The 225,070-nt window shown below is 73.6% G+C and carries 210 protein-coding genes, 4 tRNA genes and 1 pseudogene; 70 read left to right on the forward strand and 145 right to left on the reverse strand.

Going from position 1 to position 225,070, the window contains the following annotated elements; translation table 11 throughout:
• The first annotated feature begins 46 nt into the window (after window positions 1–46).
• From KC207_RS07305 to KC207_RS07315, 3 genes are read left to right on the forward strand one after another with little or no spacing between them, the layout of a single operon-like run.
• A complete protein-coding gene (locus KC207_RS07305) occupies window positions 47–1,063 on the forward strand; it encodes a carbohydrate ABC transporter permease (RefSeq protein ID WP_249138615.1) in 1,017 nt (338 codons plus the stop codon).
• Between the two features lie 2 nt (window positions 1,064–1,065).
• Window positions 1,066–2,022, forward strand: a complete 957-nt coding sequence (locus KC207_RS07310; protein ID WP_211602360.1) for a carbohydrate ABC transporter permease — start codon at window positions 1,066–1,068, stop codon at window positions 2,020–2,022.
• A gap of 43 nt (window positions 2,023–2,065) precedes the next feature.
• Window positions 2,066–3,076 carry a LacI family DNA-binding transcriptional regulator gene (locus tag KC207_RS07315; protein WP_211602361.1) on the forward strand — a complete coding sequence of 337 codons (1,011 nt, stop codon included), beginning with the start codon at window positions 2,066–2,068 and terminating at the stop codon, window positions 3,074–3,076.
• A gap of 20 nt (window positions 3,077–3,096) precedes the next feature.
• On the opposite strand, the gene KC207_RS07320 is transcribed toward KC207_RS07315, so the two are convergent.
• Entirely contained in the window at window positions 3,097–5,223 is a 2,127-nt protein-coding gene (locus KC207_RS07320) for a DNA gyrase/topoisomerase IV subunit B (protein WP_211602362.1), read from the reverse strand.
• A 239-nt stretch (window positions 5,224–5,462) separates the two neighbouring features.
• Between KC207_RS07320 and KC207_RS07325 the strand changes: the two genes are divergently transcribed.
• Both KC207_RS07325 and KC207_RS07330 read left to right on the forward strand, forming a co-directional pair.
• Window positions 5,463–5,684 (forward strand): DUF7455 domain-containing protein, encoded by a 222-nt coding sequence (locus KC207_RS07325; protein ID WP_211602363.1) that lies wholly within the window; start codon window positions 5,463–5,465, stop codon window positions 5,682–5,684.
• Window positions 5,685–5,722: 38 nt separating this feature from the next.
• Entirely contained in the window at window positions 5,723–6,229 is a 507-nt protein-coding gene (locus KC207_RS07330; protein WP_211602364.1) for a DUF456 domain-containing protein, read from the forward strand.
• A gap of 18 nt (window positions 6,230–6,247) precedes the next feature.
• Here the strand turns inward: KC207_RS07330 and KC207_RS07335 are convergent, their stop codons facing one another.
• The 8 genes from KC207_RS07335 to KC207_RS07370 form a co-directional block, all read right to left on the reverse strand.
• The gene (locus KC207_RS07335) at window positions 6,248–6,643 is read right to left on the reverse strand and encodes an SCO2097 family morphological protein (RefSeq protein WP_211602365.1); all 396 of its coding nucleotides are present in this window, start codon (window positions 6,641–6,643) and stop codon (window positions 6,248–6,250) included.
• A gap of 60 nt (window positions 6,644–6,703) precedes the next feature.
• Window positions 6,704–7,960: a DNA polymerase IV gene (gene dinB / locus KC207_RS07340; protein WP_211602366.1), complete on the reverse strand. Its 1,257-nt coding sequence runs from the start codon at window positions 7,958–7,960 to the stop codon at window positions 6,704–6,706.
• A 123-nt stretch (window positions 7,961–8,083) separates the two neighbouring features.
• A complete protein-coding gene (locus KC207_RS07345; RefSeq protein WP_211602367.1) occupies window positions 8,084–8,854 on the reverse strand; it encodes a class I SAM-dependent methyltransferase in 771 nt (256 codons plus the stop codon).
• Window positions 8,855–8,908: 54 nt separating this feature from the next.
• Window positions 8,909–12,793: a DNA polymerase III subunit alpha gene (locus tag KC207_RS07350; protein WP_211602368.1), complete on the reverse strand. Its 3,885-nt coding sequence runs from the start codon at window positions 12,791–12,793 to the stop codon at window positions 8,909–8,911.
• A gap of 7 nt (window positions 12,794–12,800) precedes the next feature.
• Entirely contained in the window at window positions 12,801–13,220 is a 420-nt protein-coding gene (locus KC207_RS07355) for an SAV_6107 family HEPN domain-containing protein (protein WP_211602369.1), read from the reverse strand.
• Window positions 13,221–13,235: 15 nt separating this feature from the next.
• Entirely contained in the window at window positions 13,236–13,562 is a 327-nt protein-coding gene (locus KC207_RS07360; RefSeq protein ID WP_211602370.1) for a DUF6504 family protein, read from the reverse strand.
• Window positions 13,563–13,687: 125 nt separating this feature from the next.
• Window positions 13,688–14,203 carry an SRPBCC family protein gene (locus KC207_RS07365; protein ID WP_211602371.1) on the reverse strand — a complete coding sequence of 172 codons (516 nt, stop codon included), beginning with the start codon at window positions 14,201–14,203 and terminating at the stop codon, window positions 13,688–13,690.
• Window positions 14,203–14,529 (reverse strand): putative quinol monooxygenase, encoded by a 327-nt coding sequence (locus KC207_RS07370; RefSeq protein WP_211602372.1) that lies wholly within the window; start codon window positions 14,527–14,529, stop codon window positions 14,203–14,205. The genes KC207_RS07365 and KC207_RS07370 overlap by 1 nt, the downstream gene beginning before the upstream one ends.
• Window positions 14,530–14,660: 131 nt before the next feature.
• On the opposite strand from KC207_RS07370, the gene KC207_RS07375 reads away from it, so the two are divergent.
• A complete protein-coding gene (locus tag KC207_RS07375) occupies window positions 14,661–15,182 on the forward strand; it encodes a YbaK/EbsC family protein (protein ID WP_211602373.1) in 522 nt (173 codons plus the stop codon).
• A 101-nt stretch (window positions 15,183–15,283) separates the two neighbouring features.
• Here the strand turns inward: KC207_RS07375 and KC207_RS07380 are convergent, their stop codons facing one another.
• Genes KC207_RS07380 through KC207_RS07400 form a run of 5 tightly spaced genes read right to left on the reverse strand, consistent with a single transcriptional unit; the run spans window position 15,284 to window position 19,561 of the window.
• Window positions 15,284–16,261: a quinone oxidoreductase family protein gene (locus KC207_RS07380; protein ID WP_211602374.1), complete on the reverse strand. Its 978-nt coding sequence runs from the start codon at window positions 16,259–16,261 to the stop codon at window positions 15,284–15,286.
• On the reverse strand, window positions 16,261–16,623 hold the full coding sequence (locus tag KC207_RS07385) for a hypothetical protein (protein WP_211602375.1): 363 nt from the start codon (window positions 16,621–16,623) through the stop codon (window positions 16,261–16,263). Before KC207_RS07385 ends, KC207_RS07380 begins: the two co-directional genes overlap by 1 nt.
• Window positions 16,620–17,483, reverse strand: a complete 864-nt coding sequence (locus KC207_RS07390) for a DODA-type extradiol aromatic ring-opening family dioxygenase (protein ID WP_211602376.1) — start codon at window positions 17,481–17,483, stop codon at window positions 16,620–16,622. The genes KC207_RS07385 and KC207_RS07390 overlap by 4 nt, the downstream gene beginning before the upstream one ends.
• 39 nt (window positions 17,484–17,522) lie before the next feature.
• Complete coding sequence (locus KC207_RS07395) at window positions 17,523–18,308, reverse strand: citryl-CoA lyase (RefSeq protein WP_211602377.1); 786 nt, start codon at window positions 18,306–18,308, stop codon at window positions 17,523–17,525.
• Window positions 18,305–19,561 carry a CaiB/BaiF CoA transferase family protein gene (locus tag KC207_RS07400; protein ID WP_249138616.1) on the reverse strand — a complete coding sequence of 419 codons (1,257 nt, stop codon included), beginning with the start codon at window positions 19,559–19,561 and terminating at the stop codon, window positions 18,305–18,307. Before KC207_RS07400 ends, KC207_RS07395 begins: the two co-directional genes overlap by 4 nt.
• A gap of 175 nt (window positions 19,562–19,736) precedes the next feature.
• Between KC207_RS07400 and KC207_RS07405 the strand changes: the two genes are divergently transcribed.
• Both KC207_RS07405 and KC207_RS07410 read left to right on the forward strand, forming a co-directional pair.
• The gene (locus KC207_RS07405; RefSeq protein WP_211602378.1) at window positions 19,737–21,215 is read left to right on the forward strand and encodes an amidohydrolase family protein; all 1,479 of its coding nucleotides are present in this window, start codon (window positions 19,737–19,739) and stop codon (window positions 21,213–21,215) included.
• A 60-nt stretch (window positions 21,216–21,275) separates the two neighbouring features.
• The gene (locus tag KC207_RS07410) at window positions 21,276–22,103 is read left to right on the forward strand and encodes an IclR family transcriptional regulator domain-containing protein (RefSeq protein WP_211602379.1); all 828 of its coding nucleotides are present in this window, start codon (window positions 21,276–21,278) and stop codon (window positions 22,101–22,103) included.
• A 14-nt stretch (window positions 22,104–22,117) separates the two neighbouring features.
• On the opposite strand, the gene metF is transcribed toward KC207_RS07410, so the two are convergent.
• Window positions 22,118–23,023 carry a methylenetetrahydrofolate reductase [NAD(P)H] gene (gene metF, locus KC207_RS07415; RefSeq protein WP_211602380.1) on the reverse strand — a complete coding sequence of 302 codons (906 nt, stop codon included), beginning with the start codon at window positions 23,021–23,023 and terminating at the stop codon, window positions 22,118–22,120.
• 79 nt (window positions 23,024–23,102) lie between these two features.
• On the opposite strand from metF, the gene KC207_RS07420 reads away from it, so the two are divergent.
• Window positions 23,103–24,188 (forward strand): polyprenyl synthetase family protein, encoded by a 1,086-nt coding sequence (locus KC207_RS07420; protein ID WP_249138617.1) that lies wholly within the window; start codon window positions 23,103–23,105, stop codon window positions 24,186–24,188.
• A 22-nt stretch (window positions 24,189–24,210) separates the two neighbouring features.
• Here KC207_RS07420 and KC207_RS07425 read toward each other — a convergent pair whose 3' ends face one another.
• Window positions 24,211–25,518 (reverse strand): alpha-amylase family glycosyl hydrolase, encoded by a 1,308-nt coding sequence (locus tag KC207_RS07425; protein WP_211602540.1) that lies wholly within the window; start codon window positions 25,516–25,518, stop codon window positions 24,211–24,213.
• Window positions 25,515–25,892 (reverse strand): Rv2175c family DNA-binding protein, encoded by a 378-nt coding sequence (locus KC207_RS07430; protein ID WP_367616036.1) that lies wholly within the window; start codon window positions 25,890–25,892, stop codon window positions 25,515–25,517. The genes KC207_RS07425 and KC207_RS07430 overlap by 4 nt, the downstream gene beginning before the upstream one ends.
• A 149-nt stretch (window positions 25,893–26,041) precedes the next feature.
• On the opposite strand from KC207_RS07430, the gene KC207_RS07435 reads away from it, so the two are divergent.
• Entirely contained in the window at window positions 26,042–27,169 is a 1,128-nt protein-coding gene (locus tag KC207_RS07435) for a LysM peptidoglycan-binding domain-containing protein (protein WP_211602383.1), read from the forward strand.
• Window positions 27,170–27,220: 51 nt separating this feature from the next.
• The gene (gene pknB / locus KC207_RS07440; protein WP_249138619.1) at window positions 27,221–29,173 is read left to right on the forward strand and encodes a Stk1 family PASTA domain-containing Ser/Thr kinase; all 1,953 of its coding nucleotides are present in this window, start codon (window positions 27,221–27,223) and stop codon (window positions 29,171–29,173) included.
• A gap of 27 nt (window positions 29,174–29,200) precedes the next feature.
• Here pknB and KC207_RS07445 read toward each other — a convergent pair whose 3' ends face one another.
• Window positions 29,201–29,632 (reverse strand): hypothetical protein, encoded by a 432-nt coding sequence (locus KC207_RS07445; protein ID WP_211602384.1) that lies wholly within the window; start codon window positions 29,630–29,632, stop codon window positions 29,201–29,203.
• Between the two features lie 258 nt (window positions 29,633–29,890).
• Between KC207_RS07445 and KC207_RS07450 the strand changes: the two genes are divergently transcribed.
• From KC207_RS07450 to KC207_RS07470, 5 genes are all read left to right on the forward strand, one after another.
• Window positions 29,891–30,223: a ribonuclease E inhibitor RraB gene (locus KC207_RS07450; protein WP_211602385.1), complete on the forward strand. Its 333-nt coding sequence runs from the start codon at window positions 29,891–29,893 to the stop codon at window positions 30,221–30,223.
• A gap of 462 nt (window positions 30,224–30,685) precedes the next feature.
• The gene (locus tag KC207_RS07455) at window positions 30,686–30,916 is read left to right on the forward strand and encodes a FitA-like ribbon-helix-helix domain-containing protein (RefSeq protein ID WP_211602386.1); all 231 of its coding nucleotides are present in this window, start codon (window positions 30,686–30,688) and stop codon (window positions 30,914–30,916) included.
• The gene (locus KC207_RS07460) at window positions 30,903–31,298 is read left to right on the forward strand and encodes a type II toxin-antitoxin system VapC family toxin (protein WP_211602387.1); all 396 of its coding nucleotides are present in this window, start codon (window positions 30,903–30,905) and stop codon (window positions 31,296–31,298) included. The genes KC207_RS07455 and KC207_RS07460 overlap by 14 nt, the downstream gene beginning before the upstream one ends.
• Window positions 31,299–31,478: 180 nt before the next feature.
• Entirely contained in the window at window positions 31,479–32,060 is a 582-nt protein-coding gene (locus KC207_RS07465) for a hypothetical protein (RefSeq protein ID WP_211602388.1), read from the forward strand.
• Window positions 32,061–32,205: 145 nt separating this feature from the next.
• On the forward strand, window positions 32,206–32,889 hold the full coding sequence (locus KC207_RS07470) for a DUF6308 family protein (protein WP_211602389.1): 684 nt from the start codon (window positions 32,206–32,208) through the stop codon (window positions 32,887–32,889).
• A 421-nt stretch (window positions 32,890–33,310) separates the two neighbouring features.
• Here the strand turns inward: KC207_RS07470 and KC207_RS07475 are convergent, their stop codons facing one another.
• From KC207_RS07475 to KC207_RS07490, 5 genes are all read right to left on the reverse strand, one after another.
• Window positions 33,311–33,556, reverse strand: coding sequence for a YlcI/YnfO family protein (locus KC207_RS07475; protein WP_211602390.1), 246 nt, complete (start codon window positions 33,554–33,556; stop codon window positions 33,311–33,313).
• Entirely contained in the window at window positions 33,540–33,662 is a 123-nt protein-coding gene (locus KC207_RS17020; protein ID WP_282958958.1) for a hypothetical protein, read from the reverse strand. The genes KC207_RS07475 and KC207_RS17020 overlap by 17 nt, the downstream gene beginning before the upstream one ends.
• Window positions 33,659–33,862 (reverse strand): hypothetical protein, encoded by a 204-nt coding sequence (locus tag KC207_RS07480; protein WP_211602391.1) that lies wholly within the window; start codon window positions 33,860–33,862, stop codon window positions 33,659–33,661. The genes KC207_RS17020 and KC207_RS07480 overlap by 4 nt, the downstream gene beginning before the upstream one ends.
• 608 nt (window positions 33,863–34,470) lie before the next feature.
• Window positions 34,471–35,298: a GIY-YIG nuclease family protein gene (locus KC207_RS07485; protein ID WP_211602392.1), complete on the reverse strand. Its 828-nt coding sequence runs from the start codon at window positions 35,296–35,298 to the stop codon at window positions 34,471–34,473.
• Window positions 35,299–35,965: 667 nt separating this feature from the next.
• Window positions 35,966–37,225 (reverse strand): IS256 family transposase, encoded by a 1,260-nt coding sequence (locus KC207_RS07490; protein WP_211602393.1) that lies wholly within the window; start codon window positions 37,223–37,225, stop codon window positions 35,966–35,968.
• Between the two features lie 326 nt (window positions 37,226–37,551).
• On the opposite strand from KC207_RS07490, the gene KC207_RS07495 reads away from it, so the two are divergent.
• Together KC207_RS07495 and KC207_RS07500 are read left to right on the forward strand one after the other, a co-directional pair.
• Window positions 37,552–38,172, forward strand: a complete 621-nt coding sequence (locus KC207_RS07495) for an MBL fold metallo-hydrolase (RefSeq protein ID WP_211602394.1) — start codon at window positions 37,552–37,554, stop codon at window positions 38,170–38,172.
• Between the two features lie 231 nt (window positions 38,173–38,403).
• Complete coding sequence (locus KC207_RS07500) at window positions 38,404–38,607, forward strand: hypothetical protein (protein WP_211602395.1); 204 nt, start codon at window positions 38,404–38,406, stop codon at window positions 38,605–38,607.
• A 160-nt stretch (window positions 38,608–38,767) separates the two neighbouring features.
• Here the strand turns inward: KC207_RS07500 and KC207_RS07505 are convergent, their stop codons facing one another.
• From KC207_RS07505 to KC207_RS07535, 7 genes are all read right to left on the reverse strand, one after another.
• Window positions 38,768–39,628 carry a trypsin-like peptidase domain-containing protein gene (locus tag KC207_RS07505; RefSeq protein ID WP_211602396.1) on the reverse strand — a complete coding sequence of 287 codons (861 nt, stop codon included), beginning with the start codon at window positions 39,626–39,628 and terminating at the stop codon, window positions 38,768–38,770.
• Between the two features lie 164 nt (window positions 39,629–39,792).
• Window positions 39,793–41,169, reverse strand: a complete 1,377-nt coding sequence (locus KC207_RS07510; RefSeq protein WP_211602541.1) for an ATP-dependent nuclease — start codon at window positions 41,167–41,169, stop codon at window positions 39,793–39,795.
• Between the two features lie 290 nt (window positions 41,170–41,459).
• A complete protein-coding gene (locus KC207_RS07515; protein WP_211602397.1) occupies window positions 41,460–42,506 on the reverse strand; it encodes a threonine aldolase family protein in 1,047 nt (348 codons plus the stop codon).
• Window positions 42,507–42,509: 3 nt separating this feature from the next.
• Complete coding sequence (locus KC207_RS07520; protein ID WP_211602398.1) at window positions 42,510–43,862, reverse strand: class II 3-deoxy-7-phosphoheptulonate synthase; 1,353 nt, start codon at window positions 43,860–43,862, stop codon at window positions 42,510–42,512.
• A gap of 77 nt (window positions 43,863–43,939) precedes the next feature.
• On the reverse strand, window positions 43,940–44,629 hold the full coding sequence (locus KC207_RS07525) for a response regulator (RefSeq protein WP_249138620.1): 690 nt from the start codon (window positions 44,627–44,629) through the stop codon (window positions 43,940–43,942).
• Entirely contained in the window at window positions 44,626–45,807 is a 1,182-nt protein-coding gene (macS, locus tag KC207_RS07530; RefSeq protein ID WP_211602400.1) for a MacS family sensor histidine kinase, read from the reverse strand. The genes KC207_RS07525 and macS overlap by 4 nt, the downstream gene beginning before the upstream one ends.
• Before the next feature lie 14 nt (window positions 45,808–45,821).
• Complete coding sequence (locus KC207_RS07535; protein ID WP_211602542.1) at window positions 45,822–46,676, reverse strand: lysophospholipid acyltransferase family protein; 855 nt, start codon at window positions 46,674–46,676, stop codon at window positions 45,822–45,824.
• Between the two features lie 146 nt (window positions 46,677–46,822).
• Here KC207_RS07535 and KC207_RS07540 point away from each other — a divergent pair, with 146 nt between their 5' ends.
• Window positions 46,823–47,593 carry a hypothetical protein gene (locus KC207_RS07540; RefSeq protein WP_211602401.1) on the forward strand — a complete coding sequence of 257 codons (771 nt, stop codon included), beginning with the start codon at window positions 46,823–46,825 and terminating at the stop codon, window positions 47,591–47,593.
• 28 nt (window positions 47,594–47,621) lie between these two features.
• Here the strand turns inward: KC207_RS07540 and KC207_RS07545 are convergent, their stop codons facing one another.
• From KC207_RS07545 to KC207_RS07560, 4 genes are read right to left on the reverse strand one after another with little or no spacing between them, the layout of a single operon-like run.
• Window positions 47,622–48,344, reverse strand: a complete 723-nt coding sequence (locus tag KC207_RS07545; RefSeq protein ID WP_211602402.1) for an endonuclease/exonuclease/phosphatase family protein — start codon at window positions 48,342–48,344, stop codon at window positions 47,622–47,624.
• A 43-nt stretch (window positions 48,345–48,387) separates the two neighbouring features.
• Window positions 48,388–49,461 (reverse strand): ROK family glucokinase, encoded by a 1,074-nt coding sequence (locus KC207_RS07550; protein WP_249138621.1) that lies wholly within the window; start codon window positions 49,459–49,461, stop codon window positions 48,388–48,390.
• A complete protein-coding gene (locus tag KC207_RS07555; RefSeq protein ID WP_211602403.1) occupies window positions 49,454–49,909 on the reverse strand; it encodes a hypothetical protein in 456 nt (151 codons plus the stop codon). Before KC207_RS07555 ends, KC207_RS07550 begins: the two co-directional genes overlap by 8 nt.
• 8 nt (window positions 49,910–49,917) lie before the next feature.
• On the reverse strand, window positions 49,918–50,361 hold the full coding sequence (locus tag KC207_RS07560; RefSeq protein ID WP_211602404.1) for an SRPBCC family protein: 444 nt from the start codon (window positions 50,359–50,361) through the stop codon (window positions 49,918–49,920).
• A 73-nt stretch (window positions 50,362–50,434) separates the two neighbouring features.
• Between KC207_RS07560 and KC207_RS07565 the strand changes: the two genes are divergently transcribed.
• On the forward strand, window positions 50,435–52,225 hold the full coding sequence (locus KC207_RS07565) for an AMP-dependent synthetase/ligase (protein ID WP_249138622.1): 1,791 nt from the start codon (window positions 50,435–50,437) through the stop codon (window positions 52,223–52,225).
• Window positions 52,226–52,236: 11 nt separating this feature from the next.
• On the forward strand, window positions 52,237–53,631 hold the full coding sequence (locus KC207_RS07570; protein WP_211602406.1) for a hypothetical protein: 1,395 nt from the start codon (window positions 52,237–52,239) through the stop codon (window positions 53,629–53,631).
• Here the strand turns inward: KC207_RS07570 and KC207_RS07575 are convergent.
• Both KC207_RS07575 and KC207_RS07580 read right to left on the reverse strand, forming a co-directional pair.
• On the reverse strand, window positions 53,588–54,922 hold the full coding sequence (locus KC207_RS07575; protein WP_211602407.1) for a hypothetical protein: 1,335 nt from the start codon (window positions 54,920–54,922) through the stop codon (window positions 53,588–53,590). The genes KC207_RS07570 and KC207_RS07575 overlap by 44 nt on opposite strands.
• A gap of 23 nt (window positions 54,923–54,945) precedes the next feature.
• Complete coding sequence (locus KC207_RS07580) at window positions 54,946–55,206, reverse strand: hypothetical protein (RefSeq protein ID WP_249138623.1); 261 nt, start codon at window positions 55,204–55,206, stop codon at window positions 54,946–54,948.
• 345 nt (window positions 55,207–55,551) lie between these two features.
• On the opposite strand from KC207_RS07580, the gene KC207_RS07585 reads away from it, so the two are divergent.
• Together KC207_RS07585 and KC207_RS07590 are read left to right on the forward strand one after the other, a co-directional pair.
• Complete coding sequence (locus KC207_RS07585) at window positions 55,552–56,127, forward strand: hypothetical protein (RefSeq protein WP_211602408.1); 576 nt, start codon at window positions 55,552–55,554, stop codon at window positions 56,125–56,127.
• 39 nt (window positions 56,128–56,166) lie between these two features.
• Window positions 56,167–56,745, forward strand: a complete 579-nt coding sequence (locus KC207_RS07590) for a DinB family protein (RefSeq protein WP_211602409.1) — start codon at window positions 56,167–56,169, stop codon at window positions 56,743–56,745.
• A gap of 3 nt (window positions 56,746–56,748) precedes the next feature.
• Here the strand turns inward: KC207_RS07590 and KC207_RS07595 are convergent, their stop codons facing one another.
• Window positions 56,749–57,663, reverse strand: coding sequence for a LysR family transcriptional regulator (locus KC207_RS07595; RefSeq protein WP_211602410.1), 915 nt, complete (start codon window positions 57,661–57,663; stop codon window positions 56,749–56,751).
• 73 nt (window positions 57,664–57,736) lie between these two features.
• On the opposite strand from KC207_RS07595, the gene KC207_RS07600 reads away from it, so the two are divergent.
• The 4 genes from KC207_RS07600 to KC207_RS07615 all read left to right on the forward strand — a co-directional run bounded on the left by KC207_RS07600 (window position 57,737) and on the right by KC207_RS07615 (window position 61,266).
• Window positions 57,737–58,651 carry an EamA family transporter gene (locus KC207_RS07600; protein ID WP_211602411.1) on the forward strand — a complete coding sequence of 305 codons (915 nt, stop codon included), beginning with the start codon at window positions 57,737–57,739 and terminating at the stop codon, window positions 58,649–58,651.
• A gap of 68 nt (window positions 58,652–58,719) precedes the next feature.
• The gene (locus KC207_RS07605) at window positions 58,720–60,438 is read left to right on the forward strand and encodes a DEDD exonuclease domain-containing protein (RefSeq protein ID WP_211602412.1); all 1,719 of its coding nucleotides are present in this window, start codon (window positions 58,720–58,722) and stop codon (window positions 60,436–60,438) included.
• Window positions 60,439–60,542: 104 nt separating this feature from the next.
• A complete protein-coding gene (locus KC207_RS07610; protein WP_211602413.1) occupies window positions 60,543–60,938 on the forward strand; it encodes a VOC family protein in 396 nt (131 codons plus the stop codon).
• A 46-nt stretch (window positions 60,939–60,984) separates the two neighbouring features.
• Window positions 60,985–61,266, forward strand: a complete 282-nt coding sequence (locus KC207_RS07615) for an Lrp/AsnC family transcriptional regulator (protein ID WP_211602414.1) — start codon at window positions 60,985–60,987, stop codon at window positions 61,264–61,266.
• A 34-nt stretch (window positions 61,267–61,300) separates the two neighbouring features.
• On the opposite strand, the gene trpD is transcribed toward KC207_RS07615, so the two are convergent.
• Window positions 61,301–62,374 carry an anthranilate phosphoribosyltransferase gene (trpD, locus tag KC207_RS07620; RefSeq protein ID WP_211602415.1) on the reverse strand — a complete coding sequence of 358 codons (1,074 nt, stop codon included), beginning with the start codon at window positions 62,372–62,374 and terminating at the stop codon, window positions 61,301–61,303.
• 4 nt (window positions 62,375–62,378) lie between these two features.
• A complete protein-coding gene (locus tag KC207_RS07625) occupies window positions 62,379–62,828 on the reverse strand; it encodes a response regulator transcription factor (RefSeq protein WP_211602416.1) in 450 nt (149 codons plus the stop codon).
• Between the two features lie 231 nt (window positions 62,829–63,059).
• On the opposite strand from KC207_RS07625, the gene ctaE reads away from it, so the two are divergent.
• The 6 genes from ctaE (at window position 63,060) to KC207_RS07655 (ending at window position 69,403) form a co-directional block, all read left to right on the forward strand.
• Window positions 63,060–63,716, forward strand: a complete 657-nt coding sequence (gene ctaE, locus KC207_RS07630) for an aa3-type cytochrome oxidase subunit III (RefSeq protein ID WP_437179126.1) — start codon at window positions 63,060–63,062, stop codon at window positions 63,714–63,716.
• A gap of 46 nt (window positions 63,717–63,762) precedes the next feature.
• Window positions 63,763–64,578, forward strand: coding sequence for a cytochrome bc1 complex diheme cytochrome c subunit (qcrC, locus tag KC207_RS07635; protein ID WP_211602417.1), 816 nt, complete (start codon window positions 63,763–63,765; stop codon window positions 64,576–64,578).
• A gap of 48 nt (window positions 64,579–64,626) precedes the next feature.
• The gene (gene qcrA / locus KC207_RS07640) at window positions 64,627–65,772 is read left to right on the forward strand and encodes a cytochrome bc1 complex Rieske iron-sulfur subunit (RefSeq protein WP_211602418.1); all 1,146 of its coding nucleotides are present in this window, start codon (window positions 64,627–64,629) and stop codon (window positions 65,770–65,772) included.
• A 1-nt stretch (window position 65,773) separates the two neighbouring features.
• Window positions 65,774–67,513, forward strand: coding sequence for a cytochrome bc1 complex cytochrome b subunit (gene qcrB, locus KC207_RS07645; protein WP_211602419.1), 1,740 nt, complete (start codon window positions 65,774–65,776; stop codon window positions 67,511–67,513).
• A 103-nt stretch (window positions 67,514–67,616) separates the two neighbouring features.
• Window positions 67,617–69,047, forward strand: a complete 1,431-nt coding sequence (locus tag KC207_RS07650) for a serine hydrolase domain-containing protein (protein ID WP_211602420.1) — start codon at window positions 67,617–67,619, stop codon at window positions 69,045–69,047.
• A gap of 2 nt (window positions 69,048–69,049) precedes the next feature.
• Window positions 69,050–69,403: a metallopeptidase family protein gene (locus KC207_RS07655; RefSeq protein ID WP_249138624.1), complete on the forward strand. Its 354-nt coding sequence runs from the start codon at window positions 69,050–69,052 to the stop codon at window positions 69,401–69,403.
• A 9-nt stretch (window positions 69,404–69,412) separates the two neighbouring features.
• Here the strand turns inward: KC207_RS07655 and KC207_RS07660 are convergent, their stop codons facing one another.
• The 3 genes from KC207_RS07660 to ctaC are packed head-to-tail and all read right to left on the reverse strand — an operon-like array spanning window position 69,413 to window position 72,499.
• The gene (locus KC207_RS07660) at window positions 69,413–69,817 is read right to left on the reverse strand and encodes a cytochrome c oxidase subunit 4 (protein WP_249138641.1); all 405 of its coding nucleotides are present in this window, start codon (window positions 69,815–69,817) and stop codon (window positions 69,413–69,415) included.
• Between the two features lie 13 nt (window positions 69,818–69,830).
• A complete protein-coding gene (gene ctaD / locus KC207_RS07665; protein ID WP_211602547.1) occupies window positions 69,831–71,582 on the reverse strand; it encodes an aa3-type cytochrome oxidase subunit I in 1,752 nt (583 codons plus the stop codon).
• 26 nt (window positions 71,583–71,608) lie between these two features.
• Complete coding sequence (gene ctaC / locus KC207_RS07670; protein ID WP_249138625.1) at window positions 71,609–72,499, reverse strand: aa3-type cytochrome oxidase subunit II; 891 nt, start codon at window positions 72,497–72,499, stop codon at window positions 71,609–71,611.
• Between the two features lie 93 nt (window positions 72,500–72,592).
• On the opposite strand from ctaC, the gene KC207_RS07675 reads away from it, so the two are divergent.
• Together KC207_RS07675 and KC207_RS07680 are read left to right on the forward strand one after the other, a co-directional pair.
• Entirely contained in the window at window positions 72,593–73,768 is a 1,176-nt protein-coding gene (locus KC207_RS07675) for an aminotransferase class V-fold PLP-dependent enzyme (protein ID WP_249138626.1), read from the forward strand.
• Complete coding sequence (locus KC207_RS07680; RefSeq protein ID WP_211602422.1) at window positions 73,765–74,019, forward strand: sulfurtransferase TusA family protein; 255 nt, start codon at window positions 73,765–73,767, stop codon at window positions 74,017–74,019. The genes KC207_RS07675 and KC207_RS07680 overlap by 4 nt, the downstream gene beginning before the upstream one ends.
• On the opposite strand, the gene aat is transcribed toward KC207_RS07680, so the two are convergent.
• From aat to KC207_RS07700, 4 genes are all read right to left on the reverse strand, one after another.
• Window positions 73,983–74,726 (reverse strand): leucyl/phenylalanyl-tRNA--protein transferase, encoded by a 744-nt coding sequence (aat, locus tag KC207_RS07685; protein WP_211602423.1) that lies wholly within the window; start codon window positions 74,724–74,726, stop codon window positions 73,983–73,985. The genes KC207_RS07680 and aat overlap by 37 nt on opposite strands.
• Before the next feature lie 13 nt (window positions 74,727–74,739).
• Complete coding sequence (locus KC207_RS07690) at window positions 74,740–75,723, reverse strand: carbohydrate kinase family protein (RefSeq protein ID WP_211602424.1); 984 nt, start codon at window positions 75,721–75,723, stop codon at window positions 74,740–74,742.
• 43 nt (window positions 75,724–75,766) lie between these two features.
• Complete coding sequence (locus KC207_RS07695) at window positions 75,767–76,135, reverse strand: HesB/IscA family protein (RefSeq protein ID WP_211602425.1); 369 nt, start codon at window positions 76,133–76,135, stop codon at window positions 75,767–75,769.
• A gap of 135 nt (window positions 76,136–76,270) precedes the next feature.
• Window positions 76,271–77,434: a glycerate kinase family protein gene (locus tag KC207_RS07700; protein ID WP_211602426.1), complete on the reverse strand. Its 1,164-nt coding sequence runs from the start codon at window positions 77,432–77,434 to the stop codon at window positions 76,271–76,273.
• A gap of 101 nt (window positions 77,435–77,535) precedes the next feature.
• Between KC207_RS07700 and KC207_RS07705 the strand changes: the two genes are divergently transcribed.
• Together KC207_RS07705 and nadA are read left to right on the forward strand one after the other, a co-directional pair.
• Window positions 77,536–78,057 (forward strand): DinB family protein, encoded by a 522-nt coding sequence (locus KC207_RS07705; protein WP_249138627.1) that lies wholly within the window; start codon window positions 77,536–77,538, stop codon window positions 78,055–78,057.
• Window positions 78,058–78,074: 17 nt separating this feature from the next.
• Window positions 78,075–79,271 carry a quinolinate synthase NadA gene (gene nadA, locus KC207_RS07710; RefSeq protein ID WP_437179127.1) on the forward strand — a complete coding sequence of 399 codons (1,197 nt, stop codon included), beginning with the start codon at window positions 78,075–78,077 and terminating at the stop codon, window positions 79,269–79,271.
• Window positions 79,272–79,301: 30 nt separating this feature from the next.
• Here nadA and KC207_RS07715 read toward each other — a convergent pair whose 3' ends face one another.
• The 5 genes from KC207_RS07715 to KC207_RS07735 form a co-directional block, all read right to left on the reverse strand.
• Window positions 79,302–80,828 carry a SulP family inorganic anion transporter gene (locus tag KC207_RS07715; protein ID WP_437179128.1) on the reverse strand — a complete coding sequence of 509 codons (1,527 nt, stop codon included), beginning with the start codon at window positions 80,826–80,828 and terminating at the stop codon, window positions 79,302–79,304.
• Between the two features lie 200 nt (window positions 80,829–81,028).
• Window positions 81,029–81,571: a hypothetical protein gene (locus KC207_RS07720; RefSeq protein ID WP_211602427.1), complete on the reverse strand. Its 543-nt coding sequence runs from the start codon at window positions 81,569–81,571 to the stop codon at window positions 81,029–81,031.
• Entirely contained in the window at window positions 81,568–81,813 is a 246-nt protein-coding gene (locus KC207_RS07725) for a hypothetical protein (protein ID WP_211602428.1), read from the reverse strand. The genes KC207_RS07720 and KC207_RS07725 overlap by 4 nt, the downstream gene beginning before the upstream one ends.
• Before the next feature lie 110 nt (window positions 81,814–81,923).
• Entirely contained in the window at window positions 81,924–82,967 is a 1,044-nt protein-coding gene (locus KC207_RS07730) for a glutathione S-transferase family protein (RefSeq protein ID WP_211602429.1), read from the reverse strand.
• Between the two features lie 80 nt (window positions 82,968–83,047).
• The gene (locus KC207_RS07735; RefSeq protein WP_282958959.1) at window positions 83,048–84,409 is read right to left on the reverse strand and encodes a dipeptidase; all 1,362 of its coding nucleotides are present in this window, start codon (window positions 84,407–84,409) and stop codon (window positions 83,048–83,050) included.
• A 91-nt stretch (window positions 84,410–84,500) separates the two neighbouring features.
• Here KC207_RS07735 and KC207_RS07740 point away from each other — a divergent pair, with 91 nt between their 5' ends.
• Entirely contained in the window at window positions 84,501–85,073 is a 573-nt protein-coding gene (locus KC207_RS07740; RefSeq protein ID WP_211602430.1) for a DUF3043 domain-containing protein, read from the forward strand.
• A 22-nt stretch (window positions 85,074–85,095) separates the two neighbouring features.
• Here KC207_RS07740 and KC207_RS07745 read toward each other — a convergent pair whose 3' ends face one another.
• Both KC207_RS07745 and gcvT read right to left on the reverse strand, forming a co-directional pair.
• Window positions 85,096–85,311 carry a hypothetical protein gene (locus KC207_RS07745; RefSeq protein ID WP_211602431.1) on the reverse strand — a complete coding sequence of 72 codons (216 nt, stop codon included), beginning with the start codon at window positions 85,309–85,311 and terminating at the stop codon, window positions 85,096–85,098.
• Window positions 85,308–86,411, reverse strand: coding sequence for a glycine cleavage system aminomethyltransferase GcvT (gcvT, locus tag KC207_RS07750; protein ID WP_211602432.1), 1,104 nt, complete (start codon window positions 86,409–86,411; stop codon window positions 85,308–85,310). Before gcvT ends, KC207_RS07745 begins: the two co-directional genes overlap by 4 nt.
• A gap of 56 nt (window positions 86,412–86,467) precedes the next feature.
• Between gcvT and KC207_RS07755 the strand changes: the two genes are divergently transcribed.
• Complete coding sequence (locus tag KC207_RS07755; protein WP_211602433.1) at window positions 86,468–88,000, forward strand: leucyl aminopeptidase; 1,533 nt, start codon at window positions 86,468–86,470, stop codon at window positions 87,998–88,000.
• A gap of 22 nt (window positions 88,001–88,022) precedes the next feature.
• Here KC207_RS07755 and KC207_RS07760 read toward each other — a convergent pair whose 3' ends face one another.
• Window positions 88,023–88,349 carry a hypothetical protein gene (locus tag KC207_RS07760; RefSeq protein WP_211602434.1) on the reverse strand — a complete coding sequence of 109 codons (327 nt, stop codon included), beginning with the start codon at window positions 88,347–88,349 and terminating at the stop codon, window positions 88,023–88,025.
• Between the two features lie 165 nt (window positions 88,350–88,514).
• Here KC207_RS07760 and lpdA point away from each other — a divergent pair, with 165 nt between their 5' ends.
• Together lpdA and sucB are read left to right on the forward strand one after the other, a co-directional pair.
• Window positions 88,515–89,906 (forward strand): dihydrolipoyl dehydrogenase, encoded by a 1,392-nt coding sequence (gene lpdA, locus KC207_RS07765; RefSeq protein WP_211602435.1) that lies wholly within the window; start codon window positions 88,515–88,517, stop codon window positions 89,904–89,906.
• Window positions 89,907–89,945: 39 nt separating this feature from the next.
• On the forward strand, window positions 89,946–91,871 hold the full coding sequence (gene sucB, locus KC207_RS07770; protein ID WP_211602436.1) for a 2-oxoglutarate dehydrogenase, E2 component, dihydrolipoamide succinyltransferase: 1,926 nt from the start codon (window positions 89,946–89,948) through the stop codon (window positions 91,869–91,871).
• Window positions 91,872–92,084: 213 nt separating this feature from the next.
• Here the strand turns inward: sucB and rplA are convergent, their stop codons facing one another.
• The 5 genes from rplA to KC207_RS07795 form a co-directional block, all read right to left on the reverse strand.
• Window positions 92,085–92,801: a 50S ribosomal protein L1 gene (gene rplA / locus KC207_RS07775; RefSeq protein ID WP_211602554.1), complete on the reverse strand. Its 717-nt coding sequence runs from the start codon at window positions 92,799–92,801 to the stop codon at window positions 92,085–92,087.
• 101 nt (window positions 92,802–92,902) lie between these two features.
• Window positions 92,903–93,334, reverse strand: a complete 432-nt coding sequence (gene rplK, locus KC207_RS07780) for a 50S ribosomal protein L11 (protein WP_211602437.1) — start codon at window positions 93,332–93,334, stop codon at window positions 92,903–92,905.
• A gap of 88 nt (window positions 93,335–93,422) precedes the next feature.
• On the reverse strand, window positions 93,423–94,298 hold the full coding sequence (gene nusG, locus KC207_RS07785; RefSeq protein ID WP_249138628.1) for a transcription termination/antitermination protein NusG: 876 nt from the start codon (window positions 94,296–94,298) through the stop codon (window positions 93,423–93,425).
• A gap of 53 nt (window positions 94,299–94,351) precedes the next feature.
• On the reverse strand, window positions 94,352–94,615 hold the full coding sequence (secE, locus tag KC207_RS07790; protein ID WP_249138629.1) for a preprotein translocase subunit SecE: 264 nt from the start codon (window positions 94,613–94,615) through the stop codon (window positions 94,352–94,354).
• A 108-nt stretch (window positions 94,616–94,723) separates the two neighbouring features.
• A tRNA-Trp gene (locus KC207_RS07795) sits at window positions 94,724–94,796 on the reverse strand.
• A gap of 152 nt (window positions 94,797–94,948) precedes the next feature.
• On the opposite strand from KC207_RS07795, the gene KC207_RS07800 reads away from it, so the two are divergent.
• From KC207_RS07800 to KC207_RS07810, 3 genes are read left to right on the forward strand one after another with little or no spacing between them, the layout of a single operon-like run.
• Window positions 94,949–96,250, forward strand: coding sequence for an aspartate aminotransferase type Ic (locus tag KC207_RS07800; protein WP_211602438.1), 1,302 nt, complete (start codon window positions 94,949–94,951; stop codon window positions 96,248–96,250).
• Between the two features lie 9 nt (window positions 96,251–96,259).
• The gene (locus KC207_RS07805; protein ID WP_211602439.1) at window positions 96,260–96,757 is read left to right on the forward strand and encodes a DUF5709 domain-containing protein; all 498 of its coding nucleotides are present in this window, start codon (window positions 96,260–96,262) and stop codon (window positions 96,755–96,757) included.
• On the forward strand, window positions 96,754–97,821 hold the full coding sequence (locus tag KC207_RS07810) for an adenosine deaminase (RefSeq protein WP_211602440.1): 1,068 nt from the start codon (window positions 96,754–96,756) through the stop codon (window positions 97,819–97,821). Before KC207_RS07805 ends, KC207_RS07810 begins: the two co-directional genes overlap by 4 nt.
• A 7-nt stretch (window positions 97,822–97,828) precedes the next feature.
• Here KC207_RS07810 and KC207_RS07815 read toward each other — a convergent pair whose 3' ends face one another.
• The 8 genes from KC207_RS07815 to KC207_RS07850 form a co-directional block, all read right to left on the reverse strand.
• On the reverse strand, window positions 97,829–98,899 hold the full coding sequence (locus KC207_RS07815) for a UDP-N-acetylmuramate dehydrogenase (RefSeq protein ID WP_211602441.1): 1,071 nt from the start codon (window positions 98,897–98,899) through the stop codon (window positions 97,829–97,831).
• Window positions 98,900–98,908: 9 nt separating this feature from the next.
• Window positions 98,909–99,331, reverse strand: coding sequence for a MaoC/PaaZ C-terminal domain-containing protein (locus tag KC207_RS07820; protein WP_211602442.1), 423 nt, complete (start codon window positions 99,329–99,331; stop codon window positions 98,909–98,911).
• Entirely contained in the window at window positions 99,331–99,780 is a 450-nt protein-coding gene (locus KC207_RS07825) for an FAS1-like dehydratase domain-containing protein (RefSeq protein WP_211602443.1), read from the reverse strand. The genes KC207_RS07820 and KC207_RS07825 overlap by 1 nt, the downstream gene beginning before the upstream one ends.
• 108 nt (window positions 99,781–99,888) lie before the next feature.
• Window positions 99,889–100,059, reverse strand: coding sequence for a 50S ribosomal protein L33 (gene rpmG / locus KC207_RS07830; protein ID WP_211602444.1), 171 nt, complete (start codon window positions 100,057–100,059; stop codon window positions 99,889–99,891).
• A gap of 124 nt (window positions 100,060–100,183) precedes the next feature.
• A tRNA-Met gene (locus KC207_RS07835) sits at window positions 100,184–100,257 on the reverse strand.
• A gap of 40 nt (window positions 100,258–100,297) precedes the next feature.
• Window positions 100,298–100,370, reverse strand: a tRNA-Thr gene (locus KC207_RS07840).
• Between the two features lie 50 nt (window positions 100,371–100,420).
• A complete protein-coding gene (locus KC207_RS07845) occupies window positions 100,421–101,143 on the reverse strand; it encodes a helical backbone metal receptor (protein ID WP_282958960.1) in 723 nt (240 codons plus the stop codon).
• Between the two features lie 29 nt (window positions 101,144–101,172).
• The gene (locus KC207_RS07850; RefSeq protein ID WP_211602445.1) at window positions 101,173–101,934 is read right to left on the reverse strand and encodes an SDR family NAD(P)-dependent oxidoreductase; all 762 of its coding nucleotides are present in this window, start codon (window positions 101,932–101,934) and stop codon (window positions 101,173–101,175) included.
• Window positions 101,935–102,040: 106 nt separating this feature from the next.
• Between KC207_RS07850 and KC207_RS17025 the strand changes: the two genes are divergently transcribed.
• The 4 genes from KC207_RS17025 to KC207_RS07865 are packed head-to-tail and all read left to right on the forward strand — an operon-like array spanning window position 102,041 to window position 104,172.
• Window positions 102,041–102,172, forward strand: coding sequence for a hypothetical protein (locus KC207_RS17025; RefSeq protein ID WP_282958961.1), 132 nt, complete (start codon window positions 102,041–102,043; stop codon window positions 102,170–102,172).
• On the forward strand, window positions 102,169–102,762 hold the full coding sequence (locus KC207_RS07855) for a hypothetical protein (RefSeq protein ID WP_211602446.1): 594 nt from the start codon (window positions 102,169–102,171) through the stop codon (window positions 102,760–102,762). Before KC207_RS17025 ends, KC207_RS07855 begins: the two co-directional genes overlap by 4 nt.
• Before the next feature lie 22 nt (window positions 102,763–102,784).
• Complete coding sequence (locus KC207_RS07860) at window positions 102,785–103,582, forward strand: deoxyribonuclease IV (RefSeq protein WP_211602447.1); 798 nt, start codon at window positions 102,785–102,787, stop codon at window positions 103,580–103,582.
• On the forward strand, window positions 103,582–104,172 hold the full coding sequence (locus KC207_RS07865; protein WP_211602448.1) for a GNAT family N-acetyltransferase: 591 nt from the start codon (window positions 103,582–103,584) through the stop codon (window positions 104,170–104,172). Before KC207_RS07860 ends, KC207_RS07865 begins: the two co-directional genes overlap by 1 nt.
• 9 nt (window positions 104,173–104,181) lie before the next feature.
• On the opposite strand, the gene KC207_RS07870 is transcribed toward KC207_RS07865, so the two are convergent.
• Window positions 104,182–104,724 carry a dihydrofolate reductase family protein gene (locus KC207_RS07870; protein WP_437179129.1) on the reverse strand — a complete coding sequence of 181 codons (543 nt, stop codon included), beginning with the start codon at window positions 104,722–104,724 and terminating at the stop codon, window positions 104,182–104,184.
• 66 nt (window positions 104,725–104,790) lie between these two features.
• Window positions 104,791–108,036: a fused isobutyryl-CoA mutase/GTPase IcmF gene (gene icmF, locus KC207_RS07875; RefSeq protein ID WP_211602450.1), complete on the reverse strand. Its 3,246-nt coding sequence runs from the start codon at window positions 108,034–108,036 to the stop codon at window positions 104,791–104,793.
• Between the two features lie 126 nt (window positions 108,037–108,162).
• Here icmF and KC207_RS07880 point away from each other — a divergent pair, with 126 nt between their 5' ends.
• A complete protein-coding gene (locus KC207_RS07880) occupies window positions 108,163–108,618 on the forward strand; it encodes a GNAT family N-acetyltransferase (protein WP_249138630.1) in 456 nt (151 codons plus the stop codon).
• Between the two features lie 7 nt (window positions 108,619–108,625).
• Here the strand turns inward: KC207_RS07880 and KC207_RS07885 are convergent, their stop codons facing one another.
• Window positions 108,626–109,633 (reverse strand): phosphotransferase, encoded by a 1,008-nt coding sequence (locus KC207_RS07885; RefSeq protein ID WP_211602452.1) that lies wholly within the window; start codon window positions 109,631–109,633, stop codon window positions 108,626–108,628.
• A 65-nt stretch (window positions 109,634–109,698) separates the two neighbouring features.
• Here KC207_RS07885 and KC207_RS07890 point away from each other — a divergent pair, with 65 nt between their 5' ends.
• Together KC207_RS07890 and KC207_RS07895 are read left to right on the forward strand one after the other, a co-directional pair.
• Window positions 109,699–110,028: an ArsR/SmtB family transcription factor gene (locus tag KC207_RS07890; protein ID WP_211602453.1), complete on the forward strand. Its 330-nt coding sequence runs from the start codon at window positions 109,699–109,701 to the stop codon at window positions 110,026–110,028.
• A complete protein-coding gene (locus KC207_RS07895) occupies window positions 110,025–110,555 on the forward strand; it encodes an SRPBCC domain-containing protein (protein ID WP_211602454.1) in 531 nt (176 codons plus the stop codon). Before KC207_RS07890 ends, KC207_RS07895 begins: the two co-directional genes overlap by 4 nt.
• A 21-nt stretch (window positions 110,556–110,576) precedes the next feature.
• Here KC207_RS07895 and aroQ read toward each other — a convergent pair whose 3' ends face one another.
• The 16 genes from aroQ to KC207_RS07975 all read right to left on the reverse strand — a co-directional run bounded on the left by aroQ (window position 110,577) and on the right by KC207_RS07975 (window position 126,807).
• Window positions 110,577–111,023 carry a type II 3-dehydroquinate dehydratase gene (gene aroQ, locus KC207_RS07900; RefSeq protein ID WP_211602455.1) on the reverse strand — a complete coding sequence of 149 codons (447 nt, stop codon included), beginning with the start codon at window positions 111,021–111,023 and terminating at the stop codon, window positions 110,577–110,579.
• A 39-nt stretch (window positions 111,024–111,062) separates the two neighbouring features.
• On the reverse strand, window positions 111,063–113,678 hold the full coding sequence (locus KC207_RS07905) for a DUF4153 domain-containing protein (protein WP_211602456.1): 2,616 nt from the start codon (window positions 113,676–113,678) through the stop codon (window positions 111,063–111,065).
• Window positions 113,675–114,370 (reverse strand): response regulator transcription factor, encoded by a 696-nt coding sequence (locus tag KC207_RS07910; RefSeq protein ID WP_211602457.1) that lies wholly within the window; start codon window positions 114,368–114,370, stop codon window positions 113,675–113,677. Before KC207_RS07910 ends, KC207_RS07905 begins: the two co-directional genes overlap by 4 nt.
• A 140-nt stretch (window positions 114,371–114,510) precedes the next feature.
• Window positions 114,511–114,966: a hypothetical protein gene (locus tag KC207_RS07915; RefSeq protein ID WP_211602458.1), complete on the reverse strand. Its 456-nt coding sequence runs from the start codon at window positions 114,964–114,966 to the stop codon at window positions 114,511–114,513.
• 100 nt (window positions 114,967–115,066) lie between these two features.
• Window positions 115,067–115,750, reverse strand: coding sequence for an NADPH-dependent F420 reductase (locus KC207_RS07920; RefSeq protein ID WP_211602459.1), 684 nt, complete (start codon window positions 115,748–115,750; stop codon window positions 115,067–115,069).
• 98 nt (window positions 115,751–115,848) lie between these two features.
• Complete coding sequence (locus tag KC207_RS07925; protein ID WP_211602460.1) at window positions 115,849–116,607, reverse strand: SRPBCC family protein; 759 nt, start codon at window positions 116,605–116,607, stop codon at window positions 115,849–115,851.
• A gap of 7 nt (window positions 116,608–116,614) precedes the next feature.
• The gene (locus tag KC207_RS07930) at window positions 116,615–117,463 is read right to left on the reverse strand and encodes an FAD binding domain-containing protein (RefSeq protein ID WP_211602461.1); all 849 of its coding nucleotides are present in this window, start codon (window positions 117,461–117,463) and stop codon (window positions 116,615–116,617) included.
• Entirely contained in the window at window positions 117,460–119,946 is a 2,487-nt protein-coding gene (locus tag KC207_RS07935; RefSeq protein ID WP_211602462.1) for a xanthine dehydrogenase family protein molybdopterin-binding subunit, read from the reverse strand. Before KC207_RS07935 ends, KC207_RS07930 begins: the two co-directional genes overlap by 4 nt.
• Complete coding sequence (locus KC207_RS07940) at window positions 119,946–120,422, reverse strand: (2Fe-2S)-binding protein (protein WP_211602463.1); 477 nt, start codon at window positions 120,420–120,422, stop codon at window positions 119,946–119,948. Before KC207_RS07940 ends, KC207_RS07935 begins: the two co-directional genes overlap by 1 nt.
• Before the next feature lie 167 nt (window positions 120,423–120,589).
• Window positions 120,590–121,723, reverse strand: coding sequence for an XdhC family protein (locus KC207_RS07945; RefSeq protein ID WP_211602464.1), 1,134 nt, complete (start codon window positions 121,721–121,723; stop codon window positions 120,590–120,592).
• Window positions 121,716–122,849: a vWA domain-containing protein gene (locus KC207_RS07950; protein ID WP_211602465.1), complete on the reverse strand. Its 1,134-nt coding sequence runs from the start codon at window positions 122,847–122,849 to the stop codon at window positions 121,716–121,718. Before KC207_RS07950 ends, KC207_RS07945 begins: the two co-directional genes overlap by 8 nt.
• Before the next feature lie 7 nt (window positions 122,850–122,856).
• Window positions 122,857–123,747 (reverse strand): AAA family ATPase, encoded by an 891-nt coding sequence (locus KC207_RS07955; protein ID WP_211602466.1) that lies wholly within the window; start codon window positions 123,745–123,747, stop codon window positions 122,857–122,859.
• 106 nt (window positions 123,748–123,853) lie between these two features.
• On the reverse strand, window positions 123,854–124,183 hold the full coding sequence (locus KC207_RS07960) for a DUF202 domain-containing protein (RefSeq protein ID WP_211602467.1): 330 nt from the start codon (window positions 124,181–124,183) through the stop codon (window positions 123,854–123,856).
• Complete coding sequence (locus tag KC207_RS07965) at window positions 124,180–124,560, reverse strand: YidH family protein (RefSeq protein ID WP_211602468.1); 381 nt, start codon at window positions 124,558–124,560, stop codon at window positions 124,180–124,182. Before KC207_RS07965 ends, KC207_RS07960 begins: the two co-directional genes overlap by 4 nt.
• 7 nt (window positions 124,561–124,567) lie before the next feature.
• Entirely contained in the window at window positions 124,568–125,167 is a 600-nt protein-coding gene (locus KC207_RS07970) for a nucleotidyltransferase family protein (protein ID WP_249138631.1), read from the reverse strand.
• 50 nt (window positions 125,168–125,217) lie between these two features.
• Window positions 125,218–126,807 (reverse strand): choice-of-anchor I family protein, encoded by a 1,590-nt coding sequence (locus KC207_RS07975; protein WP_211602469.1) that lies wholly within the window; start codon window positions 126,805–126,807, stop codon window positions 125,218–125,220.
• Window positions 126,808–126,910: 103 nt separating this feature from the next.
• Here KC207_RS07975 and KC207_RS07980 point away from each other — a divergent pair, with 103 nt between their 5' ends.
• Window positions 126,911–128,014 (forward strand): DNA glycosylase AlkZ-like family protein, encoded by a 1,104-nt coding sequence (locus KC207_RS07980; protein WP_211602470.1) that lies wholly within the window; start codon window positions 126,911–126,913, stop codon window positions 128,012–128,014.
• Window positions 128,015–128,041: 27 nt separating this feature from the next.
• Here the strand turns inward: KC207_RS07980 and KC207_RS07985 are convergent, their stop codons facing one another.
• The 5 genes from KC207_RS07985 to KC207_RS08005 all read right to left on the reverse strand — a co-directional run bounded on the left by KC207_RS07985 (window position 128,042) and on the right by KC207_RS08005 (window position 133,756).
• A complete protein-coding gene (locus KC207_RS07985; protein WP_211602471.1) occupies window positions 128,042–129,679 on the reverse strand; it encodes a sodium:solute symporter family transporter in 1,638 nt (545 codons plus the stop codon).
• Window positions 129,679–130,119: a universal stress protein gene (locus KC207_RS07990; protein ID WP_211602472.1), complete on the reverse strand. Its 441-nt coding sequence runs from the start codon at window positions 130,117–130,119 to the stop codon at window positions 129,679–129,681. The genes KC207_RS07985 and KC207_RS07990 overlap by 1 nt, the downstream gene beginning before the upstream one ends.
• 134 nt (window positions 130,120–130,253) lie before the next feature.
• The gene (locus tag KC207_RS07995; protein WP_211602473.1) at window positions 130,254–131,447 is read right to left on the reverse strand and encodes a GNAT family N-acetyltransferase; all 1,194 of its coding nucleotides are present in this window, start codon (window positions 131,445–131,447) and stop codon (window positions 130,254–130,256) included.
• Window positions 131,448–131,549: 102 nt separating this feature from the next.
• Window positions 131,550–133,184, reverse strand: coding sequence for an HNH endonuclease signature motif containing protein (locus tag KC207_RS08000; RefSeq protein WP_211602474.1), 1,635 nt, complete (start codon window positions 133,182–133,184; stop codon window positions 131,550–131,552).
• Between the two features lie 137 nt (window positions 133,185–133,321).
• Window positions 133,322–133,756: a hypothetical protein gene (locus KC207_RS08005; protein WP_211602475.1), complete on the reverse strand. Its 435-nt coding sequence runs from the start codon at window positions 133,754–133,756 to the stop codon at window positions 133,322–133,324.
• A gap of 278 nt (window positions 133,757–134,034) precedes the next feature.
• Here KC207_RS08005 and KC207_RS08010 point away from each other — a divergent pair, with 278 nt between their 5' ends.
• Together KC207_RS08010 and KC207_RS08015 are read left to right on the forward strand one after the other, a co-directional pair.
• Entirely contained in the window at window positions 134,035–134,313 is a 279-nt protein-coding gene (locus tag KC207_RS08010) for a DUF4212 domain-containing protein (RefSeq protein WP_211602476.1), read from the forward strand.
• Window positions 134,310–136,037, forward strand: a complete 1,728-nt coding sequence (locus KC207_RS08015) for a sodium:solute symporter family protein (RefSeq protein WP_211602477.1) — start codon at window positions 134,310–134,312, stop codon at window positions 136,035–136,037. The genes KC207_RS08010 and KC207_RS08015 overlap by 4 nt, the downstream gene beginning before the upstream one ends.
• A gap of 109 nt (window positions 136,038–136,146) precedes the next feature.
• Here KC207_RS08015 and KC207_RS08020 read toward each other — a convergent pair whose 3' ends face one another.
• Window positions 136,147–141,675, reverse strand: coding sequence for an ATP-binding protein (locus KC207_RS08020; protein ID WP_211602478.1), 5,529 nt, complete (start codon window positions 141,673–141,675; stop codon window positions 136,147–136,149).
• A 126-nt stretch (window positions 141,676–141,801) separates the two neighbouring features.
• Window positions 141,802–141,882, reverse strand: a tRNA-Tyr gene (locus tag KC207_RS08025).
• Window positions 141,883–141,950: 68 nt separating this feature from the next.
• Here KC207_RS08025 and KC207_RS08030 point away from each other — a divergent pair.
• From KC207_RS08030 to KC207_RS08045, 4 genes are all read left to right on the forward strand, one after another.
• Complete coding sequence (locus KC207_RS08030) at window positions 141,951–142,445, forward strand: YajQ family cyclic di-GMP-binding protein (RefSeq protein ID WP_211602479.1); 495 nt, start codon at window positions 141,951–141,953, stop codon at window positions 142,443–142,445.
• A gap of 77 nt (window positions 142,446–142,522) precedes the next feature.
• Entirely contained in the window at window positions 142,523–143,911 is a 1,389-nt protein-coding gene (locus KC207_RS08035) for a magnesium chelatase ATPase subunit I (protein ID WP_211602480.1), read from the forward strand.
• Complete coding sequence (locus KC207_RS08040; RefSeq protein WP_211602481.1) at window positions 143,904–145,937, forward strand: vWA domain-containing protein; 2,034 nt, start codon at window positions 143,904–143,906, stop codon at window positions 145,935–145,937. Before KC207_RS08035 ends, KC207_RS08040 begins: the two co-directional genes overlap by 8 nt.
• A gap of 10 nt (window positions 145,938–145,947) precedes the next feature.
• Entirely contained in the window at window positions 145,948–146,997 is a 1,050-nt protein-coding gene (locus KC207_RS08045) for a zinc-binding dehydrogenase (protein ID WP_211602482.1), read from the forward strand.
• Between the two features lie 25 nt (window positions 146,998–147,022).
• On the opposite strand, the gene pepN is transcribed toward KC207_RS08045, so the two are convergent.
• Window positions 147,023–149,506, reverse strand: coding sequence for an aminopeptidase N (gene pepN / locus KC207_RS08050; RefSeq protein WP_211602483.1), 2,484 nt, complete (start codon window positions 149,504–149,506; stop codon window positions 147,023–147,025).
• A gap of 83 nt (window positions 149,507–149,589) precedes the next feature.
• Here pepN and KC207_RS08055 point away from each other — a divergent pair, with 83 nt between their 5' ends.
• Window positions 149,590–150,378 carry a glucosamine-6-phosphate deaminase gene (locus KC207_RS08055; RefSeq protein ID WP_211602484.1) on the forward strand — a complete coding sequence of 263 codons (789 nt, stop codon included), beginning with the start codon at window positions 149,590–149,592 and terminating at the stop codon, window positions 150,376–150,378.
• A 24-nt stretch (window positions 150,379–150,402) separates the two neighbouring features.
• Here the strand turns inward: KC207_RS08055 and htpX are convergent, their stop codons facing one another.
• From htpX to KC207_RS08100, 9 genes are all read right to left on the reverse strand, one after another.
• Complete coding sequence (htpX, locus tag KC207_RS08060; protein ID WP_211602485.1) at window positions 150,403–151,284, reverse strand: zinc metalloprotease HtpX; 882 nt, start codon at window positions 151,282–151,284, stop codon at window positions 150,403–150,405.
• Between the two features lie 70 nt (window positions 151,285–151,354).
• On the reverse strand, window positions 151,355–152,815 hold the full coding sequence (locus KC207_RS08065; RefSeq protein WP_211602486.1) for a proton-conducting transporter transmembrane domain-containing protein: 1,461 nt from the start codon (window positions 152,813–152,815) through the stop codon (window positions 151,355–151,357).
• Complete coding sequence (locus KC207_RS08070) at window positions 152,812–154,293, reverse strand: complex I subunit 4 family protein (RefSeq protein WP_211602487.1); 1,482 nt, start codon at window positions 154,291–154,293, stop codon at window positions 152,812–152,814. Before KC207_RS08070 ends, KC207_RS08065 begins: the two co-directional genes overlap by 4 nt.
• Window positions 154,284–156,182, reverse strand: coding sequence for an NADH-quinone oxidoreductase subunit 5 family protein (locus KC207_RS08075; protein ID WP_211602488.1), 1,899 nt, complete (start codon window positions 156,180–156,182; stop codon window positions 154,284–154,286). The genes KC207_RS08070 and KC207_RS08075 overlap by 10 nt, the downstream gene beginning before the upstream one ends.
• A complete protein-coding gene (nuoK, locus tag KC207_RS08080) occupies window positions 156,179–156,499 on the reverse strand; it encodes an NADH-quinone oxidoreductase subunit NuoK (protein ID WP_211602489.1) in 321 nt (106 codons plus the stop codon). The genes KC207_RS08075 and nuoK (KC207_RS08080) overlap by 4 nt, the downstream gene beginning before the upstream one ends.
• Window positions 156,496–157,005, reverse strand: a complete 510-nt coding sequence (locus KC207_RS08085; RefSeq protein WP_211602490.1) for an NADH-quinone oxidoreductase subunit J family protein — start codon at window positions 157,003–157,005, stop codon at window positions 156,496–156,498. The genes nuoK (KC207_RS08080) and KC207_RS08085 overlap by 4 nt, the downstream gene beginning before the upstream one ends.
• Entirely contained in the window at window positions 157,002–157,601 is a 600-nt protein-coding gene (locus KC207_RS08090) for a NuoI/complex I 23 kDa subunit family protein (RefSeq protein WP_211602491.1), read from the reverse strand. The genes KC207_RS08085 and KC207_RS08090 overlap by 4 nt, the downstream gene beginning before the upstream one ends.
• Window positions 157,598–158,554 carry a complex I subunit 1/NuoH family protein gene (locus KC207_RS08095; protein ID WP_211602492.1) on the reverse strand — a complete coding sequence of 319 codons (957 nt, stop codon included), beginning with the start codon at window positions 158,552–158,554 and terminating at the stop codon, window positions 157,598–157,600. The genes KC207_RS08090 and KC207_RS08095 overlap by 4 nt, the downstream gene beginning before the upstream one ends.
• Window positions 158,551–159,072, reverse strand: a complete 522-nt coding sequence (locus KC207_RS08100; RefSeq protein ID WP_211602493.1) for an NADH-quinone oxidoreductase subunit C — start codon at window positions 159,070–159,072, stop codon at window positions 158,551–158,553. The genes KC207_RS08095 and KC207_RS08100 overlap by 4 nt, the downstream gene beginning before the upstream one ends.
• A 680-nt stretch (window positions 159,073–159,752) precedes the next feature.
• Here KC207_RS08100 and KC207_RS08105 point away from each other — a divergent pair.
• Window positions 159,753–160,022: a hypothetical protein gene (locus KC207_RS08105; RefSeq protein WP_249138632.1), complete on the forward strand. Its 270-nt coding sequence runs from the start codon at window positions 159,753–159,755 to the stop codon at window positions 160,020–160,022.
• Window positions 160,012–160,323 carry a type II toxin-antitoxin system PemK/MazF family toxin gene (locus tag KC207_RS08110; RefSeq protein ID WP_211602494.1) on the forward strand — a complete coding sequence of 104 codons (312 nt, stop codon included), beginning with the start codon at window positions 160,012–160,014 and terminating at the stop codon, window positions 160,321–160,323. Before KC207_RS08105 ends, KC207_RS08110 begins: the two co-directional genes overlap by 11 nt.
• Window positions 160,324–160,701: 378 nt before the next feature.
• Here KC207_RS08110 and KC207_RS08115 read toward each other — a convergent pair whose 3' ends face one another.
• The 7 genes from KC207_RS08115 to ndhC all read right to left on the reverse strand — a co-directional run bounded on the left by KC207_RS08115 (window position 160,702) and on the right by ndhC (window position 174,823).
• On the reverse strand, window positions 160,702–163,044 hold the full coding sequence (locus KC207_RS08115; RefSeq protein ID WP_211602495.1) for a transglutaminaseTgpA domain-containing protein: 2,343 nt from the start codon (window positions 163,042–163,044) through the stop codon (window positions 160,702–160,704).
• On the reverse strand, window positions 163,041–164,240 hold the full coding sequence (locus KC207_RS08120) for a DUF58 domain-containing protein (protein ID WP_211602496.1): 1,200 nt from the start codon (window positions 164,238–164,240) through the stop codon (window positions 163,041–163,043). Before KC207_RS08120 ends, KC207_RS08115 begins: the two co-directional genes overlap by 4 nt.
• Before the next feature lie 3 nt (window positions 164,241–164,243).
• On the reverse strand, window positions 164,244–165,221 hold the full coding sequence (locus KC207_RS08125) for an AAA family ATPase (protein ID WP_211602497.1): 978 nt from the start codon (window positions 165,219–165,221) through the stop codon (window positions 164,244–164,246).
• Between the two features lie 43 nt (window positions 165,222–165,264).
• Window positions 165,265–171,486, reverse strand: a complete 6,222-nt coding sequence (locus KC207_RS08130) for an Ig-like domain-containing protein (RefSeq protein WP_211602498.1) — start codon at window positions 171,484–171,486, stop codon at window positions 165,265–165,267.
• Window positions 171,487–171,667: 181 nt separating this feature from the next.
• Window positions 171,668–173,674, reverse strand: coding sequence for a PhoX family protein (locus KC207_RS08135; protein ID WP_211602560.1), 2,007 nt, complete (start codon window positions 173,672–173,674; stop codon window positions 171,668–171,670).
• Between the two features lie 205 nt (window positions 173,675–173,879).
• Window positions 173,880–174,461: an NADH-quinone oxidoreductase subunit B gene (locus KC207_RS08140; RefSeq protein ID WP_211602499.1), complete on the reverse strand. Its 582-nt coding sequence runs from the start codon at window positions 174,459–174,461 to the stop codon at window positions 173,880–173,882.
• On the reverse strand, window positions 174,458–174,823 hold the full coding sequence (gene ndhC / locus KC207_RS08145; protein ID WP_211602500.1) for an NADH-quinone oxidoreductase subunit A: 366 nt from the start codon (window positions 174,821–174,823) through the stop codon (window positions 174,458–174,460). The genes KC207_RS08140 and ndhC overlap by 4 nt, the downstream gene beginning before the upstream one ends.
• 53 nt (window positions 174,824–174,876) lie before the next feature.
• On the opposite strand from ndhC, the gene rarD reads away from it, so the two are divergent.
• A complete protein-coding gene (rarD, locus tag KC207_RS08150; protein WP_249138633.1) occupies window positions 174,877–175,848 on the forward strand; it encodes an EamA family transporter RarD in 972 nt (323 codons plus the stop codon).
• A 130-nt stretch (window positions 175,849–175,978) separates the two neighbouring features.
• Here the strand turns inward: rarD and KC207_RS08155 are convergent, their stop codons facing one another.
• The 17 genes and pseudogenes from KC207_RS08155 to KC207_RS08230 form a co-directional block, all read right to left on the reverse strand.
• Entirely contained in the window at window positions 175,979–177,007 is a 1,029-nt protein-coding gene (locus tag KC207_RS08155; protein ID WP_211602501.1) for a polyprenyl synthetase family protein, read from the reverse strand.
• Window positions 177,004–178,551 carry an NADH-quinone oxidoreductase subunit NuoN gene (gene nuoN, locus KC207_RS08160; protein WP_211602562.1) on the reverse strand — a complete coding sequence of 516 codons (1,548 nt, stop codon included), beginning with the start codon at window positions 178,549–178,551 and terminating at the stop codon, window positions 177,004–177,006. The genes KC207_RS08155 and nuoN overlap by 4 nt, the downstream gene beginning before the upstream one ends.
• The gene (locus tag KC207_RS08165) at window positions 178,551–180,095 is read right to left on the reverse strand and encodes an NADH-quinone oxidoreductase subunit M (protein ID WP_211602502.1); all 1,545 of its coding nucleotides are present in this window, start codon (window positions 180,093–180,095) and stop codon (window positions 178,551–178,553) included. Before KC207_RS08165 ends, nuoN begins: the two co-directional genes overlap by 1 nt.
• Complete coding sequence (gene nuoL, locus KC207_RS08170) at window positions 180,092–182,026, reverse strand: NADH-quinone oxidoreductase subunit L (RefSeq protein ID WP_211602503.1); 1,935 nt, start codon at window positions 182,024–182,026, stop codon at window positions 180,092–180,094. Before nuoL ends, KC207_RS08165 begins: the two co-directional genes overlap by 4 nt.
• A gap of 9 nt (window positions 182,027–182,035) precedes the next feature.
• Window positions 182,036–182,335: an NADH-quinone oxidoreductase subunit NuoK gene (nuoK, locus tag KC207_RS08175; RefSeq protein WP_211602504.1), complete on the reverse strand. Its 300-nt coding sequence runs from the start codon at window positions 182,333–182,335 to the stop codon at window positions 182,036–182,038.
• On the reverse strand, window positions 182,332–183,102 hold the full coding sequence (locus KC207_RS08180) for an NADH-quinone oxidoreductase subunit J (protein ID WP_211602505.1): 771 nt from the start codon (window positions 183,100–183,102) through the stop codon (window positions 182,332–182,334). The genes nuoK (KC207_RS08175) and KC207_RS08180 overlap by 4 nt, the downstream gene beginning before the upstream one ends.
• Window positions 183,099–183,716, reverse strand: coding sequence for an NADH-quinone oxidoreductase subunit NuoI (gene nuoI, locus KC207_RS08185; protein WP_211602506.1), 618 nt, complete (start codon window positions 183,714–183,716; stop codon window positions 183,099–183,101). The genes KC207_RS08180 and nuoI overlap by 4 nt, the downstream gene beginning before the upstream one ends.
• Window positions 183,709–185,088: an NADH-quinone oxidoreductase subunit NuoH gene (nuoH, locus tag KC207_RS08190; protein WP_211602507.1), complete on the reverse strand. Its 1,380-nt coding sequence runs from the start codon at window positions 185,086–185,088 to the stop codon at window positions 183,709–183,711. Before nuoH ends, nuoI begins: the two co-directional genes overlap by 8 nt.
• On the reverse strand, window positions 185,085–187,577 hold the full coding sequence (locus KC207_RS08195; RefSeq protein ID WP_211602508.1) for an NADH-quinone oxidoreductase subunit G: 2,493 nt from the start codon (window positions 187,575–187,577) through the stop codon (window positions 185,085–185,087). Before KC207_RS08195 ends, nuoH begins: the two co-directional genes overlap by 4 nt.
• The gene (nuoF, locus tag KC207_RS08200) at window positions 187,574–188,902 is read right to left on the reverse strand and encodes an NADH-quinone oxidoreductase subunit NuoF (protein WP_211602509.1); all 1,329 of its coding nucleotides are present in this window, start codon (window positions 188,900–188,902) and stop codon (window positions 187,574–187,576) included. Before nuoF ends, KC207_RS08195 begins: the two co-directional genes overlap by 4 nt.
• Window positions 188,902–189,207: a sunset domain-containing protein gene (locus KC207_RS17135; protein WP_437179130.1), complete on the reverse strand. Its 306-nt coding sequence runs from the start codon at window positions 189,205–189,207 to the stop codon at window positions 188,902–188,904. Before KC207_RS17135 ends, nuoF begins: the two co-directional genes overlap by 1 nt.
• Window positions 189,208–189,405: 198 nt before the next feature.
• A pseudogene (gene nuoE / locus KC207_RS17140) lies at window positions 189,406–190,275 on the reverse strand (NADH-quinone oxidoreductase subunit NuoE); the annotation flags it as partial.
• Window positions 190,275–191,684 carry an NADH-quinone oxidoreductase subunit D gene (locus KC207_RS08210; RefSeq protein WP_211602510.1) on the reverse strand — a complete coding sequence of 470 codons (1,410 nt, stop codon included), beginning with the start codon at window positions 191,682–191,684 and terminating at the stop codon, window positions 190,275–190,277. The pseudogene nuoE and the gene KC207_RS08210, both read right to left, overlap by 1 nt.
• On the reverse strand, window positions 191,684–192,538 hold the full coding sequence (locus KC207_RS08215) for an NADH-quinone oxidoreductase subunit C (protein WP_211602511.1): 855 nt from the start codon (window positions 192,536–192,538) through the stop codon (window positions 191,684–191,686). Before KC207_RS08215 ends, KC207_RS08210 begins: the two co-directional genes overlap by 1 nt.
• Window positions 192,535–193,134 (reverse strand): NuoB/complex I 20 kDa subunit family protein, encoded by a 600-nt coding sequence (locus KC207_RS08220; protein ID WP_211602512.1) that lies wholly within the window; start codon window positions 193,132–193,134, stop codon window positions 192,535–192,537. Before KC207_RS08220 ends, KC207_RS08215 begins: the two co-directional genes overlap by 4 nt.
• Before the next feature lie 40 nt (window positions 193,135–193,174).
• Window positions 193,175–193,540: an NADH-quinone oxidoreductase subunit A gene (locus KC207_RS08225; protein ID WP_211602513.1), complete on the reverse strand. Its 366-nt coding sequence runs from the start codon at window positions 193,538–193,540 to the stop codon at window positions 193,175–193,177.
• Window positions 193,541–193,779: 239 nt separating this feature from the next.
• Window positions 193,780–194,496 (reverse strand): demethylmenaquinone methyltransferase, encoded by a 717-nt coding sequence (locus tag KC207_RS08230; protein WP_211602514.1) that lies wholly within the window; start codon window positions 194,494–194,496, stop codon window positions 193,780–193,782.
• A gap of 33 nt (window positions 194,497–194,529) precedes the next feature.
• On the opposite strand from KC207_RS08230, the gene KC207_RS08235 reads away from it, so the two are divergent.
• A complete protein-coding gene (locus KC207_RS08235) occupies window positions 194,530–195,864 on the forward strand; it encodes an isochorismate synthase (RefSeq protein ID WP_211602515.1) in 1,335 nt (444 codons plus the stop codon).
• On the opposite strand, the gene KC207_RS08240 is transcribed toward KC207_RS08235, so the two are convergent.
• The 5 genes from KC207_RS08240 to KC207_RS08260 are packed head-to-tail and all read right to left on the reverse strand — an operon-like array spanning window position 195,857 to window position 202,552.
• Window positions 195,857–197,089 (reverse strand): geranylgeranyl reductase family protein, encoded by a 1,233-nt coding sequence (locus KC207_RS08240; RefSeq protein ID WP_211602516.1) that lies wholly within the window; start codon window positions 197,087–197,089, stop codon window positions 195,857–195,859. The genes KC207_RS08235 and KC207_RS08240 overlap by 8 nt on opposite strands.
• 55 nt (window positions 197,090–197,144) lie before the next feature.
• Complete coding sequence (gene menD, locus KC207_RS08245) at window positions 197,145–198,914, reverse strand: 2-succinyl-5-enolpyruvyl-6-hydroxy-3-cyclohexene-1-carboxylic-acid synthase (protein ID WP_211602517.1); 1,770 nt, start codon at window positions 198,912–198,914, stop codon at window positions 197,145–197,147.
• Between the two features lie 52 nt (window positions 198,915–198,966).
• The gene (locus KC207_RS08250; protein ID WP_211602518.1) at window positions 198,967–201,081 is read right to left on the reverse strand and encodes a PQQ-dependent sugar dehydrogenase; all 2,115 of its coding nucleotides are present in this window, start codon (window positions 201,079–201,081) and stop codon (window positions 198,967–198,969) included.
• A gap of 39 nt (window positions 201,082–201,120) precedes the next feature.
• Entirely contained in the window at window positions 201,121–202,227 is a 1,107-nt protein-coding gene (locus tag KC207_RS08255) for a hypothetical protein (protein WP_211602519.1), read from the reverse strand.
• Between the two features lie 49 nt (window positions 202,228–202,276).
• A complete protein-coding gene (locus KC207_RS08260; RefSeq protein WP_211602520.1) occupies window positions 202,277–202,552 on the reverse strand; it encodes a hypothetical protein in 276 nt (91 codons plus the stop codon).
• Window positions 202,553–202,700: 148 nt separating this feature from the next.
• Between KC207_RS08260 and KC207_RS08265 the strand changes: the two genes are divergently transcribed.
• Window positions 202,701–204,098 (forward strand): mycothione reductase, encoded by a 1,398-nt coding sequence (locus KC207_RS08265; protein WP_211602521.1) that lies wholly within the window; start codon window positions 202,701–202,703, stop codon window positions 204,096–204,098.
• Window positions 204,099–204,107: 9 nt separating this feature from the next.
• Here the strand turns inward: KC207_RS08265 and KC207_RS08270 are convergent, their stop codons facing one another.
• Genes KC207_RS08270 through KC207_RS08280 form a run of 3 tightly spaced genes read right to left on the reverse strand, consistent with a single transcriptional unit; the run spans window position 204,108 to window position 206,906 of the window.
• Window positions 204,108–205,046: an aminoglycoside phosphotransferase family protein gene (locus KC207_RS08270; protein ID WP_211602522.1), complete on the reverse strand. Its 939-nt coding sequence runs from the start codon at window positions 205,044–205,046 to the stop codon at window positions 204,108–204,110.
• A gap of 13 nt (window positions 205,047–205,059) precedes the next feature.
• Complete coding sequence (gene heR / locus KC207_RS08275; RefSeq protein ID WP_211602523.1) at window positions 205,060–205,908, reverse strand: heliorhodopsin HeR; 849 nt, start codon at window positions 205,906–205,908, stop codon at window positions 205,060–205,062.
• The gene (locus tag KC207_RS08280; RefSeq protein WP_211602524.1) at window positions 205,905–206,906 is read right to left on the reverse strand and encodes an o-succinylbenzoate synthase; all 1,002 of its coding nucleotides are present in this window, start codon (window positions 206,904–206,906) and stop codon (window positions 205,905–205,907) included. Before KC207_RS08280 ends, heR begins: the two co-directional genes overlap by 4 nt.
• Before the next feature lie 34 nt (window positions 206,907–206,940).
• Between KC207_RS08280 and KC207_RS08285 the strand changes: the two genes are divergently transcribed.
• On the forward strand, window positions 206,941–207,882 hold the full coding sequence (locus KC207_RS08285; RefSeq protein WP_211602525.1) for a 1,4-dihydroxy-2-naphthoyl-CoA synthase: 942 nt from the start codon (window positions 206,941–206,943) through the stop codon (window positions 207,880–207,882).
• Between the two features lie 40 nt (window positions 207,883–207,922).
• Here the strand turns inward: KC207_RS08285 and KC207_RS08290 are convergent, their stop codons facing one another.
• Together KC207_RS08290 and KC207_RS08295 are read right to left on the reverse strand one after the other, a co-directional pair.
• Window positions 207,923–209,485, reverse strand: a complete 1,563-nt coding sequence (locus KC207_RS08290) for a chitinase (RefSeq protein ID WP_211602526.1) — start codon at window positions 209,483–209,485, stop codon at window positions 207,923–207,925.
• Between the two features lie 34 nt (window positions 209,486–209,519).
• Window positions 209,520–211,940 carry a glycosyltransferase family 2 protein gene (locus KC207_RS08295; RefSeq protein WP_211602527.1) on the reverse strand — a complete coding sequence of 807 codons (2,421 nt, stop codon included), beginning with the start codon at window positions 211,938–211,940 and terminating at the stop codon, window positions 209,520–209,522.
• A gap of 219 nt (window positions 211,941–212,159) precedes the next feature.
• Between KC207_RS08295 and ppc the strand changes: the two genes are divergently transcribed.
• The 4 genes from ppc (at window position 212,160) to KC207_RS08315 (ending at window position 217,423) form a co-directional block, all read left to right on the forward strand.
• Window positions 212,160–214,988, forward strand: a complete 2,829-nt coding sequence (ppc, locus tag KC207_RS08300; RefSeq protein WP_211602528.1) for a phosphoenolpyruvate carboxylase — start codon at window positions 212,160–212,162, stop codon at window positions 214,986–214,988.
• A 92-nt stretch (window positions 214,989–215,080) separates the two neighbouring features.
• Entirely contained in the window at window positions 215,081–216,250 is a 1,170-nt protein-coding gene (menE, locus tag KC207_RS08305; protein ID WP_211602529.1) for an o-succinylbenzoate--CoA ligase, read from the forward strand.
• 4 nt (window positions 216,251–216,254) lie between these two features.
• Window positions 216,255–216,533, forward strand: a complete 279-nt coding sequence (locus KC207_RS08310) for a PLDc N-terminal domain-containing protein (protein WP_211602530.1) — start codon at window positions 216,255–216,257, stop codon at window positions 216,531–216,533.
• Between the two features lie 5 nt (window positions 216,534–216,538).
• Entirely contained in the window at window positions 216,539–217,423 is an 885-nt protein-coding gene (locus KC207_RS08315; protein ID WP_211602531.1) for a 1,4-dihydroxy-2-naphthoate polyprenyltransferase, read from the forward strand.
• 21 nt (window positions 217,424–217,444) lie between these two features.
• On the opposite strand, the gene KC207_RS08320 is transcribed toward KC207_RS08315, so the two are convergent.
• The 8 genes from KC207_RS08320 to KC207_RS08355 form a co-directional block, all read right to left on the reverse strand.
• A complete protein-coding gene (locus tag KC207_RS08320; RefSeq protein WP_211602532.1) occupies window positions 217,445–217,771 on the reverse strand; it encodes a DUF4229 domain-containing protein in 327 nt (108 codons plus the stop codon).
• A gap of 13 nt (window positions 217,772–217,784) precedes the next feature.
• Window positions 217,785–218,792 (reverse strand): c-type cytochrome biogenesis protein CcsB, encoded by a 1,008-nt coding sequence (ccsB, locus tag KC207_RS08325; protein ID WP_211602533.1) that lies wholly within the window; start codon window positions 218,790–218,792, stop codon window positions 217,785–217,787.
• Window positions 218,789–220,387, reverse strand: a complete 1,599-nt coding sequence (gene resB / locus KC207_RS08330; protein ID WP_249138635.1) for a cytochrome c biogenesis protein ResB — start codon at window positions 220,385–220,387, stop codon at window positions 218,789–218,791. Before resB ends, ccsB begins: the two co-directional genes overlap by 4 nt.
• Window positions 220,384–221,142, reverse strand: a complete 759-nt coding sequence (locus tag KC207_RS08335) for a cytochrome c biogenesis CcdA family protein (RefSeq protein WP_249138636.1) — start codon at window positions 221,140–221,142, stop codon at window positions 220,384–220,386. The genes resB and KC207_RS08335 overlap by 4 nt, the downstream gene beginning before the upstream one ends.
• Complete coding sequence (locus tag KC207_RS08340) at window positions 221,139–221,738, reverse strand: TlpA family protein disulfide reductase (RefSeq protein WP_249138637.1); 600 nt, start codon at window positions 221,736–221,738, stop codon at window positions 221,139–221,141. The genes KC207_RS08335 and KC207_RS08340 overlap by 4 nt, the downstream gene beginning before the upstream one ends.
• Window positions 221,735–222,409: a histidine phosphatase family protein gene (locus tag KC207_RS08345; RefSeq protein WP_211602534.1), complete on the reverse strand. Its 675-nt coding sequence runs from the start codon at window positions 222,407–222,409 to the stop codon at window positions 221,735–221,737. Before KC207_RS08345 ends, KC207_RS08340 begins: the two co-directional genes overlap by 4 nt.
• Window positions 222,410–222,472: 63 nt before the next feature.
• The gene (gene hemL / locus KC207_RS08350; RefSeq protein WP_211602535.1) at window positions 222,473–223,789 is read right to left on the reverse strand and encodes a glutamate-1-semialdehyde 2,1-aminomutase; all 1,317 of its coding nucleotides are present in this window, start codon (window positions 223,787–223,789) and stop codon (window positions 222,473–222,475) included.
• A complete protein-coding gene (locus tag KC207_RS08355; protein ID WP_249138638.1) occupies window positions 223,786–224,286 on the reverse strand; it encodes a MarR family winged helix-turn-helix transcriptional regulator in 501 nt (166 codons plus the stop codon). Before KC207_RS08355 ends, hemL begins: the two co-directional genes overlap by 4 nt.
• A gap of 143 nt (window positions 224,287–224,429) precedes the next feature.
• Here KC207_RS08355 and KC207_RS08360 point away from each other — a divergent pair, with 143 nt between their 5' ends.
• A complete protein-coding gene (locus tag KC207_RS08360) occupies window positions 224,430–224,972 on the forward strand; it encodes a YceI family protein (protein WP_211602537.1) in 543 nt (180 codons plus the stop codon).
• The last annotated feature ends 98 nt before the right edge of the window (window positions 224,973–225,070 follow it).

Below are 225,070 nucleotides of genomic sequence, written 5' to 3' on the forward strand. Positions count from 1 at the left end.
CCCCGCCCCGGCTCTCCTCGTTCCACCCGCCCAGAAAGGTGGCGACATGACGTCCGTCGTCCTCGGGTCAGCTCCGGCGTTCCTCCCCGAGCCCCTCCTCCGCGCCTCGAGCGTCCCCGGCAAGTTCGCGCTCATGCTCTTCGCGATCCTCGTCTTCGCGGCGATCTTCGGCCTCATCCTCTTTCTCGCGACCTTCTTCAAGGGGCGCAGCGGCGAGCGGTGGCAGGGAATGCTCTTCGCCCTCCCCGCCGTCGGACTCCTCGCCGTCGGCCTCGTCTACCCGGCGCTGCGCACCATCAACCAGTCCTTCAAGGGCCGCACCGCCGACGGGCCCTACTCGCTGGACAACTACGTGACGATGTTCACCTCGCCCGAGCTGCTGCTGGTGCTGCGGAACACCGCGATCTGGGTCGTCTTCGTCCCGTTCGTCGCGACCGCCGTCGGCCTGCTCTACGCGATCCTCGTCGACCGCGCCCGCGGCGAGGCGTTCGCCAAGGCCCTCGTCTTTCTCCCCATGGCCATCTCCATGGTCGGCGCGAGCCTCATCTGGAAGTTCGTCTACGAGTTCCGCCCGACCTCGCGGCCGCAGACCGGTCTGCTCAACGCGATCTTCAAGCTCTTCGGGCTCGAGACCCGCCAATGGCTGCTCGACGCCCCGCTCAACACGCTCATGCTCATCGTCGTCATGGTGTGGATCCAGGCCGGGTTCGCGATGACGATCCTCTCCGCCGCGATCAAGGCCATCCCCGACGACATCATCGAGGCCGCCCGCCTCGACGGGGTGAGCGGCCTGCGGATGTTCCGCTACATCACGCTGCCGAGCATCCGCCCGGCGGTCGTCGTCGTCCTCACGACGATCGGGATCGCGACGATGAAGATCTTCGACATCGTCCGGACGATGACCGGTGGCCAGTTCGACACCTCGGTCGTCGCCTACGAGTTCTACAACCAGATCTTCCGGTTCAACGCGCCCGGGGTCGGCGCCGCCCTCGCGGTGCTCCTCTTCGTCCTCGTCATCCCGGTCGTCACCTACAACGTCGTGCAGATGCGGAAGGAGGCCTGACGATGAGCACCCTCGAGCCCACCGCCACGCCCGAGAACGTCTCCCGGGAGATGGAGGAGACGACCGAGAAGAAGGGGCCGAAGCGCAAGCAGTCCGCCACCGGCACGGCCGCCAGTGCCCTGTCCTCGCGGGGCGCGTCGTTCGTCGCCGTCCTCATCGCGGTCCTGTGGACCACGCCCACCGTCGGCCTGCTCATCACCTCCTTCCGCAGCCAGCGAGACATCCAGACGAGCGGCTGGTGGACGTTCTGGCAGAACCCGTCCGGGCTGACCCTCGACAACTACGCCGAGGCGCTCGCTCCCGGCAGCAGCCAGGGCCTGGCGCAGTACTTCGTCAACACGATCGTCATCACCCTCCCCGCGGTCGTGCTGCCGATCTTCCTCGCCTCGCTCGCCGCGTACGCGTTCGCGTGGATGCCCTTCCCCGGGCGCGACGCGCTGTTCGTCGCGGTGTTCGCCCTCCAGATCGTCCCGATCCAGATCGCGCTCGTGCCGCTGCTCGACATCTACGTCAACAGCCTCGGGTTCGGTGCGTCGTACTGGAGCGTGTGGCTGTCGCACACGATCTTCGCGCTGCCGCTCGCGACGTTCCTCATCCACAACTTCATGCGCGAGCTCCCTGCGGAGCTCATCGAGGCGGCACGGGTCGACGGCGCCGGGCACGTGGGGATCTTCTTCAAGATCCTCCTGCCCCTGCTCACGCCCGCGCTCGCCGCGTTCGGCATCTTCCAGTTCCTGTGGGTGTGGAACGACCTGCTCGTCTCCCTCGTGTTCCTCGGCGGGACGCCCGACGTGGCGCCGATCACGGTGCGGATCGCCGAGCTCGCCGGGTCGCGCGGCAGCGCGTGGTACCTGCTGTCGGCGGGCGCCTTCATCGGGATGATCGTGCCGGTCGTGGTGTTCCTCGCCCTCCAGCGGTTCTTCGTCCGCGGCCTGCTCGCCGGCGGTCTCAAGGGCTGAGCGAACCGGGGCCGCTCGTCGGCCCCGTGGACGAGGAGGTCCGATGAGCACGATCACGGACGTGGCGCGGGTGGCCGGGGTCTCGGTGGCCACGGTCTCCCGCGCCCTCCGTGGTCTGGACCGGGTATCCCCGGCCACCCGGCAGCGGGTGCTCGAGGTGGCGGCCGAGCTGCAGTACGTCGCCTCCCCCACGGCGACCTCGCTGGCCTCCGGCCGGACCAGGGTCGTCGCGGTGTGCGCACCGTTCCTCAGCCGGTGGTTCTTCGCGACGCTCGTGAGCGCCATCGAGAAGGAGCTGCGTTCCCAGGACCACCACGCGATCCTCTTCGACCTGGAGAACGACGACTACCACTCCCGGCTGCCGCTGACCCAGAACATGCTGTGGAAGCGGGTCGACGGGATCATCGCGCTCGACGTCACGATGACGGACGAGGAGATCGACCTCCTCGACCGGCTCGGCCTGCCCGTCGTGGCGATCGGCGCGAGCATCCCGGGCCGGCCGTGCGTGCGGATCGACGACTCGGCCGCGATGCGCACCGCCGTCGAGCACCTCATCGGCCTGGGACACCGGCGGATCGCCTACATCGGTGACGTGCCGCCGCACGTCCCGCACGTGCGCACCCCGCGCGACCGGATCCACGCCTTCACCGACGTCATGGCCGAGGCCGACCTGCCCGTGGAGCCGTCCTGGGTCCTCGGATCGGACTGGACCGCCCAGGCCGCCGCCGCCGACAGCGCGGCCGTGCTCACCGGCTCCCCCCGCCCGACCGCCATCGTCGCCGCGTCGGACGAGATGGCCATCGGCGTGCGCGAGACGGCCCGGCGGCTCGGCCTGCGCGTGCCGCAGGACGTGTCGGTCGTCGGGATCGACGACTTCCAGCTGTCCGACGTCCTCGGGATCACCACCGTGCGCCAGGACGTCACCGCCCAGGGGCGGGCCGCGGCCCGGCTGCTGCTGGACCGGCTGCTCGAGGACCGCGTGTGCACCGGCGACCTCGTCCTGCCGACCGAGCTCGTCGTGCGCGAGTCGACCGGACCGGCCCCCTCGGACTGACGGCGATCGGCCGGCGGGGCTCAGGCGTCGATGCGCTCGGTGTCGAGCCGGTCGGCGCTGTCGATGATGAAGTCCCGGCGCGGGGCGACCTCACCGCCCATGAGCAGCTCGAAGACCGTCGAGGCGGACTCGATGTCCCGCAGCGTCACCTTGCGCAGGGTCCGCTGGCGCGGGTCCATCGTCGTCTCCGCGAGCTGGTCGGCGTCCATCTCGCCGAGGCCCTTGTAGCGCTGCATCGGCTTGACCTTCTTGTTGCGCCGCTGCAGCGAGGACATGGTCCGGCGCATCTCGGCCTCGGAGTAGGTGTAGATCACCTCGTTGGCCTTGCTGCCGGGGTTCACGACCTCGATGCGGTGCAGCGGCGGCACCGCGGCGTAGACCCGGCCGGCCTCGACGAGCGGGCGCATGTAGCGGAAGAAGAGGGTGAGCAGGAGGGTGCGGATGTGGGCGCCGTCGACGTCGGCGTCGGTCATGATGATGACCTTGCCGTAGCGGGCCGACTCGAGGTCGAAGGTGCGTCCGGACCCCGCCCCGATGACCTGGATGATCGCCGCGCACTCGGCGTTGCCGAGCATGTCGGTGACCGAGGCCTTCTGGACGTTGAGGATCTTCCCGCGGATCGGCAGCAGGGCCTGGTGGTCGCTGCTGCGGGCGAGCTTGGCGGTGCCCAGGGCGCTGTCGCCCTCGACGATGAACAGCTCGGTGTTCTCGGGGTCGCTGCTGCGGCAGTCGGCGAGCTTGGCCGGCAGCGACGAGGACTCCAGGGCGGTCTTGCGGCGCTGGGTCTCCTTGTGCAGCCGGGCGCTGATCCGCGACTTCATCTCGGCGACGACCTTCTCGAGGACGCTCGCCGCCTGCTGCTTGGCCGGCCGCTTCGTGCTCGTGAGGAAGGACGTCAGCTCGGTCTCGAGGACCTTGCTGACGATCTGCCGGACCGCGGAGGTCCCGAGGACCTCCTTGGTCTGCCCCTCGAACTGGGGCTCGGCGAGACGGACGGTGACGACGGCCGTGAGCCCCGCGAGGACGTCGTCCTTCTCGACCTTGTCGGTACCGGCCTTGAGGCGCCGCGCGTTGGCCGCGACCTGGGACCGCAGCACCTTGAGCATCGACTGCTCGAACCCGGCGACATGGGTGCCGCCCTTGGGGGTCGCGATGATGTTGACGAACGAGCGCAGCGTCGTGTCGTAGCCGGTGCCCCACCGCAGCGCGATGTCGACACCGCACTCGCGCTCGACCTCGGTCGGGACCATGTGGCCCTTGCCGTCCAGGACCGGGACGGTCTCGGTGAAGGTGCCGGTGCCCTGGAGGCGCCAGGTGTCGGTGACCGGGGCGTCGGGCGCGAGGTAGTCGCAGAACTCGGAGATGCCCCCGTCGTGGAGGAAGACCTCCTCGGTCGGCTCCTCGCCCCGCTCGTCGCGGATCACGATGGTCAGGCCGGGGACGAGGAAGGAGGTCTGCCGCGCCCGGCCGACGAGCCCGTCGAGGTCGAAGGCAGCGTCCTTGAGGAAGATCTGCCCGTCGGCCCAGTACCGGACCCGGGTGCCCGTGACACCGCGCTTGGCCTTGCCGATGACCGACAGGTCGCTCGTGCTCGTGTACGGGGTGAAGTCGTGCCCGGGGTCCTTGCGGCCCTGGGCGCCGGCGACGTCGGAGAACACCCCGGGCTCGCCGCGTCGGAAGCTCATCGCGTACGTCTTGCCGCCCCGGTCGACCTCGACGTCGAGCCGGGCGGAGAGGGCGTTGACGACGGACGCGCCGACGCCGTGGAGGCCGCCGGAGGCGGTGTAGCTGCCACCACCGAACTTCCCGCCCGCGTGGAGGCGGGTGTAGACGAGCTCGACGCCGGTGAGGCCGGTCCGGGGCTCGATGTCGACGGGGACGCCGCGGCCGTTGTCCCGCACCTCGACCGACCCGTCGGCGTGCAGGAGGACCTCGACCCGGTCGCAGTGCCCGCCGAGGGCCTCGTCGACGGCGTTGTCGATGATCTCCCAGAGGCAGTGCATCAGCCCGCGGGAGTCGGTGGACCCGATGTACATCCCGGGGCGCTTGCGCACGGCCTCGAGGCCCTCGAGCACCTGGAGGTGGTGGGCGTCGTACTCGGACGCGGACTTGCTCGTCGCGGTCTTCTTCGCAGCGGTCGTCGGCACGCCCCGAGGCTAGCCGCCGCCACCGACGAGCCCTCGGAGGGCACACCGGCCCACGCCGGGCGCCGTCCGGCCGAGGCGCCGGGGCCCGGAAGGTCACGATCCGGTGACCACCGCGGCGCTCGTCACCCCGCTGCCACGCGGGAAGCATCCGGCGTGCTTGACTGTTGTGCATATCGACGATCCGGAACGGGTCGCCGTGCCGAACCCCAGGCACGAACCGAGCACCCGAGGAGGCCGACGTGAACGCCACCCTGGCACCCGCCCTGTCCCCCGCGGACCGCTGCGACCGCTGCGGAGCCCAGGCCTACGTGCGGGCCCGCCTGCACGCCGGTGGCGAGCTGCTGTTCTGCGCTCACCACGGCCGCGAGCACACCCCCGCACTCGCCGACAAGGCCGAGATCCTCGACGAGAGCGACCGGCTCCACGAGCCCGAGCCCTCCGTCGCCGGCTCCGACGACTGACCGACCCCACCCTTCCCGGAGCGACCTGAGCCGTCGACGTGGACGACATCGCTGCGGACGTCTGGCTCGTCCTTCCCCCGCTGCTCATCCTCGTCGGGCTCTTCGGCATCGTCGTGCCGGTCCTGCCGGGGATGCTGCTCATCGTCGCGGGGATGTTGACCTTCGCCCTCGTCGAGCAGTCCGTGCTCGGCTGGGTCCTGCTCGCGCTCACCGTGCTCGTCGCGGGCACCGGCCAGGTCCTGCAGTACCTCGTGCCCGGGCGTCGGATGCGTGAGCGGGGTGTGCGGACCTCGACCCTCGTCCTCGCGGTGGCGTTGGCCATCGTCGGGTTTTTCGTCATCCCCGTGGTCGGGGCCCTCGTGGGGTTCGTCGGCGGGATCTGGCTCGTCGAGACCGGCCGGGGGGCCGCACGGGGCGAGGCGTGGCGCCGCACCCGCCACGCCGTCGTCGCGGTCGCACAGTCGATCGGGATCGAGCTCGTCGCCGGGCTGTCGATCGCCGGGCTCTACGTCGTCGGCGCCGTCATCGGCGCGACGACGGGCTGACCCTCGTCCCGGGACCGGTCAGGGGTTGTTCTCGCGGCGCTCCCAGCGCTCGTCGAGCCGGTCCATGAAGCCACCCCTGCGGCGGGAGCGGGCCTGCTTGCCGGTGGAAGGCCGCGAGACGCTGCCGTCCTCGCCGACGACACCGAGCTTGCTCTTGCGCGGTGGGGTCGCGGCGTAGACGGCGGAGGCGACCATGACGGCGAAGCCGACGGCACCCACCCACATCGTCGTGTTGACCCCCACGAGGACGAGACCGAGACCGGCGACGACCCCGACACCCCCGACGATCCATCGGCGGCGCTGGAGCGAGGCGAGCGCCCGACCCTGCATCTGCGATGCGAACTTGGGGTCCTCGGCGGCGAGCGCCTGCTCCATCTGGTCGAGCATCTTCTGCTCGTGGTCGGAGAGGGGCACAGATCCTCCCGGTCGTCGGCCAGGGACGCCCGGCGGACGCCCCACGTTGTCCCTGAACCCTCAGGATAAGTCCCCTGGTCGCCGCACGGAAGTCGATGTGACAGGTTCGATGAGACTGGCCGGTCGCACGACCCCGGCGCCGAACCGGGCCCGGGCCCGGTCGGCCGCCCGCTCCGCGTCCCGCCAGCCGTGCTCGGGCTCGCCGATGACGCCCTGGACCGGGGCCTGCTCGAGCGGGACGAGCCCGCTGACCCGCACCCCGACGAGCCGGATCCGGGCCCGCTGGAGGCCGAGACCGTCGAAGAGGGCGGTCGCCGTCGCGTGGAGGGTCCGGCCGCTGTCCGTCGGCTCCGGGAGGGTGCGCGAGCGGGTGATCGTCGTGAAGTCGCTGAACCGCACCCGGATCGTCACCGTCCGCCCGGTCGTGCGGGCGGCGCGCATCCGGCCGGCGGTGCGCTCGCTCACCGCGAGCAGCCGCCGACGGACGAGGACCGCGTCGTCGAGGTCGGCGGCGAAGGTCTCGTCGCTGCCGATGCTGCGCTCGCGCTGCTCCCGCTCGACGGGGCGGGGGTCGCGGCCCCACGAGAGCTCGTGGAGGTGGCGTCCGGTCGCGGTCCCGAGGGCCCGCTCGAGGGTCGAGCGGGGGGTGTGCGCGATGTCGGCGACGGTCCGCAGCCCGAGGCGCACGAGCGCTTCCTCGGTCCGCTCCCCCACCCCCCACAGCGCGCCGACCGGCAGCTGCTGGACGAAGGGGACGACCTCGTCACGGGGGACGACGACCATGCCGTCCGGCTTGGCGAGGGTCGAGGCGAGCTTGGCGACGACCTTCGTCGGGGCGACGCCGACCGAGCAGGTGATGCCCTGCTCGTCGTGGACGGTGTCGCGGATGTGGCGGCCGATCGTCGCCGGCCCGCCGAGCCGGCGCAGCGCCCCGGAGACGTCGAGGAACGCCTCGTCGAGGGAGAGCGGCTCGACGACGGGGGTCACCGAGCGGAAGGTCTCCATGACCCCGGCGGAGATCGCCGCGTAGAGGTCGTGGTCGGGCCGCAGCACCGTCGCCTGCGGGCACAGCCGCCGGGCCCGCCCCATCGGCATCGCCGAGGTGACCCCGAACCGGCGGGCCTCGTACGTCGCGGAGAGGACGACCCCGCGGGTGCCGCCACCGACGATGACCGGGGTGCCGACGAGGTGCGGGTGGGCGAGGAGGGTCGCCGAGGCGTAGAAGGCGTCCATGTCGACGTGGAGGACGGTGCAGCCGGTGTCGTCCGGCGGGGTGTCGACCCGGCGTTCGGGGAGGGCGAACTGCCGCCGGGTCATCGCGCCCACCCCGTCCGGGAGGCGAGTGCGCGAGCAGCGCCGGTGGGACGGACCCGTGCAGGGTCGGGACGTGCGGGGTCGGGACGAGTGGGGTCGGCGCGGGTCCGGCCGGCGCGAGTGGGGTCAGCCCGTCGTCGCGAGGACGTGGAGGGCGCTGCCGAGCCCGCCGAGGAGCGGGTGCCCGTCGGCGGAGACGGCGGCCTCCTCGAGGGCGGCGAGGGCGGCCCGGTCGGCCTCGGAGTCCTGGACCGCGGGCGGGACGAGGTCGGCGAAGACCCGCACGCCCTGGACGTGGACCGGCTCGAGGCCGTGCTCGCGCAGCAGCCCGAGGACCGCGTCCTCGTCGAACCGGCGCGGCGACGGGTCGTCGTCGCCCCACCGGCCGTCGGGGCGGGTGAGGACGGCCCGGGCCCGGTCGAGCTGGCCGGCCATCGCCCGGGCGAGGACGGCGTGCAGCCGCTGGGCGACGACGAGCGAGAACGTGCCCCCGGGGGCGAGCAGCGCGGCGACGGCGCCGACGGCCGCGGCCGGGTCGTCGACGACCTCGAGGGTGCCGTGGAGGCAGACGAGGTCGAACCCGCCGTCGGTGTCGCCGACGAGGTCGCGGACGGTGTCGGCGTCGCCCTGCAGCGCCCGGACCCGGTCCTCGACCCCGTGCTCGGTGGCCCGGCGGCGGAGCGAGAAGAGGGCGTCCGGGCTGGGGTCGACGACGGTGATCGAGTGCCCGGCGACGGCGAGCGGGACGGCCGTGCCGCCGGTGCCGCCGCCGAGGTCGAGGACGCGCAGCGGCCGGCCGAGCGAGGCGGAGCGCTCCTGGGCGTGGGTGTCGAGGACCCGCTGGACGACACCGGTCCGGGTCGCTCCACGACGGGATCGGCCACGGTCGTCGGCCACGGGAGGTCTCCTCGCTGCGGGTGGGGCGCGCGGGGCGCCGGGGTCGGCCCCACCCTAGTGTCCGGAGCTTCCGGGGCTGGCGTGCCACAGCTTGCGGGTCGGCAGCCCGGGCCCGCTCGGCGTGCCGCGCCCGGCGCGCGGGTCGGCCCCCGGCGGGCGGGTGTCGGCGTACGGGGACTGGCGGAACCCCGAGGCGTGGACGAGGACCCGGCGACCGGAGTGCTCGGCGGCCTCGCGGGCGGCGGCGTCGGCGGCCTCCGCCCGGGCGACCGCGTCGGCCTCCCCCGCGGCGATCGCGCGCCGGACGGCGTCGAGCCCGCCGAGCTGCCAGGCGTCCCAGAGCGCGGCGAGCTCCCAGGCCCCCGTCGCCCGGATCGACACCCCGCGGTCCCCCGTCCGGCGCAGCACCCCGCGCACGAGGAGCATCCAGCTGTGGAAGACGACCCCGGCGTAGGGGCCCTGGACGTCCTCGAAGAAGGTGCAGTCCGACGGCCCGGTGCCGTCGTCGAGGGTGAGGAAGACGACCCGGCGCCCGGAGCGCACCGGCGGGGTCTGGGTCGCGACCTTGACTCCCGCGACCCACACCTCGCTGCGGCTGCGGGAGGAGAGCAGGTCACGGCTGGGCGCCACCCCGAGCGCCCCGAGGAGCGGGGCGTAGAACGAGGCGACGTGCGCCGAGGCGTCGAGGCCGAGGACGTCGAGCTCGGCGCGGACCCGCTCGGCGCCGGTCATCTCGGGCAGGCCGCTGCCGCGCACGAGCCGGGGCTCGTCGCCGAGGTCGAGGGCCAACTGGGTCGGCTGCTGCTCCGGGGGGACGACGTCACGGGCGGCCCGGGACTGGGCCGCCGCCCGCTGCCGGACGTCGGTCCCCGCGCTCTCGACGTCGGCGACCGCGGACGTCGGCAGCGGCGTGCGGGCCCGGCCGCGCCGGCTCCCGCGTCCGCCGCGTCCGGTCGCGCGGTCCCAGCGGTCGAGCTCGGCGACGTGGAGCAGCAGGTCGCGACGGGTCACCCGGCCACGCCGACCGAGCCCGCCGGTGCCCGTCCCGTGGAGGGAGTCGAAGGCCCCGGCGAGGACGAGCCGCTCGAGCACCGGGCGGCTCACCCGGGCCCGGGTGAAGAAGTCGCGCAGGTCGGCGTACGGGCGCCCGGCGACGGCGCGGGCGACCTCGGCCTCGCTGATCCCCTTGACGTCGGCGAGCGAGAGCCGGATGCCGTACGGCTGCGGGTCGCGCTTCCAGCCGGGCACCCCGCGCGGCGTCGCTCCCCCGTCGGGACGGTCGGGCCGGTCGGGGGGCTCGGGATGGCCGGGGTGCTCGGGGTCGACCGGCTCGATCCGGTACGTGTCGTCGGAGGCGTTGACGTCGAGGCCGAGGACGGGGATGCCGAAGCTGCGGGCGTCGTCGAGGAGCAGCCGCTTGGGGTACATCCCCGGGTCGTGGGTGAGGATCCCCGCGAGGAAGGCCGCCGGGTGGTGGGTCTTGAGCCACGCCGAGTGGTACGTCGGCAGCGCGAACGCCGCCGCGTGCGCCTTGCAGAACCCGAAGGAGGCGAAGCTGCGCAGCACCTCCCAGATCCGGTCCCGCTCCTCCGCCGTGTACCCGCGGGCCTGCGCCGCCGGACGCCACCACGCCTCGACGTCCTCCTGCCCCTGCGGGGTGCCCATGCTGCGGCGGACCTCGTCGGCCTGGGCGAGGGTGACCCCGGTCGTCTCGGCGACGATGAGCAGCACCTGCTCGTGGAAGACGACGACCCCCTCGGTCTCCTCGAGCGCCGGGACGAGGCTCGGGTGGAGGAAGCGCCGCTCGCGCCAGCCGTGCCGGGACTCCAGGAACGGGGTGATCATGTCCGACTTCACCGGCCCGGGCCGGAAGAGGGAGATGTCGACGACGAGGTCCTCGAACTCCGTCGGGCCGAGCTTGCCGACGAGCTCGCGCTGGCCGGGGCTCTCGATCTGGAACATCCCGAGCGTGCGGGTCGTGCGGATGAGCTCGAAGGTGTCGGGGTCGTCGAGCGGCACCTGCGCCTCGTCGTCGAGGTCGACGCGCTCGCCGGTGACCCGCTCGACCTCGGCGACGGCGTGCGCCATCGAGGACTGCATCCGGATGCCGAGGACGTCGAGCTTGAGGAAGCCGAGCGTCTCGACGTCGTCCTTGTCGAACTGGCTCATCGGGAAGCCGAGCCAGCTCGCCTCGACGGGCGTGCGGTCGAGCATCCCGGCGTTGGACAGCACGACCCCGCACGGGTGGAGCGCGATGTGCCGGGGCAGCCCGTCGAGCGCCTCGACGAGGTCGAAGAAGGTGGTCAGCCGCGGGGAGTCGAGGCCGCGGCTGCGCAGCTCCGGGAGGTCGGCGATGGCGTTGCGGGCGTCCTTGGCCCGGATGTGCGGGAAGGCCTTGGCGATCTCGTCGACCTCGGTCGGGGCCATCCCGAGCGCCGCCCCGACGTCGCGGACGGCGTGCCGCACCTTGTAGGTGTCCATCATCGACACGCACGTGACGCGGTCGCCGCCGAACCGGTCGAGGACCGCCTCGTAGATCTCGGTGCGCCGGGCGGACTCGACGTCGACGTCGATGTCCGGCAGCTCGGCGCGCAGCGGGGAGCAGAAGCGCTCCATGAGCAGGTGGTAGCGGATCGGGTCGACGCCGCTGATCCCGAGCAGGTGGTTGACGAGGCTGCCGGCCCCCGAGCCGCGGGCCGCGACCCGGACCCCGCGCGCCCGGACGAGGTCGGTGACCTCGGCGACGGTGAGGAAGTACGTGGGGTAGCCGAGCGAGCGGATGACGGTGAGCTCGGCGTCGAGCCGGTCGTGGACGACCCGCAGATCGGCCTCGGACGCCCCGGGGTAGCGCCGCCCGATGCCGTCACGGCAGCGCCGGGTCAGCTCGTCCATCGGGTCGGTACCGGGCTCGATGTCCAGGACCTCCGGCTCCGGGAGGTGGACGGCGCCGATGCCGAGGTCGTCGCGGGCGTGCTGGACGCACTCGCCGGCGAGGACGCCGGTCATCGCGAGCAGCCGGTCCGCCCGGGCCGTGTCGCCGGAGGTCACCGTGAGCGCGCGGTCGCGCATCGCGTCGGTTCCCGCGAGGTGCCCGGCGTCGGTGACCCGGTCGAGGTGGCGGGAGTCGAGGACGACGAGCCGGCGGGAGGCGTCGAGGACGTCGACGGTGCGGACCTGGCCGGGCTCGGCGTGCCGGACGGCGGCGGACAGCACCGCCGGGACCCCGGCGGCGTCGGCGAGGCCGAGCAGCCGGGCGGCGTGCGCCCGCGAGCCGGGGGTGCCCTCGGGCCCGCCGTGGAGGACGACCTCGACGACGAGCCCGTCGCGCGGCAGCAGCGCCCGCCAGCGGCCGAGGAGGTCGCGGGCCCGCCCGGCGTCCCCGGCGAGGGCCGCCCGCCCCACGTCGGAGTCCAGGCCGAGGAGGACGGTGAGCCGCGCCGGCCCGTCGTCGCCCGCCCCCTCGCCGTCCGTCCCGTCGGCGACACCGTCGCGGGCGTGGCGGGCGAGGAGGTCGGGCGTCGTCACGGGCACCCCGCGCTCGCCCCGCAGGTGGGTCGCGGTGACGAGCCGGCACAGCGCCGCCCAGCCCCGTCCCGCCGCGACACCGCCGCCCCGCCCGCGGGCGAGCACGGTGACCCGGGGCAGCCGGGGGTCGACGATCTCCCCGCCGCGGACCGGGGTGCGGGTCCGCGGCGGCGGGGCGCCGGGCAGCAGGTCGGCGACGGCGAGGTCGACGCCGAGCACCGGGTCGACCCCGGCGGCGCCGCAGGCCTGCGCGAAGCGGACCGCGCCGTAGAGGCCGTCCCGGTCGGTGAGGGCGAGGGCGGACTGCCCGAGCTCGGCGGCGCGGGCGACGAGCGCCTCGGGCTGCGAGGCGCCGTAGCGCATCGAGAACCCGGAGGCGACGTGGAGGTGGGCGAAGGAGTCGGCGCCGGTCATCGGCACCTCAGGCGGAGCGGACCGGCACGAGCCGGCGGCCGGCGGGGTGCGCGACCGGGACGCCGAGACGGGCCGCGACGAGGTCGACGAAGGTCTCGGCGTCCCGCAGCAGGTCGTCGGCCTCGCGGGCGCCGACCCGGGCGACGCCGGTCTCGACGAGGACCCGGTGGCCGGTGACGGCGGCGAACCGCTCGGCCCACTCGGCGAGGTCGGGGGCGGTGCGGGCGGTGAGCGCCCAGACGTCGTGCGGGCCGGCGCCGGGAGTGTCGTGGTCGACCGGCCGGGCGGCGAGCAGGGCGGCGGCGGCCCGCAGCGCGGCGAGCGAGGCGTCGAGGTAGCGGGCGGAGGCGGACGGGACGAGGTAGCCCGAGGTCACGGCCTCGCGGGAGCGTTCGAGCAGGTCGAGGGTGGTGGCGGCGTGCGGCATCGGTGTGTCGTCTCCTCAGTCGTGGGCCCGCAGGAGGAGCCAGTGGTCGTCGTCGCGGCCGAGGTCGAACACCCCGACCGTCCCCGCCGGCGGGCGCGCCTCGACCCGCCACACCCGCCGCTCGGTGTCCGGGGCCCCGCCCGGGTGCTCCCCCACCTCGCGCCACCAGGCGCGACGCTCCTGCCAGGAGTCGAGGACGGCGCACACGGCGTACCGGCGCCCCCGCCAGACGAAGGAGCGCGGGCCCTCCTCGACCGCCGTCCCCGCCGTCCCCGTCGCCCCCCGGATGCCGGGACCCGGACCCGCCGCGACCTCGAGCGGCTCGTCGTGCCGACGTGCCATGGTGTCCTTCCGGTGGGCAGGCCGGAGCACCCGACGGGCACCCGCCCGCCGGCCGAACCGGTCGGTGAATGGTCGAACACGTGTTCGACCAGACCTCCACTGTAGCCCCGTCCCCCGACACCCCGTCAAGCGGTTCGGGACGCCTCCGCGAGGTCCCGCAGGGTGAGCAGCTGGCGCCGCGCCATGACGAGGTCACCGACCGCGACGACCGGCGCCAGCGCCCTCCCCCGGGCCATGACGAGCTTGATCAGCAGCCGCGTCCCGGCCGCGCCCTCGACGCCGTCGGTCGGGTCGAGCCGGTACGACATGACGGCCCCGAGGATCCGTCCGGTGAGCTGACGGCCGGGGTCGACGGCGAGGACCTCGCCCTGCGGCCGGCCGGCCGTCGCGGTGAACGGCTCCCCCACCCGCGGCGGGTCGAGCCCGAGCAGCCGCCGCGGCGAGCGCCGGCCGAGGTTGTCGAGCAGATCGTAGGAGTAGGGCGCGACGCGGATCTGCGTCACCCACGGCCACACGACCTCCGGCGGCGCGGCGACGGACACCCCGCGCCAGCAGGCGAGGACCGGGTCGGTGACGAGGTCGTCGCACGCGAACCGGGAGGCGACCTCGGCGTCCGTGACGCCCCACCGCTCGCCGACCATCAGCGCGGCTGGATCTCCCCCATCGGGACGAACCCGTCGACCTCCTCGGCGTCGACGTAGATGATCTGCGGCTGGGCGGAGACGATGTCCGGCATCGCCGACATGAACCGCTCGACGTGCGGCTGGGCCATGTGCTCCTTGCCGGCGGCGTCGTCGCGGAAGCCCTCGATGCACACGAAGGTGCGCGGCTCGTCGACGCTCTCGGAGAACTCGAAGAAGACGTTGCCGGGCTCGGCGGTCACGGCCTCGACGTAGTCCCGGGACAGCTCGCGCCACTGCTCCAGCCGGTCCTCGCGGATCGGGAACTTCACGGTGATGAGGATCATCGGGCACTCCTGGGTCTCGGCGGTCGGACCCGCTCGTCCGGACGCGGGTGCGTCGGTCCGAGGATGGCACGACACGTCCGGCCCGCGGTCGGTCCGCCCCGTCCGCGGTCGCCGGTCACTACGCTCCCCGCATGACGAGCGACGACGCGACCGCCCCACGGCGGGACCTCACGGCCCACCCGCACGTCGCCGCTGTGCTCGACGTGCTCCGGGTGCACGGCATCGACCCCGAGCTGCGCCAGCTGCCCGACGCCGTCCGCACCGCGCAGGCCGCCGCCGACGCCCTCGGCATCACCCCGGCCGAGATCGCCAACAGCCTCGTCTTCGACGCGACGACCGCCGACGGCGCCCACGAGCCGGTCCTCGTCCTCGCCTCCGGCGGTCACCGGGTCGACACCGCGAAGGTCGCCGCGCTGCTCGGCATCGACGCCCTCGACCGGGCCGACCCGGCGTTCGTCCGGGCGCACACCGGGATGGCGATCGGCGGCGTCGGCCCGGTCGGGCACCCGGCGCCGCTGCGGACCGTCGTCGACGTGACCCTCGGCCGCTACGACACGGTCTGGGCCGCGGCCGGCCACAGCCACACGGTCTTCGCGACGACGTACGACGAGCTGATCCGGGTGACCGGCGGCTCCCCGATGGACGTCGCCTGACCCGCCTCGCCTCCTCAGTCGCCCTCTATGTCGCGGTCCACGGCGCACGAGTGGACGCGATCACGACGAGTACTGCGCCGTAGGTCGCGACACAGGGGGCGTCAGGGGACGAGGACGACCCGTCCGGCGGCGCTCCCGTCGGCCGTCGCGCGCCAGCCGTCGGCGACGCGGTCCAGCGGCAGCACCTCGTGGGTCACATGCAGCCGGCCGGCGGCCGCGTGGTCGACGACGGTCCGCAGCACCTCCGCCCGACGCTGCGGGGTGAGAGCGTTGTTCGTGTACCCGAGGACCGCCGCGGACCGGCTGCGGACGGTCGCGGAGTCGACCGTGACCGCCGGCCCGGCGCTGCTGCCGAGGTTGACGAGCCGTCCCCCGTCGGCCAGCGCCCCGACGGCCGCCGTGCCGGGCACCCCCGCGAGAGGGTCGACGACGACGTCGATGGGCCCCTCTGCGGCCTCGACGAGCCGCGACGTCAGGTCGGCCGCGTCCTCACCGTCGACGAGCGGCACGACGACGTCGGCCCCGCTGGCGACCGCCGCCTCCCGGGCGCGCTCCGAGCGGGCGGCGGCGACGACCCGACGGGCGCCGAGCAGCCGGGCCGCCTGCACGGCGACCTGGCCGACGACCCCACCGGCGCCGAGGACGAGGACCGACTCCCCCGCGGCCAGCCGGGCGCGGCCCTCCAGCACCTCCCACGCGGCAACGGCGGACAGCCCGAGGGCGGCGACGACGGGGTCCGGCACGTCGGCGTCGACGGCCATGACCGACCCCTCGGCGGCGACGGCGAGATCGGCCATGCCCCCGTCACCGGGCGCCATCCCCGCGGGCGAGGCGAACCAGACCCGGCGCCCGACGAGACCGTTCGGCCCCTCGCGGACGACGCCGACGCCCTGCACGCCGGGGACGTACGGCAGCGCCGGCGCGCCGAAGTAGGACCGCCCGCCGGCGCACAGCAGGTCGAGCGGGGTGATCGCCGCGGCGGTCACCGCGACGAGCACCTCGCCGTCGCCGGCGACCGGGTCGGGACGCTCGAGGACCTCGGGGTGCGCCCCGTGCGCCGTGACGGTGGCGGCCCGCATCACGTCGTGATGTCCGGGTACGGCAGGGACAGGTGGGCCAGCGCCTCCCCGTACGCCTTCTGGTAGGCGAGTGGCTCGTCGTGGTCGCGCTCGAACATCGCGATGAAGAGGGTGAGCGTGAGGAAGGGGTGGGCGCCCATCTCGAAGAGGGCGACGTGGTCGTGGTCGCGCAGCGCCGTCCGCTCCTCGTCGGTGAAGGCGAGCCACGTGCTGCGCTCGTCGTCGATGCAGCCGAGGATCCGGTTCGCCTGCGTCTCCTCCCACCACGCGACCGTGCCGTCGGGGTCCTCCCGGTATCGCTCGACGAGGTCGGGGTCGCGGTCGATGGTGAAGAGGAACTTGTCGACGAGGTACTTGCTCATGCCGGGGCTCCTTCGGGGTACCAGGTGAAGTAGGCCTCCATCGTGTGGAAGAGGTCGAGGGAGTCGACGTGGTCGGCCCGCACCCCGTCGCCGGCGGCGCCCATCATGAGCATGAAGTCCATGAACCCGTGGGTCGCGTTGCCGGGGGCGTGGAGGCTGTCGAGCGTGACCTCGGCGAGGCAGCCCTCGACGTCGCCGCTCGCGATCCACTCGACGGCCTTGCGGTCGAACTCCGGGTCGGGGCCGTGCGGCCCGAACTGGCGGGGCCCGCCGAGCTCGAGGGAGAGGTGCCCGGTGCCGATGATGGCGACGCGCTGGTCGCTCGGCCAGAACTCGACGAGCGCCCGGATCTGCCGTCCGAGCTCGACGAAGCGCTTCGGCTGCGGCAGCGGCGGCGCGAAGATGTTCGTGTAGATGGGGACGATCGGCAGGTCGGCCTCGGGGCGCAGCGTGATGATCGGGCACGTCACGGAGTGGTCGATCCGCAGCTCGTTGCTGAACGCGAGGTCGAACCCGGAGTCCAGGCCCCCGCGCAGGATGTGCGAGGACAGCTCCTCGTGGCCCTCGAGCCGGAACCGCGGCAGCCCGAACTCGCGCTCCTCGTTGTACCAGTTGGCGTCGTAGACCGGCGCCTTGCCGACGAGGAACTGCGGCATGTTGTCGAGCCACAGCTGGTGGAAGTGGTCGCTGCCGACCATGACGAGGACGTCGGGCCGGGCCCGGGTCAGCGTCTCGCGGAAGCGCTCGATCTTGGCCACCCACTCGTCGGCGAACGGCGGGCGCTCGTCCCCGACGGACCGGCTCGCCCGGTAGTAGAACGGGTGGTGCGTCGAGGCGATGACGGCGACGACCTTCGCCATTGAGGGTCTCCTTCGAGGACGGTGGGGCCGGGAGGGGGGTCAGGACGTGGGGTCGACGTACTCGGCGTTGCGGTCGACGGCGAGGTAGGCGTCCATGCCGATCGGACGGCGCCGCTCCTCGGCGAGCTGGCCGAGCAGGCCGGCGCAGCGGGCGAGGAGGGCGAACCCGCGGAGCATCTCGACGGGCAGGCCGAGGTCGGCGAGGGCCGCCCCGCACACCCCGGCGCCGTTGAGCGGCAGCCGCCGTCCGAGCACCTGGTCGTGGACGCGGCCGACGGCCTCGAACAGCCGCAGGTGGGGGCCGCGCAGACCCTCCTCCTCGGCGATGCCGACGAGCACGGGGGTGCGCGGGTCGCCCTGCTTGTGGACGGGGTGACCGAGCCCGGGGACGTACCGGCCGGCCTCCTTCGTGCGGCGCACCGCGTCGAGGGCGACGGCGTCCCAGCCGGCGTCGTCGGTCGGCAGGTCCTCGCCGAGGTCGTCGAGGACGGCGTGGAGGAACTGTCCGCAGTCCTCGGTGACGCCGAGGAAGCGGGACCCGCCGCCGAGCAGCCCGGCCGCGAGCGCGCCCTGGAGCGAGTCGGGGGCGGACAGGTAGGTGAGCCGGGCGGCGATGGCGGTCGGGGTGAAGCCGTGGTCGGCGAGGGCGACGAGGACGGACTCGAAGACCCGCACCTCGCCGGCGGTGGGGCGGCGCATCGCGACGAGCCAGAACGCGAGCTCACCGAAGCCGACCCGGCCCATGAGGTCCCCGGTGAGGTCCTGGCCGAGCAGCCGGATCTCGTCGGCGGTCGAGGTGCCGAGCGAGGTCGGGTAGGTCGTCATCGGTCCTCCGTCGTCGGGATGTCCGTGGTGGCGGTGTCGGTCGGGGTGTTGGTGGGCGTCGCGAGCCACCGGCGGATGTCCTCGCCGTGCTCGTCGAGGCCGGGCGGCGGCAGGTCGTAGCGGGCCTGGCTCTCGGAGAACCGGATCGGGTTGCGGACCGACGGGACGGCGGCGTCGCCCTCGCCGACGACGACGACCGGGTCGAGGCCCACCTCCTCGGCGAACCGGACGCCCCCGTCGATCGTGTTGATCGGCCCGCACGGCACCCCGGCGGCGATGATGTCGCGGAACCAGTCCATCGCGTCGCGGGTCCGCAGCCGCTCGACGAGCAGGGGACGCAGCTCGTCGCGGTTCGCGGTGCGGTCCTCGTTGCGGGCGAAGCGCGGGTCGTCGGCGAGGTCCGGGACGCCGAGCACCTCGACGAGGCGGCGGAACTGGGTGTTGTTGCCCGCGGTGACGATGAGGTCGCGGTCGGCGCACGGCAGCGGCTCGTAGGGGAAGAGGCTCGGGTGGCTGTTGCCCATCCGGGTCGGGACGACGCCCCCGGCGACGAAGGCGCTCGACTGGTTGACGAGCCCGGACAGTGCCGACGACAGGAGGTTGACCTCGACGTGCTGACCGCGGCCCGTCTCGTGCCGGGCGTTGAGCGCCGCGAGCGTCCCGATCGTCGCGTGCAGCCCGGCCATGACGTCGAAGACCGAGATGCCGGCCCGGTACGGCTCGCCGTCGGGGCTGCCGGTGAGGCTCATGAGGCCCGAGATCGCCTGGACGATGAGGTCGTAGCCCGGCAGGTCGCGCCCGCCCTCGCCGCTGCCGAACCCGCTGATCGAGGCGTAGACGATGCCGGGGTTGTCCCGCGCGACGGTGTCGTAGTCGAGGCCGAAGCGGGCGAGGCCGCCGGGCTTGAAGTTCTCGAGGAGGACGTCGGCGCGCCGGGCGAGCTCCTGGGCGAGCGCCCGGTCCCCCTCGTCCTTGAGGTCGAGGGCGACGGAGCGCTTGTTGCGGTTGACCCCGAGGTAGTACGTCGAGACGCCCTCGCGGACCGGGGGGCTCCACGTCCGGGTGTCGTCGCCGCCGGGCGACTCGACCTTGACGACCTCGGCGCCGAGGTCCGCGAGGAGCATCGAGGCGTAGGGCCCGGCGAGGATGCGGGAGAAGTCGGCGACGAGCAGCCCCGCCAGCGGTCCGGTCCCGGTCGACATCGGCGTCGCCCCTTCGAGGTCGTCGTGGTGACTCGTCACGGATGCGGACATCTGTCCGTTCATCTGCTGTCCATCGTCGACGGCACGCGACCGCCGTGTCAAGGGTCGACTTACGACCGCGCCGCCGACCTCTTGACAGGCCGCTCGCCGACCGACGACAGTGTCTTCCCATCGGCGTGTCCGTTCAGCGGACAAGCGTCCGACATCGACGACGATGGGAGACACGATGACTCACGACGAGGTGGCCGGAGCTCCGGCGGTACTGTTCCGCGGCGGCACGGTCCTCACGATGGACGACGCGCACACCGTGCTGGAGGACGCCGACGTGCTCGTCGTGGGCGACCGCATCGCCGAGGTCGGGACCGGCCTCTCCGGGCCGGACGGCACGCTCGAGGTCGACGCGAGCGGCGGCATCGTCATGCCGGGCATGGTCGACACCCACCGGCACATGTGGCAGACCGCGATGCGCGGCTACGGCGCCGACTGGACGCTCACCCAGTACTTCGTCTGGTACTACCTCGAGAGCGGGAAGCACTTCCGGCCCGAGGACGTCCACACCGGCAACCTCCTCTCCGCCTGGGAGTCGCTCGAGGCGGGCGTGACGACGACCGTCGACTGGTCGCACGGCCTGCAGACCCTCGACCACGCCGAGGCCGCCGTCGACGCGCTCGCCGCCGTCCCCGGGCGGTTCGTCCTCGCGTACGGCAACATCCAAGCCGGCCCGTGGGAGTGGAGCGCCGACCCCGGCCTGCGGTCCTTCCTCGACCGCCGCCGCGGCGACCTCTACGGCTGGCAGCTGGCGTTCGACGTCACCGGCGACCCCGCCTTCCCGGAGAAGGCCGCGTTCGAGGCGGCCCGCGACCTGGGCCTGCCGGTGACGACGCACGCCGGTGTCTGGGGCGCGACGAACGACGACGGCATCCGGCTCATGACCGACCACGGGTTCGCCGACGAGTCGACGGTCTACGTCCACGCCGCGACGCTGTCCGCCGACAGCTACCACCGGATCGCCGCGACCGGCGGCTCTGTGTCGGTCTCGACCGAGTCCGAGCAGAGCGCCGGCCAGGGCTACCCACCCACCTGGCAGGTCCGCAAGCACGACATCCCCGTGTCGCTGTCGATGGACACGAGCGTGTGGTGGAGCGGTGACCTGTTCTCCGCGATGCGCACGACGCTCGGCGCCGACCGGTCCCGCGAGCACCTCGAGGCGCACGCCACCGGCGACACGGTGACGAACGTCCACCTGCGCGCCGAGCAGGTGGTCGACTGGGCCACCCGCGGCGGGGCGAAGGCGCTCGGGGCGGACGAGCTCGGCCGGCTCACGCCCGGCGCCAAGGGTGACGTCGTCCTCCTGCGCAACGACCACTCCCCCGTGTCGTTCCCGATGCTCAACCCGTACGGCCACGTCGCGTTCCAGGCCCAGCGCGGGGACGTGCATACCGTCGTCGTCGACGGCCGGGTCGTCAAGCACGACGGCCGGCTCGTCGGGGTCGACCTCGCCGACCTGCGGCGCCGCGCCGAGGCGACGGTCGAGCACCTGCGCGACGTCATGGGCGAGGAGGCGTGGACGGCGGGGATGCACCCGGCGATGCCGGACGGCGACGACAAGGTCCTCGACAACCCGTACCAGTACACGGACTTCCGCACCGACACGACGCTCGCGCGCGGCAGCATCTTCGGCGAGCCGGGCGCGGGCGAGGCGTAGGGCGGCGCCCCCGGGCGTAGGGTCGCGCGGACAGTCCGGGCGAGGCGGAAGGAGAGCACGATGGCAGGCCGTGGCCGCGGTCCCGACTTCGTCGAGGCCCTCGCGCGGGGCATCGACGTCCTCACGTGCTTCGACGCCGCCCACCCCCGCCGCTCGCTGAGCGAGGTCGCCGTCGCGACCGACCTCGCGCGACCCACCGCCCGCCGGCTGCTGCTCACCCTCGAGGAGCTCGGGCTCGTCCGCCAGGACGACGGGCAGTACGCCCTCACCCCGCGGGTGCTCTCGCTCGGGACGGCGTACGTGTCCTCGCTCGGGCTGTGGGACATCGCCCGCCCGCGGATGGAGTGGCTCGTCTCGCGCACCGGTGAGTCCTCGTCGATGGCCCAGCTCGACGGGTCGGACATCGTCTACGTCGCCCGCGTCGCGGTGCCGAAGATCATCGCGCTTCGGGTCGAGATCGGGACGCGCTTCCCGTCGCCCCCGACCTCGCAGGGCAAGGTGCTGCTCGCCGGCCTGCCGCCGGAGCGGCTCGAGGAGGCGCTCGCCACCCCGTCGCGCTCGAACGTCGCGGCGCGGGCCCGGTGGGACGCCGACGCCCTCGCCGACGAGCTGCGGGCGGTCCGGGCCCGGGGCTGGGCGCTCGCCGACGAGGAGCTCGCCGCCGGGGTGCGCTCCGTCGCGGTCCCGGTCCGGGACGGAAGCGGGGCGGTCCTTGCGGCGATGAACGTCACCGTGCACGCGGCCGAGACCTCCGTCGAGACGCTCGTCGACGACTACCTGCCGCTCCTGCAGCGCGCGGCGAGCGAGGTCAGCGAGGACTGGGCGCTCTGGCAGGCCCGTCCGCAGGTCGAGGCGCCGGCGGCCGAGAGCCGCGTCGAGCTCGCCTGACCCGGACCCTGGCGTCAGAGGCCGAGGGCGTCGTGCACCTCGAGCGTCGCCGTCGAGCGGTTCATCGTGATGAAGTGCAGCCCCGGCGCGCCCTCGTCGAGCATCCGCCGGCCGAGCTCGGCGGCGATCGCCACCCCGACCGCCCGGACGGCCGCCGGGTCGTCCTTGACGGCCTCAAGCCGCTCGACGACCGTCGGCGGCAGCGGGATGCCCATGAGCTCGGACATCCGCTGGATCTGCCGGTAGCTCGTCACCGGCATGAGCCCCGGGGTCACCGGCAGCTCACGGCGGGCGGCGACCCGGTCGCGCAGCCGCAGGTAGGTGTCGGCGTCGAAGACCATCTGGGTCACGGCGAACGTCGCGCCGGCGTCGGCCTTGCGGACGAGCATCTCGACGTCGTGGTCGAGGTCGGGGCTGTCCGGGTGGACGTCCGGGAACGCGGCGACCCCGACGGTGAAGTCACCGAGCGTGCGCACGAGCCGGACGAGGTCCTCGGCGTGGTCGAGACCGTCCGGGTGGGCGGTCCACCGCCCCCGGACGTCGCCCGGCGGGTCGCCCCGCAGCGCGAGGACGTTGCGCACCCCGGAGGCGGCGTAGTGGCCGACGACACGGCGCAGCTGCTCGACCGACTGCCCGACGCACGTGAGGTGCGCGAGCGGGGTGAGCGAGGTCTCCTCGGCGATCCGGGCGGTGACCCGCACCGTCCGGTCCTGGCTCGTCCCCCCGGCGCCGTACGTCACCGACACGAAGGCCGGGCGGACCCGCTCGAGCCGACGGACGGCGTCCCACAGGTGAGCCTCGGCGGCGTCGTCCTTCGGCGGGAAGAACTCGAAGCTCACCGACGGCCGGGCCCCGCGGAGGTGGTCGGGGATCGACGCCACGAGGTGTGCCGGGCGGGTCCCGGGAGCGCGCTGCGTCATGGCGGCGAGGGTACGCGAGCCCCGACGCCGTAGGCTCGGACCTGCCACGATCCGAACGACCGCGTGCCAGGAGCCCATCGTGTCCAGCGTCCTCGACACCGCAGACCTGCGGCCGCGGGTCCAGGCCGTCCTCGACGCCGAGCTCGCGGCCCGCGCCGAGGTGCTCGCCGAGCTCGGCCCCGACGTCGAGGACCTGCTCACCGCGATCGGCGACCTGCTGCGCGGCGGCAAACGGCTGCGGGCCGCCTTCCTCTACTGGGGCGGGCGCGCCGCGGGTCTGCCGGACTCCGCGGAGCTCGTACGGCTCGCGACGGCGATGGAGGTCCTCCAGGCCGCGGCGCTCATCCACGACGACGTCATGGACGACTCCGACACCCGGCGCGGGATGCCCGCGGCGCACCGCGCGCTCGCGACCCGGCACACCGAGCGCGGCTGGGACGGCGACGGCGAGCGGTTCGGGCTCGCCGGCGCCGTGCTCGCGGGCAACCTCTGCCTCGGCTGGACCGACGAGATGTACGCCTCGTGCGGCCTGCCCGACGCCGACCTCGCCCGGGGTCGCCCCGTCTACGACCGGATGCGCACCCAGCTCATGGCCGGCCAGTTCCTCGACGTCGTCGAGTCGATGCGTCCCTGGCGCGGCGTCCCCGACGAGGAGCGGGTCGTCCGGGCCGGCCGGGTCATCCGCTACAAGAGCGCGAAGTACTCCGTCGAGCACCCCCTGCTCATCGGGGCCACCGTCGGCGGGATGGACGAGGCCGGCCGCGACGCCCTGTCCCGCTACGGCCTCGACCTCGGCCGGGCCTTCCAGCTGCGCGACGACCTGCTCGGCGTGTTCGGCGACCCGGACCAGACGGGCAAGCCCGCCGGGGACGACCTGCGCGAGGGCAAGCGGACCGTGCTGCTCGCCCACGTCCTCGCCGGCTGCACCGCCGAGCAAGCCGCCCGGGTCGAGGCGCTCGTCGGACGGCCGGACCTCGGCGACGCGGAGGTCGACGAGCTGCGCGGCATCATCACCGCGTCCGGCGCGACCCGGGTCATGGAGGACGAGATCTCGGTGCTCGCGGCATCGGCCCGTGAGGCGCTCGCCGCAGCCCCGGACCTGGCGCCCGAGGCGCGGGACGTGCTCGAGGGGCTCGTGACGACGGCGACGGCCCGCTCGGCCTGAGCGGCCGCGCCGCCGGACCGGCTCAGCGCTCCAGCACGGCCCATCCGTGAGGGGCGACGTCCCCGCCGCCATCCCGGGTCGCCGGGTCGGCCGCGAGCACCGCCCCGCCCTCGACCGGCAGCGGGTCGTCGCCGAGGTTGAGCGCCACCCGCAGCGCCCGCGACCCGTCCGTCACGTCGACGACGTAGCGGGCGTTCTCCAGGGTCACCGCCCGAGAGCGGGCCCGGTGCAGCCACGGGTGGCGGCGCCGCAGCCCGAACAGCTCCTGGTGCAGCGCGAACACGGCACCGTCGGCGCCGGGGACGGCGGTCGTGTCCTGCGGCAGCTCCGGGCGGATCGCGTCGTCGCCGCCGGCCCGCTCCTCCTTGACGGCCCGCAGCCCGAGCTCGTCGCCGGCGTACACCGCCGGGGTCCCGCCGAGCAGGGCGAGGAGGACGACGGCGTGCGGGTGGTGCCGCGGGTCGGAGACCTGGCTCGCGATCCTGGTCACGTCGTGGTTGCCGACGAACGTCACGGGGACGAAGGTGTCGAGGAACCCGTCGTGGCGGCGCAGCGCGTGGTCGAGCTCGTGGAAGTTGGCGTCCTCGAGGCCGGACCACATCGCCTTCCACAGCTCGTACTGGGTCACGGTGTCGGCGGTGCTCGCCGTGACGAAGCCCGGGTAGTCGCCGTGGATGACCTCGGCCTCGAACCACACGTCGGGGTGGGTCCGGCGGACCTCCGGCAGCACGGCCGCCCAGAAGTCGGTGGGGACGGCGTAGGCCGCGTCGAGGCGCCAGGCGTCCGCCCCGCGGTCGAGCCAGTGCCGCAGGACCTCGACGACGTGCCGGCGTACCTCCGGCGAGGAGTGGTCGAGCGCGACGAGCGCGTCATGACCCTCGAAGGTGTGCAGGAGCAGGGCCCCGGCGTCGTCGACGTCGTGCCGCAGCCGCGCCGCCGCCGGGCTCCCCGGACCGTCCTCCTCGGCCTGCGCCACCCAGGGATGGCCACGGCCGACGTGGTTGAACACGCCGTCGAGCTGCACCCGCAGCCCGCGCTCGTGCGCGGCCTCCGCGAGCCGCTCGAGGTCCCCGTCCTCCCCGAGGCGCGGGTCGATCCGCAGGTGGTCGACGGTGTCGTAGCCGTGCCCCTCCGACGCGAGGACCGGACCGAGGGCGAGGCCGTTCGCGCCGAGCGCCGCGACGTGGTCGAGCCACGGGAGCAGCCGCAGCAGACGGTGCTCGTCCGGGGCGGTCGGCCCGGACGGCGGCTGCGGGAAGGCCCCGACGGCGCCGAGCGGGTAGACCCGCCACCAGATCGCGTGCTCGACCCAGGCCGGTGCGGTGCTCAGATCGCCTCCTCCATCGCGCGACGCCGCACCTCGGTCTTGAAGCCGGCGCGCAGGGCGTCGAGGGGGGCGCCCTCGACGGGCAGGGTGTCGTCCGGGGTGTGCAGCCACCGGACGATCTCCTCGTCGTCCATGCCGCCGTCGGCGAGGACGGTGAACGTCCCCTTGAGCGCCGGGAGCGGACCGTCGTCGCCGAGGAAGCCCTCGGGGACGGCGAGGACGTTCCGCTCGCCGACCCGCAGCGCGAGCAGCTCGCGGTCCTCGACGAGCGCGTGTGCGACGGACAGCCGCAGGCCGAGGCGCTCGGCGAGGTCGGGCATCGTCACCCACGCGGGGACGAGGGACTCGACGGACGGCAGGTCGGGGGTCGTGCTCACGCCGACCAGCGTCGCACACCCGCGACCCGCCGAGGACCGGGAACCTCTCTCTTCCCTCCCGTCACACCGGCCCCTCCGGTACCGTGGGCCGCAGGAACCGCAGCGGACGGCCGCGCCGTCCCCCGTCATCGAGGTCGAAGGACCCCCTCATGGTCGCCGCCACACCCCCTCCCGCCGCCCCACCGGTCGAGCTCGTCGCGCTCGCGCCCGCCACGACGTCGCGGAGCGGCGGCTGGGAGACCTACCGGGTCCGCGAGGGCGACACCCTCTCGGCCATCGCGGCCCGGCACGGCACGACGGTGGGGGCACTCGTCGCTCGCAACGGCATCCGCCGCCCGAACGTCATCATGCCGGGCGAGCGGCTCGAGGTCCCCCGCTCGGGCTCGTCCTCCTCGTCCACCAAGCGCTCCGCCCCCGCGACGGGCACGGTCCACCGCGTCCGCGCCGGCGAGACGATCAGCCACATCGCCGCCCGGTACGGGGTGTCGGTGAGCAGCGTCCTCAAGGCCAACGGGCTGCGCGCCTCCTCCCTCATCCACCCGGGCGACAGGATCACCGTCCGCGGCGGCACGTCGGGCGGGGCCGCGAAGGCGTCCCGCTCGGCGAAGCGCTCCTCGGGCCCGGCGTCGCGCACCCACACCGTCCGCTCCGGCGACACCCTGAGCCACCTCGCGGCCCGCTACGGCGTCTCCGTCGACGGGATCGCCCGCGCCAGCGGCATCCGGGCCGCCTCGATGCTGCGGGTCGGCCAGACCCTGCGCATCCCGAAGGCGTCGGCCTCCTCGAACGCGCACCCGGTCGGCGACACCTTCGCCGGGTTCCGCTACCCCGACGGCGTCGTCTCGGCCGCCCGCCGCAACCACGACATCCTCGCCAAGCGGTCGGTGCCGAGCCGCAGCGAGATCAAGGCGATGGTCGCGTCGACCGCCCGCCGGCACGGTGTCGACCCCAGGCTCGCCCTGGCCATCTCCTACCAGGAGTCGGGCTGGAACCACCGCGCCGTCTCCCCCGCCAACGCGGTCGGCGCGATGCAGGTCATCCCGGCCGGCGGCGAGTGGGCGTCCTCGCTCGTCGGCCGCGACCTCGACCTCCTCGACGCCCAGGACAACGTGACCGCCGGGGTCGTCATGCTCCGGGCGCTCGGGCGGTCCACCTCGAGCACCGAGCTCGCCGTCGCCGGCTACTACCAGGGGCTGACGTCGGTGCGCGAGCGCGGCATGTACTCGGACACGAGGCGCTACGTCGCCACCATCATGCGGCTGCGCGGCACGATGTGAGACGCGCCGAGGGGTCGGGGTGAGGCACCGGTGAGTACTTACACTGCTCCGGTGTCATCGACCGACGACGCCCTCATCGGGCGCACCCTCGACGGGCGGTACCGCGTGCTCTCGCGGATCGCCGAGGGCGGAATGGCCACCGTCTACCTCGCCGTCGACGAGCGGCTCGAGCGCGAGGTCGCGCTCAAGGTCATGCACCGCCACCTCGCCTCCGACGACACCTTCGTCAGCCGCTTCCGTCGCGAGGCACGGTCGGCGGCGTCGCTGTCCCACCCGCACGTCGTCGCCGTCTACGACCAGGGCCGCGACGGCGACCACGTGTTCCTCGCGATGGAGCACGTCCCCGGGCAGACCCTGCGCGACGTCCTCGCCGAGCAGGGCGCGCTGTCGCCGCGGGCCTCGCTCGACGTCCTCGACGCCGTGCTCCAGGCCCTGTCCGAGGCACACGCCAAGGGCCTGATCCACCGGGACGTCAAGCCCGAGAACGTCATCATCAACGAGAACGGCACGGTCAAGGTCGCCGACTTCGGGCTCGCCCGCGCCGTGACGAGCCAGACGATGACGTCCTCGTCGGGCGTCCTCCTCGGCACCGTCGCCTACCTCTCCCCCGAGCAGGTCGAGCGCGGGGTCGCCGACGCCCGCTCGGACGTCTACGCGGCCGGGCTCGTCCTCGTCGAGATGCTCACCGGCGCCAAGGCCTTCACCGGCGAGACCCCGATCCACGTCGCCTACCAGCACGTCCACGGCGGGGTGCCGGTCCCGTCCGACCGGGTCGACGGGCTGCCGCCCGCGCTCGACGACCTCGTCGCCGTCGCGACCGCCCGGGACCCCGACGACCGACCCGCCGACGCCGGTGAGCTGCTGGGTCTCGTCCGCCGCACCCGCGCGAGCCTCTCCCCCGTCGCGCTCGACGCCCGGCCCGACGGCATCGAGGCCGACCGCGCCGCCCACGTGCCGACGGCCACGACCGCCCTGCCCCCGCACCCCGTCACGGCCCGCGCCTACGGCGCGACCGCCCGAGGGGCGGAGCACGACGACGGACGCAGCGGTGGTGGGCACAGCGACACCGCCGCGCTCTCCGTGCCCCCGCGGCCCCTCGAGGGCAAGGTCGTCGCCGACCCCCGCCGTCGGGGCCGCAACTGGTGGCCCGCCGCGCTGCTCTCGGTCCTCCTCGCCGCCGCGACCGCGTGGTTCTTCCTCCTCGGCCCCGGGGCCAGCTCGACCGTCCCGTCGGTCGTCGACCGCCCGCAGGAGCAGGCGATGACCGCCGTCGAGGAGGCCTCGCTCACCGCCGCCGTGCAGGAGGCCTTCTCCGAGGACGTCGCGGCCGGCACGGTCATCAGCGTGGCCCCCGGGGTCGGCGACACCGTCGCTCGTGGGTCCGAGGTCGTGCTCACCGTGTCCAAGGGCAAGGAGCGCTACGAGGTCCCGGACCTCACCGGCAGCACCCGCGCGGAGGCCGAGCGTCGGCTCGGCGAGACCAACCTCGCGCTCGGCGAGGTCGGCCGGGCCTTCTCCGAGGACGTGCCCGAGGGCCAGGTCATCTCGATGGACCCCGAGCCGGGCACGTCGCTGCGCCGCGACGCCGAGGTCGGGCTCACCCTGAGCCGGGGCCGGCAGCCGATCGAGGTGCCGGACGTCACCGGCAGCCCCGCGGGTGACGCCGAGTCGGCGCTCACCGACCTCGGTCTGCAGGTCGAGCGCGGCGAGGCGCAGAACAGCCGGTCCGTCCCGGAAGGATCGGTCGTCAGCCAGTCCCCCGACGACGGCACCCTCTTCCGCGGCGACACCGTGACCGTCGTCGTCTCGAAGGGGCCGGTCATGGTCGACGTGCCCGACGTCGTCGGCAAGCAGCTCGGCGAGGCCCGTCGGATCCTCGAGGACGCCGGCCTGCGGGTCGAGGTCGAGCGGGCGTTCGGCGGGATCTTCGGGACGGTCCGCTTCCAGGAGCCGGAGGACGGCAGCGTCCCCGAGGGCAGCACCGTCAAGCTCACCATCGTCTGACCTGCGCCTCCTAAGGGCTCGTGACGGTCAGCCGTCACCCTTCTCACGGTCGGCGAGCTCCGCGGCCCGGCGCCGTGCGTAGGCCGCCTCCCGTTCCTCCCGTTCGAACGGGGTCTCCGGTCGGTTGACGATCATCACCGCGGCCACGACGACCATGAGGATGCTGCCCCCGAGGCACACCCACGGCGCGGCGAACGCACGCGACGACCGAGCGGTGTCGATGGCGTCCCGGCCGAAGAAAACGAGGAAGAACCCGACGGCCATCACGAGCAACGCAACGGCCGTCGCCCGCGGGCCGGGGTGACGGCCGATCCCATACGTGGCGAGCGCTCCGGGCGTGATGAGAGCCAGGAGCCCGAGGGAGACGATGCAGGCACCCGCGGCGAGATACAGCTCGTCTCGATCGTTCGCCTGCGTGACCCCCCACCCCGTGCCGAATGCCAGGACGACGAGGGTCAAGAGCAGGAACCACAACTTCAGATGCTCCCGGACGATCCCCCCGGGCCGACCGTGTCGTGCCACGGGATCAGTATGAGCCCGAGCCGACTCCCCCGCAGCGGTTCGACGACCGACCCTGCATCAGTCCCCCAGGGCGCATGGTGGCAGGTTCTGACGCACTCGTCGCTGAGCCCGTCAGGACGATGTGCCGTTGCCCCTCCTCCGAGGCCGGGCGACTGACACCATGTCGCCATGGGGCTCTTCCGGCGCACGAGACCAGTGCCCTTCGACACCGGTCACGCGGGTGATGACCAGCTACTCGCGCAGCTGGCACAGATGAGCGATCTGTCGGCCCCGCGGCACTGGGTGCACTACCTGTACGTCGCCGACGAACCCAGCGCCCGTGGAGCAGCGGATGCGGTGCAGGCTACGGGCTGGGACCTGCAGAACGTTGCCGAGTCCGCGACTGGTGGGCCCGAATGGGTCGTCGTCGCCGAGCGGCATGACGCGGTCACCACCCCGCAGGCCGTCCGTGAGGCGCGGGCGTTCTTCGAGAGCGTCGCTCAGCAGTGGCCCGGCGGCGAGTATGACGGATGGGAAGCCAGTGCCTGACCCATCCGCCGAGACAGGGACGGTGGCGTGTGGCGACATGCCGCAGTACTTGGCTCTCCTGGAGATCGACGAGATGGCCCGTCATCCCCGCGGGAGAATGTCGGCGCGATGAGAATGGTCCTGCTCTTGGGTGTGGTGCTGATGGTGATCGGCGGAGTGCTTGTTCCGTTGCCTGGACCGGGCTACCTCGTGCTCCTGCCGGGGCTTGCCCTCACGGTCGCCGCTGGCATCGTCCTCTGGCGTGATCGAAGCCGACGCACGTCACGCGGCGGCGTGACGCCCGGCTGATCCGGCCCGGCTCTTGAGACTGCGACAAGGGACCAGGAGTCGGTACCGGACATGATGGCTGTGGCTGGCGCAGGGTCACGGCCCATCGTGCGGCGACGTGGCGCACGGGCCATGGGCGGCCGGACAGTACGGCGTCTGCTTGGTGATCGGCGCTGGTAGCGCCATAATGGCGCCATGCCCAGTGTGCAGATCAAGGACGTGCCGGACGCCACCCACGCGGTGCTGCGGCAACGAGCCGCGGCCGCGCACCAGTCGCTGCAGGAATACCTACGCTCCCGGCTGATCGCCGAAGCCAGCCAGCCCACGCTCGAGGAGGTCCTGGACCGGGCCGGCGGACGGTCCGGGGGGTCCGTCACGCTGGCCGACGCAGTCAGGACGGTGCAGGGGGATCGTGCTGGTCGTTGACGCCAGCGTCCTGGCCGTGGCCATGGCCGACGACGGCCTCAACGGGGACACTGCCCGCTCCCGCCTGCGTGGGCAGATCTTGGCCGCGCCGGAGCTGGTGGACCTGGAGGTTGCCGCGGTGCTGCGCCGCCAGAACCGTGCCGGGTTGCTGGACGACCGCCGGGCCGGCCAGGCGTTGGCTGACCTCGCGGCCATCCCGTTGCGTCGCGCCGCCCACCTTCCACTGTTGAACCGCTGCTGGGAGCTGCGGGACAACCTGACCACCTACGACGCCGCCTACGTCGCCTTGGCGGAGGCCTTGGCCGCGACACTGCTCACCGGCGACCGCCGGATCGCCCGCGCGGCGGGCCCCACCTGCACCATCGAACTGCTCAGAACCTGACGCGGTTGATCTCGAGCAGCCGACGTATGACGAGATCGAGAAGGGCGGGGGCCGTCGAGACTTGCCGGACTGATCGATGTGGGCAAGACGTCCGTCCCCGCGCGCGGCGAAGAGGGGCAAGGTAGGTGCGTCGAGGACAGACCCTGACCGACCCACGCTCGGCCTTCCTAGGATGGCGAGATGGCGTATGACGCGCTGGCAGAGAGTGTCCGGCTGATCGAGTCACGAGAGCTCCAGCCTGTGTTGCGGCTCAGTCGCCGGCGCCGGTTCGCCGCGATGTCCGTCGACATCGCCGATGACGTCGCGGTCACCACCTTCGCCCGCCGGGGCGTGGGGTGTCTGTGGTCAGAGACCCACATCCTGGTCCAGCGACAAGGGCTGTGGCAGATGGTCGGCGGGGGCGGTGCATCTGAGGACGAGAATCTGCTCGGGCCCCGCCCCGGACATCTGCCGGCAGGTCCAGTGGACCTGAGAGCCACGAAGCAAGGCGTCGATCCTCGGGTGTTTGTGATCGGTGGTGGAGGTGGGGTCAGCGTTCCTGGGTCGGGCCAGTGGCCACGGCGCAGTCGCTGGATCAGCTACGTCGATATCCGTGTCAACGCCGATGTGGTGTCCATAGTCGTAGACGGCCGGCGCATCCCCGTGCCGTGGCACGGCCGGTTGGCCGTACTGGGTGGCAGGCGCGGTTCGTTTGAACTGGCGCTGTATGACGGCGCCGGTCGGCTACTTGGCACAGTCCGCGCTCAGCATCCGAAGGGGTGACGATCTCGGCCGGTGGCCTCAGTGCCCGTCTGGTGCGGTCTCTGCGGACGGTAGGCGGCGGTTAGGGACAGGTACTCCATCTCGGGGCTGCCCCTGAGGGTATTCACGGTGCTGGTGTCTGACCCCTGTGGCAACCTTCGCGGTCATGAGCACAGCCACGGATGGCTTCCGCACTCCTGAATGCTTGGGCGGCGATGACGACGCCGCCGCGGTCGCGATCCTGCACTGTTACTACGCGTCCCTGGAAGGTGACAGTGGCTTGACCGGCAGTCGATTCGACACCTTCGACCCGAGCGGGAGCCGGGCCGCAAACGCAAACACCTTTACAAGTGACGACTTGGTGGCGGTCACGCTTCTGTCCGTTTCGGTGCCACCGCGCGCTGCTCTCGAGATCCTCGGCCCGCGGCGGGCAGAACTCGAGACCCTCCTGGAGGAACTCGGCCCCGATCGCGACTTCGTGGACGAGAAGTCCGTCGACGAAGTCGCCTTCGGCGCTGCATGGAGAGTCAACTCTCGACTGAGGGACTGGTCGGGGGTAGGGCCGACGACCGCCAGCAAGCTTTTGGCGCGCAAGCGACCGAGGCTGTTCCCCATCTTCGACTCGGTTGTCAATGAGTACGCGCTGAATGGGTCCGGCATCTTGTGGCAACCGCTTCATGCTGCCCTCACTGCCGAGGATCGCAAGCTGCACATGCGACTCGTCCGTGTGCGAGAGGCAGCTGGCCTCAGCAATGCAGTGAGCCCTCTGCGGGTCCTCGATGTGCTGACGTGGATGGAGGGGACCGGCAGGGCGTATAAGGCCGCCGGCCCGGGACTGGGCGATGCGTGACCAGCCGGAGGGCCCGGCCGGCGCCGCACGACGACCCACCGACATCGAGCGCCTCCGCGAGGCTCTGCGCGGGACACCGGTTTGCGACGTTCTCACGGCGCTACACGTGGAGTTGCGACGCACGTCACGAGGGCGTCCTTGGGCAAAGTTGGTTGCGCAGGAGACAAACCGAAAGACGGCGGTGGCCATCTTCCCGGGCGTATTTGAGGTCTCCCCTGAGGTTCACGAAGGAGATCGATTGCAGGTCTGCGGATACCTCTGCAGGCGAAGCGACGGCTCGGTCGTCGTCGTCGCTGAATCGGTGGAGGTGCTCTAGAGCCAACCGCCGCGCGCGGCCTACCTCGCCCTGCGCTGGTGACTCCCCTGGGCCCCAACAACACTAGACGTCAGGCTTCGTCGACTCGCGGCGGAAAGGGCTATGTCAGGCGGAGCGCTCGCGGTCGAGTCGTTCGAGGATCCAGGAGCGGACGAGGGTTGAGGCGGGGAGGTGCTTGGCGGCGGCGACGCGCTGGACCTCGGCTTCTTCCTCGGCGCTGAGCCGTACCGAGTACACCTTCTGGCGGTTCGGCCGGCGACCAGTGGTTCCAGAGGGGTAGGCATCTTCCTTGGTCTGCTCGGACTCGCGGCGGAGCTGCTCGACCAGTGCAGGGTCAGTCGTCTTCGCCATCGTCGTCTCCTTGCTTGTACATCTTCAGGTCGGCGCCGGTGGCCGGCCAGGCGTTGACGCCGTGCAGGTCACCGTCGAGGTCGCGGTAGGCGACCACGACGATCACCCGCCCGCCGATGGGGAGCGGCCGATGAACCGCGAAGCACCCAGCCGAGACTTCGGGTCGGGCTCAAGCGCGAGAAGGTCGACATCTGCCATGACCTCCTGGGTCCATTCCGGTTCGATGCCCTCTGCGGCGGGGTAGCGCTCACCGCGGGCGCGGATGTAGGCGATGGCCTCGGGGTCCCACTGGATCTCCTCGCCCACGTAAACAGCGTACGCCACCGTAGGACGATGTACTACAGAGTCCGATCGCGAGTCCGCCTAGACACCGGCGACGTAGGCCGTCAGGAAGTGCACGCCGCGCCAGGACGCCCACGACGCTAGACCCGGGCCAAGCGCACGAACGTACCGTTGCGCAGCGGTTGGTCGCAGGTAGGAACTATCCGCTCCCAGCGCCATAAGTTCGTCAGTGGGCGCCTCGGGACCTGCTCCGCCGACCGACCGTGATTCCGATCAACGTGCCCAGTACGAGCAGCCCGACCCCAACCAGAACGAAGGCGAACTCTCGGCGAGCCGTCATCACAAACAGGCGCGGCGAGACGTCAGAGGCAGAATCAGCGTAAGCAAACCACCCGAACTCGATCGGCTCAGCCCACAGCAGGGCTGCGCTGACGAACAGGGCCACGACGGCAAGAAGCCCACCGACGACAACAGCGCTAGCACGCACGCAAGGAACCTACCCACCCAGCGGCTGATCCGGCCCAACACACTGACATTAACGCGGACAGCGCGGTCGCCACGCGGCGGTATGCAGCGGGGTAATCGGGGTCAAAGCGCTACGCAGGCACTCGCCCGAATGGTCAAGTGCGTAGCTAGTTCTCGTTGTAGCCAAGGGATCGAGCGTGCAGGACGTCCTTCCAGTACGACTCGCGCTCGAGGATGTGGGCATCGTCCGCGCGCATCGACCAGTACTCCAGAAGGGCGAACTGCATGTCGGTGCGGTAGCTCTCCTCGCCCTTCTCAGCCAGCAGAGCCTTCAGGCCGACGTTGCCCCCGTGCAGGGTCGCCGCGTACGTGGACCATCGCTGCCAGACGCCGGTGTCGCCATACGCGGAGCCGACGTACCGCTGCCCTGTCTGACGGTCATGAATGACGTAGACGCCCTTCATGCTCTCCAGTGCTATCCGCCAGTCGGCGCGGGCTTGGCTCACAACTGCCTGGAGGTCGGAGAGGCTGTGGTTGATACGGTCGTGTCCTGGGAACGGGTCGCCGGCGAAGGGCTCGGCGAGGATCGATGAGACCGTCATCATCGGCAGGGCTGCCTCCATCTTCTGGCGGATGTTTCGTCCGGACCTACGGTGACGGATCCACAGCCGGCGTATGAACGGGCCAAGCAGGTCTTCGCGGAGGGCGACCGTGTAGGAGTGGGCATGCTTTTCTGGTCCTCGCTCGAGGACCTCCCAGACCCCGCCGAAGAGCCACAGCGTCGGGTCGTTCTTGTCTTGTGCCATCGAGAAGATGAAGTCGCGGTTGAAGTCGTCGTTCGCGCTCCGCCAGGAGTTCCACCCCTGCCACTCATCATGACTCGATGCCAAGACGTCAATGGGTTGCTTCACCTGGTTCCAAACGGCGAAGTGAACCTTGAATCGCACCGGGTCGAAGCCCTGCGGAAGCAGACTCGTCAGCGGGATGCTCTCCATGCGCGGACACTAGCCGTGAGACCACACAGCGGGTGGGCACGCCGCCCAACTCGCGGCGAAAGGACGCAGGTCGGCGCAGCGCTCGCACGCCGATCCCAAGGATCCACAGGAGTCATGCCCTACCGTTGGCATAGGTGGAGCCTTCAGGCTCCTTGGTGGCCGAGCGCTATGAGGCGCCAACCGCGCACGGGGGCGAAAATGAGCCGGCCGAGTGCGACGAGTCGAGGAACACCGACATGCCGTGCTCGAAGGTTCCGTACCGGACTCAATGGATGGCGCTCCGCGCGATGCGCGCGCTAGTCCGCAAACGTCAAGGACAGAACGTCAAGGTTCCCACCGGTGCCTACCTCTGCAGCCATTGCCAATGCTGGTATCTCACATCCAAGTCAGGGACTCAGACGCCGCCGTGGGACAAGAGCCGAGCAGCGCACTGACGGGTGCTCTCTACGGGCGGTGTCGACTCGATAACCGAGGCGTTCCTCATACCGGCATGAGGGCACGTGTGACTGCGTCCTCTCGCGTGCGTCTGGTGCGAAGCAGCAAACCGTCGTCGCGGCGGCGGTGGGCTTCGGCTGCCCTAGTCGTTCACGACGGCATAGCAGACGCCTGATGACCGCCAGGTCAAGCCCGCTGGAGTGGTGTAGGAGGGTGATTCCTCGTTGGGGGGTTAGGCGGTGATGGCGCCGGTGATGGCCAGGGGGTCCTCCATGTCGTCGCTGATGGCCGCGGCCAAGGCGGCGCGGCACTGTTTGAGCAGCTCGAGGCCGAGGTAGCGGCGTCGCTCGACCCACTCGTCGTGCTGCTCGGCCAGGACGGCGCCGACGAGGCGGATGACGGCGTCGCGGTTGGGGAAGATTCCCACGACGTCGGTGCGGCGGCGGATCTCGCGGTTCAGTCGCTCGTTGGGGTTGTTGGACCAGACCTGTCGCCAGCACGCCTTCGGGAAGATGGTGAACGCGAGGATCTCCTCGCGGGCGTCTTCGAGGTACGCGGCGACAGCGGGCAGCTTCTCGGTGAGGGACTCGACGATCCGGTCGAACTGGGCGTGGACCGAGGCGGCGTCGGGCTGGTCGTACACCGAGTGCAGCAGCGCCTTGACCCACAGCCACGACGACTTCGGGGTGGCTGACATGAGGTTGGCCGCGAAGTGAGTGCGGCACCGCTGCCATGAGGTGCCGGGCAGGGTCGCGCCGACGGCGTCGACGAGCCCGGCGTGCGCGTCGGAGGTGACCAGGCCGACGGGGCCCGCGCTGGTGAGGCCGCGGGCGACCATGTCCCGGAAGAAGCTCAGCCACCCGGCGTGGGTCTCGGAGGTGGCGGTGTGCACGCCGAGGATCTCTCGGTACCCCTCGGCGTTGACGCCGGTGGCGACCATGACCGCCACCTTGACGACCCGGCCGTTCTCGCGGACCTTCATCACCAGTGCGTCCGCGGCGAGGAACGTGTACGGGCCTTGGTCGAGGGGTCGGGTGCGGAACGCGGCGACCTGCTCATCCAGGTCCCGGGCCATCTCGGAGACCTGGGACTTCGACAAGCCGGTGATCCCGAGCGTGCGCACCAGCTTGTCCATCCGGCGCGTGCTGACCCCGAGGAGGTAGCAGGTCGCGACCACGGTGGTCAGCGCGGCCTCCGCGCGCCGGCGGCGTTCCATCAGCCACTCCGGGAACAGCGACCCTTCACGCAGCTTGGGGACCGCGACGTCCAGGGTCCCGACCCGGGTGTCGAGGTCGCGGTGGCGGTAGCCGTTGCGGCGGTTGACCCGCTCGGGGTCGCGGGTGCCGTACTCGGCGCCGCACACGGCGTCGGCCTGCGCCGACAGCAGGGCGTTGACGAACGTGGTCAGCAGGTCACGCATCAGGTCCGGGCTGGCCTGGGACAGCTCCTCACGCAGGAACCGGGCAGGGTCGATACTGGGGGCGGCGGTCATCGTGGTGCTCCTCTTCGAGTGGGTTGTGGAAGATCTCTCGAAGAATCACCCGGTGACCGCCGCTCACATCGGCAGCGACACGATCACCGGCTGCTCGTACACCACCTTGGCGGACTCAACTGACCGCCATGCCGAGTCAAAGGACCAGGTGGAGTGCAGGGCTGCGTTCGGCCGAGGCCACCCACCAGGACGGCTCCCTGATTAAGGAGTGCGTCGCGGACCGATGAATTTTCATCTCGGCGGAGGTCATAGTCGACGTACAAGGCAACGACGTCCGCGCCACTTCTGCGCGCACCGACAAGGGACGAGACGAGGAGAGAGGGCGGATGACCGAGCGGACCATTGTGACGCCAGTGCTGACGGCCGACTTCGGAATCGAGGCGGGGAGCGGCGGGCGCATGCCCGTCTATGTGCACCTGATCGACCACAAGGACACTCGCATCCTGGTGGACACCGGCATGAGGGACCTGAATCCGACCCTGTCAGACATGGACCCACGGCTGCGCGCGTGGACCGAAGAGGTCGACCTGACCAGCATCGACATCGTGGTCAACACCCATCTGCACGCCGACCACTGCGGTGGGAACCACCTGTTCGCGTCGCGCCCGATCTACGTCCAGCGCCGAGAGCTCGACGATGCGCTGTCACTCGAGGACTACACGCTGCACGAGTGGGTGGAGGCACCGGGCGTCCGCTACACGGCGGTCGACGGCGAGACCGAGATCGTGCCCGGCATCAGGCTCTTGCCCGCACCGGGACACACCGGTGGATCGCAGATCGTCGTCGTCGACAGCGGCGAACAGCGCCTCATCGTCGCCGGCGACACTGTTGTGTGGTTGGGGGAGCTCGACGAACCCAAGACGCCGGGTCAGAAACTCATCAGAACGCTGCTTCCCGACGAGGTGTGGCTCTCGCACGAGCACCTGCCCTGGAGGCCACCGACCTAGACGGCGGCTCCACCAGCGAAATTCGCTGCCCCGCGTCACGGGCCGGCGAGTGATCACGTCGCCGGAGACGCCCGTAAGCCATCAGCGTGAGGGCATGTGACTCCGCCAACAGCCCGGCTGCGCGACCACGAGGGCGCGCGGCTGGCGGCGATTCACCCCTTCGGTCCATCACGCAGTTCCCGCTGTACTGTCATACAGACCTGGCAGTGAGCGATTTCGAAAGGGGAAGCAGTGACGGACTTCAAGAAGGGCGATCGAGTCTTTGCTATCAAGGGTCTCGGCGGCGGATGGTCGACAACCGTACCCAAGGGGACAGAGGGGACCGTTGTTGGAGTAGAGAGCCACTTCCTGTCGTCGGACACCTTCACTGTCAAGTTTGACAATGACGAGATCGAGGAGGTGAGCGAGAACGACATCTACGCGGGCGACAAGTAACTAGGGGTACAACCCGAAAGCAACGGCTGTCACCCAGCCCAGCCCGTCCTCTTGGTGGCGGTATGACGCACGCGTGCCTGCCTTATGAGCGGAAGTTGCCCATAGAGCGAGCCTCGGCCTCAGCCGCTCCAGCGCCTCCTAGGACGTGCGGCGCGACCTACTACGCTGAGCCCTCGCCCTGTTGCGTAATGACTTGGTTGACAAGCTCGACGACGGTCGAGGCCTTATAAACGATGCCGATGTCGAGAGCGTCGTGCACGAACTGGTCGCCGGCGGTTGGGGTCTGCAGCACCGGGACAGCGCGCTGGTAGACCGCCGCGACGACGCCGAGGAAGACCACCTTTGCCCCTCCACCAAGGGTGATGTTGCCGAACTTGTCGGCGGTCGAGGCCGGGACAAACAGGAAGACAGGGCTCCCGCTTGAACCGGGGAACACGGACGCGTCGACTAGGAAGATCGGCTTGCCCTCGTAGTCGACGTTCAGCGCGGTGGCACTATGTCCCCGTCGGGCGATCGGTAGCAGCGACCCGGAGTCGTAGAGGCCGTTGGGATACCCGATGAAGGTGATTGGTTCGATCGGTTCGTACTCCGCGAGTACCTCGGGCGTTGCCGCCGAGGCCGCGTCGACGTGCGTGAAGAACGGGGTTCGGCCAGCGGCTCGGAGTTGGTCGATGAGACCGCCCAGGGGCAGGATCGCCACGTCGATGTTCGGGTCCGGATGGCCAACGAACGAGGCCGGATCGACACCGACAGATATCTCCGCCCCGAGGTTCGGTGAGGCTGTGGTCTCGTCCGCCGCGATGAAGTGGAGTACCGCCCGCGCCTGTCCGTGGACGACGTGCTTGTTCGTCACCAAGACCATTGCGACGCCACCCTTGCCGCCACCCTTGCCGCCACCCAACGCCGGCATCGGAGCCGTGAAGACGAAGCCGGTGCCCAACCCACCGCCGCCGGTCGGCGTGGTGGTGGTGATCCGGACCGTAGTGAAGAGCATCCGCTCAAGGATCGTGTCGACCTGCACCAGAACGTCCTCCTGCGTTAGACGCTGACCACTCAGCGCATGCGCCCGAGACTACGGCTCTTGACGCGATGGAACGGATGCCACATCACTTTCGCAGTTGGCCTCTGGGCCAGGAATCGACCGTCGAGCGCACCGACTCGGCGATGTTCACGGTCGTGAGAGCGTTACGCAAGTTCGGACCGGATGAAATGCAAGAGGGAATCAAAGTCACTCGCCGGACGCGCCGTCACGTAAGCGTCCCACGCGAAAGTCGCAACGACAGCCGCGTCGAGCCCGAGACGTCGTGCCAAGGTCTCCGCGTACTTATGGTGGTCGCCGACCCCTGCGAGATGCGCACGAACGTCGAGGGAGTGTTTGTTCGCGAAGTGCCTCAGCACCGCGTCGTCGTTGAACACGACCTTCTCGGGCGGCTGTCCGCCGGGCAACGATTGAACACCGTGTTGTCCGATGTCGTTGCAGTCGCCGTCCGTGATCCCGACCGCCTTTAGACCGCCTTCTTGAAGGATACGGACGGACTGGCGAACCTGATCATGACCACCCGCCTCTACAAACCTGATGCCAGCGATCATGTCGCGGTCGCACTTCCGCATGATTGCGGTGACGAACTGCCTCGCAAAGGAATCCTCGGTGCAGAGCGCCCGGCTGCCCGGGGCCCGGTCACCTCGCAGGTATGCATCTACCTGGTAGGTGGCGAGCCCTGGTGTGACCTCGACTTGGCCGTCAACCGGGCGTCGGCGCAGATATGCGATCGAATCCGTTGAGAGCTGGCCGAGAATGGCCGCGCTATGGGTCGTCATCAGAATCTGATGACCCCGTCGCGCGGCGACGTCCACAAGGTATCGGCCAAGCCTTTCCTGAGCGTCACCGTGAAGGGACGTCTCGGGCTCTTCAAGGATGAACAGGCTCTGAGCTGGCGCGGTCTCCATCGCAGTCACGATGTACACGACGCGGCCTTCTCCGAAGCCCATGTGGTTCTCCGAGTAACTTCGCCCGCTTCGGGTAGCTGTCGCGAGCTCGGCCGTCCGAGCAGAATGGGTGACCTCTATGAACCCCAACTTCTCGTAGGGCAGGCTAAGGATGCCCACAATGATCTCAGACACTGGCTCGTCGAGATCACGCGCTGCACCCAGGGTGATGAGGTGGCCGCCGTAGATGGAGAAGTCCCGGCGCTCGACCTGGGGGATGAATTGGGTGAAGCCCAACGCATAGCAAGCGCGCTCCGGTTGTCGCTTGTATCCGCTCCATTCCTTGCTCGCTCGGATGACGGTCACTTTCTGTGGCTCCAACGCCGCGCCTTGCACCTCGTAGGCACAGGCGATCTTCGCGTCTGTTGTGAACGGGCCCGGATCAGCGGCGCTGACGGGGAAGAAGTCCTTCACGTAGTAGCGGCGCACGGCTGCGGTAGTTGGCTTGCGGTAGGCACACGCTGACAACTGGGCCAGCGTGCTCTTGCCGGTCCCATTGAGCCCGGAGAACGCTGTGATCGGCGAGTTGAAGTCAAGACGGAGCGAGTCGACCGCGCGGAACCCCTGTACCTCCATCGATCGAAGGGCCGGCCCGAAATTCGAGTACCTGTTCTACTGGTGCCACTTCTTGGCCAGCCTACGCAAGTCGTCGCCGTGCCCCACTTGCCACCGTGCCTTCCTGCCGAGATGCGCCGACTTGCGCACGTTACTGTGCCGTCGCGGATTCGTGGCCGGAACTACCAGAGGGAACGGCTCCCGTCGACCGCTGTTGATGGGGCGCGTCTCCGCGTCAGTCTGGGCGCTGTGCAGCAGCTCGAGGGATAGCCCTATCTGGGCGGAGTGACGCAGGTTCGTGTCCAGCCCCGTCAGCGGGCAGTGAGGACCTCGCGGGCGGCGGTGACGGCGGCGTCGGTGCCGGCGTCGTCGACGTCGAGGTGCCACACGAGCCGGACCGCGGCCGGGCCGACGGCGTAGGCGCGGACCCTATGGGCGGCCAGGCCCTCGACGAACGCGGCGGACGACAGCCCGACAGCCCCGACGTCGAGGACGACGATGTTCGTCTCGACCGTCGTGGTGTCGACGACCGCGGGCGCCACCTCGGCGCAGGCCTCCGCGAACCGCTTGGCCCGGGCGTGGTCCTCGGCGAGCCGCTCGACGTGGTGGTCCAGGGCATAGGTCCCGGCCGCGGCGAGCACGCCGACCTGGCGCATCCCGCCCCCGTACCGCTTGCGCCAGATGCGGGCCTCGGCCATCCGCTCCGCCGACCCGACGAGCACGGACCCGACGGGCGCGCCGAGCCCCTTCGACAGGCAGACCGACACGGTGTCGAACTCCCGGCCGTAGTTCTCGAGCGAGACCCCGGACGCGACGTGCGCGTTCCACAGCCGGGCACCGTCGAGGTGCATCGCGACCCCGACCTCCCGGGTCGCGGCCCGGACCTCACGGATCGCCGGCAGCGGCTGGACGGTGCCACCGCCGAAGTTGTGCGTGTTCTCGACGACGAGCAGCGCCGTCTCGACCTGGTACGGCCCGACGCCGGTCGTGACGAGCGACATCGCCTCCGCCGGGTCGAGCAGTCCGCGCGGCGCCGACCACGTCCGGCTCGTGATGCCGGAGAAGACCGCGGCCGCGCCGAGCTCGGCCCGCACGACGTGCGCCAGCCGGTCCGACACGAGCTCCTGGCCCGGCGGCACGTGCAGCCGCAGGCCGAGCTGGTTGGCCATCGACCCCGTCGGGGTGAACAGCGCCGCCTCGTGCCCGAGCATCCCGGCGACCCGCTCCTCGAGCGCCCGGACGGTAGGGTCCTCGCCGAAGACGTCGTCGCCGACGTCGGCGCGGGCCATCGCCTCCCGCATCCCGTCGGTCGGACGGGTCAGGGTGTCGGACAGCAGGTCCGCGACGTACGAGGCCACCCGTCAGTCCTGCGCGAGCATCTCGGCGACGAGGAACGCCAGCTCGAGGCTCTGCTGGTGGTTCAGACGCGGGTCGCACACCGACTCGTACCGGGTGCCGAGGTCGGCGTCGAGGATCTTCTCCGACCCGCCGATGCACTCGGTGACGTCGTTGCCGGTGAGCTCGACGTGGATGCCGCCCGGATGCGTCCCGAGGCCCTGGTGGACCTCGAAGAAGCCGCGGACCTCGTCGACGACGTCCTCGAAGTCGCGGGTCTTGAAGCCCGACGACGACGAGAACGTGTTGCCGTGCATCGGGTCGCACACCCACGTGACGGGCGCCCCGGACGCCGTGACCTTCTCGACGATCGCGGGGAGCGCCTCGCGGATCCGGCCCGCACCCATCCGGGTGATGAAGGTGAGCCGGCCGGGCGTGCGGTCGGGGTCGACGAGGTCGATGATCCGCAGCAGGTCGTCGATCTCGGCGTTCGCCGACACCTTGACCCCGACGGGGTTGTGCACCTTCGAGACGAAGTCGAGGTGGGCGCCGTCGAGGTCGCGGGTGCGCTCCCCCACCCACACGAAGTGGCCGGAGGTGTCGTAGAGGTGCCCGGTGCGGGAGTCGACGCGGGTCAGCGGGCGCTCGTAGTCCAGGAGCAGCGCCTCGTGCGCGGAGAAGAACTCCGTCGCCTTCATCGCCTCGAAGTCGGCGCCGCACGCGTTCATGAAGCGCATCGCCTTGTCGATGTCCTTCGCGAGCCGCTCGTAGCGGGCGAAGGCCGCGTTGCCGACGAAGCCCTTGTTCCAGTCGTGGACGTGCCGGAGGTCGGCGAACCCACCGGTCGTGAAGGCCCGCACGAGGTTCAGCGTCGCGCTGCTCGCGTGGTACGCCCGCACGAGCCGCGCCGGGTCCGGGGTGCGCGAGGCCTCGTCGAACTCGTAGGCGTTGACCATGTCGCCGCGGTACGCGGGGAGGGTGACGCCCTCGCGGGTCTCCTCGTCGCTCGAGCGCGGCTTGGCGTACTGCCCCGCCATCCGGCCGACCTTGACGACCGGCATCGACGCGCCGTACGTGAGGACGGCCGCCATCTGGAGGATCGTCTTCACCCGGTCGCGGATGTTGTCGGCCGTCGCGGAGTCGAACGTCTCGGCGCAGTCGCCGCCCTGGAGCACGAACGCCTCACCGCGGGAGACCGCGGCCATCCGGTCGCGCAGGACGTCGCACTCCCCCGCGAAGACGAGCGGCGGATAGCTGGCGAGCGTCCCCACGGCCGACTCGAGCGCGTCGCGGTCGGGCCAGACCGGCTGCTGGGCAGCCGGGAGGTCGGCACCGGCGGCGAGCGCCTGGAGGGGGTCGGAGGCGGTGGACGTGCTCACGAGCGTCAAGGATAGGCGGGGGCGGATGTGCCGAGGCAGCGGCCCACATCGCGGAAGGCGGCCGCGTGGTCCCCGGGTCAGTCGTCCTCGAGGCCGTGCGCGAGGGCGAACCGGACGAGCTCGACCCGGTTGTGCAGGTGCAGCTTGCCGAGGGTGTTCTGGACGTGGTTCTGCACGGTGCGGTGCGACAGGTGCAGCTGCGCCGCGATGTCCTTGCTGCCGAGGCCGGTGGCGACCAGCCGGAGCACCTCGGTCTCCCGCGGGGTCAGCTGCGGGATCGGCCGGGCGGGGTCGGCAGCGGCCTCCTCGGCGGGGTCGGTCCGCAGCCGCCGGAACTCACCGAGGACGAGGCCGGCGAGCCCCGGCGTGAAGACGGCCTCGCCGCGGGCGGTCGCGTGCACCGCGTCCACGATCTCCTGCGGGGAGGCGGACTTCACGAGGTAGCCGGTGGCGCCGGCCTTGATGGCGGCGAGGACGTCCTGCTGCTCCCCGCTCGCGGAGAGGATGAGCACCCGGGTCGGCAGGTCCCCGAGGGCGCGGCACACCTCGTCACCGCGCATCCCCGGCAGGTTGAGGTCGAGGACGAGGACGTCCGGGGTCGTCGCCCGGGTGCGGCGGACGGCGGCGGGCCCGTCGGCGGCCGTCCCGACGACGTCGACGCCGCGGGCCGAGAGGTCGCGCTCGAGCGCGGACAGCCACAGCGGGTGGTCGTCGGCGACGAGCACCCGCGGGGTCGCGGCCTCCGCGGCGTCGGTGGGGTCGGTCACGGCTGCTCCGGGGGTCGGCGGGGGACGACGAGGTGCACGGTGCATCCTCCCCCGGGTCGGGTCGTCCACGTGGCCGATCCGCCGAGGTCCTCGACCCGACCGCGGATCGACCCGCTGACCCCCATTCGGCCGCGGTCCCGCGCCGCGTGCAGCGCGGCCAGGTCGGCGCCGACGCCGTCGTCGCGCACGGTGAGCTCGATGCCTGCGACGTCGCCCTCGAGCAGCACCCAGGCCCGGGCGCCGTCCCCCGCGTGCCGGTCGACGTTGTCGAGGACCGCGGCGAGGGCGGCGTCGACCTCGGAGGCGACGAGCCGGTGGACGAGGAGGGGGTCGGCCGGGACCGAGACGGTGACGTCCGGGCGCTCGTGAGCGGTGACCGCGACCCGCAGGTCGACCTCGCCGCCCTCGGCGCCGTGGAGGTCGGCGGGCTCGTCCCCGGGGGCACCGGCACCGGAGACGAAGCGCCGCAGCGCCCGCTCCTGGTCGGCCGCGAGCGCCCCGAGCTCGGCCGCCTCCCCGCCGAGGTCGCTGCCGCGCCGGTGGATCCAGGCGAGCGACTGCAGCACCCCGTCGTGGACGACCCGGGCGATGCGCTCCCGCTCCCGCAGCCGCTCCCGCTCCAGGAGCACCTGTTCCTCCCGGGCCAGCCCGCGCCGGGCGAGGTCGACCGCCAGGCCGACGAGCCCGCCGAGCAGGACGAGGATGACGATGTTGTGGAGGGTCGAGGTCGTCGGCGCCCCGGCGACCTCGACGAGGTCGGCGACCGCGACGACCCCGGCGGCGACCAGCCCGCCCCGGGCGCCCGCGACGACGGCGGCGCCGACGACGGCTCCGGCGGCCCACACCGTCGGCAGGGTGAACTGGTCCTGGCCGACCGGTCCGGCTCCGTCGGCGAGCGGGGTGAGCAGGATGCCGGCGACGGCGAGCACCATCTCGGCGACGACGACCCGGCGCGTGCGTCGCCGGTAGCGCAGCATCGCCACCGACCAGGCGCCGAGCACCACGAGCACGGCGACGGCGACGAGCGGCCGGGCCATGTCGTCGGCGCGTTGCCACGCGAGGAGGGCCGCGTAGCCGGTGGCGATGGGCCGGAAGACGTCGAGGCCGCGGTGGAACGCCTCGACGACGACCGGCTCACGTCTCCCGGTCCGGCGCGAGCGCGGCCGGAGGACCCCCACGTGCGTCCGCCCGGTCAGCTGGCGCGTCGCTGCGACCCGGGGCCGTCACCGGCGTCCGGGTCCGGCGTGGTGCCGGGCCGCTCGTGGGCGCCATCCCCGAGTCCCCCGTGGTCCAGGGCCTCCTCGAGCTCGCTCTTGCCGCGGCCGGGGAGCGCCGCCTCGGCGGCCTCGCGGGCCCGCTGCCGGCGCTCGCGGGCGATCCGCTCCTTCATCGCCGTCGCGTACATGTCGACGTACTCCTGGCCGGAGAGCTCCATGAGCGCGTACATGATCTCGTCGGTCACCGAGCGCAGGACGAAACGGTCGCCCTCCATCCCCTCGTACCGGGAGAAGTCGAGCGGCTCGCCGATCCGCACCCCGACCCGCACGAGCTTGGGGACGCGGGTCCCCGTCGGCTGCGCCTTGTCGGTGTCGATCATCGCGACGGGGATGACGGGCACACCGGCCTCGAGCGCCATCCGCGCGATGCCCGTCCGCCCCTTGTAGAGCCGGCCGTCGGGGCTGCGGGTGCCCTCGGGGTAGAGACCGAGCAGGTCACCCCGGTTCAGCACCTTGAGGCCGGAGCGCAGGGCGGCCTCGCTGGCCCGCCCGCCGGAGCGGTCGATGGGCAGCTGGCCGACGCCCTTGAAGAAGGCCGCGGTCATCCGCCCCTTGAGGCCGACACCGGTGAAGTAGTCGGACTTCGCGAGGAAGGTCATCCGGCGCGGCACGAGCAGCGGCAGGAAGATCGAGTCCGAGAACGACAGGTGGTTGCTCGCGAAGATCGCCGGACCGGTCTCGGGGATGTGCTCCTCGCCCTCGACCCACGGCCGGAAGAGGAGGCGGAGGACCGGCCCGAGGACGACCGTCTTCAGCACCCAGTAGAACAACCGGACCACCCTTCTGCGCGTGTCACGGGAAGCCTAGTGCACGTGACCCACCTCACGAGGGGGCGGCGGTACAGCCGGGACGGTCGGTCGGCGTCGGGGCGCCGTGCGAAGATCGTGGGACACCCGCTGTGACGAGGAGGGCTCCCGTGAGCGACCGCCCCGAGGAGATGGACGAGCACGACGTCGACGCGCGCTTCGCCTCGATCGTGGCCGCCTTCGAGGTCACCGGTCCCGACCTGCGCGAGCACGACGACGTGACGACGAGCGGCGAGGACCGGCCCGACGCCCTCGCCCCGCCCGAGCACCCGGGCGACCGGGACGCCGGCGACGACGACGCGACGGCCGACACCGGCGGCGGCGCCTCCGGGTCGTTCGACCCCGACGACGAGCGGTCGACCGGCGACGAGGGTCCTGGGCGGGACCACGCCCCCGGGGACCGCCCCGACGAGGCCGACACGCACGGGGTCGGCACGCACGGGACCGCGGCCGGTCCGGACGATACGCACGATGCCGCACCGGCCGACCCGGGCGAGCGCGACCCCCGGCCGTGGGTCGACCCGGTCAACCCCTCCCCCGTCGAGAGCATGTTCGGCTCGTCGTCGTGGCGGACGGGCGACTCCCCCGGCTGGCGCACGCCCGACACGTCCGAGGCCGCCCGCGCCCACGCCGAGCGCGAGGAGGAGCACTACGACCCGCCCGCGGTGCAGCTGCCGCCGCAGGAGGACCTGCACTTCTGGGGTGCCGTCGTCGGTCTCGTGGCGGGCCCGCTCATGCTCCTGTGGGTCGCGATGGCCCGTCCCGAGAACAGCACCCGGTGGTTCACCGTCGCGCTCGTGCTCTCGCTCGTCGGGTTCGCCCTGCTCGTCCTGCGCCAGCCGCGCGACCGGGACCAGGACGACGACGGGGCCAGGGTCTAGGACCGCCCCTCGGGCCCGACCCCAGGGTCTAGGACCGGCCCCCGGGCCCGACCGTCGCACCGCCGCCACCGATCGCGATGTCGGCCCACGCCGCCCGGTGGTCGCTCGCCCGGGCCCACAGCGCGTCCGGCACCTCGACCGGCGGCGCGCCGACGAAGCGCACGTCACCGGCGGCGAGGATCACGTCGAGGCGGCGCCGGGGAGCCCGCGCCGGGTACGTCGGCCGGTTCGGGCCGACGGGGGCGAGCCGCGAGGTGAGCAGCCGGTAGGCGTCCCCGTCCGGGCCCTCGTTGAGGTCGCCGGCGACGACGGTGGGACCGGGGCCCAGCCGCTCGAGGACCCGCCGCACGTGGGCGGTCCGCTCCGCGGCCCGTAGCCCGAGGTGGACCGACACGGCCGTCAGCTCGGCGCCGCCCGGGAGCCGGACCCGCGCCTGGGCCCAGCCGCGGGTGCGGTCCGGCCAACGCACCGGGAGCCGGTGGTGCGACGCGGCGACGAGCTCGACCCGTGGGGAGAGCAGCACCGTCGTCCCGCCGCTGCCGGTGTGCCGCCCGGTCCATCGCATCCCGCACGCCTGCGCGAACCGGCGCAGCCGGGTCGGCCCGAACAGCCGCCGGGGCACCTCCTGGAGGCACAGCACGTCGGCCTCGAGCGCCCGGACGACGGCGACGGCCGCGCGCCGGTCGTCGAGGAGGTCCCTCGTGTTGTACGTCGCCACTCTCAGTCGGTCGCTGCCCTGCACAGCGCTCATCCCTGCGTCCACACCTTTCCTCGTCGCCGCTCGACGCGGCCCGTCACGTCCCGTCGGCCGGCACCGCGGCGCCACCGCTCGGCATCGCGGTGTCGCCCGCGTCGGCCCACGCCATCCCGGCCGCCCCGACCCGCGCGAGGTCGGCCGCACCGACGAGCCCGGCCTCGTTGCCGAGCTCGGCCTGCACGATCTTCGCCGAGGGGCGGTAGCCGCGCCCCGTGAGCTGCCCCGCGAAGGCCTGCCGCGCCGGGCCCAGGAGGAGGTCGCCCGCGGCGCTCACTCCCCCGCCGATGACGAACGTGCCCGGGTCCAGGGCCGCGGCGAGGTCGGCGATGCCGACGCCGAGCCAGCGGCCGATCTCGCCGAGCAGCTCACGGGCCAGGGCGTCCCCCTCCCGGGCCGCCTCGGTGACGAGCGGTCCGGTGAGGTCCTCCGGGCGGCCGCCGACGCGGGCGAAGAGGTCCGTGGCGACCGGGCTGTTCGCCGACATGAGCGCCCGTGCCTCGCGCACGAGGGCGTTGCCGGACGCGTACTGCTCCCAGCAGCCGCGGTTGCCGCACTCGCAGCGCAGCCCGTCCGGCACGACCCGCATGTGCCCGAACTCGCCCGCGATGCCGAAGCGACCACGCACCACCCGGCCGTCGAGGACGATGCCGCCGCCGATGCCGGTCCCGAGGTTGACCATGACGAGGTGGCTCTCGCCGCGGCCGGCGCCGAACCGGTGCTCCGCCCAGGCCGCGGCGTTCGCGTCGTTGTCGACGAAGACCGGCAGCGCGAGGCGACGCCCCAGCGACTCCCGCAGCGGCTCCTGCCGCCACGACAGGTGCGGGGCGAAGACGACGGTCGAGCGGTCCGCGGCGACGAACCCGGCGGCCCCGATCCCGACGGCGACGACGTCGTCGCCGTGCGCGACGAGGTCCTCGACGACGGCGACGATCGTGTCCTCGACGTGCCGCGGGCTCTTCGACCGGTGCGGGGTGTCCCGGCGGGTGCGCCGCAGCACCCGACCACGGGCGTCGACGACGCCGGCGGCGACCTTCGTCCCCCCGATGTCGACCCCGACGGCGAGCGGCCCCAGCGCGGTGGGGGGAGGCGCCGTGGGAGCCGGCTCACTCACGGAAGGCCTCGTCCTCGGGGTCGCGCCGGGTCCGGTCGCGCTCACGCTCGCGCGCCGACGCGAGGTCGCCGAGGACGGTCGCCGCGAAGCCGGCGAGCTCGGAGAGCCCGGACAGGGTCTCGGGGCTGAGCCGGCGCACGAACGCCGAGGCTCGGCAGACCGGGCACCACTGGCAGACGGGGTCGTCGCACGAGAACGGCGCCTCGCCCGTGCCGCCGTCCGAGCCGCCGGTGTCGGAGGACCGCCCGATCGGGCGGGGCGAGGTGTCCGCGTCGACGTCGGGCGCGCTTGTCGACGGGCCGTCGCTCGGCTCCGTCGTCTCGGCGGCCTGCTGCTCGGTGGCCCGCTGCTCGGCGGCGTCCTGACCGGCCCGGCGCAGGCTCTCCAGGAGCCGCCCGGCCTCGTCGGCGACGCTGCCCAGGTCGTCGCTCCACCGCTGCGCGGTCATCGGCGCGATCAGCCCTCGACGCGCTTCTTCAGCTCGGTGAGAGCCGTGGTGATGATGTGCTTCTCGGCCTTGCGCTTCAGCATCCCGATCATCGGCATCGTGAGGTCGACCTCGAGGTCGTAGGTGACCCGGGTGCCGGCGGGGACCTCCTCGAGGGTGTAGCTGCCGGTCAGACCCTTGAGGAGGTTCGCCCGCACGAGGTGCCAGGAGATGACGCCGGAGCCGTCCTCGCCGACCGCCCAGTCGTACTCGAGCGTGTACTGGTCCTTGATCGCGCCGGCGTCGAGGACGAACTCGACCTGGTCGGCCCAGCCGTCGCCGTCCTCGCTGAGGACGTGGCACTCCTTCACCTGGTCGGCCCACTCGGGGTAGGCCTCGAACGCGGCGATGACGTCGAGCACCTGGCCGGGGTCGGCGGCGATGTCGACGGAGGACTGTGTGCGATCGGCCATGGCACGGCAGGCTACCCGGCGCCGGGGCATAGGGTGTCGGGAGCCGGTCGCCAGCGCACGAAGGAGCCCCACGGTGCACGAGACGTCGACGCCCCTGATCCTCCCGGAGACCTCCGAGGGCACGCTCGGCGACGTCCCCGCGTCGCTCGCGGCGAAGCATCCCGCCCGGGTCGCCTTCTCCGTCCAGGGCGACGGGGTGTGGACCGAGGTGACGTCGTCGACGTTCGCCGCCGAGGTCGACGCCCTCGCCAAGGGGTTCGTCGCCGCCGGCATCGGCACCGGGGACGTCGTCGCCATCATGAGCCGCACCCGGTACGAGTGGACGCTCGCGGACTTCGCCCTGTGGGCCGCCGGCGCCGTGCCCGTGCCGATCTACGAGACCTCCTCCGCCGACCAGGTCGAGTGGATCCTGTCCGACACCGGCGCGGTCGGCATCCTCGTCGAGACCGACGCCCACCTCGCCACCGTCGAGCGGGTGCGCGGCAAGGTCGGCTCGCTCGACCACGTGTGGGTGCTCGACCACGGCGACGTCACCTCGCTGAGCCGGGACGGCGCCGACGTCGCGGACGAGGAGCTGCTCCAGCAGCGGGCGGGGCTCGACCGCGACAGCCTCGCGACCGTCATCTACACCTCGGGCACGACCGGCCGGCCCAAGGGCGTCGAGCTGACCCACGGCAACTTCCTCACCCTCGCCGAGAACACCGCCGAGCGGATCCACGACGTCGTCCGCGTCGACGGCGCCGCGACGCTGCTCTTCCTCCCGCTCGCCCATGTCTTCGCCCGGTTCATCGAGGTCCTCGCCGTGACCGCCGGGGTGCGGATGGGTCACTCGTGCGACCTCAAGACCCTGCTCGACGACTTCGCGGCGTTCCGGCCGACGTTCATCCTCGCCGTGCCGCGGGTGTTCGAGAAGGTCTACAACTCGGCCGAGGCCAAGGCGGAGGCCGGGGGCAAGGGGCGGATCTTCGCCGGTGCCGCCGCGACCGCCATCGCCTGGTCCGAGGCCCTCGACGAGGGCTCCGTCCCGTTCGGGCTCAAGGCCCGCCACGCCGTCTTCGACAAGCTCGTCTACGGCAAGCTGCGCGCCGCGATGGGCGGCCAGGTCCAGTACGCGGTCTCCGGCGGCGCGCCGCTCGGCACCCGGCTCGGTCACTTCTACCGCGGCATCGGCATCAACATCCTCGAGGGGTACGGCCTCACCGAGACGACCGCGCCCGCGACCGTCAACGTCCCCGAGCGGATGCGGATCGGCACCGTGGGCCCGCCGCTGCCGGGCACCGACGTCAAGGTCACCGACGAGGGTGAGATCTGCATCCGCGGCATCGGGGTCTTCCGGGCCTACCGCGGCAACGAGGACGCGACGTCGGAGTCGGTCAAGGACGGGTGGTTCCACACCGGCGACCTCGGCGAGCTCGACGACGCGGGGTACCTGCGGATCACCGGGCGCAAGAAGGAGATCCTCGTGACGGCCGGCGGGAAGAACGTCGCCCCCGCCGTCCTCGAGGACCGGCTGCGCAGCCACCCGCTCGTCAGCCAGTGCATCGTCGTCGGCGACGGCAAGCCGTTCATCGCCGCGCTCGTCACCCTCGACGAGGAGATGTACCCGACGTGGGCCGGCAACCACGGCCTCGACGACGTGCCGTTCGGCAAGGCCAAGGACGACGAGCGGGTCAAGGCCGCGATCCAGGATGCCGTCGACGAGGCCAACACAGCCGTGTCCCGGGCCGAGTCGATCCGGGCCTTCGCGATCCTCGACCGCGACTTCACCGAGGAGTCCGGCCACCTCACCCCGTCGCTCAAGCTGAAGCGCGGAGTCGTGATGCGCGACTTCGGCGACGAGGTCGACGCGCTCTACGGTGGCTGACACGCTCTCCGGTGGCTGACTCCCTCTCCCGCGCCCGCTCGCTCCTGCTGCCGGCGCTCCTCGGGGCCGGCTGGCTCGTCTGGTTCGGCGTCCTCCAGTGGAGCGTCGTGCGCTTCCGGGTGCCGATCGTGCTCGCGCTCACCGCCGGGACCGTGCTGCTCGCGGTCTGGGTCGGGCGCCGGGTGCCCGTCACCCTGCCGCGGCGGGTGGCGGCGGTCGTCGTCGCCGGGTCGGTCGTCCTCACCCTGCTCGTCCCGCTGTTCTCCTACCTGCGCGGCGGGTGGCTCACGGCGGCGCTCGTCGTCGTCGTCGTCGCGGGAGCGGTGACCGCGGTGCTGCTCGCCCTCCCGGGGCGTGCGACGGCGGTCGCGGCCGCGGTCGTCGCCGGCCTGGGGCACGCGGTGCTGGCGGTCGTCACGGTGCTCGGGGACCCGGCACCGCGGATCGACGTCTGGGTCATCCTCCAGCAGGGCGCGGACGCGACGGCCCGGCTCGAGAGCGTCTACACGCAGGTGTGGACCGGCTCCCCCGGCGTCCAGGACCACTTCACCTACCTGCCGTGGATGGCGGTGCTCACGGCGCCGGGGCGCTGGGTCGCCGGGGACGTCCGCTGGATGGTGGCCGTGTGGTCGCTCGTCCTCCTCGCAGGGCTGTGGTCGCTCGCCGGCGGCCGTCGGGGGGACGTCGCGCGCGGCGCCGCGGTCGTCGGGCTCGTCGCGTTCGCGCCGGGGACGGTGACGCAGGTCGACCAGGCGTGGACGGAGCCGGTGCTCGCGGCGCTGCTCGTGTGGTGGGCCGTGCTCGTGCGGCGCGGTCACGCGTGGTGGGCCGTCGTGCCGCTGGCGCTCGCGTGTGCGAGCAAGCAGCACCTCGCGCTCATCGCGCCGGTGCTCCTCGTGTGGCACCCGTTCGGGTGGCGGCGGACGCTCGTGACCGGAGGGGTCGCCGGGGTGCTCGTCCTGCCGTGGCTCCTTGCGGACGCGGGGGCGTTCGTCGAGGACACGGTGACGACGCTGCTGACCTTCCACCCGATCGAGTTCGCGAACACCTGGTACCTGTACTTCCTCAACGAGCACGGGATCGAGCTGCCGTTCGCCGTGACGGGGGCGCTCATGGTCGGCGTCGTCGCCGTGGCGATGGTGGCGGTGTGGCGCCGGCAGCCGGGGCTCGACGAGGTGCTGCGGTGGCTGGCGCTCGTCCTCGCCGTCGTCAACCTCGTGAACAAGCAGGCGTTCTACAACCAGTTCTGGCTCGTCGCCGTGCTCGTCGCCGCGTCGCTCGCGGTCGGGGCGACGAAGGGCGGCGGGGTGACGAAGAGCGACGGGTCGACGAGCGACGACGGGGCGACGCGGGACGAGGTCGTCAGCGGGCGAGCCGGTCGAGCCGCTCCAGCCACCGACGGGTGAGCCCGTCGCGGTCGGTGCCGAGGACCCGAGGCATCGCCCCGTCGCACGTCTCCTCGGCCGCGGCCTCGCCGTCGGTGGACGCGCAGGCCCGCACGAGCGCGCGCAGCCCCTCCTCCCCGGCGAGGTCGACGACCGTCTCGGCGACCTGCCACGCGGCCAGGTAGCCGGTCTCGATCGGCCCGGCCTGCGGGTCGAGCGCGTCGGCGGTGGGGATGGCGTCCGGGCCGGTCCCGGCGCGGACCGCGTCGAGCAGGGGTGCGGCGAGGGTGCGCTGCGGCAGGTCGGCCCGGCCGTAGCCGACGTGGTCGGCGTATCCCTCTGACAGCCAGAGCGGTGGCGTGCCCGGGACGGTCGCCCGGACGGCGACGTGGACGAGCTCGTGGGCGAGGACGACGTCCCGGCCGACGGCGGTCAGGCGCGCCTGCGCGTCGGGGTCGAGGACGACCCGGTCGCCCGTGGCGCGACCGGTGTCGTCGAGCGGGCCGTCGGTGAGCGCGGCGACGGTCCCGGGTGCGCCGGACGGGGCCCCGGTGAGCGCGTCGGCCTCGGCGGGGGTCGCGGGCAGGAGGACGAGGGTGCGGCCGGGGGTGCGCTGCCACTGCCGGGCCAGACGCGGCAGGACGTCGTCGACGGTGCGAGCGGCGGCTGCGAGGGCGGGCGTGTCCGCGGTGCCGACGACGACGGCGTGGTCGCTGCGGCGGACGGCGAGGTCCGGCATCGCGAGCCACGGCGGCGCGGCTCCGGGGGCGACGGGTTGCTGGGCGGCGACGAGCCACCGACCGTCCTGCTCGACGACGCGGTAGCGGACGGTCGCGGTGCGGTCGCCCCGGTCGATGCCGTCGACCCGGTAGCGTAGCGTGACGTCGACGGCTGCGGGGTCGTCGACGGGTGCGACGACGTCGTGCTCGAGCCGAGAGAGCCCGAGCCGGCCGGCGGCGTCGAAGGCCGCGAGCTGGCGGGACCCTTCATCGTGGTCTGCGTCGCCGTCGCCGTCGGAGCCACCGTCGTCCGCGCCGGCCGTGGCGCCGTCGGGGTGCGCGACCGTCGCCGCGAAGGCGGCCCGGTCGCCGGCCAGGGTCGCCCGGTCCCGGGTCCGCAGCACGTCGGAGACGGCGGTCGCGGCCTCGCTCGCGCGGTCCGACGAGGTGTCGCCGGCGTCACCGCTCGGCGTCGTCGAGGCGGTCGAGCCGCTCGCCCCGGCGTCCGGCTCGTCGGCGGCAGTGCACCCGCCGAGGGCGACGGTCGCCGCGACGACGAGACCGACGGCGCGGCGTCGGTCTCGGGAGGTCACCGGCCCATCGTAGGAACGGGTCCTCAGCCGACGGCGCGGCCGGGCAGGCGGTACCTCTCCTCCGACGGCGGGTCGAGCCGGGCCCTGGCCCGGCTCGCGGTCTCGGCGTCGACGAGGCCGGCCCCGACGAGCCGCGTGACGGCGGCCCGCTCGTCGGCGTCGAGCGAGCCCTCGGTGCGGCTGGTGCTGATCTGCAGCAGGACCGGCACCATGCAGTCGTCGCAGTGCAGCTCGCGCACCGGGCAGGTGCGGCACTCGATCGAGATCACGTCGTCTCGGGTCATGCGTCTCACCCCTTCCAAGGTGTTGCCGACGACGCTAGAGGTGACCTCCGACAGTCCCCCGGGATCCGACCTCGGCCGACCCGAGCCACCGCCCCGCTCGTGAGCCGGCTCCGTGGTCGCGAGCCTCCTGCAGCAGGCTCGCGAGCATCCATCCGGCTCGGGAGCCACTACCCGAGGTAGCCGGTCGTGCGGTCCACGCGTCCGAGGAACTCCCTGACGGACTCGACGAGCTCGTCGTCCGACATGCCATCCAGGGGCCGTACGCAGCGGTCGGCTCGGTCATCCCCCGACGATGCCCGGCGGTTCGCGGCCGGGGCGACCCGTCGCGGGTCCATGATCTGCTGCATGAGGACCCTCGCGGCCGCGGCCGTCGTCGTGGCCGCGCTCCCCCTCGCGTCGTGCTCCCTCGCCCCTCTCCGGGACGAGGGCACCGGCGGCGGCAACGGGACGACCGTCACGCCCGGCACCGTCGCGGTCATCGGGCTCGGCGGTCTCGACCGGGATCGGCTCGGCCTCTCCGACGACGAAACGGTGACCATCACGGGCCTGACCGTCGACGGTGACGAGGTCGGCGCCGCCGCCGGGCAGGTGCTCGGGGTCCGGGTGTACGAGGTCGAGCCGGCCGGCGGGATCGGCGCGCTCACGACGGACGCCCTCGACCGTGTCGAGGGCGAGCCGGGTCAGGACGGATGGGACCTGCTCGACCCGGCGGGCGTCGTGCTCGGTGAGGCGCCCCTCGGGGCGGTCGTCCTCGTCCGCGGGCGCGAGCCCGGGCAGTGGTCCTCGGACACCCTCGTCGTGCGGTACGAGGAGGGCGGCGACCCCCACGAGGAGCGGCTCGACGTCGGTGCCGTCCTCTGCGTCCGGGACGACACCTCGGCCGGGACCTGCGACGCGTTCGACGGCGCGGACGGCTCCTGAACCGCCGGGCCGTCGGACCCGCGTGCCAGGGTGCTGGCCATGAGCGACAACGCCCCCCGCGACACCCGACCCGAGTCCGGGCTGAGCGAGGACGGCTTCTCCCCCGTCTGGGAGGACGACGACCGTCCTCGCATCCCGCGGGTCGCCGGAGAGCGTGAGGCTCTCGTCGCCTCCCTCGACCACTACCGGGCGACGCTGGAGATGAAGTGCCGCGGCCTTACCCCCGCGCAGGCCCGCACCCGGTCGATGCCCCCGTCGACGGTCTCGCTCCACGGGCTCGTCCGGCACCTCGCCGCGTGCGAGCGGTGGTGGTTCCAGCAGAATTTCGAGCGGCGCGACGTCCCCTTCCTCTTCGTCACGACCGACGAGCCGAACCTCGACTTCGACCCGCCGGAGGACTGCGACCTCGCCGCGGACCTCGCGACGTGGCGGGCCGAGTGCGAGGAGTCGCGGCGGATCGTCGCCGCCCACGACCTCGACGACACCGCGCGCCCGCTCGACTGGGACGAGGACGTCGACCTGCGGTGGGTCGTCCTGCGGATGATCACCGAGTACGCGCAGCACTGCGGGCACGCCGACCTCGTCCGCGAGGGAGTCGACGGGCGCACCGGCGTCTGACGCTCAGTCCCCGGTGGCTCGGCCGGTGGCGGCCCGGTCCCTTCCGATCTCCTCCAACAGGTCGACGACCGTCCGGACGGCGAGGCGCTCGTACCGGTCGGGCCGGCACAGGGCGACGATGCTGCGCCGGGAGCGGACCCCGGTGAGCGGCCGCAGCACGACGGTGCCGTCCCGCGTCGTGAACCGCGGCAGCAGCGCGAGGCCCACCCCGCGACCGACGAGCGACTCGACGAGCGCGTTGTCCCGCAGCCGCAGACGCCGGTCCAGCGACCGTCCGGTCGCCCGCTCGACGGCGACGAGGATCGTGTCGAAGGGGTAGCCGACGGGCACCCCGACCCACGGGTGGTCGACGAGGTCCGCGGGACGCAGCGACGCCCGTGCGGCGAGCGGGTGGTCCGGCGGCATCGCGACGTCGATCGGCTCGCGGGCGAGGACCCGGGTGACGATCCCCTCCGCCCCTGCCGGGACGTCACCTGCGAGGCTGTGCGCGACGACGACGTCGGCGTCGAGCGTGCGCGTCGCGAAGTCGGCCTCGGCGAGGTCGAAGTCGTCGAGGTCGAGGTCGATGGCACTCCCCCGCAACCGGTCGACGAGCTCGGGCAGGAGGGCGGTCCCGGCACTCGGCAGGGTGCCGATCCGCACCGTTCCGCTCGGCGCGCCCCGCACGGCGTCGAGCCGGGCCCGCACGCGGGCCATCGCCGCCCCCACCTCGTCGGCGCCGTCGGCGAGCAGCAGACCCTCGGCGGTGAGCCGCAGCCGACGGCCGTCCTGCTCGACGAGCGGCACCCCCATCTCGCGCTCGGCCGTCCGCAGCTGCTGCGAGACCGCCGACGGGGTCCGGAACGTCGCCTCGGCGACGGCCGCCAGGGTGCCGCGGGTCCGCAGCTCACGGAGCAGGTCGAGATGCCGGACGTCCATGTAGCCAGCCTAATGACTCGATGCAGAACTGTTCGCTTGTCCTGACGAGTCCTGACGCCCGAGACTCGACGTCGTGCCCACCCGCCACCTCCTCCTCGCCGTCCTCGTCGCCGCGCTGTGGGGCGTCAACTTCATCGCCATTCACGCCTCCCTCGAGCAGTTCCCGCCGCTGTTCCTCGTCGCCCTGCGGTTCGCGGTCCTCGCCGTCCCGACGCTCCTGCTCGTCCCCCGCCCGCAGGTGCCCACCCGGTGGCTGCTCGGGTACGGCCTCGGCTTCGGGACGGCGCAGTTCCTCTTCCTCTACCTCGGGATGGCGGCCGGCTTCCCCGCCGGCCTCGCCTCGCTCGTCCTCCAGGCCTCGGCGCCCTTCACGGTGGTCCTCGGCGGGCTCCTCCTCGGTGAGCACCTCACCCGACGCCGCGCGCTCGGTGTCGGCATCGCCGTCGCGGGGCTGGCGCTCGTCGGGCTGACGCGTGCGCAGGCGACGTCGTGGCTGCCGTTCCTCCTCGTCGTCCTCGGGGCCCTCGGCTGGGCGTTCGGCAACCTCGCGAGCCGGATGGCCGCCCCGCCGAAGCCGCTGCACCTCACGCTGTGGATGTCGGTCGTGCCACCGCTGCCGATGCTCGCCCTCTCGCTCGTCGTCGAGGGGCCGTCCCGCATCGCCGGTTCCCTCACGACCTCCCTCTCGGCGGAGGCCGCCCCTGCGTGGGTCGGGCTCGCCTACACCGTCGTCGTCGGGACGGTCGTCGGCTCCGGCATCTGGGTGTGGCTCATGGCCCGGCACCCCGCCGGGGTCGTCGCCCCCTTCTCGATGCTCGTGCCCGTCGTCGGCATCCTCGCGGCCTGGCTCGCCCTCGGCGAGGTCCCGGTCCCCCTCCAGCTCCTCGGCGGGGCGCTCGTGCTCGTCGGCATCTGGCTCGCCTCGCGGCCGGCACCGACCCGGTCGTCGCCGGACCCGCTGCCGGAGACCGAGCGCGTCCCGGTCTGACGGGTCGGGCGGCCGGGCGCCCGCGCGCCTCGGATGGGCTGTCGGTGCCCCGACCTACGGTCTGACGCATGACGATGGTCCAGGGCACGTTCGACGACCTGGGCACCCCGCTGTCGTCGGTGACCTTCGTCGTCGTCGACCTCGAGACGACCGGCGGCAGCCCCGCCGAGTGCGGCATCACCGAGATCGGCGCGGTCAAGGTCCGCGGCGGCGAGGTCGTCGGCGAGTTCCAGACCCTCGTCAACCCCGGCGCCCCCATCCCGGCGTTCATCTCCGTCCTCACCGGCATCTCCGACGCGATGGTCGCGGACGCGCCGCGCATCGAGACCGCGCTGCCGGCCTTCCTCGAGTTCGCCGCCGGCAGCACGCTCGTCGCGCACAACGCCCGCTTCGACGTCGGGTTCCTCAAGGCCGCCGCCGCCCGGACCGAGCGCGACTGGCCGGCCTTCCCCGTCCTCGACACCGTCCACCTCGCCCGTCAGCTCGTCCGCCGGGACGAGGCGCCGAACCACCGGCTCGCCTCCCTCGCGCGCCTCTTCCGCTCGACGACGACGCCCGACCACCGCGCCCTCCACGACGCCCGCGCCACCGTCGACGTTCTCCACGGGCTCGTCGAGCGGGTCGGCAACCTCGGCGTGCACTCCCTCGAGGAGCTGCTCGACTACACCGCCCGGGTCTCCCCCGCCCGTCGCCGCAAGCGGCACCTCGCCGACGGCCTGCCGGACGGTCCCGGCGTCTACATGTTCAAGGACGGCCACGGCCGGGTGCTCTACGTCGGCACGTCGGTGTCCATCCGTACGCGGGTGCGCTCGTACTTCACGGCCTCCGAGCACCGGCGACGGATGGGCGAGATGGTCCGCCTCGCCGAGTCGGTGACCCCCGTCGAGTGCGCGACGACGCTCGAGGCCGAGGTCCGCGAGCTGCGCCTCATCGCCCAGCACAAGCCGCGGTACAACCGGCGCTCACGCCACCCCGAGAAGGCGCTGTGGGTCAAGCTCACCGTCGAACCCTTCCCCCGGCTGTCCGTCGTCCGCGGCGTCGCCGACGACGGTGCCCGGTACGTCGGACCGTTCGGGTCGCGGGGGTCCGCCGAGGCCGCCGTCGCCGCCGTCCACGAGGTGCTCCCGCTGCGGCAGTGCGTCCAGCGGCTGTCCCCCCGTACCCCCAAGCCCGCGTGCGCCCTCGCCGAGATGGGACGCTGCGGCGCCCCGTGCACCGGCGCGCAGAGCGTCGAGGAGTACGCGGCGGTCGTCGACCGCGCCGCCGCCCTGCTGTCGGGCGGCACCCGCGACCTCCTCGACGCCCTCGAGACCCGGATGGCCGAGCTGTCCGGCGCCGAGCGCTTCGAGGACGCCCAGGTCGTCCGCGACCGGCTCGTCGCGCTCGTGCGCGGAGCCTCCCGCAGCCAGCGGCTCGACCCCCTCGCCCGCATCCCCGAGCTCGTCGCCGCCCGCCGGTCCGCGACCGGGGGCTGGGAGGTGCTCTGCGTCCGGTACGGCCGCCTCGCCGGCAGCACGAGCTCCCCCCGCGGCGCCGACCCGATGCCGTACATCGCCGCCCTGCGGGCCAGTGCCGAGTCCGTCGCGAGCCCGACCGCCCCCGCGACGGCCGCGACGCCGGAGGAGAGCGAGAAGGTCCTCCGCTGGCTCGAGGCCCCCGGCGTGCGTCTCGTCGACGTCGACGGCCACTGGACGTGCCCCGTCGGCGGGGCGGTCGCCCGTCGCGACGCCCTCGAGCCGCTCGAGGCCTCCCGCCGCCGGACGGCCGGGTTCGCCGAGACCCGTTGACCCCGATCGAACCGGCCCTACGTGGTGGACGGCCCGGACGCGTCGGACGGATCGGGCGCCCTTCCGGACGCGTTCCGTCCGCACCGCCCTCTACCGTCGGGCCCATGAAGCCCCTCCTCGACCTCGTCGTCCTCGACTGCCCCGACGCCCTGGCCCTCGGCCGCTTCTACGCCGAGGTCCTCGGCTGGGAGCTCGAGGACGGGTCCGACGAGCGCTGGACCACGCTCGTGCCGCCCGGCGGGGGCATCACCGCCGAGAACCTCGACGGCCGCACGACGCTGGCCTTCCAGCGGATCGAGGACTGGGTCGCGCCGACGTGGCCCGGCGGCGCGCACCCGCAGCAGTTCCACCTCGACCTCGCCGTCCACCGCATCGCCGACGCCGAGCCGGCCGTGCTCGCCGCCGGCGCCCGCGTCCACGACGTCCAGCCGTCCGAGAGCGGCTCGTTCCGGGTCTACCTCGACCCGGCCGGGCACCCGTTCTGCCTCGTCGGCGGCTGAGCCCGCCGCGCCGGACGCCGACCGGACCGACGGCTAGGCTGCCGGGGTGATCACCGCCATCGTCCTCATCTCCGCCGACGTCGACCGCATCCCCGAGGTGGCCCAGGAGATCGCCGACCTCGACGGGGTCACCGAGGTGTACTCGGTCGCCGGCGACGCCGACCTCGTCGCGATGGTCCGGGTCCGCCGTCAGGAGGCGCTCGCCGACGTCATCGCCGACCGGCTCAACAAGGTGAGCGGCGTGACCGGCACGAACACGCACATCGCGTTCCGGACCTACTCCTCGCACGACCTGGAGTCGGCCTTCAGCCTCGGCATCGAGGACTGACCCCCGGGTCCGGGCACGCGCCCGCAGCGTCCCGTCAGCCGGCGTCGGCGGCGAGGGCCCGGGTCGCGTCGGCCCAGTCCTGCAGCAGCCGGGCCGCGGCGCCGGAGTCCAGGGCCTCCTGCGCCCGCCGCACGCCCTCGGCGATGGCGGCGACGACCATCTCCCGCGTCGGTGCCGCCTCGGACGCGACGGCCAGCGCCATCCCGGCGTTGAGGACGACGGCGTCGCGGACCGGCCCGGCGTCGCCGGCGAACACGCGGCGGGCGACCTCGGCGTTGAAGGCGGCGTCGCCACCCCGGAGCGCCTCGACCGGCGCAGTCCCCAGCCCGACGTCCGCGGGCGAGACGGTGAACGTCGCCACGTCGCCGCCGGACACCCACCACACGGTCGACGTCGTCGCGAGCGTCAGCTCGTCGAGGCCGTCGTCGCCGCGGAACACCGCCGCGGGACGGCCGCGACCCGCGAACACCCCGGCCATGAGCGGTGCGAGCCGCGCGTCGGCGACCCCGACGGCCGCGTACGTCGGCCGGCCGGGGTTCGTCAGCGGGCCGAGGGCGTTGAAGGCGGTCCCGATGCCGAGCTCGCGGCGGGTGACGGCCGCGTGCCGCATCGAGGGGTGGAAGGCGGCCGCGAAGCAGAACGTGATGCCGACCCGCTCGGCGACGGTCGCGACGGCCGCCGGCGACAGGGTGAGGTCGACGCCGAGCTCCTCGAGCACGTCCGCGGACCCGGACGAGGACGACGCGGCGCGGTTGCCGTGCTTGACGACCCGCAGCCCCGTCGAGGCGACGACGACCGAGGCCATCGTCGAGATGTTCACCGAGTGCATCCGGTCCCCGCCGGTCCCGACGATGTCGACGCTCGGGCCGGGCACGTCGATCCGGTGGGCGTGCTCGAGCATGACGTCGGCGAGGCCCCGCAGCTCCTCGACGGTCTCGCCCTTGGCGCGCAGGGCGACGAGGAAGCCGGCGAGCTGCACCGGCGAGGCCTCCCCGCGCATCACCTGGTCCATGGCCCAGCCGGCCGCGTCGGTGCTCAGGTCCTCACCGCGCAGGAGGGCCGCGACGAGGTCCGGCCACGTGGGGGCGTCGGCCCCGGGGGACGGCACGACGTCAGCCGACGGCGACCCGCGACCGGGCGAGGCCGGCCACGGCCTCGGACACGGCGATCGGGTCGAGCGGGTGCGGCACGGCGTCGTCGGCGAGCGACCAGCCGGCGAGCCACGCGTCCTGCGGGCGCCCGGTGAGGACGAGGATCGGCGGGCAGCGGAAGATCTCGTTCTTCAGCTGCCGGCACAGCCCCAGCCCGCCGACGGGCACGGCCTCGCCGTCGAGGACGACGACGTCGACGCCGCCCTCGTCCATCGCCTCGATGACGGCCTCGGCGGTCGCGCACTCGTGCCAGGAGGCGACCTCCACGTCGCGCGCGGGCCGGCGTCCGGCGGCGGCACGGACGGCGTCGCGGGTCGTCACGTCGTCGCTGTAGAGGAGGACGCGGACCCGGTGCACGCCGTCCTTGCCGGGGGTCGTCGTGGGGCCGGCGGCGGCCTGCGAGTCGCTCATGGCGCCATCGTAGCGAGCGGGCCCGGCGCCGGGGTGCGCCGCCCGCGCGTCCGCCACCCCCGACCCCGTGGCCGAGAGGGGCCGTGGCGCTCGTCACACGTACCACTGCCGCCCCACGGTGACGGCTCGGCGACGGGCCCGAGGTTCTGTCGAGGCTTTCGGGGGGTCCCCTCGTCCCGACCCGGGGGTGGACGGCATAATGCGTGCGTGGCGTCTACAGCAACGGCTTCGATGAGACAGTCCGGGCCCGTGCCCTCGATCCCGGGCCAGGGGCCCGCGACCAGGCCGAACATGGTCGCGGTCGGCACGATGGTGTGGCTCTCCAGCGAGCTGATGTTCTTCGCGGCGCTCTTCGCCTTCTTCTTCACCCTCCGCGGCAATCTCCCGGAGCAGTGGAACGACCGGGTCGCCGAGCTCAACGTGCCGTTCGCCGCGGCGAACACGCTGATCCTCGTCATCTCCTCCGTGTGGTGCCAGCTCGGGGTGTGGCAGGCCGAGCGCGGCGTCGCCGCCCGGCCGGCCGGCGCCCGGATCACCGCGGTCAAGCAGTGGGGCATGCGGGAGTGGTACGTCCTCACGTACCTCTTCGGCTCGGTCTTCGTCGCCGGCCAGGTGCTCGAGTACGCCGAGCTCGTCCACGAGGGCATCACCCTCTCCACGGACTCGTTCAGCTCGATCTTCTACCTCTCCACCGGCTTCCACGGCATGCACGTGACCGGCGGGCTCATCGCCTTCCTCCTCATCATCGGGCGGACCTTCACGACCCGGCGGTACACCCACGCCCAGGCCACGGGCGCGGTCGTCACGTCGTACTACTGGCACTTCGTCGACGTCGTGTGGATCGCCCTCTTCGCGATGATCTACCTCCTCCCCGCCCCCGCCCTGTGACCCCGACGCCCGCCCGACGCCCCCACGCCGACGACAGGACCTCCTCGTGAACGCACTGGCAGCCCGCCGCCGCCACCCGGCGGCGATCGCCGTCCTCCTCATCCTCGGGCTCTTCCTCACCGGGGCGGTCTACACCGCGGTCGCCCCGAAGCCCGCGGACGCGACGACGGCCGCCCTGCCGGCCCAGACGGTCGAGGAGGGCAAGGCGCTCTTCCGGGCCAACTGCGCCTCGTGCCACGGCCTGAACGCCGAGGGGCGCGCCACCGGCACCGGGGACCAGATCGCCGGCCCGCCGCTCGCGGGCGTCGGCGCCGCCGCCGTCGACTTCCAGATGGGCACCGGCCGGATGCCGATGACGGCCCCGGCCGTGCAGGCTCCCCCGGACCGGGACGGCATCAAGTTCGAGCAGGAGGAGATCGACGCGATCGGTGCCTACATCGCCTCCCTCGCCCCCGGGCCGGCCGTCCCCAGCGACGAGGCCGTCGACCCCGCTCTAGGCGACCCCGCCAACGGCGGCAACCTCTTCCGCGTCAACTGCGCGATGTGCCACAACTTCGCCGGCTCCGGCGGCGCCCTGACCCGCGGCAAGTACGCCCCCGAGGTCCGTGGCGTCGAGGGCGTCCACATCTACGAGGCGATGCAGACCGGGCCGCAGAGCATGCCGGTCTTCAGCGACGAGAACATCACCCCCGAGGACAAGCGGGACATCATCGCCTTCCTCGACACCCTCGACGAGGAGACCAAGCCCGGGGGCCTCACGCTCGGCTCCCTCGGTCCCGTCACCGAGGGCCTCTTCGCCTGGGTCTTCGGGCTCGGGCTCCTCGTGGGCTGCGCCGTCTGGCTCGGCAGCAAAGCCGCCTAGCCCCCCGCCACCCCACCCCGTTCCCTCGAACCAGAGAGTCGGCACCCGATGAACGAGCAGGACCCGCACACCCCCGGCACCGAGGTCGGCCGCCCCGACCCCGCCGGTGACCCCGTGCGCCTCGACCAGGGCCACGTCGAGGGCACCGGCGGCCTCCCGGAGCGGTTCACCAACCCCGGACTCCCCACGCACGTCCAGCGGATGGCCGACGTCGACGAGAAGGCCGCCGACCGCGCCGAGAAGCAGGTCGCCGCGCTCTTCGGCATCTCGATCGTCGGCACGCTGCTGTTCATCGTCCTGTACTTCGCCGTCGACCTCCGGCAGACGGTCTTCATCCCGGGCGTCGGCACGATGAACGCCTCGCACGCCGCCCTCGGCGTGACGCTCGCGTTCTCGCTGCTCGGCATCGGCCTCGGCGCCGTGCACTGGGCCAAGACGCTCATGCCCGACCACGAGGTCGTCGAGGAGCGCCACCCGATGCGGGCGAGCGACGAGGACCGCGCCGAGGCCGTGCGCGTCGTCACCGAGGAGGGCGGCACGTCGCAGATCTCCCGCCGGCCGCTCATCAAGTACACCCTCGGCGGCGCCCTCGGGCTCTTCGCCCTCCCCCTGGGCATCCAGGTCGCCGGATCGCTCGGCGAGATGCCCCGTGCGAGCCTGTCCCAGACGTGGTGGAACGGCGGCCCCAGCGGCCCGCACGACGAGCCCGAGTTCACCCCGCTGCGCCTGATGAAGGACCCGGAGAACGTCCCGATCCTCGCCTCCGACGTGACGATCGGCTCCGTCTACCACGTGATGCCCGAGGGCCTGCTGCCCGACCCGGTGACGTACGAGGGCGGCGCCGAGCACCTGCTCGAGGAGAAGGCCAAGGCGGCCGTCCTCCTCATGCGCCTCGACCCCACCGTCATCCGCTCGCAGAAGGAGCTCGACTGGGGCTTCGAGGGCATCGTGGCGTACTCGAAGATCTGCACCCACGTCGGCTGTCCCGTCGGGCTCTACGAGCAGCAGACCCACCACCTGCTCTGCCCGTGCCACCAGTCAACCTTCGACGTGACCCAGGACTGCAAGGTGATCTTCGGTCCGGCCAAGCGTCCTCTGCCACAATTGCCCATATCCGTCGACGACGAGGGTTACCTCGTCTCCACCGCGCCGTTCGCCGAGGCGGTCGGCCCGAGCTTCTGGGAGCGTGGCTGAGATGACCGCCACCCCGAACCCCCGCCCCGCGGACGCCCTGCGCGACGGCGACGTCGCCCAGGCCGCACCGGCCTCCGCCGGCGCCCGCCGGGTCGGCGGCATCGCCGGCTGGGTCGACGACCGGACCGGGGCCGCCAAGCCGGTCGGCTACCTCATGAAGAAGGTCTTCCCGGACCACTGGTCCTTCATGCTGGGCGAGATCGCGATGTACTCGATGATCATCTGCCTGCTCACCGGGGTCTTCCTCACCTTCTGGTACATCCCGAGCGTCGGGCACGTGATCTACGACGGCAGCTACGTGCCGCTGCGCGGCGTCGAGATGTCCGAGGCCTACGCGTCGACCCTGAACATCTCGTTCGACATCAAGGGCGGGCTCATCATCCGCCAGATCCACCACTGGGCGGCGCTGCTCTTCACGGTGGCGATCGTCGTCCACATGTTCCGCGTCTTCTTCACCGGCGCGTTCCGCAAGCCCCGCGAGCTCAACTGGGTCATCGGCTCCGTCCTCGCGCTCCTCGCGATCATCGAGGGCTTCGCCGGCTACTCCCTCCCCGACGACCTGCTCTCGGGCACCGGCATCCGCGCCATGGCGGGCTTCGTGCAGACGGCGCCGGTCATCGGGACCTACCTCGTGTACGGCATCTTCGGCGGCCCCTACCCCGGCGAGATGATCATCCCGCGGCTGTACTCGGCGCACGTGCTGCTGCTGCCGGCGCTGCTCGTCGGGCTGTTCACCGTGCACATCGCGCTCGTCGCGCTGCAGAAGCACACCCAGTTCCCCGGGCCCGGCCGCACGAACGACAACGTCGTCGGCTACCCGGTGATGCCGGTGTACGCCGCGAAGGCCGGTGGGTTCTTCTTCATCGTCTTCGGTGTCATCGCCCTCATCTCGGCCGTCATCCAGATCAACCCGATCTGGGGGTACGGACCGTACGACCCCTCCCCCGTGACCGCCGGGTCGCAGCCCGACTGGTACATGGGATTCGCCGACGGTGCACTGCGGCTGTTGCCGGGCTGGCTCGAGTTCGAGTTCTGGGGCTACACGCTGTCGCTCAACATCGCGCTCGGGGCCCTGGTCCTGCTGCCCCTCGTCTACTTCGTCCTGGCGATCTACCCGTTCGTCGAACGCCTGGCCACGAAGGACGAGCGCGAGCACCACCTGCTCGAGCGTCCCCGCAACGCCCCGGTCCGCACCGGCATCGGGATGGCCGGCATCACCGCCTACTCGGTGACGATGTTCGCCGCGGGCAACGACATCATGGCGATCCGCCTCGGGCTGTCGATCAACGACATCACGTGGTTCTTCCGGATCGGCTTCTTCGTCCTGCCGATCATCGCGTTCTGGGTGACGAAGCGGACGTGCCTCGCCCTCCAGCGGCGTGACCGCGAGACGGTCCTCCACGGCCGCGAGTCCGGCACGATCATCCGGACCCCCGAGGGCCGGTTCTTCGAGCGCCACGAGACCCAGCTGCCCGAGGACCAGTGGATCCTCGTCCAGCACGAGGCCAAGCGGCCGCTCGAGATCGAGCCCGAGGTCGACGAGCACGGCGTGGTCCGCCCGGCGGCGCGCAAGGACCGGCTGCGGGCGGCCCTGTCGCGCTTCTACTTCGCGGACGCGGTCAACCCGGTCACCCCGGCCGAGCTCGCCGCCGCCCAGCACCACGGGCACGAGGCCGAGGCCATCGAACCGGCCGAGTCCTCGCAGCAGATCGAGTCGGCGGAGACCGCCGGACGCCGCTGACGCACCGCGCCCACCGACGACGGCCGCACCCCTCCCGGGTGCGGCCGTCGTCGTCCAGGACCGCGACGTCCCCGCTACCGGTCCCCCCGCCTAGGCTGACGTCATGACGCCCGACGGTGACGCCGTGCTCGACCTCCCGCGCAGCTCCCCCGAGGCCCACGGGGTCCCCTCGGAGGCACTCGCCCGCCTCCTGCGGCGCTGGGAGGACTCCGGGCTGGAGCCGCACGCCGTCGTCGTGCTCCGCGACGGCCACGTCGTCGCGGAGGCGTCGTGGGCCCCCTACGACTGTGACCGACCCGGCCTCGTCTACTCCGTGTCGAAGACCGTCACCGCCTGTGCGGTCGGGTTCGCCGTCGCCGAGGGACGGCTGGACCTCCAGGACCGGCTCGTCGACCTCTTCCCGGAGGCCGCCTCCGTCGCCGGTCCCCGCGCCGCAGCCCTCACCCTCCACGACGTCCTCGCGATGCGCACGGGCCACCGCGAGGACACCCTCGTCCACCGCGGACGGGGGGTGACGACCTTCCCGCAGACCTTCCTCGCCCGCGAGCCCGAGGACGAGGTCGGCTCGTTCGTCTACCACAACGGTGCGACCCTGCTCGCCGCCCTCGCCGTCCAGCGGGCGACCGGCGAACGGCTCACCGACTACCTGCGACCCCGCCTGTTCGAGCCGGTCGGCATCACGGGGACCTCCTGGCAGTCCTCCGAGGGTCTCGACATCGGGTTCTCCGGCCTGCACGTGAGCACGGAGTCGGTCGCCCGTCTCGGTGAGCTCGTCCGGTGCGACGGGCTGTGGCGGGGCCGTCGGGTACTGCCCGAGGGCTGGGTGCAGCAGATGACCGCCGTGCACACCGACACCTCGGCGCACCCGGAGTCGGCCGACTGGCAGCAGGGCTACGGCTACCAGATGTGGCGCTGCCGTCACGACGCCGTGCGGGCCGACGGGGCGTTCGGGCAGTTCTCGGTCGTCGTGCCGGACGCCCGCCTCGTGCTCGCGCTCACGTCCTGCACCGACCGCACCCAGGGGACCCTCGACGCCGTCTGGGAGGAGCTGTTGCCGGCGCTGTCCGACGAGCCGCTGCCGCCGGACCCGGACGCCGCGGCCCGCCTCGCCGAGTGGCTGGCCACGAGGAGTCTGCCGGTGCGCGCGTCGAGCGCCGAGCCGACGGGTGACGGGCCGTGGCGGTCCGAGCACACCCCGGTCCCCGATCACCCCCGCCTCACCGCGGTCACCGTGCGTCGCGGGACGCCCGGTGACGCCGCCGACTGGGTGCTCACCGTCGACGACGACGGAATCGTCGAGGTGCCCTGCGGGGACGGGTCCTGGGCCGGCGCCCGGCAGACGCCCTACGCCGCGACCGGCGGGTGGAGCGCCCCGGACACCTTCGAGGCGACCGTCGCCGCCGTGGAGACCCCGCACGCGCTGTCGGTGCGGCTGCACGCCGGGACCGTGAGCGCCCGGTGGAACGGCGTACCCCTCGGACCCCCGGTGCTCGGCCTCCTCCACGCCCCGGACGCCGACGGTCGGACCCGCTGACCGTGGACGCCCCGAGCCCCGAGGCGTTCGACGCCATCGTCGAGGACGCCCTGGACGAGGTCCCCGAGGAGCTCATGCGGATGCTCGACAACGTCGTGTTCCTCGTCGAGGACGAGCCGCCGCCGGAGGACCCCGAGCTGCTCGGGGTCTACGACGGCGTCCCGCTCACCGAGCGGGGCGACCTGTGGGCCGCGGGGGCCCTGCCGGACCGGATCGTGCTCTTCCGGGGTCCGCTCGCGCGGATGTGCCACGACATCGAGGAGCTGACCGACGAGATCGCGGTCACGGTCGTGCACGAGATCGCGCACCACTTCGGGATCGAGGAGGAGGCCCTGCACGACCTCGGCTGGGGGTGACCCCGCCGCTCAGAGGGCGTTCGGGCCCTTCCAGTACTCGAAGGTCCACGCGACCAGGGCCGGGGCGGCGAGGAACGCGCCGATAATGAAGAGCCACCACCCGACAGCGAGGCCCAGGAAGCACACCGCCGCGGCACCCGCGAGGAACAGCGGCTGCCAGCTGTGCGGGCTGAAGAAGCCGTAGTCCCCCTGGATCTCGTCGATCTCGCCGAGCGGGTCGTCGGACGGGTCCCGCTCGAGCTTGCGTCGGGTCATCCAGAGGTACCAGGCGATCATGAAGCCGAGGAGGCCGGCGAGCATGAGGCCGATGACGCCGACCCACTCGACACCCTGGACGAACGTCGAGGTCCAGCCCCAGTAGATCGCACAGACGACGAAGGCGAACACCCCGACGAGCAGGCCGATCTTCTCCATGGCGCGCACGGCGTCAGCTCCCCTTCTTCTCGTCGCCGTCGACCATCGAGGCGTCGTGCATGTCGGCCGGACCGAGCGCGCTCACGAGCGAGCTGTCCTTCTGGTGCCCGGCCTCGTACATCCCGGCCGGCGCGGCCTCGGGGTGGTGCAGGTCGAACGCGGGACGCTCGGACCGGATGCGGGGCATCGTGTCGAAGTTGTGCCGCGGGGGCGGGCAGGACGTCGCCCACTCCAGCGAGCCGCCGTAGCCCCACGGGTCGTCGGACTCCACGTGCGGGGCCGTCGTCGCGGTCTTCCAGATGTTGTAGAAGAACGGGATGAGGGAGGCCCCGAGGACGAAGGCGCCGATCGTCGAGATCTGGTTGCCGAGCGTGAACCCGTCCTCCGGCATGTAGTCGGCGTACCGCCGCGGCATGCCCTGCGCGCCGAGGATGTGCTGGACGAAGAACGTCGTGTGGAAGCCGACGAACAGCAGCCAGAAGTGGATCTTGCCGAGCGTCTCGTCGAGCATCTTCCCGGTGAGCTTCGGCCACCAGAAGTAGAAGCCGGCGAACATCGCGAAGACGACGGTGCCGAAGACGACGTAGTGGAAGTGCGCGACGACGAAGTAGCTGTCGGACAGCTGGAAGTCCAGGGCGGGGCTGGCGAGGATGATGCCGGTGAGCCCGCCGAACAGGAACGTCACGAGGAAGCCGAGCGACCACAGCATCGGCGTCGAGAAGTCGAGCTTGCCGCCCCACATCGTGCCGATCCAGTTGAAGAACTTCACCCCGGTCGGCACCGCGATGAGCATCGTCATGATCGCGAAGAACGGCAGGAGCACCTGACCGGTGACGTACATGTGGTGCGCCCACACCGAGACCGACAGGGCGGCGATGGCGATCGTCGCGTAGACGAGGGTCTTGTAGCCGAAGATCGGCTTGCGCGAGAACACCGGGAGGATCTCGGAGATGATGCCGAAGAACGGCAGCGCGATGATGTAGACCTCGGGGTGCCCGAAGAACCAGAAGATGTGCTGCCACATCATCGCTCCCCCGCTCTCGGGGGCGAAGATCTGGGCCCCGAAGCGGCGGTCGGCACCGAGCGCGAAGAGGGCCGCGGCGAGCGCCGGGAAGGCGATGAGCACGAGGATCGAGGTGACGAGCACCGTCCACGTGAAGATGGGCATCCGGAACATCGTCATGCCGGGGGCGCGCATCACGAGGATCGTCGTGATGAAGTTGACGGCGCCGAGGATCGTGCCGAACCCGCTGAGCGCGAGGCCGAACACCCACAGGTCGCCGCCGATGCCGGGGCTGTAGGTGGCGTCCGAGAGCGGGGCGTAGGCGAACCAGCCGAACGCCGCCGCGCCGGTGGGGGTGAGGAAGCCACCGGCCGCGATGAGCCCGCCGAACAGGTAGAGCCAGTACGCGAACATGTTGAGCCGCGGGAACGCGACGTCGGGGCTGCCGATCTGCAGCGGCATGAGCGCGTTGGCGAACGCCGCGAAGAGCGGCGTCGCGAACAGCAGCAGCATGATCGTGCCGTGCATCGTGAACATCTGGTTGTACTGCTCGGGGTTCTCGACGACCTGCAGCCCGGGCTCGGCGAGCTCGGCGCGGATGACGAGGGCGAGCACCCCGCCGATGAGGAACCAGATGAAGGCGGTGATGAAGTACAGGTTGCCGATGACCTTGTGGTCGGTCGTCGTGACCCACTTGACGACGAGAGCACCCGGCGAGGTCGTCCGGCTGCGGGACCTCGTCGTCGTGGACTCGCGCAGCATGGTGGAGTCGGTGGCGGCGCTCATCCTCAGTTCCCTTCGTCCGTCACGGTCTGGCCCTCCATGAGCTGCTCACGGTTGAGGGTGTTGTTGAGCAGACCGGTCTGACCGGCGGCCCGCAGGTCCGCCATGTGCGCCTCGTACTCCTCGCGGGAGACGACGTTGACGTTGAACAGCATCTGCGAGTGATAGGCGCCGCACAGCTCGGCGCACTTGCCCTTGAACTGCCCCTCCTGGGTCGGCACCACCTGGAAGCGGTTGACCCGGCCGGGGATCATGTCCATCTTGTGCAGGAACGCCGGCACCCAGAACGAGTGGATGACGTCACGGGCGGTGAGGACGAACTCGACCCGCTCGCCGACCGGCAGGTAGAGCGTCGGGATGGTCTCCTCCGCGCCCGGCTCACCCGTGAGGATCGCCTGGGTGCCGACCTCGTGGACGTCGTCCTCGAGGTAGTTGAAGTCCCAGCTCCACTGCTTGCCGACGACGTTGACGGTGACGTCCGGCTCCTGCGAGGTGTCGATGAGGGCGGCCTCGTCGCGTGCCGTGTAGTAGAAGAACACGACGACCATGAGCATCGGCACGACCGTGTAGAGGATCTCGATCGGGATGTTGTACCGCAGCTGCACGGGCAGCTGGGTGTCGTCCTTGCGACGGCGGTAGGCCACGACGCACCAGACGATGAGGCCGATGACGAGCAGACCGACCCCGATGAGGGTGATCCACGCGCCGATCCAGAGGTTCGTGACGCGGTCGCCGTCCTCGGTGACCGCGGGCGGGAGCCACCCCGTGGAGGCGTCGCCGCGCAGCTCTCCGCTGGCGCAGCCGCTGAGGGCGAGGACGGTGAGAGCCCCGAGGAGGGCCGTGATGCCACGGCGCCGACCGGCCCGCTCCGGCGTGGGGATGACGTGCTGCCGCACCGCTGCACCCTTCGTGTCGGTGAGTCTGGGAGAACGCCGTCACTCTACTGCACCGTCGTCACGCCGGACAGGAAGGGGGCTACCGTCGACAGCGTGGCACCAACGCCCCCGGACGCCCCCTCGCCCGCCCCCGTCGACCCCCCGTCCACGGGGGTGCTCGACGCCTCGCGCGGCCCCCTCCACCCGCTCGCCGCGGCGACCCTCACCGGGGCCCTCGACGCCGCGTGGGCGGACCCCTCCCGACGGCACGCCCCGGGGCGCCGGTCCCGCTCGCTCCTCGACACCACCCGGTCCGTGCTCGCCGGGGCGATGGGCGTCCGCCCGGACGACCTCTCGCTCCACGCGGGCGCCGAGGAGGCCCTCGTCACCGGCCTCACCGGCCTGACCCACGCCCGCCGGCGGGTGGGGACCGTGGTCGTCGCGACGGCCGTCGAGCGCTCCGTGGTCCTCCTGCGCGCCGGGGACGCCGAACCGGTCCCGGTCGACCGGCTCGGCCGCGTCGACGTCGACGCGTTCGCCGCCGCCGTCGCCGGGCCCGGGGTCGCCGCCGCCGTCGTCTCGACCGGCAACGCCGAGGTCGGCACGACGCAGCCGGTCGAGGACCTCGCCGCCCTGTGCCGGGACGCCGGCGTCCCGCTCCTCGTCGACGCGACCGCGTCCCTCGGACGCTCGCCGCTGCCCGCCGTCGGCGACGTGGTCGTCGCCGACGCCGCGTCCTTCGGAGGGCCGCCCCTCGGCCTCCTCGCCGTCCGGCCGGGGGTCCGCTGGGGGCTGCCCGCACCGCGGCTCGAGGCCGAGCACGGGCGTGCCCCGGCCGCGCCGTGGGTGCCGCTCGCGCTCGCCGCCGCCGAGGCCTGGCGGCAGGGCGAGGCGGCCGCCGACGACGACGCCTCGGCCGCCCGGGACCTCGTCGACCGCGTGCGCACGGCGGCCTCGCGGGTCCCGGACGTCGAGGTCGTCGGCGACCCTGCGGACCGGCTCCCCCACGTCGTGACGTTCAGCGTCCTCTTCGCCGACGGCGAGGTCCTCCTCGACGAGCTCGCGGGTCACGGGCTCGCCGTGGCGTCGGGGTCGGCGTGCACCTCGAGCGCCCTGCGCCCCAGCCACGTCCTCGCCGCGATGGGGGTGCTCACCCACGGCAACGTGCGGGTCACCCTCCCGCTCGCCTCCGTCTCCCCCGACCGAGAGCGCGACGTCGACCGGCTGTGCACCGCGCTGCCCGAGGTCGTCGCCGCGGTGCGGGCCCGGCTCGGGACGGACGCGTTGTGAGCGACGCCGGCCACGGTGCGCCCCCGCTGCTCGACGCCCGCGGCACGCGCTGCCCCGTCCCGGTGATCCGTGCGGCCCGGGCCTGCCGTGACCTGGACGACGGGGCGACGCTCGTCCTGCTCGCCGACGACGAGGCGGCCCGGTCCGACGTCCCCGCCTGGGCACGGATGCGGGGGCACGGCCTCACCGTGGAGGACGAGGACGGCTGGACCCGCTACACCGTGCTCGTCGGGGGCGGATCGCCGGACTGAACGGCGGCGAGGTCGGCCGGCGGCACGGCGGCGAGGTCGACCTGCGGCGCCTCGAGGGCGGCGCGGAGCCGCACGAGGTAGTCCTCCCGCCTCCACTCCTGGGCGCCCATCCGCCGCAGGTGGTCGGTCGCCCACTGGACGTCGACGATCCGGCGCGGGTCGCCGTCGGCGTGGAACCGGCGGACGAGCCCGACGAGCGCGACCTTCGAGGCGTCGCGCTCGGTGTGGAACATCGACTCCCCCGCGAACAGCCCACCGACCGACACGCCGTAGAGGCCGCCGACGAGGTCGCTCCCGCGCCACACCTCGACGCTGTGCGCCCAGCCGAGCTCGTGCAGCCCGGCGTACGCCCGCTCGACCTCGGGGGTGATCCACCGCCCCTCGCGGGAGGGGTCCGCGCACGCGGCGACGACGTCGGCGAACGCGGTGTCGACCGTCACCTCGAAGCGCGGCAGCACCTTGCGCAGCGACTTGCGCACCCGCAGGCCACCGGCCGGGATGACGCCGCGGGGGTCCGGGGACCACCAGCCGAGGGTGCCGTGACCTCCGGGGCCCAGCCCCATCGGGAAGAGGCCGATCCGGTAGGCCTCGAGGAGCGTGCCGGGCTCGAGGTCGGCGCCGGCGGCGACGAGGTCGTCACCCGGCGCCGCGCGGGCGGCGTCGAAGAGCCACGGGCTCGGCGCCGGCGGGACGGGAGGGAAGACCACGCTCGCCCCGCGGTCAGTCCTGACGGCAGCGGACGAACGGGACGATCTCCTCGGCCGCGTCAGGGCCGTAGGCCGCCTCGAACCGGTCGACGAACGAGCGCCGGGTCACCGTGTACTCCTGGGTGCCGACGGTCTCCAGGACGTGGGCGGCGAGGACCGACCCGAGCTGCGCGCAGCGCTCGTGGCCGAGCCCGCCGGCGAGCCCGACGAGGAAGCCGGCCCGGAAGGCGTCACCGACGCCGGTCGGGTCGACCCGCTCGACCTCGCCCGCGACCGGGACGTGGATCGTCTCCTCGCCCTTCGTGCGGACCTCGGCGCCGTCCTTGCCGCGGGTGATGACCCGGGTCGTGACGCGGTCGTCGATCTCCTCCTGGCTCCAGCCGGTCTTCGTCGAGGTCATGTGCGACTCGTACTCGTTCGTGAAGAGGTAGTCGGCGCCGTCGACGATCTTGCGGATGAACGGGCCGTCGGCGAAGGCCAGCTGCTGGGAGGGGTCGGCGACGAACGGGATGCCCCGGGTGCGGCACTCGTCGGTGTGCCGGAGCATCGCCTCGGGGTCGTCGGGACCGACGAGGACGAGGTCGAGGCCCCACCGCTCGTGGACCGGGCCGAGCTCGATCATTCGCGCCTCGCTCATCGCGCCGGCGTAGAAGGTCGCGATCTGCGCCATGTCGTCGTCGGTCGTGCAGACGAACCGCGCGGTGTGCGCGGTCTCGGACACGCGCACGTGGTCGGTGACGACGCCGTGCCGGGACAGCCAGCTGCGGTACTCCCCGAAGTCCTCGCCGACGGCGCCGACGATGATCGGGCGGGCCCCGAGGACCCCCATCCCGAAGCAGATGTTGCCCGCGACGCCCCCGCGCCGGATCTCGAGCCGGTCGGCGAGGAAGCTCACCGAGATCTTGTCGAGCTGCTCGACGACGAGGGAGTCGGCGAACCTCCCACGGAAGGTCATGAGGTGGTCGGTGGCGATGGACCCGGTGACGGCGATCTGCACGTCGGTCAACCTACCGTCCCGCCGGGGACGCGGACGGGCCCGGTCAGCCGAAGCTGTCGCCGCAGGCGCAGGAGCTGCCTGCGTTCGGGTTGTCGATCGTGAAGCCCTGCTTCTCGATGGTGTCGGAGAAGTCGATCGTCGCGCCGTCGAGGTACGGGGCGCTCATCCGGTCGACGACGACCTCGACACCGTCGAAGTCGCGGACGAGGTCACCGTCGAGGGTGCGCTCGTCGAAGTAGAGCTGGTAGATGAGACCGGAGCAGCCGCCGGGCTGGACGCCGACGCGCAGGCGCAGGTCGTCGCGACCCTCCTGCGCGAGCAGGGACGCGACCTTGGAGGCGGCCACGTCGGTGACGACGACGCCGTGCGTCGCGGTCTCGGTGGCCTCGGTGGTCTGGAGCTGGTCGCTCATCGGAGGACTCCTCGTGCATCGGTGGAGGTGGCCGGTGGGCCCGTCACGAGGGAGAACCACGCACGGGGCCCCGGGTGTTCCCGGACGTCCTCCACTGTACGTCCCCCCACCGACGGCGGCGGACACCGACCGGGGTCAGCGGGCCGGCGACCAGGTCCGGGCCACCCGCGCGGTCCGGGCGCGCAACGTCGCGACGGGGTCCGCGACGAGCGCGTCCCGCTCGTGCGGCTGTTCGGCGACGGCGTAGACCCCGGCGAGGCCCATCGTCATCGTCTCGCGCCGCCCGACGAGGCACTCCCCCGCGACGGCGACGACCGGACGGGCGGTCTCCATCGTCGCCTCGGCCACCCCGGACACCACCGAGCCGCGCACGGCGGTCCAGTCCAGGCGTCCGGTGCCGGTGACGACGAGGTCGCTGCCGGCGGCCGCCACCCCGAAGCCGGTGACCCGCAGGACCTCCGCGACCGCGCCGACCGGCCGGGCCCCGAGCGCGAGGAGCGCGTGGCCGAGACCCCCCGCCGCGCCGGCGCCCGGCTCGCGGTCGAGCCGTCGGGGCCGTCCGGTGAGCAGGTCCGTCGGGGCGGGGAGCACCCGGCCGAGGACGTCGGTGAAGTGCCCGAGCGCCGACTCGAGCCGCTGGGACTGCTCCGCGGAGGCGCCCTTGGCCGGCGCGTCGACCGCGCTCGTGCCGGAGAGGCCGAGCAGCGGGGTCTCGTCGTCCGTCGCGAGGACGAGCTCGACGTCCCGCAGCCGGTCCACGACCCCCGCGAGCCCGACGAGCGCCGACTCGTCGGCCTCCCGCAGCGCGAGCCCGCCGCGGGCCAGGGCCGAGGCCGGCCCCGCGCCGAGGGCGGCGAGCATCCCCGCCCCGGCGTCGTTCGTCCCGCTGCCCCCGACGCCGACGACGACCCGCGTCGCCCCCTCGGCGACGGCGACCTCGAGGAGCTCGCCGACGCCCCACGTGCTCGTGACCCCGGGGTCGCGCTCGTCCGCGGCGAGCAGGTGCAGCCCGCTCGCCTGCGCGGCCTCGACCCACGCGGTGCGGCGCCCGCCCTCGTCGACGAGGAGCACCCCCGCGGGGACCTCGCGGCCGAGGGGGTCGCTCACGGTCGTCGCGACCGTCGTCCCGCCGACGGCCTGCTGGACGACGTCGACCAGCCCCGGCCCCCCGTCGGACAGCGGGAGCGTCCGCAGGTCGTCGTGGGGGGCGCCGTCGGCCCAGCCCTGCGCCATCGCCGCCGCCACCTGGGTGGCGCCGAGGGTGGACCCGAAGGCGTCCGGGGCGATGAGGACTCGCACCGGGCGAGCGTATCGGGGGGCGGGGTCGGGGCGGCTGTCGGTGGGGCAACCTAGCGTCGGGTCGACGGCTCGCGGTGGGCCGGCCCCCGGAGGAGGACGAGATGACGAGCGACGAGACCCCGATGGCCCCGAGCGTCGGCGACGGCGACGAGCGGGGCGACCTGCTCGAGTCGCTCGCGACCCAGCGGTACCTGCTCCTCATGACGGTCGACGGGCTGAGCGACGAGCAGGCGGCGGCGACCCCGACGGTCAGCAGCCTCTGCCTCGGCGGCATCGTCAAGCACGTGACGCTCATGGAGCGTCAGTGGACGGCGTTCGCCCGCAGCGGGGAGATGGGCGGCGACGAGCAGGAGTTCACCGACTCCTTCCGGATGCTGCCGGGCGAGACGCTCGCCGGGCTCGTCGAGGACCTGCACCGGGCGGCCGCCGACACCGACACCGCGGTCCGGGAGATCCCGGACCTCGGCACGACGCACCCGCTACCGCCGGCCCCGTGGTTCGCGCCCGGTGCCGTCCGGTCGGCCCGCCGCTCCTTCGTCCACCTCGTCGCCGAGGTGGCGCAGCACGCGGGGCACGCCGACATCCTCCGCGAGTCGGTCGACGGTCGTCGCACGATGGGGTGAGGCATACGATCGGGGGCGTGAGCACCACGACCAGCACGTCGCCGCACGCACCCCTCCCCCTGCTCGTCCTCGGACAGGGACGCGACCTCGCCACGGAACGTGGGGTCGAGTGTCCCGGCGACCTTCCGGCGCCGTCGGACCCGGGCCTCGTCGAGCGCGCCCGTGCGGCCAAGGCGGCGCTCGGCGACCGGCTGTTCGTCCTCGGCCACCACTACCAGCGCGACGAGGTCATCGAGTTCGCCGACGTCACCGGCGACAGCTTCAAGCTCGCCAAGGAGGCCGCGGCCAGGCCGGACGCCGAGTACGTCGTCTTCTGCGGCGTCCACTTCATGGCCGAGTCCGCCGACATCCTCACCGCCGACGCCCAGCAGGTCGTCCTGCCCGACCTCGCCGCCGGGTGCTCGATGGCCGACATGGCCGCGATCGACCAGGTCGAGGACTGCTGGGAGCAGCTCGCCGAGGCCGGGGTCGCCGACACGACCGTGCCCGTGACGTACATGAACTCCTCCGCGGCCATCAAGTCCTTCACCGGCCGGCACGGCGGGACGATCTGCACGTCCTCGAACGCGAGGACCGCGCTGTCCTGGGCGCTCGAGCAGGCCGGCGACGGCGGCAAGGTGCTCTTCCTCCCGGACCAGCACCTCGGTCGCAACACCTACGCCCGCGACCTCGGCGGCGCGCTCGAGGACTGCGTCGTGTGGGACCCGCACCGGCCGATGGGCGGCCTCACCGTCGAGCAGCTGCGCGACGCGACGATGATCCTCTGGCGCGGGCACTGCTCGGTCCACGGCCGGTTCTCGGTCGAGGCCGTCGAGGCCGCACGCCGCGAGATCCCCGACGTCAAGGTCATCGTCCACCCGGAGTGCCGCAACGAGGTCGTCGAGCTCGCCGACGAGGTCGGCTCGACGGAGAAGATCATCAAGACGATCGCCGCGGCCCCGGCCGGGACCTCGTGGGCCGTCGGGACCGAGCTCAACCTCGTCCGCCGGCTCGCCGCGCAGTTCCCCGAGCAGCGGATCGTCTTCCTCGAGAAGAACGTCTGCTACTGCTCGACGATGAACCGCATCGACCTGCCGCACCTCGTGTGGGCGCTGGAGTCGCTCGTCGACGGGCGGGTCGTCAACGAGATCCGGGTCGACGAGGACACCGCGCACTGGGCGCGGGTCGCGCTCGACCGGATGCTCGCCCTGCCCGGCGAGACCGCGAAGGACTGAGCCGCCCCGACCGGGCTGCCGGCCAGGGCGTCAGTGGCCGCCGCCGAGGTGGCCGGCGAGCCGCTCGTGCCGGTCCGCGCTGTGACCGCCCAGCCCGACGACCTGGACCGTCTTGCCCTTGCTCGCGTACCGGGTCGTCACGGCGTCGAGGGCCGCGACGCTCGAGGCGTCCCAGACCCGGGCCGCGGTGAGGTCCACCACGACGTTCGCGGGGTCGCCGACGTAGTCGAACTGGCCGACGAGGTCGTTGCTCGAGGCGAAGAACAGCTCGCCCTCGACGGCGTAGACCTTCGTGTCGTGGGCGTCGGTCGGCACCTCCCGGACCACGGTGAGGTGGGCGACGCGGCGGGCGAAGAGCACCATCGCGGTGAGCACGCCGACGACGACGCCGATCGCGAGGTTGTGGGTGGCGACGACCACCGCGACGGTGACGACCATGACGAGGGTCTCGCTGCGGGGCATCCGGCGCAGGGTGGCCGGGCGGATGCTGTGCCAGTCGAAGGTCGCGACCGAGACCATGATCATGACGGCGACGAGCGCGGCCATCGGGATGAGCGCGACGAGGTCGCCGAGCACGACGACGAGGATGAGCAGGAAGACCCCGGCGAGGAAGGTCGAGATCCGGGTCCGGGCGCGGGAGGTCTTGACGTTGATCATCGTCTGGCCGATCATCGCGCAGCCGCCCATACCGCCGAAGAAGCCGGTGATGACGTTCGCGGCGCCCTGACCCCACGACTCGCGGGTCTTGCTCGAGTGGGTGTCGGTGATCTCGTCGACGAGCTTGGCCGTCATGAGCGACTCCATGAGGCCGACGAGCGCCATCGCGAGGGCGTACGGGGCGATGATCCGCAGCGTCTCGAGCGTCCACGGCACGTCGGGCACGAGAAGGGCGGGCAGGCTGTCCGGGAGCGCGCCCTCGTCCCCGACGGTCGGCACGGAGACCGCGGCGACGACGGTCACGGCGGTGAGCGCGACGATCGCGACGAGCGGCGACGGGACCGCCGTCGTCACCTTCGGCAGCCACACGATGACGGCGAGCGCCACGGCGACGAGCGGGTAGACGACCCACGGCACGTCGACGAGGTGGGGCAGCTGCGCCATGAAGATGAGGATGGCGAGCGAGTTGACGAACCCGACCATGACCGAGCGCGGGACGAAGCGCATGAGCTTCGCGACCCCGAGGACGGCGAGGACGACCTGGATCAGACCGCCGAGGACGACGGTCGCGAGGAGGTGGTCGAGGCCGTACTCCCGCACGACCGGCGCGATGACGAGGGCGATCGCGCCGGTGGCGGCGGAGATCATCGCCGGACGACCGCCGAGGAAGGCGATGGAGACGGCCATCGTGAAGGAGGCGAAGAGCCCGACGCGGGGGTCGACGCCGGCGATGATCGAGAAGGAGATCGCCTCGGGGATGAGGGCGAGCGCGACGACGAGGCCGGCGAGGACCTCGGTGCGCAGCCGCTGCGGGGAGCGCAGGGCCGCCCGCACGGAGGTGGTCTCCTCCTCGTGCGGGAACGGGTGCAGCTCGGCGTCGGCGGGAACGGGACGGGACACGGGTGCTCCGAGGGGTCGGCGGTGGTCGCCCCGGGCACACCGGGGCAGGCCCCGCACGTCGTCGGGCAGGACTTCAGGTCTGGTGTCGTGGAGCGTCGACGCCTGGTCGCGGCGGACGCAGCGGACCCAGGCTACCGGCCCCCGGGCCGCTTGCCCGAATCCCCGGCGTGCCGGGACCCGCGCGTCGCCCGCTGCCGCCGTCAGTCCTCGGGTGGGATCCCGAGGTCGCGCACGAGGTAGAGCCAGGGGAAGGCCCGCACGGCGACGATCCACCCGTCGGTCTCGTAGCTCGACGCCCCCCGGCTCCAGACCACCCGGCGGTGCTCCCACTGGGTGTCGGTGCGCAGCATCCGGTGCTTGAGCATGCCCGCTCCGACGGTCCGCCACCCGCGCCGGCCGGCCAGCTGCAGCTCGGGCATCTCGTCCATGGCGGTCACGGGCCCGAGCCACCGGTGCTCGGGGCCGTCGTCACCCTCGCCACCGGTGCCGAAGCGCTGCTGGGCGGCCTGCCGGCTCAGTCCGAGGACACCGCCGACGGCCGCCCAGCTGTGGCCGCTGGCCCGTGCCGCGGCCACCGACTGACGGAGCAGGTCCCGCCCGGCCTGCTCGGCGACGACGGCGCGCGCGACGATGGCGAGGTGGTCCTCCGCCCGCTCGGGGTCGAGCGCGATCTCGCCCGGTGCGCCGTCCAGGACCGCGCGACCGAGGGCGTCGGCGATCCCGGCGCTCGTGGGGGCGCTCACGAGCGGTCCTCGTCGCGGCTCGGGAGCCACATCGCGTCCGACCCGTCGTCGGTGTCCGCCGACCCGCGGCGGGACCACTGGGCGCCGAAGACGGCCGCTGCCGCGACCATGAGGGCGACGGTCGCGCCCTGGAACATCCCGTGGAAGAACCCCGAGTCGACGATCGTGCCGAGGACGAAGGTCACGAGACCGGCGAGCACGAGGACCTGGACGGTGACGAGGGAGAGCCGGGAGGTGCGCATGTGTCAAGACTCTCTTGACGCCAGTGGTGTGTCAACTCGTTCTTGACACGCCGACCCATCGTCGGCCCGGGGTCCCCCGTCCTGCGTGCTGTGACCGCGGGGTTCCCGGCTCAGGTGAGGTGGACGAGCCCGTCCGACCCGAGCAGTGGGTTGTGCAGCGGGTCGACCCGCTCCCCCGCGGGCGGCGGGCCGGGCGGGGTGCCGTCGCCGAACGGCCGGCCCCCGAGCGCCTCGCGCCCGTGCGGGGTGCCCCAGACGCTCGCGTCCGGGCCCTTCGGCACGACCCCGGTCGGGTTGATGTCCCGGTGCACCTCGTAGTAGTGGCTCTTGATGTGCGCGAAGTCGGTCGTGTCACCGAAGCCCGGGGTCTGGAACAGGTCGCGGGCGTAGGCCCACAGGACCGGCATCTCGGCGAGCTTGGACCGGTTGGCCTTGAAGTGCCCGTGGTAGACGGCGTCGAAGCGGGCGAGCGTCGTGAAGAGGCGGACGTCGGCCTCGGTGATCGTCTCCCCCATGAGGAAGCGCCGGTCGGCGAGCCGCTCCTCGAGCCAGTCGAGCGCGGCGAAGAGCCGGTCGTACGCGTCCTCGTAGGCCGACTGCGTCCCGGCGAACCCGCACCGGTACACGCCGTTGTTCACCTCGGTGTAGACGCGCTGCATGACCTCGTCCATCTCGTCCCGCAGCGCCTCGGGGTAGAGGTCGGGAGCACCCTCGCGGTGGTGGGCGCTCCACTCCCCGGACAGGTCGAGGGTCATCTGCGGGAAGTCGTTCGTCACGACCTTCCCGGTCGCCACCTCGACGACCGCCGGCACGGTGATGCCGCGCGAGTAGTCCGGGAAGCGCTCGAGGTAGGCGTCCTTGAGCCGGGGGATCCGCAGCACCGGGTCGACCTCGCCCTCGTCGAGGTCGAAGGTCCACGAGTCCTCGTCGTGCGTCGGGCCGCAGATCCCCATGGACAGCACGTCCTCGAGGCCGAGCAGCCGCCGCACGATGATCGCGCGGTTGGCCCACGGGCAGGCGCGGGCGACGACGAGGCGGTAGCGGCCGGCCTCGACCGGCCACTCCCGGTCGCCGGCGCCGCTCTCGGTGATGCGGTCCTCGATGTACGTCGTGTCGCGCTGGAAGTCGTCCTCGACGTAGGTGCCCTGGGCCATGGGTCGTCCTCTCGGTGCGGCGGGGTGTGGTTCGGGGGTCGGAGTGTGGTCTGTGGTCGGCGGTCGGGTGCGGGTGCCCGTCAGCGGGGCAGGGCGCCGATCCGGGCGAGCAGCAGCGCCTCGGCGACGCAGACCCGCTCGAACTCGCCGAGGTGGAGCGACTCGTTGGCCCCGTGCGCCCGGGTGTCCGGGTCCTCGACGCCGGTGACGAGGATCGCGGCCTCGGGGAAGCGCTCGGCGAACGCGGCGACGAACGGGATCGAGCCGCCGACGCCGACGTCGACCGGCTCGCGCCCCCACGCGTCGGCGAAGGCCGCGCGCGCCTGGTCGTACACCGGGCCCTGCGCGTCGGCGGCGAACCCCAGCCCCTTCTCCTCGAGCTCGACCTCGACCCTCGCTCCCCACGGCGCGTGGGCGAGCAGGTGCTCGCGGAGCAGCTCGTAGGCGGCGAGGTCGTCCTGGTCGGGGGCGATCCGCATCGAGATCTTCGCGCGGGCCGACGGGACGAGCGTGTTCGAGGAGCGCTCGACGGTGGGGGTGTCGAGGCCGATCGTCGTGATGGCGGGCCGGGTCCACAGGCGCGACAGGAGCGAACCGGACCCGATGACCTCGACGCCGTCGAGGAGCCCGGACTCGGCGCGCAGCCGCTCCTCGGGGTAGTCCAGGTCGCTCGCCTCCCCGGCACCCAGGCCGGCGACGGCGACGTCGCCGGCGTCGTCGTGCATCGTCGCGAGCAGCCGGACCAGCGCCGTGATGGCGTCGGGGACGGCCCCGCCGAACATCCCGGAGTGAACGCCGTGGTCCAGCGTCGTCACGGTGACGACGACCCGGATCATCCCGCGCAGCGTCGTCGTGAGGGCCGGGGTGCCGACGTCCCAGTTCTGGCTGTCGGCGAGGACGATCGCGTCGGCCCGCAGCTTCTCGCCGTGCCGCTCGAGGATGGTGGGCAGGCTGTCGGATCCGATCTCCTCCTCGCCCTCGACGAAGACGGTGACCCCGACGGGCAGGTCGTCACCATGGGCTCGCAGCGCGGCGACGTGGGCCATGACGCCCGCCTTGTCGTCCGCGGCGCCCCGCCCGTAGAGCCGCCCGTCGCGCTCGGTCGGCTCGAACGGCGGGCTGTCCCAGTCCGCGTCGTCCCCGGGCGGCTGGACGTCGTGGTGGGCGTACAGCATGACGGTGGGCGCGCCCTCCGGGCCGGCCCGGTGGCCGATGACGGCGGGACGCCCGCCCTCGCGGACGATCTCGACCTCGAGGCCCTCGGCGCGCAGCAGCTGCGCGGTCGCCTCGGCGCTCGTCTCGACGTTCGCCTGGTCGAAGGCGTCGAGCGAGACGGAGGGGATCCGGGTCAGGGCCTCCAAATCGGCGCGCACGGCGGGCATCAGGCCCGCGACGCGCTGACGCAGGCTCTCGGTCGTCTCGGGGGGAAGGACGTCGCTCACCCTCGCGACACTACCCACCCGACGGCGCCGCCCCACCCCGCACCTCGCTCCCCGGGGCAGGACCACCGGCGGAGGACCTACGATTGGGCGCGTGTTCGGACGAGGCAGGACCCAGGAGACGGCGACGGAGCCGGAGAGCCCCCAGCAGCGCGAGGGGGCGAAGAACCGGCCGACGCCGAAGCGGCGCGACCAGGAGGCCGCCCGCAAGCGCCCCCTCGTCGTCAGCGACCGCAAGGAGGCCAAGCGCCTCGACCGCCAGAAGCGCCGCGAGCAGATGGCCCGCACCCGCCGGGCGCTCGAGACCGGCGAGGAGGCCTACCTCCCGCCGCGCGACAAGGGCCCGCGTCGCCGCTTCATCCGCGACTACGTCGACGCCCGGCGCAACCTCGCCGAGTTCCTCCTGCCCGTCATGCTCATCGTCCTAGCGGCGAGCATCGTCCCGGACCCCACGGTGTTCGCGATCACCGTCGCGCTCACCTGGCTCGCCGTCGGCGCGGTCCTCTTCGACGAGTACGTGCTGTGGCGCAGGATCAAGGCCGGCCTCACCGAGCGGTTCGACGGACCCGAGCGCGGGGACTTCGGCTACACGGCCCTGCGGACCTTCCAGATGCGGCGTCAGCGGATGCCGAAGCCCCAGGTCGCCCGCGGCGAATTCCCCGCCTGAGCGGGTCCCTCGCCCCGACCCCTCAGGGTGCGGCGTCGAGGCTCATCGGGCCGTAGACGACCCCTCCGTCGCGGTGCAGCGTCGCCGAGGCGACCCCGGCGTCGGACAGCTCGCGCCACACCTCGCCGAACCAGCTCTCGGCGTCGGACTGCGTCGGGAACGCGGTCTCGGTCGCCGGCGGGTCCGTCACCGCGGCACCGTCGGCGTCGGCGAAGGTCCAGGTCCACTGCTCGCTCACGACCCGCGCACCCCCGCCTCGACGAACGGCGGCTTCGTCACCGTGGCGGCGACGTCGCGGCCGCGCACGTCGACGACGACCTCGTCACCGAGGCTCACGGACCGGTCGAGCAGCGCGAGCGCGACCCCCTGCTTGCGCGTCGGGGAGAACGTCCCGGACGTCACCTCGCCGACCGAATTGCCGGTGATGTCCTTGACGGCACAGTGCGCGCGCGGGATGCCGCGACCGCCGACGACGAGGCCCCGCATGAGCGGAGCCGTCTTGGCGGCCCGCTGCTCGGCGAGCACCTCCTTGCCCCAGAAGGTCTCCTTGTCCCAGCCGACGGCCCATGCCGCCCCCGCCATCACGGGGGTGATGTCGAGGGAGAGGTCGTTGCCGTGGAGCGGGTAGCCCATCTCGGTGCGCAGGGTGTCGCGGGCCCCGAGCCCGGCCGGCAGGCCGCCCTCGGCGGCGACCGCCTCGGCGAGGGCGTCCCACACCGAGCCGGTGACCTCCCACGCCGGGACGATCTCGTAGCCGCGCTCGCCGGTGTACCCGGTGCGGCAGACGATGACCGGCTGGCCCTGCCACTCGGTCTCGACGAAGCTCATGTAGCCGTGCTCGGTCGGCAGGCCGAGCCGGGCGAGGACCTCGTCGGACCGCGGGCCCTGGACGGCGAGGACGCCGTACCGGTCGTGGAGGTCCTCGACGACGATGCCCTCGGGCGCCGCCGCCTCGAGCATCTCGACGACGCGGCCGGTGTTCGCGGCGTTCGGGATGAGGAAGACGTCCTCGTCCGAGCGCAGGTACTGGATGAGGTCGTCGACGACGCCGCCGTCGGCGGTGCAGCACATCGTGTACTGGGCCTTGCCCGGCTCGATCCGGCGCAGGTCGTTGGTGAAGCACGTGTTGACGAACTCCGCCGCGCCGGGGCCGCTCACCCGGGCCTTGCCGAGGTGCGAGACGTCGAAGAGGCCGACCTTCGTGCGGACCGCCGTGTGCTCGGCGACGACCCCGCCGCCGGGGTACTCGATGGGCATCGACCATCCCCCGAAGTCGGCCATCTTCGCGCCGAGGGCGACGTGCCGGTCGTGCAGCGGGGAGTGCAACAGGTCCGTCATGACCGGCACGCTACCGCGCGGCCGGGCACCGGACCGGCCGGGCTAGGGTGCCTGACATGACTTCGCTGGCCGTGACGACCAAGACCGCTGCCGACCTGCCCGCCGACTCCCTCGTCATCGGGTCCGTCAAGACCTCCGACGGGGTCGCTCTCGCCGCCGGGCACGGACTACCCCGCAAGGCGGTCGTGCACCTGCAGGCCGTGCTCGCCGACCTCGAGGCGACCGGCGCCGCCGACGACGTGCACCGCGTCGTCGCCGTGCCCGGGGTCACCGCCGCCTCGGTCGTCGTGACCGGCCTCGGCACCGGGACCAACCGGACCACCTCCTTCGACCTCGCGGTCCTGCGCGACGCGGCCGCCGCCGCCCTGCGTCCCGTCCGCGGCAAGAAGACCGTGGCCGTCGCCCTGCCGACCCCGGACGTCGAGCACGTCGGCGCGGTCGCCGACGGCGCCTGGGCCGGCTGCTACGTCTACGATAAGAGCGCCCCGCTCGAGGGCGTGCGCAAGACCACCACCGCGAAGGAGACGGTCGGGCCCGGCCCGAAGATCACCGTCGTCTCCGGCGCCGGGGGCGGCCGCTCGGTCAAGGCCGCGGTGAGCCGGGCCGCGGTCGTCGGCGCCGCGCGCGACTGGACGCGCGACCTCGTCAACACCCCGCCGAACCTGCTCTTCCCGCAGTCCTTCGCCGACGCCGTGAAGAAGCGGACCTCGGGCTCCAAGGCCAAGATCTCCGTGTCGGTCCTGGACGAGAAGGCGCTCGCCAAGGGCGGCTACGGCGGCATCGTCGGCGTCGGCCAGGGGTCGGTCAACCCGCCGCGGATCGTCACGATGTCCTACTCCCCGTCCGGCGCCAAGGGCTCGGTCGCGCTCGTCGGCAAGGGCATCACCTTCGACTCCGGCGGCCTCAACATCAAGCCCTCGACGGGCATGGTGACGATGAAGTGCGACATGGCCGGCGCGGCCGCCGTCGCGGGCGCGGTCCTCGCCGCCGCCGAGCTCGGGCTGCCGGTCGCCGTCACCGGCTACCTCTGCCTCGCCGAGAACATGCCGAGCGGCACCGCGCAGCGTCCGAGCGACGTCGTCGTCATGCGTGACGGGACGAGCGTGGAGATCCTCGACACCGACGCCGAGGGCCGGATGGTGCTCGGCGACGGCATCTGCCTCGCGAGCGAGCAGGGCCCGGACTGGATCGTCGACATCGCGACGCTCACCGGCGCCCAGCAGGTCGCCCTCGGCAACGACATCGCGGGCGTCATGGGCAACGACGACGCCTTCCGGGGCCGGGTCGTCGACGCCGCCGGCGCCGCGGGCGAGCAGGCCTGGGCGATGCCGCTGCCGGCCGCGCTGCGGGCCAAGCTCGACACCCCGACCGCCGACATCGCGCACAAGGGCGACCGCGACGGCGGGATGCTCACCGCCGGGCTGTTCCTCAAGGAGTTCGTCGGCGAGGGCATCCCGTGGGCGCACATCGACATCGCCGGACCGGCGTTCAACACCTCGGCGCCGAAGGGGCGGGTGCCCAAGGGCGGCACCGGCTACGGCGTCGCGACCCTCGTCTCGCTCGTCGAGGCGCACCCGGCGACGCGCTGACCGCCGGTGCGCCGGGGCCGGCTCAGGCCCCGGTGCGCCGCTGGCGGGCGGTCCACGCCCGCATCCGCGCCGGGTAGCCCGTCTGGTTCACGTCGTAGACCGGCACCCCGAGGGCACGGGCGACGTCGAAGGCCACCGGCCGGGACGGCAGCGCCCGGCGGGTCCACTCGCCGTCGTGCGCGATGAGCACGACCGTCGTCGCCGTGATGTTCGTCGCCGGCTCGACGTAGGCCTCGACCCCACGGCGGCTGGCCGTGAACTCCTGGAAGTGGGTGCGCGCACTGTCGAGGTCGCTGCCGTCGTGCGGCGAGCCACCACCGCTGCGTCGCTTCCGGTTCCAGAACGCCATGACCCCACGATAGGCGCAGCCTCGCTGCCGCCGTACGGGGTCCGGGCCTCGGAGTGTGGCCTCGTGCCACGGGCACGGTGGTGACAGGATGCGAGGACGAGCCGACGGCGCCCACCCTCAGCGCGCGGCCCGCCACCGCCCACCCGCGAGAGGAAGCAGGTCCGGATGCCGGCCACCGCCGCCGAAGCCACCCACGACGTCGTCGTCCTCGGAGGAGGCAGCGGCGGCTACGCGTGCGCGCTGCGCGCCGCCGAGCTCGGCCTCACGGTCGCGCTCGTCGAGAAGGACCTCCTCGGGGGGACCTGCCTGCACCGCGGCTGCATCCCGACCAAGGCCCTGCTGCACGCCGCCGAGGTCGCCGACGCCGCGCGCGACGCCGGACGCTTCGGGGTCCGGGCCACGCTCGACGGCATCGACGTGCCCGCCGTGACGACGTACCGGGAGGGCGTCGTCGGGCGGCTGCACAAGGGGCTCCAGGGGCTCGTGAAGGCCCGCGAGGTCGAGTACGTCGAGGGGGCGGGCCGGCTCGACGGCCCCGACACCGTCGTCGTCGTCGGCGACCGGCGGCTCGTCGGGCGGCACGTCGTCCTCGCGACGGGGTCGACGCCGCGCACCCTCCCCGGTCTCGAGCTCGGCCCGCGGGTCATGACGAGCGACGGCGCCCTCGGCCTCGACCACGTCCCGGACCGCGTCGTCGTCCTCGGCGGTGGGGTCATCGGCGTCGAGTTCGCGTCCGTCTTCGCCTCCTTCGGGGCCGAGGTCACCGTCGTCGAGGCCCTGCCCCGGCTGGTCGCCGCCGAGGACCCGGCTTCCTCCGCCGCCCTCGAGCGCGCCTTCCGCAAGCGCGGCATCACGGTGCGCACCGGCGCCCGGTTCGCCTCCGCCGACGCCCGCGAGGACGGCGTCACCGTCCGTCTCGAGGAGGGCGACCCGCTCGAGGCCGACGTCCTGCTCGTCGCCGTCGGCCGCGGGCCGGTGACCGAAGGGCTCGGTTACGAGGACGCCGGGGTCACCCTCGAGCGCGGCTTCGTCGTCACCGACGAGCGCTGCCGGACCGGCGTCGAGGGGCTGTGGGCCGTCGGCGACATCGTCCCCGGCCTCCAGCTCGCGCATCGCGGCTTCGCCCAGGGCATCTTCGTCGCCGAGGAGATCGCCGGCCTCTCCCCCGCCCCCGTCGTCGACGCCCAGGTCCCCCGCGTCACGTACTGCGAGCCCGAAGTCGCCTCCGTCGGTCTCACCGAGGCGCAGGCCCGCGAGGCGCACGGCGACGGCGCGGTCGAGACCCAGGAGTACAACCTCGGCGGCAACGGGAAGTCGCAGATCCTCGGCACCCAGGGGTTCGTCAAGGTCGTCCGGCTCGCGGACGGCCCCGTCGTCGGCATGCACATGGTCGGCTCCCGGATGGGCGAGCAGGTCGGCGAGGCCCAGCTCGTCGTCGGCTGGGAGGCCCACCCCGAGGACGTCGCTGCCCTCGTCCACGCCCACCCCACCCAGAACGAGGCCCTCGGGGAAGCCCAGATGGCGCTCGCTGGCAAACCGCTGCACGCACACAACTAGAGTGATGTCCGCCACCGCCCACGAAGGAGAGCACCACTGATGTCGGAACGTGTACAGATGCCCGCACTCGGCGAGTCCGTGACCGAGGGGACCGTGACGCGGTGGCTCAAGAGTGTCGGCGACGAGGTCGCGGTCGACGAGCCGCTCCTCGAGGTCTCGACGGACAAGGTCGACACCGAGATTCCCTCGCCCGTCGCGGGCACGCTCCAGGAGATCCTCGTCGAGGAGGACGACACCGTCCCGGTCGGCGCCGACCTCGCCGTCATCGGTGACGGCGCCCCGTCCGACGACTCCGGCTCCGGCTCCGACGAGAGCTCGGCCGAGGAGTCCGGGGACTCCGGTGACTCCGGCGAGGAGCAGGCGCAGGAGACCGCCGACGCCGGGGACCAGGAGGGGCAGGAGCCGGCCGAGCCCGAGGCCTCCGAGGACGACGGTGGCTCGTCCGACGACTCCGGTGCGCAGCAGTCCTCCGGCGGCTCCGGTGCGCAGCAGTCCTCCGGCGACTCCGGTGGCGGGTCGGGCGACGGCACGACGGTGACGATGCCGGCGCTCGGCGAGTCGGTCACCGAGGGCACGATCACCCGCTGGCTGAAGTCCGAGGGCGACGAGGTCGCGGTCGACGAGCCGCTCCTCGAGGTGTCGACGGACAAGGTCGACACCGAGATCCCCTCACCCGCCGCGGGCACCCTGACGAAGATCCTCGTCCAGGAGGACGAGACCGTCGAGGTCGGTGCCGACCTCGCGATCGTCGGCGGCAGCGGTGGCGGCTCCGCCCCCGCCGAGGAGGCGGAGGAGTCGCAGCAGGAGAAGCAGCCGGAGCCGGAGAAGCAGCCGGAGGCCGAGCCGGAGCCCGAGAAGGAGCCGGAGGCCGAGGAGAAGCAGCCCGAGCCCGCCCCGGCCGACGAGGCCCCGCCGCAGCAGACCGCCGACGCGGCCGCCGCCGAGGCGGGTGAGGCGCCGAAGGCGTCCACCGCCCCCCCGCGCCGCGAGAACGAGGAGACCGAGGCCTCGGCCTACGTCACCCCGCTCGTGCGCAAGCTCGCGGCCGACCACGACATCGACCTCTCGACCCTCGAGGGCAGCGGCATCGGCGGCCGCATCCGCAAGCAGGACGTGCTCGCCGCCGCCGAGGCCAAGAAGGCCCCGGAGCCGGAGCCCGAGGCTCCCGCCGCCTCCCCGCAGGCCCCGGCGGCGTCGTCCTCGACGTCGGCCCCGGCGCCCGCGGCCAAGCCGGACGTCGACACGAGCAAGCGCGGCACGACCCAGCCGATGACGCGCCTGCGCAAGACGATCGCCCGCCGGATGGTCGAGTCGCTGCAGACCTCCGCCCAGCTGACGACGGTCGTCGAGGTCGACGTGACCCGGATCGCGCGGCTGCGCGACCGGGCCAAGGGCGACTTCGCCTCGCGTGAGGGCACCAAGCTCGGCTTCCTGCCGTTCTTCGCGCTCGCCGCCGTCGAGGCCCTCAAGGCGCACCCGTCGGTCAACGCGAGCATCGAGGACGACCAGGTCACCTACCACGGGGCCGAGCACCTCGGCATGGCCGTCGACACCGAGAAGGGCCTGCTCGTCCCGGTCATCAAGAACGCCGGCGACCTCAACATCGCCGGCCTCGCCCGAGGCATCGCCGACGTCGCCGAGCGCACCCGCAGCAACAAGATCGCGCCGGACGACCTCGCGGGCGGCACGTTCACGCTGACGAACACCGGGTCGCGCGGGGCACTGTTCGACACCCCGATCATCAACCAGCCGCAGGTCGCGATCCTCGGCACCGGTGCCGTCGTCAAGCGGCCCGTCGTCATCACGACCGACGACGGCGGCGAGACGATCGCGATCCGCTCGATGGTCTACCTCGCGCTGTCCTACGACCACCGGATCGTCGACGGCGCCGACGCCGCCCGCTTCCTCACGACGATGAAGCAGCGGCTCGAGGAGGGCGCCTTCGAGGCCGACCTCGGTCTCTGAGGCGCATCCCCATGGCACGTGTCGCCGTCGCGGGGTCCTCGGGCCTCATCGGCACCCCCCTCGGGGGGGGGCGCCGCCGCCCGGCGCGCCGGCGGGGGGGGGGGGGGGGGGGGGGGGGCGCCCCCCCCCCCCCCGCGGCGGGGGGGGGCGGGGGGGGCCCCCCCCCCCCCCCCCCGGGGGGGGGGGGGCCCCCCCCCCCACGGAGGGGGTCGCTCAGGCGTCGACCGGCTCCTCGCTGAGGTTCTTGACCTTCGTGGCGTCGAGCGGGATGCCCGGACCCATCGTCGTCGACAGGGTCGCCTTGGTGATGTACCGACCCTTGGAGGCCGACGGCTTGAGCCGCAGCACCTCCTCGAGGGCGGCGGCGTAGTTCTCGACGAGGTTCTTCTCGTCGAAGGAGGCCTTGCCGATGATGAAGTGGAGGTTCGAGTGCTTGTCGACGCGGAACTCGATCTTGCCGCCCTTGATGTCGGAGACGGCCTTGGCCGTGTCCATCGTCACCGTGCCGGTCTTCGGGTTCGGCATGAGCCCGCGCGGGCCGAGCACCTTGCCGAGCCGGCCGACCTTGCCCATGAGGTCCGGGGTCGCGACGACGGCGTCGAAGTCGAGCCAGCCGCCGGCGACCTTCTCGAGGAGGTCGTCGGAGCCGACGTAGTCCGCGCCGGCCTCGGTCGCGGCCTCGGCCTTGTCGCCGTTGGCGAAGACGAGGACGCGGGCGGTCTTGCCCGTGCCGTGCGGGAGGTTGACCGTGCCGCGGACCATCTGGTCGGCCTTGCGCGGGTCGACGCCGAGGCGCATCGCGACCTCGACGGTCTCGTCGTACTTGGCCGAGGCGACGCCCTTGGCGAGGCGGATGGCCTCGAGCGGGCTGTACAGGGCGTCGGCGTCGACCTTGTCGGACGCCGCGCGGTAGGACTTGCTGCGCTTCATGTGCTGCTCCTGGTGTGTCGGGGTGGAGTCGTGGTCCTCGGGCCAGCGCAGGCCCTGCCACTTCGGGTCGGCCGGGTGGTCACCCGTCCGGGGCACCGGGCTCAGAGCTCGGTGTCGATGCCCATCTGCCGGGCCGTGCCGGCGATGATCTTCATCGCGGCGTCGACGTCGTTGGCGTTGAGGTCGGGCATCTTGGTCTCGGCGATCTCGCGGACCTGGTCCTTGGTGAGCTTGCCGGCCTTGGTCTTGTGCGGCTCGCCCGAGCCCTTCTGGACACCGGCGGCCTTCTTGATGAGCTCCGAGGCCGGCGGGGTCTTCGTGATGAAGGTGAACGAGCGGTCTTCGTAGACCGTGATGACGACGGGGATGATGCTGCCGCGCTGGTGCTCGGTCGCCGCGTTGTACGCCTTGACGAACTCCATGATATTGACACCGTGCTGACCGAGCGCGGGGCCGACGGGCGGGGCCGGGGTCGCGGCACCGGCCTGGATCTGCAGGTTGATGTACCCGGAGACCTTCTTCTTGGGGGGCATGACTGTCCTTCTTCGGTGGTGGTGGGCCGACGCCGTGGGCGATGACCCCTTTGCAGTGTCCGCGGCTCCCCCGCGGAGGGGTCTCCGGTCAGATCTTGGCGACCTGGTTGAAGGAGAGCTCGACCGGGGTCTCCCGGCCGAAGATCGACACGAGCACCTTGAGCTTCTGGGTGTCGGCGTTGATCTCGGAGATCGTCGCCGGCAGCGTCTCGAAGGGCCCGTCCATGACGGTGACCGACTCGCCGACCTCGAAGTCGACGACCGTGGTCTCGGTGGCGCCCGAGGAGGCCGCGGCACCGGAGCCCTTGCTCGCGGCGGCCGCCGCGGGGGTCTCGAGGTCCGCCGGCTTGAGCATCGTGAAGACCTCGTCGAGGGTCAGCGGCACCGGCTGGTGGGCGTTGCCGACGAAGCCGGTGACGCCCGGGGTGTGCCGCACGGCGCCCCAGGACTCGTCGGTGAGGTCCATCCGCACGAGGACGTACCCGGGCATCCGGACCCGGCGGACCAGCTTGCGCTGGCCGCTCTTGATCTCGGTGACCTCCTCCATGGGGACCTGCACCTCGAAGATGTAGTCCTCCATGTTGAGGGACTGGGTGCGGTTCTCGAGGTTGGCCTTGACCCGGTTCTCGTAGCCGGCGTAGCTGTGGATGACGTACCAGTCGCCGAACTTGCCGGCGAGGTCGTCCTTGAACGCCTGGACCGGGTCGACGCCCTCGAGCACGTCGCCGTCCTCGTCGGTGACCGGGGCGGCGTCGGCGGGCTCGGCGGTCTCGTCCGCGGTCGGGGCCTCCTCGGCGGGCGGCTCGTCCGTGGCGTCGAGGTCCTCGGCCGCGGCGAGGTCCGCCTCCTGGACGGTGGCCTCGGCGGTCTCCTCGGAGGCCGGGTCCGCGGGCGTGGCGTCGGGCAGCACCTCGGGAGCGTCCTGCGACGTCTCGTCGGGGGCGTCGGTCCACTGGTCGGACACGGGTGACCTCTTCCTTCGTACGGGGTGCGTGGGGGTGGCGGTGGAGCGGGGCGTCAGTCGCCGAACACGAGGTCGACGAGCCGGCTGAAGCCGAGGTCCATGCCGGAGACGAGGGCCATCATGACGGCCACGAAGACGATGACGACGACGGTGTACTGCGTCAGCTCGGCCCGGGTGGGCCGCACGACCTTGCTCAGCTCGTCGAGGATCTGGCTGACGAACAGCCGGAGGGCACGCAGGCCCCGGGTGACGGGGTTGCCGCCCTCCGCGCCCTTCTCGGGCGTGGAGCTCGTCCTGGTCTGACCCACGTCAGTCACGGATGCCTCATTCGTCTCGCCGGTGCTTCGGTGCCGACCGACCGGCACACCCGCGACGGCGGACCCGTGGGACGGGCCGCTGCTCGTGGACGTACCACTCGTGCGACGCAGGGCAGGAGGGACTCGAACCCCCAACCGCCGGTTTTGGAGACCGGTGCTCTACCAATTGAGCCACTGCCCTGTGGAGCCCCTGGTTGGGTGGGGCTCCGGGCGGCCGACCCGCCTCCGGGCACGCCGGAACGGTGGATCGCCGAACCGACAGCATACGGGACGCCCGGCCCGAACCGCGAACGCGCCCCGGGCGCCCCCGACGGACTCTGCGACGATGAGCCGGTGAGCACCCCAGCCGCCGACCGCACGCCCCTGTCCCAGCGCTCGCCCGAGGAGCTGCACGCCTTCCTCGAGGAGCAGCGGGCCGCCTACGCCGCCCTCGAGGGCCGCGGGCTGCGCCTGGACCTCACCCGGGGCAAGCCGAGCGCCGAGCAGCTCGACCTGTCCGAGCGCCTGCTGTCGCTGCCGGACGGTCACCTCGACGGACGCGGGGTCGACGTGCGCAACTACGGCGGGCTGGAGGGCCTGGCCGAGCTGCGCGAGATCTTCGCCGAGCTGCTCGGGGTCGAGGTCGACCAGATCGTCGCGGGGGGCAACGCGAGCCTGGCGATGATGCACGAGGTCCTCGTCTGGCACCTGCTCCACGGCGGGGTCGACTCCCCCCGCCCGTGGAAGGACGAGGACGAGGTCACCTTCGTCTGCCCCGTGCCCGGCTACGACCGCCACTACACGATGCTGGAGTCCTACGGGATCCGGATGGTCACCGTCCCGATGCTCGAGGACGGGCCGGACGTCGACGCCGTCGAGGAGATCGTGCGCGACGACCCGAGCGTCAAGGGGATGTGGATCGTCCCGACGTACGCCAACCCCGCGGGGTCGGTCGTCACGCAGGAGGTCGCCGCCCGGCTCGCCGCCATGCCGACCGCCGCGCCCGACTTCCGGCTGTTCTGGGACAACGCCTACGCGATCCACCACCTGACGTCGGAGGAGGTCAAGTCCGCCGACATCGTCGCGCTGTCCTCGTCCGCGGGGAACCCGCACCGCCCGGTCGTCTTCGCCTCGACGAGCAAGGTGACCTTCGCCGGGTCGGGTGTCGCCTTCCTCGCGGGCTCCCGCGAGACGGTCGGCTGGTACCTCGGGCACCTGAAGTTCGCCTCCATCGGCCCGGACAAGGTCAACCACCTGCGGCACGTGCAGTTCTTCGGCTCCGCCGACGGCGTGCGCGAGCACATGGTCGCCCACCGGGAGGTCCTGGCCCCGAAGTTCGAGGCGGTCCAGGAGGCCCTGGAGGCCGGCCTCGGCGGGCTCGGCGTCGCGCGGTGGACCACGCCCCGGGGCGGGTACTTCGTGAGCCTCGACGTCCCCGACGGCTGCGCCGCCCGGGTCGTCGCCCTCGCGAAGCAGGCCGGCATCGCGCTCACCCCGGCCGGGGCCTCCTTCCCGTACGGCGAGGACCCGCGGGACCGCAACATCCGTCTCGCGCCGTCCTTCCCGGTCCTCGACGAGGTCCGCACCGCGATGGCCGGGGTGGCGACCTGCGTCGCGCTCGCCGCCGCCGAGCAGCTCGTCGGGGACGCGTCGTAGGCTGACGACATGTCCGAGAACCCGCAGGACCACGACTCCCCCGCCCCCGTCGACGGGGACCAGCTCCAGCCCGAGGACACCCTCGTCCAGGAGGACGTCGAGGACGTCCTCGACCGCGGCTACTCCCCGCCGGACTCCGCCCACGGCTCGCACGCCCACGGCGTGACGAACGAGGAGCAGATGGAGCCGGAGACGATCGACGAGCGGATCGAGCAGGAGGTCCCGGACCCCGACACCGCGTACGGGGCGCCCGAGAACGAGTCCGGCCTCGACACCGAGGACCGCCTCGGCGGTGACGACCCCGACTCGATCGCCGCGGAGGACGACTGGATCGGCGACGCCGAGGTCGGCGACGAGCGCGCGGGTCGCCTCGTCGCCCCTGACGAGGGCGGCGGTGCGGACGAGGAGAGCGACCTCGTCGGCGACGACGTCGGCGTCGACGGCGCGGCCGCCTCGGCCGAGGAGGCCGCGGTCCACCTCGTCGACGAGGAGACCTCCGAGGAGTGAGCGAGGACGGCCCGGGCGCCGGTCCCGGTCGGCGTCCGCTCACGGCGCTGCCCAAGGCGCACCTCCACCTGCACTTCACGGGCTCGATGCGGGTCTCGTCCGTCCGCGACCTCGCCGAGGACCACGGGCTGCGGCTCCCCGCCTCGCTGGGGGCGGACTACCCGCCCCGCTTCACCGCCGCCGACGAGCGCGGCTGGTTCCGCTTCCAGCGACTCTACGACGCGGCCCGGGCGGTCGTGCAGGGCGAGGCCGACATGCGCAGGATCGTGCGCGAGGCCTCGCTCGACGACGCCGCCGAGGGCTCGCGGTGGCTGGAGATCCAGGTCGACCCGACCTCGTACGCCCCCTTCGTCGGCGGCATCACCCCTGCGCTGGAGATCGTCCTCGACGAGGCGGCCCGGGTGTCCGGCGAGCCCGGCGCGGTCCCGGTCGCGGTCGTCGTGGCGGCCTCCCGGATGCGCCATCCCCTCGAGGCCCGCACGTTGGCGCGGCTCGCGGCCCGGTACGCCGGGGACGGGCCGGGCACCGTCGTCGGGTTCGGCTTGTCCAACGACGAGCGCCGCGGTGTCACCGAGGAGTTCGCCCCCGCGTTCGGCATCGCGCGCCGGGCGGGGCTCGCCCTCGTCCCGCACGCCGGCGAGCTGCTCGGGGCGGACGCGGTGCGGGCGACGCTCGGGGCGCTGACGCCCGACCGGCTCGGGCACGGCGTGCGGGCCGTCGAGGACCCGGCCGTCCTCGGGGCGGTCGTCGAGGCGGGGGTCGCGCTCGAGGTGTGCCCCGGGTCCAACGTCTCGCTCGGGGTGTTCGACGGCGCGGCGGACGTCCCCCTGCGCACGCTGCTGTCGGCCGGCGCGACGGTGGCCCTCGGCGCCGACGACCCGCTGATCTTCGACACCCGCCTCCTCGCCCAGTACGAGACGGCGCGGGCGGTGCACGGCCTCGACGACACCGAGCTCGCCGCCCTCGCCCGGTCCTCGTTCGCCGCGAGCCGGGCGCCGTCGGACGTGCGCCGCGCGGCCGAGGCCGGGATCGACGCCTGGCTCGCGGCGGCGCCGCCCTCGTAGCCTCGGCTCAGAGGGAGTCGCCGAGGAGCACCGGCTCGTTGACCAGCTCGACACCGAAGGCGTCGCGCACCCCGTCGCGCACCTCGCGAGCGAGGGCGAGGACGTCCGCCGCGCTCGCCGACCCGCGGTTCGTCACCGCGAGGGTGTGCTTCGTCGACAGCGCCGCGGGGCCCGGCATCGCGTAGCCCCTGCCGTAGCCCGCGCGGTCGATGAGCCAGGCCGCGGAGGTCTTCACGCTCCCGTCGGGCCCGGGGAAGCGGGGCGGCCGGACGTCGTCGCCGAGCCGGGACGCGACGCGCCGCACGAGAGCGTCGAACTCCTCGCCCGCGAGGACCGGGTTGGTGAAGAACGACCCGCACGACCAGGTGTCGTGGTCCTCGTCGTCGAGCACCATGCCGCGACGACGCCGCTGGGCGAGCACCGCCTCACGCGCGTCGGCGAGCGGCACGCGCTCCCCCACCTCGACCCCGAGCTGGGCCGCGAGGTCGGCGTAGGCGACGGGGCGGGACAGCCCGGACGGCTCGAGCTGGAACATCACGTCGAGGACGACGTAGCGCCCCGTCGCCTTGAAGAGGGAGTGCCGGTACGTGAACCCGCAGTCGCTGCCGGCGAACGTCCGCACCTGCCGGTCGCTGCGGTCCCAGACCCGCACCCGCGCGACCGTCTGGGCGACCTCCTGCCCGTAGGCCCCCACGTTCTGGATCGGCGTCGCCCCGGTGGACCCGGGGATGCCGGACAGCGCCTCGACCCCGGCCCACCCCTCCGCGACGGCACGCTCGACGAACGGGTCCCACGGCTCCCCCGCCGCGACGACGACGTTCGCCCCACCGCACAGGTCCGCGGAGTCGACCGTGACGCCGCCCGTCGCGACCTTCACGACCGTCCCGGCGAACCCCGCGTCGGGCAGGACGAGGTTGGACCCGCCACCGAGGACGAGCAACGGCTCGTCGGCGTCGTCGACCTCGCGAACGGCGTCGACGAGCTCGTCGGTGGTCGACGCGACGACCATCCGCTCGGCGGGGCCGCCGACCCGCATCGTCGTGTACGGCGCGAGCGGCTCGCGCGACAGCTCCTCCATCCGCTCGCCTCAGTCGAGCCGGACGACCGCGACGCAGCGGCCGAGGACCTTCTGGCCCGCGCTCGTCGTCGTGACGTCGACCGTCACCCGTCCGGTCCCCTCGTCGACGGCCGTGACGACCCCCTCGACGACGACCTCGGCGCCACCGACGGGCACGACGACCGGCTTCGTGAACCGGGTGCCGAACTCGACGACCCGCCCCGGGTCGCCGGCCCAGTCGGCGACGACCGACCCGGAGGCGCCCATCGTCCACATGCCGTGGGCGATGACGTCGGGCAGGCCGACGGAGCGGGCGAAGTCCTCGTCCTGGTGGATGGGGTTGCCGTCGAGGGACGCCTCGGCGTACGCGACGAGGGTGTCGCGGCCGACGGGCACGGTGACCGGACCGACGACGTCGCCGACGGACACGGACGCGAGCGGGCGCGCGGCCATCAGTCCTCCCCTCCCCGGACGACGAGCAGGGAGGTGACGGTGCTCAGCGCCTCGCCGCCGGCCGTCGCGAGCTCGGTGCGGGTCGTGACCATCGAGTGCCCGCCGGCCTGGCGGACGGCGTCCACCGTGACCGTGCCGACGACCTCGTCGCCGGCGACCATCGGGCGGTGGTGGACGAACCGCTCCTCGCCGTGGACGACCCGGCTGAAGTCGATGCCCGCCTCGGGGTCCTGGACGTACGCGGCCTCGCTCGCCTGGGCGTACCGGACGGCGAGCGTCGGCGGGGCGACGACGTCGGCGTACCCGGCGGCGCGGGCGGCCTCGGCGTCGGTGTGCACGGGGTCGGTGGCACCGACCGCCGCGGCGAAGGCGGCGACGGTCGCGGCGTCAACCGGGTAGGGCCCGCTCTGCGGGTAGGTCCGGCCGACGAGGTCGGGGTTGACGGGCATGGACCCCACTCTAGGGGCCGCTGTCAGGGTGGCCGACGCCCCGGGGACGCGGCGAGGCCGCCGGCACCGGGTGGGTGCGGGCGGCCTCGGACGGGTGACGCGGAGGCGTCAGCGGGTCTCGCGGTGCGCGGTGTGCTTCTTGCAGCGCGGGCAGAACTTCGCCAGCTCCATCCGGTCGGGGTTGTTGCGGCGGTTCTTCTTCGTGATGTAGTTGCGCTCCTTGCACTCCGTGCACGCCATGGTGATCTTCGGGCGGACGTCGGCGCTCTTGCTGGCCACGGGGCAACCTGCTCTCGGAAACGGTGGTGGATCTCGGGCGGCGGCGCGGGCCGCGAGGTCCGCGCGCACATCAGCACAACAGGGTACGCGACCCGCGCATTCCGCGCGAAATCCCGACCGTGCGTAGCGGGAGGGGGGCTCGATCCCCCGACCTCACGATTATGAGTCGTGCGCTCTAACCAGCTGAGCTATCCCGCCGTGCCCGGAGGACCGGTGGGGGCCGGTCCGGCCGGGGCAGAGCCCCCTGTCGGAATCGAACCGACGACCTTTTCCTTACCATGGAAACGCTCTGCCGACTGAGCTAAGGGGGCGGGCGCCGCGCGGTGGAACCGCCCGGCAGGCCGACGGAGACACTACACGGTCACGCTCGGTCGAGCGAAATCCGGGAGCCAACGAGGGCGGGGCCGTACCACGTGAGCAGGCGGCCCGAGACGAGCCGCGTCGGCACGGCCGCGAAGCACTCCGGCCCGTCGGTCGCGGTGAACTCGTACGGCTCGTCCGGCAGCAGCACGACGTCCGCGAGGTCGGGGTCGTCGAGCGCGTCGACGTCCGCGTGCGGGTAACGGCCCTCCCCCGTCCCGCCGACGACCTCGACGCCGAGCCGCGCGAGGAGGTCGGCGGTGAACGTCGGCCGCCCGACGAGCATCCACGGGTCGCGCCAGATCGGGACGACGGCCCGCGTGTGCGGCGTCGGGACCTGCCCGGCCCAGGCGCGGTCGGCCTCGTCGAGCCAGGCCGGCGCACCGACCCCGACCGCCTCGACGAGGAGCCGACGCATCGAGGCGATCGCCTGCGGCACCGTCTCGATGTCGGTGACCCAGACGGCGACGCCGCGTTCGCGGAGCCGGCGCACGTCGAGCTCGCGGTTCTCCTCCTTGTTCGCGACGACGAGGTCCGGCCCGAGCGCGGTGACCGCGGCGAGGTCGGGGTTCTTCGTGCCGCGCACCCGGGCGACGTCGAGGTCCGCGGGGTGGGTGCACCAGTCCGTCGCACCGACGAGCCGGTCCGGGCACGTCGCGGCGAGCGCCTCGGTGAGCGAGGGGACGAGCGAGACGACCCGGCGCGCCGGGCCCGCGAGGGGCACCGGCGCACCGAGGTCGTCGTGGAGCCCGGTCAGCGCGGCGCCATCCGCAGGGCGCCGTCCATCCGCACGACCTCGCCGTTGAGGTAGTCGTGGTCGACGATCGCGAGGGCGAGCCGGGCGTACTCGTCCGGCCGGGCGAGCCGCTGCGGGAAGGGCACGCCCGCGGCGAGGCCGGCCCGGAACTCCTCGGACACCGTCGCGAGCATCGGGGTCTCGACGATGCCCGGGGCGATCGTCATGACCCGGATGCCGTACTGGGCGAGGTCGCGGGCCGCGGGGAGGGTCAGGCCGACGATGCCGCCCTTGGACGAGGAGTACGCCGCCTGGCCGACCTGGCCGTCGTACGCGGCGACCGAGGCCGTGTTGACGACGACGCCGCGCTGGCCGTCGGCGTCCGGCTCGGTCGCAGCCATCGCCTCGGCGGCGACCGTCATGACGACGAAGGTGCCGAGGAGGTTGACCTCGAGGACCTTCCGGTAGAGGTCGATCGAGTGGGTGCCCTTCTTTCCGAGGATGCGGGCCGACGGGCCGATCCCGGCGCAGTTGACGACGACCCGCAGCGGCCGCTCGGCGTCCGCGGACGCGGTCGCCACGGCGGCCCGGACCTCGGCCTCGGAGGTGACGTCGGTCGGGACGTACTCGACGCCGTCGACGGCGGGTGCGGCCGAGCACGCATCGGGCAGGTCGAGGGCGTACACGCGGGCGCCGCCGTCGGCGAGGGCGGCGGCGGTGGCCGCGCCGAGGCCGGAGGCGCCACCGGTGACGATGGCGGAGATGTGTGCGGTCTGCATGGGCCCATGCTGCCAGCCCCGGCTCGGACCACGACCCGGGCCACCGGCCGGCGGAGATCTGCCGAACGGGCGCCGGACGGGACCCGACGTCGGCCACACTGGCGCGGTGACGGCCACCTCGTTCGACGACGTCCTCGTCGTCAACCCCTCGCTGCTCCGCCCGGCGTCGACCGCGGAGGTCGATGCGGCCGCGGCGGCCCTCGGCGCCCCCTCCCGAACGGCTACGCCGACCTCGTGACCCGCCTCGGCCCCGGCGACCTCGGTCACCTCCTCCGGGTCGTGACCCCCGACGTCCTCGTCGCGGCCACCCGTGACTGGCGCCGGCGCGTCGGCGAGTACTGGTTCTGGCAGGTGCCGGACGCGGTGTCCGTCGACGCCCTGAGAGAGCGCGGCCTGCTCCTCGGCGACACCTCCGACGGCGACGAGCTGGTCGTCGACCCCGCCCGACCCGACACCCTGGTCGTCCTCCCGAGGGACGCCGACGACGCGGTCGTCGTCGAGGGCGGCCTCCTCGCCGCCGTCGACTGGGTCCTCGAGGGCAACCTCAACCCCTGGGTCGAGGGCTGGACCTTCGAGGCGCCCGGGAACGTCACCGAGCAGCGTCCGCTCCCGGGGGACCTCGACGGCGCGGCCGCGTCCCTCGCCGCGCTCGGCGCCCACGCCCACGTCGTCGACCTGGGAGATCGCCGGACGTTCTTCCTGCCGTCCGTGGAGGGTCGGCTCTCCCTCCACCGGTTCGAGGACGAACCCCTCGTGGTCGACGTGTCCCACGCGGAGTCGGCGGACCCGGCCGAGATCGACCGTCTCCTCGCAGCGGTCGGCTGCTGACCGCGGTCGTACGGTGTCCACCATGGAGCTGCGCATCGGAGGGCACGTCGACCAGGAGGACCCCGTCACGGAGGCGGGCGCCCGCGCGGCCGGGCTGAGCCAGCTCTTCCTCGGCGACCCGCAGAGCCACAAGGGGCCCGTCGTCCGGTACGAGGGCGGAGCGGCGGCGCTGCGGGCCGCGGCCGGGGCCGCCGACGTCCACCTCTACGTCCACGCGCCGTACCCGATCAACGTCGCCTCGACGAACAACCGGGTGCGCATCCCGGGCCGCAAGCTGCTCCAGCAGCACCTCACCGCGGCCGCGGAGATCGGGGCGAAGGGCGTCGTCGTGCACGGCGGCCACCTCGGCATCGACGAGGACGCGGCCGTCGGCTTCGACAACTGGCGCAAGTGCGTCGACGGGCTCGACATGCCGGTGCCCCTGCTCATCGAGAACACCGCGGGCGGCGACAACGCGATGGCGCGCCGGCTCGAGGCGATCGAGCGGCTGTGGGAGGCCGTGGGCCGGGCGGAGGGCGGCGACACCGTCGGCTTCTGCCTCGACACCTGCCACGCGCACGCCGGCGGCGCCGACCTCGGCAGCGTCGTCGACAGGGTCCGGGCGGTCACCGGGCGGATCGACCTCGTCCACTGCAACGACAGCCGCGACGAGTTCGACAGCGGCGCCGACCGGCACACCAACCTCGGGTCGGGCCACATCGACGGCGCCGACCTCGCCGACGTCGTCAGGGCGGCCGGCGCCCCCGTCGTCGTCGAGACGCCCGGTGGCGCCGAGGGCCAGGCGGCGGACATCGCGTGGCTGCGGGAACGGCTGGGCTGATGACCGGCTTCACCTGGCTCCCCGCGAACGAGGCGACCGCCGAGCACGTCGAGGCCGTCTTCGAGGCCGGCGGCGCCCGGAAGTGCCGGTGCCAGGCGCTCAAGGTCCCGGGGTGGATCTGGCGGGACACGACCCAGGACGAGCGGGACGCCGCGCTGCTCGAGCAGGCCGGGTGCGGCACGGGCGGGCCGACGTCCGGGCTCGTCGGGTACGTGGGTGGCGAGCCCGCCGGGTGGGTGGCCGTCGAGCCGCGGGAGGACTACCCCCGGATCTGGGCCAGGCAGAAGTCGTGGATGCGGACCGATCCCGACCTCGAGGGCGTGTGGTCGGTGACGTGCTTCGTCGTCCGGAAGGGTTTCCGGCGGCAGGGCCTGATGTACGAGCTCGCGGCGGCGACCGTCGAGTACGGCGAGCGGGTCGGCGCCCGCGTCCTCGAGGGCTACCCGACGGAGCCGCCGCCGGGGAGGACGGTCATCTGGGACGAGGCGTCCGTCGGGCTGCTCCAGGTCTTCCTCGACGCCGGCTACGAGCCGTACACCTCACCGACGCTGCGGCGCCGCGTCGTCCGCCACCGGCTCGACGGCGCGTGAGGTCCGGACTCAGCCGGTGACGGCGTACCGGGTGAGCAGGACGCCCCGCGGAAAGGTCCGGGTCTCGCGGAGGTCCAGCGTCATCCGGTCGGGCAACGACGGCAGGAACGCCCGCCCGCCCCCGACGACGACGGGGTGCGTGACGACGACGATCTCGTCGACGAGGCCCGCCCGCAGGGCGGACGCCGCGAGGGTGGCTCCGGCGACGTCCATCCGCCCGCCGTCCTCGGCCCTGAGCCGGGCGATCTCGGCGACCGCGTCGCCGGTGTGGACGCGGGCGTTCCAGGTCGGGGCGAAGGCGGCCGAGGTGAAGACGACCTTCGGCATCGCCCGCCACCGCCGGGCGTACTCGGCGTGGGCCGCGCTGACGCCGGGCCGCTCGTCCGCCGTCAGCCAGTGCCCGCTCATGTCGTCCCACAGCCGCCGCCCGTAGAGGGCGGTCCCGGTGCTCGCGACCCGGTCGGACCACCACCCGAACAGCTCGTCGCTCGGCGTGCTCCAGCCGAGGTCGCCGTCGGTGTCCGCGACGACGCCGTCGAGGCTGACGTTCATCGCGTAGGAGAGGAGGCTCACGCAGCCCAGCGTCCCGCACGACGGCCCCGCCGGGGAAGGGCCCCGTCAGACGTTGCGGCGGTACTGGCCCCCGACCTCGAAGAACGCCTCGGTCACCTGCTGCAGCGAGCAGACCCGGGCCGCGTCCATGAGGACGGCGAAGACGTTCTCCCCGCTGCTCGCGGCGTCCTTGAGCCGGGCGAGGGCGGCCTCGGCCTCGTCCCGGTGGCTCTCGCGGAACTCCTGCACCCGGGTGAGCTGCGACTCCTTCTCGGCCTCGGTCGCCCGCGCGAGCTCGACCTCGCTCGGGGTGACGTCGGCCTCGGGCCGCACGAAGGTGTTGACCCCGACGACCGGCAGCGAGCCGTCGTGCTTGCGGTGCTCGTAGAGCATGGACTCGTCCTGGATCCGGCCGCGCTGGTAGCCGGTCTCCATCGCGCCGAGCACTCCCCCGCGCTCGCTGATCCGGTCGAACTCGGCGAGCACCGCCGCCTCGACGAGGTCGGTGAGCTCGTCGACGACGAACGCCCCCTGGAGCGGGTTCTCGTTCATCGCCAGGCCCCACTCCTTGCCGATGATGAGCTGGATCGCGAGCGCGCGCCGGACGGACTCGGTCGAGGGGGTCGTCACGGCCTCGTCGTAGGCGTTGGTGTGGAGGCTGTTCGCGTGGTCGTAGATCGCGATGAGCGCCTGGAGGGTCGTGCGGATGTCGTTGAAGTCCATCTCCTGCGCGTGCAGCGACCGGCCCGAGGTCTGCACGTGGTACTTCAGCTTCTGGCTGCGCTCGCCCGCGCCGTACTTCTCGCGCATCGCGACGGCCCAGATCCGCCGGGCGACCCGGCCGATGACGGTGTACTCGGGGTCCATCCCGTTGCTGAAGAAGAAGGACAGGTTCGGCGCGAAGTCGTCGATGTCCATGCCCCGCGCGAGGTAGGCCTCGACGTAGGTGAACCCGTTGGCGAGGGTGAAGGCGAGCTGGCTGATGGGGTTCGCCCCGGCCTCGGCGATGTGGTACCCGCTGATCGAGACCGAGTAGAAGTTGCGGACGCGGTTCTCGATGAACCACTCCTGGATGTCGGCCATCATCCGCAGGCTGAACTCCGTGGAGAACAGGCACGTGTTCTGCCCCTGGTCCTCCTTGAGGATGTCCGCCTGGACGGTGCCGCGGACCGTCGCGAGGGCGCGGGCGCGGACCTCGTGCCGCTCCTCCTCGCTCGGCTCGCGACCGTTCTCCTCCGTCCACGCCTCGACCTCACGGTCCATCGCGGTGTTGAGGAAGAAGGCGAGGATCGTCGGGGCCGGCCCGTTGATCGTCATCGACACGCTCGTCGACGGCGAGGTGAGGTCGAACCCGTCGTAGAGGACCTTCATGTCCTCGAGGGTCGCGACCGACACCCCGGAGGTGCCGACCTTGCCGTAGACGTCGGGCCGGGGGTCGGGGTCGCGCCCGTAGAGGGTCACGGAGTCGAAGGCGGTCGACAGGCGGGTCGCGGGCTGCCCCTCCGAGAGGAGCTTGAAGCGGCGGTTGGTGCGGAAGGGGTCGCCCTCGCCGGCGAACATCCGCGCCGGGTCCTCGTTGTCCCGCTTGAAGCGGAAGACGCCACCGGTGAAGGGGAACCAGCCGGGCAGGTTCTCGCGGCGGAGGAAGGACAGCAGGTCCCCGTCGTCGGTGTACCGCGGCAGGGACACGCGACGCACCTCGCTGCCGGACAGCGACTCACGCACGAGCCGGGTGTGGATCTCCCGGTCCCGGACGGTGACGACCTGCTCCTCGCCGGAGTACGCCTCGACGACAGCCGGCCACTCGGCGAGCTGGCGGGTCAGCGCCGCCGGGAGGTCCTCCCGGGCCCGCTCGAGCAGCGCCTCGACGTCGGCCGTGTCCTTCTCCGCGGCGGCGAGCGCGTCGCGGACCTCGGTGAGCCGCTGGACCCGGCGGGCGGCGTCGGCGTACCGCTCGGTGTCGTCGTGGTAGCCGCGGACCGTCTCGGCGATCTCGGACAGGTACCGCACCCGCTGCGGCGGGACGACCTGGCGGATGGTGCTGGAGTGCCGGACCTCGACCGGTCGCAGCGTGCCCTCGGCGACGGGGAGGCCGAGCCCGGCGAGCCGTCCGCGCAGCTCCTGGTAGAGCGCCGTGACGCCGTCGTCGTCGAAGGTGGCCGCGGAGGTGCCGAACACCGGCATGTCCTCGGGCTTCTTCCCGAACGCCTCCCGGTTGCGGACCATCTGCCGCCCGACGTCGCGCAGGGCGTCCATCGCGCCGCGGCGCTCGAACTTGTTGACGGCGACGACGTCGGCGAGGTCGAGCATGTCGATCTTCTCGAGCTGGCTCGCGGCGCCGAACTCGGGCGTCATGACGTAGAGATTGACGTCGGCGTACCCCGTGATCGCGGCGTCGCCCTGCCCGATCCCGGGCGTCTCGACGACGACGAGGTCGTAGCCGGCGGCTTTCAGGATCGTCACGACGTCCTCGAGCGCCTCGGGCACCTCCCGGCCGCCGCGGGTCGCGAGGGAGCGGAAGTACACCCGGTCGCCGTCGAGGCTGTTCATCCGGATCCGGTCGCCGAGGAGTGCGCCGCCGCCCCGCCGGCGGGTGGGGTCGACGGCGACGCACGCGACGCGCAGCTTGTCCTGCTGGTCGACCCGCAGCCGGCGGACGAGCTCGTCGGTGAGGCTGGACTTGCCGGACCCGCCGGTGCCGGTGATCCCGAGGACCGGGACGCGGCGGCGGGCGGCGGCCTCCCGCAGCTCGGTACGGACGGCGTCGTCGAGGTGCCCGGTCTCGGCGCCGGTGATCGCCCGGGCGACCGCGGTGCGGTCTCCGGACAGGACGGCGTCGACCGTCGTGGGCCCGGACTCCCAGAGGTCGGTGTCGCACGCCTCGACGACCTGGTTCACCATGCCGGGCAGGCCGAGCCGCTGGCCGTCCTCGGGGCTGAAGATCGTGACGCCGGCCTCGCGGAGCCGGGCGATCTCGGCCGGGACGATGACGCCCCCACCGCCACCGACGACGCGGACGTGACCGGCACCGGACTCGCGGAGCAGCTGCACGAGGTACTCGAAGTACTCGACGTGCCCGCCCTGGTAGGAGCTGACGGCGACCCCCTGGACGTCCTCGTCGATCGCCGCGTCGACGACCTCCTGGACGGAGCGGTTGTGCCCGAGGTGGACGACCTCCGCGCCCTGGCTCTGCATGATCCGCCGCATGATGTTGATCGACGCGTCGTGGCCGTCGAAGAGGCTCGACGCGGTGACGATGCGGACGGGGTGCGTCGGGACGTGCAGATCGCGGTCGCTCGGCTGCGGTGCCATGCGGGTCCTCCAGGGTCGCCGATGGGTCACCCGAGATACTAGGACGTCCTAGTACCTACCGGGAAGTCACCGCGACGTCCCGGAACCCGGATGCGGTCGAGAAGCAGGTGGTGCACGATCTGCGCCGTGACGACCGATGACCCGACACCTTCCGGCCCGACCCAGCGCACACTCGTCGGGGAGGGGGACGCCGCGCTGGACCAGCGCCTGAGCGACGAGCTGGACCGGCACAACGCGGCCGCCACCGCCGACGTCGAGCCGGCCCGCGAGCTGACGGTGCAGGTCCTCGACGGCGACGGCGCCTTGCTCGCCGGGGCGTCCGGGTGGACGTGGGGCGCGGCCGCGGGCATCGCGATGACGTGGGTCGACGCCTCCGTCCGCGGGCAGGGCGTCGGCCGGGACCTCCTCGCCGCGTTCGAGGAAGAGGCACGCGCGCGTGGCTGCACCCACGTCTTCACGACGTCGTTCACGTTCCAGGCGCCGGACTTCTACGTCGCCGCGGGGTACCGCGAGACCTTCCGCTGGGAGGGCGTGCCGACGGCGGGGCGCGACGACGTCCACCTCCGCAAGGACCTGTGCTGACGGCGGGTCAGCTGCGCAACCAGCGGTCGTACGGGTCGGGGTCGGTCGCGACGAGCAGCCACTCCGCGGCGGCGCGCCGGTAGAGGTCCGGGACGGCGTGGAGGGGGACGTCGTCGACGAGCCGCTGCCAGGACAGCACCCGGTGCAGCGCCGAGAGCCGGTCCGCCGCCGGGAGGAGCGCCCGCAGGTCGCCGGCGTCGACGAGGTCCGCCCACGGCTCGAGCGCGGCGTCCCGGACCCGCCGGACGAACGGGTCGTCGGCGCCCCGCCGCTCGGCGAGGGTCCACAGCGGGATCCGCAGCGCGGTGAGCGGATGCGCCCAGACCGCGTCGCCGAGGTCGATGAAGGCGATCGCACCCCCGGCGCCGGCGAGCGCGTTGCCGAGGTGGAGGTCGTTGTGCTGGAGGGAGTCCGGCAGCGGGGCGCCCGACAGGGCGTCGGCGGCGGCCTCGACGAGGGCCAGGCCGTCCTCGACGTGGCGCCGCTCGCCCCCGGAGAGCCGCCGCGGGTCCTCCGGCGGGAGCGCCGCGAGCCGGTCCGCGAGCCCGGCCGCCCAGTCCGCGGCCTCGCGCTCCGGGAAAGGAGTGATGCCGGTGGCGAGGACGTCGGCCCCGTGGTCGGCGAGGTCGCGCTGCAACCCGCCCCAGGCCGAGACGAGCGCTACCCAGGCCTCGTCCGGCACGTCGTCCCGTTCGCCGAGCGGCGTCCCCGCGTCGCGGGTGGCGAGGCGTCCCGTGGCCGGCTCCGCGGCGACGACCGGCGGCGTGCGGCCGGGGGCGAACCGGTCGACCGCGTGGACGAGCGACGCCTCGAAGGCCTGCGACGGTGCGTTCTCCTTGACCCAGACCGCACCCGCGGCCGTCGGGACGCGGAGCACCGTCGACCAGAACCGGACGTGTACCTGCTCGACCGGACCCGTCGCCGGGGTGCATGCGGCGTCGAGCGCCGGGAGCAACCACCGCTCGAGGTCGTCCCGCCACGCCGCGCTCGCCCACAGGGCCGGGAGGTCTCGCACGCTGCGCAGCGTAGGGCGGCGTCCATCCGTTGACATGTGACCTTTTAGTCACCTAATGTCGAAGCGTGCAGGACGACCTGGTGTTCAAGGCGCTCGCGGACCCGACGCGACGCCTCCTCCTCGACGCCCTGTACGCCCACGACGGTCGGACCCTCGGCGAGCTCGAGCGCGTCGTCGCCGACGACACGGACATGACCCGCTTCGGGGTCTCCAAGCACCTCGGGGTGCTCGAGGAGGCGGGCCTGGTCACCACCCGGAAGGACGGGCGGCGCAAGCTGCACTTCCTCAACCCGGTCCCGATCCGCCTCGTGCACGACCGGTGGATCGACAAGTACACCGAGCACCACGTGCTCGCGCTCACCGACCTGAAACGCGCCCTGGAGGACGAGACATGACGACCACCGACGACAGCACGACCGACGCCCCCGCCGACACCGACCGGACCGTCCCCGCGGTCCAGGTGTTCCGCGTCTACATCGAGGCCCCCGCGGAGCGGGTGTGGGCCGCCATCACGAGCCCCGAGTTCTCGAACCGCTACGGCTACGGCGGGGACGTCGAGTACGACCTCTCCCCCGGCGGCGACTACCGCAACCTCACGACCGCGCAGATGAAGGAGATGGGGATGGGCGACGTCGCCGTCACCGGCCGCGTCCTCGAGGTCGACCCGCCCCGCCGGCTCGTCCAGACCTGGGTCGCGGCGTGGCACGGCGAGGAGACGACCCTCACGTGGGACCTCGAGGAGTACCCCGGCCCGCTCACCGGACTCACCCTCACCCACGACTGCACCGGCGCCCCCGCGAGCGCGCGGGACGTCAGCGGCGCCGGCGACCCCGCGCAGGGCGGCGGCGGGTGGCCGTGGGTCCTCGCGGGGATCAAGACCCTGCTCGAGACCGGCCGTCCGATGGTCGGCTCGGGGGCCTGACCCGGCACGTCCCGAGGGCGGTCACCCGGCGTCGCGCTGCTCCGCGAGCCAGGTGACCGCCTCGGCGTACCCCGCGACACCGCGGCCGATGACGTGGTGGGCGCAGACGTCCGTGAGGTAGGAGTGGCGCCGGAAGGGCTCGCGGGCACGGATGTCGCTGATGTGGACCTCGACGACCGGCACCCGGCACGCCGACACCGCGTCCCGCAGCGCGACGGAGGTGTGGGTGTAGCCGGCCGCGTTGAGGACGATGCCCACGATGCCGCGCCGTCCCTCCTGGACCTGGTCGACGAGGACACCCTCGTGGTTGGTCTGGCGGACGTCGGCGACGAGCCCGTGCCGCTCCGCGGTCTGCGCGCAGAGGCGCTCGACGTCGGCGAGGGTCTCGTGGCCGTAGACCTCCGGCTCCCGCTCCCCGAGGAGGTTGAGGTTCGGGCCGTTGAGCACGAGCACGGTGCGGGCGTCCATGGCCGCGAGTATCCCGCACTCGCGGTGTCGCCCAGGGGGTCAGCCGCGGTAGTCGTCGGTGAGGACGTCCGAGCAGTCCGGCGCGAGTCCGGGCTCGGCGTCGGGACCGACCGCGGCGTCCATCGCCCGCGCGCGCCCGAGGTTCCAGGACAGCCAGTCACCGTGCGTGTCACCCTCGCCCCAGAGGGTCGACAGGCGCCGTGCATCGACGACGCACGTCCCGAGGTCGCCGGGGAGCCGCTCGAGGATCGTCGGGGTCGCGTCCGCGGAGAGGCCGGAGAGGTAGAAGGTGTCGAGCCGGCCCGTCGCCTCGTACCGGTCGATGTTGTGTCCCGCGACCCAGGCGTCCGGGTTCATCCCGACGAAGCCGACGGTGAACAGCGCGCCGGAGAGGACGACGGCCCGCGGCACCCACGACCACGACATCCGCACGAGCCCGGCGAGCATGAGGAGGACGACGAGCCCGAGCCACAGCTCCACCCCGTCGACCCACAGCCGCAGGACCGTGAAGCCGTACGCGTCCTGGTAGAGCGCCATCCGGTGCAGGGCCGAGCCGACGACCGCGAGCGCGAAGAGCCCCAGCATCCCGAGCTGTACCCGCAGCAGGAGCAGGTCCCGGCCGGTCGAGCGGCGCGCCACCCGCAGCGCCGCCGACATGACGAGGACGGTGAGCCCGGTGGCGACGGTCATCTGGCCGAAGCCCTGGTGGACGTACTCGGCGTACGTGAGCCCGGTCGTCGCGCGGAGGTAGGACTCGCCCCCGAAGAGGGCGCTCGCCTGGGCGACGAGGAAGGCGGCGAAGAGCGCGACGACGACCCCGACGGGGACCGCCCACTCGTACGTCGCCCTCGGGCGCGCGGGCGGCACCACGAGGCGGTCGACCCGCGGCGGGTTGAGCGCGAGGTAGGCGCCGGAGAGTGCGACCCCGCCCACGAGGACGAAGAGGAAGGTCCGGGCGACGATCGTGTCCCAGCGCAGGTCGGGCACGACGGCCTGCGCCCACGCCCCGAAGACGGCGTCGCCGGTGGCGAAGAGCCCGCCGAAGACGACGAGCGCGACGAGGGCGAGGGCGGCGGTGCGCAGGACGGGGACCAGGGTGGGCACCCGGCTCGCCGCGGCGGCGGTGCGCCCGACGAGCGGCAGCCCTCGCAGCGCGGACAGGGGCCACGCGGCTCCGCTCGCGACCATCGCGAGGAGGCCGTGGGCGCGGGTGAGCCCGACCGCGGCGAGGACGACCCCGACGAGGACGGACAGGGTGACGACGCCGCCCGCGTCCCGCACCGCCGCGGTCGTCGCGAGGAGACCCGCGAGCACACCGCACGTCACGGTCCAGCGGTCCCGGCCGTGCCGGGCCACCCGCCACATGAGGGCGCCGGTCGCGAGCATGACGAGCGTCGTGACGAGCCCGATGCCCCGGTCGACCCAGGTGAGCGCGGCGAGCGCCCCGATACCCGCGGCGGCGGCGAGGACCCCCGGCCGGGGGCGACCGTCGGGCTCGGGCCAGAAGCGGTCGACGACCGGGTCGGACGGACCGCCGCCGCTCGCGTCGGCCGGGGGCGTCGACGGCGTCGTGGGCGCCGGCCGGGCCGGGGTGGGTGTCTCGCTCGTCGTCGGCATCGAGGTCTCCTCCTGGAGGTGGCCGGGCCGCTGGGCCCGGGGGACGGTGGGCAGGGTGACCCGCACGAGCGCGCCCGTGGCCCCGGGGGCGGTCGGGACGACCTCGACGCGGCCGCCGTGCAGCTCGCACACCCAGCGGACGATCGCGAGCCCGAGACCGGTGCCGCCGGCGCCGTCGCCGCCGGTGCCGAAGCGCTCGAGCACCCGCTCGGCCTCCTCCGCGGGGATGCCGGGGCCGTCGTCGCGGACCTCGAGGACCCAGCGGTCACCGTCGGCCGCGGCGTCGACCCGGACGACACCGACGGGCGGGCTGTGCCGGACGGCGTTGTCGACGAGGTTCGCGACGAGCTGGGCGAGCCGGGCGGCGTCCGCCTCGACGGTGAGGTCGCGGGGCAGGACGTCGACGTCGACGCGGACCCCCCGGCCGGCGAGGGAGGCCTCGCGGGCGGTCCGCTGCAGGAGGTCCTCGACGCGGACCGGGGCGAGGACGAGCGGGGCCACCCCGGCGTCGACCCGGGAGAGGTCGAGGAGGTCCTCGACGAGCGCGCTGAGCCGCTCGGCCTGGGACAGGGCGCCCCGCAGGGTGTCCGGGTCGGGCGTCACGACCCCGTCGGCGAGGTTCTCCAGCAAGGCCCGCTGTGCGGTGAGCGGGGTCCGCAGCTCGTGGGAGACGGTCGCGACGAGCCGGCGCCGCTCGAGGTCGGCGCCCGCGAGGTCGGCCGACATCGCGTTGAACGCCCGGGCGAGGACGCCGACCTCGTCGGAGGACGTCGCCGTCACCCGCTGTCCGTAGTCACCACCTGCCATCCGCCGCGCCGCCGCGGTCATCTCCCGCAGCGGCGAGGTCATCCCCCGCGCGAGCCACTGGGTGACCCCGAGCGCGGCGCCGATCGTCACGGGCACCGTGACCCAGCCGGCGAGCCCCGCGCCGTCACCCACCGAGGCGACGACGACCGCGGCGAGGACGCTCGCCGCGACGAGCACCCCGAGCTTGACCCGGATCGAGGTCACCGGGTCCAGCGGACGGTCGGTGCTCATGCCGGCACCTGCAGCGCGTAGCCGACGCCGTGGACCGTGCGGACCCGCTCGGCGCCGATCTTCGCGCGCAGCGACTTGACGTGGCTGTCGAGGGTGCGGGTCCCGGTGGCGTCGCCCCAGCCCCACACCTCGCGCATGAGCACCTCGCGGGAGCGCACCGTCCCCGGCTCCGTGGCGAGCGCGCAGAGCAGGTCGAACTCCAGCGGCGTGAGGTGGACAGCGGTCCCGTCGACGGTGACGCCGCGCGTCGCGGGGTCGACGACGAGCCCGGCGAGGTCCAGCCGGCCGGTCGTGCGGGCGAGCCGCTCGGCACGCTCGACCCGCCGCAGCAGCGCACGGAGCCGCGCGACGACCTCGCGCATCGAGAAGGGCTTGGTCATGTAGTCGTCCGCCCCGACGCCGAGCCCGACGAGCAGGTCGGTCTCGTCGTCGCGGGCGGTGAGCATGAGGACCGGCACCGGGCGGGCGGACTGGATCCGCCGGCACACCTCGAGGCCGTCGAAGCCGGGGAGCATGAGGTCGAGGAGGACCGCGTCCGGGGAGCCGGCCTCGAACGCGCTCACCGCCGACGGGCCGTCGGCGGCCTCGGTCACGGTGAAGCCCTCGGCGCGCAGCCGGTCGACGACCGCCTGCCGGATGGTCGGCTCGTCCTCGACGACGAGCACGTGGCTCGACGGTGTCCCCTCGCTCATGTCGAGCAGCGTAGGGAGGGTCGCGTGGCCGGCGCTCGGGCTCGGTGTGGAGATCGTGTGAAGGTCGGCGGACCGTCGGTCCGGGCGACGCGCGACGGCCCCGGAGCGTGGTGCTCCGGGGCCGTCGCCGGTGGGCCGGGTCAGGTGACCGAGGAGACCCAGGCGGACGTGTTCGTGTAGTGCGAGGGGTGCTTGCAGCTGCGGGTCGCGGTCTTGTCGCAGCGGCCGATCCGGAAGGTGACGGTGCGGTTCTCCGGCAGGTTCTTGTTGCACTGCCGCTTGTTCCAGTAGTCGGCGCCGCTCGCACCGCCCGCGTGCCGGCACACGCCCTGGCGCCCGCTCGTCGTCTTCCAGATGATCCCGACGCTCTGCGCGTCGGCCTGCTGGTCCCAGACCCAGAAGATGTCCCCCGACCGGTCGTAGCAGCCCTTGCCGTAGGACTCGTCGACGGTGCGGTTGCACGTGAACGCGCTCGGGATCGTCTTCAGCTGGGCCACGTCGTACTCCCAGGTGACGGCCTGGGCGCCGGTGGCGCCGGTCAGGCCGAGCGCGCAGGCAGCGGCCAGGGTGGCGAGGATGCGGTGTCGGCTAGGCATGGATGGTCCCTCCCGGTGTGCGCCCACCCGTCGTGGGCGTCTGCGCACATCGCACCACCGTGGGGACCCGCCGTCGATGGGGAGCACTCCCCCGGCGACGTCACATGTCGCGGTAGCGGCGCGAGGCCTCGAGGTGGCGGCGGACCCGGTCGGCGTCGGCGGGGACCGGGTGGGACCAGTCGTCGCCGTCGACGTACAGGGCGGCGTAGGCCGCGGTGTCACGCTGGGTGCGCCATCCCTCGGCGAGCGCACCGTAGTCGTAGGCGTCGTAGCCGATGTCGTCGAGGAAGGCCGCGACCCGGGTCTTGGCGTCGGGGTCGTCCCCGGCGATCGCCAGGGTCGCGCGGTCCGGCGCACCGGCGGGCCGGGCGAGAGCCGCGAGGTGCTCGAAGTAGATGTTGTTGAACGCCTTGACGACGTGACTGTCGGCCAGACGTGCCTGGACCATCTCGCTCGTCGTCGTGCTCTCGTCGTCCAGCGCCGCGACGTGGCCGTCGCGGTCCGGGTAGTAGTTGATCGTGTCCATGACGACCTTCCCGGCCAGCGGGCCGGCGGGGAGGTCGCCGAGGGCCTTGAGCGGCACCGTGACGACCGCGAGGTCGGCGGCCTCCGCGGCCTCCTCCCGCGTCGCCGCCCTGGCCCGGGGGCCGAGGTCCGCGACGAGGTCCGCGAGCGTCTCGGGGCCCCGCGAGTTGCTGAGCACGACGTCGTGTCCCGCGTCGACCGCGAGCCGCGCGACGGTGCTGCCGATGTTGCCTGCTCCGATGAGTCCGATCGTCGTCATGACCGGTCCAACGGGTCGAGCGGGGCCCGACATTCCGGACTCGGGGCACACGTCGACGGCCCCGGAGCGGGCTGCTCCGGGGCCGTCCGCGGGATGGGTCAGCCGCGGCCGATGAGCCAGCCGATGACGAGTCCGACGATGCCCACGACGACGTAGGGGCCGTAGGTCTTGAGCAGGATCGGGATGACCGCCGAGCCCAGGTCGAGCGAGTCGTCGGAGGACGACGTGCTCGGCCGGGGCGCCGGTCGCGTGGGCGTCGGCGCGGCGGGCGCCGGGTCGGCCGCGGGAGGGGTGTCGGCCGCGGGGGCCGGCGCAGCCTCTTCGGCCGAGGCCGCCGAGGGCTCGGACACCGGAGCGTCTGCCGCAGGCGCGGGTGCCGCGGGTGCCGCGGCCGCTACGGGTGCCGCGGGTGCGGCGTCCGCGAGCCGGCCCTCGATGCACTGGACGAACTGACCGAGCAGCTTGTCGGAGACGTCCTGCATGACGCCACGGCCGAACTGCGCCGGCTTGCCCGTCACCGCGAGGTCGGTGACGACGTCGACCTTGGTCCCCGTCCCCTCGGGCTCGAGCTGGACGGTGACGGTGGCCCCGGCCGTGCCGTTGCCCCGCTTGTCCTTGCCCTTGGCCTCGATGACGGCCCGGTGCGACGCGTCGTCCTTCTCGACGAACTGCCCGGACCCGGAGTACTGGAGCGCGATCGGGCCGAGCTTGACCTTGACCGTCCCGCTGAACCCGTCCTCGCTCACCTCGGTGACCGTCGCCCCGGGGAAGCAGCCGCCGACCTGCTCGAGGTCCATGAACGTCTGCCATGTCGTGTCGACGTCGGCGGGCACGGTGAAGTCGTGCTTCAGCTCCATCCGGTGATCAGCCTCCCAGGGCGTGCTGGACCGCGCGGCGGGTCAGCACGGTCGCGAGATGACGGCGGTAGTCGGCGTCGCCGTTGAGGTCGCTCGGGGGGTTGGTCCCCTCCGCGGCGGCGGCGCAGGCGTCGGCGAGGTCCGCCGTCCCCTTCCCGACGAGGGCCTGCTCCACCGCGGTCGCCCGCAGCGGGGTCGAGCCCATGTTCGTCAGCCCGACCCGGGCCTCGGTGATCGTGCCGCCCTCGGCCTTGACGGTCGCGGCGACCGCGACGATCGACCACTGGTGCGAGACGCGGACGAACTTCTCGTACGCGCTCCCCCAGCCGGTGTGCTTCGGGATGCGGATCTCGGTGAGCAGCTCGCCGTCGGCGACGGCGGTCTCGAAGAGGTCGTGGAAGAACTCCCCGGCCCCGACGGTGCGCTCCCCGCCCGGGCCGACGACGACCATCGTCGCGTCGAGGGCGAGGACCGGGGCGCCCACGTCGCCCGCCGGGTCGGCGTGCACGAGAGCGCCGCCGACGGTGCCGCGGTGGCGGATCTGCGGGTCGGCGACGGTCTCGACCGCCTTCGCGAGCAGCCCGGCGTGCTCCTGGACGAGCGCGTTGCCGACGACCTCGCTGTAGGGGGTCATCGACCCGATCGCGATGTGGTCGCCGCCGTCCCGCACCCCGCGCAGGGCCTCGACCCGGCCGAGGTCGACGACCTTCTCCGGGGCGTTGAGCCGCATCCGCAGGATGGGCAGGAGCGACTGCCCGCCGGCCAGCACCTTGGCGTCGTCGCCGGCCTCGGCGAGGACCGACAGGGCCTCCTCGACGCTCGTCGGCGCCGCGTAGTCGAAGGTCGCGGGGATCACTGCACTGCTCCGTCCGTCGTGCCGGCCGAGGGATCCTGGTTCGGGGTGCCCTCGTCGAAGTGCGGCTGCTGGGTGGGGGTCACGCCGGCACCCTGTCGGCCGCCCGCGCTCTGGATCGCCTTCCACACCCGCTCGGGCGTGCACGGCATCTCGATGTCGTCGATGCCGCGGTCGCGCACCGCGTCGACGATGGCGTTGACGACCGCCGGGGTCGAGGCGATGGTGCCGGCCTCGCCGACGCCCTTGGTCCCGAGGCTGTTCGACGTCGCGGGCGAGGTCGTGTGGTCGGTGACGAAGCTGATCGTGTCGGCCGCGGTCGGGAGGGTGTAGTCGACGAACGACCCGGAGACCAGCGTCCCCTGCTCGTCGTACTCCGCGCCCTCCCACAGCGCCTGGGCGATGCCCTGGACGAGGCCGCCGTGAACCTGCCCCTCGACGATGAGCGGGTTGATGATGTTCCCGATGTCGTCGACGCAGACGTACTTGCGCATCTTCGTCGCGCCTGTCTCGGTGTCGACCTCCATCGCGCACAGGTGGGTGCCGTGCGGGAAGGAGAAGTTCACCGGGTCGAACGTCGCGTCGGCGTCGAGCGAGGGCTCGACGTCCTCCGGGTAGTCGTGCGCCGCGAACGCCGCGAGGGCGAGGTCGGAGATCCCGACGCCCTTGTCGGTGCCCCGGACGGTGAACTGCCCGGCGGAGAACTCGATGTCGTCCACGCTCGCCTCGAGGCTGTGAGCCGCGAACTTCTTCGCCTTCTCGATGACCTTGTCCGCGGCCCGCACGAGCGCCTCGCCGCCGACGACGAGGGAGCGGGAGCCGTAGGTGTCCATGCCCTTCGGGGCGATCTGGGTGTCGCCGTGGAGCACCTCGACGTTCTCGAAGGGGACCCCGAGCCGGTCGGCGACGATCTGGCTCCACGCCGTCTCGTGGCCCTGGCCGTGGGCGGACGCCCCGGTGATGACCTCGACGGTGCCCGTCGCGAGCATCCGGATCGAGGCCGACTCCCAGCCGCCGGCGCCGTAGTCGAGCGAGCCGAGCACCCGGGAGGGGGCGAGGCCGCACATCTCGGTGAAGGTCGAGACGCCGATGCCGAGCTGGACCGGGTCGCCGGACTCGCGCCGCTGCTTCTGCTCCGCGCGCAGCTCGTCGTAGCCGAAGAGCTCCTTGGCGCGGGCCGTCGCGGCCTCGTAGTTGCCGGAGTCGTACGTCATGCCGGCGACCGAGGTGAACGGGAACTCGTCGTGCTTGATCCAGTTCTTCTCGCGGATCTCGAGCGGGTCGACCCCGACCTCGGCCGCGAGCTCGTCCATGAGCCGCTCGATGGCGAACGTGGCCTCGGGCCGGCCGGCGCCGCGGTAGGCGTCGACCCACGTCTTGTTCGTGTAGTACGTCGTGCAGTTGAACTGGTACGCGGGGAACTTGTAGATGGCGTTGAACATCCACGCCCCGAGGACCGGGACGCCGCCGCCGACGATCGCGGCGTAGGCGCCGAGGTCGGCCATGAGGTCGACCTTGAGCCCGGTGACGGTCCCGTCCTTCTCGGCGGTGAGCGTCAGCTTCTGCCACTGGTCGCGGCCGTGGTGCGCCGAGATCATCGACTCCGAGCGGGTCTCGGTGTACTTGCACGGCTTGCCGAGCTTGCGGGCGACGGCGAGCGTCGCGAACTCCTCCGGCGTCGACTGGAGCTTGCCGCCGAAGCCGCCGCCGACGTCGGGGGCGATGACGCGGATCTTGGACTCGGGCAGACCGGTCGTCGCCGCGATGCAGAACCGCAGGATGTGCGGGACCTGGGTGGCCGAGTACATGACGACCTGCTCGCCGGTGGGGTCGACGACGGTCGAGCGGGGCTCCATGAACGCGGGGATGAGCCGCTGCTGGCGGTACTCGCGCTCGATGACGATGCCGTCCTGGCGGGCCTTCTCGATCGCCTCGCCAACGTCGCCGCCGCTGCCCTGCGCTGCCGAGTCGAGCTGCCAGAAGGCGCTCTTGTTCGTGCCGAGGTCGGGGTGGGCGAGGACCGCGTCGTTGGCGGCCTCCTTGAGGTCGAGGATCGCCGGCAGCTCCTCGTAGTCGACGTCGACGAGCTCGGCGGCGTCGCGGGCGGCCGCCGCGCTGCGGGCGACGACGACGGCGACGATCTCACCGGTGTGCGACACGCGCTCGAGCGGCACCGGCAGGTGGTCCGGGGTCTTCTGGTCCGGCGAGATCGGCCAGGCCGTGATGTTGACGCCCTGGATGTCGGCGATGTCGTGACCGGTGAAGACGCGCACGACGTTCGGCGCGGCCGACGCCTCGGCGGTGTCGATCGAGGCGATCTTCGCGTGGGCGAAGGGGCTGCGCACCATCGCGAGGTGCAGCATCCCCGGCAGCTGGATGTTGTCGGTCCACTTCGTCCGGCCGGTGATGAGGCGCTGGTCCTCCTTGCGGCGGCGGGCGCTGCCGATCTCCGGGCTCGTCGTGGGACGGTCGTCGACAGCGGTCATCAGGCGTCGCTCCTCTGGCTCGAGCCCGCCGCGGCGGCGACGGCCTTGACGATGTTGTGGTAGCCGGTGCAGCGGCAGAGGTTGCCCTCGAGGCCGACCCGGATCTCCTCCTCGGAGGGGTTCGGGTTCTCCTTGAGGAGGTCGACGGCCTGCATGATCATCCCGGGGGTGCAGTAGCCGCACTGGAGGGCGTGGTTCTCGTGGAACGCGGTCTGCATCGGGTGCAGCTCGCCGTTCGTCGACAGCCCCTCGATCGTCGTGACCTCGTGCCCGTCGGCCTGGACCGCGAGCATGTTGCAGGACTTGACGCTGCGGCCGTCGAGGTGGACGGTGCACGCCCCGCAGTTGCTCGTGTCGCACCCCACGACGGTGCCGACCTTGCCCAGCACCTCGCGGAGGTAGTGGACGAGCAGCATCCGGGGTTCGACCTCGTCGGTGTAGGACGCGCCGTCGACGGTGACGGTGATCCGAGTCATCCTTGACTCCTTCACGGTTGGACCGGTGTCGTGTCGGTGATCTTGCTGGGTCCATCGTCGGACGGCAAGCACTTCCGGCGAACCCGCCGAACGGGCAGGTCCACCGTGCGGGGGACGTGGTCCCGGCCACTTTCCCGAGGCGCACGTCGGCGCGGCGCCGGTCGGGCTCAGGTGCCGGAGTGGTGGATCGGTCCGCCGACGTCCTGCAGCCGCGCCCCGCCGCCGCCCCACTGGAGGGCGACGATCTCGGCGGCGATGGACACCGCCGTCTCCTCCGGGGTGCGCGCCCCGAGGTCGAGGCCGATGGGGCTCGACAGGCGGGACAGGTCGGCGTCGGTCATCCCGGCCTCGCGCAGCCGCGCGACGCGGTCCTCGTGCGTGCGCCGGCTGCCCATCGCCCCGACGTAGGCGACCTCGGGCAGGCGCAGGGCGACCTCGAGGACCGGCACGTCGAACTTGGGGTCGTGGGTGAGCACGGCGACGACGGTCCGCCCGTCGACCCGGCCCGCCTCGACCTCGGCGGCCAGGTAGCGGTGGGGCCACTCGACGACGACCTCGTCGGCCGCGGGGAAGCGGCTCGCCGTCGCGAACACCGGCCGGGCGTCGCAGACGGTGACCCGGTACCCCAGGAAGGTCCCGACGTGGGCGACGGCCGCGGCGAAGTCGATCGCCCCGAAGACGAGCATCCGCGGGCGTGGCGCGAAGGCCGAGACGAACACCCGCATCCCCTCGCCGCGCCGCTCGCCGTCCGGGCCGTAGGTGAGGGTCTCGGTCCGGCCGCTCGCGAGGAGGCCGCGGGCGTCGTCCGTGACGGCCCCGTCGGCGCGCGGCGAGCCGAGCGAGCCGCTCGTGCCGTCCACGTCCTCGGGGCGGACGACGAGCCGTCGCCCGAGCCACGCCGGGTCGGGGTGCTCGATGACGGTCGCGACGGCGACGGGACGGCCCGCGGCGACGTCGTCCGCGACCTCGCCGAGCTCGGGGAAGGTCTGCTGCGACACCGGCTCGACGAAGACGTCGAGGATGCCGCCGCACGTGAGCCCGACGGCGAAGGCGTCGTCGTCGGACACCCCGTACCGCTGGAGCACCGGCGTGCCGTCCCCGACGACCTGCCCGGACAGCTCGTAGACCGCGCCCTCGACGCAGCCCCCGGAGACCGAGCCGACGGCCTCCCCCTCCGGGCCGAGGAGCATCGAGGCCCCGGCCGGCCGGGGTGCGGACCGGAAGGTCGCGACGACCGTCCCGACGCCGACGGTCTCGCCGGCCCGCCACCACTGCATCAGCTCGTCCAGCACGTCACGCACGTGCGACCACCTCCGTGAGCTCCTCGAACGCCGCGAACGAGTGTCCCGCGACGAAGTCGTCGACGTGCGGCAGCGCCGCGACGATGCCGGCCTGGACCGGCTCGTAGCCCGCCTTGCCGCGGTGCGGGTTGGCCCACACGACGCGGTGGGCCACCTGGTGCAGCCGGCGCACCTGCTCCCCGAGCGCCTCCGGGCGGTCGCGCTCCCAGCCGTCGCTCACGACGACGACGACGGCCCCACGCGCCATCCCCCGCCGGCCCCACCGGTCGAGGAAGACCTGGATCCCCTCGGCGAGCCTGGTCCCGCCGGACCAGTCGGGGACGACCTCGCCGGCGGCGACGAGCGCGCGGTCGGGGTCGCGCAGCGTCAACGGGCGCGTGACGTGGGTGAGCCGCGTCCCGAGGGTGAAGACCTCCGTGGGCACGCCGGCCGTGCAGTAGACGTGGGCCAGGCGCAGGAGGGCGTCGGCGTAGGCACTCATCGACCCCGACACGTCGACGAGGAACACGACCCTCCGCGGCCGGGTCGTGCGGCGGCGCCACGCGACCTCGCCCGGCTCGCCCATCCGGCGCAGCATCGCCCGCAGGGTCCGCCGGGCGTCGACGTCGCCGCGCCGGGCGACCTCGCGGCGGTGCGCCCGGCGCCGCGGGGCCCGAGGCCGCAGCCGACCGTAGAGCGCGAGCAGACGTTCGCGCTCGGCCCGGGTGAGGTCGGCGACGTCCCGCTGACGCAGCACCTCCGCGTCGCTGGCCCGGGCGAGGAGCGCCTCCTCCCCGGCCCCGTCCTGCGCCGCGTCGTCCCGCTCGCCGAGGTCGGCCATGGCCCGGTGGCGACGGTCCGGCTCGCGCTGCTTCGTCCCCGCCCGGGTGCCCCCGAACCACTCGGCGAACATCACGTCGTGCCGCTCGAGGTCCGCGGGCGAGCCGCACAGCGTCGCCCGTCCGGCGTGGAAGACCGCGCCCGCGTCGTCGAGCCCGACGGCGGCGACCGCCTCGAGGAACGTGCGCTCCCGGTCGGCGGTCACGGCGACACCGGCCGCACGCAGGGCCCGCGCGAAGCCCACGAGCACCTCGTCCGGTGCGCGGACGTGCTCGGCCGCGTCGAGGCGGTGCTGGGCGATGCTCATCCGCGGCTCACGGGGTGAGCATGACGTCGAGCGCCTTCTTGACCCGCTCGGCGTCCTCCCGGTACTTCACGGCGACGCCGAGGCTCGCCGCCGCGGTCTCGGTGTCGAGGGTGCGGGTGCCGAGCTCGTGGAGCGCCCGGGCCCAGTCGAGGGTCTCGGCGACCCCGGGCGGCTTGAGCAGCTCGTGCTCGCCGCGGATCGCGTGGACGGCGCGCACGACCTGCTCGGCGAGCGCCGCGGACACCTCGGGCGCCCGGCTGCGGACGATCGCGAGCTCGCGCTCGACCCCGGGGTGCTCGAGCCAGTGGTAGAGGCACCGGCGCTTGAGGGCGTCGTGCAGCTCCCGGGTGCGGTTGGAGGTGAGGACGACGACGGGCGGGGTGGCGGCGGCGACCGTGCCGAGCTCGGGGATCGTCACCTGCCAGGTCGAGAGCACCTCGAGGAGGAAGGCCTCGAACTCGTCGTCGGCCCGGTCCACCTCGTCGACGAGGAGGACCGCCGGGGCGTCCCGCAGGGCGCGCAGCACGGGCCGGGCGAGGAGGAAGCGCTCGTCGAAGAGGTCCTCCTCGACCTCGCGCACGTCGGCCCGCCGCTCCGACGTCGCCTCGAGGGCGCGCACGTGGAGGATCTGCCGGGGGAAGTCCCAGTCGTAGAGCGCCTGGCTCGCGTCGATGCCCTCGTAGCACTGGAGCCGGATGAGCGGCAGGGCCATCGACTCCGCGAGCGCCTCCGCGAGCGCGGTCTTCCCGGTGCCCGGCTCCCCCTCCATGAGCAGCGGCCGGCCCAGGCGGAGCGCGAGCCACGACACCGTCGCGAGGGCGTCGTCGGCGAGGTACCCCGTGGCGCCGAGCGCGGCGGAGAGGTCGGCGGCGGAGTCGAACGTCGTCCTCGGGTCCATGGGCACAGCATCACCCACCGAGCGCCGCCGCGGAAGCGGCGACGCGGGACCCGGGCCGTCCGGACAGGGTCGGCGGGCGGTCCGGACGGGCAGGTGGGCGGGCGCCTCAGACGAGCCGGGACACGGCGGCCGCGAGCTCGACGACCCCGAGCGTCCCGACGACGACGGCGACGGCGGCGGGCAGGCGGCCGTCCGCGAGCACCGAGTACCCGGGCTCCCCCGGGTGCGTCCGCGCGAGCCGCCGCGCGCGCAGGGAGTCGAGGACGACCCAGAGGGCGAGACCGGCGACCATGACGCTCGGCACGACGGCGACGAGGCCGAGTGTGTCGAGGCTGATCCGCCCGATCGTCAGGGCGCCGACGAGCAGGGCGAGGCCGCTGCGCCGCCAGGCGAGGATGGTGCGCTCCTGTTGGAGCCCGGGGTCGCGGCCGGTCACCCGCCGACCCCACGGGTGAGGCTGCTCACCGCGAGGACGAGACCGACGACGACCACGGCGCCCATGACGACGACCATCGCCGGGTTGGCCGGCAGCGGGGCGCCCTCCCGCATCGCGCGCTCGCTGCGGGCCCAGCCGAGCCACGCCGTGATGCCGACGACGAGCCCGCTCGCCGCGAGCAGCGCGGCGAGGAGGTACTGGACGGTGTCGTCGAGCGGCAGGTCGAGCGCGTCGAGGGCCGCGGCGCCCGCGAGCAGGGCGAGGCCGGTGCGGACCCACGCGAGGAAGGTGCGCTCGTTGGCGAGCGAGAAGCGTGGGTCGGGGTCGCTCCCCCGGCCGTAGACGCTGCGGGGGAACCGGGGTCGCTCGTCCGTCACGCGGCCATCATCCTCCCCGCGTCCCGAGGTCCTGCGGGGTGTCGGCGTCGGCGCCGGTCGCGAGGTCGCCGCACTCGACGAGGCGCGGGGGGTGCTCGGCGAGGTGGGCGCGGGCGCCGCGATCTCCCGTGGCGGTGTCCGCGACCGCGGCCCAGTGCTCCCGGCCGAGGACGACGGGGTGGCCGGGGACGCCGTCGTAGGCCGCCCGGAGCAGGCGGTCGGGGCCGAGCCCGCGCGCCGCCCCGAGGACCCGCCGGTGGACGCGGGTCCCCACGTCGGGGAGGTCGACGAGGGTGACCAGCGCTCCCGTCACCTCGGGACCGGCGTGCGCCTCGAGGTGCGCGAGACCGGCCCGCAGGGAGGCCCCCATCCCCTCCTGCCAGTCGTCGGCGACGACGGCGCGGGCCCCGGCGGCCTCGATCACCGGCAGGACCGGGTCGACGACCGCGCCGAGGACGACCACGACGTCCTCGATCCCGGCGTGCAGCAGCCGGTCGAGCGTCGTCTCGAGGAGGGTGGGACCGGCCGGGTCGGGGCGGACGAGGGCCTTCGGGGTCCCCATCCGCCGTCCGGCGCCGGCGGCGAGGAGCAGGCCGGCCGTCGTCATGACGGCCAGCCTGCCACTCCCCCGCCCGGGGCCGGCGCCGGACCGCGGTCTCAGTCGGTCGAGACCGACCAGACCGTCGTCGTGCCGGACACCTCGTTGCCGACGACGAGCAGCGGCTCGGCGGTCGGGCTGTCCCCCGCCGGGACGAAGAGGATGCCCTCCGGGCCGAGGTCGCCCGCCTCCCCGGACTCGGCGTCGGCCGCCGGGTCCTGCGAGCGGTTCGAGGCGTACCCGGCGATGCGCCCGGCGCCCGGGTCGGTGACGTCGACGACGACGAGGCCGCTGCTGCGCTCGAGGCCGACGAAGGCGTACGTGCGGCCGGCGATCCGACCCAGGTCGACGCCCTCGGGCTCCGGGCCCTTGTTGTCGCTGCGCGAGTCGAGCGAGTCGTTGTCGTCGTTGTTCGCGTTGAAGAGGGTCGGCTCGTTCTCGGCGACGAGCCGCTCGAACGCGTCCCCGGAGTCCCACACGAGGTCACCGGTCAGCCCGTCGCGCACGGAGACCGAGCGGGCGCCGAACACGTCGAGGGCGGTGTACCCGTCGGGCCCCTGGGGCGAGGTCGTCGTCACGGTGAGCCGGCCGAGGGCCTCGTCCTCCTGGAGGGCCTCGGCGTCCGGGAAGGCCTGCGGGTCGAGGACGAGGTCCTCGACCCGCTCCTCCTCGGCGAAGCAGTCGTACTCGCGGGCGTCACCCTCGTTCGCCGTGACGACGAAGGGGCGGCCCTTGCTCCGGTAGGCGGCGATCGCGTCGGGCATGAACATGCCGCGGACCGGCCAGGTACCGATGGCGACCCCGCCGTCCCGGTCGGAGGGGTCGAGTCCCTGGCCGGCGACGGAGTGGTCCGTGAGGCCGAGCGGGAGGATGTCGGTCACGGTGGCCGAGCGGACGTCGACGACGGCGAGGGCGTTGTTCTCCTGGAGGCTCACCCACGCGGTGTGCCCGTTCGTCGACGTCGTGACGTACTCCGGCTCGAGGTCCTGGGCGACCGAGGCGTTCGGGCCGAAGATCCGCACGCCGGCGGCGACGAGCTCGTCCGCCTCGTCGTTCCAGGCCCGGAAGTCCGCCGTGCGCACGGTCGCGCGCTCCGGCCCGCGCCGGACGTCGACGACGGAGATGCTGCCCTCGGGGTCCACCTGCCCGGCGCAGTAGCCCTCGGGCTCGCCCTCGTTCGCGACGACGACGTGCGTGCCGTTCGGGGTGAAGGTCGCCATGTCGGGGAGGCTGCCGATCGTGACCCGGCCGGTCTCGCGCGCGGTGGCGGCGTCGAAGAACGCCAGCGTGCCCGGGTCGGTGCGGACCGCGGCCTGCTCCGCGACGGCGACGAGTCCGCCGTGGACGGTGACGCTGTTCGCGCCGGGGGCGTCGAGCTCGGCGACCTTGCGGGGGGTCGTCGGGTCGGTGATGTCGAGGACGTCGACCGTCCCGGCACCGGAGTTCACGACGAAGAGGCGGTGCGTCGCGGCGTCGTAGGCGGTGATCTCGGCCGCGCCGTCGTCGAACAGGCCGGAGGCGTAGGTCCCGAGCGGGGTGAGCGTGACCTCCGGGGTGCGCGGGGCGGCGGAGGCCGGAGCGAGCGAGGCGCCGACGAGGGCGGCGCAGGCGGTCGTGGCGAGGACGGCGAGGGCGGGGCGAGGGCGCATGGGGACGCAGGCTAGGGACCGCACGGGGCGGCCCGGTGTCGCCCGGGTGGACGCCCGGTGTCGGGTCGGTGGCCGGTCTGCGCCGCGCGCTACGGTCGTCCGCATGGTCCTGGAGCTGACCCGCCGCGACGCCCGCCGGCTCGCCGTGCGCGGACAGCTGCTCACCGCCGACCGGCCCGGCGACGCCCTCGAGGTCGTCCGTCGCCTCGGCCTCGTCCAGATGGACCTCACCGCGTACGTCGCGCCGAACGCCGACCTCGTCCTCTGGAGCCGGCTGGGCGGTGGGTACTCCCCCGAGGACCTCGACGACCTGCTCGAGTCGCGGGCGCTCGTCGAGGTCGAGGGGTTCCTGCGGCCGGCCGAGGACGTCGCGCTCTTCCTCGCCGGGATGGCGGCCTGGCCGGGGGTCCCGCCGCGGGCACCCTGGCGCGACGAGATCGCGGCGTGGGTGGAGGCCAACCACGCGTGCCGGGAGGACGTCCTCACCCGGCTCCGGTCCGAGGGTCCGCTGCCCGCCCGGGACATCCCGGACACGTGCGCGGTGCCGTGGCGCTCCTCCGGCTGGACGAACCGCAAGAACGTCCAGCGGATGCTCGACATGATGGAGGGCCGCGGCGAGGTCGCCGTCTCCTCCCGCGAGAACCGCGAGCGGGTGTGGGACCTCGCCGGTCGGGTGTACCCCGACGTCGAGGCGGTGCCCCTGGAGCAGGCCGAGGCCGAGCGCGACCGACGCCGGCTCGCCGCCCTCGGCATCGCCCGTGCCCGGGTGACCTTCCCGCCCGGGGAGCCGAACCACGTCGGTGCGGCCGGGGTCGAGGCCGTCGTCGAGGGCGTCCGCGGTCGCTGGCGGGTCGACCCGGCACTGCTCGACGCGCCGTTCCGCGGACGGACCGCACTGCTGTCGCCGCTCGACCGGCTGGTCTTCGACCGCAGGCGGACGGCCGAGGTGTTCGGCTTCGACTACCAGCTGGAGATGTACAAGCCGGCGGCGAAACGTCGCTGGGGCTACTTCGCCCTCCCCGTGCTCCACGGCGACCGGCTCGTCGGCAAGGTCGACGCGTGCACCGACCGCGACCGCGAGGTCCTGCGGGTCGACGCCGTCCACTGGGACGAGGACCCCACCGGTGCGATGCGCGAGGGGGTCGCCCGCGAGCTGCGCTCCCTCGCGCGGGTGCTGGGGGTCGACCCGGTGGGCGCGCTGCCGTGACCGGTTCGTGGCCCGACCCCCGCACCGCTAGGCGAACGCCACGACGAGCACGGCCGTCGCGAGGAGCATGACACCGGTGAGGACCCGGTAGTTCGCGAGCACCGGCGTGCCCTTCAGGGCCTTCGTCTCGTCGGTCCAGTACTGCGACTTCCACGTCAGCTCGTCGGTCTTCTCGAGGTCCGGTGTCGGACCCGCGAGGCTCACGACGACGAGCAGCACGAGCGAGCCGAGCAGGAGGATGCCGGCCGCGTAGAGGAACTGGAGCCCGAGGAGCCCGTTGACCTCGATGAGGAGGAAGGCGACGAACCCCAGCGGCTGCATGACGACGAGCGTGAGGAACGCCGCGAGCGCGTTGACCCGCTTCCACGCGATGCCGAGGAGGAAGACGGCGACGACCGGCGGCACGAGGTAGGACAGCACCGACTGCAGGTAGTTGTACAGCGTGTCGAACTGGGCGATGAACGGTGCCCAGACGACGGCGACGACGAGCGCGACGACGGTCGTGATCCGGCCGGACAGCACGAGACCGCGCTGGCTGATGTCCGGTCGCGCGGGCTTGACGAAGTCCATCGTGACGATCGTCGAGGCCGAGTTGAGGATCGAGTCGACGGTCGAGCTGATGGCGGCGATGACGGCCGCGAGGATGAGGCCGCGCACGCCGACCGGCAGCAGGTCGAAGACGAGGGTCGGGAAGACCTCGTCGGGGTTCTCCAGGTCGGGGTAGAGGCTGAGGGCCATGACGCCGGGGAGGATGAAGAGGAAGAGGAACGTCAGCTTGATGAAGCCGGCGAGCAGCGCGCCCCATCGTCCGTGGTCGAGGCTCTTCGCGCCGAGCGTGCGCTGCACGACGAGCTGGTTCGTCGTCCAGTAGTAGAGGCCGATGACGAGGACGCCGGTGATGAGTCCGGGCCACGGCAGGTCGGCGTTGTCCGGCGGCAGGATGAGGCTCATCTTGTCCTCCCCGGCCGTCTCCGCCATCTCGCTCCACGAGGGGACGGCGGCCCAGACCGCGAGGAAGACGACGATGCCGCCGACGAGGGTGATCGTCGCCTGGATCGCGTCGCTGATGACGACCGCGCCGAGTCCGCCGACGACGGTGTAGACGGCGGCGAGCAGGGCGAGGACGAGCACCGCGACCCAGATCGGCACCTGCGGGAAGAGGAACTGCGCGACGATCGCGCCGGCGTAGAGGGCGGCCGCCATGTCGATGAACATGTTCGCGAAGAGGTTGAAGCCGGCGAAGGCCCGCCGGGCGCGCACGTCGAAGCGCCGCTCGAGGAACTCCGGCAGCGTGAAGACCTTGGAGCGCAGGTAGAACGGCAGGATGAAGAAGATGAAGACGGCGAGAATGACGGTCGTCATCCACTCGTAGGCGAAGATCGAGATGCCCTGGTTGTAGGCGCCGCCGGCGAGCCCGACGAAGGTCGCGCCCGACATGTTCGTCGCGACGAGCGAGAGCCCGACGAAGGGCCAGAGGAAGTTGCGGCCGCCGAGGAAGTAGCTCTCGGACGCGTCCTTCCCGGCGTCGGCGTCGCGCTTCTGGGACCGGCGCGAGTAGATGAGCGGGATCGTCCGGCTCGCGACGAGGTAGGCGATGATGATGACGAGGTCGAGCGTCCTCAGGGTGAAGTCGGGGGCGCCCCCGCCGTCGGCCGTGATCATCATCAGCGGTCCCTCCTCACGACGAGGACCGCGCACGGGGCGTGCCGGACCACCGCCTCGGCGTCGGTCCCGAGCAGCACCCGGGCGAACGTGTTGAGCCCGCGGCTGCCGATGACGACGAGGTCGGCGTCGATCTCGTCGCGCAGGCGCAGGATCTCGTCCGTGGCCCGGCCCATCCGCAGGTGGGTGCCGGAGGGGTCCACCCCCAGCTCGCGCAGCCGGGCGACCTGGCCGTCGAGGACCTGCTGGGCGTCGGCCCGGAGCCGGTCGACCTGCTGGCCGCTCATCGTGCGGGGGTTGGTCCACGGCGACACGAGGCCGACGTGGACGACGTGGACGTCGACCTCCCGACCGGCGACGAGGTCGACGACGTGCCGCAGGGCGAGGTCGGACTCCTTCGACCCGTCGACCGCGCACAGGACGGTGCTGGGGAACGTGCTCATGGACTGCCTCTCCGCCCCGTCGGCAGCGGCAGTGGCAGGGTCCCTGACACCGTCGTCCGGGGCCGTCTCCTCGTCGAGTGGGGACCGCGGTACCCGAACCGGTGCGCGGTGAAACCCCGGATCCGAGGACGAGATCAGAAGTAGTCGCGGACGTGGGCCTGCCGTCCGCCCAGGACGGCGTCGAGGACGGCGTCGTGGGCGTCCGGTCCAGCCAGGTGGCCGAGCATCCGCAGGGTCGCGCAGGAGTGCACGCCGGCGAAGGCCAGGGCGAGACCCTGCGGCGAGAGGACGACGGCGTCCGCGGACGGCTCGACCCGTTCGCAGGTGCCGGGCCCGTCCGGCCGCAGGACGAGCCGGTAGTCGCCGTCGGCCCGGGCCAGTCGGTCGCCGCGGACCGCGAAGGGGACCTCCGCCGCGAGGCCGGGCACGGCCGGGCCCACCGCTGCGAGGACGCCCGCGGGGTCGTCGACGCGCAGCATGCAAGGCTGGCGCTCGATGACGTCCCAGGCGGCGGTCGGCAGGACGAGGCGGGCGGGGTCGTCCCCCGACGTGCGCAGCCGGGTACGTGGCGCGACGGGCTCGAACGTGCCGAGGAGGTGCCACAACGCGCGGTACCCGTCGGCGGAGGTCGCGACGAGGTCGGACACCTCGAGCAGACCCTCGCCGCGGTAGCCCCGGCTGCGGGTCCACGCGGCGTGGCCGACCGCCTCACCGTCGGGGCCGACCGCGAGGGTGATGCCGTGCTGCTCGGCGAGCATCTCGTCCGGCGTCTCCTCGAAGGCCGCACCGTCGCGGGTCAGGGGCCCGTCGTGGTGCCGCGCCCACGCCGTCCACGTCGACCGCACCGCCGGGAGGTCCTCCGGCCCCGCCCGGCGGGTCCGGACGTCCGCGGGCGGGCGGACCCGGGCGAGCGCGGCGGTCGGCAGCTCGACGGTGTCGTAGGACGCGAAGACCTCCCAGCCCAGGGACCGGTAGATCCCGGCGGCGGTCGGGTAGAGCATCGAGACCCCCTCGCCGTGGGTCGCCCCGTCCTCGAGGAGGGCCTGGAGCATGCCCGCGAGCAGCCCTCGGCCCCGGTGCTCGGCCCCGACGACGACGCTCGCGACCCCCAGCGTCGGGAGCGCCGCGCCGTGCCACCACGACGAGAACCGCAGGCCCGAGGCCTTGGCGACGACGGCTCCGTCGTCGTCGACGACCCCGACGTTCGTGCGCCACGCCGGCACCTCCGCGGGTTCGCGTCGGGCGCCGGGCGGGGCGGAGGCGAAGGCCTCGGCCCCGAGGGCGAAGGCCCGGTCGGCGTCGGCGTCGGTCAGCACTCGGGTCTGCACGGCGTCAACCTACGGACCGCGGAGCACGACGGCGAGCGGGATTCGCCCTGCGACGGGCGTGCGCACCGGCGGCTCGCCGCGACCTTCCCGGACCGGCACCCCTCAGAAGGGGATGTGGTCTGGTGCGGCGGTCGCGGCGGCGACCGCCGCCGGTGGAGTGGCCGCCGGCGCCCTCGGGCATCCTCCGCGCGACGGCGCGCGGACGGGCGCGGGCTCTCGGGGGTCGCCGCGGAGGAGGGGTTCGGTGGTGCGGGTGCGACCGCCCGGGCCGTGCCAGGTGAGGGTGGCGGTCGCGGGGTCGAGCACCGGGCGCCATCGGGTCTGCTGCTTCATCCGGTGATGCCGGCGGCAGAGCGCGACGAGGTTCTGCGGGCTCGTCCGGCCCTCCGGCCACGGCCGGCTGTGGTCGAGGTCGCAGTGGACGGCGGGGCGGGTGCAGCCCCACATCCGGCAGGTGCCGTCACGGGTCGTCACGTGCTCTCGCATCCGGGGTGGCGGTGTGTACGCCGAGCTCGTCGTCGAGGTCAGCACCCCGGTCTCGGCGGTCAGCACGGCCCGCCCGATACCCATCGGGACGGTGGCGAGGAGGGACGCCATCGTGGCGGCGTCGACCCAGCCCAGGCCGGGAACCGCGGCACCGGAGACCATCACCCCGGCCACACCGTGCGCGGCGGCGCCGGACGGGACGGGCGCGAGGTCGCGGCTGCGTCCGTCGACGGTGAGCATCGGGCCCCACTCGCTGTCGGCCACGTCGTCGTGCTCGTCGTGGTCGGTCACCGGGTGCCGCGACAGCTCGGCCCGGGACGCGGGGGTGAGGCCGCCGTAGCGGACCTCGGCCCCGGTGTCGGCGTCGAGGAACGTCTCGTCGTCACCGTGCTCGACGGTCACCCACACCGTGTCGCCGTCGGCGAAGGGCTCCCGGTCGCCGGTGAGGACCGGGACCCCGAGGGTGACCTCCGCGGAGACGGTGACGTCGGACAGCAGCAGGTCGGCGAACGCGTCCGCCCGCGCCTCGGCCACCGTGAGGCTGTCGTCGGCCTGCCGGTACCGGTCGGCGAGGGCCTCCACCGCCGACCACGCCGCCGCAGCGGTCTCCGTCGGCACCAGGGCGTACCAGTCCGTCAGGCCGTCCTCCCCGGGACGGACCTCCACCGTCCGGCCCCGCCGCGTCGCCGCCACCTGGGCGGCGACCTGGTCGGCCGCGACCCGGGAGGCGACCCGCCGCACGGTCGAGACCACCGCCGCCGGGTCCATCCCCGCCAGCCGCGGAGCGACCTCCGCGTCCACCCGCGCACACGCGTCCCGGTCCAGGCCGGCGCACGCGTCGAGGACCTTGTGCAGCGACGAGGACGGCACCGACCCGTCGACCGCGAGCGTGCACAGCGCCGGGAACCGGTCCACCAGGGCCGCCCCCAGGCGGGCCTTGCGGTGCGCCAGCCCCTCGGTCACCCCACACGCCAGCGACAGCTCCGTGCCGGCCATCCCGTCGACGAACCCCACCGGGTGCATCCGCTCCCGAGGACCGTCCCCGTACATCGTCGTCTCCACCCGAGCACCCCATCCCGCGGCAGCGGCCTGCGCGACCTCCGCTGCGTTCACCACACCCTGCAGCTCACCCGCCACCGCGAACGCATCCTCCGGCGACAACCCCCGACCCCCGGTCGCGAGCTCCGCAGCCACCGCCGCCGCCTCCGCACGGAGCGTCGCGATACGACGGCTCACATCCCCCTGGTCCATGCCCCTAGTGTAATCGAACAGATGTTCGAACGCCAGGACTTTTCCCACAGGTCTTCGGGTCGGTCACCCGTGGGCCCGTTCCCGGATGTCACCCGCGACGGCGGGGCGCGGTACGAGGTCGCGGCGGGCCGTCCGGCTCAGGCCTCGGCGGGCCGGTGCCAGAGCTGGAGGCTGCCGATCCCGGCGAGAACGCCCGCGCCGAGGCACATGACGAGACCGGGACCGGGGGTCCAGCCGGCGAAGCCGACGAGGGACCAGATGTGGACGAGCTGCCAGAGCGGCAGGACCACCGCGGCGCTCGCGAGCACGAACCCCTGCACCGAGGCGACCCTGCGCATCGGCATGAGCGCCCCGGCGAGCCCCAGTACCGCCGCGTACGCGACGTACAGGCCGGCACCCCGGGCCCCGTTGACGTTGCCCACCCCCGTGAGCAGCCAGGGCAGGAAGGACCCGACGAGGCCCATCGCCGAGGCGAGGAGGAGCCGCTTGCGGCCCTGCTCCATCCGTCGCCGCGCCGGTCGGGCGGCGCGCGCGGCGGGCGTGGAGGAGGGTGCGACACTGCTCTGGGCCATGCCCGGGATGGTAGGCAGCCGGGGCCCTCCCTGTCCGCATCCACCGCCCCGACACGGGGCGAGCGCGACGGAGCGGACGCCGAGCGGTCCCATCCGACCGCTCGACCCCTCCGGGCGACCGTTCGTCGCGGCCGACCCCCGATCGCACCTGCGCTGCGACCGTTCACCGCACGGTCCTCCCGCCCCTCCGCCACCTCGTTGATCCCCTGCCCGTCCGGGGGTTTCCTGTACGCCAGCCGGGCTCCGCAGACCCGGGGAATTCGCAAGGAGGCGAGTTCATGGACGACCGTCAGCGCCAGGAGTACTGGCGCAGGAACCTCCGGCTCATGGCCGGACTGCTCGTGGTCTGGGCGCTCGTGTCGTACGGGGCCGGCATCCTCTTCGTCGACGCGCTCAACAACATCTCGTTCATCGGCTTCCCGCTGGGCTTCTGGTTCGCCCAGCAGGGCTCGATCATCGTCTTCGTCATCCTCATCGCGATCTACGTGTGGCAGATGGACAAGCTCGACAAGGAGTACGGGGTCGAGGAGAACGAGACGGAGGTGCACCACTCGTGAGCGACGTGCAGACCTGGACGCTCGTCTTCGTCGTCCTGACCTTCAGCCTCTACATCTACATCGCCTACCGCAGCCGGGTCTCGGACACGGCCGGCTTCTACGTCGCCGGTGGCGGCATCCCCGCCCCCGCGAACGGCGCCGCCATCGCCGCCGACTGGATGAGCGCCGCGTCGTTCATCTCGCTGGCCGGCATCGTCGCCTTCGCGGGCAACGGCTACGCGGGGTCGGTGTACCTCATGGGCTGGACGGGCGGCTACGTCCTGCTCGCCCTGCTCCTCGCACCGTACCTGCGCAAGTTCGGCAAGTACACGATCCCGGACTTCGTCGGCGACCGGTACAACGAGACCGCGCGCCTCGTCGCGGTCGTCGCGGCGATCGTTGTGTCGTTCGTCTACGTCGCGGGCCAGATGGCCGGGGTCGGCGTCGTCTTCACGCGGTTCCTCAACGTCAACCCGACGACCGGCGTCGTGCTCGGGATGGCGATCGTGTTCTTCTACGCGGTCCTCGGCGGCATGAAGGGCATCACCTGGACCCAGGTGACGCAGTACACGGTGCTGATCATCGCCTACATCATCCCCGCGGTCGCCGTCTCGGCCCGCGTCACCGGGGTGCCGCTCCCCCAGATCGGCTTCGGCCAGATCCTCGAGGAGCTCAACGGGCTGCAGACCGACCTCGGCTTCGCCCAGTACACCGAGGCGTTCACCCAGACCTCCCGGGCGAACATGGTGCTCATCACGGCGGCGCTCATGTTCGGCACGGCGGGCCTGCCGCACGTCATCGTCCGCTTCTACACGGCGAAGTCGGTGCGGGCCGCACGGTTCTCGGCCCTGTGGGCGCTGTTCTTCATCTCGCTCCTCTACACGCTGGCCCCGTCGGTCGCGGCGTTCTCGAAGCTGCAGATCATCCAGGACGTGTCCGGCCGGTCGCTGGCCGAGATGCCCGGGTGGTTCACCCAGTGGGCGAACGTCGGCCTCATCACCGGACCGGCCGCCGCGGACGGCACCCTGCCGCCCGTCGCCGACCTCAACGGCAACGGGGTCATCGACTTCACCGGCGCCGCGTCCGACGTGCCGAACGAGCTGCTCATCAACAACGACATCATCGTCCTCGCGAGCCCGGAGATCGGCGGCCTGCCCGCACCGATCGTCGGTCTCGTCGCGGCCGGTGCCCTCGCGGCGGCCCTGTCCACCGCGTCGGGTCTGCTGCTCGTCATCTCCTCGTCGGTGGCCAACGACGTCTACTACAAGCGGATCAACCCGCAGGCGTCCGAGAAGCAGCAGCTCCTCGTCGGCCGGATCGCGATGGCCGCCGCCATCGTCGTCGCCGGCTACCTCGGCATCAACCCGCCCGGGTTCGTCGCCCAGGTCGTCGCGTTGGCCTTCGGTCTCGCGGCCGCGTCGTTCTTCCCGATCCTCGTGCTGGGGATCTTCTGGAAGGGCTGTACGGCCAAGGGCGCGATGTGGGGCATGATCGCCGGCCTCGGCGTGACGATGGCCTACATGCTGTGGACGATCGACATCTACGGCAACTCCGACGGGATCCTCGGCATCCCGGAGACCGGCTTCGGCACGGTCGGCATGCTCATCAACTTCATCGTGACCATCGCGGTGTCGAAGGTGACCGAGAAGCCGTCCGCGGCCATGCAGGAGCTCGTCGAGGAGATCCGCTACCCCGGCAAGACCCGCCTCGTCGAGGCGCACGCCAAGGGTGAGGACCTGCACTGACGCGGTCCCGCACCCCGTAGGAACCCTCCGGCCCGGTGACCGCACAGGTCACCGGGTCGGCGGCTGTCCGGGGAAGGGCCGCCGGGGCGGCTCGTGCCGCGGGCGCCGGTCAGCCGACGGGCATCTCCCCGGGCGCGAGCTCGGCCTCGAGGGCCGCGACGATCCGCGGGCGCAGCTCCGAGGCGGCGATGACGGCGTCGACCGAGCCGACCTCGACGGCACGGTGGATGTCGTGCACCCGGTCGAACTCCGCCGCGACCTTCGAGAGCATCTCGGACCGGACCGCCTGGCGCACGCGGGCCAGCTCCGTCGCGAGGACCGGGCGGTCCTGCGGCGCGGCCTCGGCCACCCGGGCCTCGAGCCCGGAGACCCGCGGGTCGGCCGCGGTGCGGGCGTCGACGTCACGGGAGAAGACGACGGCCGCCGCAGGCGCACCGCCCAGCACGGAGGCGAACGAGCCCTCGACGGCGAGGACGGTCATCCGCTCGTTGAGCTGCTTGGAGAACACGACGAACGCGCCCCCGTGGTAGCGGGAGACGACGACGAAGACGATCGGGCCCTCGAAGTTGACGATCGCCCGGCCGATCTCGGCGCCGTACTCGAGCTGGAGGCTGCGCATCGAGTCCGGGGACCCGTCGAAGCCCGACAGGTTCGCGAGGACGACGAGCGGCCGGTTGCCCGAGGCCGCGTTGATCGCCCGGGCTGCCTTCTTCGACGAGCGCGGGAACAGCGTGCCCGCGGTGTAGGTGTCCGGGCCGTCGGTGGGCGGGAACCCGCGCCGCGGGACGGACCGGGACTCGATGCCGAGCAGCGCGACGGGGATGCCGCCGACCCGGGCGTCCCACACGACCGCGGTCTCGGCGTCGGCCATCCCGGCCCACCGCTCGAGCGTCTCGTGGTCCTGGTCGGCCACGGCCCGCATCACGGTGCGGATGTCGAACGCCTTCTTCCGGTCCGGGTTCTTCTCCGGGGAGAAGATGTCGCCGACCGTCGTGAAGTCGCTGCCGTCGAGGGAGTGCGGGAAGTCGCTGACGTCCCGGTCGACGGGGTCGGAGGTCCGCGCCCGGCGCGGGCCGGACTCCCCCGGCGCCACCCACGTCGACTCGTAGTGGGAGAGGAGGATGCCGTACGCGTCGGCGAGGTCCTTGGCCCAGTACTGGGCCTGGCCGTTCGGGCCCATGACCCGGTCGTAGCCGCCGATGCCGTGGTTGTCCTCGGCGCTCACCCCGCCGGAGAAGTCGAGCGACTGCTTGCCGGTGAGGACCATCGCCGAGTCGGGCGTCATGACGAGGATGCCGCGCGTGTGCATGAGCATCGTCGCCTCGGCGTTCCAGTACGGCTGGGCGCCGACGTTGATGCCCGCGACGACGACGTTGACCTCGCCGCCCGCCTGGGTGAACGTGACGATCCGTCGCAGGGCCTTCGCGACCCAGTCCATGTTCTCGGTGCCGGAGTCCATCGCGATCCGGGCGCCGGCCGACAGGGCGAACCACTCGACCGGCAGCCCCCGCTCCTCGGCGAGGTCGAGGGCGGCGATGACCCGGCGGCACTCCGCCTCGGCCACGGACCCGAGCGAGCGCAGCGGGTCGCCGCAGAGCAGCACCCGCGTCACGCCGTTCGGGTGCAGCGGGGTCGGCGTCGTGACGACCCCGCAGATCATCCCCGCGGTGTTCTCGCCGTAGGGGCGGTCGACGGGGACGAGCCGGCCGGTGTCGTCGAGGTCGTACTCGACGGCCTCGCCGTCCCCGCCGGCGATCATCGACACGAGCTCGTAGGGGTACACGAGCCCGCGGCGCCGGGCCCGCACCACCTTCTCGTCGTAGGAGTCGAGCGGCTTGAGCAGCTCCGTCGGGGGCTGGTCGAGCGCGTAGGTGACGCCCGAGCCGGGCTGGTAGGAGAACCGGGCGCAGACCGGCACCGTGCGGCCGACGTCGGCCGCGATGTCCCCCTGCACCCGCACCTCCTCGATCCCGGCGCCCGCCGTGATGGGGGCGACCTTGGCCTGCAGGGCGGTCAGCTGGTCGAGGTCGGCCTCGATCGGCGGCCAGATGTGCAGCCACACGTGGTTCATGTCCAGGCGCGCACCGCCCCCGAGGGTCGCCCGGGCGCGGCGCACCGCCTCGAGGCAGTTCGCGAGCGCCCGCTCCACGTGCGGCAGCGCGGTGACCCGCCCGTCGTCGTCGCGGACGACGACGAGCTGGCGGACCTGGGCCAAGGCGACGAGACGCTGGTCCTGCGGGTTGCTGCGGGCGACGGCGTGCAGGAGCAGCACGTCGTCCGGCGCGTCGAGCCGGGTGATGTCGAACTCGCGCAGGCGCCACAGGTTGAGCCGGCGGCCGACCATCGGGTGCACCCCGCGGACCGGCAGGTCCTCGGCGAGGCCACCGTCCTCCTGGGCGCGGACGGTGACGTAGCCGACCTCGCGTCCCTCCTCGGGGACGACGCCGACGGCGACCCGCCGGGCGCGGGAGGCGAACGGCATCCGGGAGAGTCGGTCGAGGACCTCCGCCGACGCGGCCTCGGCGTCCTCGGGCAGGCCCTCCCAGTGGACGTAGAGGTCGACGACGAGCTCGTGCCCGTCGGGCACGGCGTCCGCGGCCCGCTCGAGCATCGCCGCGAGGTCCCCGGTCGGGGTCAGCTCGTCGGCCCGCGCGATCGTCGACACGAGGCGGTTGTCCCGGTCGTCGAGGCGGTAGTCGGCGACGACGACGGCGCGGCCGTCCACGGCTTCCTCGCGGAGGTTCTCGAGGTGGTGCTCGCGGTAGTGCCGCTTGACGAGCACCTCGAGCATCGGCTCGCGGGCCGCGACCCCGCGCCGCAGCCGCTCGCCGAGGAAGCGGACGATCCGCTCGGGGATCGCGGCGAGGGTGTCGATGCGGGCTGCGCGCTCGGGCCCGGCGGGCATCGCGTCGATCTCGTCGAGCTCGCCGGCGACCCCGCCCAGGACGGCCGCGCGGTCGGCGTCGACGTCGGGCTGGTCGAACCAGCGGAACCGGACGCTGCGCGCGAGGTCGCCGACGATCGGGAAGCGCAGCTGGGTCGCGAGGACGAGCCGGTCGAGGACGTCGCGGGCGGTGGTCGCCACCTCCCCCTCGGGAGCCGGCTCGGCGAGCCAGCGCTGGAGGACGGCGGTGGCCGTCGCGACCTCGGGGGTGGAGCGCTGCTGGGAGAGGAAGACCCGGAAGACCGCGGCCTCGAGGGCCGGGGTGCGCTCCAGGCCGTCGACGCCGTGGTGGCGCAGCACCCGCTCGAGCCGGGCGACGAAGTCGGCGGGGAGGCCGCCGCGCTCGGCGTCGAGGGTCGCGAGGAAGGTGCGGAAGTGCTCGCGGGGGCTGTGCACCCGGTTCTCGTTGTGCGTCTCCTGGCCGACCGGCCGGTTGCGGCCCAGCTCGGCGAGGTCGGCGAAGACGGTGAGGACGTCGGTCTCGGCCGCGACCGCGGCGTTCCCGTCGGCGGCGAGCGCGTCCCGGGCCGCGAGGTAGTCCTCGAGGGCGCGGCTCTCGTGCGCCGGGTCGGTGTCGTACCCGAGGATCATCGCGCGCAGCTCGGCGCGGGCGCGGGCGGCCTGCTGGGAGCTGTCGTCCTCGGCGGGCGGCGCGGAGAGGTCGAGGTCCGGGCCGTCGGCGACGTCCTCGACGGCCTCCTCCGCGTCGGCCGTGGGCTCGAGCCGCACGAGGGCGGCCCCGGTCTCGACCTGGCTGCCGGGGGCGACGAGCAGCTCCTTGACCGTCGCCGGGAAGGGCGCCGGCAGGACGGTCTCCATCTTCATCGACTCGAGGACCAGGACGGGGGCCCCCGCTGCGACCTCGGTACCGACCGGCACGGGGGTCGCGACGACGAGCGCCGGCGCCGGCGACCGGAGCACGCCGCCCTCGTCGTGGCTCACCCGGTGCGTCACGCCGTCGACCTCGACGAGCTGCACCGGGCCGTGCGTCGCCGTGACGAGCCGGTGGCTGCGTCCGCCGGAGCGCAACCGGCTGACGTGCGGCGCGACGCGCTCGATCTCCGCGGTCACCGTGTGCTCGGCGCCCGACGGCTCGCCGACGGTCACCCGGTACCGCGCGGGGCCGGTCCGCAGCACCGTCACCTTGTAGACCGTGCCGCGCAGCTTGAGGTCGACAGCACGGCCGACGTCGTGCTGGACCTGCGGGCGGCCGCCGCGGGCGGTCTCGAGCAGCCGGGCCCGCTCGATGGCCTCGGCGGCGAGGTAGGACTCGATGCCGGCGGCGACGAGGGCGATGCCGGAGTGGGCCGTCGACCAGAGCCGGCCCTCGGCCCGGACCCGGTCGATCCACCCCGTGTCGGCGGTGCCGTCGACGACCTCGGGCTGGTCGAGCAGGTCGAGGATGAACGACTTGTTCGTCGCCCCGCCCTCGATGACGACGGTCGTCTCGCGCATCGCGCGCCGCAGCCGGGCCAGGGCCTGCTCGCGGTCGGCACCGTAGGCGATGATCTTGGCGATCATCGAGTCGAAGTCCGCGGGGATGGAGTCGCCCTCCGCCACGCCGGTGTCGACGCGGATGCCGGGCCCGGCGGGCAGCTCGAGGTGGGTGATGAGGCCGGGGGCCGGGGCGAAGTCGCGGTCGGGGTCCTCGGCGTTGAGCCGGGCCTCGACGGCGTGGCCCATCTCGACCGGGCGCTCGCCCTCGAGGCGACCGCCCTCGGCGACGTGGATCTGGAGGCGCACGAGGTCGGTCCGGGTCACGACCTCGGTGATCGGGTGCTCGACCTGGAGGCGGGTGTTGACCTCGAGGAACGCGAAGAGCTTCTCCCCCGGGTGGTAGAGGAACTCCACCGTGCCGGCGCCGGCGTACCCGACGGCGACGGCGAGCCGCTCCGCGGACTCCTTGACGTGCGCCGCCTGCTCCTCGTCGAGCAGCGGGGAGGCCGACTCCTCGATGACCTTCTGGTTGCGGCGCTGGATCGAGCAGTCGCGCACGCCGATCGCCCACGCGGTGCCCTGGCCGTCGGCGATGACCTGCACCTCGACGTGGCGCGCGCCGGTGACGAGCTTCTCGAGGAAGACGACCCCGGAGCCGAAGGCGCGCTCGGCCTCGTCGCGGGTGCGCTGGTAGGCGTCCTCGAGCTCGGCGTCGGAGCCGACCTTGCGGATGCCGCGCCCGCCACCGCCGGCCGTCGCCTTGAGCATGAGGGGGTAGCCTACGCGGGCGGCGGCCTCCTTCGCCTCCTCGAGGGTGTCGACGCCGCCCTGGCTCCACGGGGCGACGGGGACGCCGACCTCCTCGGCGATGAGCTTGGAGCCGATCTTGTCGCCGAGCTTGCGCATCGCCTCGGGGCTCGGCCCGATGAACGTGATCCCCAGGTCACGGCAGAGCTCGGCGAACGCGGGGTCCTCGGCGACGAAGCCCCAGCCGACCCACACGGCGTCCGCGCCGGTGTCGCGCAGCGCCGTCGCGAGCTTCGCGTGGTCGAGGTACGGGCGCTCGGACGCGGGGCCGAGGTCGTACGCGAGGTCGGACTCGCGGACGAACATCGCGGTCCGCTCGCCGGTCGTGTGCAGCGCGACGACCTGGGTGCGGGGGGCTCCGGGCGCCTGCTCGGCGTTGAGGTCCCGCACGGCGTGGACGAGCCGCATCGCGGACTCCCCACGGTTGACGACGGCGATCCGGGCGAACATGCGCCTGAGCCTGCCACCGATCTCACGTGACGCGCGAGTAGTGGTGCGACACGGCTCGTTCGGGTGTGTCCCGGGCACGAGCGAGGGCCCGGTCCGAACGGATCGGACCGGGCCCTCGGGCACCGGTGGCAGGTGAAGGATTCGAACCTTCGAAGCTTTCGCGACGGATTTACAGTCCGCTCCCATTGGCCGCTCGGGCAACCTGCCTCGTGCGCATGGAAGGATAGCAAGCCGCGTCCGAGCACCCGAAATCGCGTTCCGGAAGGGAGCCCCCGATGGCCGACAGCAGCTTCGACATCGTCAGCGAGTACGACAAGCAGGAGGTCGCCAACGCGGTGAACACCGCCGCGAAGGAGATCGGCAACCGGTACGACTTCAAGGGGGTCGGCGCGAGTGTCGAGCTCGCCGGCGAGGTCATCCGGATGGAGGCCGAGACCGAGGAGCGGTGCGAGGCGGTCCTCGACGTCGTCAAGACGTGGCTCGTCAAGCGGAAGGTGTCGCTCAAGCACCTCGACGTGCCGGAGTCCGGGCCGCGGCTGTCCGGCAAGGAGTACAAGTTCGACGTCCCGCTGCGCCAGGGCATCTCCTCCGAGAACGCGAAGAAGATCACGAAGCTCGTCCGCGACGAGGGGCCGAAGTCGGCGAAGACCCAGATCCAGGGCGAGGCCGTCCGGGTGACGAGCAAGTCGCGCGACGACCTGCAGGCCGTGCAGCGGCTCGTCAAGGACGCCGACCTCGACGTCGCGCTGAGCTTCACGAACTACCGCTGACCCCGCGGACGCCCACGCGGGTGTCGAGGGTGGACACGGGATGCCGGGGCGTCGGTGGGCAGGCGTAGCGTGAGGTGATGAGCGACGCACCGTCCATCACGACCGTCGGCGAGCTCCGCGACAGCGGCCACGAGGCCCGGTCCGTCCGCGCCGAGATCCGCGCCAACCTGCTGACCGCCCTGCGCGAGGGCCGCGACCCCTGGCCCGGCCTGCACGGCTTCGGCTCCACCGTCGTCCCCCAGGTCGAGCGGGCCCTGCTCGCCGGCCACGACGTCGTCCTGCTCGGCAAGCGTGGGCAGGGCAAGACCCGTCTGCTCCGCAGCCTCGTCGGCCTGCTCGACGAGTGGACGCCGGTCATCGACGGCTCCGAGCTGGGCGAGCACCCGTTCGACCCGATCACCGTCGAGTCCCGCCGCCGCGCGGCCGAGCTCGGCGACGCCCTCCCCGTCGCGTGGCGCCACCGTGACGAGCGCTACGCCGAGAAGCTCGCGACCCCCGACACGAGCGTCGCCGACCTCATCGGCGACGTCGACCCGATGCGGGTCGCCGAGGGCCGCCGGCTCGGAGACCCCGAGACGATCCACTTCGGGCTCATCCCCCGCAGCCACCGCGGCGTCGTCGCCATCAACGAGCTGCCCGACCTCGCCGAGCGCATCCAGGTCGCGATGCTCAACGTCATGGAGGAGCGGGACATCCAGATCCGCGGCTACGTCCTGCGGCTGCCCCTCGACGTCCTCGTCGTCGCCTCCGCCAACCCCGAGGACTACACGAACCGCGGCCGGATCATCACCCCGCTCAAGGACCGCTTCGGCGCCGAGATCCGCACTCACTACCCCCTCGAGCTCGACGACGAGGTCGCCGTCATCCGCCAGGAGGCCGACCTCGTCGCCGCCGTCCCGGACGCGGTCGTCGAGATCGTCGCCCGCTTCACCCGCGGCCTGCGCGGCTCGTCCTCGGTCGACCAGCGCTCCGGCGTCTCGGCACGGTTCGCCATCGCCGCCACCGAGACGGTCGCCGCCGCCGCGCTGCACCGGGCGACGACGCAGGGCGAGGACGAGGCCGTCGCCCGGGTCGTCGACCTCGAGGCCGCGCTCGACGTGCTGCGCGGCAAGGTCGAGCTCGAGACCGGCGAGGAGGGCCGCGAACGCGAGGTCCTCACGCACCTGCTGCGCACCGCCACCGCGGAGACCGCACGCCGCCACCTCGGCGGCATCGACCTCGCCCTCCTCGTCGAGGCCATCGAGGAGGGCGCGCTCGTCACGACCGGCGAGCAGGTGAGCGCCCGGACCTTCCTCGACGGGCTGCCGGTCCTCGGCGAGTCCGACCTCTACGAGCAGGTCGCCACCCGGTTCGACGCGCACTCCGACGGCGAACGCGCGGCAGCCCTCGAGCTCGCACTCGAAGGGCTCTACCTCGCCCGGCGGATCAGCAAGGACACCGGCGACGGGGAGACCGTCTATGGCTGAGCCCACCCCCGGCCGGGGCCGCCGCTCCCGGTTCACGAAGTACGGCGGCGGCGACCCGCTCGCCCCTCCGGTCGACCTCCGCGAGGCGCTCGACGCCATCGGCGAGGACGTCATGGCGGGCTACTCCCCCGAGCGGGCCATGCGCGAGCTGCTGCGCCAGGGCACCCGCGACCGCACCGGTCTCGACGAGCTCGCCCGGCGCGTCGCCGAGAAGCGCCGCGAGATGCTGCAGCGACACGGTCTCGACGGGACGATGGAGGAGGTCCGCCGCCTCCTCGACGAAGCGGTCCTCGCCGAGCGCAAGCAGCTGGCCCGCGACCTCGACGACGACGCCCGCTTCGCCGAGATGCGGATCGGGAGCCTGCCGCCGACGCCCGCCGCCGCCGTCACCGAGCTGTCCGACTACGACTGGCGCAGCAGCGAGGGCCGGCAGAAGTACGAGGAGATCAAGGACCTCCTCGGCCGTGAGCTGCTCGACCAACGGTTCGCCGGGATGAAGCAGGCGTTGGAGAACGCCACCGACGAGGACCGCGCCGCCGTCGAGGCGATGATGCGCGACCTCGGCGACCTCCTCGAGGCGCACGCCCGCGGCGACGACACCGACGAGCAGTTCCGGGACTTCATGGCGAAGCACGGCGACTACTTCCCGGAGGACCCGCAGAGCGTCGAGGAGCTCGTCGACAGCCTGGCGCAGCGGGCTGCCGCCGCCCAGCGGATGATGAACTCGATGTCCGCCGAGCAACGGGCCGAGCTCATGGAGCTCTCGCAGCAGGCCTTCGGCTCCCCGGCGCTCATGGACCAGCTCTCCCGGATCGACGGTCTGCTCCAGGGGCTGCGGCCCGGGGAGGACTGGGGCGGCTCCGAGCGGTTCGAGGGCGACCAGGGCATGGGCCTCGGCGACGGCACCGGGGTGCTCCAGGACATCGCCGACCTCGACGCCCTCGCCGAGCAGCTGGCCCAGTCCCACCCCGGCGCGCGGATGGACGACGTCGACCTCGACTCCCTCTCGCGCCACCTCGGTGACGACGCCGCCGTCGACGCCCGGGCCCTCGCCGACCTCGAGAAGGCGCTGCGCGACAGCGGCATGCTCACCCGGTCCGCGGACGGCTCCCTCAGGCTCTCCCCGAAGGCGATGCGCGAGCTCGGCAAGTCGCTCCTGCGCGACGTCGCCGGGCGGCTCAGCACCCGTGGCGGCCAGCGCGACGTCCGGCAGGCCGGGGCGGCGGGCGAGCAGTCCGGCGCCACCCGGCCCTGGGAGTTCGGCGACACCGAGCCCTGGGACACCACCCGGACGATGACGAACGCCATCACCCGCGAGGTGGCCGCGGGCCGCGACCCCCGGCACGGCCTGCGCCTCGAGATCGGCGACGTCGAGGTCACCGAGACCGAGGCCCGCACCCAGGCGGCGGTCGCCCTCCTCGTCGACACGTCCTTCTCGATGGCGATGGACGGCCGATGGGTGCCGATGAAGCGCACCGCCCTCGCGCTGCACCAGCTCATCTCCTCCCGGTTCCGCGGCGACCACCTCCAGCTCGTGTCGTTCGCGCGGTACGCCCGGACGATGGACATCGAGACGCTCACCGCGCTCGACGCCGAGTGGGACAAGGGGACCAACCTCCACCACGCCCTGCTCCTCGCCAACCGGCACTTCCGCCGGCACCCGAACGCCCAGCCGGTCCTGCTCGTCGTGACCGACGGCGAGCCGACGAGCCACCTCGAGCGCGGCGGTGAGGTCTTCTTCGACTACCCGCCGCACCCGAAGACGCTCGCGCTCGCCGTCCAGGAGCTCGACGCCGCGGCGCGGCTCGGGGCGCAGACGACGTTCTTCCGGCTCGGCGAGGACCCCGGTCTGGCCCGGTTCGTCGACTCGATGGCCCGGCGCGCGGACGGCCGCGTCGTCGCCCCGGAGCTCGGGGACCTCGGTGCCGCCGTCGTCGGGTCCTACCTCGGCGGACGCACCGGCGGCCAGGCGGCTTTCGGGTCCTACCGGGACCTCTTCGGCGACCGCGGCTTCTGGGCCGGCTGAGGACGCCCCCGTGACGGCCACGGTCCCGACGACGATGGACGCCGTGCTGCTCACCGCTCACGGAGGGCCGGAGGTGCTCGAGCACCGGCGGGTCCCGGTGCCCCGACCCGGGCCGGACGAGGTGCTCGTGCGGGTCGCCGCCGCCGCGCTCAACAACACCGACGTGTGGACCCGTGAAGGTGCCTACGGCCTCCCGGGGCCGCGGTCGGGCTGGACCGGCCCGGTCGCGTTCCCGCGCATCCAGGGTGGGGACGTCGCCGGGCGGGTCGCCGCGACCGGCGCCGAGGTCGACGACGGGCTGCTCGGGGCTCGGGTGCTCGTCGACCCGGCGCTCTACGCCGGGGACGGCCCGGACACCTACCCGGCGGACGTCCTCGGCAGCGAGCGCGACGGCGGGTACGCGCAGTACTGCGTCGTCCCGGCGTCGTGCGCCCACCGCGTCGACGGCTCGCCGCTCACCGACGTCGAGCTCGCCTGCCTGCCGATCGCGTACGGGACGGCCCTCGGGATGGTCGAGCGCGGTGCGGTGACCCGCGGCGACACCGTGCTCGTCACCGGGGCGTCCGGCGGCGTCGGTCTGGCGGCCGTCCAGCTGTGCGCGGCCCGCGGGGCGCGGGTCGTCGCGGTGAGCAGCACCGGCAAGACCGACCCCGTGCGCGCCGCCGGCGCGGACGTCGTCCTCGACCGGCGGGCCGGCCCCGTCCTCGACGCGTTGAGCGAGGCCGCGCCCGACGGCGTCGACGTCGCCGTCGACGTCGTGGCCGGGCCGACGCTCGCGGGCGGCCTCGACCTGCTCCGGGACGGCGGCCGCTGGGTCGTCGCCGGTGCGCTCGACGGCGCCGAGGTGACGGTCGACGTCCGCCGGCTCTACCTGCGCAACCGCCGGCTCGTCGGGTCGACGATGCACACCCCGGCGGTCTTCGAGCGGCTCGTCGGGATCGCCCGCCGGGGCGAGGTGCGCCCGGTCGTCGCCGCCACCTACCCGCTCGTCGAGGCGGCCGGCGCGCAGCGCGACCTCGAGGCGCGCCGCCACGTCGGCAAGCTCGTCCTGCTGCCCTGACGGGCGGCGCTCCGGACGTCCCGGCTCACCCGAAGCGGTGGCGGCTCGCCAACGCCTCGCGCAGGACGTGGTCCTCGTCGACGAGCGCCCGGTGCACCCCCGGCGGCAGGTCGGTCCGGCCGAGCATCGCCGCCGACGCCTCGAGCGTGGCGTCCTCGACGACGGTGAGCGGGAAGAGCGCCGTCGCGACGCGGGACAGGGCGTCCTCGCCCATCCGGGGGGCCAGCCGTGCGAGCAGGTCCCCGACCCGGCGGACGTAGGGCCGGACGAGGTCGGGGTCGGGCGTGGCCCAGAAGCCGCGGGCGATCTCGAGGGCCTCGTAGTTCGACAGGCTCTCGTCCTCCTCGAGCGACCGCCATGCGTCGGCCTTGGCCTCCGGGGTCGGGCGCACGGCACGCACGCCGAGGGCGGCGAGCCGTCCCGCGAGCGACCGGTCGGCCTCCTCGGCCCCGGCGAGGGCCCCTTCGTCGAGGGCGTCGAGCGCCGACAGCCGGCGGAGCACGAGCCACCGGAAGTCGTCGTCGCCGACGAGCGGCTCCGGCAGCCCGTCCCCGCGGGACCAGGTCGCGAGCCGCTCGACGTCGGTGGAGGACGCCGCGAGGACCCGGGCGGCGACGACGGCGAGACCGTCCCCCGCGGGTCCCTCGACCGTCCCCGCCCGGGTGAGCAGCACGTCCGCCGCGGCCGCGACCCGGCGCAGCGCCGCCTCGGCCTCGTCCGGAGGGAGGAAGGTCGGGACGACGCTGACGGTGACGGCGGCGGCGACGCGGCGCAGCACGGCGGGGTCGTCCTCGGTGGCCCACGCCCGGTCGAACACCTCGACGACGAGGCGGGGGTCCACCTCCGCCCGGTGCATCCCGACGAGCAGCGCGGTCCACAGCACCTGCCGGGCGACGGGGTCGGGGACGTCGGCGAGACCCGCGGGCAGGGCGTCGAGGGTGACGTCGTCGAGGCCGACCTCGGCCCACGTGAGGTCGCCGGCGTTCGGCACGAGGAGGGCGTCGTCGGGCACATCGGCCACGCCGTCGACGGGCGCCGACGGCCCGTCGAGGACCACGGGGACGCGCAGCACCTCCCGGCCGTCGGCGAACGCGGCGACGTCGAGGGTGTGCGGTCGGTCGGCCGGGTGCTCCGTCGGCACGGACCGTGCCAGGGTCCCGTCCCGGCCGAGCGAGAGCCGGTCGGCCCCGGCCGTGCGCAGCCACGCCTGCGACCAGTCGTCGAGGGACCGGCCCGCGGCCCGGGCCATCGCGCCGAGGAAGTCCTCGAGGCCGGCGTTGCCGAAGGCGTGCGCGGTGAGGTGGTCGCGGACCCCGGCGTCGAACGCGTCGGCCCCGATGTGGGCGATGAGCTGGCGCAGCACGGAGGCGCCCTTGGCGTACGAGATGCCGTCGAAGTTCTGCAGCGCCGACACCGCGTCCGGCGCCGGCGACCCCGCGACGGGGTGGGTCGACGGGGCGCGGTCGGCGGCGTACCCCCACCTCTTGCGGACGATGCCGAACTCGACCCACGCCTCCGGCGCACCGAGGGCCTCGGTCGAGGTGCGGTAGGCCATGTACTCGGCGAACGACTCGTTGAGCCACAGGTCGTCCCACCAGCGCATCGTCACGAGGTCGCCGAACCACATGTGCGCCATCTCGTGGACGACCGTGTTGTCGACCTCGAGCAGCTGGTCCGGCGTCGCGGCGCCGCGGAAGAGGTACTGGTCGCGGATCGTCACGCAGCCGGGGTTCTCCATCGCCCCGGCGTTGAACTCGGGCACGAAGACCTGGTGGTAGTCGCCGAAGGGGTACCGGACGCCGAAGAGGCGGTGGTAGTGGTCGAAGGCCGTCGCCGTCACCTCGAGCAGGTGCGGGGCGTGCCGGAGCAGCGGCTCCTCGAGCGAGCGCCGGGCGTGCAGCCCGAGCGGGATGCCGTCGTGCTCGCCGGTGACGCTCACCCACGGGCCGGCGCAGACCGTGACGAAGTACGTCGACAGCGGTCGGGTCGTCGCGAGCTCCCACACCCCCGGGGAGGTCTGGCGGGCCGCGCCGTTGCCGACGACGCTCCAGTGCTGTGGGGTCGTGACGCGCACGGTGTACGGCGCCTTGAGGTCCGGCTGGTCGACGCACGCGAAGACGCGTGGCGCGGCGTCGAGGAAGAGGTGGCCGTAGACGTAGTCCTCGTCGTCGGCGGGGTCGGTCGAGCGGTGCAGGCCCTGTCCGTCGTGCCCGTAGGCCATGACCGCGTCGACCTCCAGGACGTTGTCGGCCGCGAGGTCGGCGAGCCCGAGCCGGCCGTCGACGAGGACCGCCGGCTCGAGGTCGCGGCCGTTGAGCCTCGCCCGCTCGAGGGTCACCGGCCGCAGGTCGACGAAGGTCGCGGCCCCGGGCTCGTGGCAGGTGAACCGCAGCGTCGTGCGGGACCCGAAGGTCTCCGGCCCGCGGTCGAGGTCGAGGTCGACCTCCACGGCGTCGACGGTGAGCAGGGCGGCACGGGCGATTGCCTCGTCGCGGGTCAGGGACGGCATCCGCTCATTGGACCAGATCGGGAGCCCGGACGGGCCGCCGGACCCCGCCCCGTCGTGGTGGGGCCGCGCCCTAGGCTGGCGGCATGGAGGTCCTCGTCAGCAGCACCCCGGAGCAGACCGCCGCCCGCGCGGCGGGAGCGGTCCTCGCGGCGCTGCGCCGCGTCGCCGGCCGCGACCCCGTCCTCGGCCTCGCGACCGGGTCGTCCCCCCTCGGGCTGTACCGCGAGCTCGGACGCGCCGTCGAGCGCGGCGACGTCGACTTCTCGGCGACGTACGGGGTGGCGCTCGACGAGTACGTCGGCCTGCCGCCCGGCCACCCGGAGGGCTACCGCCAGGTGCTTCTGCGCGAGGTGTGCGAGGTCGTCGGCCTCTCCCCCGACCGGCTCGCCGTCCCGGACGGGTCCAGCACCGACGAGGCGTCGCTCGAGGACTCCGCCGCCGCCTACGAGGCGCGGATCGCCGACCTCGGCGGGGTCGACGTCCAGGTGCTCGGCATCGGCGCGAACGGCCATCTCGGCTTCAACGAGCCCGGGTCCGCCCTCACCTCGCGCACCCGGATCAAGCGGCTGTCGGACCGGACCCGCCGCGACAACGCCCGCTTCTTCAGCGGCCTCGACGACGTCCCGACCCACTGCCTGACCCAGGGGCTCGGGACGATCCTCGACGCCCGGCGCCTCGTCCTCGTCGCGACGGGCGACACCAAGGCCGACGCGGTCGCCGCCGCGCTTGAGGGACCGCTCACGGCGTCGGTGCCGGCCTCGGTCCTGCAGTGGCACCCCGACACCGTCGTGTGCCTCGACGAGGCCGCCGCGGCGGGGCTGCGCAACCGGCAGTACTACGACGACTCCGCGGCGGGCCTGCCGGAGCGCTGACGGCGCCCGCGTGACGACCGCCGGTCAGTCGATGCGGTGCCCATAGGCCATCTGCTCGAGGCGCTTGATCCGCTCCGCCATCGGCGGGTGGGTCGACATCATCCGGGAGACGTCCTGGGCCCGGAACGGGTTCGCGATCATCATGTGGCTGGCGTTGACGAGCTGCTGCGACGGCGCGAGCGGCGCCTTGGCGACGCCCTGCTCGAGCTTGCGGAGGGCGCTCGCGAGGGCCAGCGGGTCGCCGGTGAGCGTCGCCCCGTCCTCGTCGGCGTCGTACTCCCGGGTGCGGGAGATCGCCATCTGGACGAACACGGCGGCGATCGGCGCGAGGAGCGCCAGCGCCAGACCGGCGATCGGGTTGCGGTTCTCGTTGCTGCCACCGCCGAAGATCGCGGTGAAGGCGAGGAACTGGCCGATCGAGGAGATGACACCGGCGATGGCCGCCGCGACCGACCCGGTGAGGATGTCGCGGTTGTACACGTGCATGAGCTCGTGGCCGAGGACGCCGCGCAGCTCGCGCTCGTCGAGGAGGCCGAGGATGCCCTCGGTGCAGCACACGGCGGCGTTCTCGGGGTTGCGGCCCGTCGCGAAGGCGTTCGGGGCCTGGGTCGGCGAGACGTACAGGCGCGGCATCGGCTTGTTCGCGCGGGTGGAGAGCTCGCGGACGATGCGGTACATCGCGGGCGCCTGCGCCTCGGTGACCGGGTAGGCGTGCATCGCCTTGATGGCGAGCTTGTCGGAGTTCCAGTACCCGTAGGCCGTCGTCCCGAGGCCGATGAGCGCGAAGACGAGGATGAAGATCGGGCTGCCCGTGCCCTGCGCGATGAACCAGCCGACGGCCAGCAGCAGCGCCCAGAGACCGCCGAGCAGGGCCGCGGTCTTCAGCCCGTTGAAGTGGTTGTGCATGCAGGGTGAACGCCCCGGGCGATCGATCTAGTTCCGGGACACCCCTCGTCGCGCGGCGCCCACGTCGCGGTCACGTCGCGGCGGCGAGCAGGCCCGCCGGCAGCGCGCTCGCCACCACCAGCAGGCCGGTCCCGACGACGAGCACGACGAGCGTCGCCGGGCGGCGCGCGGTCGACGGCTCCTCGAGCGTCGACGGCGTCACCTGCCGGGAGAGCAGCACCGCGACCCACCGCAGGTAGACGGCGATGCCGACGACGACGGCGAGCACCGCGGCCACGGCGACGGGCACGACCCCCGCCTCGACGACCGGCGCGAGGGCGACGATCTTCACGACGAGGCCGACCACCCCGGGCGGGAGCCCCGCGAGGACGAGGAGGGCGAGCGTCAGGGTGCCGCCGGCGAGCGGGTCCCGCCGCAGCAGGCCCCGATGGTCCTCGAGCGTTCGGGCCCCGGTGCGGCCGAGGACGGCGAGCGCGACGAGGGAGGCGGCGGCGTACACGAGGACGTAGGCGGCGGCCGCCCGCAGGCCCGCGTCGGAGAAGGCCGTGAGCGGGACGAGCACCCAGCCGGCCTGCGCGATCGTCGACCACGCGAGGAGGCGCACCGGGTCGTCCTGGCGCAGCGCGACGAGCGTGCCGAGGAGCAGCGAGAGCACCGCCGGGACGCCGACGACGACGGCGAGCGGCCCCGGGCCGCCGGGTAGGTCGGTGAGCGCGGCGAGGACGACGAGCAGCGCCGCGACGGCGGACAGCTTCGAGGCCGCCGCGAGGAACGCGGTCGTCCCGAGGTCGGCGCCGGCGTATGCCTGCGGCGTCCACGCGTGGAAGGGCACGGCCGAGAGCTTGAAGCCGAGACCCGCGACGAGGAGGGTCACCGCGAGCACGAGGACGACCTGCCGGTCCGGGTCGGCCCACGCCGCGGCGGCACCGGTCCGCGAGAACGTGGCGTCGCCGGTCGCGGTGAGCCACAGCGCGGCGCCGAGGACGAGCAGGCCGAAGGAGGCGAGCGAGGTGACGAGGAGGCTGAGACCGCCGTGCGCGGACGCCCGGGTGCCGCGCAGCGCGACGAGCGCGACGGCGGGGACGGTCGCGAGCTCGAGGGCGACGAGCCAGGTGCCGAGGTCGGTCGCGGCCGCGACGGTGACCCCGCCCGTGCACGCGGCGAGCAGCAGCGTCGCGGCGACCGCGCCGTCCCGGGGGCGCGGGCGGCCCTCGTGGAGCAGGGCGAGGGCCGCGGCCCCGGCGAGGAGGACCCCGGCCTGGAGCGTCGAGGCCCTCGCGCCCGCCGTCCACAGGCAGGCGCCGTCGGGCGCGGGCAGGCACAGCGTGCTCACGGCGCCGCCCGCCGCCCGGGGCAGCCACACCGCCGCGACGGCGCCCGCGACGAGGGCGAGGGCCGCGAGCGCGACGGCGGCGCCGCCGAAGCGTCGCGGCAGGACGGCGTCGCCGAGCAGGACGAGGACGACGCCCGCGACCGGGGCGAGCGCCGGTGCGAGGACGAGCCAGTCGACGGTGACGAGGGACGGGGTCACGGTCCGCCCCCGATCCGGGCGACGGCGTCGGCGGTCGTCGACAGCAGGAGCATCGGCGCCACCCCGAGGACGACGACTCCGAGGGAGAGGACCCCGAGGAGCACCTGCTCGACGCCGTGGGTGTCCGGGGTGCGCGGCGCGTCCCGGTCCGGGCGGTCACCGGCCCAGACGATCCCGGCGACCCGGAGGCAGTACGCGGCGGCGAGGGCGGCACCGAGCGCGGCGACGACGGCGCAGGCGAGGAGCACGACGCGGGGGCGGTCCGCCGCCGGGGCCCACGCGGAGTAGATCGCGAGCACCTCGCCCCAGAAGCCGGCGAGGCCGGGCAGCCCGAGGCTCGCGGCGAGACCGAGGACGAGGACGAAGCCGAGGCGGGGCGAGGTCTCGCGCAGGGCCGGGCGCGGCACCGCGAGGTCGACGTCGCCCCAGCGCTGCTTGAGCCCGCCGACGAGGACGAAGAGCAGCGCCGAGACGACGCCGTGGGCGACGTTGGCGAAGAGCGCGGCCTGGAGCCCGGTCTCGGACCCGCTCGCGAGCGCGAGGACGACGAAGCCCATGTGCGCGACCGACGAGTACGCGACGAGCCGCTTGAGGTCCCGCTCGACGAGGCAGACGAGGCCGCCCCACACGATCCCGACGGCGCCCGCGACGGCGAGCGCCGGGGCGAGGGTCGCCGTGCCCTCGGGCACGGTCGCGACGGGGAGCCGGACGAGGCCGTAGGTACCCATCTTGAGGAGCACGGCGGCGAGCAGGACCGAGCCGGCCGTCGGGGCCGTCGTGTGCGCGGGCGGCAGCCACGTGTGGAACGGGAAGACGGGGACCTTGACGGCGAGCCCGACGACGAGCAGGAGCGCGACCGCGAGCTGAGTCCCCCCGTCGAGGGCGGCTCCGGCGCCGCCCGCGAGCTCGCGCAGGTCGGCCGTCCCGGCGGAGGCGACGAGCAGGAGGATCCCGAGGAGCAGGACCGTCGAGCCGACCGCCGTGTAGAGGACGAACCGAAGGGCCGCCTCGGTCCGGGCGCGCGCCGGGTGCGGGGCGCCGTACCGGCCGACGAGCACCCACATCGGGACGAGGACGAGCTCGAAGGCGACGAGGAAGAGCACGGCGTCGCGGGCGGTGAACGTCGCGAGCGCGCCGGCCTCGACGACGAGGAGGGAGCCGAGGAACGTCGCGGGCGAGCCCCCCGCGGGCAGCTCGACCCACGCGTGGAGGGTGACGACGACTCCGACGGCCGCGGTGAGCAGCACGAGCGGGACGGAGATGCCGTCGACCCCGAAGGACCAGCGCACCCCGAGCTCGGGGAGCCAGGCCCGGTCGACCTCGTCCGCGCCGGTCACGGTGAGGATTGCGAGGACGAGGGTGGCGGCGGCGGTCACCGCCGCGAGCGGGCGGGCCGCGCGCACCGGCATCGCCCGTCCGCCGCTCACGAGCCAGAGCCCGACGGCGGCCGGCAGGCCGAGGAGGAGGCTCACGACCATCGGAGCACCCCCGTCGCGGCGAGGAGGGCGAGGGCCGCGAGGACGACGACGGCGCCGAGGACGAGCCCGACGCCCGCCCCGGGCCGCTCGGCCCGGTGCAGCCGCTGCCCCGCCCAGCCGGCGGCCCGGGTGCCGACGACCGTGCCGCGGACGTAGGCGTCGATGACCTCGGTGTCGACGAAGGCGACGAGCCGGGCGAGCCGGAGCACGGGCCGGGCGACGAGGCGCCGGTAGAGCAGGTCGACCCCGAGGCCCCGGTCGGCGACGGGGACGAACCGCCGCGCGAGCACCTCCGCGGGGTCGCGGTCGAACCCGCCGCGCAGCGCGACGGCGACCCCGACGGCGACGACGACCGCGGTGAGGAGCAGCCACAGCAGCGACACGCTGTGCACCGCGAAGGTCCCGGTGAGCACGACCAGCCCGCCGAGGACGGTGAGCACGAGGAGCGTGCCGAGGACCGCCCGCACGGCCGCGGGAGGCGTCACCGGCTCGGGGCCGCCGCGCGTGTGCGCGGTGAGCAGGAGGTAGCCGCGGGTGCTGTACGCCGCCGTCACCGACGAGGTGACGACGAGCGCGACGAGGACGAGGACGCCGGGCCCGTCGGCGGCGACGGCGCCGTCCCACACGGTCGCGAGGACGTGCTCCTTGGACACCCCGCCGACGACGAGGGGGACGCCGGCGAGGGAGAGGAAGCCCGCGGCGACGGCCAGGCGGAGCAGTGGGGCGTCCGCGGCGCTCCCCCGCAGGGCGGCCACCGCCGTCCCCCCGGCGGCGAGCGCCGCCCAGCCGAGGGCGAGGAAGAGCAACGCCTTGAAGAGGGCGTGCGACCACAGGTGCAGCAGCCCGCCGTCGGGACCGGCGTCCAGGGGCGAGCCTGCGAGGGCGGCGAGCATGACGGCGACCTGGCTCACCGTCGACCACGCGAGCATCCGCTTGAGGTCGCTCTGGGCGAAGGCGAGGACGGCGGCGAGCAGCATCGTCACGGAGACCGAGACCCCGAGCACCCAGCGGGCCGTCGGGCTCTCGGCGAGCACCGGGAAGAGCCCGGCGAGGACGACGGTGCCGGCGGCGACCATCGTCGCGGCGTGGATGAGCGCGCTCGCGGGGGTCGGGCCCTCCATCGCGTCGGGCAGCCAGTCCTGGAACGGCACCTGCGCCGACTTGCCGAGGACGCCGACGACGACGAGGACGAGCAGGACGGCGCGCACCCGCGCATCCGGCGCGTCGCACAGGGTGAGCGCCCCGCCGAGGGAGGACCCTGCTGCCGTCTCGGCGTCGATGCACTCGGTCGGGCGGGCCCACGCGTCGAGGACGAGCCCGAGCGAGGTCGACCCCGCGCCGGCGGCGAGCCCGACGAGGCCGAGGACGAACGCGACGTCGGCGACCCGGGTGACGAGGAAGGCCTTGAGGGCCGCTCGCCGGGCGCTCGCCCGCCGCGACCAGTGGCCGACGAGGAGGTAGGAGCACCAGCCCATGACCTCCCAGCCGACGACGGTGAGGAGGAGGTCGGCGGAGTGGACGACGAGGAGCATCGCGCCGGTGAAGAGCGAGACGGTCGCCGCGAACGTGCCGTAGCGGTCGTCGGCGGCGAGGTACCACGTCGAGTACACCTGGACCGCGAGCGCGACGAGGGCGACGACGGCGGCGACGGCGGCCCGGGGCGGGTCGACGACGAGGTCGAGGGGGACGTCGAGCTCACCCGCGCGCAGCCCGGGTCCGGCGACGAGCATGGCCCGGTCGTCGGCGACGAGCCAGCCGAGGAGGGCGACGAACAGGGCTGCGGCTCCGGCACCGACCGCGACGACGCGGGCGATCCGGTCGTCCCGCCGCACGGCGAGCCCGACGACGGACGCGACGACGGGCAGCCCGACGACGAGCCACGGGGTCATCGCGGCGCTCCCGGGCCGTCGGCCGAGCGGGCGTCGAGGTCGATGCTCCCGCGCAGCCGGAAGGCGGCGAGCACGACGGCGAGAGCGACGACGACCTCGGCGGCGGCGATGGTCACGACGAAGAGTGGCAGGACGCTGCCCGCCGCCCATCGGTCGGCGCCGGCGGCCTGGGTGGTCACGAGCAGGACGAGCGCCCCGGACAGGACGAGCTCGACCCCGACGAGGACGAGGACGGCGTTGCGGCGCAGCCCGATGCCGGCGACCCCGATGCCGACGAGCGCCGCCGCGAGGAGGTAGGGCCCGAGCAGGTGGATCACGCGCTCCCCTCCTTGCGCCCGACCCGGGCCACGGCGAGTGCCCCGACGAGGGCGGCGAGCAGGAGCAGCGAGAGCAGCTCGAAGGGCCACACCCACGTCGCGAAGAGCTGACCCGCGACCTGCTGGGAGGTGACGTCGGCCCGCTCGACCGTGCCGTCGGCGAGCGGGACGAGCGCCGTCGCGAGCAGGCCCGCCGTCGCCAGGCCGAGGAGGACCCCGCCGACGACCCGCCACGGTCCGGGCGCGTGCTCCCGGTCCGGGCCGACCGGTGCCCGGGTGAGCATGAGCGCGAAGAGGACGAGGACGACGACGGCACCGACGTACACGAGGACGAGGACGAGGGCCACGAGCTCGGCACCGAGGACGAGCAGCGCCCCGGCCACCCCGAGGAGGGCGACGACGAGCCACAGGGCGGCGTGGACGACGTGCCGGGTGGCCACCGCGAGCACGCCCCCGACGACGGCGAGCACGGACGAGGCCGCGAACGCCGTGTCGAGCGGGGTCACGACGGGTCCTCGGACTCCACGACCCTCGGTCGGACGGTCCGCGGCGGGCGGGCGGGCGGGGTCCGCCCGGCACCCCCGCGGGGACCGCCCCGGGCCGGGCGGGAGGCCGCGGTCTCCTCGGCGGGCGGGGCGGCGCGCTCGTCGAGGGCCGGCGGGGCGGGGACGCTCGCCATCCAGCCGCCGAGCCGCTCCTTCTCGTGGAGCAGGTCGCGGATGTCGGTCTCGGCGTACTCGAACTGGGGGCTCCAGAAGAGCGCGTCGAACGGGCAGACCTCGATGCAGATGCCGCAGTACATGCACAGCGAGAAGTCGATGGCGAACCGGTCGAGGACGTTGCGCTGCCGCTCCCGGCCCCCGGGGGCGGGTGCCGGGACGGTCTCCTTGTGCGAGTCGATGTGGATGCACCAGTCGGGGCACTCGCGGGCGCAGAGCATGCACGAGGTGCAGTTCTCCTCGAGCAGCGCGATGACGCCCCGGCTGCGCGGCGGCAGGTCCGGGGGGACGTCGGGGTACTCGCTCGTGTGCGCCGGCCGCAGCGCGGTGCGCGCGGTCGTCGCGAGGCCCTTGAGGACGCCGGGGACGCGGGGTCCGGTCACCAGCCGCTCACCACCCCGACGCCCGTGAGGAGCAGCTGGAGCAGCCCGAGCGGGACGAGCCACAGCCACGCGAGCCGCTGCAGCTGGTCCTCGCGCAGCCGCGGCCAGGACACCCGGACCCACACGACGACGATCGCGACGCCGAACGCCTTGAGGAGGGTCCACAGCCAGCCGAGGGTGTCGTCGAACGGTCCCTGCCAGCCGCCGAGCCAGAGGACGGCGAAGAGGACGGACACGACGACGATGCCGGCGTACTCGGCGAGGAGGAAGAAGGCGAACCGCAGCCCGGTGTACTCGGTCCAGGCACCCATGACGAGCTCGGCGTCGGCGATCGGCATGTCGAACGGCGGGCGCTGCAGCTCGGCGACCCCGGCGACGAGGAAGACGACCGCCCCCGGCAGCTGCCACAGCAGCCACCACGGCGTCCACGCGTCGGCGAGCGCCATGAGCGACAGCGAGCCACCGGCGATGGCGACCGACGCGACGGCGAGGACGATCGGCAGCTCGTAGGAGACGAGCTGCGCCGCGGCCCGCAGCCCGCCGATGAGGGAGTACTTGTTCGCGCTGGACCAGCCGGCCATGAGGGTGCCGAGGGCCCCGACCGCGGTCGCCGCGAGCACGACGAGGACCGACCCGGGCACGTCGACGGCGGCGACGCCGGGGTGGACCGGCAGGACGGCGAGGGCGACGAGGTAGGGCACGAGGGCGACGGCGGGCGCGAGCCGGAAGACGCCGCGGTCGGCGGCCCGCGGGACGATGTCCTCCTTCTGGGCGAACTTCACCCCGTCGGCGACGAGCTGGGCCCAGCCGTGGAAGCCGCCGGCGTACATCGGCCCGAGCCGGCCCTGCATGTGCGCCATGACCTTGTGCTCGGCCTGGCCGACGACGAGCGGCAGGACGAGGAAGGCGGCGAGCGCCGACAGGGCGCGCAGGGTGACCTCGAGGGCGCTCATCGCGGCCCCCACTCCGGCGGTGGGACGCCTGCGGCCTGCACCCGGCGCCGGCTCGGGGAGCGGGCGGACTCGTGCCCCTCCCCCGGCTCCTTGCCGCCGGGCCACGGCGTCGACGCCCGGGCGGCGAGCTGGAAGGACTTGCGCAGCGGGGTGCCCTCGAAGCCGTCCGGCAGCAGGAGCGGGCGCAGACCGAGGCCGGTGCCGTCGTCGAACCCGGAGAACCCGATGCCGAACATCTCGTGGGTCTCGCGCTCGTGCCACGCGGCCCCGGCGAAGACCCCGGTGAGGGAGGCGAGCGGCTCGCCGTCGGCCACCCGGGTCGTGACCAGCAGCCCGCGCAGCGTCCCCGGGGTGTCCACGTCGAGGAGGTGGCAGACGACGTCGAAGCCGGGCGCGGCGTCGTCGTGGAGACGGTCGACGGCGCTCAGCCAGTCGAGGAAGGCGAAGCCCTCGTCACGGGCCGCCGCGACGGTCTCGACCCACGTCCGGGGCCCGACCACGCGCGTCTCGTCCGTCACGCCGGGCAGCCTAGCGATCGGTGCCCCCTCACCCCCACCCCGTGACCGGTGAAGGCCCGGCGCGCCCCGTCGGCGCTCGTTACGATGACGGCCGTGCCTGACGACGCCCCGGACGCCGCGACGGGCTCGGTCCTGCGCTCGTTCTGGGCGAGCGTCCCGGCGCTCCCCGAAGCCTCGACGACACCGGAGACCACGCCGCCGGAGACCGCCCCGCCGCAGACCGAGGCCGCACCGGCGTCGCCGGAACCGGAGCCGGCCCGGCTCGTCCCTCCCCCACCGGAGCCGCCCCGCGCGGCGACCCGCACCTCCGGCGAGGGCCTGGAGCAGCGGATCCGACCGTGGGCCGGCTACGGCGCCTACCGGGACACCCCGGCGGCCCCGGCCGGCCCGGTGCCGGACATCCCGGCAGCGGACGATGGACCGGCGGCCCCCGCACCGGCGCCGGAGCCGTCCCCCCGTCGTCGTCCCGCGAGGCCCCGGCGGACGGACAAGGCATCCCGCTCCGCCGAGAGCCGGCCTGGGGGCGACAGCAAGCCGCCTGCCGAGGCTCCGCCGCCAGGACCGGAACCAGAGCCGGACTGGGGTCCGGAACGCCACTCCGCCTTCGCCCCGTCCGACGGCGCCGTCGACCTCCGACCCGACGTCCCGACCCCGCTGTCCGACCCGCCACGCCGCCGCCGGTGGCGCCTCCCCGGGACGGGCCGCCCGGCCCGCTGAGGGCCGACACGATCACCTTCCGCCCCGACGACGACGCCGCCCGGGCGCTCGCCACCCTGACCGCAGACGGCACGTCGGTCTCCGTCGCGGTGCGGGCCGCACTGATCGACGCAGCCCGCGACCGGGCCCGCAGGGCGCTGCGGGCCGAGGCCGAGGAGCTGGCGCGCGACGAGCAGGACCGCGCCGAAGCCGCACAGGTGCTGCGGGACATGGAGACGCTGCGTGCGTGGTGAGGTCTTCCGGCTGCTCGCACCTCACGGCGCTCGGCGGCACGAACAGGCCAATCGTCGGTACGCCGTCGTCGTCCAGTCCGACGCGCTTCCGCTCTCGACCTGGCTGGTCGCCCCCACCTCCACCTCGGCGCGCCCGGCCAGCTTCAGACCCGAGGTCCTGATCGGCGGCCTGCGGACGCTCGTACTCGTAGAGCAGACAACCGCCGTCGACCCCGTTCGCCTCGGCGAGAGCACGGGCCACCTGACCTACGACGAGCTGCGACGTGTGGAAGCAGCGCTCCGCCTCGTCCTCGACCTGTAGCTGACTGTCGGAGCCTTTCAGTCGCGCCCTCGACTCACCACCACGACTGAAACCAAGCCGGCGTGAAGGTCAGGTTGACACCTATTGGTGCAGCAGTCCCCTTCTCCGCCTCCCGCAGCTTCGCCACGATCTGCTCCGCCGTGAACCTCTTACTCGCAGCCATCCGGCACCTCCATCAGCACTCTCATCATCGACGAGCACTCACACACGAGATGGACCAGATTTCGGGGGGCCGGACATCACGGAAACCGGGTCCGAACATTCGCCTTATCACACGTCCTCCGTTGCCGGCCACCATCTCCCAGCCGGACCGTCAGGCTCCTGCGCGCCGTCCACAGCACAGACGAGCAGGTCGGCACCCGCAGCAGGGACCGCCGCTCAGCTCGCTGAGCGCCGCTCGACGAGCCGGCCGGCATGGATGCCCGACGGCACCCGGATCGGCTCGGCCGACCGTTCGGGCAGGAACGAGGCGAGGCTGACCGCCCGCCGCCACCGCTCCCGCAGGCTCCGGCCGTCCGCGACGTCCGCGCGCACCCGGCGGGTGAGCGACCACGTGAAGTCCAGCGCCTGCGGCGACGGCGAGCCCGGGCCGTACGTCGCGATGTCGGCGGCGCGGGCGGCGTCGGCGACCGAGCGCCCGCCGACGGCGCGGGCGACCTCCCGGCGGGTGTCGCGCGCCCGGACGGGGTAGCCGGCGTCCCGCAGGGTGTCGACGACGTCCTGCCAGGCCGCCGCGGCGCGCGACCGCGGGCTGCCCCGGCGCCGCCGCACCGTCCGGCGCAGACCCTTGGCACCGAGGAGCAGTAGCGTCCACGCCGGGACACCGAGGACGGGGACGGCGACGACGCCCGCGGTGACGAGCAGCCACACCGGCGGCCCGGGACCGATCTCGGTCGTCGCGGTGCGGCCCTGGCCGCTGCTCGACTCGTCGAGCGAGAAGCCGTCCTCGCTGCTCGGCGGGCGCTGCGCGATGGGCGGCGGGACGACGGCCGTCCGACTGCGGTCCTGCTGCCGCACGGCCCGCGGCGAGGGCGCCTTGTCCCGGTCCGGGACGAAGTCCTCCGGCGGCAGCAGCGTCCACGCTCCGTCGTCCCACACCTCGACGTAGGCCCGCACGTCGGCGCCGCGGACGACGCCGTCGGGCCCGGGGACCGCTCCCAGGACGACCCGGGCCGGGAGGCCGAGGTGGGCGGCGGTGAGGGCGAGCGTCGCGGCGTACTGCTCGTCGTTGCCCGCCGGCTCCGTCTCGCTGACGAAGGTCTCGAGCCGGCCGAGCGAGTGCCCGGGCAGGATCGTCTCCTGCCCCGGCCCGCCGTCGCTGTAGGCCCCGTTCTCCCGCAGCCAGGCCCCCACCTCGCGGACCTGCTCCTGCGGCGGGCGCCCCTCGACGTCCGCCGCCGCGACGAGGCGTGCCATCGGACGGGTCAGCTCGGGGTCGACCCGCGGGGTGGTCGGCGTCGCCCCGACGCCGCCGGCCGGCACGGCCCCGGCGCCCAGGCGCGCCCGCAGCGTGTAGCTCTCCCCGACGTCGAGCCCGCCGGGCAGCACCGCGGCACCGGTGTCGAGGTTGTAGCGCAGCCGCTCGGCGAGGTCGGCCCCCCGCGGGCCCTCGACCTCGACGGAGGTCTCGTCCCCGAGGGTCGGCAGCCACAGCCGTAGCTCGCGGCGCTCGACCCATCCGGGCCCGACGGTGACACGGGCGGTGACCTCCCGGCCGACGTCCTCGCGCGGGATCCGCGCCCCGATCCGCAGGAAGCCGGCCGACCCGTCGGTGGCGTCCGTCGTCCCGTCGCCGGCCGCCCACACGGTCCCGGAGTAGGTGTCGACCGTCGCGAGCCGCAGCAGGGTCCCCGCGGGCAGCCCTTCGACCCGCACGAGCTCCTGGTCGGCGAGGTCGTCGGCCACCGGCCGGAAGGCCCGGAAGGCGGCGAGCGGGCTCGGCCGGTCCGTCGTCGTCACCGGGGGGTCGACGTGCTCGCGGACCACCTCGCGGTCCCCCGGCGCGAGCAACGAGGCTCCGCCGCCGACGAGCACGCCGACGACGGCGAGCAGCAGGGCCGCGGTCGCGAACCGCTCCACGGGGGCCCCGGTGCGGGTGACGACGGAGCGCCGGGCACGGGCCGTCCCCCAGAGCAGTCCGACGGCGAGCAGGACGAGCCCGCGGACGAGGACCCCGCCGGGCGAGACGACCCCGAGCGCGGCGACGGCGACCCCGACAACGGTCGGGACGAGCAGCGGCAGCCAGGCCGCCCGGGTCCGCCGGGCGAGGAGCAGCGCGACGCACGACCCGACGAGGGCGAGGAGGAGGGGCAGCAGCGCGAGCGGGCCGCCGCCGTCGACCGGGGGCAGGGTCGTGAGCAGGCGCCGCCAGCCGTCGGTCACCGTGTCCGCCGACGCCGCCCAGGACGCCGGCGTCGGCCAGGGCCCGGCCGCGGTGCCCCGCAGCGACAGCGGTGGGCCGAGCAGGGCGAGGACGGCGACGAGGCCCGGCACCGCCGCCCACCAGGGCAGCCGCAGCAGGTCGGTCGCCAGCGCGAGGAGCACACCGGCAACGACCCCGGCGCCGGCCGCGACGAGCCACCACGGGCCGGCGAAGGTCCCGGTCCACGCGCTGAGGGCCGTCGCGGTGAGGACGACGACGGCGAGGACGTCGACGAGGAGGTCCGCCCGTCCCCGACCGGCCGCGTCCCGGCCGGCCCGCACGCCCGCGCCCGCCGTCACGCCGCCCCCACGGCCCGGACGAGGCGCGGCAGGTCGCCCGGCGCCCCCATCGTCATGAAGGACACCCCGAGGACCGACGACGTCCGGCTGCGCTGCCCCGGCGCGACCCGCAGGACGTGCAGGCGCACGTGCGGACCGAGGTGCGCGGCGGCCCGCTGCACCTCGCCGAACGAGGTGTCGGGACCGGTGACGAGGACGGCGATGCTCGTCGCGGGGGCCAGCCCGGCGAGCCGGGCCGCGAGACCCGGCAGGTCGGTCCGGTCCGGCTCGACCCGGGAGAACCCGTCGAGCACCCGCGCGGCGGCGCCTCGGTCCACGGCGTGGGCACCCGCGACGACGGTGACGTCCATCTCGTCGCGCAGGGCGCGCACCGCGAGCGAGGCCGCGGCGCTCACCGCCGTCTCGAAGACGTCCTCGTCGGCGTACGCGGTGGCCCGGGCGTCGAGGACGACGCCGACGTGCGAGCGCCGGGTGTCGGTGTAGCCCTTGACCATGAGGCTCGTCGACCCCGCGGCGGTGGAGGCCCGGGCCGTCGACTGCCAGTGCACGTGCCGTCGGTCGTCGCCCGGCACGTACGGGCGCAGGGTGTGGAAGTCGAGGTCGGACACCGACGGGTCGTTCGTCGCGCGCCCCTCGAGGTCGCGGACGAGCCCGGCGTCGAGCGAGGGCAGGGCGAGGACCTCGGGGTGGACGAAGAGCTCGACCGTCTCCGAGGTGCTCACCGTCCGCCGGGCGAGGCCGAACGGGTCGCCGAGGACGGTGCTCACCGGTCCGACGAGCACGACGCCGCGTCGTTCGGCGGCGATGGGGAACGGGTAGGTCGTGCGCAGCCCGGCGCTGAGCCACGGCATCCGGAAGGCCTCGACGCGGCCGTCGACGGGGACCTCGAGGTCGGCCGGGGCGGTCCGCCGGCTGCGGTTGTTGACGACGGTGAGCAGCCCGTCCGCGACCGCGCCCGGACGCACCCGGGCCGGACGCACCTCGAGCTGCAGGGTCACGGCCGACCCGCCGAGGGTCATGAGCACCCCGAGGACCAGGAGCGCGAGCAGGCCGGCGCCGACGACGACCGGCTCGGTCCAGCGCAGGACCAGCCCCGCCCCGACGCCGACCACCCCGACGGCCGCGGCCCACCACCCGGTGGCGGTCACGACGGACCGCTCCCGGGCCAGGGCGAGGAGCCGGCGGAGGTCGCTCACGGGTCAGTCCTGCGGGCTCGGCAGCGGGACGGCGTCGAAGAGCTCGTCGATGACGTCGAGGACGGTGACGCCGTCGAACTCGGCGTCGGCGTCGAGGAGCATCCGGTGCTGCATCACCGGCACGGCGATGTCCTTGAGGTCGTCGGGGACGACGTAGTTGCGGCCGTGACCCGCGGCCCACGCCTTCGACGCGTGGACGTACCCGAGCAGCCCGCGGACCGACAGCCCGAGCCGCACGTGCCGGTGGTCGCGGGAGCGCTCGGCGAGGTCCTGGAGGAACTGCAGGAGCGGGCGCGAGACGTGCACCGAGCGGGCGACCTCGCGCATCCGCAGCACCTGCGCGCCGTCGATGACCGCCCCGACGGCGAGCGCCCGGTCGCGCACGGCGAGGCCGGAGAGGACGTCGATCGTCGCGTCGGCGTCGGGGTAGCCGATCGCGGTCTTCATGAGGAACCGGTCGAGCTGGGCCTCCGGCAGCCGGTAGGTCCCGGCCTGCTCGATGGGGTTCTGCGTCGCGATGACCATGAACGGGTCCGGGACGGCGTGGGTCGTCCCGTCGACGGTGACCCGGCCCTCCTCCATGACCTCCAGGAGCGAGGACTGGGTCTTCGGCGAGGCGCGGTTGATCTCGTCGGCGAGGACGACGTTGGCGAAGACCGGGCCCCGGCGGAACTCGAACACCTGCCGGCGCGGGTCGTAGATCGACGCGCCGGTGACGTCGGACGGCAGCAGGTCGGGGGTGAACTGGACCCGCTGGTGGGTGCCGCGCACGGACGCGGCCAGCGCCCGGGCCAGGCTCGTCTTGCCGGTGCCGGGGACGTCCTCGAGGAGCAGGTGGCCGCCCGCGGCGAGGCAGCACACGGCGAGCTGCACGACCCGCTCCTTGCCGACGAGGGCGCCGCCGACGCTGTCGACGATGGTCTGGAAGGTGTCGCCGAACCAGGAGATCTCGTCGGCGTGGGCGAGGGGCGGGGTGCTCATCGGGTCCTCGGAGGGGTCGGGGTCGCGGAAGGCGTCGTGCGGGTCATGGTGCCGTCCACTCGGTCTCGACGGGTGTGGCCGGGGAGCGCGTGTCGTCGCAGGAGACGTCGTAGGTCCGGCCGGACCCGACCGTCAGCTCCTCGGCGGGCACCGCGCGGCTGCCGTCCCCGGCGGCGTCGGTCTCGACGGTCCCCTCCCACCGGTCCCCGAGACCGAGCCCACCACGCCGGATCGTGCACGTCATCACCGTGCTCGGCGAGGCACCGTCGAGCGAGACCGTGACCCGGCCGTCCCCGGACCCGGCGTCGGTCTCGCTCACCGTCACCGTCGCCGTGCCCGTCGTCGCCCCGGCGGAGCCGTCGCGGGTCTGCCCGCCGCGGGACACGCTCGCGGCGACCTGCACCGAGCGGTCGTAGCCCACCTTGACGGTGTACTGCCCGGCCCACGGCCCGCGGCTCGTCGTCCGACCCGGGGGGTCCGCGGTGCCCGGGACCCCGCCGTCGACCGAGACGGCGACGTCGGCCTCGCGACCCGCCGGGTCGACCGCCACGGAGAAGGTCACGTACGGCCCGACGGTCGCGAGGACGGTGACGTCGACGGCGCCGAGCGGGCCGTAGACGACGTCCGAGGTCACCTGGGCGGACGAGGACAGGGCGCCGGTGTTCGTCGCGGTGAGGGTCACCGTCGCCGTCGAGCCGTTGGCCGGGACGGCGACGACCTCGTCGACCGCCCGCGGCTCCGCCCCGAGGGTCCACTCCCCGCAGGGGTCGCCGGACACCCGGCACGTCACGGTCACCGACTCGTCGCGCGCCGGGGGCGAGGTGAACCGCAGCCGGACCCGGCGGTCCTCGCCGGTGGCGGCGGCGGAGACGCCGGTGAACTCGCCCGGCGTGCCGACCGCGCGCTGCGAGGACGAGGGCCCCGCCGGGGACCCGACGACGTCGTTGGCCGCGGTGAGCCGGTAGGTGTACGTCGCGCCGTCGTTGTCGACCGCGGGCGCCTCGCAGCGGGTCGCCGTCGTCCGGCAGACCTCGACGCTGCCGCCCGGTCCGCTGCGGGTCAGGGCGTAGCGGGTGTCCCCCGGGCCGTTCGGCGCCACCCCGTCCCACGACGCGACGACGGCCTGGCGCGCCCCGCCGGCGAGCTCGGCGACCTCGAGGCGCGGCGCCGCGGGCGTCTGCGGGACCCCGGCCGACTGCCCCTCGACGGTGACGCCCGGGCCCCAGCCGGCGTCGTTGCGGGCCTTGACGGTGAACGGCGTCGGGACGCTGTTGTCGAGCCCGCCGGCGGTGACGGTCGTCGACGTCGACTCGGCCCGCCCCCCGGGCCAGGTGACGAGGTAGCGGTCGACCGCCGAGCCGCCGGTCGGGGCCGGGTCCCAGGCGACGGTGACCGTCCGGTCGCGCGGCTCGAGCACCCGCGGCGCGACGGGCGCGCCCGGGACCTCGTCGGGCACGACGGGGGCCGACGTCGCACTCGGCGGCCCGTAGCCCACGGCGTTGCGGGCCCGCACCGTGAAGCGCTGCGGGGTGGCGTTGCGCAGCCCGGTGACGAGGCACGGCGAGGCGTCGCAGACCTGCGTGCCGCCGTCCCACGCCACCTCGTAGGACTCGACCGGCAGCCCGTTGTCGACGGGCGCCCGCCAGGTCAGCCGGGCGGACTCGCTGAGGGTGGGACCGGTCTGCACCGGCGCCCCGGGCGCGTCCGGGACGCCGAGGACCTGCACCGTGATGGTGCCGGTCGTCTGCCGGTCCCGCCGGGTCGCCGACTCGACGTCGGTCACCGTGACCCGCAGGTCGACCCGGCCCGTCGCCTCGCGCGACGGCGTGACGGAGAGCGTCGTCGGGCCCTCGCGGCGGACCGTCGTCGCCGCCCCGGACACCCGCTGCACGTCGAGGACCTGGAAGACGGGGTCGCCGAGCTGCGAGGACAGGTAGCCGTCGAGGGTCACCGTCTGGGTCGTCCCCGCGCGCACGCCGGCGAGGGTCACCGGGGCCATCCGCGGCGGCTCGGCGGGGGCGACGCGCACGGTGAGCGGCGACGGCACCGCCTCGGTCCCTTCCGCGGTGACGAGCAGCCGCACGCTCGTGCCCGGCACCGCCGCCGACGACGCGCGCACGACGAGGGTGCCGTCGTCGGGCCGCTCGACGACGAGCCCCGGCACGTCCTCCTCGAAGGTCCCCGTGAACCGCAGCTCGTCCGCCGCGGCGGGGTCGGCCGTCCACACGTGGCACAGCGCGCCCACCGACAGCGGCCTCGACCGGCCGCCGACGACGACGTCGACGGGGGTCTGCGGGCAGCGCAGCACCGGGGTCTCGGGCCCCACCTGCACCGGCACGGTGAGCAGCGCGCGTCGGGCCCCGGCGTCGTCGGGGCCGGTCCCGGTCGTCACCTCGAAGGCGATCGCGGCCGGGCCGACGTAGTCGGCGAGACCCGTGACGACGAGACGCGACGGCCCGTCGGCCTCGACCCGCACGCTGCCGACGGGGGAGGCCGAGAGCCGGTCGGTCGTCGTGAGGGTCAGCGGTCCCCCGGCGGGGTCGAGCGCGACGTCCTCGAGGTCGAGCGTCGTCGTGCCGTTCCGGTCGACCTGGACCAGGCTCCCCGGTCGCACCGTCGGCGCACCGGACCCACCGGCCGGGACGTGCACGAGGCCGAGCGCCGCGGCCCCTCCCGCGTCGGCGACCTCGAACGCGAGCACCTGGGGCAGGTCGGTGACGGGCAGGGTCGCGACGCCCTCGGCGACGCTCGCCCCCGGCGCCCCGAACACCCGGGTCACGCGGAGCGGGGCGCCCGGGTCGTCGGGGTCGACGGACCCGGCGAGGAGGTCGACGTCGACCGTCGCGGCCCGGGGAGCCGGGTTGGCGAGCGCGTTGCGCGGCACCGGCGGCAGGTTCGTCCCCTCCCGGCCGCGGACCCGCAGCGTGGCGGCCGAGGACTCCCCGCTGGCGCCGACGATGGAGTAGCGCAGCGACCGCGGCTCCTCGGCTGCCGGCGCGGTCACGGTGACGGTTCCCGAGTCCGGGTCGAGGGACGCGGCACCCTCGCCGGTGCCCGCGTCCCCGAGCGGCTCGACGACGGCCCGCTCCCCGATCGGCTGGATGTCGTTGGCGAGGACGTCGACGAGGACGTCCGCCCCCGGGGCGGCCGTCACCTCGTCGTCGACGGCGACGACGGGCTGCGGGTCCCCGGGCGGGGCCACCGCGATCCGCACCGTCCCCGTCCCGACCTTCCCGAAGCGGTCGCCGAGGAGGTAGGTGACGTCGTCGGTGCCGCCGCTCGTCGGGTACGCCTGGTAGGTGACCGACGAGGGCGTGAGCGACAGCACCCGCCCCAGCGTCGGCGCCGAGGCCAGCCCGACGAGGGTCGTGGAGTCCCCGTCGGGGTCCGACCCGGACCCGGGGACCGAGACCGTGATCGTGTCGCCCGCGACGACCCGCCCCTCGATCGCCGCCGGCGCCGGCGAGCGGTTCGGCCGCTCGGCCGACGGCGGCGGGGTCACGGTGATCCGTGCGGTGCCGGTGGCCCGGCCGCCCGTGCCGTTCTCGACGAGGTACTCGACGGTCACCGTGCGCTGCGCCGTCACCTCGGGCGCCTGGTAGCGCACGACCGACCCGCTGACGTAGGCGGCGCCGGGGTCGCCGTCGACCGCGCCCCCGTCCGGTCCGCGGACCGGGAGGGTCCCGCTGCGTGCGGCCCCGGCGACCTGCGGGGACAGCCGCAGCGGGGAGCCGGCGGGGTCGATGTCGTTGTCGAGGACCGGCACGCTCACGTGGTCGCCGGACCGGACGGTCGCCACGTCGTCGACGGCGACCGGGGTGCGGTCGGCCGGCTCGGGCACCTGGAGCACCGACACGTCGCCGCTCGCGGTCCCGCCGGTGCCGTTCGTCACCGTGTAGCGGACGAGCACGGGGTTGGGGCGCAGCTCGGGGCGGGTCGCGGCGATCCGCAGCCACCGTCCCCGCAGGACGGCCACCTCGACGGCGTCGGAGGAGTCGGTCTCGGCCCCCTGGACGACGAGCAGGCCGCCCGCGGGGTCGACGTCGTTGGCGAGGACGTCGACGATCGTCGCGGTCTGGCCGTTGACGACGGCCTGGTCCGGCATCGCGATGATCCGCCCCTCGCGGTCGGCGGCGGCGCGGACGTCGACGCGCATGGCACCCCGGGCGAAGGGGGCGTCGCCGTAGCGGACCGTGTACGCGAGGAGGTAGGTCCCGGGCGCTCCCGCGGTCACGGTCACCGTGCCGGCCTCGACGCTCGTCTCGACCGTCGTCCCGTCGGGCGCGACGACCGCGCCCGCGAGCTGGAGGCGGGCGGCCGGCGTCGTCGGGTCCGTGCCGGGGACGTCGTTCTCGAGCGGGCGCAGGACGACCGGCGTCCCCACCTCGCCGCGGCCCACGTCGGGCAGCGGGGTGGCCGCCGTCGTCGCCGTCGAGGCGGCCTCGAGGACCTGGAGGCGCACCTCCCCCGTGCTCTCCGCGGTCCCGTCCGAGACGACGTACTCGACCGTCCGCGGCCCCGGCTCACCCGGGGCGGTGTAGCGCAGCCGTCCGTCCGGGGTGATGCTCACCGGGGCGTCGCCGTCGGTGGCCGCAGTGACGGCGACGGGGTCGGAGTCGGGGTCGCGCCAGTCGCCGACCACCGGCAGGCTCACCGAGCCGCGGTTCACGACGGTGACGACCTCCGGCTCGTATCCCTCACGCAGCCGGGGCGCGCCGTTCTCCTGCGGCCCGCGCGCCGCGACGACCACCCGGGCGGTCGAGCCGTTGCCCCGCCCGTCGTCGATCGTGTACTCGAAGGCGGCCCCCGACGCGGTCCCGGTCAGCGTGAGCTGGACCGTCTGGCCGTCCGGGGCGATCGCGACGCTCCCGACCGCCTCCGGGACGTCCGTGACCCGGGTGATCGACAGGACGCTGCCCGAGGGGTTGCTGTCGTTGTCGAGGACGTGGAGGACGCTGGAGCGACCGGGCCGGGCACCGAGCTCGTCGTCGACGGCCTCGGGTGGCCGGCTGCTGCGGTCGACCGTCGTCGGCTCGTCGGCGTCGTCCGGGGTCTCCTGCGAGGACGGCGGCGCGACGGCCTCCCAGTCGTCGAGCCGTTCGCCGTCGTCGAGCGACCACACCCCGCCGCTCGCCGAGTCGTTGAGGGCCACCGACCGGTGGTTGAGCCGCAGGTGCGGCGAGAGCAGCGTCGTCGCGTCGTCCAGCACGACGTCCTCCGCGGGGGCGCCGTCGCACGCCGTGGCCGCCCGTCCCGGGCTGCCGGACCACACGACGTAGGCGCAGCCGTCGAGGACGACGGGGGCGGCGGCCGGACCCGTGCCGCCGGTGGCGAGCGCCCGGGACGTCCCGTCCTCGAGGTCGACCTCGACGAGGCTGCGTGGCGTCGCGACGAGGACGCGGTCGCGGGCCAGGCCCTCCTGGACGACGCCGCCGTCGAGCGGCTCCCCCTCGACCGGCGTGCGGCTGCCGTCGGGGCGGGCGAGGAGGCCGCCGACCGTGTCGAGGACCACCGGGCCGTCCGGGGTGACGACGAGCCGGACGTCCTGGAGCGGGCCCCCGAGGGAGGAGGTGTCCCGGGCGAAGCGGCCGTCGCCGGTCGGGCTCAGCGTCACGAGGTCCCCTCCGGAGCCGACCGCCCAGGCCGTGCCGTCGGCGGCCGCGGCGACGTCCACGGCGAGCGCGTCACCGGTGACGTCGGGGGCGAGCGGCACGGTGGCGACCGGGTCGGTCGTGGAGGACAGCCCGTCGACGGCCGCGAGGGACGCGGTGCTCGAGGCCGACGCCCGGACCTCCCCGGTCTCGGGGTCGGCGACGACGGCCGTCGTGCCGCCGACGGCGAGCGGGGCGGTCGCGGGCAGCGAGACGGCCCGGTCGGTGACGAGGGTGCCCGAGCGGACGTCGACGGGGGCGACCGTCCCCGTGATGCGGTCCCGGGTGAGGACCGCGCCCCCGGCCTGGACGACGTCGAGCTGGTAGGTCTGGGCCGTCTCGCCGGACGGGAAGGCGGCGTCGAGGTGGGCGGCCGGGGCGTTGAGCCGGCCGAAGAGGCCCGCCCGGTCGTTCGTCACCCAGAGGGTGCCGTCGTTCGCCTCGAGGTGGTCGGTCGTGTACCCCGGACTGCGGGTCGCGACGACGGCGACCGTGCCGAGGACGAGGGCCACGACCGTGGCGACGACCGTGCCGGTCCGCGGCAGGCGACCCGAGGGCCTCCGGGCGAGCCGACGGCTGAGCGGCGGCCGTGCCGCGGCTCGCTGTCGCTCCATGGGTCCCGGTCCTGAGGTCGCTGGGGTCCGCCCGCTCGGATCCCGCGGCCATTGTGACGGATGTCGACTGCTGGGGCCTGGCGGACGGCGAAATCGGCGCTGATCGGCCCCGCCGGGGGACGCGGGTCCGCCCCGCCCGCGGGACGCGGACGGGGCGGACGGGTGCTCGCTCGGGGGCCGGTCAGGCGCGGTGCACCTGCACGACGCTCGGGCGGGGCCCGCCCCACCGGCCGCCGGAGAGCGACCCGGGGGCGACGTAGTCGGGGAAGTAGGAGTGCTGGTCGGCCCACGACCCGTCCTCCCCCGGGTGCTGGACGGAGACGAACACCAGGCCGTCCCGGTCGTGGATCACCGGTCCGCAGGTCTCCGCCTCGCGCGGGACGGCGAGGAACTGCTCGACCTTGCCGCGGTCGGGGCCCTCGAGGGTGACCCGGTGGAGGGCGTCGTCGAGCCCGATCGTCCCCGGCTGCCCGTCGGTGGAGACCCAGAGCTGCCCCGTGGAGTCGAAGGCGACGTTGTCCGGGCAGGAGATCGGCGACACCGGCCCGTCGTAGCCGCCGAAGTAGGTCCCGGCGCTGGACTCGTCGCCGCACACGAGGAGGAGGTTCCAGGTGAAGGTGAGCGACGCCGCGTCGTTCCCCTTCTCGGTGATCTCGATGACGTGGCCCTCGCGGTTGGTGACCCGCGGGTTGGCCTCGTCGACGCCGGGGTTGGACCCGACCCCGCGGTTCGTGTTGTTCGTCAGCGCGCAGTAGACCTTGCCGGTCACCGGGTTGGGCTCGATGTCCTCGGGGCGGTCCATCTTCGTGGCCCCGACCTTGTCGGCGGCCAGGCGGGTGAAGACGAGGACCTCGGCGACGCCCATCCCGGCGACCATCGAGCGGCCGTCCCGCACGAGCGGCAGCCAGCGGCCGGTGCCGTCGAAGGCACCGTCCGCGGGGAGGTCGCCCGAGCCGTCGATCTCCGACGCCGGGCTGTCCCCCTCGAACCGGGCGACGTAGAGGTCGCCCTCGGTGAGCAGGGTCTTGTTGTGGGCGCGGGCCTTCTTCCCGTTGCCGGGCTGCATCGTCCTCCGGGAGACGAACTTGTAGATGTAGTCGAACCGCTCGTCGTCGCCGGAGTAGGCGACCGCGCGGCCGTCCCGGGCGATCCGGATGCTCGCCCCCTCGTGCTTGAACCGGCCGAGCGCCGTGTGCTTGACGGGGGTGGAGTCCGGGTCCTCCGGGTCGATCTCGACGATCCAGCCGAACCGGTTGACCTCGTTCTCGTAGCCGGGCTGCCGGGCGTCGAAACGGGGGTCGACGGTCCACCAGGCGCGCCCGCCCGGGGTGCTCGGGATGCCGTACCGGGCGTTCTCCGGCGTGGCGTTCGCGACGAAGTACTGGTTGAAGTTCTCCTCGCCGGACAGGACGGTGCCCCAGGGCGTCGTGCCGCCGGCGCAGTTGTTCTGGGTGCCGAGGACGGTGCGGCCGACCGGGTCGTCCGCGGTCTTCAGCAGGTCGCTGCCCGCGGCGGGACCGGTGAGGGCGAAGGGGGTCTGCACGTGGATGCGGCGGTTGAGCCGCGCGCCGCGGACGTACTCCCAGGGGCGGCCGGGGGCCTGCCGGCGCAGCTCGACGACGGAGAGCCCGTGGGCGGCCATCGCGACGCGCTTGACGGTGTCGGCGTCCGTCCCGGGCGGGAACATGATGCCCTCGTTCGTGTACTCGTGGTTGACGACGGCGACGGCCCGTCGGCCACGGTTGCCGTCGAGCGGCAGGACGTCGAGGTAGTCGCAGTTGTAGCCGAACTGGCCGAGCTGGGACTCCTCGGTCTGGGCGGTCGGGTCGAACTCGGCGGAGTCGTCGAAGAGCGGGTCGCCCCACCGGACGACCGGGCTCCACGTCCAGCCCTTCGGGACGGTGACGGCGTCGACGTCGGCCGGGACCGGCGCGACGGGGCTGAAGCGCAGGCCCTTGCCGGTGCCCGCGGGGCGGCCCTTCGCGGACGCCTCCATCGACGGGGCGAGCGCGATCGCGAGCGCGCCGCCGCCGACCCCACCGAGCATCCGGCGACGGCTGAAGGCCCTGCTCGCGACGTCGCGGAAGGAGTCGTTGTCGCTCGTGTTGGGGACGTCGTGGGCGCACTGGTTGCCGCACTTGAGCTCGCAGGTGACGGCGGAGCGCTTGCCGCGGGCGTGCACCGCCATCGGCAGCAGGCGGCGGTTCTCGGGGGCGATGGTCACGGCAGGTCTCTCCCTGGCTGGTCGGTGGTGGTCCGGGAGCGAACCTAGGCAGCGCGGGGCCCGTGCCGGGGGTCCACGGGGCGAACGTCAGGTGACGGTTGGCGGGCGGGCGGGTGACCGGCTCGGAGGGCGCCGGTCAGGGCTCGGCGACGAGTGCGCAGCGCGCGGGTCAGGGCTTGGGCACGAGCCCGCGGGTGACGTCGGAGGCCGTCGCGGCGCGGTGCCCGGCGAACCGGCCGGCGCGCCGCTCGGCGATCGCCCGACCGGACACCCGCTCGGCGGCGATCCGCTCCTGGAGGGTGATGATGCCGTGGAGCAGGGCCTCCGGACGCGGTGGGCAGCCGGGGACGTAGACGTCGACGGGGACGATCTGGTCGACGCCCTTGGTCACCGAGTAGCTGTCCCAGTACGGGCCGCCGGAGTTGCTGCACGCCCCGAAGGAGATGACGTACTTCGGCTCGGGCATCTGGTCGTACAGGCGCCGGATCGACGGCGCCATCTTGTCCGTCACGGTGCCGGACACGACCATGAGGTCGGCCTGGCGCGGTCCCGGGGCGAACGGGATGACCCCGAGCCGGATGAAGTCGTGCCGGCCCATCGACGTCGCGATGAACTCGATGGCGCAGCAGGCGAGCCCGAAGTTGAACACCCACAGCGAGTACCGGCGTCCCCAGTTGAGGACGACCCGCACGGGCTTCGGGGCATGCTGCTGCAAGGGCCCGACCCGCGGCGTCGGGAGGTCGACGCTCATCCGAGGTCCCAGCGCAGCAGGCCACGGCGGGCCGCGTGGACGAGGCCGAGCAGGACGATGCCGACGAAGACGAGCACCTCGACGAGCGAGGCGACGCCGAGGTCGGCGTCCCGCAGGACGAGCGCCCAGGGGAAGAGGTAGACGGCGTCGACGGCGAAGACGACGTAGAGGAAGGCGAAGGACAGGTAGCGCACCTGGCTCTGCGCCCAGCCGGAGCCGACCGGGTCGACGCCCGACTCGTACGTGAGCCGCCCCTCGGGCGTCACGGCGCGGGGGGCGAGCATCCGCCGGCCGAGCATCCCCGCGACGACGAGGAGCACCCCGGCGGCCGCGACGGCGGCGAGCGCGACGTATCCCTCCATGCCGCCAGGGTAGACGGGACGGCGGGCCGGCCGCGCGGCCGTACGATGACCCGGTGGTCGCGGAGCGGGTGGTGAGCGCGCCCGCGGCCGACGACCAGGACGTCCGGCGCGGGACGACGTACGGGTTCCTCGCCTACGGCATCTGGGGCCTGTTCCCGCTCTACTTCGCCGCCCTGGCCCCCGCGGGCGCCTTCGAGGTCCTGTCGCACCGGATCCTGTGGACCCTCGCCTTCTGCGCGCTCGTCCTCGCCGTCCGCCGCGACGGCGCCTGGGTCCGCCGGGTGGTGCGGGACCGTCGGCTCACCGCCGGCATCACCGTCGCCGGACTGCTCATCGCGACGAACTGGACGGTCTACGTCCTCGCGGTGCTCACCGGCCGGACCTACGAGGCCGCTCTCGGGTACTTCCTCAACCCCATCGTCACCGTCGCGCTCGGGGTCGTCGTCCTCCGCGAGCGGCTGCGTCCGCTGCAGTGGGTCGCCGTGTCGATCGGGGCACTGGCCTCCGTGTGGCTCACCGTCGCCGGCGGCATCATCCCGTGGATCCCCCTCGCGCTGGCCTTCTCGTTCGCGCTCTACGGGCTGACGAAGAAGCGGGTCGGCGCCTCGCTCACGGCGATGCGCTCGCTCGCCGCCGAGACGGCCGCCCTCTCCCCCGTCGCCCTCGTCGTGCTCGTCCTGCTGACGACCCGGGGCGAGTCGACGTTCACGACCGACGGCACCGTGCACGCGGGGCTGCTCGTCCTCGCGGGCGTCGTCACCGCCGTCCCACTCCTGCTCTTCGCGGCGGCCGCCCGTCGGATCCCGCTCGTGACGATCGGGCTGCTCCAGTTCGTCACGCCGGTGCTCCAGCTGCTCGCCGGGGTGTTCGTCCTCGGGGAGGACGTCTCGGGCCGGCTGTGGGTCGGCTTCGGCATCGTGTGGGTCGCGCTGGCCGTGCTGTCCTACGACTCGGTGACGGCCGCGCGGCGGCACCGCCGGGCCCTGCGACGCCGCGACGCGGAGTGCCCCGAGCCGACGGTCTGACACCCGAGGCCCGACCCCGAGCGGGAGAAGGGTGGTGTCCGCGGAACCCTCCGGATCCGGCGGGAACGCTCCGGATCCGGAGGGTTCTGCGCAGACACCCGCCCCCCGGTCGGCCGACGCGCGTCAGCCGTCAGCCGACGCGGGTGACGACGCCGGAGGCCAAGGCGTGCAGCGCGTCCTTCGCCTCGCTCGGCGGCAGGCCGCTGAGGACGTCCTGGGCGCGGGTCGCCACGGCGAAGGTGTGCTCGCGGGCGAGCTCCATCGCCGGGTGCGGCCGCAGGAGGGTCAACGCCTCCTCCAGCTCGGCGTCCCCGGACAGGTCCCCGCGCAGCAGGTCCTGCAGCCGCGCGTCCGCCGGGTCCTGCGACGCCAGGGCGTGCAGCACCGGCAGCGTCCGCTTGCCCTCCCGCAGGTCGGTCCCCGGCGTCTTGCCGGTCTCGTCGGCGTCGGAGGCGATGTCGATGAGGTCGTCGGCCAGCTGGAAGGCCATCCCGAGCCGCTCGCCGTACTCGCGCAGCGTCTCGACGGTCTCGGCGTCGCAGCCGCCGAACATCCCCCCGTACCGCGCGGCGGTGGCGATGAGGACACCGGTCTTGTCCTCGAGGACCGACAGGTAGTACGCGACCGGGTCCTGCCCGTCGGGGCACGGGCGGGCGTCACGGATCTGCCCGGCGCACAGCCGCACGAACGTCCGGGCCTGGATCCGGACCGCGTCGGGACCGAGGTCGGCGACGATGTCGGAGGCGGTGCCGAAGAGCAGGTCGCCGACGAGGATCGCCGTCGTGTTGCCGTAGAGGGCGTTCGCGCTCGGGGCGCCACGCCGCACGTCGGCCTCGTCCATGACGTCGTCGTGGTAGAGCGAGGCGAGGTGGGTGAGCTCGACCCCGGCCGCCGCGGCGACGACCGCGTCGTCCGCCCCCGACCCGACCTCGGCGGCCAGGAGGGTGAGCAGCGGCCGGAACCGCTTGCCCCCGGCGCGGGTCAGGTGCGAACCGGCCTCGGCGAGGAACGGGTCGTCGTGGTCGACCCGCTCGGCGATGAGCGTCTCGACCCGCTCGAGTCCCGCCGTGAGCCGCTCGCGCAGCCCGTCGCTCGCCCCGGGCAGCGTGAGCACCGACGGGGTGCCCCGCTGCGCGGTGCCGCCGCCGTCCGCGGTCACAGCAGGAACGTCGAGGCGTCGCCCGCGATCTGGAGGGCCCAGGACGGGAAGACGCCGGCGACGACCGTCACCGCGAGCCCGACGGTGATCGCGACCGTCGACGAGATCGACGGGGTGAGCGCGACGACGCCGTCCGCGGGCTCGGTGAAGTACATGAGGACGATGAGCCGGACGTAGACGAACGCCGTGACCGCCGAGGCGAGGACGCCGACGACGACGAGGACGACCCCGGAGGTGCCGGACTCGACGGCCGGCGCGAACGTCGCGAACTTCGCCGTGAAGCCGGACGTCAGCGGGATGCCCGCGAAGGCCAGCAGGAGGAAGGAGAAGCTGCCCGCGACGACGGGGTGCCGGCGCCCGAGCCCCGCCCACTGCGACAGGTGCGACGCCTCCGAGCCGTCCTGGCGGACCATCGTGATGATCGCGAACGCGGCGACCGTCGTCGCGCCGTAGGCGAGGAGGTAGAACATCACGCCCCCGACCGCGGCCTGGGAGAAGGCGAGGACACCGACGAGGATGAAGCCCGCGTGAGCGACCGAGGAGTAGGCGAGCAGCCGCTTGACGTCGGTCTGTGTCACGGACAGCACGGCACCGACGACCATCGTGAGGATCGCGATGACGACGACGCCGATCTCCCAGTCCCACCGGTTCGCGCCGACACCGACGTAGACGAACCGCAGGATGGCGCCGAACGCGGCGAGCTTGGTGCAGGCCGCCATGAAGCCGGTGACCGGGGTCGGAGCGCCCTGGTAGGCGTCCGGGGTCCACGAGTGGAACGGCACGGCGCCGACCTTGAAGAGCAGGCCCACGAGGACGAGGACGACACCCGGCAGCAGCAGCCCGTCGAGGGCCCCGGAGCTGCCCTGGATCGCCGTGGCGATCTGCGCGAGGTCCGAGGAGCCCGAGTAGCCGTAGAGCAGCGCGGCCCCGAAGAGGAAGAACGCGCTGGAGAACGCCCCGAGGAGGAAGTACTTCAGCGCCGCCTCCTGGGACAGCAGCCGCCGGCGCCGGGCGATGCCGGTCATGATGTACAGCGGCAGCGAGAGGACCTCGAGCGCGACGAACATCGTGATGAGGTCGTTCGAGGCGACGAAGACCATCATCCCGAACACCGCGAAGAGGGCGAGCGGGAAGACCTCGGACGTCGCGTAGCCGGCGCGGGTCGCCGCGTCCTCCTGGGGCGAGCCGGGGGTCGAGGCGCCCATCGGGGTGAAGGCGTCGGAGCCGACCCCACCGAAGCGCTCGGCCATGACGAGCACGCTGATGAAGGCGAGCCCGAGCAGGGTGCCCTGGAGGAAGAGGGCGACGCCGTCGATGGCGAGCGAGCCGCCGAACGTCACCGTCCGGTGGCCTGGCCCCTGCCAGACGAGGACGACGAGGGCGAGCAGCAGTGCCGCCGAGGTGAGCCACACCTGGATGCCGTGGCGGCGGGCGCGCGGCGCGAAGGACTCGACGACGACCCCGACGAGCCCCGCGACGACGACGACGAGCATCGGCGAGACGGCGGCGTAGTCGACGGACACGGCCTCGTAGGCGGCGGGCATCACGGCGCACTCCCGGAAGCGTTGGCGGTGGGGGCCGGGTCACTGACGCCGACGATCTGCAGCGTCCGGTCCACGGCCGGGTTGATGAGGTCGAGCACCGGCTTGGGGAAGAAGCCGAGGACGACGAACGAGAGGATGATCGGGGCGACGACCCACTTCTCGCGCAGCGACAGGTCCGGCGGACCCTCGCCCTCGGGGAAGGACGGCGCCGGTCCGGTCATGACCCGCTTGTACATGAGCAGGATGTACAGGGCGGCGAGCACGATGCCGAGGCCGGCGATGACGGCGGCCGTCTTGTTCACCATGAAGGTGCCCTGCAGCACGAGGAACTCGGAGACGAAGCTCGACAGGCCCGGCAGCGCGAGCGAGGACAGCCCGGCGACGAGGAAGGTCCCCGCGAGCACCGGGGTGACCCGCTGCCAGCCGCCGTAGTCGGGGATCCGCTTGCTGCCGTGCCGCGCGACGAGGAAGCCGGCGATGAGGAACAGCCCGGCGGTCGAGAAGCCGTGGTTGACCATGTAGAGGGTCGACCCGGCGCCGCCGACGCTCGTCAGGGCGAAGATGCCGAGGACGATGAAGCCGAAGTGGCTGATCGAGGTGAAGGCGATGAGCCGCATCATGTCGGTCTGGCCGATCGCGAGCAGCGCCCCGTAGACGACCGAGATCACCGCGAGCGTGAGCACGACCGGGGTCGCCCACTGCGTCGCCTCGGGGAAGAGGGAGAGGCAGAAGCGGATCATCCCGTACGTGCCGACCTTGTCGAGGACGCCGACGAGGAGCACGGCGGTCGCCGGACGGGACTCCGTCGCCGCGTCCGGCAGCCAGGTGTGCACCGGCCACATGGGGGCCTTGACCGCGAAGGCGACGAAGAACCCGACGAACATCCAGCGCAGCGCGCCGGTGGACCCGTCGAGGTTGCCGACGAGGTTCTCGACGAGGAAGCCGTCGGAGCCCCCGGGCCCGGCGAAGTACACCGCGATGACCGCGACGAGCATGATCAGCCCGCCGGCGAGCGAGAAGAGGAGGAACTTCACCGCCGCGTACTGCCGCAGCGGACCGCCGTACAGCCCGATGAGGAAGTACACCGGGATGAGCATCGCCTCGAAGAAGACGTAGAAGAGGAAGACGTCCGTCGCGGCGAAGACCCCGACCATGAACGCCTCGAGGACGAGCATGAGCGCGAAGTAGCGCTTGAGCCGGCCCGGCTCCTCGTCCTCGACGTCGTTCCACGCGGCGAGGAGGGAGACCGGGGTGAGGACGGTCGCCATGAGGATGAGCGCGAGCGCGATGCCGTCGACGCCGAGTGCGTAGGACACCCCGAGCTGCGGGATCCACGAGTACGTCTCGGTGAGCTGGAACATCGCGCCGCTGCCGGTGTCGAACCCGACCCACGCGAGGACCGCGAGGACGAGGGTGAGCAGCGAGGCCCCCAGCGCGACGGGGCGCGCGGTCCGCACGACGCTGCCGGCGGGCAGCGCGGCGACGACGACCGCGCCCACGAGGGGCACGACCATCATGAGGGTCAGCAGGGGCAGGGAGGTCACTGGATCACCCACAGAGCACCGAGGACGGCGACGATGCCGGTGAGCATCGTCAGGGCATACGACCGGGCGTAGCCGGTCTGGAGGCGACGCAGCCTCGAGGAGAACCCGCCGACGAGCGCGGCGAGGCCTCCGGCGGCGCCGTCGACGCCCCGGGCGTCGGCGTAGACGAGCGAGCGGGTCAGGTGGACCCCGGGCCGCATGAAGAGCCCCTCGTTGACGGCGTCCTGGTAGAGGTCCTGACGGGCTGCCCGGGTCGCGACCGAGGCGCGCGGGGCGACCTCGGCGACGTCGTCGCGCCAGTAGCGCATCCAGGCCAGCGCCACGCCCGCGGCGATGAGCACGAGGGTCATCGTGATGAGGACCGGCGTCGGCAGGACGGCCGACTCCTCGGGGTGCTCGCCGACGACCGGCTCGAGCCAGTGCTCGAGGGCGTGCGTCGGGCCGAGCGCGAGACCGAGGAAAGCGGAGCCGACCGCGAGGACGACCATCGGGTACGTCATGATCCTCGGCGACTCGTGCGGGTGGACGTCGTCGGTCCACCGCTTGTCGCCCTGGAAGGTCATGAAGAACAGCCGCGACATGTAGAACGCGGTGACACCGGCGCCGACGAGCGCCGCACCACCGAGGACCCACGGCTGCCAGCCCTCGCCGACGAACGCGGCGTGGATGATCTCGTCCTTGGACCAGAAGCCGGAGAACGGCGGGACCCCGATGATCGCGAGGTAACCGAGGCCGAAGGTGGCCCACGTGAGCTTCATGAGGCCGGACAGCCCGCCGAAGCGGCGCATGTCGGTCTGGTCGTTCATCCCGTGCATCACCGACCCGGCGCCGAGGAACATCCCGGCCTTGAAGAAGCCGTGGGTCAGCAGGTGGAAGATCGCGAAGGCGTAGCCGACCGGGCCGAGGCCGGCGGCGAGCATCATGTAGCCGATCTGGCTCATCGTCGAGGCGGCCAGGGCCTTCTTGATGTCGTCCTTCGCGCAGCCGACGACCGCTCCGAAGAGCAGCGTCACGGCGCCGACGAGGGCGACGGCCAGGGCCGCGTCCGGGGCGGCGTCGAAGATGACGTGGGAGCGCACGACGAGGTAGACGCCGGCGGTGACCATCGTCGCCGCGTGGATGAGCGCCGACACCGGCGTCGGGCCGGCCATCGCGTCCCCGAGCCAGGACTGGAGCGGGAACTGGGCCGACTTGCCGCAGGCGCCGACGAGGAGCAGCAGGCCGATCGCGGTGAGGACGCCCTGGCTCGCGCCGGCCGCGCCCTCGTCGACCGAGGCGTAGTCGACGGCGCCGAAGGTGACGAACATGAGCATGATCGCGAAGGACAGCCCGAGGTCGCCGACCCGGTTGACGAAGAACGCCTTGTTCGCGGCCGTCGCGTACGCCGGGTTGTGGTTCCAGAACCCGATGAGCAGGTAGGAGGCGAGGCCGACGCCCTCCCAGCCGACGAAGAGCAGCAGGTAGCTGTCGGCGAGGACGAGCAGGAGCATCGCCGCGACGAAGAGGTTGAGGTAGGCGAAGAACCGGCGCTTGTCCGGGTCGTGCTCCATGTACCCGAGCGAGTACACGTGGATGAGCGACCCGACGAACGTGATGAGCATGACGAACGCCATCGACAGCGGGTCGACGAGCAGCCCGAGGTCGAGGTCGAACGTGCCGGCCGGGACCCAGCTCCAGAGCACGAGGTGGTGTCCGCGCTCCTCGGCGCCCTCGCCGAGCAGCTGGACGAGGACGAGCACGCCGAACGCGAAGCTCGCCCAGGACAGCCCGGTCGCGAGCGCCGGACCCACCTTGTCGGTGCGGCGTCCCCCGAGCAGGAGGACCGCGGCGCCGAGCAAGGGCAGCGCGACGAGCAGCCACGCGAGCGACGCGACGCCGGACGCGGAGCCCGCGACCAACGCCTCACCGTCGGCGGTGATGAGTGAGTGCACCAGTGCTCCTTACAGCTTCAGCAGGTTCGCGTCGTCGACCGAGGCCGAGCGGCGGGACCGGAAGATCGCCATGATGATCGCGAGGCCGACGACGACCTCCGCGGCGGCGACGGCCATGACGAAGAGGGCGAGGACCTGGCCGTCGAGCGAGCCGTGCATCCGCGCGAACGTCACGAAGACGAGGTTCGCCGCGTTGAGCATGAGCTCGACACCCATGAAGACGATGATCGCGTTGCGTCGGACGAGCACCGCGGCCCCGCCGATCGCGAACAGGATCGTCGCGAGGTAGATGTAGTTGACGAGGTTCATCGCTCGCTCCCCTCGGTGACGTCGCGCTCGATCTCGCGCTCCTCCTCGACCCACAGCTCGGGCGAGACGTTCTGGTCGCGCGCGCTGAGCACGCGGGAGACGGACAGCTCCGACGGGGTGCCGTCGGGCAGGAGGGCCGGGGTGTCGACGGCGTTGTGCCGGGCGTAGACACCGGGCGCCGGCAGGCCGGCGAGGTGCTTGCCTTCGCGGAAGCGCCGCTTGCTCCACTCGCGCTGGTTCGGGCCCTTGCCGAGCCGCTCGCGGTGGGCGAGGACCATCGCCCCGATCGCCGAGACGATGAGCAGGACGCCGATGATCTCGAACACCCAGACGTACCGGCCGAAGATCAGCTCGGCGAGCCCGGTGACGTTGCCGGTCTGGGCGTTGACCTCCTCGAGGCCGACCGCCCCGTCGAACGAGACCCGACCGACCTGTCCGGCGATGACGCCGCCGAGGCCCAGGACGAGGACGAGGGTCGCCGCTCGCTGACCCTTGATCGTCTCGACGAGGCTGTCGCTGGAGTCGACGCCCACGAGCATGAGGACGAAGAGGAAGAGCATCATCACCGCGCCGGTGTAGACGAAGATCTGCACGACGCCGAGGAAGTCGGCGTCCTGGGCGATGTAGATGATGCCGAGGACGATCATCGTGAGGGCGACGCCGAGGGCGGCGTGCACCGCGCGGCGGGCGAAGATCAGCCCGAGGGAGCCCAGGACGGCGATCGGCGCGAGGATCCAGAACATCACCTCCTCACCGGAGCCGGTCACGAGGTCACCTCCGCGTCGTCGCCCGAGGAGGTCCGGGACCGGACGACCTCGCGCTGGTGGTCGGTCGCCTCGGTCACCTTGCCGAGGTAGTAGTCGCGCTCCTCCATGCCGTCGGCCATCGGGAACGGCGGCTGGAGCATCCCCTGCTGGAGCGGGGCGAGCAGCTGGTCCTTGGTGAAGATGAGGTCGGCGCGGTTGTCGTCGGCGAGCTCGTACTCGTTCGTCATCGTGAGCGCCCGGGTGGGGCAGGCCTCGATGCACAGCCCGCAGAAGATGCAGCGCAGGTAGTTGATCTGGTAGACGCGGCCGTACCGCTCACCCGGGGAGAACCGTCCGCGCCCGTCGCCGGAGTCGTCGTTCGTCTCGCCCTCGACGAGGATCGCGTCCGCGGGGCAGGCCCAGGCGCACAGCTCGCAGCCGACGCACTTCTCCAGCCCGTCGGGGTGCCGGTTCAGCTGGTGGCGGCCGTGGAAGCGCGGCTGGGTCGGGTGCCTCTCCTCGGGGTACTCCGCGGTCGCGACCTTGCGGAACATCGTCGCGAACGTGACGCCGAACCCGGCGACGGGGGCGAACAGGTCCGAGAAGAAGCCGGACTTCTTCTGCTCGTCAGACACGAGCGTCCTCCTTGGTGTCGGATCCGGAGGTCAGGGCGGGGGCGTCGGAGCGCTCGCGCAGCCGCTGGCCGGGCAGCGGCGGCACGGGGTGCCCACCGGCGTAGGGGTCGATCTCGTCCGGGGTGTCCGGACGGGCGGCGGCCTCCTTGCGCTCGGCGCGGGCGTCCCACAGCCAGCCGCCGACGAGCGCGAGGACCGCGACGACGCCGACGAGGAGCAGCGAGCTGCCCGGGAAGACGCGGCCCGCGACCTCGACGTCGCCGAGGACGTCGATCCAGCCGTTCTGGCCGGCGCGGAAGAAGGCGACGAGGATGACCCACACGAGCGTCGCGGGGATGAGGAACTTCCAGCCGAAGCGCATGAACTGGTCGTAGCGGACCCGCGGCAGCGAGCCGCGCAGCCACACGAACACGAACATGAACATCCACAGCTTGGCGGTGAACCACAGCAGGCCCCACCAGCCCTCGTTGAACATCCCGTCGTTGATCGCGGCGATCCCGGGGGGCGCGAGCGGCCCGCCGAGGAACATCGTCGTCGCGAGCGCGGAGACGGTGAACATGTTGATGTACTCGCCGAGGAAGAACATCGCGAAACGCATCGAGCCGAACTCGGTGTGGAAACCGCCGGTCAGCTCGCCCTCGCCCTCGGCGAGGTCGAACGGGAGCCGGTTCGTCTCGCCGACCATCGTGATCGTGTAGACGAAGAAGCTGAAGAACGCGGGGACGACGAACCACAGGTCGCGCTGGGCGTCGACGATCTGCGAGGTCGACATCGACCCGGCGTAGAGGAAGACCGCGACGAGCGAGAGGCCCATCGCGATCTCGTAGGAGATCATCTGGGCGGTGCTGCGCAGGCCACCGATGAGCGGGTAGGTCGAGCCCGAGGACCAGCCGGCGAGGACGACGCCGTAGATGCCGATGCCCGCGATGGCGAGGACGACGAGCACGGCGACGGGGGTGTCCGTCAGCTGCAGCGGCGTCGTGTGGCCGAACATCGAGACGGTGCCGCCCATCGGCATGATCGCGAAGGCGACGAAGCTCATCGTCGCGGTGATGATCGGCGCCAGGGTGTAGACGACGACGTCGGCCGCGGCGGGGCGGTTGTCCTCCTTGAGCATGAGCTTCATGCCGTCGGCGAGGGTCTGGAGCAGACCGAACGGGCCGTTCCGGTTCGGGCCGGGACGCTGCTGCATCCGGCCGATGACGCGGCGCTCGAACCAGATGACGAGCAGCGTCGACAGCAGGAGGTAGACGAAGATGACGAGCGCCTTGACGAGCGTGAGCCAGAAGGGCGTGTCACTGAAGTCGGCCGACGGGTTGTCCGCCGCCGGCAGCGCGAGGACGACCTCCGACGCGGTCACGATGCTGCTCATGCCTCACCCTCCTTGGTGACCCGGACGAGCGCACCGGGTGCGCCGGCCAGTGTGGCCCGCAGGTCGCAGCCCTGCGAGTTCGTCGGGAGCCACACGACGTGGTCGGCCATCTCGGTGACGACGACCGGCGCGGTGACGCTCGCCTGGTCCGCCCGCACCGTGATCGGCATCCCGTCGACGACGCCGAGCGCGGCGGCGGTGGTCGCGGAGACCCGGGCGACCGCGGACGGCGCGGTGCCCGCGAGGTAGGGCTCGCCGTCCTGGAGGCTGCCCTTGTCGAGCAGGTGGCGCCAGGTCGCGAGGACGAGGGTGCCCTCGGTGAGCTCCGGGACCTCGCCCGCGGCGACGGTGGGGGCCTCGGGCCGGGCGCCGACCCACGGGCCGAGGGCCGACATCTCGTCGCGCACCTCGCGCAGCGTGCGGGTGCCGAGGAACTCGCCCATCTCGTCGGCGAGCATGTCGAGCGCGCGGTAGTCGCTGACGTACGCGGTGTCGAGGGCGGCCTCGAAGGGACGCAGGCGCCCCTCCCAGTCGACGAACGTGCCGCCCTTCTCGGCGTGCGCCGCGACGGGCAGGACGACGTCGGCGACCTCGGTGACGGCCGAGCGGCGCAGCTCGAGGGAGACGACGAAGGGGGCGGAGAGAGCGGCGGCGGCGTCGGCGATCCCGAGGTCCGCGGGGTCGACCCCACCGACGACGAGGGCGTCGAGGTCGCCGCTCGCGGCACCGGCGACGATGCCGGCGGTGTCGCGGCCGGGGACGTCCGGCAGGCCGACGACCTGCCACGCCTGGGCGACCTGCTCACGGGCGACCGGGTCGGCGGCGGGGCGACCCCCGGGCAGCAGGGTCGGCAGCGCGCCGGCCTCGAGGGCGCCGCGCTCCCCCGCCCGCCGCGGCACCCACGCGAGGCGGGCACCGGTGGACTCGGCGAGGGCGACGGCGGCGCTCAGGCCGCCGGGGACGGTCGCGAGCCGCTCGCCGACGAGGATGACGCCTCCCTCGCGCAGGGCCTCGCCCGCGGCGGTGACGGCGTCGCTGCCGGAGGCGTCGCCGATGGCCCCGAGGACCTCGGGCTCGGTGCCGGGAGCGGTCGGGACGAGCGTGCCGCCCATCTTCGCCAGGCCCCGGGTCGCGACGGCGGACACCCCGAAGACGCGGGTGCGGCTCTTGCGGAACGCCTTGCGCAGGCGCAGGAAGACGATGGGGCTCTCGTCCTCGGGCTCGAAGCCGACGAGGAGCACCGTGCCGGCCTTCTCGAGGTCGGCGTAGGAGACCCCGATGCCCTGGGTGCTCGCCCCGTCGACGCCGTAGCCGACGACGTGCGAGCCGAGGAAGTCTGCCTCCTCGGCCGAGTGCGGGCGGGCCCGGAAGTCGACGTCGTTCGTGCCGAGCACGGTGCGGGCGAACTTGCCGTAGGCGTACGCGTCCTCGGCGCTGACCCGGCCGCCGACGAGGACGCCGGCGCTGCTCGAAGCCTTGAGGCCCTCGGCGGCGCGCTCGAGCGCCTCGCGCCAGGACGCGACCCTCAGCTCGCCGTCCTCGTCGCGGACCATCGGGTACTCGATGCGGTCGCCGGTCTGGGTGTACGTGAAGGCCCAGCGGCCCTTGTCGCAGTTCCACTCCTCGTTGACCGCCGGGTCCGCCTGGGCCATCCGGCGCAGCACGGTGCCGCGGCGGTGGTCGGTGCGCTGGGCGCAGCCGGCGGCGCAGTGCTCGCAGGTGCTCGGGGTCGAGACGAGGTCGAAGGGGCGCGAGCGGAACCGGTACGCGGCACCGGTGAGCGCGCCGACCGGGCAGATCTGGACGGTGTTGCCGGAGAAGTAGGACTCGAACGGCTTCTCCTCGTAGATGCCGACCTGCTGCAGCGCGCCGCGCTCGACGAGGGCGATGAACGGGTCGCCGGCGATCTGGTCGGAGAAGCGGGTGCAGCGGGCGCACAGGACGCAGCGCTCACGATCCAGGAGCACCTGGCTCGAGATGTTGATCGGCTTGGGGTAGGTGCGCTTGACGTCCTCGAAGCGGGAGGTCCCCCGGCCGTTGCTCATCGCCTGGTTCTGCAGCGGGCACTCCCCGCCCTTGTCGCAGACCGGGCAGTCGAGCGGGTGGTTGATGAGCAGCAGCTCCATGACGCCCTTCTGCGCCTTGTCGGCGCCCTCGGACGTGTACTGCGTCTTGACGATCATCCCGGGGGCGACCGTCATCGTGCACGAGGCCTGCGGCTTCATCCGTCCGGGCGGGCCCTGCATCTGCGTCGGCTCGCCCGGGGTGCCGTCGGGACCGGGGCGCCCGGGCATCCAGACCTCGACGAGGCACTGGCGGCACGCGCCGACCGGGTCCAGGCCCGGGTGGTCGCAGAACCGCGGGATGTCGATGCCCGCCTGCTCGGCGGCGCGGATGACGAGGGTGCCCTTGGGGACCGACACCTCCGCGCCGTCGATCGTCAGCGTGACGAGCTCGGCCGGGGCCTGGGTCTCGGGAGTGGCAGTCATGCGGAGACGGTCTCCTTCGCGCCGCCGTCCTTGGCCCACAGCGTCGAGGCGGCCCGGTCGAACGGGCAGCCGCCGTGGGTGAGGTGGGCGACGTACTCGTCGCGGAAGTACTGGATCGAGCTCGTGATCGGGCTCGTCGCCCCGTCACCGAGCGCGCAGAAGCTGCGGCCGAGGATGTTGTCACAGATGTCGAGGAGCTTGTCGAGGTCCTCCTCGTCCCCCTCGCCCTGCTCGAGCCGGCCGAGGATCTGCTTGAGCCACCACGTGCCCTCGCGGCACGGGGTGCACTTGCCGCAGGACTCGTGCTTGTAGAAGTCGGTCCACCGGTCGACGGCGCGCACGACGCACACCGTCTCGTCGAAGACCTGGAGCGCGCGGGTGCCGAGCATCGAGCCGGCCGCGGCGACGGACTCGAAGTCGAGCGGGACGTCGAGGTGCTCGGCGGTGAAGATGGGCGTCGAGGACCCGCCCGGCGTCCAGAACTTCAGCTCCTTGTCGGGGTCGCGCATCCCGCCGGCGAGGTCGACGAGCTCGCGCATCGTGATGCCGAGCGGGGCCTCGAACTGGCCGGGGTTCTTCACGTGCCCGGAGAGGCTGAAGATGCCGAAGCCGGTGGACTTCTCGGTGCCCATGCCGGTGAACCAGTCGACGCCCTCGAGGATGATCCCGGGGATCGACGCGATGGACTCGACGTTGTTCACCGAGGTGGGGCGGGCGTAGAGGCCCGCGGCACCGGGGAACGGCGGCTTGCTGCGGGGCTGGCCGCGCCGGCCCTCGAGGCTGTCGAGGAGCGCGGTCTCCTCGCCGCAGATGTAGGCGCCGGCGCCGGCGTGGACGGTGATGTCGACGCTCACGCCCTTGCCCCCGACGTCGGTGCCGAGCAGGCCCGCCTCGCGGGCCTCCTCGACGGCGCGCAGGAGCCGGCGGTAGACGTGCACGACCTCGCCGCGCAGGTAGACGAAGGCGTGCTCGCAGCCGATGGCGTACGAGGAGATGATGATCCCCTCGATGAGCACGTGCGGGTTCGCCATCATGAGCGGGGTGTCCTTGCAGGTCCCCGGCTCGGACTCGTCGGCGTTGACGACGAGGTAGCGGGGCCCGCCGTCCGGCGGGGCCATGAAGGACCACTTGAGCCCGGTCGGGAACCCGGCGCCGCCGCGGCCGCGCAGCGAGGAGTCCTTGACGGCCGACAGGACGTCACCGGGCTCCATGGCGAGGGCCTTGTCGAGGGCGCGGTAGCCGCCGGCGTCGCGGTAGCTCTTCAGCGTCCACGCCTTCGGGTCGTCCCAGGAGCGGGTGAGGATGGGGGTGAGGGTGCTCGGCATCACTGGCCCTTCCCGTCACGGCGGTTGCGTGCGTCGGTGAAGCCGGCGGCCTCGGCGGCCGCGGCGTCGCGGAACCACACCTCGGGCTTGGTCCGCCCGTAGGAGGGGGACTTCGGGGTGTGGAAGAGCATGGAGCGGGTGTTGCCCTTGACGTCCCAGCCTCGGGGGCCGAGGCCGTCCGCCCCGGGGGCCGCCGAGCCGTCGCCGAATCCGGGGTCCTCGTGGGTGCCCCGGTCGGCGGCCTTGTCGTCGTCGGTCCCGTCGAAGAGGGTCGCGGACGGGGCCGCGTCCTCGCCGGCCGGCACGGAGGCGCTCTGGGCGGAGACGTTGGCGAGCCGGTCCTGGGCCCGCTGCGGGTCGGCCTGCTGGGCCGGGGCGACGTCGACGTTCTCCTTGGCGACCGTCGGGCTCGTCGCGAGGCCGCTGACCCCGTCGCCGGTGGAGACGACCTCGGGCTCCTTCGGGGTGGCCGGGGTCTTGTCGTCGCCGTCGGAGGTCGACTTCTCGCCCGGGGTGTCCTGGGCGTTCTCGTCCGGGTCCGCGGCCGGCTCGACCTTGTCGGCCTGCGCCTCGTCGGAGGCCGGCGTGACCTCGGTCGAGCCCTCGGCCTTGTCGTCGGTGCGGCGGGCCTCGTCGCGGGACGGGCGGGCCGAGTCGCCCTCGGGGGCGGTCCAGCCGTTGCGCTTGGCGATCTCGAGCCCGAGGAGCGAGGCGGGACCGGCGGCCGGGCCCTCGTCGGCGAGGCCGTCGGAGAAGCCCGCGAGGGTGCGGCTCACCTGCTTGAAGGTGCACACCCGGTTCGGGCCGCGGGTGGGCCGCACGTCCTTGCCGGCGCGCAGGTCGTCGACGAGCTCCTTGGTCGACTCCGGCGTCTGGTTGTCGAAGAACTCCCAGTTCGCCATGACGACGGGGGCGTAGTCGCACGCGGCGTTGCACTCGACGCGCTCGAGGGTGACCTTGCCGTCCTCGGTCGTCTCGTCGTGCCCGATCCCGAGGTGCTCGGAGACGGCGTCGAAGATCTCGTCGCCGCCCATGATCGCGCAGAGGGTGTTCGTGCAGACCCCGACGGTGTACTCGCCGTTGGGGTGGCGCTTGTACTGGGTGTAGAACGTCGCGACGCCCGAGACCTCGGCCGTCGTGAGGTCGAGCAGCTCGGCGCACAGGTCGATCCCGCGGCCGGTGACGTACCCGTCGACGGACTGGACGAGGTGGAGCAGCGGCAGCAGCGCCGACCGCTTCTGCGGGTAGCGCGCGATGACCTCGGCGGCGTCGACGCGGAACTGCGCCTCGACCTCCTCGGGGTACCTCTCCTTGCTCTCCTCGGGCACCGTGAGGTGCCCGGACGCGGACTGCAGACCGAAGTCGCCGGCCATCAGCGGTCGACACCTCCCATGACGGGGTCGATGGAGGCCACGGCGACGATGACGTCGGCGACCTGCGATCCCTCGCACATCGCGGCCACGGCCTGGAGGTTGTTGAAGCTCGGGTCGCGGAAGTGCGCCCGGTAGGGGCGGGTGCCGCCGTCGGACACGGCGTGGCAGCCGAGCTCGCCCTTGGCGGACTCGACGGCGACGTACGCCTGCCCCGGCGGGACCCGGAAGCCCTCGGTGACGAGCTTGAAGTGGTGGATGAGCGCCTCCATCGAGGTGCCCATGATCTCGCGGATGTGGTCGAGGCTGTTGCCCTGGCCGTCGCCGCCGATCGCGAGCTGGGCCGGCCAGGCGATCTTCTTGTCGTCGACCATGACGGGCTGGCCCTCGGTGCGCTGCAGCCGGTCGAGGCACTGCTCGACGATGCGCAGCGACTGGTGCATCTCGTCGAGGCGGATCCGCAGCCGGTCGTAGGCGTCGGCGCCGGTGCGGGTGACGACGTCGAAGTCGTAGGTCTCGTAGCCGCAGTACGGCGCGGACTTGCGCAGGTCGTGCGGCAGGCCGGTCGAGCGCAGCACCGGGCCGGTGACGCCGAGGGCGACGCAGCCGGTGAGGTCGAGGTAGCCGACGCCGACGGTGCGGCCCTTGAGGAGCGGGTTCTCGACGAGCAGCTTCTCGAGCTCGCCGATGCCGTGCCGCAGCTCGGAGATCACCCCGCGGACCATGTCGACGGCGCCGTGCGGGACGTCCTGGGCGACGCCACCGGGCCGGATGTACGCGTTGTTCATCCGCAGGCCGGTCACGGCCTCGAACACCCGCAGGATGCGCTCACGCTCGCGGAACCCCACGGTCATGACCGTCGTCGCGCCCATCTCCATGCCGCCGGTGCCGAGGGCGATGAGGTGGGAGCTGATCCGGGTGAGCTCCATCATGAGGACGCGGATGATCGACGCGCGCTCGGGCACCCGGTCGGTGATGCCGAGGAGCCGCTCGATGGCGAGGCAGTACGCCGCCTCCTGGAACATCGGGGTGAGGTAGTCCATCCGGGTGCAGAACGTCACGCCCTGCGTCCACGTGCGGAACTCCATGTTCTTCTCGATGCCCGTGTGGAGGTAGCCGATGCCGGCGCGGGCCTCGGTCACCGTCTCGCCGTCGAGCTCGAGGATGAGCCGGAGCACGCCGTGCGTCGACGGGTGCTGCGGACCCATGTTGACGACGATCCGCTCCTCGTGGAGGGCGGTCGCCTCGTCGACGAGGTCGTTCCAGTCGCCGCCGGAGACCGTGAAGGACGTCGCGCCCTCGGTCTCGTCGTCGACCGCGACGCCGTACGGGTCGGCGCCCGGCAGCGCCGGGTCGAGCCCGGGGCTCGCGTCGGTGTCGTCGTAGATCGTGCCGCTGTCGTGGGTCGTCATCAGCTGTACGCCCTCCGCTCGTCGGGCGGCGGGACGACGCCGCCCTTGTACTCGACGGCGATGCCGCCGAGCGGGTAGTCCTTGCGCTGCGGGTGGCCCGGCCAGTCGTCGGGCATGAGGATGCGGGTCAGCGCGGGGTGACCGTCGAAGACGATCCCGAACATGTCCCAGACCTCGCGCTCGTGCCAGTCGTTCCCGGGCCAGACCTCGACGACCGACGGCACGTGCGGGTCGGCCTCGGGGCAGGTGACCTCGAGCCGGATCCGGCGGCTGCCGTGGGTGATCGACAGCAGCGGGTAGACCGCGTGCAGCTCGCGGCCCTCCTCGCCGGGGTAGTGGGTGCCCGAGACGCCCATGCACATCTCGAAGCGCAGGGCCGGGTCGTCCCGCAGCACCCGCGCCACCGCGAGGAGGTGCTCGCGGTGGACGAAGAGGGTCATCTCGCCGCGGTCGACGACGACCTTCTCGACGGCCCGCTCGTAGAGGTCGCCGTCGAGGGCGGTCCCGAGGAGGTCGGCGACCTCGTCGAAGTACGAGCCGTAGGGTCGCTCGCTGGCGCCGGGGAGCAGCGTGGGCGTGACGAGCCCGCCGTAGCCGGAGGTGTCCTGGCCGCGGGTGGCACCGAACATGCCCCGCCGCTCGCCGATCTTCACCGGCTCGCGGTCCTCGTCGGAGAGCTCCGCGACCCGGCCGCCGCCGGTGTGCTGGCTCGCCGAGACGGCCCGGGGGTCGTCGTCGGTGCGGGTGGCCGCCGAGTCGGTCGCCTTGTCCGGGACCGGCGCGCCCTCGCCGCTCTTGAGGGCCTTGCCGTCGGTCTGCTCGCCCGTGGTCTCGTCGGTGGTGTCGTCGCTCATGCCAGCAGGTTCTTCCCGGCCGGGGCCTCGATGTGCGCGAAGTGGTCGTGCGTGGGGGCCATCTGCGAGGTCGGCGTCGCCTTGAGCGCGGCCGCCTCGGCGGCGCGGGCGGCGGCGATGCGGTTGACGCCGAGCTTGCTGTTCTGGATCTGGTCGTGCAGCTCGATGATCGAGTTGAGCAGCATCTCGGGCCGCGGCGGACAGCCCGGCAGGTAGATGTCGACCGGGATGATGTGGTCGACGCCCTGGACGATCGCGTAGTTGTTGAACATCCCGCCCGAGCTCGCGCAGACGCCCATCGAGATGACCCACTTCGGGTTCGGCATCTGGTCGTAGACCTGGCGCACGACCGGGGCCATCTTCTGGCTCACCCGTCCGGCGACGATCATGAGGTCGGCCTGGCGCGGGGTGGCCGCGAAGCGCTCCATCCCGAAGCGGGCGATGTCGTAGTCGGGGGTGCCGACGGCCATCATCTCGATGGCGCAGCAGGCGAGCCCGAACGTCGCGGGCCAGATCGACGCCTTGCGCATGTAGCCGGCGACGTCCTCGAGCGTCGTCAGGACGAACCCCGCGGGCAGCTTCTCCTCGAGTCCCATCACGCCTCCTCAGCGGTGTGGACGGATGTGCGGTCGGTGCTCAGTCCCATTCGAGACCGCCTCGCTTCCAGACGTAGGCGTCCGCGATGAAGAACGCGTTGAGCAGGAACACCACCATCGCACCGAGCGCCCACAGCGAGAGCTGGTCGAAGGCCACCGCGAACGGGTAGAGGAAGAGCGCCTCGACGTCGAAGATGATGAAGAGCATGCCGGTGAGGAAGTACTTGACCGGGACGCGGCCGCCGCCCTGGGCACGCGGCGTCGGCTGGATGCCGCACTCGTAGGCCTCGAACTTCGCCCGGTTGTAGCGCTTGGGCCCGACGACCAGGCTCGTCCCGACCGACAGCACCGCGAACCCGGCACCGAGCACGAGGAGGACCAGGAGGGGGACGTAGGGGTTGTTCATCGCAGAACTGCCCTTTCGCTGCTCGAGTGCGTCGGGTCGGCACGGAACGCGGGGTCCGCGGGATCCCGGCCCATCCTAGAGGTCGTGACGTACGTCGCATCCAGGGGCGAGGTCGCCCCCGTCGCGGCGCGCCGGGGCGCGCGGGCTGTGTCGGTCACCAGGTCCTCTACGGCTTGTGAACGTCTTCACGAACGGGGCGAGTCTAGGACCCGCCCGTGCGGCGTCGCACTGAGGTATGCCTAACCCTCGACGGGTGCCCCGACGTGCGGCTTCGTCGCCCGGTGCAGCGCGACGACCCCGCCGGTGAGGTCGCGCCACTGGACACCCGTCCAGCCTGCCGACGACACCCGCTCCCCGAGGCCCCGCTGGTCCGGCCAGGCCCGGATCGACTCGGCGAGGTAGACGTAGGAGTCGGGGTTGCTGCTCACCCGGCGGGCGATCCCGGGCAGCGAACGCATCAGGTAGTTCTCGTACACCGTGCGGAAGGCGCCGTTCGTCGGGGTGCTGAACTCGCAGACGACGAGGCGTCCACCCGGGCGGGTCACCCGCAGGAACTCGCGCAGGGCGGCGTCGACGTCGGCGACGTTGCGCAGGCCGAAGCTCATCGTGACGACGTCGAAGGAGTCGTCGGCGAACGGCAGCCGCATCGCGTCGGCGGCGGTGAACGGCAGGTCGCTGCGGCGGCGACGCCCGACGTGGAGCATCCCGAGCGAGAAGTCGGCGGGCACGACGTCGACGCCGGAGTCGGCGAAGGGCTCGCTGCTCGTCCCCGTCCCCGCGGCGATGTCGAGGACCCGCTGGCCCGGCTCCGCGGCGCACGCGGAGACGACGGCCCGGCGCCACAGCCGGTCCTGCCCGAGGCTCAGCACGTCGTTCGTCACGTCGTAGCGCTGGGCGACGTCGTCGAACATCGCGGCGACGTCGCGGGGGTCCTTCTCGAGGGAGGCGCGGGACATGGGCTCATCCTCGCACCCGTATCCTGACGGGCGATGACCACGCTGCCCGCGGGCCGGTCCGGGCGACCGGACCCCGGCCCCGCTCTCGTCGCCCGCACCGTGCCGCTCGACCCGGCGCTCGCCGACGACCTCCTCGCCCTGCTCCCGCCGGGCGACGCCGACGTCCCGTGCTCGTGGGTCCGCCGCGGCGAGGGGCTCGTCGGCTGGGGCCGCGCCGCCGCGCGTACCGCCCACGGCGCGCAGCGGTTCGCCGACCTCGAGAGCTGGTGGCTTGGGCTCGTCGGGTCGGCCGTCGTGCGTGACGAGGTCGACCTGCCCGGCACCGGTCCCATCGCCTTCGGGTCGGTGTCCTACGCGGACGACTCGGCGGCCGGCGGCACCCTCGTCGTGCCCGAGGTCGTCGTCGGGCGGCGTGGGGACCGGGCCTGGCTCACGACGGCCCGGGCCGACGCCGCGGTCTCCGGGGTGCCGGGTCCCGCCGAGGTCCGCGTCCACCCCTCCCCCGCGCGTCCCGAGGACGTCGCGTTCGCCGACGGCGGCCTCCCCCCGACGGAGTGGGCCGCCGCGGTCGCCGAGGCGGTCACCCGGATCACCGGCGGCGCGCTCGACAAGGTCGTCCTCGCCCGCGACCTCGAGGTGTCGACGAGCGCCCCGGTCGACGTCCGGTGGCTGCTGTACCGGCTACGCGAGCGGTACGACACGACGTGGGTGTTCGCCGTCGACGGGCTCGTCGGCGCGACCCCGGAGCTGCTCGTGCGCCGCGAGAAGGGGCTCGTCACCTCCCGGGTGCTCGCCGGGACGATCCGCCCGAGCGGCGACGACGAGCGGGACATGGCCCTCGCGGCCTCGCTCGCCCGCTCGAGCAAGGACCTCGAGGAGCACGAGTACGCCGTGCGCTCGGTGGCCGACGCCCTCGCCCCGCACTGCTCGTCGATGAACGTGCCGGAGTCCCCGTTCGTCCTCCACCTGTCCAACGTCATGCACCTCGCCTCGGACGTCACCGGGGTCCTCGACGACGCGACGTCGTCGCTGACCCTCGCGGCGGCCCTGCACCCGTCGGCCGCCGTGTGCGGCACCCCCCGGGAGACGGCCGACGCCGTCATCGCCGAGCTCGAGCGGATGGACCGGGGCCGCTACGCCGGGCCGGTCGGGTGGATCGACGCCGACGGCGACGGCGAGTGGGGGATCGCCCTGCGCAGCGGCGTCGTCGACCGCGAGGACCCGAGCCGGATGCGGATCTTCGCCGGCTGCGGGATCGTCGCCGGGTCCGACCCCGTCGACGAGCTCGCGGAGTCCTCGGCCAAGCTCGTCCCGATGCGGGACGCGCTGACCGCCGACCCGTTGCCCCCGGACGGCCTGCTCAGCTGAACGGCGGGCGGGCGTCGAGCCCGATCGACCGGCGCCCGGCCCAGCGCCACGTGCGCGCCGCCGCGTCCCGGTCCTCCTCGGTGACGAGGTTGCCCATCCAGCGCAGCGCGAGCGTCATGAGCCACTCGCTGCGCATCCCGACCGGGCCGAGCGCGGTGAGCGTCCGCGGCACCGTGAACACCGCGGCGAGGCGGCGGGCGACGGAGAACGCCTCGCCGTAGTGCGAGCGCAGCAGCGCCGGCCACGCCTGCGCGAGGTCGTCGTCGAGGTGGTCGGCCACGAGCCGCCCGGTCTCGAGGCCGTAGTCGATGCCCTCGCCGTTGAGCGGGTTGACGCACGCCGCGGCGTCCCCGACGAGCGCCCAGTTCGTCCCGGCGACGCCGCTCACGGCCCCGCCCATCGGCAGGAGGGCGCTCGTCGGCGTCCGCCCCGGGCCGTCGAGCCGGAACTCCTCGCGGCGCTCCTGCACGTAGTGCCGCATGAGCGGCTTGATCGCGACCGCGGCGGGGCGCCGGGTCGTCGCGAGCGTCCCGACGCCGACGTTCACCTGACCGCCGCCGAGCGGGAAGATCCACCCGTAGCCGGGCAGCGCCTCCCCCGACTCGCCGCGCAGCTCCAGGTGGCTGCTGATCCACGGGTCCTCGGAGCGCTCGGAGTCGACGTAGCAGCGGCCCGCGACGGCGTAGACGGTGTCCTGGTGCCACCGCCGGCCGAGGACCTTGCCGAGCCCGGACCGGACCCCGTCGGCGACGACGAGCCGCTCGCACGCGATCTCGAAGGACTCCTCCCCCCGGCGGAAGGTCACCGACCGCACCCGGCCGCCCTCGACGGTCGCGTCGACGGCCTTGGCCCCCTCGACCCCGGTGGCGCCGTCGTCGAGGGCGACCTGACGGATCCGGGCGTCGAGCTCGGAGCGTGGCACGGCCGAGCCGTGGTCGGGCAGCCGCCCGCCCGGCCAGTGCAGGTGGAGGGTCTGGCCGAAGCCGTGGGCCCGTAGCCCCTGGTTCATCGGGTGCTCGCGCAGCCAGTCCCCGAGCCCGAGGAGGTCGAGCTCGGCGACGGCGCGGGGGGTGAGGCCGTCCCCGCACGTCTTGTCCCGGGGGAAGGTCGCCGCGTCGGCGAGGACGACGTCGCGCCCGGAGCGGGCGGCCCAGGCGGCGGCCGCGGCGCCGGCGGGGCCGGCGCCGACGACGAGGACGTCGGTACGGGTGGGGGTCTCGCTCACGGCGTGATTCTCGCAAGGCGCCGCGGCCCCGCCCAACTCGGCCGTCGAACCCCGGTCAGCCCTCGAGGGCGGTGAGGGCACGGGCCGCGACCTCGCGCAGGCGCTCGTGGGTGCCGCGGTGGGTCGTGCGGTCGACGCCGACCCGGACGACCCGCAGACCGTCCGGCCGCTCGCCGAGGAGGCGGGTGAGGTCGTCGGCGGTCCCGGCCTCGTCGTACCGGACGCCGTGGGCCCGGCAGAGGGCGTCGAGGTCGGTGCCCGTCGGCGTGGCGAAGACCCGCTCGAAGGGGCCGGCATGGTCCGGGGCCCCGGGTTCGAGGGTGCTGAAGATGCCGCCCCCGTCGTCGTCGGCGACGACGACCGTGAGGTCGGGCACCGGCTCGTGCGGGCCGACGGCCAGGCCGTTGGCGTCGTGGAGGAGCGTGAGGTCGCCGAGCAGGGCGTACGTCGGGGCGTCCACGGCGAGGGCGACGCCCGCGGCGGTGGAGACGAGACCGTCGATGCCCGCGAGACCCCGGTTGGCGACGACCCGCATGGCCGCCGGGCCGGCGACGCCGAGGTCGAGGTCGCGGACGGGGTTGGACGAGCCGACGACGAGCGTCGCCCCCTCGGGGAGGGCGGCGGCCACGGCCCGGGCGACGGCAGGGCCCGTGGGCCAGGGCGGCGGGTCGGCCGCCACCGCGTCGGCGACGGCCCGCCCCGCGTCGGCCCAGGCGAGGGCGAAGGGCGCCCGGTCGTCGTCGCCGGCGGGTGGGACGGACACCTCGGCGACCTCGTCGGGGGTGTCGGCGGCGAGCACCGTCCACGGGTGGACCCGCGAGACGACGTGCGACGGGTCGGCCCACTCGGGGTCGCCGGGTACGGCCTCGACGACGAGGCCGGGGCGGCGCAGCAGGGCGCCGACCGCCCGGGAGAGGGTCGGGCGGCCGACGAGGACGACCCGGTCGGGGGCATGGGCGTCGACCCAGTCGGTGGCGGTGAGCAGGAGCGAGCCGTGGGGGACGGCGGCCTCGCGCACCGCGCCGGGGCCGAACGGCTCGGCGACGACGGGGTGCCCGCGACGGGCCGCCCACGTGACGGCGTCCGTCGCGTCGACGCCCGGGGGGAGGTCGCCCACGAGGACGAGGGTGCGCGCGACCCGGTCGAGCGGACGGGAGGCGGGGCGGCGGGTGTGCTCGGCGACGGTGACCCAGGACACGCCCGCGGCACGGCCGGCCAGGTCCTCGGGCAGACCGGAGTCGTCGACCTCCACACCCTCGTCGGCGCGACCCGGGACGAGGGGGTCGCGGAACCCCACGTCGAGATGGACGGGTCCGGCGGCGGTGCCCGTGGCCCCGGTCGCGGCGACGAGGGCGCGGCACACGGTCGAGCGCAGCCACGCGGCGCGTGCGCGGTCGGGCGCGACGTCCGGTGCCGGGAGGTCGGCGTCGAGGCGGGTGGCCCCGGCGAAGAGGCCGGGCTGGCGGGTCGTCTGGTTCGCCCCGGTCCCGCGCAGCTCGTGCGGCCGGTCGGCGGACAGGACGACGAGCGGCACCCGGCCGTGATGGGCCTCGAGGACGGCCGGGTGCAGGTTCGCGACGGCCGTCCCGGAGGTCGTGACGACGACGACCGGGGCCCCGCTCCCGCGGGCCAGCCCGAGGGCGAGGAACGCGGCGGACCGCTCGTCGACGCGGACGTGGAGCCGGAGCCGTCCGGCGGCCTCCGCGGCGTGGGCGGCGTAGGCGAGCGGGGCCGAGCGGGAGCCGGGCGCGAGGACGACCTCGCGGACCCCGCCGCGGACGAGCTCGTCGAGCAGGACGCGGGCGAGGGCCGTGGACGGGGTCACGGGCGGCGATTCTGCCAGCCCGTGGCGTCGTCCACGGCCCCCACGGACCGGGTCAGGGCAGCCCGACGAGCCGGCGCAGGTCGGTGACGACCTCCGGGCCGAGGGACGCCGTGCCGCCCGCCATCGTCACGTCGTCGGCGGCGAGCCGGATCACCTGCTGCCCGGTCGACCTCGGCACGCCGCCGGAGCGGGACAGCAGGAGCGGCTCGCCCTGCGCGCCGGCCGCCGCGCCGAGCGTCAGGCCGTCGGGGAAGGTCTGCCCCGAGGCGATCGCCACGTCCGAGGTCTCCCAGAACTCCCGGGCCACCTCGCGCGCCACGGCGTAGCGGTCCGGCCCGCTGAGCCGCGTCCGCGGGGCTCCCGCGAACGGCCGGATGGCGTTCGACGTGGCGTTCGAGATCGTGGCCGTCCCGCCGAGCACGTAGATCCGCTTCGGCTGCAGCACACGGAGCGTCTCGGCGGTCACCGGCGGCAGGGAGTTCCTCCGCACGAGCAGGAGGGGGGCACCGTTCACGGCAGCCGCCGGACCGGCCGCCAGCGCGTCCGGGAAGGTCTCCCCGGAGGCGATGAACACGGCGTCGACGCCACGCTCGTAGCGTCGGTTGGCGATCCGCGCCGCGACCGTGTAGCGGTCGGCCCCACCGACGCGCTCGACGGTGCCGGCGAGGTCCCGCAGCTCCTCGAGGACCTCGTCGGAGACGGAGGCGCTGCCGCCGAGCACGGTGATCCGCTCGGGCGAGAGCCGCTCGAGCTCCGTGCGCGTGCTGTCCGGCAGCTCACCGGGACGGGTGAGCAGGACGGGAGCGTCCTCACGTCCGCCGAGGGCGCTGCCGGCGAGGGCGTCCGGGAAGCGCGCACCGGTGGCGACGATGACCTCATCAGCACCCGAGGGATGGGCGTCGGCACTGACCGCGGCGGCGACCTCGTAGCGGTCGGCACCGGCGACCCGGGAGACGGTGGGCCGCGACGGGGCGACCCGCAGCACCTGGTCGGGTCCGTTGGAGGTCGTGAGGTAGAGGGAGCCCCCCGGCCCCGGGACCGAGCCCCGGAGCCGGTCGTGCTCCTGCGACCAGAGCCTCTGAGGGTCGCCGAGCGACCCGTCGGCGCCGACGTCGAACCGCAGCACGGTCTCGCCCTTGTCGACCGCGAGGGCACTCACGAAGAGGTCACCCTCCCAGTCGCCCCACTGGTCACCGCGGGCGAAGGAGCCGCCGGACGTGCCCACGGTCGTCGGGCCCGATCCCCAGGCCGCGGCGACGAAGTCGTCGGGGTCGAGGTCCGCACCCTCCTCGGTGCACCCGTCCACGTCCGGGCGGTAGGGGTCGTTGTCCTCCCCGGTGACGCACGGCCAGCCGTAGTTGGCGCCCGGGACGAGGAGGTTGACCTCGTCGTCGTTGCTGGGGCCGTGCTCGACGGAGTACACGCGCCCCGTCCCGGGCTCGAAGGCGATGCCCTGCGGGTTGCGGTGGCCCATCGTGTAGACCTGGTCGACCGAGCCGACGCCGTTCTCGTCCTCGATCACGGGGTTGAGCGGGTTGCCCCGCGCGTCGGTGGGGACCTCGCCGTCCCTCGTGACACGCAGGATCTTGCCGTTCAGGCTGTGCCGGTCCTGCGGGGCCGCGAGGTCGCGTGCGTCTCCCATCGAGACCCAGAGCAGCCCCGACTCGTCCATCTGGACGGCACATCCGTTGTGGCTGCCGACGGCCGCCATGTCGCCGAGGATGACTCGCGGGGCGGACCAGCGCTGCGAACCGACGGTGTAGCGCAGCACCTCGTTGACGGCCCCTCCGCTGCCGGGGTAGGACCGCGTGGCGCAGACGTAGACGTGGCGGTTCTCCGCGAAGTCGACGTCGACGGCGAGGCCCATGAGCCCGCCCTCGCCGTTCGGGTCCATGTCGGGGACCGTGACGGTTCCGGTCCGAGCGGCGCCCGGGACCCCGCTCTCGAAGATCCGGATGCGGCCGACCCGTTCCGTGACGAGCATCCGGCCGTCGGGGAGGAAGTCGACGTCCCACGGCACGTTGACACCGTCGACGACCTCCTCGGTGTCCCGCGGGAGCGGCGGCGCGGCGGTGGCGGCGCCCGGCGCGGTCGCGGCGAGCGGCACGGCGAGCGCCAGGGCGGCAAGGAGTGCGGCGGTCCGTCGGATGCGGGTACGGGTCGACATGTGGGTCCCCTCGAGATGTCGGTGCGCCAGCACCATAAGTCACATCCGTCCCTCCGTCCCCGTGGACGCGACGACGCGTCTCACCTGCGTCTCAGTGACCGAGCGCACCGGCCGGTGGAGGAAGGCCGCGACGCCGACCTCCCAGGCGTCGAGCCCGGACACCGTGCCCCGAGGTGCCCCCTCCGCGGCCCGGACCGTCGCCTCGTACCCCTCGCGGGCGTGGCGTCCAGCGTCGACGGCGGGCCCGGATCCCACCCTGAGCGTCCGCCACGTGTCCCGGGCCGGGTTCGGGGTGAGGTCGAGCGTCGGCACCGGGTCGTCCGCGTGCTCGACGGAGAGGACGTCGACGCTCGGCGGTACCGGGAACAGCCCGACGGGGGCCCCGGTCGTGACGACGTGGGTCGTGCGGAAGCGCCGGCGGAAGGCCGGGTCCGCGGCGAGCGCGGCCGCGTGGATGCCCCCCTGGCTGTGCCCGACGAGCAGGACGGGGTCCTGCCTGCCCTCGGCGCCCCGGCCGGCGTCCCGCTGCGCCCTCGCGAGCGCCGCGGTCACCCCGGCCGCGGCCACCGTGGCGTCGCCCGTGACCGCCCGCACGTCCGCCGTGAGGTCGAAGGGGTTGCCCCCCGCCGTGGGCGACCACTCCTGGGTCCCCGGGACGGCGACGACCCAGGCCGACCCGCCGTCCGGTCGCTCGAGCTCCACCACCCGCACCCGCCCGCCGTCGAGGTCCGCCCCCAGCGCGACGAGGTCGCCGGCGCCCGTGACCGGTCGGGGGTCCCACCGGGGCGGGACGGGGTCGAGCCCCGGGCCTGCGGTCCCGTCGACGAGCCAGCCGAGGGTACCGGCGCGGTCGGCCGCCGCCCCGACCGAGCGCAGCAACGACGCGACCGCCCGCTCGACCTCCTCGTAGGCGCGGGCGGCGGCGCGCAGCCGGGCGGCGAGGGCCTCGACGGACAGCGCCTCCCCCCACAGGCCCGCCGGGCCCGCCAGCCAGGTGAGCCGGGCGCGCAGGTCGGGCGCGAGACCTGGCCCGCGGACCGCCGACGCGGCGAGCACGGCCGCCTCGTCCCGGACGGCCTCGGCACACCCGTCGAGCCGGGCGGCGACGCCGAGGAGCGCCGACGACCGCACGTCGACGCGCGTCACCGGAGCACCGCCTCGCCGCGACCCGGACGGCGCCCGCTCGATCCCGTCATCACGACGCCGCCGGGACGGCACCCGGCGGCCCCTGCGCGCCGGCCAGCGCCACGAGGAGTGCCACGTCGTCGGCGAGTCCCCTGACCTCCTCGGCGTGCCGGGCCAGCGTCGCCCGTCGCTGCTCGACGAGGTCCCTGTAGTGATCGGCCGCCGCTCCCTCCCACCACACGAGGGCGTACCTCCCGAGCGCCCGCCGCTGCTCCTCCAGCCGGTCGGCCAGCGCGAACAGCCGGCCCACGAGCCGCAGCAGCTCCTCCCTCTCCGTCCCGTCCACCCGTCCTCCCCTCCGCCGGTGGTCCCCGGCTCCCGACCCCCACCCCACCGCGACCCCGCGCCGCGGACCACCCCGACGACGTGGTCTGTGGACGCCTTCCCGCCCGACCGGACGGCTGTGGACGGACGGCCCCACCTAGGCTGGCGCCATGCCCCACCACGACCTCGTCATCATCGGCAGCGGCTCGGGGAACAGCCTGCTCACCCCCGAGCTCGAGGGGCTCGACGTCGCCATCGTCGAGAAGGGCGTGTTCGGGGGCACCTGCCTCAACGTCGGCTGCATACCGACGAAGATGTTCGTGCTGCCCGCGGACCGCGTCGTCGACGCCGACGACGCGCGCCGGCTCGGCGTCACCTTCACCGACCCGACCGTCGACTGGCCCGCCGTCCGTGACCGCATCTTCGGGCGCATCGACCCGATCTCCGCCGGCGGCGAGGGGTACCGCCGCGGCCAGGAGCACGTCACCCTCTACCGCACCCGGGCCCGGTTCGTCGGCGATCGTCGGCTCGTGCTCGACACCGGTGAGGAGGTCACCGCCGACCGTGTCGTCGTGGCCGCCGGGAGCCGCGCCGTCGGCCTCACCGTCGACGGCCTCACCGGCGCCGACCCGGACCGCGGGGTGCACACCTCCGACACCGTGATGCGGATGGACGCCCTGCCGCCGCGGATGGCGGTCGTCGGCGGCGGCTTCGTCGCCTGCGAGATGGCGCACGTCTTCGACGGCCTCGGCGTCGACGTCGTCCAGGTGCAGCGCTCCGAGCGTCTCCTCATGGCCGAGGAGGAGGAGGTCTCGCGCCGCTTCACCGAGGTCACGACCGCCCGCTACGACGTCCGCCTGCGCACGACGGTCACCGCGGCCGAGCGGGTCGACGGGGTGTGGCGGCTCACCCTCTCCGGCCCGGAGGGCGAGAGCACGCTCGAGGCCGAGACGGTCCTGCTCGCCGTGGGCCGCCGCCCGAACACCGACCTCCTGGACGCCGTCGACGGCGGGCTCGCCCTCCACGTCGACGGCCGGGTCGTCGTCGACGCCCAGCAGCGCACGTCCGTGCCCGGGGTGTGGGCGCTCGGCGACGTCTCCTCGCCGTGGCAGCTGAAGCACGTCGCGAACCACGACGCCCGGGTCGTCGCCCACAACCTCGCCGTGGACCTCGGTCGGGTCGACGGCCCGCCCCGGGAGAACACCCTCGGCCCGGTCCCGCACGCCGTCTTCGGCCACCCCCAGGTCGCGGCCTTCGGTCCGACGGCGGCCGAGCTCGACACCGCCGGCACCCCGTACGTCACGAAGGCGCAGGAGGTGGGGGACGTCGCGTACGGCTGGGCGCTCGAGGACCGGCACGGCGTCCTCGTCGTCCACGCGTCACCGCGGGGCGAGATCCTCGCGGCGCACATGCTCGGGACCCAGGCCTCGAGCGTCATCCAGCCGCTCGTCCAGGCCGCGAGCCTGGGCCAGACCGCCCTGGAGGTCGCGCGCGGGCAGTACTGGATCCACCCGGCGCTCGCGGAGGTCGTCGAGAACGCGCTCCTCGGTCTCCCGCTCGAGGGCTGACGGCCCGGCTCAGCCCCCGAGCCGGGCCAGGTGCGCGGCGCTGTCGAGGAACGGCCGGCCCACCGCGGGCGCGCCGAAGGACGTGACGTAGAGCCCGGTCGAGACCCGCTCGAGGAAGGCCCACTCCCGGACCCGCTCCGGGTCGACGCCCGCGCGTGCTGCGACGTCCTCGCACCAGCCGCGCAGCACCGACGCCGCGTCCGGGCCGCGCAGGTGCGAGGAGAAGTCGCGCAGCACGACACCGAGGTCGTAGGCGGGGTCCTCGCGGAAGCCGTCCGGGTCGACGAGGGCCCACCCGGTGGGGGCCCCGTCCCGCTCGGCGAGGACCCGGAGGGTGTTCGACGGATGGGGGTCCCCGTGGCACAGGACGTGGCCCACCGTGGCGTGCTCACCGCTGCGCCGCTCGGCGCACTCGAGTGCCCGGCGGACGGCAGCAGGGTCGGCGGCGCCGGGGTGCCGGGCGTCGAGGTCCCGGACGAGGTCGTGCAGCGAGGCCGCCTTGTCGAGGTCCGGGGCGCCGGGATCCTCCACCGTCCACGCCTGCGCGAGGACGTCGGCGAGCGCGAGCGCCTGGTCGAGCGGCGCCCGCGCGCCGCGGTCCAGCGAGGTCCCGAGCCGTTCCATGAGCAGCGCCCCCGACGCCTCGTCGGCGTCGTGCAGGAGCGCGTAGCCCCGTCCCCCGGCGGCCCGCAGCACCCGGGCCTCCCCCGTGCGGGTCTCCTCCGGCAGGTCCGGGGTCGGGACCTTGACGACGACGTCCTCGCCTCGCCGACGGGCCGCGACGACGTAGGACGCCGACCCGCCGGGAAGGCTGCGTCCCCACTCCAGACCCCACCGTGCGGCGAGCCGGTCCAGGACGCCGGGCAGGGCCGCCGTCCACGCCTCACCCTCCGCGCCGAGCCCGGCGAGCCGGGCCCGGGTCATCGGCTGGAGGCGCGGTCGGTCCATCCGGCGCCCGGAATCAGGAGGGGATCAGGGTGTTGGCGAAGATCTGCCAGGCGAGGACGGACTTCGCGACGAGGCTGAGGACGACGTACTGCCGCTCGCCGAAGAGGTAGTCCCGCCACCTCCCCACCCGCCGGTACTGCAGCCACTGGTTCACGGCGAAGGTGTTGAACAGGACGAAGAGGCTGACGATGATCCCCCACACGAAGCCCGGGGGGCCCTCACCGCCATTGACCCCGATCGTCACCCAGAGGTACAGCGCGATCGCGAGCCACGGCCCGATGCCGGCGACGCACCCGAACCAGAAGGGCGTCCACCACGCACGTCCACCACGGACCGGTCGCGCGTCCCTCCCGTGCATCAGGCCGTTGTTCGACATCTCCATGAGCCAGCCGAAGAGGATCATCGCGATGTTCGCCACGCCGAGCCCGACGAGGGCGGCGAGGTCGGTGATGCCGGTGACGAGCGCGATGAGGACGATCATGAGCGTCGAGGACAGGGCGTACTCGACCCACCGGAACCGGTTGCGGCCGCGCTCGAGCTCGTGGACGTACCGGCGGAAGCCCCACGGCGAGGCGATGAGCGCGTGGAAGAACGCCGACAGCAGGAGGAACGAGGCGGTCGCCCACGCGAGCGGCACGTCGAGCACCCCCTGGACGACGCCCTGCTCGAGCGGGGTCCCCGGAGGACCCATGAGCGCGAACGACGACACCGGGAGGGTGAAGTCGCTGCTCAGCACGACCATCGCCCCGCCGGAGAGGAGGTGGACGGCGCCCATGACGAGGTTGAACAGGCGCAGGGAGCGGGCCGTCCGCTCTGGGACGTCGACCGAGCGGGTGTCGAGGTCGAGCGGCAGTGCGGTCATCGGGGTCCTCCAGCGGTGAGCCGGCCGTGGCAGGCGAGGAGTCGATCCTGCCACCAGGCGGCCCGGTCGGGCGGTGCGGCCCAGCGGTCCAGGAGGGCCCGGTCGGCGGCGACCATCCCGACGGGCAGCGCCCCCTCGTTCGGCAGGAGGGACGGGTCGGCGACGTCGCCCTCGAGCAGGGCGACCGTCCCGAGGCCGCAGGCGTGGTCGAGCGCCGGCAGGGCGGCCGCGAGCGCTACCCCCGCGGCGGTGCCCACGCTCGTGTCGAGGGCGGACGAGACGACGGCGGGCAGGCCGCACGCGTCGACGACCTCGAGGGCCCGGCGCACCCCGCCGAGCGGGGCGACCTTGACGACGACGACGTCGGCCGCCCCGAGGTCGCGCACGCGCAGGGGGTCCTCGGCCTTGCGGATCGACTCGTCGGCGGCGACGAGGACCTCCACGCCCCGTCGGGCGAGGAGGAGCCGGAGGTCGCGCAGCTCCTCGACGCCGGCGCACGGCTGCTCGGCGTACTCGAGGTCGTGGACGGCGAGCGCGGCGAGGGCGTCGGCGGCCTGCTCCACCGACCAGCCGCCGTTGGCGTCGACCCGCACCCGCCCGGAGCGGCCGAGGAGGTCGCGGACGGCCGCGACCCGGGCGAGGTCGTCGGCGAGGGCCTGGCCCGGCTCGGCGACCTTGACCTTCGCGGTCGTGCACCCCGGGAAGCGGGCGAGCACGCCCGGGACGGCGTCGGCGTCGACGGCCGGCACCGTCGCGTTGACGGGGACGTGGTGCCGGACCGGCGCCGGCCATCCCTCCCACGCGGCCTCGACGGCGGCGGCGAGCCAGCGCGACGCCTGGTCCGGGCCGTACTCGAGGAAGGGCGAGAACTCGCCCCAGCCGGCGGGACCGTCGAGGAGGAGGGCCTCCCGGTGGATGACCCCGCGGAAGCGCACCCGCATCGGCACCGAGACGACGTGCGCGGCGGCGAGCAGCGCGTCGGGGGCGGGGACGGTCACGGGGCCCACGGTAGGTGCTCGCTAGCCTGACCGCGTGAGCGCCATCGACGGAGTCAGCGAGACCTTCGACCCCAGCGCGTGGGAGGTGGTCCCCGGGTTCGAGGACCTCACCGACCTCACGTACCACCGGGCGGTCGACGTCGGCTGCGTCCGGGTCGCGTTCGACCGGCCCGAGGTGCTCAACGCGTTCCGGCCGCACACCGTCGACGAGCTGTACCGGGTCCTCGACCACGCCCGCCGCACCCCGGACGTCGGCGTCGTCCTGCTCACCGGCAACGGGCCGGGGCCCCAGGGCACCGGGTCCGCCGGGACGTGGTCGTTCTGCTCCGGCGGCGACCAGCGCATCCGCGGCCGCTCGGGCTACCAGTACGCCGAGGGCGTGACCGCCGACACCGTCGACGAGCGGCGGGTCAAGGCCGAGGGCGGCCGGCTGCACATCCTCGAGGTGCAGCGGCTCATCCGCACGATGCCGAAGGTCGTCGTCGCCGTCGTGGACGGCTGGGCCGCCGGCGGCGGGCACAGCCTCCACGTCGTGTGCGACCTGACGATCGCCAGTCGCGAGCACGCCCGGTTCAAGCAGACCGACGCCGACGTCGGCTCGTTCGACGCCGGCTACGGCTCGGCCTACCTCGCCCGGATGGTCGGCCAGAAGCGGGCCCGGGAGATCTTCTTCCTCGGCCGGGCGTACTCCGCCGAGGAGATGCGCGAGATGGGCGCGGTGAACCTCGTCGCCGACCACGCCGAGCTCGAGGCCGAGGCGCTCGCCGTCGCCCGCGAGGTCATGGGCAAGAGCCCCCAGGCGCAGCGGATGCTCAAGTTCGCCTTCAACCTCGTCGACGACGGGCTCATGGGCCAGCAGGTCTTCGCCGGCGAGGCGACCCGGCTCGCGTACATGACCGACGAGGCGGTCGAGGGGCGCGACCAGTTCCTCGAGAAGCGCGAGCCGGACTGGTCGCCCTTCCCCTGGTACTTCTGAGGCCGGTGCGGGCGCCCGCGCAGGGCGCCCGCACCACGGGTCACGAGCCGGGGACGACGAGCAGCCAGGGCGACCCGCCGACGACGTTCTCGCCGGGGACCTGGCCCTGCGACCACCACTTGGCCTCGTACGGGACCCCGTCGAGGACCACGCGCATGCCCGCCGTGTAGGCCCGCTCGGCGTCCCACTCCGGGTAGGTGCCGTCGGGCACGGTCGGCAGCGGTGCGGGGGTGTCACCCGGGAGGACCGGCCCGACGAGGGTCCACGGCGAGTCCGCCGGCCGGGCCACCGACGCGTCCGGCGCGACCCCCGTCGTCCAGTACTTCGCGACGTACACCTGGCGCTGCCACACGATCTTCGTGCCACCCGGGTACCGGCCCAGCGGGTCCCAGATCGGGAACGGGCTGGTCTCGGGGTCGTCGACGACACCGCCGGGACCGCCGGCCCCCGTCGGGCGGGAGGCGCTCGGGGACGGGGTCGGGGACCCGGTCGTCGCGACGACCCGACCGGAGCCCAGCTTCTCGGCGAGGAGGTCGGCGAAGCGCTGCTCCCCCTGCTCGACACCGCTGCACGAGGTCTGCACGACGGGCAGGACGGCGGGCAGCGGCGGCGCGCACGTGCTGTCGCGGTTGAGCGACCACATCGAGACGAGGCCGACACCGTGCGTCCGGGCGAACTCGTTGACCGCGACCGCGTCGTCGAGCGTGAAGCGCTCGGCGACGACGTCGTTCTGCCCGATCATCGGGGTGATGCCAATCCGCTCCCACGCCTCGTCGTCCTCGAGCGGCTGCCCGGCGCGGGCCCACGCGGACGCCACCTGGGTGTGGAGGGCGGTCGCGGCGTCGAGGACGACCGCACCCATCGTCGGGGTCGGCGGCCCGGCGTTGAAGTCCATCGTCATGCCGTTGACCCCGGCGACCTCGACCCCGCCGGCGAGCATGCCGTCGAGGACGGCCTCCCCCTCGGCGGTGAGACCCGTCGGGGCCACCGGCAAGGTCAGCCAGACCGAGAGCGGCCGGTCGGCCCGCTCGGCCCGCTCCTGGACCTCCCGGATCGCGGTGACCCGGCGGGCCGCCGCCGCGGCGTCACCCTGCGAGGTCCCCTCGAGGTCGAGGTCGATGACCGTGGGCTCGTACCGGTCGACCACGTCCCAGTAGGCGCGGGCCAGGTCGCCGGTGTCGGTGCACGTCGACGCGAGCTCGGTACCGGCCTGGCCCCCGAAGGAGACGCGCACCTGCCCGCCGACGAGCCGGAGCTGCGAGATGCGCCGGTCGAGGTCGAGGTCGGCCGAGGCGGCGTCGAGGGTGTAGGCGCCGCCCCACATCGGCGTGCACTCGCCCTCCGGACCGGAGACGACGAACGCGAGGGTGACGTCGGACTGCGCCGGGCCGCGCGGGGTCTCGAACGGGTAGGCCGGGGTCGCGGTGACGTCGACGTAGCCCGAGAAGGCGGACGGGCCGGGGGTCGGCGGGGGCGTGACGGCCGAGGACACGGCGCGGGAGCCGAACCAGGCGACGGCCACGGTGCACAGGACCACGACGGCCACCCGCAGGGGTGAGACCCGCATGCGGGGCGGGGTGGGTGCGGTGGCGGCGGTGCTCAACGGGTGCTCCTGGGGATGCGGGGGTGACGGGCCATCAGACGCGCTGCCGGGCCCGGGTGTCGCCCCGCCGCGGCGGCGGGGCCTGGGTCGTCGCGACCGTCGTCCGCGTCCGCGTGGCGGGCGCGTCGGGGCCGATATAGAGGACGGAGGTCCAGTCCGCCACGGTGGGGGCCTCGGCGGCGGCCCTGCGGCGCTCGCGGCGGGACGGCTCCGCCGGCACCCGCACCCAGTGCACGAACCCGAGCACGACGTCGACGACGGAGTTGCGCACCCCGATGAAGGCGACGATCGCGTACGTCGTGAGGACGCCGTTGACGGCGGCGAACGCCGCGTTCGTCCAGTTCCCCGTGCGCAGGTCGTTCGCGAGGATGACGAAGGCGTAGACGGCGATGAGGTAGGCCGCGAGGACGAACAGGGCGGGGGCGGCCGTGCGGTCCTTGACCTTCGGCGTGCGGGCGAAGGCGATCTTCGTCTTCGCCGCGGCCTGCTGGAGCGACTTCAGCGTCCCCGCGAGGTTGACCGCGAGCAGCACGAGGTTGAACGCGTAGACCCGGAAGACGTCACTCCGCTTGTACCCGAGGCGGTGCAGGTCGGAGGACATCGCGACGAAGTACGGGACGGCGGCGGCGAGCAGCAGCGGGCTGAGCAGGCTGTCGTCGAACGGGAAGACGAGGAGGAAGACGAGCCCGACGCTCGCCCAGGAGATCGAGGCCATGTAGTTGAACCTCAGGGCGGCGTGCGTCCACGGGACGCGGCGCCCCTCCTTGCGGGACCGTCGCAGGAACCTCCAGAACTTCGGGGCGATGAGCAGGCCGCCGTTGGCCCACCGCGCCCGCTGGACCGCGAGGGAGCCGAAGTCGGTGGGCGTCGCGCTGTAGCTGAGCCGCTCCGGGTGGTTGTGCAGGGTCCACCCCGCGGCGAGGAGGTCGATGCTGGACTCGGTGTCCTCGATCACGGTGCGGTCCTGGACGTAGCGGCGCACCTCCTGGCCGCCGACGTAGGAGACCTCGACGATGTCGTCGAGGGCCACCTTCCGGATGACCGCGTTCGCCCCGACCCAGAAGGTGGCGCCGAAGTACGTGAGGCCCTGGTGGACGATGTGCTGGATGTCCGTCGTCGCCCCCGCGATACGCTCCAGGCGGGTCGGGGCTCCCCGGAAGGCGGAGTAGGGGGTCTGGATCACGGCGATCCGCTCGTTGCCGGGGAGCTCGAGCTGGTGGACCAGGCGGAGGCAGTACTCGCGCAGCAGCACGCTGTCCGCGTCGAGGGTCAGGACGTAGTCGCTGTCCGGGACCTCCCACGCGTCCGCGTCGTCGGTGTCGCGCAGGACGACACCGACCTGGGTGTCGATGCGCCGCAGCCGGCGCCCCATGAGCCCCAGGTAGGCGTTGAGGTTCATCGCCTTGTTCGCGTCGTGCGGCAGGTGGGCGTACTGCTTGCGCTCGAAGGTCGTGACGTCGCACTCGAAGGTCCACACGAGGCGGCGGCACAGCTGGGCGAGGCGTTCTCCCGGCAGCTCGGCCCGCTCGTCGAGCGCGGCGAACAGCGCGCGGGCCGTCACCTCGAAGTCACCCGCGAGCGCGCCGAACACCTCGTCGGCGAGGAAGTCGTCGGCGTTGGAGGTCCGGGGGTGGGCGGCCGCCTGCTCCCGGAGCCACTCGCCCGCGTGGACGAAGTCCAGGGCGAGGGCGCGGACCTCGTCGCTCGTGCCCGCCCCGCCGCGTCGGGCGGCCTCCTCGTACCGGTCCAGCGAGGCCCGGAAGCGGGCGTGCGGACCGGAGAGCAGCGCGTGGATCTCCTCCGGCAGCGCCCGGCAGCCGGCGAGGCCCTCCGCGGCGGTGGGGTCCGACGGGTTCGGTGGGTCGTCGAGGAGCAGCACGGTGCGGGCCCCGGGGTACTCCTGGAGCGCGACCGACAGCAGGGTCGCGCGGACGACGGCGGGGTCCTCGCAGTAGGACGGGACGAGGACGGTGAGGCCGGGCCGGGCGTCGGCCATGAAGGCGTCGATCTCGGCACGAGGGGCCCGGGCGTGCTGCCGGGACCGGTAGAGCGCCCCCTGGCGGGCCAGCAGGTACATGCAGGCCGAGAAGGTGAGGAAGGTCATGACGACGACGTACGCGACGGTGTGCCGCAGGAACACGCTGCTCCCGAGCCCGTCGTCGATGAACCGGGACACGATGGCCCAGCCGAGGTAGCCCAGCCACAGCACGACGGTCGCGACGATCGCGAACCCGCCGGTCCAGGTCCGGGTGTGGCTCGCCGGCTCGTCGATGATCGGCAGCGGCGGGCGGGGACGTTCGGCGCCCCACTGGCGACGGCGGCGACGGCCCGGCGAAGGCGTCGACGCGTCGGGTGGCGCGTCCGGGGAGGCGCTCGCCGTCGCCTCTGCGTGGCCCTGTTCGGATGTCGGCTGGTCGGCCGGGGTGTCGTCGAGCGTGACCGGGGACGGTCGCATGTGAAGGGTTCCCTCGTCGGTTGGGACGGCCGGGACGGCCTGTCCTCGCCCACCCTGTCGGTCCGCGCTCGTCGGCCGTCAGGTCACCGACTCCGTTGCGCCCGAACGGACGGGGACCGTCCGGACCGAACGGACGAGCGCCTGGTCCTTCGGGCCCTGACCGCCCGCCGTTCGGACGCCGTGACGCGCGCCACACCGGCCTCCCCCAAGATGGGACGCATGACGGATGCGAGCACCGAGCAGCTGATCGCCGCCGACCGCCGGGTCCCGGACGTCGCGCAGTACGCGCAGGGGGTGTCCAGCGACGCCCACCACGCGGCGCTGCGGGCCTCGGTGCGCCTGCTCGGGCGCCTGCTCGGCGAGTCGGTGGTCCGGCACGAGGGCCAGGACCTCCTCGACCTCGTCGAGCGGGTGCGCCTGCTCTCGCGCGAGGACCGCGACGAGGAGCTGCACGACCTCCTCGCGACGGTCGACGACGCGACGGCGGTCCGCCTCGCCCGCGCGTTCACCGCGTACTTCCAGCTCGTCAACATCACCGAGCAGCTGCACCGCTGGCGTGAGCTCGCGTCCGGCGACGAGGGTCCGCTCGCCCAGACCGCCGGTCGGATCGGCGCCGCGCTCGAGGGCGGCGTCCTCGACCCCGATCTGCTGTCCGACGTCCTCGCCCGGGTCGAGTACCGGCCGGTCTTCACCGCCCACCCGACCGAGGCGAGCCGCCGCTCGGTCCTCGAGCTGCTGCGCAAGACCGCCGACACCGTCGCCGCCCTGTCCGACCCCCTCCGCTCCCCCGCCGACACCCCGCGCCTCGAGCGGCGGCTGGCCGAGCTCGTCGACCTGCTCTGGCAGACCGACGAGCTGCGCGTCGTGCGCCCGGAGCCGAAGGACGAGGCACGCACGGCCATCTACTACCTGCGCACCCTCGCCCGGTCGGTCGTCCCCGACCTCCTCGAGGAGCTCGACCGCACCCTCGGGGCGGTCGGCGCGCAGCTCCCGGCGAGCGCCCGGCCGCTGCGCTTCGGCAGCTGGGCGGGCGGTGACCGGGACGGCAACCCGTTCGTCACCCCCGAGGTCACCCTCGACGTCCTCGCGCTCCAGCACGACGTCGGCCTCCGGACGCTCGTCGACGCGGTCGACGAGCTGCTCGTCGAGATGGGCCCCTCGACGCGGGTCGTCGCGATCACCGACGCGCTGCGCGAGAGCCTGGACCGTGACGCGCAGGCCCTGCCCATCACGTACGGGACGATCCGCCGGCTCAACGCCGAGGAGCCCTACCGGCTCAAGCTGACCTTCGTGCGGGTCCGGCTCCAGCGCACCCGGGACCGGCTCACCCACGGCTCGCCGCACGAGCCCGGCCGGGACTACGCGGGCATCGACGAGCTGCTCGCCGACCTCGCCCTCGTGCGGGACTCGATGCTCGCGGGCGGCGACGACCTCACCGGCGACGGCGGCATCCTGCGCCTCGTGCGCACCGCGACGACGGTCGGCTTCGGCCTCGCCACGCTCGACGTCCGGGAGCACAGCGAGAAGCACCACGCCGCCCTCGAGGCGCTCTTCGACCGGCTCGGCGAGCTCGACACCCCGTACGGCGACCTCGACCGCCCCGCGCGCACCGCGCTGCTCTCCCGCGAGCTCGCGAGCCGCCGTCCCCTCCTCGGCAGCAGCCGCCCGGACCTGCCCGAGCAGGCCGTCGCCTCCCTCGACCTCATGGGCTCGATCCGCGAGGCGCTCGACCGGTTCGGCCCGGACGTCGTCGAGACCTACATCGTGTCGATGACCCACGACGTCGACGACATCTTCGCCGTCGCCGTCCTCGCCCGGGAGGCGGGGCTGGTCGACGCCGGGAGCGAGAGCGAGCCGGCGACCGCGCGGATCGGGTTCGCCCCGCTCTTCGAGACCGTCGCCGAGCTCGAGCAGGCCGGACCGCTCCTGGAGGCCATGCTCGCCGACCCCGCGTACCGGCGGATCGTCGCCGCCCGGGGCGACGTGCAGGAGATCATGCTCGGCTACTCCGACTCCTCCAAGGACGCGGGCATCGCGGCCTCGCAGTGGCAGATCCACCGGGCCCAGCGCGGCCTGCGCGACATCGCCCGCGCGCACGGGGTCGTCCTGCGCCTCTTCCACGGCCGCGGCGGCTCCGTGGGCCGCGGCGGCGGCCCGACGGGCGAGGCCATCATGGCCCAGCCGAACGGCAGCCTCGACGGCCCGATCAAGATCACCGAGCAGGGCGAGGTCATCTCGGACAAGTACACCCTCCCGGGCCTCGGCCGGTGGAACCTCGAGACCGCCCTCGCCGCGGTCCTCGAGGGGTCGGTGCTGCACCGCAGCCAGCAGCTGCCGAAGGAGGTCCTCGACGGCTGGGACGCGACGATGGACGTCGTCTCCGAGGCCGGCAAGACCGCGTACCGCACGCTCGTGCGGGACGAGTCGCTCTTCCGGTTCTTCGTCACGGCGACGCCGGTCGAGGAGCTGGGGAAGATGAACATCGGGTCCCGGCCCTCGAAGCGGCCCGGCGGCGACGGCGACCTGTCGGACCTGCGGGCCATCCCGTGGGTCTTCGGGTGGACCCAGTCGCGGATCATCCTGCCCGGCTGGTTCGGCGTCGGCTCCGGCCTCGCCGCCGCCCGGGAGGCGGGGCACGGCGACCGGCTCACAGAGATGTACGGCTCCTGGCCGTTCTTCCGGACGTTCCTGTCCAACGTCCAGATGACGCTCACCAAGACCGACCTCGACATCGCGGCGCGGTACGTGCGCGACCTCGTCCCCGACGAGGCGGCCCACCTCTTCGAGCTCATCCGCGAGGAGCACGCGCGCACGGTCGAGCAGGTGCTCGCCGTCACCGGCCAGTCCGAGCTGCTGGAGTCGGCGCCGATCCTGCGCCGCACGCTGCAGATCCGCGACGACTACCTCCAGCCGCTGCACGCCCTGCAAACCTCGCTGCTCGCCCGGGCCCGCGCACTGCCGGACGGCGCCCCCGAGGACAGCGACCTCCAGCGGGCGCTGCTGCTCACGATCAACGGGGTCGCCGCCGGCCTGCGCAACACCGGCTGAGCCCCGGCGCGGACCGTGGCCGACCGCGGAGGGGCGCGCTCCCTGGGGACGACGGCGACGCCGCCGGTACCCACGTGCCTAGAGTGACGGCCATGCCCGAGGTCGACCTGCTCCCGGTGCCGCCCGTCCCCGACCTGGCGGCGCTGCTGCCCCGGCTGCGCCGTGCGCTCGACGGCGGCGCGCCCGTCGCGCCCCACCCGGCGGGAGCCTCCGAGCCAACCCTGCCGCGGCACGCCCCCGGGGCGCTGCCGGACGACCTCGCCCTCGTCGTCGGGACCTCCGGCTCGACGGGCACCCCGAAGCTCGCGATGCTGCGCGCTCCGGCCCTGGCCGCGAGCGCCCACGCCACCCACGAGCGCCTCGGCGGGCCCGGCCAGTGGCTCCTCGCGATGCCCGCGACCCACGTCGCGGGCATCCAGGTGCTGCTGCGCGCCCTGCACGTCGGGACCGATCCCGTCGTCGCCGACATGACCGTCCCGTTCGGCCCCGCACCGTTCGCCGCGGCCGTCGCCCGGCTGGACCCGCGGGCCCGCCGCTACACCGCCCTCGTGCCGACGCAGGTCGGCAGGCTGCTCGACGACCCGGTCGGCGCGGACGCCCTGCGTTCCTTCGCCGCGGTCCTCGTCGGCGGCGCCGCCCTGCCGCCGACCCTGCGCGCCCGGGCCGAGGCCGCCGGGGTCGCGCTGCACGCGACGTACGGGTCGAGCGAGACCGCGGGCGGCTGCGTGTACGACGGGCGCCCGCTCTCCGGGACGACCGTCGCACTCGAGGAGGACGGTCGCGTCCGGCTGGGTGGCGCGACCGTCGCCGACGGCTACCTCGGCCGCCCCGACCTCACCCACGCCGCCTTCACCGTCGACCGCGACGGCGCCCGCTGGTTCCGCACCGACGACGCGGGGCACCGGGACGAGGACGGCCGGCTGCACGTCGACGGCCGCCTCGACGACGTCGTCGTCACCGGCGGCCTCAAGGTCGCCCCCCGACCGGTCGAGGAGGCGTTGCTCGCGCGCGTCCTCGGCGTCCGCGAGGCCGTCGTCGTCGGGACGCCCGACCCGGAGTGGGGCCAGGCCGTGAGCGCGGCCCTCGTCGTGCGGGACAGGGCACCCCGTCCGGGCATCGAGGACGTCCGGGCGGCGCTGCGTGGCGCCGTGCCCGACCACGCCCTGCCCCGCCGCGTGCTCGTCGTCCCGCAGGTGCCGCTGCGAGGCCCGGGCAAGCCCGACCGCCGTGCGCTGAGCAGGATGTTCGAGGACCTAGACTGAGGGGGTGCGTTTCCTCCCCGTCGTGCTCGCGTTCGCGCTGACGGTCTACTGCCTCTTCGACATCCGGCAGACCGACCCACGGCACGTGCGCACCCTGAGCAGGCGTCTGTGGGCCCTCGTCGTCCTCGTCCCCTTCGTGGGGGCCCTCGCCTGGTTCCTCAGCGGCCGTCCCGGTGGCGGGATCGGGCCCTTCAGGGCCGAGGAGCGGCCGCGCCCCGGCCCTCCCGGCCGCCGCCCTCCTCGCGGTCCGGACGACGACCCCGACTTCCTCCGGGGCATCTGAGCCCGATGGCCACGATCGCCCAGTGGGTCGCCGGCGCGCGCCCGCGGACCCTCCCCGCCGCCGTCGCGCCCGTCGTCGTCGGCACCGCCGCCGCCCTGCGGGTCGGGGAGTCCGACCTCGCCCTGGGTCTGCTCGCGCTGCTCGTCGCCCTCGCCCTCCAGGTCGGCGTCAACTACGCCAACGACTACTCCGACGGCATCCGCGGCACCGACGAGGTGCGCGCCGGGCCCGTGCGTCTCGTCGGCCAGCGGATCGCCGACCCGCGCAACGTCAAGGCGGCGGCCTTCCTGTCCTTCGGGGCGGCGGCCGTCCTCGGGCTGGCCCTCGTCGCGCTCTCCCAGGCCTGGGTCATGCTGCCACTCGGGGCGCTGGCCGTCCTCGCCGCGTGGCGCTACACCGGCGGCAGCAACCCCTACGGCTACCGCGGGCTCGGCGAGGTCTACGTCTTCCTCTTCTTCGGGCTGATGGCCACGCTCGGCACCGAGTACACCCAGGCCGGGGCGGTGAGCGTCTTCGGGGTCCTCGGTGCCGTCGCCGTCGGGGCCGTTGCGAGCGCCATCCTCGTCGCGAACAACCTGCGGGACATCCCGACCGACACCGAGCACGGCAAGCGGACCCTCGCGGTCCGGCTGGGCGCCGCCCGGACCCGGTGGTTCTACGTCGGTCTCGTCCTCGCACCGGTCGTCCTGGCCCTCGCGATGGCGGCGTGGGAGCCCTGGGCGGCGCTCGCGGCGGGGTCGGTGGCCGTCGCGCGGCCCGCCGTCTCGCTCGTGCGGAGGGGGACGACGGGCGCGGGGCTCGTCCCCGTCCTGGTCCGTACGGGGGCCTACGAGGTGGCCTTCGCGGTCCTCGTCCTCGTCGGCGTGGCCGTCGGACGCCTCACCGCCTGACGACCCCCGGCAGCGCGGCGCTCAGCGGAAGTCGTCGTCCGCCGGGTCGGTCTCGTGCTGCCGGGAGCGGTCGGACTCCTCGTCCTCGGCCTCCTCGTCGCTGCGCCGGTCACCACCGCGCGCCCGCTTGGCGGCGGTGCGGCGCTCGACGGCCCCGGCGACCTGCTCGGAGTAGTCGCGGCGGAAGCGCTGGAGCGCGACGAAGGAGACGACCATCGACAGCAGGGCCGCGCCGACGACGAGCAGCAGCAGGTTCTCCTCCCCGCGCAGGCCGAGGAGCCACAGCAGGAGGAGGCACCCGAGGAAGACGAGGGCGCGCAGCACGGTGTAGCGCAGGAAGGCGTTCATCGGGCGGGACCCCTCACAGCCCGGAGTAGGAGTGCTGGCCGACGAAGTACACGTTGACGACGGCGAAGTTCAGCACGACGCAGACGAAGCCCGCGAGGGCGATCCACGTCGCGTTCTGGCGCTTCCACCCGGTCGTCGCACGGGCGTGCAGGTAGGCGGCGTAGACGACCCAGATGACGAAGCTCCAGACCTCCTTGGGGTCCCAGTTCCAGTAGGCACCCCACGCCTGGCGCGCCCAGATCGCCCCGACGATGACGGTGAAGGTCCACAGCGGGAAGGCGACGACGTGCGTCATGTACGACAGCCGCTCCAGCGCCCGGGCGCTCGGCAGGCGCGCCATGAACGACCGGGTGCCGCCGCGTGCCTCGATCCGGTCCTGGACGAGGTAGAGACCGCCGAGCGCGGCGCCGATCGTGAAGATCGCGACCGCCACGGTCGCGACGGTGACGTGGATGGCGAGCCAGACCGACTGCAGCGACGGCATGAGCTGGGAGGCCTCCGTGTACCAGACCGTCTCGGCCGTCCCGAGGACGACGAGGACGGGGACGACGACGAAGACCCCGAGCCAGCGCAGGTCGCGACGGAAGGACCACCCGACGTACGCGAGGAGGGTGAACATCGACCCGACGAGCGCGAACTCGTACATGTTGCCGAGCGGCCAGCGGTGCACCTCCGCGGCGCGCAGCGCGACGGCCGCGACGACGAGGACCGTGCCGAGGAGGGTGAGCGTCCAGCCGATGCCGGCGGCCTTGCGGGCGCCGGCGGACTCGACGGGCATCTCGCTCGTCGGCCCGGCGGCTCCCGCACGATCGGCCTCGTGGTCCTGGTCCGCTCCACCACCGACACCCACGAGCTCGCGCTCGGGCGTCGCCCGCCGCGCGGCCTCCTGCTCGCGCCGCTCGTCGCGGGCCGGGGCGAGGCGGGCGAGGTAGAAGGCGTAGGCGATCATCGCGAGCGTCAGCACGCCGATCGCCGAGTACGCGGACAGGGTCGACAGCTGCGCGAACGTGGTCTCGGTCATCGTGGTCCTTCGTCGGTGGTGAGCACGGCGGCGAGCTCGTCGTCCATGCCCTCGTCGTCGTCCTTGGCCAGGCCGCCGACGGCTACCACGGTACGACCTGCCTCGTCGGCGGGACCAACCCGCACGAAGAGCCGCCGGCGGCGCACCACGAGGCTGGCGACGAGCCCGGTGAGCGAGGTGAGCGCCGCGACGAGCGTCAGGGTCTTCCCGGGGTCGGTGCGGATCGACAGGCCAGCGAAGCGCTCGACCCCGTCGAAGGTGATCGAGCCGCGGTCGCCGGGCAGCTCGAAGGTCTCGCCCGGCCGCAGCAGGATGCGCAGCTGGTCGGCCTCGTCGCCGGGCAGCGGCTCCATCGCCTCGGTGTCGAGGGTGTAGACCGACTGGGGCCGGCCCCCGGGGAAGAGCTCGCCCTCGAACGCCGTGAGCGCGAGCTGCGGGTCGAGGGTGTCGGGGAAGACCGAGTGCGGCCCACGCTCGTCGTCGATGACTCCGGTCGGGAGGAAGAAGCCGGCGAAGCCCAGCGGCTCGGGCACCGCGCCGGGCACCTTGACGGCGCCGACCGAGGTGTAGAAGTTGTCCTCGGGCAGGAAGGCCGTCGCGTCGGAGTAGATGACGGTGCCCTCGGCGTCCCGCACGGTGACCCGCGGGGCGTAGCCGTTGCCGAGGAGGAAGACCGTGCCGTCCCCGGTCTCCAGCGGGTGGTTGACCGCGATCTCCTCGCTGCGCTCGGTGCCGTCCCCGTCGGTGAACGTCGTGCTCGCCCGGAAGTCCCGGGGCTGGCCGAACTGCCCGGGACCGGTGTCCTCGGTCTCGAAGGCGACGTCCATCCGGTCCAGCCGCAGGGTGTACGGGTCGAGGTCGTTCGGGTCGACCCACGGGCCGGGGCTGAAGGTGTCGTAGCGGGAGAGGGTGTTGGCGAAGGTCGACCCGACGGGCACGATGACGTCGCCGCGCCAGCCGAGCAGGTGGCCCCACGCGACCCCGACGAGCACGCCGACGAGGGCGACGTGGAAGACGAGGTTGCCGGTCTCCTTCAGGTACCCCTTCTCCCCCGACAGCGAGGTGTCGTCGTGGGCGTGCACGCGGTAGCGGCGGCGGCGCAAGGCCCCGCGAAGCCGCTCGCGGACCTCCTCGGGAGTGCCGTCGACGACGACCTCCCGGTGGGCGGGCAGCCGTTCCAGGCGTCGGGGGGCCCGGGGCGGCACCGAGCGCACCTGGCGCCAGTGGACCCGGGTGCGCGGCACGACGCAGCCGATGAGGGAGACGAACAGGAGCAGGTAGATCGCGGCGAACCACGGCGAGGCGTAGACCTCGAAGAAGCCGAGGTCGTCGAGGATCGGCCCGGCCGTCGGGTGGTCGGAGATCCACTGGGCCGTCCGGGCGGCGTCGATGGAGCGCTGCGGGAACGTCGAGCCCGGGATGGCCGCGACGGCGAGCAGGAGCAGGAGGAAGAGCGCCGTCCGCATGCTCGTCAGCTGTCGCCACACGAACCGGGCCCAGCCGAGCACCCCGAGGGACGGCTGCACCGGCGGCCCGCCCGACCGGCCGCCACCGTCCGTCGCCTCCGGGGCGCGGGTGTCCCCCGGGGCGCTCACAGCAGCACCTCGAAGTCGCTCACGAGGTGGATCTGCAGCCAGCGGTTGAGGGACTCCCAGACCCCGGTGAGCAGCAGCAGCCCCACGACGACGAGCATGACCCCGCCGACGATGCGGATGCCGCGCTGGTGGCGGCGCATCCAGCCCGACACCCGCCCGGCCCGGTCCAGCCCGGCGGCCGCGAGCAGGAAGGGCAGCCCGAGGCCGAGCCCGTAGGCCACGGCGAGGGTGACGCCGCGGCCCAGCTGCGGGTCGGCCGAGGCGGTCGCCATGACGAGCACCGCGGCGAGCGTCGGCCCGGTGCACGGGGCCCACCCGAGCGCGAACACGGCGCCGAGCAGGGGCGCCCCCGCGAGCCCGGCCCGGGGCCGCCAGCGGATGCGCGCCTCGCGCCCGCCCCCGAGTCCGAGGAAGAGCAGCCCCATGACGACGACGACCGCGCCGCCGACCCGCATGAGGGCGGTGCGGTGCTCGACGAGGGCCTGACCGGCGCCGGTGACGAAGATCGACCCGAGGACGAAGACCGCGGTGAAGCCGACGACGAAGAGCAGTGTGCCGACGAGGGTGCGGGCGCGGCCGTCGGGACGCTCGCCGGTGAGCCCGCCGACGTAGCCGAGGAAGCCGGGCACGAGCGGCAGGACGCACGGGCTCGCGAACGACACGAGGCCGGCGAGCGCGGCGACGCCCACCGCGAGCGGCAGCGCACCGCTCGTCACGGTCTCGCCGGAGGCGGCGACGAGGGTCAGCACGCTCACGCCTCGGCCACGACGTCCTCGACGAGCCCGGTGAGGGTCGAGGTGTCGACCGGGCCGTTGACGCGCGAGGCGATGCGCCCCTGCCGGTCCAGGACGAGGGTGGTGGGGACGGTCGGCGCCTTGCCCTGCAGCTGCAGGATGAGGACCCCGGACTCGTCGGAGAGGCTCGGGTAGGTCAGGCCCGCCTTGCGGGCGAAGGCGGCGCCCCGCTCGGGCTCCTCGCGGAAGTCGATCCCCATGAAGTCGACGGGGTCGCCGCTCTCCTGGACCTGCTCCCACGCGGCCTGGAGGTCGGGGGCCTCGGCCACGCACGGGGCGCACCAGGAGCCCCACACGTTGAGGACGAGCACCCGGCCGCGGGTCTGCTCGATGTCCCAGGCCGTGCCGTCGAGGAGCTCACCGGTCATCGTCACCGGCTCGGCGCGGTCGGCGACGGCGATCTGCTCGACGGCGCCGTCGCCGGAGACGTAGCCCTTCTGGTCCCCGGCCCTGGCCTGGGCCGCGACGGAGTTGGGGTCCTCCGAGCAGCCGGCCGCCCCGAGGGCGAGCAGGCCGACGGCGCCGACGAGGGTGCGGCGCGACAGCCGGGCGCTCACGCCCCCGCCCCCTTGCGGGCCTGCGGCAGCAGCGCGGCCGCCGGCTCGCAGTAGGCGAGCGAGAGCAGCTCGTCGCCGGCGAAGGTGAAGGTCGTGAGGCTGGCGAGGGAGCACTCGCGGCGGGCCGGGTTGTGCATCAGCGCCCGTCCCTCCGTGGCGAGGCGGAGCATCCAGATCGGCGCCTGGTGGCTGACGATCACGGCCTCGTGCCCCGCCGCCGCCGTCCGGGCGTCGACGACGGCGTCCCGGACGCGGGTGACGAGCTGGCCGTAGGGCTCGCCCCACGAGGGCCGGAACGGGTTGACCATCCGCGGCCAGAGCCGGGGCTGGCGCAGCAGACCGCGTCCCCCGGCGACCGGCAGCCCCTCGAAGAGGTTCTCGGCCTCGAGGACCCGGTCGTCGATCTCGACCGGCAGCCCGTGCCGGGCCGCGACGGGGCTCGCGGTCTCGCGGGCCCGCTCGAGCGGGCTGGAGACGACGCGCACGACGTCGCGGTCGGCGAGGTAGTCGGCGGCCAGCTCGGCCATCCGGTGCCCGAGGTGGGACAGGTGGTAGCCCGCGAGCCGTCCGTAGAGGATCTGGTCGGGGTTCTCCACCTCGCCGTGGCGCAGCAGGTGGACGACGGTGCGCGGCTGCTCCGGTCCGGCCGCTGCTCCGGGCGGTGTGGTCATGCCTCGGATTGTCGCAAACCCACCTGGGTGTCCGGGACGGGGGCGACCGGGTCCCGGGCGGCCTCAGCCGGCGGCGGCGCGGGCCGCGGCGGGCAGGGCGGAGACGACCCGGTCGAGGGCCGCGTCGTCGTGGGCCCCCGAGACGAACCAGCACTCGAACGCGCTCGGCGGCAGGTACACGCCGGCGTCGAGCATGGCGTGGAAGAACCGGCCGAAGGCCGCGGTGTCCTGGTCCCGGGCGGCGTCGTAGTCGGTGACCTCGCCGTCGCGGAAGAACACCGAGAACATCGACGACACGTGCTGGACCCGGTGCGGCACCCGGGCGGCGGTCAGCGCGTCGTCGGCGGCGGTCGCGAGCGTGCGGGACACCTCGTCGAGCCGCCCGTAGAGGGCGTCGTCGCAGTGCTGCAGGGTGGCGAGGCCGGCGGCGGTCGCGACGGGGTTCCCCGACAGCGTGCCCGCCTGGTAGACCGGCCCGTCCGGGGCGAGCAGCGCCATGACGTCCGCGCGCCCGCCGAAGGCCGCGGCGGGGAAGCCGCCGCCCATCACCTTCCCGAAGGTCATGAGGTCGGGGGCGGCGTCGACGCCCTCGAAGCCCCACCAGCCGGCCCGACTGCAGCGGAACCCGGTCATCACCTCGTCGGACACCAGCAGCGCGCCGTGCTCGGCGGTGACCCGGCGCAGGGCCTCGGTGAAGCCGGGCGCGGGCGGGACGGCCCCCATGTTGCCGGCGGCCGCCTCGGTGATGACGCACGCGACCTGGTCCCCGCGCTCGGCGAACACGGCCTCGAGCGCGGCGACGTCGTTGTACGGCAGGACAAGCGTCTCGGAGGCCATGTCGGCGGGGACTCCCGCGGAGTCGGGCAGCGCGAGCGTGGCGACGCCGGACCCGGCGGCGACGAGGAGGCTGTCGACGTGGCCGTGGTAGTGGCCGGCGAACTTCACGACGAGGGACCGGCCGGTGAAGCCGCGGGCGAGCCGGATCGCGCTCATCGTCGCCTCGGTGCCGCTGCTCACGAGTCGGACCCGTTCGACGGGGTCGACGCGGGCGACGATCTCCTCGGCGAGGAGCACCTCGTTCTCGCTGGGCGTGCCGAAGGAGGTCCCCCGCGCGGCGGCGGTGTGGACGGCGTCGAGCACGGCGGGGTGGGCGTGCCCGAGGATCATCGGGCCCCAGCTGCCGACGAGGTCGACGTACTCGTTCCCGTCGACGTCGGTGAGGTGGGGGCCCCTGGCGCTCGTCATGAAACGCGGGGTCCCGCCGACCGAGCGGAAGGCCCGGACCGGCGAGTTGACCCCGCCGGGGGTGACGGCGCGGGCACGGTCGAGCAGGGCGGCGGACGCGGGGGCGTCCGAGGGCACGGCGTGGGGGTTCGTCACGCGTCCATTGTCGGGCACTGCGTCGGGTCCGGCGTCGTGGGGTCGGCGTCGTAGGCCTCGTCGACCGCCCGCATCGCCTCGCCGAGCGCCCGGAACAGCTCGGGGCTCATGACGTCGACGAAGTGCCGGCGCACGCTCTCGACGTGGGCGACGGCGAGGTGCTCGAGGGCGCCGCGCCCCTCGTCGGTGAGCTCGAGGACGACGCCGCGGCCGTCGTCGGGAGCGGGCCGACGGGCGACCCAGCCCCGCCGCTCGAGCCGCGCGGCGGTGTGGGTGACCCGGCTGCGGGACTGGACGATGAGGTCGGCGACCGCCGACATCCGCAGCCGTCCCCCGTCGGCCTCGGACAGCATCGACACGAGCTCGTACTCCGAGAGGCTGATGCCGTGGCAGTGCAGGTCGCGGTCGAGGGCGGCGTCGAGCTCTCGGCTGGCGCGCAGGTAGGCCCGCCACGAGGACTGCTCGTCCTCGCTGAGCCACCGCACCGTCTCCGCCACGGGGCCATGGTCCCACGACACGCCGACGGTCCGGGCCGGGTCCGGCGCGTCGCGGGGGTCGGGGGTGCGGAATGGATCGACATGGTGCATAGTTGAATCGTAAACTAAAGCAGCACCGACCCCGTCTCGAAGGAGCACCACCCATGACCGTCACCGCCACCCTCCCCGGCCTGAGCGCCGGCACCTGGACCATCGACCCCTTGCACAGCGAGGTCGGCTTCACCGCCCGCCACATGATGGTGAGCAAGGTCCGCGGCTCGTTCGGCGACGTGACCGGCACCGTCGTCGTCGCGGACGACCTGTCCGCCTCGACCGCCGAGGCCACCATCCAGCTCGGCTCGGTGACGACCGGCAGCGCCGACCGGGACGCGCACCTGCGCAGCGCGGACTTCTTCGACGTCGAGAACAACCCGGAGATGACCTTCCGCTCGACCTCCTTCGACGGTGAGACCCTCACCGGCGACCTCACGATCAAGGGCGTCACGAAGCCGGTGACCCTGGACGTGGAGTTCGGCGGCGTCGGCACCGACCCGTGGGGTAACGAGAAGGCCGGCTTCGAGGCCACCGGCGAGATCGACCGCACCGACTGGGGCCTGACCTGGAACGCCAACCTCGAGAAGGGCGGCGTCCTCGTCTCCGAGAAGATCAAGCTCGCCCTGGACATCCAGCTCGGCAAGCAGGCCTGACCCGCCCGCACGCACCGACGGCGCCCGCCCCCCCCCCCCCCGGGGGGGGGGCGGCGGGGGGCCCGGGGGCCGTGGGCGCCGGGCGCACCGGGGGCGGC

Source organism: Phycicoccus avicenniae (assembly GCF_018139485.1).
In the GTDB taxonomy this organism is placed as follows: domain Bacteria; phylum Actinomycetota; class Actinomycetes; order Actinomycetales; family Dermatophilaceae; genus Phycicoccus; species Phycicoccus avicenniae.

Bases quoted from the DNA above. Each gene is read 5' to 3' on its own strand.
- KC207_RS07305 (WP_249138615.1), top strand. From the start codon at position 47: ATGACGTCCGTCGTCCTCGGGTCAGCTCCGGCGTTCCTCCCCGAGCCC.
- KC207_RS07310 (WP_211602360.1), top strand. From the start codon at position 1,066: ATGAGCACCCTCGAGCCCACCGCCACGCCCGAGAACGTCTCCCGGGAG.
- KC207_RS07315 (WP_211602361.1), top strand. From the start codon at position 2,066: ATGAGCACGATCACGGACGTGGCGCGGGTGGCCGGGGTCTCGGTGGCC.
- dinB (WP_211602366.1), bottom strand. From the start codon at position 7,960: ATGACCCGGCGGCAGTTCGCCCTCCCCGAACGCCGGGTCGACACCCCG.
- KC207_RS07350 (WP_211602368.1), bottom strand. From the start codon at position 12,793: ATGACCGGCGCCGACTCCTTCGCCCACCTCCACGTCGCCTCCGGGTTC.
- KC207_RS07355 (WP_211602369.1), bottom strand. From the start codon at position 13,220: ATGCCGCACGCCGCCACCACCCTCGACCTGCTCGAACGCTCCCGCGAG.
- KC207_RS07360 (WP_211602370.1), bottom strand. From the start codon at position 13,562: ATGGCACGTCGGCACGACGAGCCGCTCGAGGTCGCGGCGGGTCCGGGT.
- KC207_RS07365 (WP_211602371.1), bottom strand. From the start codon at position 14,203: ATGGTCGGCGAGCGGTGGGGCGTCACGGACGCCGAGGTCGCCTCCCGG.
- KC207_RS07370 (WP_211602372.1), bottom strand. From the start codon at position 14,529: ATGATCCTCATCACCGTGAAGTTCCCGATCCGCGAGGACCGGCTGGAG.
- KC207_RS07375 (WP_211602373.1), top strand. From the start codon at position 14,661: ATGACGAGCGACGACGCGACCGCCCCACGGCGGGACCTCACGGCCCAC.
- KC207_RS07380 (WP_211602374.1), bottom strand. From the start codon at position 16,261: ATGCGGGCCGCCACCGTCACGGCGCACGGGGCGCACCCCGAGGTCCTC.
- KC207_RS07385 (WP_211602375.1), bottom strand. From the start codon at position 16,623: ATGAGCAAGTACCTCGTCGACAAGTTCCTCTTCACCATCGACCGCGAC.
- KC207_RS07390 (WP_211602376.1), bottom strand. From the start codon at position 17,483: ATGGCGAAGGTCGTCGCCGTCATCGCCTCGACGCACCACCCGTTCTAC.
- KC207_RS07395 (WP_211602377.1), bottom strand. From the start codon at position 18,308: ATGACGACCTACCCGACCTCGCTCGGCACCTCGACCGCCGACGAGATC.
- KC207_RS07400 (WP_249138616.1), bottom strand. From the start codon at position 19,561: ATGTCCGCATCCGTGACGAGTCACCACGACGACCTCGAAGGGGCGACG.
- KC207_RS07405 (WP_211602378.1), top strand. From the start codon at position 19,737: ATGACTCACGACGAGGTGGCCGGAGCTCCGGCGGTACTGTTCCGCGGC.
- KC207_RS07410 (WP_211602379.1), top strand. From the start codon at position 21,276: ATGGCAGGCCGTGGCCGCGGTCCCGACTTCGTCGAGGCCCTCGCGCGG.
- metF (WP_211602380.1), bottom strand. From the start codon at position 23,023: ATGACGCAGCGCGCTCCCGGGACCCGCCCGGCACACCTCGTGGCGTCG.
- KC207_RS07435 (WP_211602383.1), top strand. From the start codon at position 26,042: ATGGTCGCCGCCACACCCCCTCCCGCCGCCCCACCGGTCGAGCTCGTC.
- KC207_RS07455 (WP_211602386.1), top strand. From the start codon at position 30,686: ATGCCCAGTGTGCAGATCAAGGACGTGCCGGACGCCACCCACGCGGTG.
- KC207_RS07465 (WP_211602388.1), top strand. From the start codon at position 31,479: ATGGCGTATGACGCGCTGGCAGAGAGTGTCCGGCTGATCGAGTCACGA.
- KC207_RS07470 (WP_211602389.1), top strand. From the start codon at position 32,206: ATGAGCACAGCCACGGATGGCTTCCGCACTCCTGAATGCTTGGGCGGC.
- KC207_RS07475 (WP_211602390.1), bottom strand. From the start codon at position 33,556: ATGGCGAAGACGACTGACCCTGCACTGGTCGAGCAGCTCCGCCGCGAG.
- KC207_RS07485 (WP_211602392.1), bottom strand. From the start codon at position 35,298: ATGGAGAGCATCCCGCTGACGAGTCTGCTTCCGCAGGGCTTCGACCCG.
- KC207_RS07490 (WP_211602393.1), bottom strand. From the start codon at position 37,225: ATGACCGCCGCCCCCAGTATCGACCCTGCCCGGTTCCTGCGTGAGGAG.
- KC207_RS07495 (WP_211602394.1), top strand. From the start codon at position 37,552: ATGACCGAGCGGACCATTGTGACGCCAGTGCTGACGGCCGACTTCGGA.
- KC207_RS07510 (WP_211602541.1), bottom strand. From the start codon at position 41,169: ATGGAGGTACAGGGGTTCCGCGCGGTCGACTCGCTCCGTCTTGACTTC.
- KC207_RS07545 (WP_211602402.1), bottom strand. From the start codon at position 48,344: ATGAGCGCTGTGCAGGGCAGCGACCGACTGAGAGTGGCGACGTACAAC.
- KC207_RS07555 (WP_211602403.1), bottom strand. From the start codon at position 49,909: ATGACCGCGCAGCGGTGGAGCGACGACCTGGGCAGCGTCGCCGACGAG.
- KC207_RS07560 (WP_211602404.1), bottom strand. From the start codon at position 50,361: ATGGCCGATCGCACACAGTCCTCCGTCGACATCGCCGCCGACCCCGGC.
- KC207_RS07580 (WP_249138623.1), bottom strand. From the start codon at position 55,206: ATGACCCGAGACGACGTGATCTCGATCGAGTGCCGCACCTGCCCGGTG.
- KC207_RS07585 (WP_211602408.1), top strand. From the start codon at position 55,552: ATGAGGACCCTCGCGGCCGCGGCCGTCGTCGTGGCCGCGCTCCCCCTC.
- KC207_RS07590 (WP_211602409.1), top strand. From the start codon at position 56,167: ATGAGCGACAACGCCCCCCGCGACACCCGACCCGAGTCCGGGCTGAGC.
- KC207_RS07595 (WP_211602410.1), bottom strand. From the start codon at position 57,663: ATGGACGTCCGGCATCTCGACCTGCTCCGTGAGCTGCGGACCCGCGGC.
- KC207_RS07605 (WP_211602412.1), top strand. From the start codon at position 58,720: ATGACGATGGTCCAGGGCACGTTCGACGACCTGGGCACCCCGCTGTCG.
- KC207_RS07610 (WP_211602413.1), top strand. From the start codon at position 60,543: ATGAAGCCCCTCCTCGACCTCGTCGTCCTCGACTGCCCCGACGCCCTG.
- KC207_RS07625 (WP_211602416.1), bottom strand. From the start codon at position 62,828: ATGAGCGACTCGCAGGCCGCCGCCGGCCCCACGACGACCCCCGGCAAG.
- ctaE (WP_437179126.1), top strand. From the start codon at position 63,060: ATGAGACAGTCCGGGCCCGTGCCCTCGATCCCGGGCCAGGGGCCCGCG.
- qcrA (WP_211602418.1), top strand. From the start codon at position 64,627: ATGAACGAGCAGGACCCGCACACCCCCGGCACCGAGGTCGGCCGCCCC.
- qcrB (WP_211602419.1), top strand. From the start codon at position 65,774: ATGACCGCCACCCCGAACCCCCGCCCCGCGGACGCCCTGCGCGACGGC.
- KC207_RS07650 (WP_211602420.1), top strand. From the start codon at position 67,617: ATGACGCCCGACGGTGACGCCGTGCTCGACCTCCCGCGCAGCTCCCCC.
- KC207_RS07660 (WP_249138641.1), bottom strand. From the start codon at position 69,817: ATGGAGAAGATCGGCCTGCTCGTCGGGGTGTTCGCCTTCGTCGTCTGT.
- ctaD (WP_211602547.1), bottom strand. From the start codon at position 71,582: ATGCTGCGCGAGTCCACGACGACGAGGTCCCGCAGCCGGACGACCTCG.
- KC207_RS07695 (WP_211602425.1), bottom strand. From the start codon at position 76,135: ATGAGCGACCAGCTCCAGACCACCGAGGCCACCGAGACCGCGACGCAC.
- KC207_RS07705 (WP_249138627.1), top strand. From the start codon at position 77,536: ATGACGAGCGACGAGACCCCGATGGCCCCGAGCGTCGGCGACGGCGAC.
- KC207_RS07725 (WP_211602428.1), bottom strand. From the start codon at position 81,813: ATGCGCACCTCCCGGCTCTCCCTCGTCACCGTCCAGGTCCTCGTGCTC.
- KC207_RS07730 (WP_211602429.1), bottom strand. From the start codon at position 82,967: ATGGCCCAGGGCACCTACGTCGAGGACGACTTCCAGCGCGACACGACG.
- gcvT (WP_211602432.1), bottom strand. From the start codon at position 86,411: ATGACGGACCTGTTGCACTCCCCGCTGCACGACCGGCACGTCGCCCTC.
- KC207_RS07755 (WP_211602433.1), top strand. From the start codon at position 86,468: ATGACTTCGCTGGCCGTGACGACCAAGACCGCTGCCGACCTGCCCGCC.
- KC207_RS07760 (WP_211602434.1), bottom strand. From the start codon at position 88,349: ATGGCGTTCTGGAACCGGAAGCGACGCAGCGGTGGTGGCTCGCCGCAC.
- lpdA (WP_211602435.1), top strand. From the start codon at position 88,515: ATGCCGGCCACCGCCGCCGAAGCCACCCACGACGTCGTCGTCCTCGGA.
- sucB (WP_211602436.1), top strand. From the start codon at position 89,946: ATGTCGGAACGTGTACAGATGCCCGCACTCGGCGAGTCCGTGACCGAG.
- rplA (WP_211602554.1), bottom strand. From the start codon at position 92,801: ATGAAGCGCAGCAAGTCCTACCGCGCGGCGTCCGACAAGGTCGACGCC.
- rplK (WP_211602437.1), bottom strand. From the start codon at position 93,334: ATGCCCCCCAAGAAGAAGGTCTCCGGGTACATCAACCTGCAGATCCAG.
- KC207_RS07805 (WP_211602439.1), top strand. From the start codon at position 96,260: ATGTCCGAGAACCCGCAGGACCACGACTCCCCCGCCCCCGTCGACGGG.
- KC207_RS07815 (WP_211602441.1), bottom strand. From the start codon at position 98,899: ATGGAGGAGCTGTCGCGCGAGCCGCTCGCGCCGTACACGACGATGCGG.
- KC207_RS07820 (WP_211602442.1), bottom strand. From the start codon at position 99,331: ATGGCCGCGCGCCCGCTCGCGTCCGTGTCCGTCGGCGACGTCGTCGGT.
- KC207_RS07825 (WP_211602443.1), bottom strand. From the start codon at position 99,780: ATGCCCGTCAACCCCGACCTCGTCGGCCGGACCTACCCGCAGAGCGGG.
- KC207_RS07850 (WP_211602445.1), bottom strand. From the start codon at position 101,934: ATGCAGACCGCACACATCTCCGCCATCGTCACCGGTGGCGCCTCCGGC.
- KC207_RS07860 (WP_211602447.1), top strand. From the start codon at position 102,785: ATGGAGCTGCGCATCGGAGGGCACGTCGACCAGGAGGACCCCGTCACG.
- KC207_RS07865 (WP_211602448.1), top strand. From the start codon at position 103,582: ATGACCGGCTTCACCTGGCTCCCCGCGAACGAGGCGACCGCCGAGCAC.
- KC207_RS07870 (WP_437179129.1), bottom strand. From the start codon at position 104,724: ATGAACGTCAGCCTCGACGGCGTCGTCGCGGACACCGACGGCGACCTC.
- icmF (WP_211602450.1), bottom strand. From the start codon at position 108,036: ATGGCACCGCAGCCGAGCGACCGCGATCTGCACGTCCCGACGCACCCC.
- KC207_RS07895 (WP_211602454.1), top strand. From the start codon at position 110,025: ATGACGACCACCGACGACAGCACGACCGACGCCCCCGCCGACACCGAC.
- aroQ (WP_211602455.1), bottom strand. From the start codon at position 111,023: ATGGACGCCCGCACCGTGCTCGTGCTCAACGGCCCGAACCTCAACCTC.
- KC207_RS07905 (WP_211602456.1), bottom strand. From the start codon at position 113,678: ATGAGCACCGACCGTCCGCTGGACCCGGTGACCTCGATCCGGGTCAAG.
- KC207_RS07910 (WP_211602457.1), bottom strand. From the start codon at position 114,370: ATGAGCGAGGGGACACCGTCGAGCCACGTGCTCGTCGTCGAGGACGAG.
- KC207_RS07915 (WP_211602458.1), bottom strand. From the start codon at position 114,966: ATGCCTAGCCGACACCGCATCCTCGCCACCCTGGCCGCTGCCTGCGCG.
- KC207_RS07920 (WP_211602459.1), bottom strand. From the start codon at position 115,750: ATGACGACGATCGGACTCATCGGAGCAGGCAACATCGGCAGCACCGTC.
- KC207_RS07925 (WP_211602460.1), bottom strand. From the start codon at position 116,607: ATGGAGCTGAAGCACGACTTCACCGTGCCCGCCGACGTCGACACGACA.
- KC207_RS07935 (WP_211602462.1), bottom strand. From the start codon at position 119,946: ATGACCGCTGTCGACGACCGTCCCACGACGAGCCCGGAGATCGGCAGC.
- KC207_RS07940 (WP_211602463.1), bottom strand. From the start codon at position 120,422: ATGACTCGGATCACCGTCACCGTCGACGGCGCGTCCTACACCGACGAG.
- KC207_RS07950 (WP_211602465.1), bottom strand. From the start codon at position 122,849: ATGAGCATCGCCCAGCACCGCCTCGACGCGGCCGAGCACGTCCGCGCA.
- KC207_RS07955 (WP_211602466.1), bottom strand. From the start codon at position 123,747: ATGGACCCGAGGACGACGTTCGACTCCGCCGCCGACCTCTCCGCCGCG.
- KC207_RS07970 (WP_249138631.1), bottom strand. From the start codon at position 125,167: ATGACGACGGCCGGCCTGCTCCTCGCCGCCGGCGCCGGACGGCGGATG.
- KC207_RS07975 (WP_211602469.1), bottom strand. From the start codon at position 126,807: ATGCGCCCTCGCCCCGCCCTCGCCGTCCTCGCCACGACCGCCTGCGCC.
- KC207_RS07980 (WP_211602470.1), top strand. From the start codon at position 126,911: ATGGTCCTGGAGCTGACCCGCCGCGACGCCCGCCGGCTCGCCGTGCGC.
- KC207_RS07985 (WP_211602471.1), bottom strand. From the start codon at position 129,679: ATGATGATCACGGCCGACGGCGGGGGCGCCCCCGACTTCACCCTGAGG.
- KC207_RS07990 (WP_211602472.1), bottom strand. From the start codon at position 130,119: ATGAGCACGTTCCCCAGCACCGTCCTGTGCGCGGTCGACGGGTCGAAG.
- KC207_RS08000 (WP_211602474.1), bottom strand. From the start codon at position 133,184: ATGGACCAGGGGGATGTGAGCCGTCGTATCGCGACGCTCCGTGCGGAG.
- KC207_RS08005 (WP_211602475.1), bottom strand. From the start codon at position 133,756: ATGGCCCAGAGCAGTGTCGCACCCTCCTCCACGCCCGCCGCGCGCGCC.
- KC207_RS08010 (WP_211602476.1), top strand. From the start codon at position 134,035: ATGGACGACCGTCAGCGCCAGGAGTACTGGCGCAGGAACCTCCGGCTC.
- KC207_RS08020 (WP_211602478.1), bottom strand. From the start codon at position 141,675: ATGTTCGCCCGGATCGCCGTCGTCAACCGTGGGGAGTCCGCGATGCGG.
- KC207_RS08030 (WP_211602479.1), top strand. From the start codon at position 141,951: ATGGCCGACAGCAGCTTCGACATCGTCAGCGAGTACGACAAGCAGGAG.
- KC207_RS08035 (WP_211602480.1), top strand. From the start codon at position 142,523: ATGAGCGACGCACCGTCCATCACGACCGTCGGCGAGCTCCGCGACAGC.
- KC207_RS08040 (WP_211602481.1), top strand. From the start codon at position 143,904: ATGGCTGAGCCCACCCCCGGCCGGGGCCGCCGCTCCCGGTTCACGAAG.
- pepN (WP_211602483.1), bottom strand. From the start codon at position 149,506: ATGCCGTCCCTGACCCGCGACGAGGCAATCGCCCGTGCCGCCCTGCTC.
- KC207_RS08055 (WP_211602484.1), top strand. From the start codon at position 149,590: ATGGAGGTCCTCGTCAGCAGCACCCCGGAGCAGACCGCCGCCCGCGCG.
- htpX (WP_211602485.1), bottom strand. From the start codon at position 151,284: ATGCACAACCACTTCAACGGGCTGAAGACCGCGGCCCTGCTCGGCGGT.
- KC207_RS08070 (WP_211602487.1), bottom strand. From the start codon at position 154,293: ATGGTCGTGAGCCTCCTCCTCGGCCTGCCGGCCGCCGTCGGGCTCTGG.
- KC207_RS08075 (WP_211602488.1), bottom strand. From the start codon at position 156,182: ATGACCCCGTGGCTCGTCGTCGGGCTGCCCGTCGTCGCGTCCGTCGTC.
- KC207_RS08095 (WP_211602492.1), bottom strand. From the start codon at position 158,554: ATGAGCGCCCTCGAGGTCACCCTGCGCGCCCTGTCGGCGCTCGCCGCC.
- KC207_RS08125 (WP_211602497.1), bottom strand. From the start codon at position 165,221: ATGAGCACCCCGCCCCTCGCCCACGCCGACGAGATCTCCTGGTTCGGC.
- KC207_RS08130 (WP_211602498.1), bottom strand. From the start codon at position 171,486: ATGGAGCGACAGCGAGCCGCGGCACGGCCGCCGCTCAGCCGTCGGCTC.
- KC207_RS08135 (WP_211602560.1), bottom strand. From the start codon at position 173,674: ATGGCGGTGCACGCCCGCGGCAAGCGCTCCGCCGTCACCTGCGAGCTC.
- KC207_RS08140 (WP_211602499.1), bottom strand. From the start codon at position 174,461: ATGAGCGTCGACCTCCCGACGCCGCGGGTCGGGCCCTTGCAGCAGCAT.
- ndhC (WP_211602500.1), bottom strand. From the start codon at position 174,823: ATGGAGGGATACGTCGCGCTCGCCGCCGTCGCGGCCGCCGGGGTGCTC.
- nuoN (WP_211602562.1), bottom strand. From the start codon at position 178,551: ATGCCCGCCGCCTACGAGGCCGTGTCCGTCGACTACGCCGCCGTCTCG.
- nuoK (WP_211602504.1), bottom strand. From the start codon at position 182,335: ATGAACCTCGTCAACTACATCTACCTCGCGACGATCCTGTTCGCGATC.
- nuoH (WP_211602507.1), bottom strand. From the start codon at position 185,088: ATGAGCAGCATCGTGACCGCGTCGGAGGTCGTCCTCGCGCTGCCGGCG.
- KC207_RS08195 (WP_211602508.1), bottom strand. From the start codon at position 187,577: ATGACTGCCACTCCCGAGACCCAGGCCCCGGCCGAGCTCGTCACGCTG.
- nuoF (WP_211602509.1), bottom strand. From the start codon at position 188,902: ATGCCGAGCACCCTCACCCCCATCCTCACCCGCTCCTGGGACGACCCG.
- KC207_RS08210 (WP_211602510.1), bottom strand. From the start codon at position 191,684: ATGACGACCCACGACAGCGGCACGATCTACGACGACACCGACGCGAGC.
- KC207_RS08215 (WP_211602511.1), bottom strand. From the start codon at position 192,538: ATGAGCGACGACACCACCGACGAGACCACGGGCGAGCAGACCGACGGC.
- KC207_RS08220 (WP_211602512.1), bottom strand. From the start codon at position 193,134: ATGGGACTCGAGGAGAAGCTGCCCGCGGGGTTCGTCCTGACGACGCTC.
- KC207_RS08225 (WP_211602513.1), bottom strand. From the start codon at position 193,540: ATGAACAACCCCTACGTCCCCCTCCTGGTCCTCCTCGTGCTCGGTGCC.
- KC207_RS08230 (WP_211602514.1), bottom strand. From the start codon at position 194,496: ATGTCCCGCGCCTCCCTCGAGAAGGACCCCCGCGACGTCGCCGCGATG.
- KC207_RS08235 (WP_211602515.1), top strand. From the start codon at position 194,530: ATGACCACGCTGCCCGCGGGCCGGTCCGGGCGACCGGACCCCGGCCCC.
- KC207_RS08250 (WP_211602518.1), bottom strand. From the start codon at position 201,081: ATGTCGACCCGTACCCGCATCCGACGGACCGCCGCACTCCTTGCCGCC.
- KC207_RS08265 (WP_211602521.1), top strand. From the start codon at position 202,701: ATGCCCCACCACGACCTCGTCATCATCGGCAGCGGCTCGGGGAACAGC.
- KC207_RS08270 (WP_211602522.1), bottom strand. From the start codon at position 205,046: ATGGACCGACCGCGCCTCCAGCCGATGACCCGGGCCCGGCTCGCCGGG.
- heR (WP_211602523.1), bottom strand. From the start codon at position 205,908: ATGACCGCACTGCCGCTCGACCTCGACACCCGCTCGGTCGACGTCCCA.
- KC207_RS08295 (WP_211602527.1), bottom strand. From the start codon at position 211,940: ATGCGACCGTCCCCGGTCACGCTCGACGACACCCCGGCCGACCAGCCG.
- ppc (WP_211602528.1), top strand. From the start codon at position 212,160: ATGACGGATGCGAGCACCGAGCAGCTGATCGCCGCCGACCGCCGGGTC.
- menE (WP_211602529.1), top strand. From the start codon at position 215,081: ATGCCCGAGGTCGACCTGCTCCCGGTGCCGCCCGTCCCCGACCTGGCG.
- KC207_RS08315 (WP_211602531.1), top strand. From the start codon at position 216,539: ATGGCCACGATCGCCCAGTGGGTCGCCGGCGCGCGCCCGCGGACCCTC.
- KC207_RS08320 (WP_211602532.1), bottom strand. From the start codon at position 217,771: ATGAACGCCTTCCTGCGCTACACCGTGCTGCGCGCCCTCGTCTTCCTC.
- ccsB (WP_211602533.1), bottom strand. From the start codon at position 218,792: ATGACCGAGACCACGTTCGCGCAGCTGTCGACCCTGTCCGCGTACTCG.
- KC207_RS08345 (WP_211602534.1), bottom strand. From the start codon at position 222,409: ATGACCACACCGCCCGGAGCAGCGGCCGGACCGGAGCAGCCGCGCACC.
- KC207_RS08360 (WP_211602537.1), top strand. From the start codon at position 224,430: ATGACCGTCACCGCCACCCTCCCCGGCCTGAGCGCCGGCACCTGGACC.